The sequence below is a fragment of the Mycobacterium colombiense genome (genome assembly GCF_003284935.1).
GTDB lineage: Bacteria > Actinomycetota > Actinomycetes > Mycobacteriales > Mycobacteriaceae > Mycobacterium > Mycobacterium arosiense_A.
Window position 1 is genome coordinate 1 of sequence record NZ_QMEV01000005.1, and the last position, 167067, is coordinate 167067.

Annotated in this window: 146 protein-coding genes and 3 tRNA genes; 63 read left to right on the top strand and 86 right to left on the bottom strand. The window is 67.5% G+C overall.

The features are described 5' to 3' along the window. The first annotated feature begins 180 nt into the window (after positions 1–180). From DQP57_RS03875 to DQP57_RS26560, 4 genes are all read left to right on the top strand, one after another. Positions 181–864, top strand: a complete 684-nt coding sequence (locus DQP57_RS03875) for a cutinase family protein (RefSeq protein ID WP_205869027.1) — start codon at positions 181–183, stop codon at positions 862–864. 753 nt (positions 865–1617) lie between these two features. Further along, positions 1618–2028: a hypothetical protein gene (locus DQP57_RS03885; protein WP_112631741.1), complete on the top strand. Its 411-nt coding sequence runs from the start codon at positions 1618–1620 to the stop codon at positions 2026–2028. Positions 2029–2478: 450 nt separating this feature from the next. After that, on the top strand, positions 2479–3249 hold the full coding sequence (locus DQP57_RS03890; protein ID WP_112631742.1) for an enoyl-CoA hydratase: 771 nt from the start codon (positions 2479–2481) through the stop codon (positions 3247–3249). A gap of 105 nt (positions 3250–3354) precedes the next feature. Then, a complete protein-coding gene (locus DQP57_RS26560; RefSeq protein WP_133259220.1) occupies positions 3355–3645 on the top strand; it encodes a hypothetical protein in 291 nt (96 codons plus the stop codon). An 8-nt stretch (positions 3646–3653) separates the two neighbouring features. On the opposite strand, the gene DQP57_RS03895 is transcribed toward DQP57_RS26560, so the two are convergent. From DQP57_RS03895 to DQP57_RS03930, 8 genes are all read right to left on the bottom strand, one after another. Continuing rightward, on the bottom strand, positions 3654–4823 hold the full coding sequence (locus DQP57_RS03895) for a dihydrolipoamide acetyltransferase family protein (protein WP_112631743.1): 1170 nt from the start codon (positions 4821–4823) through the stop codon (positions 3654–3656). Beyond that, on the bottom strand, positions 4820–5875 hold the full coding sequence (gene bkdB / locus DQP57_RS03900) for a 3-methyl-2-oxobutanoate dehydrogenase subunit beta (protein ID WP_112631744.1): 1056 nt from the start codon (positions 5873–5875) through the stop codon (positions 4820–4822). Before bkdB ends, DQP57_RS03895 begins: the two co-directional genes overlap by 4 nt. 9 nt (positions 5876–5884) lie before the next feature. Further along, the gene (gene pdhA, locus DQP57_RS03905) at positions 5885–6967 is read right to left on the bottom strand and encodes a pyruvate dehydrogenase (acetyl-transferring) E1 component subunit alpha (RefSeq protein ID WP_240631676.1); all 1083 of its coding nucleotides are present in this window, start codon (positions 6965–6967) and stop codon (positions 5885–5887) included. Positions 6968–7217: 250 nt separating this feature from the next. Continuing rightward, positions 7218–8039, bottom strand: coding sequence for an HpcH/HpaI aldolase/citrate lyase family protein (locus tag DQP57_RS03910; RefSeq protein ID WP_112631746.1), 822 nt, complete (start codon positions 8037–8039; stop codon positions 7218–7220). Beyond that, positions 8036–8554 (bottom strand): MaoC family dehydratase, encoded by a 519-nt coding sequence (locus tag DQP57_RS03915; protein ID WP_112631865.1) that lies wholly within the window; start codon positions 8552–8554, stop codon positions 8036–8038. The genes DQP57_RS03910 and DQP57_RS03915 overlap by 4 nt, the downstream gene beginning before the upstream one ends. After that, entirely contained in the window at positions 8536–9702 is a 1167-nt protein-coding gene (locus DQP57_RS03920) for an acyl-CoA dehydrogenase family protein (RefSeq protein WP_112631747.1), read from the bottom strand. Before DQP57_RS03920 ends, DQP57_RS03915 begins: the two co-directional genes overlap by 19 nt. Beyond that, complete coding sequence (locus DQP57_RS03925) at positions 9699–11714, bottom strand: acetyl/propionyl/methylcrotonyl-CoA carboxylase subunit alpha (protein WP_112631748.1); 2016 nt, start codon at positions 11712–11714, stop codon at positions 9699–9701. The genes DQP57_RS03920 and DQP57_RS03925 overlap by 4 nt, the downstream gene beginning before the upstream one ends. A gap of 5 nt (positions 11715–11719) precedes the next feature. Beyond that, positions 11720–13318: a carboxyl transferase domain-containing protein gene (locus DQP57_RS03930; RefSeq protein WP_430917883.1), complete on the bottom strand. Its 1599-nt coding sequence runs from the start codon at positions 13316–13318 to the stop codon at positions 11720–11722. 184 nt (positions 13319–13502) lie between these two features. Between DQP57_RS03930 and DQP57_RS03935 the strand changes: the two genes are divergently transcribed. Further along, positions 13503–14159 (top strand): SACE_7040 family transcriptional regulator, encoded by a 657-nt coding sequence (locus tag DQP57_RS03935; protein WP_112631749.1) that lies wholly within the window; start codon positions 13503–13505, stop codon positions 14157–14159. 64 nt (positions 14160–14223) lie between these two features. Continuing rightward, on the top strand, positions 14224–15000 hold the full coding sequence (locus tag DQP57_RS03940) for an MmpS family transport accessory protein (protein ID WP_112631750.1): 777 nt from the start codon (positions 14224–14226) through the stop codon (positions 14998–15000). Positions 15001–15012: 12 nt separating this feature from the next. Here DQP57_RS03940 and DQP57_RS03945 read toward each other — a convergent pair whose 3' ends face one another. After that, positions 15013–16365, bottom strand: coding sequence for an MFS transporter (locus DQP57_RS03945; RefSeq protein WP_112631751.1), 1353 nt, complete (start codon positions 16363–16365; stop codon positions 15013–15015). 68 nt (positions 16366–16433) lie between these two features. Here DQP57_RS03945 and cmrA point away from each other — a divergent pair, with 68 nt between their 5' ends. Next, entirely contained in the window at positions 16434–17240 is an 807-nt protein-coding gene (gene cmrA, locus DQP57_RS03950; RefSeq protein WP_112631752.1) for a mycolate reductase, read from the top strand. A 3-nt stretch (positions 17241–17243) separates the two neighbouring features. Here cmrA and DQP57_RS03955 read toward each other — a convergent pair whose 3' ends face one another. After that, complete coding sequence (locus DQP57_RS03955) at positions 17244–18818, bottom strand: helicase HerA-like domain-containing protein (protein ID WP_112631753.1); 1575 nt, start codon at positions 18816–18818, stop codon at positions 17244–17246. A 220-nt stretch (positions 18819–19038) separates the two neighbouring features. Here DQP57_RS03955 and orn point away from each other — a divergent pair, with 220 nt between their 5' ends. From orn to DQP57_RS03970, 3 genes are all read left to right on the top strand, one after another. Beyond that, positions 19039–19686 (top strand): oligoribonuclease, encoded by a 648-nt coding sequence (gene orn / locus DQP57_RS03960; protein WP_112631754.1) that lies wholly within the window; start codon positions 19039–19041, stop codon positions 19684–19686. 55 nt (positions 19687–19741) lie between these two features. Beyond that, a tRNA-His gene (locus DQP57_RS03965) sits at positions 19742–19817 on the top strand. Positions 19818–19900: 83 nt separating this feature from the next. Further along, complete coding sequence (locus DQP57_RS03970; protein ID WP_205869028.1) at positions 19901–20323, top strand: hypothetical protein; 423 nt, start codon at positions 19901–19903, stop codon at positions 20321–20323. Between the two features lie 8 nt (positions 20324–20331). On the opposite strand, the gene DQP57_RS03975 is transcribed toward DQP57_RS03970, so the two are convergent. From DQP57_RS03975 to DQP57_RS03985, 3 genes are all read right to left on the bottom strand, one after another. Beyond that, entirely contained in the window at positions 20332–21528 is a 1197-nt protein-coding gene (locus tag DQP57_RS03975; protein ID WP_112631756.1) for a L,D-transpeptidase, read from the bottom strand. A 176-nt stretch (positions 21529–21704) separates the two neighbouring features. Continuing rightward, complete coding sequence (locus DQP57_RS03980) at positions 21705–22607, bottom strand: DMT family transporter (protein WP_112631867.1); 903 nt, start codon at positions 22605–22607, stop codon at positions 21705–21707. A 77-nt stretch (positions 22608–22684) separates the two neighbouring features. Beyond that, the gene (locus tag DQP57_RS03985; protein WP_112631757.1) at positions 22685–25042 is read right to left on the bottom strand and encodes an MMPL family transporter; all 2358 of its coding nucleotides are present in this window, start codon (positions 25040–25042) and stop codon (positions 22685–22687) included. 345 nt (positions 25043–25387) lie between these two features. Between DQP57_RS03985 and DQP57_RS03990 the strand changes: the two genes are divergently transcribed. The 4 genes from DQP57_RS03990 (at position 25388) to DQP57_RS04005 (ending at position 29262) form a co-directional block, all read left to right on the top strand. Then, entirely contained in the window at positions 25388–26626 is a 1239-nt protein-coding gene (locus DQP57_RS03990) for a GNAT family N-acetyltransferase (RefSeq protein WP_112631758.1), read from the top strand. 266 nt (positions 26627–26892) lie between these two features. Continuing rightward, positions 26893–26968, top strand: a tRNA-Lys gene (locus DQP57_RS03995). A gap of 139 nt (positions 26969–27107) precedes the next feature. After that, entirely contained in the window at positions 27108–27374 is a 267-nt protein-coding gene (locus DQP57_RS04000; RefSeq protein WP_112631759.1) for a hypothetical protein, read from the top strand. 148 nt (positions 27375–27522) lie between these two features. Continuing rightward, positions 27523–29262: a DUF3556 domain-containing protein gene (locus DQP57_RS04005; protein WP_112631760.1), complete on the top strand. Its 1740-nt coding sequence runs from the start codon at positions 27523–27525 to the stop codon at positions 29260–29262. Here DQP57_RS04005 and DQP57_RS04010 read toward each other — a convergent pair. Next, complete coding sequence (locus DQP57_RS04010; protein ID WP_007774063.1) at positions 29249–29476, bottom strand: DUF3618 domain-containing protein; 228 nt, start codon at positions 29474–29476, stop codon at positions 29249–29251. The genes DQP57_RS04005 and DQP57_RS04010 overlap by 14 nt on opposite strands. A 104-nt stretch (positions 29477–29580) precedes the next feature. Here DQP57_RS04010 and bcp point away from each other — a divergent pair, with 104 nt between their 5' ends. Beyond that, entirely contained in the window at positions 29581–30054 is a 474-nt protein-coding gene (bcp, locus tag DQP57_RS04015) for a thioredoxin-dependent thiol peroxidase (protein WP_067350222.1), read from the top strand. A gap of 52 nt (positions 30055–30106) precedes the next feature. Here bcp and DQP57_RS04020 read toward each other — a convergent pair whose 3' ends face one another. Further along, a complete protein-coding gene (locus DQP57_RS04020; protein ID WP_112631761.1) occupies positions 30107–31471 on the bottom strand; it encodes a cytochrome P450 in 1365 nt (454 codons plus the stop codon). A gap of 132 nt (positions 31472–31603) precedes the next feature. On the opposite strand from DQP57_RS04020, the gene DQP57_RS04025 reads away from it, so the two are divergent. Beyond that, complete coding sequence (locus tag DQP57_RS04025) at positions 31604–32044, top strand: nitroreductase family deazaflavin-dependent oxidoreductase (RefSeq protein WP_112631762.1); 441 nt, start codon at positions 31604–31606, stop codon at positions 32042–32044. Here DQP57_RS04025 and DQP57_RS04030 read toward each other — a convergent pair. The 5 genes from DQP57_RS04030 to DQP57_RS04060 form a co-directional block, all read right to left on the bottom strand. Then, entirely contained in the window at positions 32041–33366 is a 1326-nt protein-coding gene (locus tag DQP57_RS04030; protein WP_112631763.1) for a dipeptidase, read from the bottom strand. The two genes, DQP57_RS04025 and DQP57_RS04030, sit on opposite strands and share 4 nt — an antisense overlap. A gap of 10 nt (positions 33367–33376) precedes the next feature. After that, complete coding sequence (acpS, locus tag DQP57_RS04035) at positions 33377–33775, bottom strand: holo-ACP synthase AcpS (RefSeq protein WP_066862574.1); 399 nt, start codon at positions 33773–33775, stop codon at positions 33377–33379. Positions 33776–33800: 25 nt separating this feature from the next. Continuing rightward, on the bottom strand, positions 33801–43055 hold the full coding sequence (locus tag DQP57_RS04040) for a type I polyketide synthase (protein ID WP_112631764.1): 9255 nt from the start codon (positions 43053–43055) through the stop codon (positions 33801–33803). Between the two features lie 540 nt (positions 43056–43595). Further along, entirely contained in the window at positions 43596–44318 is a 723-nt protein-coding gene (locus tag DQP57_RS04055; RefSeq protein ID WP_112631766.1) for a DUF1906 domain-containing protein, read from the bottom strand. Positions 44319–44378: 60 nt separating this feature from the next. Beyond that, entirely contained in the window at positions 44379–45275 is an 897-nt protein-coding gene (locus tag DQP57_RS04060; protein WP_112631767.1) for a MerR family transcriptional regulator, read from the bottom strand. A gap of 40 nt (positions 45276–45315) precedes the next feature. Between DQP57_RS04060 and DQP57_RS04065 the strand changes: the two genes are divergently transcribed. Further along, positions 45316–46467, top strand: a complete 1152-nt coding sequence (locus tag DQP57_RS04065; protein ID WP_112631768.1) for an aromatic ring-hydroxylating oxygenase subunit alpha — start codon at positions 45316–45318, stop codon at positions 46465–46467. Here DQP57_RS04065 and DQP57_RS04070 read toward each other — a convergent pair. Further along, positions 46450–47799 (bottom strand): secreted hydrolase, encoded by a 1350-nt coding sequence (locus tag DQP57_RS04070; RefSeq protein ID WP_112631769.1) that lies wholly within the window; start codon positions 47797–47799, stop codon positions 46450–46452. The two genes, DQP57_RS04065 and DQP57_RS04070, sit on opposite strands and share 18 nt — an antisense overlap. Before the next feature lie 83 nt (positions 47800–47882). Between DQP57_RS04070 and DQP57_RS04075 the strand changes: the two genes are divergently transcribed. After that, entirely contained in the window at positions 47883–49349 is a 1467-nt protein-coding gene (locus DQP57_RS04075; RefSeq protein ID WP_112631770.1) for an aldehyde dehydrogenase, read from the top strand. A 103-nt stretch (positions 49350–49452) separates the two neighbouring features. Here the strand turns inward: DQP57_RS04075 and DQP57_RS04080 are convergent, their stop codons facing one another. The 7 genes from DQP57_RS04080 to DQP57_RS04110 all read right to left on the bottom strand — a co-directional run bounded on the left by DQP57_RS04080 (position 49453) and on the right by DQP57_RS04110 (position 55492). Then, complete coding sequence (locus DQP57_RS04080) at positions 49453–50694, bottom strand: HNH endonuclease signature motif containing protein (protein ID WP_112631771.1); 1242 nt, start codon at positions 50692–50694, stop codon at positions 49453–49455. A 77-nt stretch (positions 50695–50771) separates the two neighbouring features. Next, positions 50772–51302 (bottom strand): maleylpyruvate isomerase family mycothiol-dependent enzyme, encoded by a 531-nt coding sequence (locus DQP57_RS04085; protein WP_112631772.1) that lies wholly within the window; start codon positions 51300–51302, stop codon positions 50772–50774. After that, the gene (locus DQP57_RS04090) at positions 51295–51750 is read right to left on the bottom strand and encodes a MaoC/PaaZ C-terminal domain-containing protein (RefSeq protein WP_112631773.1); all 456 of its coding nucleotides are present in this window, start codon (positions 51748–51750) and stop codon (positions 51295–51297) included. The genes DQP57_RS04085 and DQP57_RS04090 overlap by 8 nt, the downstream gene beginning before the upstream one ends. Further along, complete coding sequence (locus tag DQP57_RS04095) at positions 51747–52277, bottom strand: MaoC family dehydratase (protein ID WP_112631774.1); 531 nt, start codon at positions 52275–52277, stop codon at positions 51747–51749. Before DQP57_RS04095 ends, DQP57_RS04090 begins: the two co-directional genes overlap by 4 nt. Before the next feature lie 13 nt (positions 52278–52290). Beyond that, the gene (locus tag DQP57_RS04100; RefSeq protein ID WP_112631775.1) at positions 52291–52716 is read right to left on the bottom strand and encodes a nuclear transport factor 2 family protein; all 426 of its coding nucleotides are present in this window, start codon (positions 52714–52716) and stop codon (positions 52291–52293) included. Positions 52717–52806: 90 nt separating this feature from the next. After that, a complete protein-coding gene (locus DQP57_RS04105; RefSeq protein ID WP_112631776.1) occupies positions 52807–54372 on the bottom strand; it encodes an AMP-binding protein in 1566 nt (521 codons plus the stop codon). Between the two features lie 10 nt (positions 54373–54382). Further along, positions 54383–55492 carry an aromatic ring-hydroxylating oxygenase subunit alpha gene (locus DQP57_RS04110; RefSeq protein WP_112631777.1) on the bottom strand — a complete coding sequence of 370 codons (1110 nt, stop codon included), beginning with the start codon at positions 55490–55492 and terminating at the stop codon, positions 54383–54385. A gap of 93 nt (positions 55493–55585) precedes the next feature. Here DQP57_RS04110 and DQP57_RS04115 point away from each other — a divergent pair, with 93 nt between their 5' ends. Next, positions 55586–56884 (top strand): cytochrome P450, encoded by a 1299-nt coding sequence (locus DQP57_RS04115; RefSeq protein WP_430917906.1) that lies wholly within the window; start codon positions 55586–55588, stop codon positions 56882–56884. A gap of 24 nt (positions 56885–56908) precedes the next feature. Here DQP57_RS04115 and DQP57_RS04120 read toward each other — a convergent pair whose 3' ends face one another. Together DQP57_RS04120 and DQP57_RS04125 are read right to left on the bottom strand one after the other, a co-directional pair. Then, entirely contained in the window at positions 56909–57100 is a 192-nt protein-coding gene (locus tag DQP57_RS04120) for a ferredoxin (protein WP_064884705.1), read from the bottom strand. An 18-nt stretch (positions 57101–57118) separates the two neighbouring features. Then, positions 57119–59506: a CaiB/BaiF CoA-transferase family protein gene (locus DQP57_RS04125; RefSeq protein WP_112631778.1), complete on the bottom strand. Its 2388-nt coding sequence runs from the start codon at positions 59504–59506 to the stop codon at positions 57119–57121. 100 nt (positions 59507–59606) lie between these two features. On the opposite strand from DQP57_RS04125, the gene DQP57_RS04130 reads away from it, so the two are divergent. Further along, positions 59607–60428, top strand: coding sequence for a FadR/GntR family transcriptional regulator (locus tag DQP57_RS04130; RefSeq protein WP_066866638.1), 822 nt, complete (start codon positions 59607–59609; stop codon positions 60426–60428). Between the two features lie 19 nt (positions 60429–60447). Further along, positions 60448–61167, top strand: coding sequence for an SDR family oxidoreductase (locus DQP57_RS04135; RefSeq protein WP_112631779.1), 720 nt, complete (start codon positions 60448–60450; stop codon positions 61165–61167). Here DQP57_RS04135 and DQP57_RS04140 read toward each other — a convergent pair. After that, positions 61130–61996: an LLM class flavin-dependent oxidoreductase gene (locus DQP57_RS04140; protein ID WP_112631780.1), complete on the bottom strand. Its 867-nt coding sequence runs from the start codon at positions 61994–61996 to the stop codon at positions 61130–61132. The two genes, DQP57_RS04135 and DQP57_RS04140, sit on opposite strands and share 38 nt — an antisense overlap. Positions 61997–62071: 75 nt before the next feature. On the opposite strand from DQP57_RS04140, the gene DQP57_RS04145 reads away from it, so the two are divergent. Genes DQP57_RS04145 through DQP57_RS04165 form a run of 5 tightly spaced genes read left to right on the top strand, consistent with a single transcriptional unit; the run spans position 62072 to position 67874 of the window. Next, a complete protein-coding gene (locus DQP57_RS04145) occupies positions 62072–63139 on the top strand; it encodes an acyl-CoA dehydrogenase family protein (protein WP_112631781.1) in 1068 nt (355 codons plus the stop codon). A 49-nt stretch (positions 63140–63188) separates the two neighbouring features. Continuing rightward, on the top strand, positions 63189–64289 hold the full coding sequence (locus DQP57_RS04150; protein WP_112631782.1) for an acyl-CoA dehydrogenase family protein: 1101 nt from the start codon (positions 63189–63191) through the stop codon (positions 64287–64289). Next, on the top strand, positions 64286–65443 hold the full coding sequence (locus DQP57_RS04155; RefSeq protein WP_205869029.1) for an acyl-CoA dehydrogenase family protein: 1158 nt from the start codon (positions 64286–64288) through the stop codon (positions 65441–65443). The genes DQP57_RS04150 and DQP57_RS04155 overlap by 4 nt, the downstream gene beginning before the upstream one ends. Then, a complete protein-coding gene (locus tag DQP57_RS04160; protein ID WP_112631783.1) occupies positions 65440–66375 on the top strand; it encodes an acyl-CoA dehydrogenase family protein in 936 nt (311 codons plus the stop codon). Before DQP57_RS04155 ends, DQP57_RS04160 begins: the two co-directional genes overlap by 4 nt. Continuing rightward, entirely contained in the window at positions 66372–67874 is a 1503-nt protein-coding gene (locus DQP57_RS04165) for a class I adenylate-forming enzyme family protein (protein ID WP_112631784.1), read from the top strand. The genes DQP57_RS04160 and DQP57_RS04165 overlap by 4 nt, the downstream gene beginning before the upstream one ends. Here the strand turns inward: DQP57_RS04165 and DQP57_RS04170 are convergent. From DQP57_RS04170 to DQP57_RS04180, 3 genes are read right to left on the bottom strand one after another with little or no spacing between them, the layout of a single operon-like run. After that, a complete protein-coding gene (locus DQP57_RS04170) occupies positions 67871–69049 on the bottom strand; it encodes an NAD(P)/FAD-dependent oxidoreductase (protein ID WP_240631673.1) in 1179 nt (392 codons plus the stop codon). The two genes, DQP57_RS04165 and DQP57_RS04170, sit on opposite strands and share 4 nt — an antisense overlap. A 28-nt stretch (positions 69050–69077) precedes the next feature. After that, complete coding sequence (locus DQP57_RS04175) at positions 69078–69266, bottom strand: ferredoxin (protein ID WP_112631786.1); 189 nt, start codon at positions 69264–69266, stop codon at positions 69078–69080. Beyond that, positions 69263–70234, bottom strand: coding sequence for a metal-dependent hydrolase (locus DQP57_RS04180; RefSeq protein WP_112631787.1), 972 nt, complete (start codon positions 70232–70234; stop codon positions 69263–69265). The genes DQP57_RS04175 and DQP57_RS04180 overlap by 4 nt, the downstream gene beginning before the upstream one ends. 328 nt (positions 70235–70562) lie before the next feature. Here DQP57_RS04180 and DQP57_RS04185 point away from each other — a divergent pair, with 328 nt between their 5' ends. The 3 genes from DQP57_RS04185 (at position 70563) to DQP57_RS04195 (ending at position 73359) form a co-directional block, all read left to right on the top strand. After that, entirely contained in the window at positions 70563–71597 is a 1035-nt protein-coding gene (locus DQP57_RS04185; RefSeq protein WP_112631788.1) for a hotdog fold thioesterase, read from the top strand. A 77-nt stretch (positions 71598–71674) separates the two neighbouring features. Beyond that, complete coding sequence (locus DQP57_RS04190) at positions 71675–72880, top strand: amidohydrolase family protein (protein WP_112631789.1); 1206 nt, start codon at positions 71675–71677, stop codon at positions 72878–72880. A gap of 104 nt (positions 72881–72984) precedes the next feature. Then, complete coding sequence (locus DQP57_RS04195) at positions 72985–73359, top strand: hypothetical protein (protein WP_112631870.1); 375 nt, start codon at positions 72985–72987, stop codon at positions 73357–73359. On the opposite strand, the gene DQP57_RS04200 is transcribed toward DQP57_RS04195, so the two are convergent. From DQP57_RS04200 to DQP57_RS04210, 3 genes are read right to left on the bottom strand one after another with little or no spacing between them, the layout of a single operon-like run. Beyond that, positions 73307–73630 carry a hypothetical protein gene (locus DQP57_RS04200; RefSeq protein ID WP_112631790.1) on the bottom strand — a complete coding sequence of 108 codons (324 nt, stop codon included), beginning with the start codon at positions 73628–73630 and terminating at the stop codon, positions 73307–73309. The two genes, DQP57_RS04195 and DQP57_RS04200, sit on opposite strands and share 53 nt — an antisense overlap. A gap of 1 nt (position 73631) precedes the next feature. Then, the gene (locus tag DQP57_RS04205; protein ID WP_112631791.1) at positions 73632–75122 is read right to left on the bottom strand and encodes a molybdopterin-dependent oxidoreductase; all 1491 of its coding nucleotides are present in this window, start codon (positions 75120–75122) and stop codon (positions 73632–73634) included. A gap of 12 nt (positions 75123–75134) precedes the next feature. After that, positions 75135–75635: an oxidoreductase gene (locus tag DQP57_RS04210; protein ID WP_112631792.1), complete on the bottom strand. Its 501-nt coding sequence runs from the start codon at positions 75633–75635 to the stop codon at positions 75135–75137. A gap of 261 nt (positions 75636–75896) precedes the next feature. Here DQP57_RS04210 and DQP57_RS04215 point away from each other — a divergent pair, with 261 nt between their 5' ends. After that, the gene (locus DQP57_RS04215) at positions 75897–77864 is read left to right on the top strand and encodes a SpoIIE family protein phosphatase (RefSeq protein ID WP_112631793.1); all 1968 of its coding nucleotides are present in this window, start codon (positions 75897–75899) and stop codon (positions 77862–77864) included. Here the strand turns inward: DQP57_RS04215 and DQP57_RS04220 are convergent. The 3 genes from DQP57_RS04220 to DQP57_RS04230 form a co-directional block, all read right to left on the bottom strand. Continuing rightward, a complete protein-coding gene (locus DQP57_RS04220; RefSeq protein ID WP_112631794.1) occupies positions 77861–79105 on the bottom strand; it encodes an acyl-CoA dehydrogenase family protein in 1245 nt (414 codons plus the stop codon). The genes DQP57_RS04215 and DQP57_RS04220 overlap by 4 nt on opposite strands. Positions 79106–79115: 10 nt before the next feature. Further along, entirely contained in the window at positions 79116–80267 is a 1152-nt protein-coding gene (locus tag DQP57_RS04225; protein ID WP_112631795.1) for an acyl-CoA dehydrogenase family protein, read from the bottom strand. A 170-nt stretch (positions 80268–80437) separates the two neighbouring features. Then, positions 80438–81397, bottom strand: a complete 960-nt coding sequence (locus DQP57_RS04230) for an alpha/beta hydrolase (protein ID WP_112631871.1) — start codon at positions 81395–81397, stop codon at positions 80438–80440. A 297-nt stretch (positions 81398–81694) separates the two neighbouring features. On the opposite strand from DQP57_RS04230, the gene DQP57_RS04235 reads away from it, so the two are divergent. Continuing rightward, positions 81695–82927 carry a cytochrome P450 gene (locus DQP57_RS04235; RefSeq protein ID WP_112631796.1) on the top strand — a complete coding sequence of 411 codons (1233 nt, stop codon included), beginning with the start codon at positions 81695–81697 and terminating at the stop codon, positions 82925–82927. After that, positions 82924–84081, top strand: coding sequence for a Zn-dependent alcohol dehydrogenase (locus DQP57_RS04240; protein WP_112631797.1), 1158 nt, complete (start codon positions 82924–82926; stop codon positions 84079–84081). Before DQP57_RS04235 ends, DQP57_RS04240 begins: the two co-directional genes overlap by 4 nt. Before the next feature lie 8 nt (positions 84082–84089). Here DQP57_RS04240 and DQP57_RS04245 read toward each other — a convergent pair whose 3' ends face one another. From DQP57_RS04245 to DQP57_RS04265, 5 genes are read right to left on the bottom strand one after another with little or no spacing between them, the layout of a single operon-like run. After that, positions 84090–85994 carry a YhgE/Pip domain-containing protein gene (locus tag DQP57_RS04245; RefSeq protein WP_112631798.1) on the bottom strand — a complete coding sequence of 635 codons (1905 nt, stop codon included), beginning with the start codon at positions 85992–85994 and terminating at the stop codon, positions 84090–84092. A 3-nt stretch (positions 85995–85997) separates the two neighbouring features. Continuing rightward, positions 85998–86675, bottom strand: coding sequence for a hypothetical protein (locus DQP57_RS04250; RefSeq protein ID WP_112631799.1), 678 nt, complete (start codon positions 86673–86675; stop codon positions 85998–86000). A gap of 23 nt (positions 86676–86698) precedes the next feature. Then, entirely contained in the window at positions 86699–87316 is a 618-nt protein-coding gene (locus tag DQP57_RS04255) for a TetR/AcrR family transcriptional regulator (protein WP_112631800.1), read from the bottom strand. A 53-nt stretch (positions 87317–87369) separates the two neighbouring features. After that, on the bottom strand, positions 87370–88194 hold the full coding sequence (locus DQP57_RS04260; RefSeq protein WP_112631801.1) for an SDR family NAD(P)-dependent oxidoreductase: 825 nt from the start codon (positions 88192–88194) through the stop codon (positions 87370–87372). Positions 88195–88240: 46 nt separating this feature from the next. After that, positions 88241–89461: a cytochrome P450 gene (locus DQP57_RS04265; protein ID WP_112631802.1), complete on the bottom strand. Its 1221-nt coding sequence runs from the start codon at positions 89459–89461 to the stop codon at positions 88241–88243. A 210-nt stretch (positions 89462–89671) separates the two neighbouring features. On the opposite strand from DQP57_RS04265, the gene DQP57_RS04275 reads away from it, so the two are divergent. Then, positions 89672–91168, top strand: a complete 1497-nt coding sequence (locus DQP57_RS04275) for an acyl-CoA carboxylase subunit beta (RefSeq protein WP_112631804.1) — start codon at positions 89672–89674, stop codon at positions 91166–91168. Positions 91169–91238: 70 nt separating this feature from the next. Here the strand turns inward: DQP57_RS04275 and DQP57_RS04280 are convergent, their stop codons facing one another. Genes DQP57_RS04280 through DQP57_RS04300 form a run of 5 tightly spaced genes read right to left on the bottom strand, consistent with a single transcriptional unit; the run spans position 91239 to position 95884 of the window. Next, the gene (locus DQP57_RS04280; RefSeq protein ID WP_205869030.1) at positions 91239–92276 is read right to left on the bottom strand and encodes a TIGR03857 family LLM class F420-dependent oxidoreductase; all 1038 of its coding nucleotides are present in this window, start codon (positions 92274–92276) and stop codon (positions 91239–91241) included. Beyond that, positions 92273–92653: a nuclear transport factor 2 family protein gene (locus DQP57_RS04285; protein WP_112631806.1), complete on the bottom strand. Its 381-nt coding sequence runs from the start codon at positions 92651–92653 to the stop codon at positions 92273–92275. The genes DQP57_RS04280 and DQP57_RS04285 overlap by 4 nt, the downstream gene beginning before the upstream one ends. Then, positions 92653–93798, bottom strand: a complete 1146-nt coding sequence (locus DQP57_RS04290; RefSeq protein ID WP_112631807.1) for a PHB depolymerase family esterase — start codon at positions 93796–93798, stop codon at positions 92653–92655. Before DQP57_RS04290 ends, DQP57_RS04285 begins: the two co-directional genes overlap by 1 nt. Positions 93799–93816: 18 nt before the next feature. Further along, positions 93817–95439 carry a flavin-containing monooxygenase gene (locus DQP57_RS04295; protein ID WP_112631872.1) on the bottom strand — a complete coding sequence of 541 codons (1623 nt, stop codon included), beginning with the start codon at positions 95437–95439 and terminating at the stop codon, positions 93817–93819. Then, positions 95426–95884, bottom strand: coding sequence for a nuclear transport factor 2 family protein (locus DQP57_RS04300; protein ID WP_112631808.1), 459 nt, complete (start codon positions 95882–95884; stop codon positions 95426–95428). The genes DQP57_RS04295 and DQP57_RS04300 overlap by 14 nt, the downstream gene beginning before the upstream one ends. Positions 95885–95969: 85 nt before the next feature. Between DQP57_RS04300 and DQP57_RS04305 the strand changes: the two genes are divergently transcribed. The 7 genes from DQP57_RS04305 (at position 95970) to DQP57_RS04335 (ending at position 103752) form a co-directional block, all read left to right on the top strand. Then, positions 95970–96977 (top strand): Rieske 2Fe-2S domain-containing protein, encoded by a 1008-nt coding sequence (locus DQP57_RS04305; RefSeq protein WP_112631809.1) that lies wholly within the window; start codon positions 95970–95972, stop codon positions 96975–96977. Further along, positions 96974–97603 (top strand): cysteine hydrolase, encoded by a 630-nt coding sequence (locus DQP57_RS04310; RefSeq protein ID WP_112631810.1) that lies wholly within the window; start codon positions 96974–96976, stop codon positions 97601–97603. Before DQP57_RS04305 ends, DQP57_RS04310 begins: the two co-directional genes overlap by 4 nt. Beyond that, entirely contained in the window at positions 97600–98220 is a 621-nt protein-coding gene (locus DQP57_RS04315) for a PaaI family thioesterase (protein ID WP_112631811.1), read from the top strand. The genes DQP57_RS04310 and DQP57_RS04315 overlap by 4 nt, the downstream gene beginning before the upstream one ends. Positions 98221–98228: 8 nt before the next feature. Then, a complete protein-coding gene (locus DQP57_RS04320) occupies positions 98229–99881 on the top strand; it encodes an acyl-CoA synthetase (RefSeq protein WP_112631812.1) in 1653 nt (550 codons plus the stop codon). Between the two features lie 268 nt (positions 99882–100149). Further along, positions 100150–101358 (top strand): cytochrome P450, encoded by a 1209-nt coding sequence (locus DQP57_RS04325; RefSeq protein ID WP_112631813.1) that lies wholly within the window; start codon positions 100150–100152, stop codon positions 101356–101358. A gap of 21 nt (positions 101359–101379) precedes the next feature. Next, positions 101380–102594 carry a CaiB/BaiF CoA transferase family protein gene (locus tag DQP57_RS04330; RefSeq protein WP_112631873.1) on the top strand — a complete coding sequence of 405 codons (1215 nt, stop codon included), beginning with the start codon at positions 101380–101382 and terminating at the stop codon, positions 102592–102594. A gap of 12 nt (positions 102595–102606) precedes the next feature. Beyond that, positions 102607–103752, top strand: a complete 1146-nt coding sequence (locus DQP57_RS04335; protein ID WP_112631814.1) for a thiolase family protein — start codon at positions 102607–102609, stop codon at positions 103750–103752. 79 nt (positions 103753–103831) lie between these two features. Here DQP57_RS04335 and DQP57_RS04340 read toward each other — a convergent pair whose 3' ends face one another. The 6 genes from DQP57_RS04340 to DQP57_RS04365 are packed head-to-tail and all read right to left on the bottom strand — an operon-like array spanning position 103832 to position 110649. After that, positions 103832–105025 (bottom strand): acyl-CoA dehydrogenase family protein, encoded by a 1194-nt coding sequence (locus DQP57_RS04340; protein WP_112631815.1) that lies wholly within the window; start codon positions 105023–105025, stop codon positions 103832–103834. Next, on the bottom strand, positions 105026–106072 hold the full coding sequence (locus DQP57_RS04345; protein WP_112631816.1) for an acyl-CoA dehydrogenase family protein: 1047 nt from the start codon (positions 106070–106072) through the stop codon (positions 105026–105028). Positions 106073–106074: 2 nt separating this feature from the next. Next, positions 106075–106905 carry an amidohydrolase family protein gene (locus DQP57_RS04350; RefSeq protein ID WP_112631817.1) on the bottom strand — a complete coding sequence of 277 codons (831 nt, stop codon included), beginning with the start codon at positions 106903–106905 and terminating at the stop codon, positions 106075–106077. Further along, complete coding sequence (locus tag DQP57_RS04355) at positions 106902–108539, bottom strand: acyl-CoA synthetase (protein WP_112631818.1); 1638 nt, start codon at positions 108537–108539, stop codon at positions 106902–106904. The genes DQP57_RS04350 and DQP57_RS04355 overlap by 4 nt, the downstream gene beginning before the upstream one ends. A gap of 31 nt (positions 108540–108570) precedes the next feature. Then, positions 108571–109773, bottom strand: coding sequence for an amidohydrolase family protein (locus DQP57_RS04360; RefSeq protein WP_112631874.1), 1203 nt, complete (start codon positions 109771–109773; stop codon positions 108571–108573). A gap of 30 nt (positions 109774–109803) precedes the next feature. After that, a complete protein-coding gene (locus tag DQP57_RS04365) occupies positions 109804–110649 on the bottom strand; it encodes an enoyl-CoA hydratase (protein ID WP_112631819.1) in 846 nt (281 codons plus the stop codon). A 349-nt stretch (positions 110650–110998) separates the two neighbouring features. On the opposite strand from DQP57_RS04365, the gene mbp1 reads away from it, so the two are divergent. Further along, a complete protein-coding gene (gene mbp1 / locus DQP57_RS04370; protein ID WP_112631820.1) occupies positions 110999–111238 on the top strand; it encodes a microaggregate-binding protein 1 in 240 nt (79 codons plus the stop codon). A 60-nt stretch (positions 111239–111298) separates the two neighbouring features. Here the strand turns inward: mbp1 and DQP57_RS04375 are convergent, their stop codons facing one another. Continuing rightward, complete coding sequence (locus tag DQP57_RS04375; protein ID WP_112631821.1) at positions 111299–112315, bottom strand: dihydrodipicolinate synthase family protein; 1017 nt, start codon at positions 112313–112315, stop codon at positions 111299–111301. A 44-nt stretch (positions 112316–112359) separates the two neighbouring features. Then, positions 112360–113157 (bottom strand): SDR family NAD(P)-dependent oxidoreductase, encoded by a 798-nt coding sequence (locus tag DQP57_RS04380; protein ID WP_112631822.1) that lies wholly within the window; start codon positions 113155–113157, stop codon positions 112360–112362. 192 nt (positions 113158–113349) lie between these two features. On the opposite strand from DQP57_RS04380, the gene DQP57_RS04385 reads away from it, so the two are divergent. Next, positions 113350–114162: a TetR/AcrR family transcriptional regulator gene (locus tag DQP57_RS04385; protein ID WP_112631823.1), complete on the top strand. Its 813-nt coding sequence runs from the start codon at positions 113350–113352 to the stop codon at positions 114160–114162. 19 nt (positions 114163–114181) lie between these two features. Here the strand turns inward: DQP57_RS04385 and DQP57_RS04390 are convergent, their stop codons facing one another. After that, entirely contained in the window at positions 114182–115090 is a 909-nt protein-coding gene (locus DQP57_RS04390) for an enoyl-CoA hydratase/isomerase family protein (protein ID WP_112631824.1), read from the bottom strand. Next, positions 115087–115782: a hypothetical protein gene (locus tag DQP57_RS04395; protein ID WP_112631825.1), complete on the bottom strand. Its 696-nt coding sequence runs from the start codon at positions 115780–115782 to the stop codon at positions 115087–115089. The genes DQP57_RS04390 and DQP57_RS04395 overlap by 4 nt, the downstream gene beginning before the upstream one ends. A gap of 122 nt (positions 115783–115904) precedes the next feature. On the opposite strand from DQP57_RS04395, the gene DQP57_RS04400 reads away from it, so the two are divergent. From DQP57_RS04400 to DQP57_RS04425, 6 genes are all read left to right on the top strand, one after another. Further along, a complete protein-coding gene (locus DQP57_RS04400) occupies positions 115905–116726 on the top strand; it encodes an enoyl-CoA hydratase/isomerase family protein (RefSeq protein ID WP_112631826.1) in 822 nt (273 codons plus the stop codon). A 119-nt stretch (positions 116727–116845) separates the two neighbouring features. Then, positions 116846–117658, top strand: coding sequence for an enoyl-CoA hydratase/isomerase family protein (locus DQP57_RS04405; protein ID WP_112631827.1), 813 nt, complete (start codon positions 116846–116848; stop codon positions 117656–117658). Continuing rightward, positions 117655–118440: an enoyl-CoA hydratase/isomerase family protein gene (locus tag DQP57_RS04410; RefSeq protein WP_112631875.1), complete on the top strand. Its 786-nt coding sequence runs from the start codon at positions 117655–117657 to the stop codon at positions 118438–118440. Before DQP57_RS04405 ends, DQP57_RS04410 begins: the two co-directional genes overlap by 4 nt. Then, the gene (locus DQP57_RS04415) at positions 118440–119909 is read left to right on the top strand and encodes a class I adenylate-forming enzyme family protein (protein WP_112631828.1); all 1470 of its coding nucleotides are present in this window, start codon (positions 118440–118442) and stop codon (positions 119907–119909) included. Before DQP57_RS04410 ends, DQP57_RS04415 begins: the two co-directional genes overlap by 1 nt. Then, positions 119899–121467 carry a class I adenylate-forming enzyme family protein gene (locus tag DQP57_RS04420; RefSeq protein WP_112631829.1) on the top strand — a complete coding sequence of 523 codons (1569 nt, stop codon included), beginning with the start codon at positions 119899–119901 and terminating at the stop codon, positions 121465–121467. The genes DQP57_RS04415 and DQP57_RS04420 overlap by 11 nt, the downstream gene beginning before the upstream one ends. Further along, positions 121460–122986 (top strand): class I adenylate-forming enzyme family protein, encoded by a 1527-nt coding sequence (locus tag DQP57_RS04425; RefSeq protein ID WP_112631830.1) that lies wholly within the window; start codon positions 121460–121462, stop codon positions 122984–122986. Before DQP57_RS04420 ends, DQP57_RS04425 begins: the two co-directional genes overlap by 8 nt. Here the strand turns inward: DQP57_RS04425 and DQP57_RS04430 are convergent. The 3 genes from DQP57_RS04430 to DQP57_RS04440 form a co-directional block, all read right to left on the bottom strand. After that, a complete protein-coding gene (locus tag DQP57_RS04430) occupies positions 122983–123345 on the bottom strand; it encodes a hypothetical protein (protein ID WP_112631831.1) in 363 nt (120 codons plus the stop codon). The genes DQP57_RS04425 and DQP57_RS04430 overlap by 4 nt on opposite strands. A gap of 76 nt (positions 123346–123421) precedes the next feature. Then, positions 123422–123730, bottom strand: coding sequence for a hypothetical protein (locus DQP57_RS04435; protein WP_112631832.1), 309 nt, complete (start codon positions 123728–123730; stop codon positions 123422–123424). Position 123731: 1 nt separating this feature from the next. Next, positions 123732–124388: a DJ-1/PfpI family protein gene (locus DQP57_RS04440; RefSeq protein ID WP_112631833.1), complete on the bottom strand. Its 657-nt coding sequence runs from the start codon at positions 124386–124388 to the stop codon at positions 123732–123734. Between the two features lie 75 nt (positions 124389–124463). Between DQP57_RS04440 and DQP57_RS04445 the strand changes: the two genes are divergently transcribed. Continuing rightward, a complete protein-coding gene (locus DQP57_RS04445; protein ID WP_112631834.1) occupies positions 124464–125420 on the top strand; it encodes a GlxA family transcriptional regulator in 957 nt (318 codons plus the stop codon). Here the strand turns inward: DQP57_RS04445 and DQP57_RS04450 are convergent. Genes DQP57_RS04450 through fabG form a run of 5 tightly spaced genes read right to left on the bottom strand, consistent with a single transcriptional unit; the run spans position 125417 to position 130473 of the window. After that, complete coding sequence (locus tag DQP57_RS04450) at positions 125417–126103, bottom strand: GntR family transcriptional regulator (RefSeq protein WP_112631835.1); 687 nt, start codon at positions 126101–126103, stop codon at positions 125417–125419. The genes DQP57_RS04445 and DQP57_RS04450 overlap by 4 nt on opposite strands. Before the next feature lie 4 nt (positions 126104–126107). Next, entirely contained in the window at positions 126108–127301 is a 1194-nt protein-coding gene (locus DQP57_RS04455; RefSeq protein WP_112631836.1) for an acyl-CoA dehydrogenase family protein, read from the bottom strand. A 24-nt stretch (positions 127302–127325) separates the two neighbouring features. After that, positions 127326–128525 carry a CoA transferase gene (locus DQP57_RS04460; protein WP_112631837.1) on the bottom strand — a complete coding sequence of 400 codons (1200 nt, stop codon included), beginning with the start codon at positions 128523–128525 and terminating at the stop codon, positions 127326–127328. Continuing rightward, entirely contained in the window at positions 128522–129742 is a 1221-nt protein-coding gene (locus tag DQP57_RS04465) for an acetyl-CoA C-acetyltransferase (RefSeq protein WP_112631838.1), read from the bottom strand. The genes DQP57_RS04460 and DQP57_RS04465 overlap by 4 nt, the downstream gene beginning before the upstream one ends. Next, positions 129739–130473: a 3-oxoacyl-ACP reductase FabG gene (fabG, locus tag DQP57_RS04470; protein ID WP_112631876.1), complete on the bottom strand. Its 735-nt coding sequence runs from the start codon at positions 130471–130473 to the stop codon at positions 129739–129741. Before fabG ends, DQP57_RS04465 begins: the two co-directional genes overlap by 4 nt. 129 nt (positions 130474–130602) lie before the next feature. On the opposite strand from fabG, the gene DQP57_RS04475 reads away from it, so the two are divergent. The 4 genes from DQP57_RS04475 to DQP57_RS04490 all read left to right on the top strand — a co-directional run bounded on the left by DQP57_RS04475 (position 130603) and on the right by DQP57_RS04490 (position 136514). Beyond that, the gene (locus DQP57_RS04475; RefSeq protein ID WP_112631877.1) at positions 130603–131787 is read left to right on the top strand and encodes an acyl-CoA dehydrogenase family protein; all 1185 of its coding nucleotides are present in this window, start codon (positions 130603–130605) and stop codon (positions 131785–131787) included. A gap of 40 nt (positions 131788–131827) precedes the next feature. Then, positions 131828–132649 carry a mycofactocin-coupled SDR family oxidoreductase gene (locus DQP57_RS04480; RefSeq protein ID WP_112631839.1) on the top strand — a complete coding sequence of 274 codons (822 nt, stop codon included), beginning with the start codon at positions 131828–131830 and terminating at the stop codon, positions 132647–132649. A gap of 54 nt (positions 132650–132703) precedes the next feature. Next, positions 132704–133132 carry a pyridoxamine 5'-phosphate oxidase family protein gene (locus DQP57_RS04485; RefSeq protein ID WP_112631840.1) on the top strand — a complete coding sequence of 143 codons (429 nt, stop codon included), beginning with the start codon at positions 132704–132706 and terminating at the stop codon, positions 133130–133132. A gap of 64 nt (positions 133133–133196) precedes the next feature. Beyond that, positions 133197–136514 carry a LuxR family transcriptional regulator gene (locus tag DQP57_RS04490; RefSeq protein ID WP_240631675.1) on the top strand — a complete coding sequence of 1106 codons (3318 nt, stop codon included), beginning with the start codon at positions 133197–133199 and terminating at the stop codon, positions 136512–136514. Here DQP57_RS04490 and DQP57_RS04495 read toward each other — a convergent pair. The 3 genes from DQP57_RS04495 to DQP57_RS04505 all read right to left on the bottom strand — a co-directional run bounded on the left by DQP57_RS04495 (position 136500) and on the right by DQP57_RS04505 (position 142024). Beyond that, positions 136500–137579: a phosphotransferase family protein gene (locus DQP57_RS04495; RefSeq protein WP_112631841.1), complete on the bottom strand. Its 1080-nt coding sequence runs from the start codon at positions 137577–137579 to the stop codon at positions 136500–136502. The genes DQP57_RS04490 and DQP57_RS04495 overlap by 15 nt on opposite strands. A gap of 87 nt (positions 137580–137666) precedes the next feature. Beyond that, complete coding sequence (locus tag DQP57_RS04500; protein WP_112631842.1) at positions 137667–139403, bottom strand: ABC transporter ATP-binding protein; 1737 nt, start codon at positions 139401–139403, stop codon at positions 137667–137669. Next, complete coding sequence (locus tag DQP57_RS04505) at positions 139400–142024, bottom strand: ABC transporter ATP-binding protein/permease (protein ID WP_112631843.1); 2625 nt, start codon at positions 142022–142024, stop codon at positions 139400–139402. The genes DQP57_RS04500 and DQP57_RS04505 overlap by 4 nt, the downstream gene beginning before the upstream one ends. A gap of 225 nt (positions 142025–142249) precedes the next feature. Between DQP57_RS04505 and DQP57_RS04510 the strand changes: the two genes are divergently transcribed. Next, positions 142250–142675 carry a thiol-disulfide oxidoreductase DCC family protein gene (locus DQP57_RS04510; protein ID WP_112631844.1) on the top strand — a complete coding sequence of 142 codons (426 nt, stop codon included), beginning with the start codon at positions 142250–142252 and terminating at the stop codon, positions 142673–142675. Between the two features lie 53 nt (positions 142676–142728). Here the strand turns inward: DQP57_RS04510 and usfY are convergent, their stop codons facing one another. Next, positions 142729–143073, bottom strand: coding sequence for a protein UsfY (usfY, locus tag DQP57_RS04515; protein ID WP_112631879.1), 345 nt, complete (start codon positions 143071–143073; stop codon positions 142729–142731). A 106-nt stretch (positions 143074–143179) separates the two neighbouring features. After that, positions 143180–143266, bottom strand: a tRNA-Leu gene (locus tag DQP57_RS04520). Positions 143267–143361: 95 nt separating this feature from the next. Between DQP57_RS04520 and DQP57_RS04525 the strand changes: the two genes are divergently transcribed. Both DQP57_RS04525 and DQP57_RS04530 read left to right on the top strand, forming a co-directional pair. After that, positions 143362–143742: a hypothetical protein gene (locus DQP57_RS04525; RefSeq protein ID WP_112631845.1), complete on the top strand. Its 381-nt coding sequence runs from the start codon at positions 143362–143364 to the stop codon at positions 143740–143742. Beyond that, complete coding sequence (locus tag DQP57_RS04530; protein WP_112631846.1) at positions 143739–144089, top strand: DUF3817 domain-containing protein; 351 nt, start codon at positions 143739–143741, stop codon at positions 144087–144089. Before DQP57_RS04525 ends, DQP57_RS04530 begins: the two co-directional genes overlap by 4 nt. Before the next feature lie 18 nt (positions 144090–144107). On the opposite strand, the gene rdgB is transcribed toward DQP57_RS04530, so the two are convergent. Then, a complete protein-coding gene (gene rdgB / locus DQP57_RS04535) occupies positions 144108–144722 on the bottom strand; it encodes an RdgB/HAM1 family non-canonical purine NTP pyrophosphatase (protein ID WP_112631847.1) in 615 nt (204 codons plus the stop codon). 137 nt (positions 144723–144859) lie between these two features. On the opposite strand from rdgB, the gene DQP57_RS04540 reads away from it, so the two are divergent. Then, on the top strand, positions 144860–145303 hold the full coding sequence (locus DQP57_RS04540; RefSeq protein WP_205869032.1) for a nitroreductase family deazaflavin-dependent oxidoreductase: 444 nt from the start codon (positions 144860–144862) through the stop codon (positions 145301–145303). Positions 145304–145385: 82 nt separating this feature from the next. Here DQP57_RS04540 and rph read toward each other — a convergent pair whose 3' ends face one another. The 7 genes from rph to clpS form a co-directional block, all read right to left on the bottom strand. Next, positions 145386–146165, bottom strand: coding sequence for a ribonuclease PH (gene rph / locus DQP57_RS04545; protein WP_112631849.1), 780 nt, complete (start codon positions 146163–146165; stop codon positions 145386–145388). A gap of 23 nt (positions 146166–146188) precedes the next feature. Then, on the bottom strand, positions 146189–146971 hold the full coding sequence (locus tag DQP57_RS04550) for a cyclic nucleotide-degrading phosphodiesterase (RefSeq protein ID WP_205869033.1): 783 nt from the start codon (positions 146969–146971) through the stop codon (positions 146189–146191). Positions 146972–147043: 72 nt separating this feature from the next. Next, a complete protein-coding gene (gene murI, locus DQP57_RS04555) occupies positions 147044–147859 on the bottom strand; it encodes a glutamate racemase (protein ID WP_112631851.1) in 816 nt (271 codons plus the stop codon). Continuing rightward, positions 147856–148548, bottom strand: coding sequence for a rhomboid family intramembrane serine protease (locus DQP57_RS04560; protein WP_205869034.1), 693 nt, complete (start codon positions 148546–148548; stop codon positions 147856–147858). The genes murI and DQP57_RS04560 overlap by 4 nt, the downstream gene beginning before the upstream one ends. A gap of 106 nt (positions 148549–148654) precedes the next feature. Further along, the gene (locus DQP57_RS04565) at positions 148655–149728 is read right to left on the bottom strand and encodes a P1 family peptidase (protein ID WP_112631852.1); all 1074 of its coding nucleotides are present in this window, start codon (positions 149726–149728) and stop codon (positions 148655–148657) included. Beyond that, a complete protein-coding gene (locus DQP57_RS04570; RefSeq protein WP_112631853.1) occupies positions 149725–150306 on the bottom strand; it encodes a DUF2017 domain-containing protein in 582 nt (193 codons plus the stop codon). Before DQP57_RS04570 ends, DQP57_RS04565 begins: the two co-directional genes overlap by 4 nt. A gap of 24 nt (positions 150307–150330) precedes the next feature. Continuing rightward, positions 150331–150636 carry an ATP-dependent Clp protease adapter ClpS gene (clpS, locus tag DQP57_RS04575; protein ID WP_066867352.1) on the bottom strand — a complete coding sequence of 102 codons (306 nt, stop codon included), beginning with the start codon at positions 150634–150636 and terminating at the stop codon, positions 150331–150333. 66 nt (positions 150637–150702) lie between these two features. Between clpS and DQP57_RS04580 the strand changes: the two genes are divergently transcribed. Further along, positions 150703–152019 (top strand): nicotinate phosphoribosyltransferase, encoded by a 1317-nt coding sequence (locus tag DQP57_RS04580; protein ID WP_112631854.1) that lies wholly within the window; start codon positions 150703–150705, stop codon positions 152017–152019. Between the two features lie 66 nt (positions 152020–152085). Further along, entirely contained in the window at positions 152086–154086 is a 2001-nt protein-coding gene (locus DQP57_RS04585; protein ID WP_112631855.1) for an ATP-dependent DNA helicase, read from the top strand. Positions 154087–154095: 9 nt separating this feature from the next. On the opposite strand, the gene glgP is transcribed toward DQP57_RS04585, so the two are convergent. Further along, positions 154096–156756, bottom strand: coding sequence for an alpha-glucan family phosphorylase (gene glgP, locus DQP57_RS04590; protein WP_112631856.1), 2661 nt, complete (start codon positions 156754–156756; stop codon positions 154096–154098). 227 nt (positions 156757–156983) lie between these two features. Here glgP and DQP57_RS04595 point away from each other — a divergent pair, with 227 nt between their 5' ends. Both DQP57_RS04595 and glgB read left to right on the top strand, forming a co-directional pair. Beyond that, positions 156984–159077 carry an alpha-1,4-glucan--maltose-1-phosphate maltosyltransferase gene (locus DQP57_RS04595; protein WP_205869035.1) on the top strand — a complete coding sequence of 698 codons (2094 nt, stop codon included), beginning with the start codon at positions 156984–156986 and terminating at the stop codon, positions 159075–159077. Between the two features lie 23 nt (positions 159078–159100). Further along, the gene (glgB, locus tag DQP57_RS04600; protein ID WP_112631858.1) at positions 159101–161296 is read left to right on the top strand and encodes a 1,4-alpha-glucan branching protein GlgB; all 2196 of its coding nucleotides are present in this window, start codon (positions 159101–159103) and stop codon (positions 161294–161296) included. 3 nt (positions 161297–161299) lie between these two features. Here the strand turns inward: glgB and DQP57_RS04605 are convergent, their stop codons facing one another. Further along, positions 161300–162217 carry a tetratricopeptide repeat protein gene (locus DQP57_RS04605; protein WP_112631859.1) on the bottom strand — a complete coding sequence of 306 codons (918 nt, stop codon included), beginning with the start codon at positions 162215–162217 and terminating at the stop codon, positions 161300–161302. A 180-nt stretch (positions 162218–162397) separates the two neighbouring features. Beyond that, complete coding sequence (locus DQP57_RS04610; protein WP_112631860.1) at positions 162398–163579, bottom strand: acetyl-CoA C-acetyltransferase; 1182 nt, start codon at positions 163577–163579, stop codon at positions 162398–162400. A gap of 89 nt (positions 163580–163668) precedes the next feature. Between DQP57_RS04610 and mce the strand changes: the two genes are divergently transcribed. Further along, the gene (gene mce, locus DQP57_RS04615) at positions 163669–164136 is read left to right on the top strand and encodes a methylmalonyl-CoA epimerase (protein ID WP_082972021.1); all 468 of its coding nucleotides are present in this window, start codon (positions 163669–163671) and stop codon (positions 164134–164136) included. A gap of 10 nt (positions 164137–164146) precedes the next feature. Here mce and DQP57_RS04620 read toward each other — a convergent pair whose 3' ends face one another. Both DQP57_RS04620 and nucS read right to left on the bottom strand, forming a co-directional pair. Then, the gene (locus DQP57_RS04620; RefSeq protein WP_112631861.1) at positions 164147–164455 is read right to left on the bottom strand and encodes a hypothetical protein; all 309 of its coding nucleotides are present in this window, start codon (positions 164453–164455) and stop codon (positions 164147–164149) included. A gap of 23 nt (positions 164456–164478) precedes the next feature. Further along, positions 164479–165150: an endonuclease NucS gene (gene nucS / locus DQP57_RS04625; RefSeq protein WP_112631862.1), complete on the bottom strand. Its 672-nt coding sequence runs from the start codon at positions 165148–165150 to the stop codon at positions 164479–164481. A gap of 45 nt (positions 165151–165195) precedes the next feature. Here nucS and DQP57_RS04630 point away from each other — a divergent pair, with 45 nt between their 5' ends. Continuing rightward, on the top strand, positions 165196–166830 hold the full coding sequence (locus tag DQP57_RS04630; protein ID WP_112631863.1) for an adenylate/guanylate cyclase domain-containing protein: 1635 nt from the start codon (positions 165196–165198) through the stop codon (positions 166828–166830). Positions 166831–167067 lie beyond the last annotated feature (237 nt).

Here is a 167067-nt window from a genome sequence, read left to right on the forward strand (position 1 = left end):
AAACCACAACAAGAGTGTCAAGGATCAACCGGAACCACTCCGTCAACCATCAACCGACTCTGAACAGGGGCACTCTTTTTGTGTGTGACCTCGGGTGATGCTTGACGGATGCGTCTCGGGTGCCGGCGAACCGCGCGGATTGGGCCTTGCGCGGCGATGCCGATGTGTCAGCATGGGAGCGTGAACGCACGCCGATTAGCGCGTGTACTGGCTGTCGCGGCGGTGACGGCCTGCACGCCGCCGCTGTGCCCAGCGATCTCCGCGTCCGCCGCGCCCTGCCCCGACGTCGAGGTGACCTTCGCCCGAGGCACCGCCGAGCCGCCCGGTGTCGGCGGGGTCGGACAGGCGTTCATCGACTCGTTACGCACCCAAGTCGGCGGTCGATCCCTCGGGGTGTATCCCGTCAACTACCCCGCGGACGAGGATTTCGCGCCGTCAGCGTCCGCGGGCGCCGGCGACGCGCACGCGCACGTTCAGTCCATGGTGGCCAACTGCCCCAACACCAAACTCGTGCTCGGCGGCTATTCGCAGGGCGCGATGGTGATCGACCTGATCACCATCGCCCAGGCGCCGATCGCGGGCTTGATCCCGCAGATATTGACGGCCGACGAGGCCGACCATGTCGCCGCCCTGGCGCTGTTCGGAAATCCGTCGGCCAGGTATCTGGGGGCGCCGGTGAGCGTGGTCAGCCCGTGGTACGGGGCGAAGGCCATCGATCTGTGTGCGCCCGGTGACCCGGTGTGCACACCGGGCGGTCCGTTGGCGCTGCCGTCGCACGACGAGTTGTTCTCGGCGGCGGATCTGTCGTATCAGGGATCCGGAATGCCAAGTCAGGCCGCCACTTTCGTGGCCGGCCATCTCTGAGGCCGCCTACCCGACCATCGTGGTGGCGCTCGTTCGTTCGCGCCGCAGCGCATGTCCGAGCGGCGGTCAATGGGATCGAAATCCGCTGCGCCACTGGACGTATCGAGGCTACGACGGCACATACTGCCACACCGCCTCACCGATTCGAGTCGATGCCGGGCTGCACGACAGTGTGAGCCCGGCGGTGTCCTGCGTGGTCACGTTCGGAACCGAACAATGCCGGCCGGCCAGCGGTCGATCTACGCACGCGACACCGACGCCGAGGCCGACGAGTCCGGCCGTCGCAACGGAGACCAGCATCAGCCGGGTGTATCCGATTCGTTGATCGCGCGGTCTTGCGTACGCCCGGTGCGCCATTGTTCCGGACCGCGTTGTCCTGTACCCCGTGTTCCGCATGAGCTTCGCTCCTAAGGAGATGCCTACTTCTCAGACGCTCTTTCGAGCTGACATCAGATTGCGGCGCGCGCCTTGGCGGATCCTTTATGGATCCTTGAGCCCGACCTGCGGCATCCGGGGCAGTGCTGCAGGTCATGGCGATATTCGGAGGGTTTCGGGCACGGCCGCAAAGCCGCCCGAACGGACCATCAGTAACACCGAAGGGCCGTTTCCATACTTTTTGACGAACCCGCAAAATTCGAAGTCGCCGTCAAAAGTTTGCGGTTTAATCGTTCTGGGAACAGCGTGTCAAAACGAGCAGATGGCGCTTACGGGGAGATCATTACTTAGAGCGTCTTCTCTTCGAGGGGTTGGCGAATGGCGTCGAATGACTGGCAGCCGGTGGTGCGCGTCGGGGAGCCGAGGTTCATAGCCGGCGTTGGCAATCGAATCAAAGTGGAAGTCAAAACAAGGGGTTGGTTGAGCCGCGACTGGCGCTGTTACTTCGGAACGCAGGTCTCGCAGCAACAACTTGATGCCCGCTACGCTTCCTATCCGTGTTGGGACGAAGTCCAGCGCATCGAGGGGTCGTGCGCCGAGGACGATGCCGAGCGTTACATCGAAATGATCGATGCCGCAATACATTACGCGAACACTAGGCTGCGCAGCGATGCGCTGCCGGTGACCGTCATGCGGGGAGCGCGAGTGGAGCGGGGAGGCTGTGCGGTGCGGGAGCGCCAGGCCGAACTCGATCAGCTGGCGAGAAAGTTAGCGAAACCCGAGCTATAGCGGACCGCGACACGTTCGCGGCGTAGCGGGGCCGGCCCCCAGCACCGGGCCCCGCCCCGTGAGTCGGCGCGCCACGCGTGGTTTCGACAGGTCGATTCGGCGGTCCGACCGGCGAGGCGTAAACCGTCAGATAACGTTTTGATAAATACAGCATTGCTTGTAGATTCCGATGTCCGCTTCACGCCCCGCAAAGACTGCGCCTTTGCACGGCGGCGGCCGAAGGGATGCGCGCCCGGCGCGAATGGCGTGCGCCGTCGGACTGGACCCATACGGCGGACCGCCAGTATCGAATGCCGGGCCTTTTCCTACCGGTTCCCGCTCATCGCCGCTCACACCGGCCGACTTCATGTGCGAGGCGCGAAGTAGTCTTACCTCGCCCGTGACGCCGCCGCCGATAACCCGGTGCGCCCAGGCGGCTCCGCCGCCAAGACCCGAAGCCGGAGGTGCCCGATGGCCCAGTCCGAACCGATCCTGTACACCGTCACCGACCGCGTCGCGCTCATCACCGTCAACGATCCCGATCGGCGCAACGCGATCACCGCCGAGTCGTCGGGCCTGCTGCGCGAGGCCGTCGAGCGGGCCGAAAGCGATCCCGGCGTGCATGCCGTGGTGGTCACCGGGGCCGGCAGGGCGTTCTGCGCGGGCGCAGACCTCAGTGCCCTCGGGGCCGCGGGCGGCGGGGCCGCCGAGACCGGCTTGCAGCAGCTCTACGACGGCTTCATGGCCGTCGGCGGTTGCCGGCTGCCCACCATTGCCGCCGTCAACGGCGCCGCGGTCGGGGCCGGTCTGAATCTGGCCCTGGCCGCCGACGTGCGCATCGCCGGACCCGCCGCCGTGTTCGATGCGCGATTCCAGAAGCTCGGGCTGCACCCGGGCGGGGGCGCCACATGGATGTTCCAGCGGGCGGTCGGCCCGCAGGTGGCGCGGGCGGCGCTGCTGTTCGGCATGCGCTTCGACGCCGACGCCGCCGTGCGGCACGGCGTGGCGCTGAGCGTCGCCGACGATCCGGTCGCCGCGGCGCTGGAGCTCGCCGCCGGCCCGGCGGCGGCTCCGCGGGACGTGGTGCTGTCCACCAAGGCCACCATGCGCGCCACCGTCAGTCCTGGGTCGCTGGACAACGAGCAACACGAGCTCGCCATGCGCGCCGAGCTCGGTCCGCAGTCGTATTCCATCCAATCACCGGAATTCGCACAGCGATTGGCCGCCGCGCAACGCCGGTAGGCCTTCCCCCGCACGCGCGCAGGTTGGGATCGGTAGCGCGGTGGGCCAGATGCACTGGGCAGCGACGACGCCAACCGACGTGGCGCCCGAGCAAAGGAACGCAGCGTGCAGCTTCACCACACCGTCGCCCGGCTTGTCGCCGGAGCCCTGCTGGCCAGTGGACTCGCCACCGCGGGACTCGCGCTGACCGCGGGTACCGCGAACGCCCAACCGGGGCCAGCCCCACGAGCGCATTGGTGCCCGAATCAGCCGTGGAACCCTGCGTGGGGTGAGAACAAGTACTGGAACCAGTGCTGGGACACCGACAATCCACCCCCGTACCCGCCCCCGCCGCCGTTTCATCAGCCCAACTTCAATTGCGGCCTGTTCTGGTGCCCCGTACCGCCGCACTCCTGAACCCGAACTCACAAATCGAGCAAAGCCGTTTCCGGTGCCTCGATGAGATCCCTTAGCTCGCAGACGAATTGGGCGGCTTGCGCACCGTCGGCGATGCGATGGTCGAACACACATGTCAACGACATGGTCGGACGCACCACGATTTCGCCGCCCCGGACGACGGGCCGGGGCTTGATCGCTCCCATGCCGAGGATGGCGGCCTCGGGATGGTTGATCACCGGCACACCGTCGTCCACGCCCAGCGCCCCGAAGTTCGTCACGGTGAAGGTCGAGCCCCGCAACTCCCCCGGCCCGAGGCCGCCCGCACGCGCGCCGGCGATCAATTCGGCCGCCTTGGTTGCCAGTTCGCGGGTCGTCATGGTGTGGGCATCGGCGATTACGGGCACGAGCAAGCCACGTGAGGTGGCCGCCGCGATGCCCAGATGCACCCGATGCTCGACGCGCACCTGCGGTCCCTGCGGCGAGTCGACCCACGTCGCATTCAACAGCTCGTTGTGCCGCAACGCGATGACCAACAATCGCAACGTGAGGACGAACGGCGTCATGGTCTCCTGATCCGCACGGAACGCGTCAGACAACCGCAGCAACTCCGCGCAGTCGACCTCGACACCGACCTTCGCCGGCGGAATCTCCCTGTGCGACAGCGTCATCTTCTCCGCCATCCGGGCCTGCACACCCCGGACCGGCCGCGCGTCGGCGCCGTTCCCATTGCCACCGGCGGCCGACAGCACGTCCTCCCGGGTGATGATCGCGCCCGCGCGATGCTGCACCGAGTTGAGATCCACCATCAGCTCTTTGGCCAGCTTGCGCACCGGAGGCGCGGCCAGCGGACGGGTGGTGCGCCGGCTGACGTCGATGCCGGAGTCAGCGCCGTAACCGACCAGCGTGGGTGCCGCCGTCTCGGCGGCCGGTGCATCACCGCCGAGCGGCGCGGTGTCGATCCGCAGCAGCACCGCCCCCACGTCGAGCACATCGCCCTCGGCGCCGTTCCTTTCGACGATCCGACCCGCGTAGGGGCTGGGGATCTCCACTTCGGCCTTGGCCGTCTCCACCGTGCACAGCACCTGGTTGAGCTCGACGTCCTCTCCCACCGCCACGTGCCACTGCGTCACCGTGACTTCTTCCAGGCCCTCCCCGAGGTCGGGAACCCGAAACGACTTGATCGGATCCTCGCTCACGGCTGCTCCAGCACGCGCTCGACGCAATCCAGTAGCCGGTCGGGGCCCGGCAACCACCACTTCTCCAGCCGCGCCGGCGGGTATGGGGTATCGAAGCCGCACGCGCGCAACACCGGCGCCTCCAGCTCGTAGAACAACTCCTCCTGAATTCGGGCGGCCAACCCCGCGCCGTATCCCAGGCTCCGCGGGCCCTCGTGCATCACCACGCAGCGTCCGGTCCGGTGGATCGACGCCGCGACGGTATCGAAGTCCAGCGGCACCAGCGAGCGCAGGTCGATGACGTCCAGGCTCCAACCGCGTTGCCGCTGAGCCTCTTCGGCGGCACCGACGGCCGTGCCGACCAGGCTGCCGTACGTCACGACGGTGACGTCGGTGCCCGGGCGGCGCACCATCGCCCGCCCGATCGGTGGTTCCGGCCGGGTGACATCAACCAGGCCGCGACCCTGGTAGCGGCGCTTCGGCTCCAAGTACATGACCGGGTCCGGGCAACTGATCGCGTGCCGCAGCAGCCAATACGCGTCGGCGGGGCTGGACGGCACCACCACCTTCAGGCCGGCGGTGTGCGCCCAGTACGACTCGGTGGAATCCGAATGATGCTCTGCCGCACCGATTCCTCCGAACGAGGGGATGCGCACCGTCACGGGCATGTTGATTTCGCCGCGGGTGCGGGTGCGGTACTTCGCCAGGTGGCTGACCACCTGATCGAAGGCCGGGTAGGAAAACCCGTCGAACTGGATCTCGGGAACAGGCACGAAGCCGCGCAACGCCAGCCCCACCGCGATCCCGATGATGGCGGACTCCGCCAGCGGCGTGTCGAAGCAGCGGGCTTCGCCGAACGCCGCGGCCAGCCCCTCGGTGACCCGAAACACGCCGCCCTCAACGGAGACGTCCTCGCCGAACACCAGCACCCGGTCGTCGGCGGCCATCGCGTCGTGCAGGGCGCGGTTGAGCGCCTGCACCATGGTCAACGACTGCGCGCCCAGCGCGACGTTCTCCAGTGCCGCGGTGAGTGTCTCGTCGTGGCCGGCCGGGCGATCAGCGAGCTGGGTCATGGACGCCTCTCAATCGCTTCGGTCGAGTTCGGCCCGCAGCTGTTGCCGCTGCGCCTGTAGTCCCGGCGTGATTTCGGCGTACACCGAGGTGAACACCTCGTCGATGTCGAAGTCCGGCGCGTCGAACACCGCGTCGCGCAATTCGGCCCGCATCCTCTTCGCCCGGGCCGCAACGCGTTCCTCCAACCGGTCCGTCCACAGGCCCTGGCCCTGCAAGTAGCTGCGGTAGCGCCCGATCGGTTCCAGCGCTGCCCAGCGGTCGACTTCCTCTTGCGTCCGGTATCGGCTCGGGTCGTCGGATGTGGTGTGCGGGGCCAGGCGGTAGGTGACCGCCTCGATCAACGTCGGCCCGCCGCCGGCCCGGGCGCGGGCGGCCGCCTCGGCCGTCACCGCATAGCAGGCGAGAACGTCATTGCCGTCCACCCGGATTCCGGGCATTCCGTAGCCAATCGCCTTGTGCGCCAGCGACGGTGCGGCGGTCTGCCTGGATATCGGCATCGAGATCGCCCACTGGTTGTTCTGCACGAAGAACAGGCAGGGCGTGGCGAACACGGCCGCGAAGTTCAGCGCCTCGTGCACGTCTCCCACACTGGTGGCGCCGTCGCCGAGGAAGGCCACCGTCACCGAATCCTCGCCGAGGCGTTGGGCAGCCATCGCCGCGCCCACGGCGTGCAGGGTCTGGGTGCCGATCGGGATCGACAGCGGCGCACAGCATTTCTTGGTGAAATCAAGGCCGCCATGCCACGTTCCGCGCCACGCCGCCCCCACATGCCCGGGCGGGATGCCGCGCACCAAAAACGCGCCCAGTTCCCGATATTGGGGGAACAACCAATCCGTCTTGCGCAGGCACGCCGCGGCGCCGACCTGGGCGGCCTCCTGACCGCGGCACGACGCGAACAGCCCCAGTTCCCCTTGCCGCTTGAGGTTGACGAATTCGCCGTCCAGCTCCCGGGTGACCACCATCATCTCGTAGAGCCAGCTCAGCGTTTCTGCGGGAAGCTCACGGCTGTAGCGATGTTCGGGCGTCGGTGTGCCATCGGGCGCGACGAGTTGCACCGGTTCCAGGTCGACAGCCATCGGCACCGAAGACATCTGCGCCACACCGCCTTCCTCGCCGGGTGCCGCGTGGCCCGATGAGCCACAGCGGGTCCCGGCAAACGATCAGCCGGGGTCCACCGCGAGCGGGAGTCGATCGCCAGTTACACGAAAGGCTTCGCTCGCCGCGACACTGACGTACCCACCATTATGCGCTCAAACGGGAAGAGACCGCGTTGATTGCGAAGACGGCGCAACGTGTCGCGCTTCGGCGCGCGTCCCCTCGCCCGGGCGGTTCGCGGCGTCGTCAGTCGGGGACGGTCTCGCCCGCCCTGCGCAACGTCATCTGCGCGTGCTTGAGCACCGGAGAGTCGACCATCTGGCCCTCGAACGCGAAGACGCCGCGTTCGGACCGCGCCGCCGTCAGCACCCGTCGCGCCCAGTCCAGTCGCTCCTCGCTGGGGCGGTACGCCTCGCGCACCACCGGAATCTGGCTCGGGTGGATGCACACCGTTCCGCCGAAACCCAGCGCGACGGCGTCCTCGGCCTCGGCCCGCAGGCCATCGAGGTCCCGGATGTCCAGGTGCACGGCGTCGAGCGCGACCCGGCCGAAGGTGGACGCCGTGAGCAGTGCCGTCGACCGCACGTGATGCGCGACGTCGCGATAGGTGCCGTCGGCCTTACGGCTGGAGCTGCCGCCGAGCGTGGCGACCAGATCCTCGGCGCCCCACATCAGCGCGACGGTGCCCGGCGCCGCCGCGATTTCGGTGGCGAACACCGCGCCACGCGGCGTCTCCAGTAGCGCGATCACATCGCGGGGCGCGAGCGCCGTCACCTGCGCTGCCGATTCCGTCTTGGACAGCATCACGGTGGTGTAGGCGGTGCCGGCCAGGGCCTCGATGTCCAGCGGATATTCCGCGGTGTCTGCGGCGTTGACCCGCACCACCGTGCGCTCGGGGTCCAGCGGCGTCTCCTGCAAGGCCTTGCGCGCCGCGGGCTTATCCGCCTCCGCCACACCGTCCTCGAGGTCGAGGATCACCACGTCGGCGGCAGCGGCGGCCTTGGCGAAACGCTCGGGCCGGTCGGCCGGGCAGAACAACCATCCAGGGCCGGCGGCATGCAGGTTCACTTGGCCTCCTGGTCGGCCGGGCGTTTTTGCACCAGCGTGGTGCGCACCGCGCGCGCGACGACGTCGCCGTGCTGATTGCGTCCCGTGTGCTCGAGGGTGACGATGCCCTCGCCGGGGCGGCTCTTCGATTCGCGCTTGGCCGTGCAGACGGTCTCGGCGTACAGGGTGTCCCCGTGGAACACCGGCTTGGGGAAGGACACCTCGGAGAAGCCCAGGTTGGCCACGATGGTGCCGAGCGTCAGCTGCGACACCGACAGCCCCACCAGCGTGGAGAGGGTGAACATGGAGTTGACCAGCCGCTCGCCGCGAAAGCCCGGCTGCTCGGCCGCCCACGCCGCGTCGAGGTGCAGCGACTGGGTGTTCATGGTGAGCGTGGTGAACAAGACGTTGTCGGCCTCGGTGATCGTGCGGCCGGGGCGGTGCAAGTAGGTGGTGCCGATCTCGAACTCGTCAAACCACAAGCCCCGCTGGACAACCGACTTGCCGCCTTGGTCGGTCACGAGAGCCCCAGCGATCGCGCGATGAGCATCAGCTGCACTTCGGTGGTCCCTTCGCCGATTTCGAGGATCTTGCTGTCGCGGTAGTGCCGGGCGACCGGATATTCGTTCATGAAGCCGTAGCCGCCGTGAATCTGCGTAGCGTCGCGGGCGTTGTCCATCGCGGCTTCCGAGGCGATCATTTTCGCGATTGCCGCCTCCTTCTTGAAGGGCTTGCCCGCCAACATCTTTGCAGCCGCATCGTAGTAGGCCGTGCGGGCCACATGGGCACGCGCCTCCATCCGCGCAATCTTGAAACTGATCGCCTGGTAGGCGCCGATCGGTTGGCCGAACGCCTGTCGTTCCTTGGCGTACTTGACGCTTTCGTCGACGCAGCCCTGCGCCGCGCCGGTCGCCAGCGCGGCGATCGCGATGCGGCCCTCGTCCAGGATCGACAGGAAGCCCGAGTAGCCGGTGCCGCGCGCACCCAACAGGTTCTCCTGCGGGACGCGTACGTCGTCGAAGCTCAACGGGTGGGTGTCCGACGCGTTCCAACCGACCTTGCTGTACACCGGCTCGACGGTGAATCCGGGTGTGCCGCTGGGCACGATGATCGATGAGATCTCTTTTTTGCCGTTCGCGTTGGTTCCGGTGACGGCGGTGACGGTGACCAGTGAGGTGATGTCGGTGCCGGAGTTGGTGATGAACTGCTTACTGCCGTTGATCACCCACTCGCCGTCGTCGAGCCGGGCGGTGGTGCGGGTGCCTCCCGCGTCCGACCCCGCCCCGGGTTCGGTCAGCCCGAAACCGGCCAGCGCCCGCCCGGCGGTCAGGTCCGGCAGCCACTTCTGCTTCTGCTCTTCGGTGCCGAACCGGTAGATGGGCATCGCGCCGAGGCTGGCGCCGGCCTCCAGGGTGATGGCCACCGACTGATCGACCTTGCCGAGTTCCTCGAGCGCCAGCGACAGCGCGAAGTAGTCGCCGCCCATGCCGCCGTACTCCTCGGGGAACGGCAACCCGAACAGGCCCATCTCCCCCATCTTGGCGACGACCTCGTACGGGAAGCTGTGTTCCTCATCGTGTTTCGCCGACACCGGAGCGACGACGGTGCGCGCGAACTCGGCCACCGTGTCGCGCAGGTCCTGATATTCCTTGGGTAGGGTCCCCGCGGTAATGGATGTGGTCATGACGCGTCCTCACTCGAATCGCTTGCCGCGCTGGATTCATCGGGCACCAGCCGGGCCAGCACCTGATCCACCGTCACCTGATCGCCGACGGAGACCAGTACCTCCACCTGTCCGGAAACCGGTGCGGCAAGCGAATGTTCCATTTTCATCGCCTCGACGACGACCACCACGTCGCCTTCGGAAACCTCGGTGCCCGAGGATGCCTGCACCGCGATCACGCTGCCGGGCATCGGGCTGACGATCTCGGCACGCTGTGCGCCCGCGGCGCGGTGGATCTTGTTCTCCTCGGCCTCACGCAGGTGCCAGGTTCCACGCTCGTCGGCGATCCACAAGTGCCGGTCGTCTTCGGCCCAGCGGTATTCCCGGCGCACCCCGTCCAGCGTCACGTTCATCCGCGACGGCTCGACTTGCGCTGTTGCGGACAGCGTTTCGCCGTCGCCCACCCGCACGCTGGCGGCCTCGGGCGGCCCCCACACCGACACCGTCTCACTGCGCAGCGGGGTCCGCATGTCGGTGCGCACCGGCGCCGGGCTACCGCCGACCCGCCATCCCGTCGGCGCCGCCCACGGATCGCCCGCGAAGCGGCGGGCCCGGAAGGCCAACGCCGATTGCCGGTACAGACCGGCCGCCGCCAGGACGTCGTCGGGAGCCGGCAGCGGAGCGAAGTCCGCCAGCCGCTCATCGAGCAGCGCGGTGTCCAGATCACCGGCACGCACGCGTGCGTCGGCGAGCAGGAACCGGAGGAACTCGATGTTGGTCTGCACGCCCAGGATTGCGGTGCGGCTCAATGCCCGGTCGAGTTTCGCCAGCGCCTCGTCGCGGTCGTCCCCGTGGGCGATCACCTTGCTCAGCATCGGGTCGTAGTCACTGCCGACCAGCGTGCCCGGCAACAGCGAGGAGTCCACTCGCACACCGTCACCGGACGGCTCGGAAACACCCAGCACCCGTCCGCCCGTCGGCAAGAACCCGCGCGCCGGATCTTCGGCGTACACCCGGGCCTCGATGGCGTGCCCGCGCATGTCGACGTCGTCCTGGGCGAACGCCAGCTTCTCGCCGGCGGCCACCCGTAGCTGCCACTCGACCAGGTCCAGCCCGGTGACCGCTTCGGTGACCGGGTGCTCAACCTGCAGGCGCGTGTTCATCTCCATGAAGAAGAACTCGTCGGGCCGGGCCGCGGAGACGATGAATTCGACGGTGCCCGCACCGACGTAGTCGACGCTGCGTGCGGTGTTGCAGGCCGCCTCCCCGATGCGCGCCCGTGTCGGCTCGTCGAGCAGCGGCGACGGCGCCTCCTCGATGACCTTCTGGTGGCGGCGCTGCAGGCTGCACTCGCGCTCGCCGAGGTGCACGATGTTGCCGTGCGTGTCGGCGAGCACCTGCACCTCGATGTGCCTGGGGCGCAACACGAATCGCTCCAGAAACAAGGTGTCGTCGCCGAAAGACGAGGCGGCCTCGCGCCGCGCCCCCACCAGGGCCTCGCGCAACCTGCCGGGCTCTTCCACCAGGCGCATGCCCTTGCCGCCACCACCCGCCGAAGGTTTGATCAGCACCGGGTATCCGACCTCGTCGGCCGCGGCGACCAGTTCGTCGTCGCTCAGCCCGGCTTTGGCGACCCCGGGCACCACCGGGACGTCGAAGGCGGCTACCGCGTTCTTGGCGGTGATCTTGTCGCCCATCACCTGGATCGCCCGTGAAGGGGGCCCCAGGAATACCACCCCGGCTCGCTCGCACGCTGCGGCGAAATCGGCGTTCTCGGAGAGGAATCCGTATCCCGGATGGATCGCTTGAGATCCGGTACGCACGGCCGCCGCGACGACCTTGTCGATGTTCAGATAGCTCTCGCGGGCCGCGGCAGGACCCAGTCGCACCGCTTCGTCGGCCTCGAGCACATGGCGCGCGCCGTCGTCGGGATCGCTGTAGACGGCGACCGAGCGGATGCCCAGTCGGCGCAGGGTGCGGATGACCCGGACCGCGATCTCGCCGCGGTTGGCCACCAAGACGGTTTCGAACACTGCACTCACATCCGGAAGACGCCGTAGGAGACCGGTTCCAGCGGCGCTTGGGCGCACACCGAAAGGGCAAGCCCAACAAAGGTTCTGGTGTCGGCTGGGTCGATGATCCCGTCGTCCCACAGCCGGGCCGTGGAGTAGTAGGGGTTGCCCTGACTCTCGTACTGTTCACGAATGGGCGCCTTGAACGCCTCTTCGTCGTCGGCCGACCACGGCTTGCCCGCGCCGGCAAGCTGCTCGCCGCGGACGGTGGCCAGCACCGACGCGGCCTGTTCGCCGCCCATCACCGAGATGCGGGCGTTGGGCCACATCCACAGGAAGCGCGGCGAATACGCCCGGCCGCACATCGAATAGTTGCCCGCCCCATAGGATCCACCGATCACGACGGTCAGCTTGGGCACCCGCGCGCAGGCGACGGCGGTGACCATCTTGGCGCCGTGCTTGGCGATGCCGCCGGCCTCGTAGTCGCGGCCGACCATGAACCCGGCGATGTTCTGCAAGAACAGCAGCGGGATCTTGCGCTTGTCGCACAGCTCGATGAAATGCGCTCCCTTCAAAGCGGATTCGCTGAAAAGCACGCCGTTGTTGGCCACGATCCCCACCGGGTGGCCATGGATGTGGGCGAACGCGGTCACCAGCGTCTTGCCGTAGTTGGCCTTGAATTCGCTGAATTCGCCGCCGTCGACCAGCCGCACGATGACCTCGTGCACGTCGTAGGGCACGCGAGGGTCGGGCGGCACCACGTCGTAAAGCTCCGTCTGCGCGCACCTGGGTGCGACCGGGGACCGCACCTCCCATGGGCTGGGCTCGCGGGGGCCGAACGTGGCGGCGATCGCACGGACGATCCGCAGGGCGTGTTCGTCGTCGTCGGCGAGGTGATCGGTGACGCCGGAAACCCGGGAATGCAGGTCGCCGCCGCCGAGGTCTTCGGCCGACACGATCTCGCCGGTCGCCGCCTTGACCAGGGGCGGGCCCCCCAAGAAGATCGTGCCCTGCTCACGGACGATGACGGCTTCGTCGCTCATCGCGGGCACGTAGGCGCCGCCGGCCGTGCACGATCCGAGCACCGCGGCCACCTGCGGAATCTCCTTGGCGCTCATGGTCGCCTGGTTGTAGAAGATGCGTCCGAAATGCTCGCGGTCGGGGAAGACCTCGTCCTGGCGCGGCAAGAACGCGCCCCCGGAGTCCACCAGGTAGATGCACGGGAGCCGATTCTGCAGCGCCACCTCTTGGGCGCGCAGATGCTTCTTGACCGTCATCGGGTAGTAGGTCCCGCCCTTGACCGTCGCGTCGTTGGCGACGATCACGCACTCGCGCTCCGACACGCGGCCGATGCCGGTGATGATCCCGGCCCCGGGAGATTCGTCGCCGTACATGCCGTTTGCGGCCAGGGGTGAGAGCTCCAAGAACGGGCTGCCCGGGTCGAGTAGGCGATCCACCCGTTCGCGGGGCAACAGCTTGCCCCGGCTGACGTGGCGTTCCCGCGCGCGCTCGTTACCGCCCAGTGCCGCCGCAGCCAGCTTGGCGTTGAGCTCGCCGACCAGCCGGCGGTGCTCATCGGAGAACGACGCCTCCGTCTTCGCGGGCGAGGTCACCACGTTGTCCATCGCCGCAGCAGCCTCCTTGCCGTCGTGCGATCGTGCAATCTTGAGTTAATGCTCATTAACTCAAGGGCTGAGAATACCATCGTCGCCGTTGCCGGTCCAGGCAGGACCACCCGTGTCGACAAGCCCGAGTTAATCGCGAATAACTCGTGCTACGTTAGGGCCAGTTAATCAACGGAGGTCCGTCATGACAACGTCCGCCTCCGACGGTCAGGCCGGTGGCTCCGACGCTCCAAATCGCCGGAGCCAGTTGAAGTCTGACCGCCGCCTACAACTTCTGTCCGCCGCCGAGCGGTTGTTCGCCGAGCGCGGGTTCCTGGCGGTGCGGCTGGAAGACATCGGCGCCGCCGCCGGTGTCAGCGGGCCGGCGATCTACCGGCATTTCCCGAACAAGGAGTCGCTGCTCGTCGAGTTGCTGGTGGGCATCAGCACCCGGCTGCTCGCCGGCGCGCGGCGGGTGCGGGCCGACAACCGTGACGCCGCCGCCGTGCTGGACGGGCTGATCGACTTTCATCTGGACTTCGTGTTCGACGAACCCGACCTGATTCGCATCCAGGATCGCGACCTCGCCCATCTGCCCGAGGCGGCCGAAAAGCAGGTGCGTAGATCCCAGCGCCAATACGTCGAGGTCTGGGTGGGTGTGCTGCGGGAGCTCAATCCCGAGCTGGCCGAGGCCGACGCCCGGCTGGCCGCGCACGCCGTGTTCGGACTGCTGAATTCGACCCCGCACAGCATGAAGTCCTCGGATGCCTCGCGGGGCAAGAACGTCGGCGCGGCGCGGTCGCGCGCCGTCATGCGGGCGATGACGGTGGCCGCGCTCGCGGCCGGAAATCGGTGCCCCTGAGCTCGGCGTCGTAAGGTGACTCAGGGCTTTAACACTTCAGTCCAGGTACCCTGCAAGCCATGAGGTGGACATGAACGATTCACGTCCCACCGAGCGGTTTAGTACATCGCAGCCGGGGCCGCAGCAGCCGAGGTATTCGCCCTCCGCCGATCCCGCGTACGCCGATCAGACGCCGTACGCGCAGAGCTACGGCGGGACGACGTCACCGTGGGCGCCCACCCCGAACGAAACGAATACCACCAAGCGGCTGCCCGCGTACTGGCAGCAAGACCTGCCCCCGTCGGGCGAGCTGCCGACCGGCATGGCTGCCCCGCCACCCGGCGGCCCGAAATCGTCGCGATGGCTGTGGATCGGCGCCGGCGCGGCGGTACTGCTGGTCGTCGCCTTGGTGATCGCGTTGGTGCTCGCGAACGACGCGATCAAGACCCAGACCGCCGTCCCGCCGTTGCCGGCGATGCCGGAGCCGAGCACGCAGACCCCGACGACGTCGCCGCACCGGACGCCGTCGCTCATTCCAGCGCCGATACCGCCGACCAGCGTTCCCGCGCAGCCCCCCGAGACGACCGGGCCGGCCGCGATGCAAGACGTCGTCTACACCGTCTCGGGTGAGGGCCGCGCGATCAGCATCATGTACATCGATACCGGCGGCCTCATCCAGACCGAGTTCAACGTCGCGCTGCCCTGGAGCAAGGAGGTCAGCCTGTCGAAGTCGGCCAACCACCCGGCCAACGTCACGATCGTCAACATCGGGCACAGCGTCACCTGCACGCTGACCGTCGACGGGGTGCAGATCAGTAAGCGCGTCGGCGGCGGCCTGACAATCTGCGACGCCCGCGGCTAGGCGCTATCCCAGCTAGGACGGCTCGACCGCGGGTTCGGCCACCGGGCCGCCGCGCAGCGGGACCCGGACCGCCAGCATCGCCGCCAGCCCGGCGACCAGCACCAGCGAGATCCCGCCCAGGCCGGCCCGCACGGCACCGAAGACGTCGACGAACACCGAGAACAGCCAGGGCGCGACGAACGCCACCGCCCGCCCGGTCATGGTGTAGAGGCCGAACGCGACGCCTTCCCTGCCGTGCTTGGCCATGTGCAGCAGCAAGGCCCGCGACGACGACTGCGACGGGCCGATGAACATGCACAACAGCAGCCCGCACACCCAGAAGGCCACCGGGCCGGACAGCACCATCAGGGTCAGCCCCAGGACGATGATCGCGAGCAGCGACGCCACGATGACGGGCTTCGATCCGACTCGGTGGTCGACGAACCCGCCCAGCACCGCGCCCACCGCGGCGACCACGCTGGCCGCCACCCCGAAGATCAGCACGTTGGCCTGGGAGATGCCGTACACGTTGACGCCGAGCACCGCGCCGAACGCGAAGATCGCCGCCAGCCCGTCCCGGAAGAGCGCGCTGGCGAACAGGAAGTACACCAGGTTGCGGTCGCGCTTCCATTCCGCGCTGACCTCGGTCCACAACTTGCGGTAGCCCCCCAGCATGCTGGTCGGCTGGTAGACCTCCGACGACGGCGTCAGCCGGTGGGCGACGAACAGCAGGGGCAGCGCCAGCACCGCGAACCAGATCGCGGCGATCACCATCGCCTCGCGGACATAAAGCCCGTCGCGCAAGGGAACTCGCAGCAGACCGCGCGTCGCATCGGGGCCGCCGCCGGATCCGGAGATGAATCCCGTGTAGATCACCAGCAGCAGCAGCACACTTCCGACATAGCCCGACGCCCAGCCGAATCCGGATATCCGCCCGGCCGTCTGCGGCGTCGAGAGCTGACGCAGCATGGCGTTGTACGGGACGCTGGCCAAATCGCCGCACGCCGCCGTCGCCCCCAGCAGCACCAGGCCCGCCCACAGGTAGCCGGGGCGGTCGCGGATGAAGAACATGGCACAGGTCAGCGTCACCGCTGTGGCGGTCAACACACTCAGCGCCACCCGCCTGCGATGCGGCGACTCCACCCACACGCCGACGGCCGGTGCGAGCACGGCGACGGTCAGCCCGGCGATGGCCGCCGCGCGGCCCAACCAGCTCGCCGGCGTGGTGGCACCGGATATGCCCACCCCAACGCTGCTGGTCAGATAGACGGAGAAGACGAAGGTCGCCACGATCGCGTTCAGGCCCGTCGAGCCGCAGTCCCAGAGCGCCCAGGCCACCACGCGCGATCGCACGGGCGTGGCGGCACGCGAGTCCGGCTGGGTCATGCCCGGCACTCTATAGGCGCCCGCGATCGCCCGCGGGCCGCGTTGTGCGCGCTGTCTACGATTGGCGCATGCCGTTACCCGCCCCAAGCGCCGAGGCGCGCGCCGTCGTCACCGGAGCTTCGCAGAACATCGGTGAGGCGCTTGCCACCGAACTCGCCGCGCGCGGACACAACCTGATCGTCACCGCACGGCGCGAGGACCTGCTCAACGACCTGGCCGCCCGCCTGACCGGCAAGTACGGCGTCACCGTCGACGTGCGCCCCGCCGACTTGGCCGACCCGGGCGAACGGGCGAAACTGTGCGACGAGCTGGCCGCCCGCCCCATCTCGATCCTGTGCGCCAATGCGGGCACCGCGACCTTCGGTCCGGTCGCCACGCTCGATCCGGCCGGCGAGAAGGCGCAACTGCAGCTGAATGTCCTTGGGGTTCATGACCTTACATTGGCCGTGCTGCCGGGAATGGTCGAGCGCAAGTCCGGCGGCATCCTGATTTCCGGTTCGGCGGCGGGTAATTCGCCGATCCCCTACAACGCCACCTATGCGGCCACCAAGGCGTTCGCCAACACCTTCAGCGAATCGCTGCGCGGCGAGCTGCGCGGGTCCGGCGTCAACGTGACCCTGCTGGCGCCGGGCCCGGTGCGGACGGACCTGCCCGACGACACCGAGGCCTCGATCGTCGAACGGCTGGTGCCGGACTTTCTGTGGATCTCCACCGAGCACACCGCCCGCGTGTCGCTGGATGCGTTGGCGCGCAACAAGATGCGCGTCGTGCCGGGCCTGACGTCGAAGGCCATGTCGGTGGCCAGCGGGTACGGCCCGCGAGCCATCGTGGCGCCCATCGTGGGCGCGTTCTACAAGAAGCTCGGCGGCGGGTAGACGCTACTTTCGGCGGCGGCGGCCCGTGCTGCCGAACTTCGCCTTAATGACCTCGCGGATCCCCATGTCTACGGCGCGCTGCACTTCCCGATCGTGCCACAGCCTCTCCAACAAACTGGGCCCCTTCGGCTCCGCGGGCTCGGGCATCGGCGGGACCGGCTCATTCGACGGGACCGGCGGATAGTCCGACTGGGCTTGCGGCGAGCGCGGCGCGGCCTGGGGCTCCGGTGCCGAAGGGTCGGCCTGCGGCCGCGCCGGCTGGGGAGTGGTCTCACCGTACTTCGACTGCAGCGCACTGTTTTTCGCGGCCGCCACGATGTCCTCGTCGCCGATCGAGGCCATCAGTGAGCGGGGCACCCGCATGCGGGTCCACGCGACGGGCGTCGGCGCGCCCTTCTCGGACAGGACGGTGACCACGGCCTCGCCGATCCCCAGCGACGTCAACGCCGATTCCAGGTCGTAGACATCGGTTTTCGGGTACGTGCGGACGGTCTTGCTCAGCGCCTTCTGGTCGTCGGGCGTGAAAGCCCGCAACGCGTGCTGAATGCGGGCGCCCAGCTGGGAGAGGATGTCGTTGGGAATGTCGGTGGGCAGCTGGGTGCAGAAAAACACCCCGACGCCCTTGGACCGGATCAGCTTCACGGTCTGCTCGACCTGCTCGAGAAAGGCCTTGGACGCGTCGGCGAACAACAGGTGCGCCTCGTCGAAGAAGAAGACCAGCTTCGGCTTGTCCACGTCGCCGACCTCGTCTAAAACCGTGAACAGGTCGGCCAGCAGCCACATCAGGAAGGTCGAGAAGATGACTGGGCGCAACGACTGACCGCCGAACTCCAGCAGCGAGATGATGCCGCGACCCTGCTCGACGCGCAGCAGATCCCGCGGGTCGAGCTTCGGCTCGCCGAAGAACGTGTCGCCGCCCTCGCCCTCGAGGTTCACCAGCGCCCGCAGGATGACCCCGGCCGTGGTGGGCGACACTCCGCCAAGGGATTTCAGGTCTTCCTTGCCCGCATCGCTGGTCAGGTGGGTGATGACATCACGCAGCTGATCCAGGGTTACCAGCGCCCTGTTGTTCTCCTTGGCCCAGTGGAAGATCAGGCCCAGCGTCGACTCCTGAGTAGCATTGAGCCCCAACACCTTTGACAGCAGGACGGGCCCGAAGCTGGCCACCGTGGCCCGGATCGGCACACCGACGCCATCGGTGCCCAGCGACAAGAACTCCACGGGAAACCCCGTCGGCTCCCAGTTGTCACCGGTGTCTTGGGCCCGCGCGGCCGTCTTGTCGTTGCCCAGGCCGGGCCGGGCCAGCCCGGACAGGTCACCCTTCACATCGGCCATCAGCACGGGAACACCCGCGGCGCTGAGCTGCTCGGCGATCAGTTGCAGCGTCTTGGTCTTGCCGGTCCCGGTGGCCCCGGCCACCAGGCCGTGCCTGTTGATGGTGGCCAGCGGGATACGGATCTGCGCCGCCGGGTCGGCGGCGCCATCGATGACGACCGTGCCCAATTCCAGTGCCTGGCCGCCGAAGGCGTAGCCCTCCGCGATCCGCGCCGCGGCCGTGGCCGCTGAATCGGTGCTCATCGTGCTGCGCCCCTCTTCCCCAGTGATTCGGCATGCAGTTCGACCACGCTCACCCTACGTCTCCAGCGGATACGTGGGCGAGGGCCGGCACGGGCATCACCTGCGCCAAGGCGACCCGCCGCGCCCGGCTCCGCCGCGCTTGCGGTCGCCACCGGCCCGATGGTGGCGACCCGCCGCGCCCGGCTCCGCCGCGCTTGCGGTCGCCACTAGTCTGAGCGCTGTGCGAGACGAATTGGTGTGGATCGACTGCGAGATGACCGGCCTTGATCTGGGTTCGGACAAGCTGATTGAGATCGCGGCGCTGGTGACCGACGCCAATTTGAACGTTCTCGGCGACGGGGTCGACGTGGTGATCCACGCCGACGACGCCGCGCTGTCGGCGATGGGCGACGTGGTCGCCGAAATGCACTCGCGCTCGGGGCTCACCGACGAGGTGCGGGCCTCGACGGTCGACCTGGCGACCGCCGAGGCGATGGTGCTCGACTACATCGGCGAACACGTCAAGCAACCGAAAACGGCGCCGCTGGCCGGAAACTCCATCGCCACCGATCGCGCCTTCCTCGTGCGCGACATGCCCGCACTGGACTCCTACCTGCACTACCGCATGATCGATGTGAGTTCGATCAAAGAGCTCTGCCGCCGCTGGTACCCGCGGATTTACTTCGGTCAGCCCGTAAAAGGCCTGGCCCACCGCGCATTGGCCGACATCCACGAGTCCATCCGCGAACTGCAGTTCTATCGGCAGGCCGCGTTCGTCTCGCCGCCGGGCCCCTCTACCAGCGAAATCGAGGCGATCGTCGCCGCCCTCGACGGCGGAAAAGACGCACCGGGGCCAAGCGATTCGGCCTCCGCGCCGCCAACCGGCTAGTATCGACGTCGCCGCTCGTTGACCGACATCGTGCGCCGGTCGGCCTGCGGCCGTGGTGGGTGTAGTTCAGTTGGTAGAGCGTCAGGTTGTGATCCTGAATGTCGCGGGTTCGAGTCCCGTCACTCACCCCACAGGTCAGGGAGCCTCACCGCTCCCTGACCTTTTATGGTGTTGGCGACTCCGCGAACGCCGAGGCACCCGTGAGTGGAAAGCAGTGAACAGACAACGTCCCGCCCCGCCCCGATCCCGGCGCTTGCGCCCGGGGCCAGCGGCCGTCGCGGGGGTCGCGCTGTTTCTCGCGGGTTGCGGCGGGTCGAGCCACACCACGACGACCGTGATGTCGACGCTGCCCGCTGAAACCAAGACGGTGACCAAGACCGTCGCCCCGCCACCCCCGCCGGGGCCCAAGACCTCCATGGAGACTAACGGCACCTACATCGTCAACCAGGACATCGCGGCGGGCACCTATCGCACCGATGGCGCCAAGTCCGGATGCTATTGGGCGAGGCTGCGCAGCTTCGACACCAACGACATCATCGACAACAACGTCGGCGACGGCCCTCAGGTGGTCCGGATCTTGCCGACCGATACCGCGTTCATGACCCGAAGTTGCGGGAGCTGGCACAAGATCGACTGATCTGCGCCTCAGGTGTTGGCGTTGCCCGCTTTCCACTGCGGCCACGGAATGTTCCAGTCGCCCAGCCCCTCGATTCCGGGCAGCGTCGGCCCGACGGTGTGCACCACCTCGACGATGTCACCGCTCTTGCTGTGGTCGTAGAACCATTCGGCGTTGCTGGGGCTCACGTTGAGGCAGCCGTGGCTGGTGTTGGTGTGGCCCTGAGCGCCCACCGACCACGGCGCGGAATGGACGAAGACGCCGCTGTAGGACATCTGGGTGGCCCAGTCGACCTCGGTGCGGTATCCGTTGGGCGAGTTGACCGGAACCCCGTAGGTCGAGGAATCCATGATGATGTGCTTGAACCGGGCGCCAATGATGTAGACGCCGTTGGCCGTTGGGGTGCTGTCCTTGCCCATCGACGTCGGCATGGTCTTGACCACATCGCCGTTGACCCGCACGGTCACCGTCTTGGTGGTGTCGTCGGCCGTCGAGATCACCTCGTCACCGATGGTGAAGTGCGTCTTGACGTTGTCCTCGCCGAACATCCCGTCGCCCAGATCCACCCCGTAGGTGTTGACCGCCACGTCGATGGTGGTCCCCGACTTCCAGAAACGCTCTGGGCGCCAACGCACTTCGCGGTTGTTCAGCCAATAGAACGCACCCTCCACCGGAGGGTTGGTGGTGATGTTGATGGCCTTCTGGGCCGCCGCCCGGTTGGCGATGTTCTCGTCGAAGCGGATCGCCACCGGCTCGCCGATGCCCACCACCTCGCCGTCGGCCGGGCTGACGTAGGGCATGGTCAGGTGGGCGGGTGAACTGGTCTCGAACGTCATCTGCTTGCTGGCCGCGCCGCCCAAGCCGGTCGCCTTCACGTTCAGCGTGTAGCGCCGGTTGTAGCCGAGCTGCTCGGTGGTCGACCAGCGCAGGCCGTCGGGACTGAGCTGCCCACTGATCGACCGGCCGTTCTCGTTGACCATACTGACCGAGGCGAGCACGCCGTCGGCGACGCTCACCGTGACGGGCGCATCCACGGTCACACCGACGGCGCCGTCGGTCACCGAGGCGGTCAGCTTGGGGACCAGCAGATCGGCCATCGGGGTGCCCTTGTCGAAGATGACCTTCGCCGGTGCCGCAGCGTGGTTGCCATTGCAGGCGGCGGCGAACACAGCAATCGGAACGATGGCAGCCACCAGCCATGATCGTCGTCTCCGCAAATGCGCCATCCAGTGACCTTCCAGTCAATTCTCTAGGTGGTCACCGCTGACCAGCGAGGTAGCTGCAGGAATTCTAATGGCATCTGCCGACACTCCCATGCCACACGAGCCGGGGCGGCCGTTCGGTGTCATCACCGCAATGTATTCGTCATTCGCGCGAGGTCCGTGCCTCGCCGCGGGACCGATTACGCCGGCAATCCGTACTCTTCGTGCAGCTCCCCCTGGCCCCCGCCGCGGGCAGTGACGGCCTCCACCCGCGCGAGCTTGACGATGGCCGCGGTCATCACCAGCGCCGCCGCCACCAGGGCGATCGCCCCTGCGCGGCCCGTGTTCAGCGTCTCGCCGAGGACGACGACGCCCAGCACCGCCGCCACCACGGGCTGTGACACCTGCAGCGTGGGCATGGACGCGGTCAGCGGCCCCGCCCGAAATGCGGCCTGGCTCCACACCACGCCCCCCAGCGCGACCAGGATGCAGGCGTAGAGCTCTGGAGCGCGGGTCACGGCGCCTAGCCCGTCGCCGAGCCGAGCGACGACCTCCTTGGTGAGCGCCGCAAAGGCGCCCCACAGCGCCCCCGACACGAAGGCGAACAACACGGCGGCCACCGCGCCACCCCGGATGCGGCCGGCCACCACGCAGCCGACGAGCAGCGGCCCCAAGACGGCGGCCACCACGGCCCAGGTTCTCAGCGATGCGCCACTATGGCCGGCCTGTGGATTGCCGACGACCACGACGACGACCACCGCGGCCGTCAACAGCGCGGCCCACACCCATTCCCCACCGGTCACGGTGCGGCGCGACAACCTGGCGTTGAGGGGCAGGGCGAACAGCACCGACGACATCAGCAACGCCTGGACGAGCAGCACCGATCCTTCGCCCAGGGCCGCGACCTGCAACGCGATGCTCGCCGCCAACAGCAGCGTGCCCCACCACCAGCGTTGGCTGCGAAGCAAATTGGCGAACAATTCGACGGAGCCCACCACCCGGTCGGTGATGCGCTGCGCCGCGCGTTGCTGCAGCACGTCGCCCGTGGCAATGCACAGCGCGGAACTCAGCGCGAGCAGAGCGGCGATCAGTGTGTGCGACATGAAAATCTCCGTCGGTATCCGGTAGTGCGAGCTCCGGAGTGTTGGAAAACCCTTGCTCCACGACGCATATCGGAAGTTCAGCTGCGATGGGCGGTGGCCCTGTCGGCCCACCTTCTGGTCAATGATCGGCCCCCGTTCGGCGCGTCGCGGGCCCAGCGGCCACGCCCCACCGCGACTTCGCCCTCTTCACCGGTTGCGGACCGCTCGCGCAGCCACACCAACGGCCGTGGGGCCCACCACGTCCAACGGCCCAACAGATGAATGAAGGCCGGCACCAAGACCATTCGGACCAGGGTGGCGTCGACCAGGACGCCGAGGGTGAGGCCCAGGCCCAGCATTCGCATGAACGACACGTGCGCGGGAATCAACGCGGCGAACGAAATCGACATCACCACTGCGGCGGTCGTGACGACCCGCCCAATGCCGGCGATGCCCAGCGCCGTGCTCTCGTCGGTGGCGGCGCGCGCCTCGAGCGCGGTCGGCGGCGTCTCCCGGTCGGCCTGCGAGGCCAGCCAATACTCGTGGATGCGCGAGACCAGGAATACCTCGTAATCCATGGCCAGCCCAAAGGCGATGCAGAACAACAGCACCGGGATGTTGGCGTTCAACGTGCCGTTCGGTGTGGTGCCCAGGGCGCCCAGATGGCCGTCTTGAAAGATCCACACCATCGCGCCGAATGCCGCCGTCAGCGACAGCACGTTGCACACCAGCGCCTGCAGCGGCAGCACCGCGCTGCCAGTCAGCAAGAAGAGCAGCGCGAACGTGATGACGGCGATCAGACCGAATACGATCGGCAGCCGCTTCGTGATGGCGTCGACACTGTCGCGGTTGATCTGCGCCAGACCGGTCAACAGCACCGAGCGCCCCGAGGGTCCAGCGACCTGATGCAATCGGTCGAGCTGGGTATTTGAGGCGCTCGAATAGAGCGGGGCAGTGCTCGACACCGTCAAAAACGCGGCGCCGTTGGCCATGTCGGTGGCCGCGGCGGGCGGGCCCACCCGCTTTCCGCCCACGAACGTGCCGGTCGGCGCGCTCACCGCGGAGACATCGGCCACCCGGGACAGCTCGGCGGCGTAATGCTGCAGGTCGGCGGGGCTGAGGCCGCGGGCGTCGGGGACGACGACCGATACCCCGGTGCCCAGCCCGTTAGCGAAATCGTTGTCCAACATGTCGGCCACCTGACGCGCCGACGCCCCTCTGGGCAGCACCCGCTCGTCGGGGAAGCCCCATTTCACCCCCAGGAACGGCGCACCGAGCAACAGCAGCAACACCACGACACTCAGACCGACCGACATGGCGTGGCGCAACACGTAGCGCGTCGACCGGTACCAGAACTGTGTCTCGAGGGGCTGGTGCGCGTGATCGCGGAACGGCCGCTGCCCGTGCAGCACGCGATGCATCACCCGACGGGCGTTCAATGAGTCCAACCGCGGCCCCAGCAGCACGATCGCGGCCGGCGTCACCACGACGGCGGCGAGGGCCACGATGATCGCGGTGACCACGATCGTGTAGGCCGACGACTTGAGGAAATACATCGGGAACAGGGCCATCACCGCCATCGACAGCCCGACGGTTGTGGCCGAGAACAGCACGGTCCGGCCGGCGGTGGCCATGGTCCGAAACAACGCCTGGTCCCGATCGTCGGTTCGGGCCAGCTCCTCGCGATAGCGGGTGATGATCAGCAGGTTGTAGTCGATCGCCAGGGCCAGGCCCATCGCGATGCTCAGGTCCAGCGCATACGTCGACACGTCGGTGACGTAGGTGATCAGCCGCAGCACCGACATGGTGCCGACGATGGCCAACGCGCCCAACACGATTGGCAGCGTCGCTGCCACCACACCGCCAAGCACCCACGCCAGCACCGCGAAGCTCAACGGAATCGCGATCGACTCCATCAGCATCAGGTCGCGCTGGTTCTGCTGATTGATCTGCGCGTACGCCACAGCCATCCCACCGGCGCGAACGGTGACGCCATCCCGGTCGTGGACCACCTCACGCATGAGCGTGCTGGCGTACTCCTGGGCCTTGTTCTCCCCGCCTCGCAGGTCGGCCACGATCATCCCGGACTTGTCGTCCTTGCTGACCAGCTGCGCCGCGGTCTGGGGGGGCGAGGTCCACGCCGAAGAAACGTCGATGACCCACGGCGATCGTTTCAGGTGGTCGACGATGTCGGTGGCCACCTGGCGCGCCTTGTCGCTGCGGGCACCCGCGGGCGCGGTCAGCGCGATGAGCATCTTCTGGTCGGTTTGACCGAACTTGTCCCTGAGCAGTTCGGTCGCCCGCGCCGATTCCGAGGTCGGGTCCTGGAAGCCGCCGGCCGACAGCCTGTTGACCACCGGAATCCCGAAGATCCCGCAGAGCACCAGGACGAAAACGGCGGCCGCGATGATGCGTCTGGGCGCCGCGATGGCAATTCGAGCAATTCCTCGCAGCACTGGCGTCCTTTCTTTTCCGGCGCCTCCGGCCTAGCTCTATACCCATACAGGGCCCGTTTGACGCCCTTCCGGCCGTCATTTCCACCGATGCGTCGGAGACGCACGCGTGCCTTATGCAACAGTAAGACGGCCGCGTTGGCGCAAATGATTCCGTCACACCGGTGATCTGCCTTACACCCCTGCCCCTACTATGACGGCTTGTCGGCGGCGTCACCATCGTCGTTGCGACGTTTCACCACCCCAGACTCGGGTACCGAAGAAGGGCGGCATTCCAGTAAACGAGCTTTGTTGGATTCGGCGTGCAAATCGCGAATTCAGCTGGGCCAGTAACGAATTGGATGAGCGATGAATACAACAAAGAACGCCATCAGGGTCAAGCATCCGACCGAGAAGGACTGGCAGGCCGTCTACGAGAACCAGGCGCGCGCATATGGGATTGCCGTGGACCCGCATGACGTCGCAGCCTGGACGCGGCGGGTCAACCTGCAAGACATCCTGATCGCCGAAGACATGTCCGATCCGGAAAATCCGCACCTGGTCGGAACTTCCCTTTACTACCCACTGCGGCTCACCGTGCCAGGGGGCGCCAGTCTCGACGCCGCCTGGCTGTCGATGATCGCAGTCGCGGCGACGCATCAGGGACAAGGAATCTGGCAACAGCTCAGCATCCAGGGCTTCGCAATACTGCAGGAGCGTGGTTATCCCATTCTTTGCGGCGTTCCCACCCAGCCAACGGTTTACGAAATCCTTGGAGCCGGAGTGGCCAGCTATGCCAGGACCTACGACATCGAGCCGCGTTTCACCCAGCTGCGCACCAAACCCGACCGAAATCGGGCTCGTGAGGTCGACGCATCCCAGGCGGCACGCCTGCTGCCCCCGCTCTACGAGCGGTGGCGCGCCATCACTCCGGGTGCGCTGAGCCGAGATGATGCGTGGTGGGACGACATCCTGGAAGACAGGATCACCCAGCGGGACAACGGATCGACGCTCAATTTCATCGTTCATCCGGACGGTTTTGCGACCTACCGCGTCGAGGGAGCGTCGCCGCACGCCTATCGGCGGCCATTCGGCAGCGTGATCGTCCAAGATTTCTGCGCGGTCACGAATGAAGCCCACGACGAACTGCTGGCGACTCTGGTGGGCTCCAAAACGTTTGACAACATCGTGATGGAGGTCCCCGTCGATGACCCGCTCCCACTCAAACTCAAAGACCAGCTCGCCGCGAAAACGGTAGGCATGAGCGATTTCCTGTGGCTGCGAATCATGAACGTGCCCGTCGCACTCGGCGCCCGCGGCTATTCGGCCGACGCCGACGTCGTCCTGGACATCACGGACCCGCTCACGGTCGCCGGTGGACACTTCCGGCTGCAGACACGCGATGGTGTCGGCGAGTGCACCCCGCACGACGGGCCCGCGGACGTCCAGATCAGCCTCGGTGATCTTGGGACCATCTTCATGGGGGCGCACCGCCCATCGGAACTTCACCGGGCGAACCGCATCACCGAGCTGAAGCCGGGCACGCTGCGCACGCTGGACGCCATGTTCGCCGCCGACCGGGTGCCTTACTGCGGCACGCTCTTCTGATAGCCGTGGGGCCACGATCAGGTTGCGGCGCAGACTGTTTCGGAGTCGTTGCGGGTGACGTGTCTCGCGCGGGCGGATCACCCGTGGCGGCGGCTCCGCCGCACCTCTGGCCCGCCCTCACGCGCCGCTGGTGCGCCCGCCGAGCTGGAGTGCTCCGACACAAGGGGTTCACTGGCGGCCGAGCGGCTATTCTGGGACGCGGTCGGGATTTCACGGGACGGCGGGACGCCTGTTATTGTCGCCTACGCGGTCTCGGCCGAGCACAAGCGCCGTTAGCTCAGTTGGTAGAGCAGCTGACTCTTAATCAGCGGGTCCGGGGTTCGAAACCCTGACGGCGCACCAGCTCACCGAATAGTTCGTTATTTGGTGGCTTCCGCACTTCAGGGGGTTGACCCGATGGGTAGCGATCTCCGGGCAATCCCTTTCCCAGTAACCCTGCGGGTCCTAGCATCGCTGCGGTGGGATTTTTCAGAGGGCTCGTGTGAAAACTGAGCTGAAGTGGGTCGAGCCGTTCGAGGGCCACTTCCATGCCAACATCGACGACCGCAGCGAGTACCGGGTCCATCTGGTCTCGACGGGCGGCTTCCGCGCCGAACGGGTCGATGACGGCTTCGTGCACCACGACCTGGGCCGGGCCGGCAGCGCCGCCGAGGCGCAGGCGATCTGTCAAGACCTGCACACCCGGGCCGTGCGGCGCGCAGCGTGGGAGGCCTACATGGCCGAGAACGACCCGCCCGGCTGGGAGTAGCCCCGACTACCCTCGCGCGGCGCCGCCCCGAATTTTGGCGTCGTATCCCGCCGCAACAGCCCCTCCGACAGGTAATTTCTTGCTGGCACCGGTTGGCGCCGACAGCGCCGACAGGCCCCTTGGGACATGCCGCGTCGAAGGAGCTGCAATGGGGTTCATCCGGCCCAACCTGCCCGTCGTCGACATGGCCGAGTGGACCACCCGCTCACGCGCCGAACGGATCGTGCCGATGGCACGCCACATCGCCGAGCACGGCTTCGGCACCCCGCTGGTGATGCACGTGATGTACGGCGTGAAGATCGCGCTCTACATCCTCGGCGGCTGGCTCTTCGCGTGGTCGACCTCCGGCATCGGCGGCTTCACAGCGGTCGGCGCGTGGTGGCCGGAGCCGATCGTCTTCCAGAAGGCCGTGCTCTACACGATGCTGTTCGAGGTTGTGGGCCTCGGTTGCTGCTTCGGGCCGCTCGCCGGGCGCTACTTCCCCCCGATGGGGTCGATCCTGTACTGGCTGCGGCCCGGCACCATCCGGTTGCCGCCGTGGCCCGACCGGGTGCCGTTCACCAGGGGCAGCACCCGGACCCCGCTGGACGCGCTGCTCTACGGGATGCTGCTGTTGCTGCTGGTGACCGCGCTGTTATCCGACGGCGGCGGGCCGATTCCCGGCCTGGGCACCACGATCGGTGTGCTGCCGCGGTGGCGGACCGTCGCGATCCTGGCGGTCCTGGCCGTGCTCAGCCTGCGCGACAAGGTGATCTTCCTGGCCGCGCGCAGCGAGGTGTATGCGCCGCTGGCGCTGGCGTTCCTGTTCGCCGGGGCCGACACAATCGTCGGCGCCAAAGTCGTGTTCATGGTGATCTGGCTGGGCGCGGCGACCTCCAAACTCAACCGGCACTTCCCATTCGTGATCTCGACCATGCTGGCGAACAATCCGTTCATCCCCTCGGGGCCGCTCAAGCGGTCGATGTTCAAGCACCACCCCGACGACCTGCGGCCCAGCGCGCTGGCGGGCTTCATCGCGCACTTCTCGACCGCGGTCGAGGGTCTGGTACCGCTGGTGCTCCTGTTCTCACACGGCGGTTGGCCGACGGCCATCGCGGCGTTCGTCATGATCGTGTTCCACCTCAACATCCTGCTGGCCTTCCCGATGGGCGTGCCGCTGGAGTGGAACGTCTTCATGATCTTCGGGGTGCTGTGGCTGTTCGTCGCGCACGCGCGCCTGGGGCTGTCCGACATCGCCCACCCGCTGCCGATCGCGGTCCTGTTCGCGGTGATGGCCGGCACGGTCGTCGTCGGGAACCTCTACCCGCGCAAGGTCTCCTTCCTGCCCGGCATGCGCTACTACGCCGGCAACTGGGACACCACCCTGTGGTGCGTGCGGCCGTCGGCCGACGAGAAGTTCCGCGTCGGCTCGCGCGCTCTGGGCCCGATGCAGCACCTGCAGCTCGAGCGGTTGTACGGCAGCAAAGAGGAGACCCTGATCCCGCTGCACCTGGCCCTGGCGTTCCGGGGCATGAACACCCACGGACGCGCGCTGCTCACGCTGGCGCACCGGGCCATGGCCGACTACGACGAGGACGACTACAACCTGTGTGAGGGCGAAGTCCTGTGCTCAATGGTGCTGGGCTGGAACTTCGGCGACGGGCACATGCACAACGAGTGCCTGATCGAGGCACTGCAGCAACGGTGCGGGTTCGAGCCGGGCGAGGTGCGGGTGGTGATCCTCGACGCTCAGCCCATCCACCAACAGCGGCAGGAATACCGGTTGGTCGACGCGGCGACGGGCGAGTTCGAACGCGGCTACTGCGACGTCGACGACATGGCCACCAATCAGCCCTGGGCCGACGACATTCCGGTGTACGTCCAGTCCGGGCGCGTCACCGATTCCTGACGCGCCGCACCGCCACTACCACGACGAGGGCCCCCACCCCCGCCAGCGACGCCAGCACCACGGGCTTCTGCACGAATCCGATCACCCGAACCTTCAGGTCGTCGGCGAGGCGCCGAGGATTCGCCCGCTCGGCAAGCGAGTCGACGGTGGCCGCCAGCTGGTCACGGGCGACGTCGATGTCCTGCTTGATGGCTTCGGGGTCCCGGTCCGCCACTGTGTCCTCCAAGTCGCCCGCTATCCGGCTCATGCACCTGCCCGAACTACCCTAGATCAGCTGGCGGTAACCCCGACGCTCCGGTGAACAGAAAGGGCCCCACCTTGACCGAGACCACGCGGCTTGCACCGGGCGACAAAGCGCCCTCCTTCAGCCTGCCCGACGCCGACGGCAACAAGGTCTCGCTGGCCGACTACAAGGGACGACGCGTCGTCGTGTACTTCTACCCGGCCGCCTCGACACCGGGATGTACCAAGCAGGCGTGCGACTTTCGCGACAGCCTGGCCGAGCTGAACGGGGCCGGCCTCGACGTCATCGGCATCTCCCCCGACAAGCCGGAGAAGCTGGCCAAGTTCCGCGACACCGAGAAGCTGACGTTCCCGCTGCTGTCCGATCCCGACCGCAAGGTCCTGACGGCGTATGGCGCCTACGGCGAGAAGCAGATGTACGGCAAGACGGTCACGGGCGTCATCCGCTCCACCTTCGTCGTCGACGAGAAGGGCAAGATCGCCGTCGCGCAGTACAACGTGAAGGCCACCGGCCACGTCGCCAAGCTGCGCCGCGACCTGTCCGTCTAGTGGCGATCGCGAGCGCGGCGAAGCCGGGCGAAGCGGGTCGCCACCATCCGGTCTAGCCGATGACGGCGGCCTCGGTGTACTCGGTGATCGGCCGGGCGACCCCTTGTTCGTCGCAGACCCACTGCAGCTTCTCCAGCGTCTCGTCGATCCCCGGGCCCAGCCGCGCTCCGGGCGTGAAGGTGGCCGGGAGGTGCTGCATGCCCTGGATCACGCCGATCGTCGGATAGTGCACGGTGCCCTCGGGGTCGCAGCGGTAGTCGGGCATCCGGTCGAGCACCGCCGTGAGCATCGACTTGAACACCACCCGCGCGACATTGGAACCGATACAGCGATGGATTCCGAGCCCGAAGCTGAAGTGCCGGTTGTTCTTTCGGCTCAGGTCTAGCCGATTCGGATCGGGGAACACCGCGGGATCGCGGTTGGCCATCGCCCAGGACAACCAGAGGCGATCGCCCTCCTTGAACCGCGTGCCCGCTATTTCGAGGTCGGCGGCGATCGTGCGCCCGTCGCCGGGAGCGGGCGTGAAGTAACGCAGGAATTCCTCGGTCGCCGAGTCGAGCAGCGTCTCCGATTCCCGCCTCAACAGTTCGCGCTGCTCGGGATTTTCGCCCAGCCATTCGAGTGCGTGCGCGGTCAGCGCCGTCGTCGTGTCGAAACCCCCGCCGATGATCAAGCCCAGCATCCCGAGCAGTTCGGCGTCGGGCGCGGGTTCTCCGTCGATCTTCAGCCTCGCGAGCGCGTCCACGATGCCGGGTCGCGGGTTCTCGCGGATCTCCAGGAGATGGTTGAACAGGTCCGCCCCCATCGCCATCGTCTGCTCCAAAACCCTTGGGGCGTCCGGGGAATCGGCGGGGGTGTAGACGTTGGCGTGGGCCGGCTCGCAATACAGCTGCCACTTCTTCAGCGGAACGCCCATGATCGCCAGCGTCAGGACGGCGGGCACGACGTTCGCGAGATCGTCGACGAAGTCGATCCGGCCGGTTTCGATCTTCTCGTCGATGCTGGCCCGCACGATCTCGTCGACGAACGGCTTCCAGCGCTTGACGGCCGCAGGCGACAGGTAGGGGTTGAGGATGCTGCGGTACGCGGAGTGCTCGGGTTCGTCCATCTCGAGCATGCCACCGCGGACGCCGGTGCCCTGCGGCAGCGTGGGAATCGTGATGCCCTTGTACCCGGTGCCTTCGCCGGTCACGTCGTGGTCGTTGGACACGTGCGGGCAACGAGCGAGCTCGAAGACTTCCCGGTTGCCCGCGGCGACCCAATGCCCGTCGTAGGTGTCGGTCCACGCCACCGGGCACCTGGCGTGCATCTCCTCGGTGATCGCGGTGAACCGCTCGCGGTACTCCGGGGTGTGGCGATCAAAGTGGTAACGATTGGTCTTGCGGGCGTCTCCGGTCAGGGTGTTTTCCGTGCTCACGGTCGCGTCTCCTGCGGACGAGTGGCTGCGTGTAGAAGCAGTATGCCGCGAGACTGCCGGTCTCGTTAAGCATTCTGGGGACCAGTCGGCCCAACTGGTAGAGATCCCGCCGACTCAGCAATACTGACCGCCATGAGTTCCCTCGCCGAGAAAACGCTCGCCGGATTGATCCGATTCCACGATCGCGTGTATCGGGGGACCCGCGGGTGGATCGGGCACCGGATGATGCTGATTCCCAGTCTGCTGCTGCACACGGTGGGTGCGAAGACGGGCGAGCCACGCACGGCGGCGCTGGCCTACGGCCGCGACGGCAACGACTACCTCGTGACGGCGTCCAACGGCGGCGCGCCGCGCTCGCCGGGCTGGTATCACAATCTGAAGGCTCGCCCCGACGTGGAAATTAACGTCGGCCCAAGGCGTTTTGGCGCCACGGCGCGACCGGTCCTGCCGGGCGATCCCGCCTACGATCGGCTCTTCAAGATCGTCAACAAGGTCAACAAGGGCCAGTACGCCAGGTACCAGGAGCAGACGTCGCGCCCGATCCCGATCGTGGTGCTGACACCCAAGCGCTAGCCCAGGTTGGCCAGCAGCAGCGCCTCGCTGATCGCCGCGCGTTCCAGCACGCCCAGGTGCAGGCTCTCGTTGACGCTGTGGGCCTGGGTTGCGGGGTCCTCCACGCCGGTAACGAGGATCTTCGCCTGCGGGAAGGCCTCGGCGAACTCGGCGATGAACGGGATCGACCCGCCCATGCCCATGTCGACCGGATCGCAGCCCCACCCCTGCCGGAACGCCTGGCGGGCGGCGTCGTAGACGCTGCCGGTGGCGTCGATCGCGTAGGGCTCGCCGATGTCGCCAGGGGTGACGCTGACGTGCGCACCCCACGGCGCATGCTGCCGCAGGTGCGCGGTCAACGCGTCCAGGTGTGCCGCGGCGTCCCCACCCGGCGCGACGCGCATGCTGATCTTGGCCCGCGCCCGCGGGATCAGCGTGTTCGATGCCTTCTCGATGGGGGTGGTGTCGATGCCGATCACGCTGATCGCCGGCTTGGCCCACAGCCGCTGCGGCGCCGAGCCCGAGCCGATTTCGGACACGCCGTCCAACAGTCCGGAGTCGGCACGCACCCGCTCGGGCGGGTAATCCACTGCGGCGGCGGTGCTTTCGTGCAGACCGGCCACCGCCACGTTGCCCTCGTCGTCGTGCAGGCTGGCCAGCAGCCGCACCAGCACGCTCAGCGCATCGGGCACCACGCCGCCCCAGATGCCGGAGTGCAGGCCGTGGTCGAGCGTGGCCACCTCGACCACGCAGTCGACCAGGCCGCGCAGCGTGACCGTCAGCGCCGGGATTTCGGTGCTCCAGTTGTCCGAGTCGGCGATGACGATCACGTCGGCGGCCAGCGCGTCGCGATGCGCGGCCAGCAGCCGGCCCAAGGACGGCGATCCGGATTCCTCTTCACCCTCGACGAACACCGTCACGCCCACCGGCGGCCGCCCGCCGTGCGCCCGAAACGCCGCCAAATGCGTTGCGATGCCGGCCTTGTCGTCGGCGCTGCCGCGCCCGTAGAGCCGGCCGCCGCGCTCGGTGGGCTCGAAGGGCGGCGAGAGCCATTGGCTGCGGTCGCCTTCGGGCTGCACGTCGTGGTGTGCGTACAGGAGCACGGTGGGCGCGCCGTCCGGCGCGGGGTGGCGCGCGATGACCGCCGGCGCTCCCCCTTCGCTGACGATCTGCACGTCGCCGAAACCGGCCTGCGACAACAGATCCGCGACGGCCTGCGCGCTGCGCTGTACCTCGTCGCGGCGGCCGGCGTCGGCCCAAACCGATTCGATGCGCACCAGGTCTTCCAGATCGCGCCGCACCGACGGCAGCAGTTCGCGGACGCGCTCAACCAGATCGCTCATGGGATCGAGGCTAGTCGGAGGTCGTCTCCAGGATCGCCACCGCGGCGGCGGTATCGCCCTCGTGCGTCAGCGAGACGTGAATCGTCACGTCGGCCAGGTGTTTGGCGATGTCGCCGCTCAGCCGGACCCGCGGGCGTCCCCACATGTCGGTGACCACCTCGATGTCGCGGTGGATGTCCTCCGGCAGCACCGGGCGCTGGGCGAACCGCGACCCCGACCACGCCTTGATCACGGCCTCCTTGGCCGCCCAGCGGGCCGCCAGGTGACGCGCCGCCGACGAACTCTTGTCCGACGCGTCGCGGCGCTCCCCCGGGGTGAACGTCTCGGAGAAGACGGTGCCCGGCTGGTCGACCTGCTCGGCGAAATCAGGGATGGAGACGAGATCGATCCCCACACCGACAATTCCCATGGGTCGCCAGGCTAACGGACCGACGTCATCCGGCGGAGACCTGGTAGGCGTCGCCGTCACCCAGGCGCGAATCCGGATTCAGCAGCATCGCCGCCTCCTGACGCTTCTCCGACTCGTCATGGTCGAAGCGACGGTTCGGCGGGCGCTCGTACATCGGCGCGCCACCGGCGATCGCCGACGCCAGCCGCCGCTGACCGGCCAGCAGACGCGCCTCCGCGCGCCGCTGGTAATCCGCGCGCTGCTGCGGGTCGAGCGCGGCGACGAACGCCTGCGGGTGCACCAGCGCCACCAGCCCCGAAACATGGCCGAAGCCAAGGCTTGTCACCAACCCGGCCTTGAGCGGGAACTTCTCCCCGAGCCGCAGCGTCTCGCGCACCCAGACGAAGTGGGCCGAGCCGGCCAGCTCGTCGTCGACGCAATCCAGGCTGCGGTTCGGTGGGATCACCCCGTCGCGCAGCATCTGGCACAGGCCCATCATCTGGAAGACCGCCGCGCCGCCCTTGGCGTGCCCGGTGAGGCTCTTCTGCGACACCACGAACAGCGGAGCGCCCTCGGAGCGGCCGAGCGAGTCGGCGAGCCGCTCGTGCAGTTCGGTCTCGTTGGGATCGTTGGCCAACGTCGACGTGTCGTGCTTGGAGATCACCGCGATGTCGTCGGCGCCCACCCCGAGCTTGTCCAGCGACCGAGCCAGCGCCGAATCCTTGCCGCCGCGACCGGCGCCCAGCGCGCCCAGCCCCGGCGCCGGGATCGACGTGTGCACGCCGTCGGCGAACGACTGCGCGTAGGCCACCACGGCCAGCACCGGCAGGCCCATCTTGAGCGCCAGGTCGCCGCGCGCCAGCAGGATGGTGCCGCCGCCCTGCGCCTCGAGGAATCCCAGCCGGCGACGATCGTTGGGCCGGGAGAACTTCGAGTCGTGGATGCCACGGCCGCGCATCATCGAGGTGTCGGCGGTGGCCGCCATGTCACCGAATCCGATGATGGCTTCTAGCGTCAGGTCGTCGAATCCGCCGGCGACCACCAGCTCGGCCTTGCCGAGGCGGATCTTGTCGACGCCCTCCTCGACCGACACCGCCGCGGTGGCGCAGGCGCCCACCGGGTGGATCATCGCGCCGTAGCTGCCGACATAGCTCTGGATGACGTGCGCGGCAACGACATTCGGCAGGACTTCTTGCAGGATGTCGTTCGGCTTGTTCCGGCCGAGCAGGTTGCCGTGATACATCGTCTGCATCGACGTCATGCCGCCCATGCCGGTGCCCTGCGTGCTGGCCACCAGGCCCGGGTGCACCCAGCGCATCAACTCGGCGGGGGTGAATCCCGACGACAGGAAGGCGTCGACGGTCGCGACGATGTTCCACAGCGCGACCCGGTCGGTCGAGCTGGCCATGTCCTGGCTGATGCCGAACACGGTCGGATCGAACCCGGTGGGAATCTGCGCGCCGACGGTCCGCGACAGCTTGGTCTTGCGCGGCACCCGAATCTCGGTGCCGGCCTTGCGGATCACCTGCCAGTCGCTGGAGTCGGGCACCGGCCGGATGATCGTGTGTTCCGGATCGAACTCGACGAAGGCGCGAGCGTCGGCCTCCGAGGACACCACGAACGCGAAGTCCTTGTCCAGGAACACCGACACCAGCAGCGGCGACGCGTGATCGGGGTCGATCGCGCCGTCGTCGACGAATTCACGGATGCCGCAACGCTCCACGACGGTGTCGTGATAGCGCTCGACCAACTCGGACTCGTCGACCAGGTCACCGGATTGCGTGTCGTACCAACCGGGTTGGGGGTCATCCTCCCAGCGGATCAAGCCGGTGGTCCAGGCCAGCTCCAACACGCCGGCCGCCGACAGTTCGTTGTCCACCTCCATCTCGAAGCGGGTCCGCGACGAGCCGTACGGCCCGAGCTCCGCGCCGCCGACGATGACCACCAGATCGGCCGGGTCCACGTCGAGGTCCGCCCATTCCGGGGGTGGCGCCGGGGTGAAGCCGCGCGGCGGGGCCGGCAGCGCGGCAATGGTGCCCTCGGCGGCGGCCTCGTCGGCAGACTCGTCCGACGTTGACGTGGCCTGCTCGCGGGCCTTGGCGGCAAGCTCGGCCATGTCGAGGTTGGCCTCGCCCAGCCCGCCGGTCAGGTCAGCCTTGATCGGCGCGCCCGCCGCGGCCACCTTGGACTCGACGTCGCAGAGCGCCAGCAGCATTGCCGCCATCTCGTCGGTGGAGTAGGTGGTGACGCCGGCCTCCTCGACCGCGTCGACGATGGCGTCGTTGTGGCCCATCAGTCCGGTGCCGCGGGTCCAACCGATCAGCGCGTGCGCCAGGCTGACCCGGGCCGCCCAGGACGACTCGGCGTGCCAGCGGCTCACCAAGGCGTCCAGCGCCGACTTGGCCTCACCGTAGGCGCCGTCACCGCCGAACATTCCGCGGTTCGGTGAACCCGGCAGCACCACGTGCAGCCGGGACGCGATGTCGCGCTCGGCGCCGATCTTCGACAGGCCACCGATGAGCCGCTGGACCGCCCACAGCAGCACCTTCATCTCCATCTCGGAGCGCGAGCCGGCCTCGGAGAGGTCACCGGCGACCCGCGGTGCGGCAAACGGGAACAGCAGCGTCGGGGTCTGCGCATCCTTGATGTGAATCGATTGCGGCCCAAGGCTTTCGGTCTGCTCGGTGCCCACCCATTCGACCAGCGCATCGATGTCGGAGTAGGACGCCATGTTGGCGGCCACCACCCACAGCGCCGCACCGTACCGGGCGTGGTCGCGGTAGAGCCCGCGGTAGAACGCCAGCCGCTCGTCGTCGAGCTTGGACGTCGTGGCGATGACGGTGGCCCCGCCGTCGAGCAGCCGCCCGACGACCGACGCGGCGATCGAGCCCTTGGAGGCGCCCGTCACGACGGCGACCTCGCTGCTGTACGGGCCCGGGTCCGGGTTCTCGGCGCCGGCCGCGATGCGGCCGTACAACGACGCGTGGATCTGGCGGCCCGCGGACAGGGCCTTGCCCTGCCACCAGGTGGCCTGGGTGGCCACCACATGGCCTGCGCCCTCGAACCTTTCGGACAGCTCCACCCACCGGGCATCGATGTCGCCCTCGTCGGCCAGCCACAGCTTGACCAGGTCTTCGCGCGCGCTGGCCCACCGGTCGTCGAACAGCACGGCCTTCTTCGGCTCGAACACCGGTGCCACCAGCCGCGGCCAGTCGGCGCCGAGTTCGGCGGTCACCAGGTCGATGAGCTCGGCGTCGGTGGCCGCCGGCGAGGCGCTGACCGGGTCGTCGAGGCCCAGCTGGTTGAGCACCAGGCGCGCCGCCGAGGCCAGCACGCCGTCGCGGCCGGTGATCTGCTCGGTGAATTCGCCCAGCGCGGCGGCGTCGATGGTCGCACCGCCGCCGCCACCGCCCGAAGACGGCAGCGCCACCGCGATCCCACGACGCGCCGCCACGGAAGCCACCGCGGCGTCAATCGCTTTGTCGACGGAGGCGGCGTCGGCCAGCGCGCCCTCGTGCAGGTGGCCCATGGCGCCACCCCGCACACTGGTGCCCTCACGGGTTCCCAGCGCGACCTCCACCGTGACGTGCTTGGCCCAGCCCTCGCCGAGCTCCCAGGTCTTCTTGACCCGCTCGGCGATGGCGGCCGGCCGCTTGCCGGAGGGCCCCAACACCGTGCGGAGCTGATCGTTAATGGCGTCGGAAAGCACTGGGCCGTAAGGCTTGTAGGTGCGTGCCAGCTTGGTTACCTGCGCGCGCAGCCCGGCCAGGTCGGCTTCGGCGGCGCCGTCGATGGCGCCCAGGTTCAGCTCCGAGCCCAGGTCCACCAGCAGCTGGTTGCGTCGCGACGACGCGCCGTCGGTGATGGATTCGATGGAGTCCAGCTCCTCGATCTGATCGATGCGCATCTTGGCCGACAGCGCGATCAGCGCCAGCGTGGCGTCGGCGGCGTCGAACACGAGGTCGTCCGGTCGTGCCGCACCCGACGGCGCCGTCGGCGCGGCGGGGACCGCCGGGGCCGCCGCGGACGCCTCCGGCGCCGACGCGCTCTCGGCGGGCGCCGCCGGCTCGTCTTCGGGCTCCGGCTCGGGGTCGGTGTCGGTGGCGAACAACACCGCCGCGTCGCGCTCGGCGTTGAGCACTTCGACTGTGCTGTGGGCATATTCGGGCAGCTTGAGGGTGTTGGTGGCCAGGCCCGCGACGGTCGGTGCGGACTTCACACCGATCTCGACGAACCGCTCCACGCCGAGGCCGCCGGCGGCCTCCTCGGTGAACAGCAGGTCCTGGGTTTCGATCCAGCGCACCGGGCTGGCGAACTGCCATGCCAGCAGCTCGATCAGGACGATGCGTGCCATCTCGATGCGCCGTTCGGCAAGCCAGGTGTCGTAGTCGGCGAGGATCGCATCCAGCGGCTCGGCGGGCACCAGGTCGCGGATCTCCTGAATGAAGTCGCGGTCCAGGGTGAACGGACGGGGCACCAGGTTGGGGATGTAGCGGCCGATGATGACGTCGGGATCCTTGTCGCGCGGCATCACTCGGTCCAGCGACCGCCGGAACTCCGCCACACCGACCCGCAGCACGCGCGAGTGGAAGGGCACGTCGATACCGGGCACCAAGATGAACGAGCGCTTGCCGCCGGTGATTTCGCGACGCCGCTCCACCTCTTCCTCGAGCGCTTCCAGGCCGCGCACCGTGCCGGCGATCGCGTACTGGGAACCGCGCAGGTTGAAGTTGACGATCTCCAGGAACTCGCCGGTGCTCTCTGCGATCCCCGCGACAAACCCGGGGACCTCGTCGTCGGGCAGGTCGATCTGCGACGGCCGAATCGCCGCCAGCCGGTAGTTGGACCGGCCCAGCTCATCGCGCGGCACGATGTCGTGCATCTTCGAGCCGCGGTGAAACACCGTCTCCAGCAAGGCTTCCAGCTCGTAGATGCCGGTGACACAGGCCAGCGCGGTGTACTCGCCGACGGAGTGGCCGCAGGCGATCGCACCCTCCACGAAGGCACCTTGCTCGCGCATCTCGGCGACCTGCGCGGCCGCCACCGTGGCCATCGCGACCTGGGTGAACTGCGTCAGGTACAGCACGCCCTCGGGGTGGTTGTAGTGCACACCGCTGGCGATGATGCTGGTCGGGTTGTCGCGCACCACGTGCAGGACCGAGAAGCCCAGGGTGTCGCGGGTGAACTTGTCGGCCTTGTCCCACACCTTGCGGGCGGCCTTGGACCGGGCGCGCACATCCATGCCCATGCCCTTGTGCTGAATTCCCTGACCGGGGAACGCATAGACGGTGTGCGGGGCCGCCAGGCGTGCCGTCGCCGACATCACCAGGTCGGATCCGACCTTGGCGGTGACCTCCAAAACCTCTGCGCCCTGGTCGATTCCGACACGGTCGACGCGGAACGCGACCTCGTCACCGGGCCGCACCATGCCCAGGAAGCGGGCGGTCCAGCCGATCAGCCGCGCCGGCGGGCGGGCCTGACCATCGGTGGCGGTCACCGCGTGCTGGGCGGCGGCCGACAGCCACATGCCGTGCACGATGGGCGATTCCAGGCCGGCCAGCAGCGCGGCGGCCCGGTCGGTGTGGATGGGGTTGTGGTCACCGGAGACGACGGCGAACGGACGCATGTCGACCGGGGCGGTGATGGTGACGTCGCGGCGGCGCCGACGCGGGGTGTCGGTCGCGTTCTGCGAGACGGCACCACCCGCGCGCGTCGGCTCGGTCAGTTCGGCGCCACCGGTGCGACCCAGGATGGCAAACCGCTCGGCGAGGGAGGCGATCACCTGACCTTCGGTATCGGTGATGGTCACCGAGACGGGAACGACGCGCCCCATGTCCGTGTCGATGGCCGCCGAAGCCGTTGCAGCGATTGTCAATTGCGACTGGACCTTCGGCAGCGCGCCGACCATGTGGGCGGCGTGATCCAGATGCACCAGGCTCAGCAGGCCCTCGACCACCGGGACGCCGGCGTCGGTGACGGCCGAGCCGATCGCCGAGAAGACGGCCGGCCAGCACGGCCCGACGAGCGCGTCGGGCACGGTGGTGAGGCTGGGCGCCAACGGTTCTCCGAAGGTGGCCGTCACACCGGTGTGATCGGCGACCCGCTCGGGGTCCCAGTCCACCGTGGCCGTGGCCGTGGCCGTGCCGTCGGTGACCGGGGGCAAGAAGTCCGGCCCGTCGACGCCGGCCGCGATGGCCAGCACCGCGCGCATGGCCGTGGCGGCGTCCTCGGTGGAGACCACGGGGGTAGCACCGTCAACGGTGTTGGGCGGCAACGTGAATGGAATGTCGATCCAGGTGCCCGACACCGGCACGCTGAGGACGACGCGGTCGCCTTCGACCTGCAGGCGGGCTCCGGTGGACGAATGGGTGGCACGGCGACTCTCGGGCCCGTCATGCACCAGCCACTCGACCGGGTCGGCGATCCGATGGACCGGGTTGATCGCGGTGCGACCCGCCCACTGCACGTCCGGGGCGTCCAGCACCACGGCCAGCGGTCCGGTCACATCGGCGCGGCCGGTACGGCGCGACGTGACGACCACCGGCTCGAGGCCGGCGGCGAGCGCCTCGTCGACGGCCGCCTGCTCGAAGCGGTCCAGCAGTTCACCGACGGGCTCGTCCATCCGGGTGATGCCCGCGACGGCCGCGGTGCCCGGGATGATGCACACCTGATCGGCGTCGTAGCGGGCGTCGTGCGCCTGCCACAGCGAGTCGCTGCGCCACCAGCGGCGCACGTCCTTGTCGATCACCGGCACGAAGTTGACCGGCTTGCCCGGCGTCTTGCACAGCGTGACGAAGAACGGGACGTCGGCCGGGTGCAGCTGCACCGACTCGGCGTCGGGGTAACGGTCGAGCAGCAGATCGATCGCCGCCTCGGGGTTCTCCAGCAGCGCTTCGTCGTTGAACAGCGTCTCGATGGGACCGAAATCCTGTGCGTGCAACCGGGCTTCGGCCCGCTGCAGCATCTGCTGGAAACGGTCGCGCCAGGTGTCGGCCAGCCAGGGGCTGCCCGGTGAAGCGGTGTCGGCGGTGGAGTCGCCGTCGCCGATGGCCAGCTCGACATAGCGCTGCAGCCACCGCAGGTAGGTCATGTCACCGACATCGCCGAAGTACGGCTTGGCGGTGTTGGCCATCGCCGCGATGATCTCGTCGCGACGCTGTGCGACGGCGTCCGCGTCACCGGCGACCTCGTCGAGCAGCCGGCCGCACCGCGAGGCGCTGTTGTCGATCTCATGGATGTCCGCGCCGAGCTGGCTGCGGCTCGATGCCATTCCGCCCGAGGCTTTTCCGGCGCCGATCCACTGGTCGGTGCCCTGGGTTTCGACCAGCATCCGCTTCACCGACGGCGACGTGGTCGCCTCCTTGGCGGCCATCGCCGCGGTGCCGACCAGGATGCCGTCGATGGGCATCAGGGGGAAGCCGTATGCCTGCGCCCAGCGGCCGGACAGGTATTCAGCCGCCCGTTCGGGCGTGCCGATGCCGCCGCCGACGCAGACGGTGATGTTGGAGCGCGACCGCAGTTCCGAGTAGGTCGCCAGCAGCAGGTCGTCGAGGTCTTCCCAGGAGTGGTGGCCACCGGCGCGGCCGCCCTCGATGTGGGCGATCACCGGCTTGGTGGACACCTCGGTGGCGATGCGGATCACCGAGCGGATCTGCTCGACGGTGCCGGGCTTGAAGACGACGTGACTGATGCCGACTTCGCCGAGCTCCTCGATCAGCTCGACGGCCTCCTCCAGATCCGGGATGCCGGCGCTGATCACCAGGCCGTCGATGGCCGCCCCGGACTGCCGCGCCTTTTGCACCAGCCGCTTGCCGCCGACCTGCAGCTTCCACAGGTACGGGTCCAGGAACAGCGCGTTGAACTGGTAGGTGCGGCCCGGCTCCAGGAGCTCAGCGAGCTCCGCGACGCGGTCGGCGAAGATCTCCTCGGTGACCTGCCCGCCGCCGGCCAGCTCGGCCCAGTGCCCGGCGTTGGCCGCGGCGGCCACGATCTTGGCGTCCACGGTCGTCGGGGTCATGCCGGCCAGCAGGATCGGCGAGCGGCCGGTCAGCCGAGTGAATTTCGTCGAGAGCTTGACCCGGCCGTCGGGCAGGCGGACCAGCGTCGGGGCGTAGCTTGACCAGGCCCGCGCCACCTCGGGGACGGCGCCGACGGTGAACAGGTTGCGCTGACCGCCGCGGGTCGCGGCCGGCACGATGCCCACCCCGAGGCCGCGAATCACGGGCGCGGTCAGGCGGGTCAGGATGTCGCCGGGCCCCAGGTCGAGGATCCAGCGAGCGCCGGCGTCGTTGACCCGGGTGATCTCCTCGACCCAGTCGACCGGACGCACCAGGATCGACTCGGTGAGTTGCCGGGCCAGCTCGACGTCCAGGCCGACCTTCTCGGCCCAGCCGCCGACGATGTCGATGCCGTCGGCCAGCCGGGGCGTGTGGAAGCCCACCTCGACCTGCACCGGATCGAAGACCGGCGAAAAGACGTCGCCGCCGCGCAGCTTGTTCTTTCGGTCGGCCTCTTCCTTCTCCGAGATCTGCTGGCAGTACAGCTCGAAGCGGGACAGCTGTTCCGGGGTGCCGGTGATGACGACCGAACGGCGGCCGTTGCGGATGGACAAGACGGGCGGCAGGACGGTGCGCACGTCCTGCGCGAACTCGTCGAGCAGCCGGCCGATGCGGTCGGGATCGGCGTTGGTGACCGACACCATGGGGGGGCGATCGCCGAGGACCGAGATTCCGCGCCGACGGGCCACCAGCGTCCCGGCCGCGCCGATCAGCTGGGCCAACGCCAGCAGCTCCACGTCGCGGGCACCCCCAGCCTTCAGCGCCTCGACGGCGAGAACTCCCTGGGAATGTCCGGCCACGGCCACCGGAGGCGTCGCCTTGAGGTCCATGCCCTGCCGCGCCAGCGCACGCACGGCCGCGATCTGGGTGAGCAGCACGCCGGGTATCGACACCGCGGCGGACGTCAGGTGCTTGTCCGAGGGGACGGGGTCTTCGGCCGCCAGCGCCCGCACCCAGGTCAGCGGCTCGAAACCGATCGGACGGACCACGACGAGCTCTTTGGCCACCGGCTCGAGGAGCAGGCTCACCTCACCGACCAGCGTTGCCAGGTCGGACTCGATGCCGGCCGCCGACACCAACTCTTCGAGCGTCTCCAGCCAAGCGCTGCCCTGGCCACCGAAAGCCACGGCGTAGGGCTCGCCGGCCGTCAGGCGGTCGACAAGGGCGTGGGTGTCCCCGGCTTGTGGGACCTTGCCCTGGCCGTCGCGGTCGGCGGACACCCGGTCGTGCTCGTGGATCGTCACCTTGTCTGTCTCCCCTGTATGCGTCTTTAGGTCTCGTCGTCTGGCGGTCACCACCGCCTGGCGGGGCTCTGTCGATGCGGCGTGGTTCGGCGTCGAATCACAGCCGGAAAAACGGCCGGCCGGTGCGTTGTCGGCGGACCGCCTCAGTGGTGCGAAGCGGCGCGACGGACTCCATCGGCTGTACTAAGAGTGTCATAAGGATCGGCGCTTGTTTCGCGTGCTGATCGGTTACTGGTGAGTTCTACGCATGGGTAACCGTGTCCTGGGTAACACGCGGTTTCAGCGGCGGCACGGACCCGGTTAACAAACCCGCTGCATGCAGGTGGTTACGGTCGAGTAGCTATAACTGCGCAGATCAAGGCAGTCTTGTTATCGAATCGTTATATAAAATTTTTGGGTCGCGGAGCGCCGTCATGGGGCCTTCGGCGGCGACGGGCGACGAATGCCCGCTCGCACCCCTCCGGAAAATGAGCGAACGAGTGTTTGCTGGAAATTTTAAGAGTCCGGCGCCCCGGCCGGTCTAGACGACGGGAGCGGGGCCTAGGCCCACTGCCCGAATTCGGGCTTGAGGATCTCGTTGATGTCCACGCCGACCCCGCCGACGCTGCGTTTGTCGATTTCAACCTGGTGCAGATTGGCCGCCGGGTGGGCGTATCCCTTGGGCGAGCCCCAGTTGTGCTGCCAGAAGTAAGAGCCCAATCCATCGTGCAGCGCCCAGTCGATGGTTTTCGAATTGGCGTACACGCCTGTGCGCTGATGACCGATCACCGACTCCCACGACCGCAGATACGGCGCCACCTGGCTCTTGTACTGCTCGTAGGAGGGGTCGTCGTCGATCGAGGCGTAAATGGGTGCGCTGGCGGGCCCGCCGGCCGCGGCGTGCAGCTGCATCCCGCGCTGCGCGTGCTGCAGGCCGGCGTTGGCGCCGCCCAGCCAGTCCGCGGTGCTGCCCTTGCCGTACTGATAGCACGACACGATCTTGAGCCCGTTGCTATTGAGGTCGCGCGCTTCTGCGACCTGGATCGGCTTGCCGAGCATCCAGTTGCCGCCGGGGCGACGATCCGAGACGTACCGGATCGACCCCACCGCCCCCGCGGCCCTGATCTGGCTGGCCGGAATGACCCCGGCCGCGTAATCCAGCAGGGTGCCGAGCGAGCCCGACGCCGGTGCGGCGCCCAGGGACGCTCCCGCGGCGCCGAGGCCCAGCAGGGCCGGGGCGGCGGCCGCGAGTTTGAGCAGGTCGCGTCGCGAAACGGAGGACACAAACCACAGGGTACGACAGGAGCACCATATGACACGTTGATCACACGGGTCACATCTGTATCACAACGCCGCCTCGTTCGTTTGAACGTGCTCGGGGAGCACGATGACGCTCACGGCCTCCAATCCGCGACGAGCGGCCTGCTGGGCGATCTCCTCGAGGAAGTGCGCGGCCGCCGGGCTGATCGAGGCCGCCCAGGCGCGAAAGCCCTGCACGATCACCGGGTCGTGCTCCAGCAGCGGTCGCACTTCCCGCAGCACAGCGACGACGTCATCGGGCAGCGGGTCGGCCAGCTGCTGGTCGATCCAACGGCGCGCAAGCTCGGCCGCCGCCGAATCGTCTTCGCCGAGCGCGATCACGTCCGCCGCCAGGCTGCGCAACCGGGCGAACAGCACCTCATGGCCCGGCGTCTCGGCCAGCCGCGACAACAAGGTGCTCGCCGCGCTCGGCAGCACCATTTGCCCGAACAAGGCGGGAACCGGTAACTCCCACTCCTCGAACAGGCCCGCGTACATGGCGGCGACCGGCGCCGACAGCGGGGCGCTCAGCCGGCCGATCACGCCGATGCTGTCGCGGTGCGTCGTGGCCAACCGGTGCAGGATGTGTTCGTTGAGGTCCGTGCCGGAACATTCGGTGGCGGCGCAGGATTGGTCGATGGCCCGAATCAGTTGGTCGAGCCGATCACGTTCCTGGATCAGCAGCGTGCGGTGCTGGTCGAGCAGGCCGGCCAGCGTGCTGTGTCCACCCTGCATCAGCCGCTGAATGTCGTTGATACCGACGCCGAGGCTTCGCATCAGGTCGATGCGCAACAAGTCGAGAACCTGCTCGACGCCGAAGACGCGGTACCCGTTGGACAGATGTTGCGCGCGCAGCAGACCGATTTTCTCGTAATGGCGAATACGGCCGGAAGCGATGCCGGTCAAGGCCGTGACGTCGCCGATCAGCAACTGCTCAGCCACCCCTTGACCTTACAACTGTGACAAGGTCTGTACTGGGCGGATGGAACACGGTCAGCTGATCGACCTGACCCGGCGCGCGTTGAAGTTGGCGCGGGACAAGACGACCGACCTCGCTCCCGAGCAGCACACCGTCGACGCGCGGGACTACACGGGCATCGAGCGACACGACCTGGACCGGGCCATGCTGCTCGCCAGTCCTCAACTGGTCGGCTACGTCTCGGAACTTCCCGCTCCCGGCGCGTATTGCACCAAGACGGTGATGGGGCGGTCCATCCTGCTGACCAGAACGTCCGATGGATCGGTCCGGGCGTTCGACAACGTGTGCCTGCACCGCCAGTCGCAGGTGGTGACCGGATGCGGCACCGCCAAGCGGTTCACCTGCCCGTACCACGCCTGGACGTACGACAACACCGGGCGCTTGGTGGCACTTCCGGGACGCGAGGGGTTCCCGGAAGTGACCATCAAGTCCGATGGCCTGACCGAACTCCCAGCCACGGAGTTCGCTGGATTCCTTTGGGTGGCACTGGATCCCGGGGCGACATTGGATGTGGCCACACACCTGGGCCCGCTCGCCGAGGAGTTGGACTCGTGGGGCATCGGGCGGTGGTCACCGCTGGGCGAGAAGGTGCTGGACTCCCCGATCAACTGGAAACTGGCGATCGACACCTTTGCCGAGAACTACCACTTCGCCACCGTCCATCAGCAGACCTTTGCCACCATCGCGCGCAGCAACTGCACGGTGTTCGACTCCTACGGGCCGCACCACCGGCTGATCTTCCCGCTCAACACGATCCTCGAGCTCGACAACGTGCCCGAGGATCAGTGGAATCCGTTCCACAACATGGTGGTGATCTATGCGCTGTTCCCCAACATCGTGCTGTCGGTGACCATCGCCAACGGCGAGCTGTTCCGTGTCTACCCCGGCGACCGGCCGGGCAGGTCAATCACCGTCCACCAGAACGCAACTCCGCAGGACCTGTCCGACGAAGCGGTGGCCGCCGGCGCGCAGGCCGTCTTCGAGTACGCGCACGCCACCGTGCGCGACGAGGACTACCGGCTGGTCGAGGGGCTGCAAGCCAATCTGGAGTCCGGCGTGCGCGATCACCTGGTGTTCGGCCGCAACGAGCCGGGCTTGCAGCATCGCCACATCACGTGGGCCCAGGCGCTCTCGCACTCAGCCGCCGTCGGCTGACAGCACCGCGATCAGATCATCGAGAAGCTTTGCCAGCGCACCGTTTTCGACGGGCGCCGAGCTGAACAGCAGCTCGACGGCGTCCTTGCGCCGCCCGGCGGCCACCAACGGCACCACCTGATCCACCATCGCCTGCAGTCCGGGTTCCGGCGGCGCCAGGTTCGCGACGGTGGTGGACAGCACCTCGACGAGTTCCCAGTCCCGGTAGAGCGCGAGGGAGCGCTCGTTGAAAGCGAAGCCCGTCACCGGTTCTCCCCACATGGTTCCGCGGTAACGGTAGGGGCCCTCCATGTACTCGATCGGCAGCCCGTGCGCGGGGGCGGGCACCAGCGGCTCCCCCACGAGGTCCAGTTTCAGTGTGGGACAGGTGATCCGGTGCCGGTCGGGCATGTACCGCGCCGGCGCGAGCGGTCGCACCAGGGGCCGCACGGCCTCCGGCCACCGCACATAGCTGCTGACCGTGACCTCGATGTCTTCGGCGCATTGCGGTGCGATCGCGGGGTCGGGGTGACTTGTGGTGATGCCGGTAAACGGCTGCAGCGCATTGGCGTTGACGCGGTCGAACTGGCGCCAGATGCTCAGGTCGACGCCGTTGTCGAAGTTGATCGTGCGCCATTCGTGGGACCTGGCCCGCGGGTCTCCCCCGGATCCGCCTCCGCCGGCGTACTTGGGAAACCACTGCCGATCGACGTGCCCGCTGGCGCCGGATACCTGCTGGACCGTGTCCCCCCACCGCAAGGTGCCGGTCATCGCCATTCCGGTCTGGAAATAGGAATAGGTGTCGCTTTGACCGAAGCAGACGATCTTTCCGTTGTACGTCGATGCACCCACCGGTGTCGGTGCGCGCGTGGGTGTTACGGCCAGATCGAGTCGCATGGGGCGACCGCACTGATCCGTTCCGACCAGGCTGACCCGGTAGGTGTAGGGCAGCAGTTCGCCGTCGCCGCTGCGGCCGGTCGTCCACGACGCGGTTCCCGCGCTGCTGTGATAGGTGATGTCGAGATGGCCCGACGCCATCGTCATCTTCGGCTGGGCGCCCGGCTCCATGTTGGCCGGCGGCATGTCGTAATCGGTGAAGGTGCCGTAGTCGCCGGTGTCGAGGTCGAACAGCGCCATCGTGTAGAAGTCGGCGACCACCGTCCCCCCGGGCCGGTTCTTGTTGAAGATGGTCAGGAAGGCAAACGATCGATCGGTCTCGGCGGCGTCGAGCTGGCCGGCGATGAACCAGGTGTCCGACTCCTGGTCGGCATGTTCGCCTTCGGCGGCGGGAAACTCCAACTGGTCGTCGCCGGGCACCAACTGAAACGGGTAACTGCGCCAATCGCTGGTCATATCGGGCCTCGCTGCTTTTTTCGCTATGTTAGCGTGAATAGCGAAATTGCGGTCGCGGACCGATCCCCTGAGGAAGTGCCCCGATGACAAAGACTTCCGACCATCGCTCCTATAACGAGGTGTTCATAGGGGGCCAATGGCGCAAGCCCGTCAATCCCCAGCAGCTCGCGGTGATCTCGCCACACTCCGAGGAGCCGGTCGGGCATGTCCAGGTCGCCGGCCCCGAGGACGTCGACGCCGCCGTCGCGGCCGCCCGCCAGGCGTTCGATCACGGTCCGTGGCCGCGGATGAGCCATGCCGAGCGGATGGCCAAGGTCGAACAGCTCGCCGGAATCTACGCCGGCCACGCCGACGAGATGGCCGACCTCATCACCGACGAGATGGGGTCGCCGCGCAGCTTCAGCCGAATGGGCCAGGGGGCGGCCGCGGCGGCGCTGATGCACCTTGCGCTGGCCGCCGCCCGCGAGTTCCCGTGGGAGGAACGCCGCCAGGGCGTGCTCGGCGAAGTACACCTGCGCAGGGCTCCGGTCGGGGTGGTCGGGGCGATCGTGCCGTGGAACGTGCCGCAGTTCCTGATCATGCCCAAGCTGATCCCGGCGCTGATCGCGGGTTGCACCGTCATCATCAAGCCGGCGCCCGAAACCCCGTTGGACGCCTTGTGGTTGGCCGAGATGATCGAGCAGATCGGGTTGCCCGACGGTGTTGTGTCGGTGCTGCCCGGCGGCCCGGAGATCGGTGAGGCGCTGGTGCGTCATCCCGGGGTGGACAAGATCGCGTTCACCGGTTCCAGTGCCGTCGGGCGCCGGATCGCCGCGCTGTGCGGCGAGCAGCTGAAGCGGGTGAGCTTGGAGCTGGGCGGCAAGTCCGCGGCCATCATTCTCGACGACGCCGACATCGGCAAGACGGTGGCCGGCCTGAAGTCCGCGGGACTGATGAACAACGGTCAGGCCTGCGTGGCGCAGACTCGGATCCTGGTCAGCGACCGTAAACATGACGAGGTCGTCGACGCGCTGGCCGGCATGATGTCGGCGCTGAATGTCGGTGACCCGACCGACGAGTCGACGGACATCGGACCGCTTGTGGCCCAACGACAACAGCGCCGCGTCCAGGACTACATCAAGTCGGGCCGCAGCGAAGGCGCTCGCGTCGTGCTCGGTGGCGAACAGAGCCCGTCCGAGCGCGGCTGGTATGTGCAGCCGACGTTGTTCGCCGACGCCACCAACGACATGCGCATCGCCCGGGAAGAGATTTTCGGTCCGGTGCTGACCGTGCTGCGTTACCGCGACGAGGACGACGCGATCCGCATCGCCAACGAAACCGATTACGGCTTGGCCGGTTCGGTGTGGACCGCCGACATCGAACACGGCCTCGAGGTCGCGGCCGCTGTCCGCACCGGCACCTACGGCATCAACATGTACACCTTGGACATCGGTGCACCCTTCGGCGGCTTCAAGCAGTCCGGCATCGGGCGCGAGTTCGGGCCCGAGGGCTTGCACGAGTACGTCGAGCTGCAGACGCTGATCTGCAAGGGGCAGCTGCCGCCGCTCTAGGGTTTGCGGTTGTCGGGACCGCCGTCAACGACGCGGTAATCAGTGTGTGCCGCAACGTGTTTCGACTTCGATGCCTTGCCGTCGTGGCCGGTGCCGCATCAAGTTAGTTGGTTGGTGGTGGTTGGGGTTGGAAGGGGGTGTACCACCACCACTGGGCGCGCTCGCCGGTTGGTCCCGGACAGGGCGCGACGGTGGGTGGGGGTGTGGTGGGTGGGCGGGCCAGCGATCCCGGGCTTAGCACGCGCCCGGCGTCGTCGCGGACGACCAGTGCGTGTGCGGGTCCGGTGATCTCGAGGCTCCCGCGATGGTGCAGCCGGTGATGGTACGGGCACAGCAGCACCAGGTTGGCCAACTCGGTGGGCCCACCGTCTTCCCAATGCCGGATGTGATGGGCGTGCAGCCCACGGGTCACACCACAACCGGGAACCACGCAGCTGCGGTCGCGATGCTCCAGCGCGCGGCGCAGCCGCCGGTTGATCAGCCGGGTCGCCCGCCCGGCACCGATGGGCTCGCCGTGACGTTCGAACCAGATTTCGCCCGTGGCGTCACAGGTCAGGTAGCGGCGTTCGGCGTCGGTGAGTAGCGGACCCAGATGCAGTGCCGCGGCGGGCTTGTCGACATCGAGGTGCACCACCACGGTGGTGTGCTGCCCGTGCGGGCGCCGGGCCGCCTCAACATCCCAGCCGGCTTCCACCAGGCGCATAAACGCCTCCACGGTGTTAGGCATCGGGGGCCGCTGATCCAAGGTCCCCGCGCCGTGGTCGCGTTGCCATTCGGCGATCAGCGCCTCGCGGTGCGAGGCCACCGCGGCGTCGAACTTCGCGGCATCTAGCTGGCTCAGGGTGATCCGATAACAGCTGCCCGCCTCGGTGGCGGTCGCGGTGAACGAACCCTGGGGCTCGGGCCCGGGTGGGGGGTCGGGTCGGGGTTCGAGCTTGATCGCGGTGCGCAGCTGAGTCACCGTGGCCACGTTGGCCAGCTGCTCGTAATGGGCATCAGATCCCGCGCCGGCGCGCGCGGCGATCACCCCGACCTGATCGACCGACAGCCGGCCCTCCCGCAGGCCTTGAGCGCAGCGCGGGAACTCCTGTAGCCGGCTCGCGATGGTGGTGATCGTGTGCGCGTGCGCCGGCGAGCAGCCCGTCTTCCAGGCCACCAACGCCGACACCGACCGCGCCCCGGTCATCCCGCACAACTCGTCGCGCTCGATCTCGGCCACGATCTCCACGATGCGCCCATCAATCGCATTGCGCTGACCGCTCAACTCCGCCAACTCCTCGAAGAGCACCTCGAGACGTTCCTTCGGGGACGCTTCGACGCTGGCTGCAGTCGCGGTCGGAGACATGACGCAATCATCGCAGCCGGGTACGACAAATGCGGCCCGCCCGATTCCCGACCCCAATGTGGTGTGCGCAGGCGCCCCTATGAAATCGCCGCCCGCCACCGCGGGTCGCGGCCAAGCCGCGCCAAAAGCCTTGCCTGCGCATCCGTCTCGTCGCCGACCAAGATCGGCGCACCGAACATTCCGGTGGCCACCAACACCCGCGGATCCTCCGGCAGGCCGGCGTAAAACAGCTCACACCACTCGAGATCCAGCCGATCGTCGGCGCCCACCGCGCGGGCAAGGTCCCAGGTGTGCACCAACACGTCACGGGTCAGATTAGCCACCAGCCGGTATTCGTCGAGATGTGTCAATCGACCCGAATCAAACGCCGTCGCCAGCGCGTCATAGGTCACTTGCCATCGCGCCTGCGGGTCGCCACTTGGCCGCGCGGGTTTCAACCCCAAGGGACGCAACAGAAGTACGTCGTGAAAACCGATCACGTGGTCGAGCACCCCGCGGGCGTCCCACGCATCGCACGGGGATGGACGGTCCCATTTGCCGTTCGCCGAGGCAACTGCCTCGCCGAACCGCCGGCAGACGGTTAAGTGCCGTTCGCCTACGTCATCCATCGCCCGAGCACTCTGGTACCTGCAGCGTCAGCTCGACCGGGCAGCACAGCGCGCCGTGCTGATTGGTCACCTGGATCTCGATGTCGACCAGGCAACGCGGCGGGTCCTCCGAGGTGTCCCGGCGCTTCGCCACGGCCCGCCCCCGACCAATCATCGTGTCGCCCGCATACACCGACCCGACCAGCCGCATGGACCGGCGCACCACGCGGGAGCGCGGACCCGCCCAGTCGGTCGCCACGCGATCGGCGAACCCCGCCAGGTGCATGGTGTTGACGTAGATTGTCGGATTACCCTGCGCCTGAGCATAATTCGGATCGAAATGCCCGGGGAAATAGTCCCACGTCGCTCCGGCGTTCTCTACCACCCGCTGATAGCTGATGTGGTCGATCACTTCCGGCAGGTCGACGGGGACGGTGATCGTCGCCCAGTCCAGGCCGTCGCCGGTCACGACGGCGCCCCGGGGGTGAAGCGGAACAAGGTGTTGCGGTTGGTGGCGACCACGGTTCCGTCCTGGCGACGATAGGTCTCCAGCGTCTCCACGAAATGGCCGACGCCCAGCCGCGTCCGCTTTTCTGGTGACACCGAAACCAGCTCGTCGACCGCGGTCAACACGTCGCCTTCAACGATGGGCTGCGGAAACTCAACCTCGTTGGCCGCGTTGATGAATGTGGTACCGGGCAGCGGCACCCGCAGGGCGATCAACGAGACAGTGCTCCGACCGCCGGGCTGCCACGGCGGTGCGATCAGCCAGCCCATCAACAGCGCGGGCGGTGCGAGCAATCCTCCCCACTGCCGCCGGGCGAACTCGGGATCCCAATACGAGCGGTTGCCGTCGCGCACCATCGCCGCGAACAATTGGATGCGTGCGGCGCTGACCGCGGTTCCGGCGATGCGCGGCTCGCTCCGCGCGCCCACCATCCGCAGCGCGTCGTCGTACGTGCCGTAGGTCAGCCGCTGACTGAAGTCCTGCTCCACGTATCGGTGCCGCTTACATCACGAGGGGGTGGCGACTCGGGACCGAATCCCACTGCAAGGTACGCGAAGTGAAGTACCAGCCACCCCGCTCATAGATCAAGGTGTCGCGGAAGGTCCCGGTGGCCCGCAGCGTGGTGTCGCCATACATCGCGGCGTAAAGCACGGCGACGCAATGCTGAGTCGCGGTGACCCCGTCGACGCGGATCTCGTGATCGACCGTGACAAGTCGTTGGTCGTCGCCACCGTCGAAGGCCGAACGCAGGTCGCTGAACACCTCACCGTCGCGGGTATAGCTGGCACCGGCATGGCGGAAGGTGGAGATCCAGCGGTCGCGATCGCCGTCGGAGTAGGCCCGATTGTGCCGGGCATTCAGATCCAGGATGGCGCCGCGTGCGGTGGCGGCTTGCAGCATTTGCTGTTCCTGATAGGTCATGGTCATCGCTTCCAGCCTCTCTCAGAAATGACTGCCGACAATGGGCTGACGGGACATTAAGGCAACTCGTCGACTATTACGTGACATTAACGGAACCTAACGGCGAACGACATACCCACTACTTTCACGATCCCACGCTCCCGGACCGGCGCCCCGTTCGCGCAATAAGTCTTTGCGTATCCGGCCGATCACGTTCTTCGGCAGTTCGCTCACGGTCTCCACGAAACGCGGCACGCAGAAGTACGGCATGCGGGCCGCGCAGAAGTCGAGCAATTCCGCGAAACCCAGTGTGGCACCGGGCCGCAGGGTGACAACCACCAGCACATCGTCCTCGCCCAACTCGCTGGGCACGCCGACCGCGGCGGCCTCCGCCACGGCGGGATGGCTCATGACCACGGCCTCTACTTCGACCGAGGAGATATTCTCACCGCGCCGGCGCAACGCATCCTTGATTCGGTCCACATAGGTCAGATTCTGATCACGATCGAGGCGCCCGAGATCGCCGGTGCGAAACCATTCCGGATGCGGTTTTATCCGCGCATCCGAGCCGACGTAACCCTCGCTCATCACGTGCGGGCGCCTGGGCCGACAGGCGATTTCACCCACGCCGTCGGGGGGCAGTGGATTCCCGTGTTCGTCGAGGATCCGCACTTCGAAATCGGGATTCGGCCGGCCCGAGGTCCCGGGAATCCCGTCGTCGGCGACGGTCTTGACCGCGATGGGAAACGCCTCTGTGAGCCCGTACATCGTGACAATGCGGCAGCCGTACCGCTTTTCGATGTCGCGGTAGGAGCCTGCATCGATCGGCGCGGCGGAGATGAACCGCAGCGGCAGCCGTGCATCACCCGGATCCGCGGGCAGATTCTGCAACATCGTGACCATCGCCCCGGCACCGGCGAATCCGACGGCGCCGCGGGCGCGTACGTCGTCCCACACCTCGCCGGGGTGAAAAGCCCCGGACAGCACCGTCGTTGAGCCGACCAGCAGGGGCACCAAAATGCTGGGTGCCGCGCTGAGGTGAAACAACGGCATCGCCGTCCACAGCGCCTCGCCCTCGCGTAATTGCCAGGCCGATGAGACGGTGGCGGCCACCGAAAACAGGTAGTGCCATCTCGTGGCGACCGCTTTGGACGGGCCCGTGGTGCCCGAGGTGTAGAACAGGCAGGCGAGGTCGTCCGCCCGGCCCGGGCCACCGGTCGGCGCATCGCCGGTGCGTTCAATCAATGCCGCGGTCAGCGAATCACCCTGCACCACAACGTTCGTCAGGCTCTCCGCCGCGTCGGCGACCTCGGCGGCGCGGGGCCGGCGTTCGGCATCGGTCAGCATCACCTTGGCCTGCGACAGGCGCAGGGCGTGCAACAGGAAGTCGCCCTTGTTCGCGGCATTGATCGCCGCGCTCACCGCACCGATCCGCGCGGCGCCCAGCCAGAAGTAGACCCATTCCGGACACGTGCCGGTGAACAACGCGACGCGGTCACCGCGTCCGACACCCAAGTCGGTCAACATGTTTGCCGCCGCGCACGACCGCCGACGCATCTGTTCGAAGGTCACGTCCACATCGGCGATCGACATCATCACCCGATCGGGATGCTGCTCGGCACGCCGATCCAGCACGGCCGGCACGGTGAAACTGTCGACACCGAAATCGGCGGGACCGGGCATCAGGGTTTCGTCAAGCTTTGGCGGCCGCCGGATCCGGCTCCCCGTCGGCGCTGTATCCGAAGTCCGAGGGCGAGGGCTGCTCCCCCGGGTAGAAGCGGTGCGCCCAGCGGCGCAGGGCCGCGTAGTCATGTGCCTCTTCGGGGGCCAGATTCGGCTTCTCCAGGTATTTCATGTTCTCCCACGTGAAGAAGTCCTGTTTGATGACCTCTTGCTGCAGGGCGAGGAACCGGGCGGCACGACCGGTGGGCACGTCACCGCTGTCGCCCGGTTCCCGCACGGACGCCTGCGTGTAGAAGTAATCGGTGTAGTCCTCGTCGACCGGCGTCTGGCCGGTGACCTGCACGGTCGCCACCAGCTCGCTGGGGAAGCGCACCACGCCGAGCCCCAGCGAATAGTTGTCATAGATGATCTTGGCGTCCACCGGACCGTTCGGGGTCAGCCACGTCTGGGCGCGGCCCCCGCCGAAATGGGCGTTGACCGTGGCGTGCAGGTGATACCCGGCCACCTCGAACGACGCCGTGGTGGCCGGATTGGCGGCCTTGTGCACGTATTGGACGTGGTAGGGATCGGCGGCGTTTTCGATGATCATCTGCGGATGCACCTTGACCCGGTTGAGCATCTGGGTGTGCGGGTGCAGCGGGTAGTACTCGTTGGTTTCCAGTTCCGGCAGGACCGGCGGCTGCCAGTACGGCGCCCGGCCGTGCCGCTCGTGCCAGGCCAGGATGAAGCCGTACCACTCCATGCTCGGATAGGTCCGGATGCGAACGTTGTTCTTGCACCCGATCTTGCTGTAGGGAATCAGCGCGTTGGTTCCGTCGCCGCGCCAGTGCCACCCGTGCCAGGGGCAGACGATGTTCTCGCCCTCCACGGTGCCGCCGACCCCGAGGTTGGCCCCCAGATGCTGGCAGTAGGCCTCCATCACGTGGACCTGGCCCGACTCGGTGCGGAACAGCACCAACTCCTCGCCGAAGTAGTGCGCGCGCCGGACCTGGCCGGGAGCCAGATCGGTGCCGAAGGCGACGATGAACCAGCCCGTCGGGAAACGGTAGGTCGACAGCGCGATACCGGCCTGCCCGAACTCCCGTTCCGAAGGGTCTGACCCTGGAATCGTATTCGTCACAAGAACTCCGTTTCCCACGCGGCCGGGCGCATCTGGGCCGCTCTTACCTCACCGCGTTTCGACGACTAAGGTCTATTTTTACTATTTTAGACATTGAACGTCAACGCGGCGCCGACCGGGCGTCGCGTGGCGCCCGAGCCAATGGGGGTTCGCATGACGGCAGCCGCGGTGGACCTTTCCGATTTCGCTTTGTGGCGTAACGGTTTTCCCGACGAGCTGTTCGCCGAGTTGCGGCGCACCAGGCCGCTGTTTCGGCACGACCTGACACCGGGCGTCGCCGACACCGTCCAGCGCCAATTCTGGGTCGCCACCAAACACCGGCATGCGGTCCGCCTGCACCGCGACACCGACTCGTTCACCGCGGCCGACGGCCCGCTCATTCAACCGGTCGCCATGTTCTCGGCGTCCCCCACGATCATCACGCTGGACCCGCCCGACCTGAACAAGCGCCGCAAGCTGATCTCCAACGCCTTCAACCCGCGTGCGATCGCCAAGCTGGAGAACGGCATCCGGGAGCGTGCGGCGCGGATGATCGACGGCCTGCTCGCCCGGGGCGGCGGGGACTGGATCGACGACGTCGCCGACGCGCTACCGATGACGGTCATCGGCGACATCATCGGCATCCCCGAGGACGACCGGCCGCGGATATTCGAGCTGTTCGACCGCATCCTGAAGGCGCTTGCGCCCGAGGAGCACCCGAGCGGACATGTCGAAACCGAGCTCTTCGCGTCGGTCTTCGAATACGCGATGGAGCTCACCGCCGAAAAGCGGCGCAATCCCACCGACGACATCTGGAGCACGCTGGCCTCCGCGGTGATCACCGGTGACGACGGCGAGCAGTTCAGCCTGGCCGAAAACGAGCTCGAGTTCTTCTTCTTCGTGCTGGCCTTCGCCGGCAGCGACACCACCAAGAACGCACTGGCCATCGGTCTGCAGGCGTTCGTCGCCAACCCCGAGCAGATGGAACGCTATCGCGAGCGGGAAGAGCTGCGGGCCGGCGCGGTCGAGGAGGTGTTGCGCTGGGCGTCGCCGGTGGCGTACTGGACGCGCACCGCGAAGGTCGACGTCGAGATGGACGGCCAGCACATCGCCAAGGGCGAGCGGGTGGTGTCGACCCTGCGGTCGGCCAACCGCGACGAGGAGGTCTTCTCCTCGCCGTTCACCTTCGACATCGGCCGACAGCCCAATCCGCACGTGGCGTTCGGCGGCGGCGGACCGCACCACTGCCTGGGCGCGATGCTGGCCCGGGCCGAACTGCGCGCGGTCCTGGACGAGCTGTTCCTGCGTTGCGACGACATCGAGATCGGTCCGGCGAAGGTGGCCCATCCGAACCTGACCACCAACATGTCGATCTACGACGAGATGGCCATATCGCTGACCGAGCGGCGCTGAGTCAGGGGCGCCGACCGACCGGCGTCAGTCCTGCAACCGCAACGCGGCCTTGGGACATTGGTCCACCGCCGCCCGCACGTCGATCTCCAGGCGCGGCGGCACCGGGCCGTCCGCGATCTGCACGACGTCTTCGTCGCCCAGCTCGAACACTTCCGGCGCAAGCGATTCGCAGAAGCCGTTGGCCTCGCACAAGTTCTCGTCGACCGTCACGCGCATCAGACGCCCTCCACTTCTCTAGAGGCCCTTGGGCCGGGTCCCGATCACCCCGCCGGTGCTGAGGCGGGTCAGTTCTTCGTCGGTCAGCCCGCACCGTTCGCGCAGGATCTCCTCATTGTGCTCGCCCAGCTTCGGCGGCGGCCGCAGCAGCCACCGCTCCTGGCCGGCGAGGCGAGCGAACGGCGGGCAGGGGTATAGCCCGAGTCCGGTACTCGCATGGTGCAACGCTTCGAAAAAGCCGCGCTCGCGCAGTTGTGGGTTGTCGGTGACGAGCGACGGCGACACCACCGGCGCGGCGGGAATTCCCGCGCCCGCCAACAGCTCCACCGTCGAATCGCGTGGCCGCCCGACGAACCAGTCCGCCAGCCGGGCATCGATGTCGTCGGCTCGCCCGTGCCGCCCGGCGACGGTGGACAGCTCCTTGTCATCGCACCACGCCGGTCGGCCCATCGACTCCACCAGCGCCTGCCACTGCGCGTCGTCGCGAACCGTGATGGCGATCCACTCGTCGGATCCGGCGCACCGGTAGATGTTCTGGATCGCCGCGCCGTGACCGCGGTTGCCGCGACGACTCAGCGTCACCCCGAACACTTCGGACTCGATCGCCTGAATCGCCGTGGCGTTGAGCACGGTTTCCAGCATCGGCAGCTCGACCAGTTGGCCCGTCCCGGTGCGTTCGGCGAAGTTCAGCGCCGCCAGCACGGCGAACGCGGCGTGCACACCGGCCAGCGGATCGCACGCCCCGCGCGGTGCCACGGGGGGTGCGTCGGGCAGGCCGGTCACCCAGGCCAGGCCGGCGATCTGCTCCATGGTGGGCGCGAACCCGACGCGTTCGCGCCAGGGGCCCTCGACGCCGAACGCGGGCATCCGGGCGAACACCAGGTTCGGGTTGACCTTGCGCAGCGCATCATCGGTCAGCCCGAATTGCTCCATCACCCGCGGCGAGAAGTTCTCGATCACGACGTCGGCGCCGGCGACCAGCTCGGTGAACAGACCGCGGCCCCGTTCGGAGCCCAAATCCAGTGTGACCGAACGCTTGTTGGTGTTCATCGCGTGGAACACCCAGCCGTACTCCCACCAGTCGTCCACATCGGTGCGCATCCCGCCCGAGTACCGGATGCCGTCCGGGCGCTGGATCGACTCGATCTTGACGACGTCGGCGCCGAACGCGGCCAGCAGGTGGGTTGCCGCGGGCCCGGCCCAGAAAGCGGTCAGGTCGACGATGCGAACACCGGCCAGCGGTAGCCCGTCGGGCTCCGGCTCCGCTTCGAGTCCCGAACGCCGCCAAGGGGACTCGCCATCGGCCTCTCCGACAGAGGGCGTATCGCCCACCGGCGTGGGCGCACAGGCCGCCATCAGCCAGGGCGGCCGGGGCTGATGGAACCCGGCGGGATTGGCGACGAAGACCTCGCGATCGCGCACATACTCCAGCTCCCGGATGGTGGAACCGTTGCCCAGCGCCGCGATCGGCAGCCGGAAAAGCTGTCCGAGTTCGACGATTTCCGCGACGGTGCGTTCGGCCAGCCACGGATGGATCTGTTCGCGGATCAGGTCGCGGTATTGCCACCGCCCGATCTGAAACCGCAGCTGTTCGATCTCCTCCAGCACGGGGCACTCCACCATCGCGACGAAGTCGAGCCACTGCTGTCCGGTGACCATCGTGATCCCGACGTAGCCGTCCTTGGCCGGTTCGATCGAGGGAACCTCGGTGGTGCGGCGGATCGGCGGGACGCGCAGCAGCTGAGAATGCAGCCATTCGCTGCTTTGCATCGTCGTCAGCGCTTCCAGCATGGACAGGTCCAGATGCTCACCGGGCCCGCCACGCTCGACCCGGCGGCGCACGGCCAGGGCGCCGAAGGCGGCGAACACGCCGCCCATGTACTCCCCGAGATCGCCGCCGATGGAGATCGGCGGCCCGGCGGGGTCGCCGCGGAAGCCCGGCGAGCCGGCCCAGGCCTGCAAGGTGAACTCGGTGGCGGCCCGGTCGGCGTAAGGCCCGGTCCAGCCGAAGTCGGAGATGGTGACGATGATCGCCCGCGGCGAGCGCTCCAGCAGTTGGTCTGGGTCGACGCCCAGCGCCGCGGCGCCCGCCCGGCCCGCGGTCACCACGATGACGTCGGCACCGGCCAGTTCGTCGCGGTAACGCTGTGAATCCACGGCGAACGTCATGCTGCGCTTGCCCGCGTTGAGGTAACTGAAGAACGGCGCGGTGCGCCCCGGGGCAACCGGGGAACCGCCGGCGGAGTAGCCCCGCAACGAATCGCCTTGCGGCGGTTCGATTTTACGCACCTGCGCGCCGGCGTCGAGCAGCAGTTTCCCGCAGTAGCTGCCCGCTATCCGGTCACTGATCTCGACGACACGCAAATCCTGTAGCGGTGTCGGCCGGCGTTCGGCCCGCTCGCTCAATTACACCCGCCCTTCCGATCGGCATGCGACCAGAGAAGCTATTTATATCATTACTGCTAAAATAGCTAAGCCAGCGAGTTGCTTGTGTTTCGAGGATCGGATGACCGCCTTGGGAATTGGCCCCGACGCCCGGCGCCGGTTGTCGGCGCCGCGGATCGCCGAAATCGTAGCCGATGAGTTGCGCCGTCAGATCATCGACGGCGAACTCGCGGATGGTGATCTCTTGCCGCGCCAGGAGGTGCTCGTCGAGCAGTTCAACGTGAGCTTGGTGTCGCTGCGCGAAGCCTTGCGGATTTTGGAGACCGAGGGGCTGGTGTCGGTGCGGCGGGGCAACCGAGGTGGTGCCGTCGTCCACGCCCCGGCCAAGACCAGTGCCGCGTACATGCTCGGGCTGCTGTTGCAAAGCGAGTCCGTCGAGCTCGCCGACCTCGGCATGGCCCTGCAGGAACTCGAACCGGCCTGCGCCGCCCTGGCCGCCCGCCGGCCGGACCGGGCGAGCACCCTGGTGCCCGAACTCACCCGCATCAACGAGTCGATGGCCGAAAACCTGGACGATGGAAGGCTTTTCACCGAGATCGGGCGTGAGTTCCATGACCACGTCGTTCGCGGGTGCGGCAATCACACGATCATCGCGGTCGTCGGCAGCCTCGAGACACTGTGGAGCAGCCACGAGCGGCAGTGGGCCGACGAGAGCGCGTCCCGCGGCACCTACCCGTCGCTCACTCAACGCCGCGCGGTGCTCAACACGCACGTCAAGCTCACCGAGACCATCGCCGAGGGCAACGTCGACCGGGCTCGCCGCATCGCGGGCCGGCACCTGGCCGACACCCAAACCTACGTCCTGTCCGGTCAGCACGACCAACGCATCTACGCGCTCTCTCCGCAGGCGTTGTCGCGGCCGCGGGACATTCGACACTCCTGAAGGGCGGCCTGGAACGGTCATGCGAACCGCATTGGTCACCGGCGGTAGCGGCGGGATCGGAAAGGGGTGCGCCCGCAAGCTGGTCGAGCGCGGCTACGATGTGGTCCTCTCTGCGCGCCGCGAGGCCCCGCTGCGGGCCGCCGCCGAGGAGATCGGAGCACGCCACCTCGTCGCCGACGCGTCCGATCCGATCGGATTCCCCGCTGCACTAAGCACATTGGAGGCGATCGACCTCGTGGTGCACGCGGCGGGTGCGCTCGGGGGAACCTACGCACGCAAGCAGACCTTCGAGCAGTGGCGGGCCATCATGTCGGCCAACCTGGATTCGTGCTTCGTGGTGACGTCCGCGGTCCTGCCGAAGATGTCGGCGGGCTCGCGGCTGGTGTTCATCTCGTCGTCGGCGGCACACGAGCCGATGCCGGCCCGCACCGCCTACTCCGCATCGAAGGCCGGAATGAACGCGTTCGCGCGAGCCCTTGCGCTCGAAGTCGACCGCGACGGCATCAGCGTGCACATCGTCACGCCGGGCCCGGTGGCCACCGAGATGCTGCAGGACGTTCCCTTCGAGATGTATGCGATTCAGGTGGCGGATGTCGCCGAGGCGGTTGCCTGGCTGGACACCGTCGACCCGTCGGTCGATCTACCTGAGATCCGGCTGTCCGCCGTGGAGCGCGGCCCGTTCGCGCGCCCGCCGGTGGTGCCTACCGAGGCCCGCCGGCGCCGCCAACAAACGCCTTGATCACCGATTCGCCGAACTCGTGCAGCGAGTCCGGGACGGCGAAATCGGCGAACCAGACATAGAAGCGTTCGACGCCTTGAGCCGCCAGGCCGGCGAAGTGTCCGCTCAGCTCCTCGGCGTCGCCGCAGACCAGCCCCGGCCCCAGGTTGCCGAACCGCTTGGTGCTCACTTCGCGCACGGCGGTGGGGTCGCTGCCCGTCCGGATAAATCCCACCATCTGCTGGATCGATACCCGGGCCGATCCCGATTCGGGGGCGAGCTCGGCCAGCCTGTTGAGGTGGTTGGCCGGCACATTCCACCAATCCGCATGTTCGCGAACGAGTTTCATCATCCGTGGCCCGGTTCCGCCCAGCACCAGGGGTATCGGGTGGGACCTGCGCGGCATCTGCGCGGCCTCCCCCGGCGCATCGCCCCAGTACTGCCTGATCAGCTCGAGATGCCGGCCCAGTTGTTCGACCCTGGCCCGCGGATCCTGTTGCCCGACATCGAATCTGGTGAATTCCGAGGGCCACGATCCCGCGCCGAGGCCCAACTCGAACCTGCCCTCCGAGGCCTCCGACAGCGTGACCGCCTGCTTGGCAAGCACGGCGGGATGGCGAAACGCGTCGCACAGCACCAGATGCCCGATCCGCAGGCGCTCGGTCTTGGCCGCCACCCAGGTGGCAATGCCCATTGCCTCCCAGATGCTTTCGTCGGGGAGCCCGGGCGCCTCGAGGTGATCGATGAAAGCGATCCCGTCGAACCCGCTGGCCTCGGCGTGACGCGCCCGGTCCGCGATGTCGGCCGCCGACAATCTCACCTGCGGCAGGAACAGATACCACTGGGCCATGCGCCACCTCTACGTCGGATCCGTGCGATTGCGACGGCACGGCTAGTTTATTATCTTTACTATGTTAGAGGTCTTATGGATGTCGGGCTGAATTCTGAGCAGCTGTCGCTGCGCGACACCGTACGCGACATATTACGTACGGAGTGTCCACCCGACGCCGCGCGTCAAGCGATCACCGATCCCGAGCGCTGGCGCACCCTGTGGAAGACGGTCGTCGACCTCGGTTGGACCGAGCTTGTCGCCCCCGGCGGCGACTACGGACCGGTCGAACTGGCCCTGGTTCTCGAGGAATGCGGTGCGGCGCTCGCCCCAATTCCGTTGCTGGGCAGCGTCGGTCTGGCCGGCGGTCTGCTGCGCAACACCGGGCTCGACTCGGTGCTGACCGACATCGCCGGCGGTGTGGTGGCCACCCTGGCCGTCCACGCCCAGGGGACTCGACTGCCCGGGGCGCCGATGACACTGCGCCAGGGCCGCCTGCGCGGCACCGCGGTCGCCGTCCCCCATCTGTCGCGCGCGGAGCTCGTCGTCACGCTGGCCCGTTCCGACGACGGTGACACCGTGGCCGCGGTCGTGCGCTGCGGCGACGGCGTCACCCTGGTGCCGACGGCCGAATCCACCGATCCCGCTCAGCCCCTGGCCGGCGTCGAGATCGACGCCGAGCCCGTCGCGGTGGCGCCGGTCGACGTCGAATCGGCACTGACGGCCCCCTGGGTGGCCGCGGCCGCCGACCTTCTCGGCGTGGCGGGCGCCGCGCTGCACCGATCGGTCGAATACGCGAAGTCGCGGCGCCAGTTCGGCCAGCCGATCGGCGCGTTCCAGGGCATCAAACACGCGCTGGCCGACAACTACGTCAGCGTCGAACGCGCCCGCAGCCTGACCTACGCCGCGGCGGCGCGGCTCGCCGACCCGGCCTCACCGGCGGCGGAGGTGTTCACCGCCGCGGCGCTGGCCAAGGCGGCGGCCAACGATGCGGCGGCCAGTTGCGCGCGCACGTCGGTCCAGGTGCACGGCGCGCTGGGCCAGACCTGGGAGCACGACGCCCACCTCTACGTCAGGCGCGCCTGGCAGGGCGCCGCCATGCTGGGTGACAGCCGCTCGCTGTATTACGAGGTCGGCCGCCGATTCTGCGGGGGTGCCGCATGAGCCGCACCGGCGACGATGCAGAGCGCAGCGATGAGAAGGAGCGGTGCCTATGAGCGCCGTGGTGGCGGAATTCGGCGCGTGGCTGGCGGAGTTTCTGCCCGACGACTACTACGCGAACTATCGCCGATACCGCTGGGACTTGAGTTTGCGGCGCGATTACCAGCGGGCCTCGTTCGAGGCCGGCTGGCTGCAGCCGACCTGGCCCCGCGAGCACGGCGGCCGGTCGCTGGGCCTGCGCGACGCCATGGAAGTCCGCATCGAGGCGGCGCTGCGCTCGGCGCCCAAGCTCCCCAACATCCAGGGGCCCGGCGTCGCCGCGCCGGGCATCCGGCAATTCGGCACGCCCGCCCAGATCGAGCGTCTGCTCGTTCCGCTGCTGCGCGGCGACGAGTGGTGGGCGCTGGGCATGTCCGAGCCCGAGGCGGGCTCGGATTTCGCCGGCCTGCGCACCCGCGCGGTGCGCGACGGCGACGTGTTCCGGGTCAACGGCCACAAGATCTGGACCACCCAGGCGCACGTGTCGCGGTGGTGCACCCTGTACGCCCGCACGGATCCCGAAGCGCCGAAACACCATGGCATCTCGTGCCTCATCCTCGACCTGCGGTCGCCCGGGGTCAGGATCGAGCCCATCCGGATGTCGTCGATCTCCGATGAGACGTTCTGCGAGGTCTTCCTCGACGACGTCGAAGTGCCGGCGGAGAACCTGCTGGGACCGCTCAACGGCGGCTGGAACGTCGCCCTGTCGTCCCTGCACCACGAACGCCAGATGATCTGGATCATGAACTGGGTCGAGATCAAACGCGGGCTCGACGCGGTGCGCGAGGCCACGGACTCGAGCCACGACGTGTACGCCGAACTCGGTTCACTGCTCGCGGACGCCGAAGCGTTGCGCGCCACCGGATACCGCGCCTTGGGCAACGAGCTCGCGGGGCAACCCAGCCCGGAAGCCGACACCATGAAACTGCTTGGATCGCTTACCTTGCAGCGGGTTTGGGAGCTCGGCGCGGCCGTCGCGGGCCCCGATTCGGCCACCGACCCGGATCTGCTGTTCGAACGCCAGGACGCGCTGGCCGCGACCATCTACGGCGGGACGTCGGAGGTCCAGCGCAACATCATCGCCGAGCGCCTGCTCGGGCTGCCGAAGGGATGACGACCATGGATTACGACCTCGGCGACGACGCCGGGCAACTGCGCAGCCACCTGCGCGAGCTGGTTGCCAACCACATCCCCGCCGACTTTCTGGGCGCCTGCACCGAGAACCCGCAGGACCTCGCCACCACCGAGACGTTCTGCAAGCTGCTGGCCACCGAAGGGCTGCTGGCGCTGGCGTGGCCGAAAGAGCATGGCGGCGGCGGTGGTTCGGTCTGGCAGCAGACGGTGCTGCGCGAGGAGATGTGGGCCCAGCACGAGCCGCGCGGTCCGCAGTACATGGGGATCAATTGGGTCGGGCCCGCGCTCATGCGATACGGGACGGCCGAGCAGAAGGCCAAGCACCTGGCGGCCATCGCCTCGGGAGACGTGATCTGGTGTCAGGGTTTTTCGGAACCGGAGGCCGGAACCGACCTGGTGTCGTTGCGCACCCGCGCCGTTGCCGACGGCGACGGGTGGCGCATCAGCGGCCAGAAGGTGTGGACGTCGTACGCGCTGATGGCGTCCTGGTGCGTACTGGCGGCCTGCACGGATCCCGAAGCCCCAAAACACAAGCGGCTCACCCTCTTTCTCATTCCGATGGACCGAGCGGGCTTCACCGTCCGGCCAATCCCGTCGATGCTGGGACCCCACCACCTCAACGAGATGTTCCTCGACTCCGTGCGGGCGTATCCCGGTGACGTGCTCGGGGAGGTCGGCGACGGCTGGCGGGTGATGCGCGAAGCCCTGGCTTTCGAACGGGTGGGCATCGCACGCTACGCGCGCTGTGAGTCGCTGCTCGAACGGATGCGCGCCCAACTCGGCGACGACTGGGATCGGCTGCCCGAAACCATCCGCACCCGGTGGGTGCGGGCCCTCGTCGACCTGCGGGTCGCCCGGCTGCTGGCCTATCGCGCCGTGTCACTGCAGGACGATGCGGCGGCGGGGGCGGCGGCGAGCGCCGCGCGCATCATCACCACCACGTGCGATCAGCTCGTCGCCGAGCTGCTGTTCGACGTGCTGGGGCCGACGGCGCTGGACAGCGGGACCTCCGCGGCGCTGCACGGAGCGGTCGAAGACCATTGGCGTTACGCGCAGGCGGCCACGGTGGCATCGGGCACCATCGAGGTGCAGCGCATGCTCGTGGCACGAGATGTATTGGGAGAACACAGGTGAAAACCGATCTGCCGCAAGACATCAGCGACTTCGCCGCCGTCGCGGGTAAACGTTTGGCCCGATTGGGCGGACCGCCGGCCGCGTTGCGCGCGGAGACCGACGACACCATCCGGGATGCGGCGCGCACCGCGCTCAACGAGGTCGGCGCCTTCGACCTCGACGTGCGTTCGGAGCCCGACGACCTGCTGGCCGCGGCGGTGCTGTGCCAGGCCGCCGGCGCCACCGTGCTCCCCTATCCATTGGTGGAGGAGCTGCTGGCGCTCGACGGCGCCCGCCTGACCCTGGTCAATCCGAAAGCGCCGCGCATCGACCACGGCGACCTGGCCGGTGACTGGGTCGCCGCGGACCTGGACGGCACTCGCTACCGGCCCCGGCCGGGCTCGCGGACCGGCGCCAAGCTGGGACCCTTCCTGGTTCCGGCCACGTTGGGCGCACCCGAGGGAAGCGTGCCCGCCGCCGACGTTAACCTTCATCTCGTGCTGGGATCATGGCGGATTCTGGGATCGGTGCAGCAGTCGCTGCGGGTGGTCACCGAGCATGTGCGCGCCCGGATCCAGTTCGGCAAGCCGCTCGCGGACTTTCAGGCCGTCAGGTTCGCCGTCGCCGACGCCGCCGTCGCGGTCCGCGGGCTACACGAACTCGCGAAGTTCACCATCTGCCGCCCCGAATCGCTCCCCGCGCAGATTCATTCGGCCGACGCCCTGATCCTTCGGCTCAAGGCCGCGGACACGGCACGACAGGTGATGCGCACGTCGCACCAGTTACTCGGGGCCCTGGGGTTCTGCGACGAGTCCGACGTCAGCGTGCTCGACCGGCACACCCAGCCGCTGATCCGGTTGCCGCTGGGCACCGAGGAACTGGCCTTGCGCCTGATTCCCTGCGTACCGGACGGGTCATTCGAGACGCTGTTCAGCGAGCCGGTATCGGCATGACCGACGCTGGTGACGATGCAGCGCCGAATCCGTTCGACGAGGGAATCCCTTTCGGGGTAAAGCTGCAGCAGCTCGCCGATGAGCGGCGCGACGATGCGGCCGCGACGATCGTCGCGCTGGACGGCAGCGCCACCTCGCTGACCTTCGGTGAACTCGATGCCCGCGCCAACCAGTGGGGCCGGGCGCTGGCCGGCCGGGGTGCACAAACGGGTTCACTTGTGGCACTGGCCATTCCGAACTCCCAACATCTGGTACTGGCGACCCTGGGGTGCTGGAAGATCGGCGCCGTCCCCGTCCCCATGCACTGGGATCTTCCCGAATGGGAGCGAGACCGGGTGCGCGAGGTGATCAACCCCGTCGTGGTCGTCGACGAACGAAGCCGCTGGGAGCTCGACGCCGCCGCGGCCGGCGAATCCGCGGAGGCCCTGCCGGTCGCCGTCTCCCCCACCGCCAACGGGATCTGCAGCAGCGGATCCACCGGTGTGCCCAAGGTGATCCTCAACCTGGCGCCGTCGCTGTGGATCCCGCAGCAGGGCGAACCGTTCCTGTCCAACTGGACGCCGGTGGCCCAGCCGCAGACCATCATGGTGCCCGCGCCGATGTATCACACCAACGGCTTCGCCACCTTCCTGATGATGCTGGCCGGCGACCACCTGGTCATACTCGAAAAGTTCGATGCCGCACTGGTTCTCGATGTCATCGAACGCTTCCGGATCACCAACTTCACCGCCACGCCCACCATGCTGGCGCGCATCGCCGCCCGGCCCGACGTGCGGCAGCGAGACCTGTCCAGCATCGTCTTCATCCTGCAGGGCGCCGCGGTGATGCCGCCGTCACTGCTGCGCACCTGGTTCGAACTGCTCAGCCCCGAGCAGATCGTGATGGCATACGGCATGACCGAAAACCTCGGGCTCACCGCGCTGCGCGGCGACGAGTGGCTGGCCCACCCGGGCAGTGTGGGCCGCGGGTTCCGGGACACCGAGATCCGAATTCTGGACGCCGACAAGCGGCCGCTGGGTCCCGGCGAGGACGGTGACGTGTACCTGCGGGCGCCGATGAGCGCGGGATACCGGTATCTCGGCGGGGCGCCCCCGCTGCCGTCGACCGAGGACGGCTTCCGCTCCGCCGGCGACATCGGCCACCTCGACGAGGACGGTTTCCTCTACATCGTCGACCGCCGGGTCGACATGATCGTCACCGGCGGCGCCAATGTCTTTCCGGCCGAGGTCGAGTCCGCGCTCGCCGGCCACCCCGCCATCGCCGACGTCGTCGTGATCGGGCTTGCCGACCCGCAATGGGGGCGCCGGGTGCACGCGGTGGTTCAGCGCGCCGACTCCGATGGGGCCGCCGCACTGACCGAACAGCAGGTGATCGAATACGCGAAGAACCGCCTGGCCCCCTATAAGGCGCCCAAGAGCGTCGAGTTCGTCGATTCCATTCCTCGGACCGCGGCGACCAAGGTCAACCGCTCGGCGATGATCGAGGCACGGGGCGGCTAATCCGGCCGCGGCGGCGGAAATTCGGCCCGCTTCGCGATGGCATCGCGGTAGGCGTACACCCGATCCGTCGTCGTTCCAAGCACCGCTATGGTGTGGCCGTTGCGGCCGTAGGCGGCAACGAACTCCCACGAGTCGGGATCTCCTTCGACGAATTCCAGCGCATCGTAATCCGTTGGCACGCCGATCATCTGGACTTTGACGTCATACTGATCGGACCAGAAGTACGGAACCTCGTCGTAGCTCTCCGCGCGGTCCCTGCCCCCCAGCAGAGTGCGGGCCGCAGCGGCGCCCTGACGTCCGGCGTGATCCCAATGCTCGATCCGCAGATGCCGTTCGTACAGCGGATGCCACCAGCGCGCGACATCACCGGCCGCGACGACATCGGTGCCACCCTCGGCCGTACCCGTGGCATCACAGACCACGCCGTCATCCACGCGCAAGCCAGAGTCGCTCAGCCAATCGGTCGCAGGGGTCACGCCCAGGCCGACGACGACGAGATCAGCCGGAAGGAGCGAACCATCGGTGAGCCGAACCGCCTCCACCCGGCCGTCACCCACGAAGGCGTCCACGCCCACGCCAACCCGTACGTCGACGCCATGCTGACGATGCAGATCCGCCCAGCGAGGTGCCAGCTCCTGGCCCAAGGCGGCCAACAGCGGGCCGGCGGTCTTCTCGATCAGCGCCACGTCGAGCCCTATCGACCGGCAGCTGGCGGCGACCTCCGCACCGATGAACCCGCCGCCGACGACCACCACCCGGGGCCGCGCACCCAACGTCTGCCGGATCGCCAGGCAATCCTCGACCGTGCGCAGCACGAACACACCGTCGGGAACCGGGCCTGGCCATTGACGCGGGACCGCGCCGCTGGCGATCACCAGCCCGTCGAATCGCACTGCCAGATCCTGGTTTTCGTCGCGCACGTGGACCACACGCGCGGTCATGTCCAACTTGAGCGCCGATGCCCCTCGCAGCACACGCGCCTCGAAGTCGAATTGAGGCGCCAGGTCGACGCCCGCGCGGTGCACCTCGCCGGTAAGCAACTTCTTGGACAGGGGCGGGCGATGGTAAGGGGCCTGCCGCTCGGAACCGACGATGGTCAGTGAACCGTCATAGCCTTCTTGCCGCAGGGTTTCCGCCGCCCGCGTGCCAGCCACACCCGCACCGATCACGACCACGTCTTTCAGCTGACGACTCCGCATCGGTTCAGTCCTCCACCGAGATCGCCTGGGTGGGGCAGGACACCTCTGCGGCTTTCAACTCTCCGCGCAGTTCGGACGACGGCTCATCTTGGAGCAAATGAAGTCCGTCTTCGCGCACTTCGAATACCGCATGGCACAGGCTCATGCAGACACCGTTGCCGTCGCAGGTGTCGAGATCGACCGAAACCTTCATCGCGCCTTCGCCCTTTCGCCCCCCGGGTCGGAAGGTTCCACCCCATGTGTTTGATCGGGTCCACCCGAGCTGGCCTGTGTTCGCGCCCGCTCGCGGGCGGCTTTCGCGACGGGCGAATACTCCAGGTAGTCGGTCGCCATCTCCGTCACCGCCTCCGGGCCGGGATGATGGCCGGGCCGCAGATACCGCACGGGCATGGTGACGATGAGCCACCAGGGGCCCGGCAGTCGGTACTGGCGTGCGGCCCGCAGCCAGTCCCGCCAGCGCCACTTTCCCTCGATGGTCGGGTCGTGGTTCATCAGGTAGCGGGCTCCGGCGATCCACCAGCCGATGAACAGCGGAGCGGTCATGAACATCGAGAACGCTCTGATGAAGTAGTTGCCGCACACGTGCTGGTAGACGTCGAACACCAGTGATCGATGCTCGACCTCCTCGGCGGCGTGCCAGCGCAGCAGATCGAGCATCATCGGGTCGGTGCCCGCGTAATCCAATCCGCGATTCTGCAGCACCCATTGGCCCAACATCGCCGTGAAATGTTCCAGGGAGGCCACGTCGGCTAGGCGTCGATACAGCCACCACCGCTGCAACGCCGGCGGAAAATACTTTGGCGGATCGCCCAGCGTCACCGACAACGTTTTGCGGAGGCGACTGGTGTATGGCTTGGTGTCGATGCCCTGTTCGGCCAGATGGTCGAGCACCACCTGATGCGCCCAGGCATGCCAGGACTCCTGCTGGATGAACGGTTTGATCGCCGCCTCCAGCTCCGGGTCGTCGACCAACGACGAGGCTTCAAGGACGGCCTTGATAAAGTGCCGCTCGCCCTCGGGCAGCAGCAGGTGCAAGACGTTCATCATATGCGTCGAGAAGGGGTCGTCAGGCACCCAGTGCAGCGGCGTCTCCGACCAGTCGAACCGCACCATGCGGCGATACTTGGGGTATCCATCGTGATGAAGTTGAACCTCTGGCATAGGAATCGTCCCTCCCTCGGCCAACTGTGCACCGTCGGTCGATGTCTCGAGAACCGTCGACCGGCGAGCCCCCTGTCGTACTCACGGCCTACACCCCGGCGCACTTCGCCGAGTACAACTGTTCACTCACGCGCGTACCCGCCCCGGCCGCCGGCTATGCGTATCAGCCGGTACCGGATTCCTGAGAATTGCCTATCGACTCGCACGCTCGGCGTCGATCAACCGTCGATGCGACATCGCGACGCGCAAGCCTCCCGGACGGGTGGCATCGCACGGTAATCTCATTCTCATAGCGCGAGCGGCGCGCGAGGGAAGGGACCAATCGCTCATGGCCGACTCCGGCGAGGACGTCGAGGTAACGCGCGGCGACCGCTTCATCAAGACGGCCGTGGCCATACTGGGCGAAACGGGCCGCACCGATTTCACGGTGCAAGAGGTGGTCGCGCGGTCCAAGACGTCGTTGCGCGCCTTCTACCAACACTTCAGCAGCAAGGACGAGCTGCTGCTGGCGTTGTTCGACCGAACCATCGCCCAATCGGTGAAGACGTGGCGCGCCGAGACGACGGGGCTGGACAGTACCTCGGCGCTGAAACTGTTGATCGACCGAGTCAGCCAGCAGCCGGAATCGAGCACCCAGGACAGCCTCAACCGCGCGTTGACGCTCTACAACCAACACCTGGCCGAGACCCGGCCCCGCGAATACGCCCGGGTGCTCTCTCCCCTGCACGGCCTCATTCGCGACATCGTCGGGCAGGGCATCACCGAGGGGGTGTTCAACCCCGGATTGGACGTCGGGGCGGCGGCCGCCATCGTCATGCAGACGATGATGGGTGCGCAGCGATTGCATTGGCTCAGTTCGGAATTGAACGGAACACCGGTCGATGCGGGCCAGCTCTACGACTTCTGCAGCCGCGCCCTGGGCATCCGCGACACCGACAAAGAGTCGGCCGGCGCGCCGTCGCTGGCCGAGCTGTTCGCCCAGATCGGCATGCGGCCCAGCACCCGCAACGGCCAATTCGCCATGACGATGCCGGTCAGCCCCGCGGTCGTCAACACCTCGGGCGCGCTGCAGGGCGGCCTGATCGCCACGCTGGTGGACGTGGCGGGCGGACAATTCGGGCTGGACTACCTGCAGCCGGGCACCACGATGACCACCTCCGATCTGTTCATCCGTTACCTGCGGCCGGTCCGGCAGGGCGCGGCGTTCGCGGTGCCCACGATGTTGCGATCGGGACGACGCGCGATGGTGATGCAGGTGGACATCTACGGCGACGGCGACGACGAGCTGCTCGCCACGGCCACGGTGAATTTCGCCGTCATCAACGGCGATACCCCGACGGCTGGGCTGCGGGCCGACGCCTGAACCGCTATACCGGGTTGCGCGAAAGTGGTAACGTCGTTACCACAAATGCGAATCGAGACTTCTGCTAGGAGATCGCCATGCCGTCTCGGGAACTGCCCTTCCCCGTCTTCGACGCGGACAACCACATGTACGAGCCGCAGGAAGCGCTGACCAAGTTCCTGCCGGAGAACCGCAAACGGGTCATCGACTACGTGCAGGTGCGCGGCCGCACCAAGATCGTGGTCCGCGGCCACATCAGCGAATACATCCCGAACCCGACGTTCGAGGTGGTCGCCAAGCCGGGCGCACAGGAGGACTACTTCCGCAACGGCGCGCAGGGCAAGAGCTACCGCGAGATCCTCGGCGAGCCGATGAAGGCCATCCCCGCCTTCCGCGAACCGGGCGCCCGGCTGGAGGTCATGGACGAGCTCGGCATCGACTACGCCCTGATGTTCCCGACCCTGGCCAGCCTGGTCGAAGAGCGCATGAAGGACGACCCGGAGATGACCCACGACGTCATCCACGCGCTCAACGAATGGATGTATGAGCAGTGGTCGTTCAACTACTCCGACCGCATCTTCGCCACCCCCGTGATCACGCTGCCGATCGTCGACCGCGCGCTCGAGGAACTTCAGTGGTGCCTGGAGCGTGGTGCACGCACCGTGCTGGTCCGCCCGGCGCCGGTGCCCGGCTACAAGGGCAGCCGGTCGTTCGGGCTCGAGGAATTCGACCCGTTCTGGCAGGCCTGCATCAAAGCCGAGCTGCCCGTCTCGATGCACGCCTCGGACAGCGGCTACTCCGAGTTCGCGAATGTGTGGGAACCCGGCGACGAATTCCTGCCGTTCAAGCCGACCCCTTTCCGCAGCTTCGCGATGGGCCACCGGCCGATCCTGGACGCGATGGGTGCGCTGGTGTGTCACGGCGCGCTGTCCCGCAACCCCGAACTGCGGATCCTGTCGATCGAGAACGGCGCCGACTGGGTGCCGGACCTCTTTAAGGGCCTCAAGGGCGTCTACAAGAAGATGCCGCAGTCGTTCAGTGAGGACCCCGTCGAGGCGTTCAAGCGCTGCGTCTACATCACGCCGTTCTGGGAGGACCGCTTCACCGAGATCGTCAAGATGGTGGGCACCGACCGGGTGCTGTTCGGGTCCGACTGGCCACACCCGGAGGGCCTGAAGGACCCCATTTCGTTCGTCGACGAACTCGGCGACTTCAGCGACGAGGACAAGGCGAAGATCATGGGCGGCAACCTGATGAAGCTCATGAAGGTCTCCGCGCCGGCCAAAAAGCCGGTCTCGGCCTGATCGTCTGATCGCTGCCCCACGGCGGTTCGGTGTAGCCGGACCGCCGTGGGGTACTCGTCGGCATGAGTTTTGACGAGTCGCGGCCGACGGCGGATGGATTGCAGATGAGCGCGGCACCGAACGACGGGACGCCGGTCAGCATCGATGACGACGTCGCGTTTCTCACCGAGCAGATCGAAGCGCTCGAACGACTCGGGCAGCGCGACGACGTCGACGACGAAGCGGTCTACGACCTGAACATCCGGTGGGGCACCGCACTCGCGGGACGGCTCCCCCGGGTGGCGCACTACAGTTCGCTGGGCCGACTCGGCGACGACGATCAGCGGCGGTTCGAATCGCTGTGCGATCGGCTACGCGAGTTATCGCCTCTCATCGAGCGATTCGACCTGACTCGGCCGAAGCTGCCCGGATCCACCGACGGTCAGGCTAGCGATCGGAGTCGTGTCCGGAAGCGTCCGTGGCGCCTGGCGCGTAGGTGAGAAAGTCCTTGTCGGACAGCCTGATCGCGGTCCGCGGCTTCGCGCAGTCCGGATTGCGGCAGGTCAGGGCGATCATGTAGGCGTCGGTGTCCTCATCGAGAAACAGAAAACCCAAATACAGGGCGTCGCCGACGGCGAAATCGGTTGCGCCGCAAGCCTCACAATGTCCGCCCTTGGCGGTGACCTGCTCGAGGACGCGATGTCGCGCCACCGAATCCAGGCTGATCAGCTCGGGGCGTACCCCGATCCCCTCGGTCGCCATGTCGGTCATCTCAGATTTCCACGTCCTTGTCGTAGTACACGCGGTCCTCGCGCCAGCCCCCGGTACCCATGCCGATCCCGGCGTAGTCCTCGACGAACTCGATCTGGTTGATCCACTTGGCCATTTTGAATCCCACTTGGGTTTCCACCCGCAGACGCAGGGGGGCGCCGTGCTGGATCGGCAACGGCGTGCCGTTCATTTCGTACGCCAGCAGGGTCTGTGGCTTGTCGGCGAACTCGAGGTCGAGCACCTCGTAGAACTGGCCGCCGCCGTGCGACGCCGGCTCGTCGGTGCTGTTGTCCTGCATGGTCAGAAAGCACACGTAGCGCGCCTGGGGCAGCGGCCGCACCAGGTCCACGAGCTGACGCAGGTGGACGCCGGTCCACTCACCGATGCTGGTCCAGCCCTGGACGCAGTTGTGCAGCACGCATTGGGTTTCCGCCTCGGCGAGTGCGCGTAGTGCGCTCAGGTCCAGGGTCACCGGGTTTTCCACCAGGCCGCCCACCCGGAGTCGCCAGTCCACGAAGTTGTGCACCGCCATCACCTTGTATTCCGTGCTGGTGGGCGGCTTTCCGTTGACACGGTGCTGCTTGGAGATCTTGTGCTGCGGATAGTTCTGGCGCGAGTTCAACGGCCGCAACAGCAGACGACGAGCCGCGGTGACCACCGCGCCCAGCACGCGCTGCACCGAGCGCGGGTTGCGCAGGCTCCAGATCGTGGCCGCGACATGGACGCCGATGATCGCCGCGATGATCGACAGAGAGATCGCGGTCGCCCAGTACGTATTGCGAACGGCGCCGAAAATCATTGCCGCCGTGAGCCGGCCCCAGCCCCAGAAGAAAATCATCGACAGGTGAATCGCGATGAACACCAGGAAGGCGACCAGGCCCAGGAAGTGCAAGCTGCGCGCCCATTGCCGACCGCCCCACATCTGCACGTACCACGGGAACCGCGCCTCGATCGCCGGCGACTGAGCGGCGCCGGTCAGGATCTGAAACGGCGCAAGGACGAAGATGACTCCCGCGTACGTCAGCTTCTGCATGGCGTCCAGCGGTTCACCGGGCAGCACTGGCGGCAGGTTGAACGACAGGTACGTGACGACGTCGTCCCACGCTTCGGGAAAAATCGACCATGAGGCGGGCCAGTAGCGGTGCCATTGACCGGTGGCGAACAACAGGATGTAGTACGACAGGCCCAGCAGAATCCAGCCGATCACCACGAAGAAGTGCCAGTGCCGGCCCACGCCCAGCTGCGCGCGACCGGGCAGCGAGATGAACGGGCTGTAGTCCTCTTCCTCGTCAAGGGTGTCGTAGATCTTGTCGCGCGGCATGACCTTTCGGGTAAAGCGGGCCCACTCCGTACCCGGCTTGCTGTCGTCGTGCCAATACAACTTCGGGTGGGTGGCCAAAATCTCGAGACCGCTGCGCAAAATGAGCGTCACGAAGAGCACGTTCAGCCAATGATCGATGCGCAGCCATGCCGGATAGTCCAACGTTGTCATGCCTGGCCCCCGTCAGTCATACCACTGCTGACTTTGCGGATAGGCCACGTTGATGCCCGATAACACGGTCGTGTGTACGGCGATAAAAGCCGCCGCGCACACCATTGCCAATGTTCCCGGCGCGAAGTCCCATCTTGCGGTCACCGCTCCCAATCCGGGCAGGCCGGCCCAGCGGGTGACCAGATACACGACCAGGAAGGCCGAGCAGATCAGGCTGCCGAGATACCAACCGGCTTGGGGCACTGAGGGTTTAATGCCGATCACCATGGCGCTGGCCGCGATCAGGCAGGCGGCTGCCAACCCAAGCACGTAGGCGGCGAAATACCCCGGCAGGTAAGGCCGAGTGCCCAGCACGTAGACATGGACCGCAACCAGACCCGTCAGCAGCGCCCCACCCAGCGCGGTCACCGCATGGGGCAAGTTGAATGCCACCCAGCCGTTCAAGGTAAGCACCGGTGACGTCAGCAGGCGCCGCCACAGCGCCGACGCGCGTCGAGCCACGAGATCGACCACGACAGCGAGGTACCCGCCCGTACGGGCCGCAAACGGGCGCCGTTTTGCCTTCGACGGCCGCGATTTTCGCAGGCGTCAATTGCATTTGCCAAGCAAATTAGCCGACACAATTCACAGCGGTAACCAAACCGTTGCAATACGCATCCAAGAACCATTGCTAATCTGAACAACTACGTGTGCAAATTAGGTCCACCCATTGACCCGGTTTTCGACTCGGCCCTTCGCTGCGGGCCGCTCGGGGCTGCTAGGAGGAACGGCCAGATGGTGGCCGAGAAGGACTGGGACAGAACCGTCGGTGCGGCCGAGGACGTGCGCCGCGTCTTCGAGAACGTCCCCGCGCTGCTGGTCGGCCTCGAGGGGCCCGACCACCGATTTGTCGCGGTCAACGCCGCGTACCGCACACTCAGTCCGCCAATTGACTCCATCGGGCTTTTTGTGCGCGACATCTATCCCGAGCTGGAGAGCCAAGAAATCCTCCACATGTTCGACCAGGTATATCAAACGGGCGAACAACAGTCGGGCACAGAATGGCGGGTCCAGGCCGACTTCGACGGCACGGGACAGGCCCAGGAACACTTCTTCGACTTCATCGTCACCCCGCGCCGCGCGGGGGACGGCTCGATCGAAGGCGTGCAGCTTGCCTTCGTCGACGTCACAAGCCGGGTGCAGACGCGGATGGCCGCCGAAGCTCGCCTCGAGGAGCTCTCCGAGCGGTACCGCAACGTCCGCGATTCCGCCACCGTGATGCAGCAGGCGCTGCTGGCACCCTCGGTGCCCGTCATCCCCGGCGCGGACGTGACCGCGCAGTATCTCGTCGCCGCGGAGGACACCGCGGCCGGCGGCGACTGGTTCGACGCGATACCCCTTGGCGATCGGCTGGTGCTCGTCGTCGGTGACGTCGTGGGCCATGGCGTCGAAGCGGCCGCGGTGATGTCGCAACTGCGTACCGCGCTGCGGATGCAGGTCGTGGCGGGATACCCGATCGCCGAAGCGCTCGAGGCGGTCGACCGCTTCCGCAAGCACGTCCCCGGGTCGAACACGGCCACGATCTGCGTCGGATCGCTGGACTTCGCCACGGGCGAATTCCGGTACTGCACGGCGGGACACCCGCCGCCGCTGCTGGTGACGGCGGACGCCACCGCACGCTATCTGGAGCCTTCCGGCGCCGGACCCCTCGGCAGCGGCACCGGTTTTCCGGTGCGCAACGAATTCCTCGAGATAGGCGACTCGATCCTGCTGTACACCGACGGCCTCATCGAAAGACCGGGCCGGCCGCTGGGCGCCAGCACCGCCGAATTCGCCGAGCTGGCCGCGAACATCGCCGGCGGACACCGCGGCTTCGTCATCGAGTCCTCGGTGCGGGCGATCGACCGCATCTGTTCGGAGACACTGGAAATGCTGCTCCGCTCGACCGGCTACAGCGACGACGTGACACTCCTTGCGGCACAACGCCGGACGCCGCCCGCACCGCTGCACCTGACACTGGATGCGACGATCCGTGCGGCGCGCACGGTGCGCACCCGCCTGCGCCAATGGCTGTCGGAAGCCGGCGCCGACGCGGACGACATCTCCGACGTGGTGCACGCGATCTCGGAGTTCGTCGAAAACGCGGTCGAGCACGGGTATGCCACCGAGGTCGCCGACGGCGTTGTCGTCGAGGCGACGCTGTCAGGTGAGGGCAACCTGCACGCCTCGGTGACCGACCGCGGCCGGTGGAAGGATCACCGCGAGGGCGAGACCGGGCGTGGTCGCGGCCTCGCCATGGCCGAGGCTCTGGTGTCGGAGGCGCACGTCAGCCACGGCTCCGAGGGAACGACGGCCAGTGTGACACACCGACTCTCGCGGTCGGCGAGTTTCGTCACCGATTCCGTGATCAGCCGGGTGGCCGAGCGTCGAACGGTCAGCGTGGAATTCGTATCCGAGATCAGCGAACCGGGCCGCATCGTGGTCAGTGGCGACGTCGACTCCAACACCGCGTCCACCCTGGACCGTCAGATCGCCGTCGAAAGCCGTTCCGGCATAGCACCATTGACGGTCGACCTGAGCGCCGTCACCCACCTCGGGTCGGCCGGAGTCAGCGCGCTGGCCGCCGCCCGCGAACGGGCGCAGCGACAGGGCAGTGAATACGTGTTGGTGGCTCCGCCGGGAAGCCCGGCGCACCATGTGTTGTCGCTGGTTCAGATCCCCGTGGTAAGCGGCCTCGCCGAAAACGTCGTCGCCGAAGGCTAAGCCCGGTCGGCCCTTTCGCCGTGCCGCACCTGGTTGAATGGCACGCCGCGGTCGGCCGCGTATTCCCGGGGAAAGCCCAGCACCCGCTCGCCGATGACGTTACGGGCCATCTCGGTGGTGCCGCCGCCGATCGCGACGGTCTGCCGGGACAAGTAGCGCAGGCCCGTTTCGAGTCCGCCGCCCGGTTCTCCCACCACACCGGCGCTTCCCGCGATTGCCAGTGCCGTGTCGACATCCGTCGTCGTGGTCTCGGAGTGAAAAAGGCGGATGAGCGTCCCGGCCGCCGGCGGCAGCGCGCCGTCCCTGACGCTGCGATACACGTGACCGATCAGTTGCTCGGCCACCGCGCGGTGCACCAGGGCGCGACCGGCCATCTCCTGCACGCGTTCGTTATCGGCCTGCCCGGTCTTCTCCGCAAGGGCCACGTAGTCCACCGGGATCGCGTTGCCGCCCTCGCTGCCGCTGCCGCTGGCGAACTCGGACCCCTGCCCCACCGCTCGGCGTTCGTGGTAGAGCTGCCGCGACGCCACCGCCCAGCCGTCGTTGACCTCCCCGACGACCGCGTCGTCTCCGACGTCGACCCCGTCGAGGAACTCCTCGCAGAATTCGGTGGAGCCGCTCAGCATCGTGATGTGCCGCAACGTGATTCCCGGATGCGCGATGGGCACCAGGAACATCGTCAGGCCCTCGTGCTTGGGCACATCCCAGTTGGTGCGGGCCAGACACAGGCCGTAATCGGCGGCGAACGCGCTCGTGCTCCAGGTCTTGGCGCCGTTGATGATCCAACGATCGTCACGGCGCTCGGCCCGGGTGAGGACGCCGGCCAGATCCGATCCGCCGCTGGGTTCGCTCAACAACTGCACCAACACCTCATCGCCGCGCAGCGCGGCGGCGATGTGCTGCTTCTTCTGTTCTTCGCTGCCGGTGTCGAGCAGCGTGGCGCAGCAGATGGTGAACGTCGGGGTGTTGAGGATCAAGGGCATCTCGTAGTCAACGGACTCGGCGTCGAATGCCTTCTGGTATTCGTAGTCCAGCCCCAGTCCGCCGTACTCGCGGGGAAAGCAGATGCCGGCGAATCCCCCGTCGTACAACCGCCTTTGCAGTTCGCGGGCCCGCAACCACGACCGTTCGTCGTCGCGCGGCGCGGCCGGCGGGGCCTCCCGGTCGATGGCGGGCATGTTTTCCGCCAGCCATGCCCTGGCCCGGGCGGCGAACTGCGCGACGGACTCGGTCGACGTCATCGGGTCTTCCTCATTTCGCCGAACGACCCGCCTTCTCGAACTCGTAGACACGTAGATTGTGTTCCTCCGGCGTCCCGAACATGCCGCGGTACAACGTGATCCGACGCAGATACAGGTGCAGGTCGTGTTCCCAGGTGACACCGATGCCCCCGTGCATCTGCACGCAGGCCTGGACGATCTGGCCGGCCATCTCACCCACGTAGGACTTCGCGATGCTGGCCGACAGGTTCGCTTCCGGCGCGCGGGCCGCTACGTCGGCGACCGCCGCTGCGGTGGTGGCGCGACAGGCCTCCAGCCAGAGCTTCATGTCGGCGAACTTGTGCTTGAGGGCCTGGTAGGACGCCAGCGGACGACCGAACGTGTGCCGGTCCAGCGCCCACTGCACGGTGAGGTCGAACACCGTCTGCAGGGCGCCGACCACCTCGGCGCACTGCAGCACCTGGGCGATCTGGCTCTGTCGCTCGATGAGCGCGGCCGTCTCGTCGGCGGTGCCGACGGCCGCGGATCGTGGCACCACGACTCCGTCGAAGTGCACGCGGGCGTACTGCTTAACCAGATCGACCGATTGCTGGGGTTCGATCCGGACGCCCGGCGCGTCCGTCGGCACCAGAAACTGACCGACCCGCGCGGCGTCCGCGTCGCCGCGCGCCACCACCAGCAGCGCCGCACTCTGGGCCCCCGCCTCGACGCGGTCCTTGATGCCGTCGATGCGGTAGCCCGAGTCCGTCTTGGTTGCCGTCACCGACGGACTCAGCGGCGCCCACCCCTGACCCGGCTCACACACGGTCCAGGACGCCACGGCCTCACCGGCGATCAACGCCTCGATGGTGTCCGCGTGCTCGTCCGAATTCGCGCACTCGACAAGCCCGGTGAGCACGGTGCTGACCGGATACAGCGGCCCGGGCGCCAGCGTCTTGCCGAGTTGTTCGGCGACCGTGGCCAGGTCGGCGAAACCGTTCCCCGAGACGCTTCCGCCACCCAACTCCTCCGGGACCAGCAGCGCGGTCCAGCCGAGCTCGGCGGCGCGACGCCACCATGCGGGATCGAACGAGGTGCCCTCGGCGTGCAGCTCGCGCACCCGGCGCAGCGGCGCTTCCTTCTCCAGAAAGGCCTGGGTGGTCGAGGTGAAGAGGATCTTCTCCGGAGAGTCGAGGGTGGTCATGGTGCCGAGGGGATCCTTCTTGACATTCGATCGTTGCGGCTGCAACGGAAACGGTTTGAGTGTTTGATCATCCGCCCGATCGGTCCTCGGTTGGCTGGCGTTTCCGATGTTAGCAACGCGCAATACGGTAAGAGATACCGGAGTTCAGTCGGTAAAAGCGGGGCCGAGCGCTACATGGCGAACACGCGGCGCACCGCCTGCGCGTGCAGGGCCCGATTCTCCTGGGAAACAACCCAATCCGGCACCATCGAGTCGAAGCCGTTGAAGGTCGCGGCGATCACATGCAATTCGGTATGGACGTAGGCGTGCAACAACCGGTTCGCGTAGTCGATGGCCTCGTCGCGGCAGGGATCGATCTCGGAGCAGCTGACGAACGTCGGCGGCAGGCCTTCGAGGTTGGCTCGGTGCGCCGGGACATGCTGACCGTTGGCGCTGGCGTGGCCGAGGTAGTGGTTCCATGCCCGGCTCACCGCCGGACCGTTGAGGCCCGGGGTCCGCTGGAATTCGCGACGCGAGGGCGTGGCGTCGGAATCGAGCATCGGCTGGTGCAGGATCTGCATCCGGATCGCCGGGCCTTCCTGGTCGAACATGCGCTGGGTCAGCCCCGCGACCAGTGCGGCACCGGCGTCCCGGCCCATCACCGCGATGCGGCCGGCGTCGGCGTCCAGTTCCGCGCTGTTGTCGACGGCGTAACGCAAGGCCGCTTCGACATCGTCGAGCGCCGCCGGGCACGGATGCTCCGGCGCGAGCCGGTAGTCGACCGAGACCACCAGGCACGCGCCGTCACGGGCCAACTCCGCGCAGTGCGCGTGGTCGGTCTCGAGGTTTCCGGTGACGAACCCGCCGCCATGGGCGTAGATCACCAGGGGCGCCGGGGATTCGGTGTGGCCGCGGTACAACCGCAGCTCGAGTTGCTGACCATCCGGTCCGGCGATGGATCGCGAATCGATGGTGACGCCGGTGGTGTCCGCCGATGCGGCGCGCTGCGCGGCCAGCAGGTTGGCGTGTTCACGCTCGGCCGGCAGCGTCTCGGCGCGGAATTCGAAGGCGCCCAACGCCACGGCGGCATCGCGCAACACCGGATCGATGCGAGTGAGGCCGTGGGGCCGGGCCAGATTCGTCTGTGTCATGTCCACTCATTTTTCGGGCTCGTCGTGCGGGCTCATCGGCGGTCCCGGAGGGTAGGCGTGCCCGGAACCCACCTTCAAGGTAGACCTGCGCTTTTGGGGGTTGACACACGAGGTGCTCGGCACCGCGGGACGCGCCGACGGGGTCGGCGGGGCGATGGAAAGCGTCGAGCCGTTGGGCTACGTTGCTATCTATACTATGATAGCTATTTTCCGCTCGGTCCCATCCGCCGTGGATTTCGCGGGCACTCGCTGTGGTCCGCGTGAACGGCCTTATCGGTTGTTTCAGGAGGAGCGCTGATGACGCTCAGCACTGGCCCGAACGGTCAGCCCGTCGTACCTTCATTGGATTTCACCGGCGAAACCAGTCCCTATCCCTTCTTCCAGCACATGCGTCTCACCGACCCGGTGTGGCACGGTTCCCTGAGCGATAACAGCCAGTTGCCGGAAGAGCTGCGGCCCAACGACGAATGGGTCCTGTTCGGCTACGACGGTGTCTCCCAAGCTTTTCGCGACGACCGCATCTTCACTTCGGCCGCCTACGACAAGACGATCGGGCTGGTGATGGGACATACCATCCTGGCGATGGGCGGCCGGGAACACCACGACCACCGCAACCTGGTCGCCAAGGCGTTCCGCGCGACCGCGCTGGAACGCTGGGAACCGAAGGTCATCGGGCCGGTCTGCGATCAACTGGTCGACGAAATCAAGAACGACGGTCATGCCGATCTGGTGAAGGCGGTGACGTTCGAATTTCCCACCCGGATCATCTCGACGCTGCTCGGTCTGCCCGCCGAGGATCTCGACCTGTTCCGCCGCCTGTCGCTGGACCTGATCTCAATCCCCACCGACATCGTGGCGGGATTGAACGCCGCGAACGAGCTCTACGACTACTTCCTCAAACAGGTCGAGCAGCGCCGGCGCAAGCTGACCGACGACATCATCGGCGACCTGGTCGCCGCCGAGATCGACGGGGAAAAGCTCACCGACGAGGCCATCATCGCCTTCTTGCGGTTGTTGTTGCCCGCCGGATTGGAGACCACCTATCGCTCCTCGGGCAATCTGTTGTACCTGTTGCTGACCCATCCCGACCAGCTGGCGATGGTGTATCGGGATCGCTCCCTGATACCGATGGCGATCGAGGAGGGCCTGCGGTACGAAACGCCACTGACCATGGTCATGCGGACCACGACCGAAGAAGTCGAAATCGGCGGCAAGACGATCCCGGCCGAGGCCCAGATCGACATGTGTATGGGGTCGGCCAATCGCGACGAAAGCCGTTGGACCGACCCGAACACGTTCGACATCCGCCGGCCGCGCCAAGCCCACATCGCCTTCGCAGGCGGTATCCACATGTGCCTCGGCATGCACCTGGCCCGCCTGGAAACGCGAGTCATGCTGAACAGCCTGTTCGACCGCGTCGAACGGCTGGCGTTCGTGCCCGACGACGGAACCGGCGAGGAATCCAAGATCGTCGGGCTCACCTTCCGGTCGCCCAACAAGCTTCCGGTCACGTTCGCCCCCGCCGCATGAGAAGCCGCGCAGCGATCCTGCATGACGTCGGCGGGCCGTGGTCCGTCGAGGAATTCGAGCTCGATCCCCCCAAGGCCGGCGAGGTCCTGGTGCAGATGGCGGCCGCCGGCTTGTGCCACTCCGACGACCACATCCTCAAAGGTGACATGTCGGCGCCCAATGAGGTGATGCGGTCCATGGGGCTGCCGACCATGTTCCCGACGATCGGCGGCCACGAGGGTTCCGGCATCGTGCGTGAGGTCGGCCCCGGCGTCACCGATTTCGTCCCGGGCGATCACGTGGTGATGTCGTTCGTCGCCGTGTGCGGCCAATGCCGTTGGTGCGCCAGCGGAATCGAGTACCTGTGCGACGTCGGCATCGGCACCATGATCCCCGGGATGCCCACGGACGGCACGTTCCGCCACCACACCGCCGACGGTCACAACCTCGGCCACATCGCCAAGATCGGTGCATTCGCCGAACACACTGTGGTATCGACGAATTCACTGGTGAAGATCGAGGAACACCTGCCGCTGACGTCGAGCGCGCTGCTGTCCTGTGCCATCCCGACCGGTTACGGCTCGGTCGCCAACCGGTCGAACATGCGCGCCGGGGACACCGTCGCGGTGATCGGTGTCGGCGGGATCGGGACGGGCGCGATCCAGGGTGCCCGGATCAACGGCGCCGCGCAGATCGTGGCCGTCGACCCGGTGGACTTCAAGCAGAAATCGGCGCTGCAATTCGGCGCGACGCACAGCGTGGCGACGATCGCCGAGGCGATGGACGTGGTGCGGGAGTTGACATACGGGGTGATGGCCGACGCGGTGGTGGTCTCGCCGTCCTTGATCACCGCCGAGGACGTCCGTGACGCGGTGAAGCTCACCCGCAAGGGCGGCACCTGCGTGCTCACCGGCATGACCTCGCAGCTGACCCGCTCGGTCAAGATCGACCTGCAGGACTTCATCCTGATGAACAAGACGTTGGCGGGCACCATATTCGGCTCGTGCAACCCGAAGGCGGACATCTCCCGGCTGGCCCGGCTCTATCAGACCGGTCAGCTCCAGCTCGACGAGATGATCACCAAGCGCTATCGCCTCGACGAGGTCAACGACGCCTACGACGATCTACTGGGCGGCAGAATCGTGCGGGGCATCATCGATTTCGGGATCGCCTGAGACTGTGCCTACATCTTGATCGCGGGGATCAGCCTGCTCAGATTCCAGAGCCGGTCTCGTCGCGCCGACAGGCAGGAGATCGCCAGTGCGACAGCGGTTATCCCGGCCAGCACGATGATCGCCTGCCATAGGCGGGCGTCGATGCCGCCGAGAATGAGCTGCCGGAGCCCGTTGACGCCATAGGTCATCGGGTCGAAGCGATGCAGGATCTGGAACGGCCGCGACGTGGTTTCCACCGGATACATGCCGCCCGCGCTGACGAGTTGCAGCATGAGCAGAGCCATGATCAGCACCCGGCCCACCGCTGGACCGACCAGTGCATTGATCGCCTGAGTCGCGGCCACGAACGCGCCGGAGATCAGCACCATGAAGCCCAGCATGGCCACCGGGTGGACGGCGTGCATACCGAGGGCGAACCGGACCACGCAGTAGAGAATGACGGCTTGGAATAGCGCGATCGCGGCTGCGGGCAGGTAGCTGGCGAGCACCACGCGGAATGCGAGCACCTCAGCGGCGATGGCGCGAGTCTGCAAGGGCCGCAGCACCATCCACAGCACCAACGCGCCGAAGAACAAGGCGAGCGTGAGGAAGAACGGCGCCATCCCGGTGCCGAAGTTGGGCGCGGCGTTCTCATGTGAAGCCTCGAGTTGCACCGGACCACCGATGGTGTCGGCGACCGCATCCTTTTGCTGGCTTGTCCAGTTGGGTACCTGCTTGGCCCCGTCGGCGAGTTTGGTCGCCAGCTCGGCCGATCCCGCCTTGAGTTGGTGTGCGCCGTCGTCGAGCTTCACGATGCCACCGGCCAATTCGGCGTTGCCGCTGGCGACTTGCTGGGCTCCGTCGCGCAGCTGGGTGAGCTTGTTGGTCAGTTCCTGTCCCTTGCTGCCGACCTGGTCGAGCGCCGAGCCGAGCGGGCTGCCCGGGTTACGCAACCCCGATGTCATGGCGATCGCCGCGTTCTGCGCGTCCGTGAGCTGCTGGCGGATCTGGGGCGTGAACTGGTGGCCCCGGAGCTGATCCTGGATGCCGCGCAGGTTGTTCGCCAGCGGATCCTGGCGTGCGGAGAGCTGATCGATCACCGATGACAGCGAGCTCGCGGCGGCATCCTGCGCCGCGGCGATGCCACCGAGCTGGTCGTTGACCTGCGCAAGCGCGGCTGCGCCCTGCTGCAATTGCTGCGTGCTGCCACCGATCTGCGACACCGCCTTGGTCACCGCGAGCAGTGGGTCGGTGGCCTCGTTGATTCCGTCTGACAGTTGCTTGGCGCCAGCGGCGAGCGTTGCCGAACCGGACCGCGCGGTGTCCAGGCCGGACACCAGCTGCCCGGCGCCGTCGTCGAGTTGCGCGGCCCCGTCCGCCGCCTGTTTGATGCCCGATCCCGACGAAACCACCACGGAGAGCATCTGATTGACGGCCTGTCCCGAGATCCTGCTGGACACGGCGTTGAGCACCTGGCCGATGGCGGTACGACCGATACTCGTCGAGATGTAGTTGTTGGCGTCGTTGTAGACGGCGATCAGATTGGCCTTCTTCGGTTGCCCGGTCACCGGCGACGCGATCGCCGCGCTGAAGTCCGGCGGTAACTCCACCATGAAGTAGTACTTGCCGTGGTCGACTCCGTTGCGTGCCTCCGGCAAGTCCACGACGTGCCAGTCGAGGCCGCCGTCCGCGGTCAGGCTCTTGGCGATCTCCGCGCCGGCGTTGAACTGCTGCCCGGACACGACGGCGCCACGGTCGGAGTTGACCAGCGCCACCGGCATCTTGTTGGTGTGGCCGAAGGGATCCCAGAACGCCCACAGGTACAGGGCCCCGTACACCAGGGGCAGCAGCATCAGGACGACGATGGCCACGCGCGTCAGTCGGCTACGGCCGAAACGTTTGATCTCTGAGCCAAAGGCGAGTCCAGCCAGCATCTTTCAGCCCTCTCCGGTCAGGATCCGGTGATCGTGTAGTTCGTGGTCGGGTGCGTCCGTGCCGAGCGGGTTGGTCACCCCGACGACGACGGTGCGCTGCTTCGCGATCACGCCGAGCCTGTCGGCCGCGATCGTTCGCCGGGAATTGTCACGAACCTGTTCGAGGTCGCCGACCACGAGGATCGGACGATGCGACAACAGCGCCAGCGTGATGCGCAGCAAAAACAGTTCGAGGTCTGACAATTCGACGATGTAGGTGTCGCCGGTCGGCGGGACCATTTCGCCGAAGACCTCGGTCAGCTCGGCCGGACCCGATTGCAGCGGCACCGACGAATACCACGGCGCCAGCCACCGTCGTTGCTCGGCGAGCACGGTCCTTACGGTCACCGAATCCTCCAGCTCGTCGATGTCGTCGAAGGCCGCGATTGAGCACTGCCGGCGGATCGCACGCGGAGTTGTTTCGCCGAGGACGGTCAGCGTGCCGCGGCTCGGTTTGAAACGTCCCGCGAGCGTCAGCAGCAGCGTGGTCTGTCCCGGCCCGCCGGGCATCTGGATCGCGTGGAAACCCGGTGTGAGGGCCAGGTCGACCCCCGAGAAGAGCGGCCCGTGCTCCCCGTCGACTCCCAGTCCGGTGGCGGTGATCACCGGTGCGACGTCGTCCGGTTCGTCTTTGGCATCCATGGTGTGGCTTTCCCTCATCGCCTTCAAACCGGAATCGATTCCAGCAGTGCGGTGATCAGTTGTGCGAGCAGATCGGGGTTGATGGTGCCGGGACGCAGCACCTCTTCCATCGCGACGCCCAGGTTGAGGGTGACGACGAGCTGGGCGACGTCGGTCAGCCGTCGGTCGCCCGGCACGGTGTCGGTCGATTCGACGATGTGCAGCGCCTGGTCGGCCGCGGCGCGACGGCGCCCGATCAGGCGTTCCCGAAGCTGTGGATCGCGCTGGGCCCGCAGCCAGTACTCGACGAGCAGCACGTAGTAGTCGGAATGATCGCGGACCGAGTCGAGCACCGACCGGCTCACCTCACGCGCGGCCGCGGCGGTGTCGCCGTCGCTGCGGTCCAGCGCTATCGCGATCTGCTCCCCGCGCAGCTCGAACTCGCGGTCGAGCAGGGCCAGGAACAGTTCGTCCTTCGACTCGAAGTTCGAGTAGACGGCGCCCTTGGTGAAGCCCGCGGCCTGACCGATCGCGTCGATGGTGGCACCGGCGAAACCCTCGGCCGCGAACACCTTCGACGCCGCATCCAGGATGCGGTCACGAACCTCGCCCCGGGTGGGGCGGGTGCGAAGCGGTTTGACAGGCGACATGTGGAGCAGCATACCGCCCAGTATCGGTTAGATACTAGCAAGTATCGAAGATCACCCTGGAGCCGTCAGCCGAGCGTGGCGGCGGTGCGCTCCCACAGTTCGGCGGCCAATCGCGGGTTATCCGCCAGACGACTGGTTTTGGCGATCTTGCGCTTGGCGTAGTACGCGCCGGGCGTCCACTCCACAACGGGCGTGCTCGACGCGAGCCGCACCAACTGGTCGGCGCCCTGGTCCGGGCTCGAGATGAACAGCACCGCTGGGGTGTAGCGCTGCATGAACACCAGAAATTGCGACCCCGAGGCGACGCCGATGTTGGAGTTGACGTTGCCCGGATGCACGGTCGCGACGGAAAGGCCGCCGGCGTGGTAGCGCCGGTGTAATTCCTTGGTGAACAACACGATTGCCAGCTTCGAGAACGCGTACGCGGCGGCGGGCCGGCGGCGGGCGGTGTTCTCCAGGTCGTCGACGGTGGCCCGGAAGATCAACTTGTGCGACGAGCTGGTCGTGTTGACGATCGTGGCGCGTGACTCCAGCAGCACCTCCAGCAATCGGGTGGTCAGCAGGAACGGCGCCAGGTAGTTGACCTGATAGGTGCGTTCGTAGCCGTCGGGGGTCAGCTCGATCTTGCTGGCCATCCTGCCCGCATTGTTGAGCAACACGTCGATGCGCGGATATTGCGAACGAAGCTTGTCCGCCAGCGCCCGCACCTGGGACAGGTCGGCGTAATCGGCGACGAAGTAGTCCGCGTTCAATTCGGCGGCCACCGCGGCGGTCTTGGCTTGGGAGCGGCCCACCACGACGATCTGGTCGCCGGTGCGGCTGAGCCGACGCGCCGCCGCCGCGCCGATGCCGTCGCTGGCACCCGTGATGACGATCGTCCTGCGCGTCATTGCGAGACCTCCCCGGGGAGTGTATCGACAGTCGGCGCGGCCGCGGTCAGGCGAGCGAGTAGCGCACCGGTAGGTGCTTGAGGCCGCCGACGAACGTGGTGGCGACCAGCTCTGGATCACCCGTCAGCTCAATGGATTTCAGCCTGGGCAGCAGTTCGGAAAAGAAGCTGTTGACCTCCATGCGGGCCAGCGCCGCACCCATGCAGAAGTGCACGCCATAACCGAAGGCCACGTGCTTGTTGGGGTCGCGACCGACGTCGAAGCGGAACGGATCGCTGAAGACCTCCTCGTCACGGTTGGCAGAAACATAGGACAGCAGTACCGACTCCCCCGCGGCGATGGGCACCCCACGCACGGTCGTGTCCTTGGCGGCGGTCCGCATGAATTCCTTGACCGGCGTCACCCAGCGGATCATCTCCTCGGTGGCCAGCGGCATCAAGTCCAGGTTGTCGCGCAGGCGGCGGCATTGGTCGGGATTCTCGATGAGCGCGTGCAGCCCGCCGGAAATGGTCGCGCTGGTGGTGTCGTGGCCGGCGGTGGCCACGATCAGGTAGTAGGACACGGTGTCGATGTCCGACAAGGGTTCGCCGTCGACGCGGGCGTTCGCGATCGCCGACGCCAGGTCCTCGGTCGGGTGCTCGCGACGCGCCGCCGTCACGCCGTTGAAGTACTGAAACATGTCGAACAGCGCGGGCAGCTGATCCTCGTTCGTGGTGCCCCGCTTGAATTCGGAGTCGTCGCTGCCGAACAGCTCCTGGGTCAGCTTGAGCATCCTCGGGAAATCGGCCTCGGGCAGTCCGAGCAACGACATGATGACGTAGAGCGGGTAATTGACCGCGACCTCCTGAACGAAATCACATTCGGGCCCGGCCGCCATCATCTTGTCGACGTAGATCTTGGCCAGCTCGTCCACCCGAACCTTCAACGCCCGCATCGCCTTTGGGCGAAACCAGTCTGAGCCGATGGCGCGCACCACGCGATGCTGTGGATCGTCCAGATGGATCAGCGTGCGCACACCGGCGGCCGCCTGCATCTCGTCGCCTTCGGCGGTCGTCAGCACCGGCCGGGGCCAATTCGTGAAGAGCATGTTTTCGCGTTCGATATCCATGATGTCGGCGTGCTTGGTGATAGCCCAGAACGGCCGGTAGTTCGGGACCTCCACCCAGGACACCGGGGCGTTGGCGCGCAGGTGCGTCAGCGCCGCATGCAGCCGCCGCTCGTCGGTGTACGCCAGCGGGTCCGCCAACAGCTTCGCGGCCTCGTCCATCGTCGTTGCGCTCACTGATGAGACTCCTCGATTTGGGACGCCCCGTCGACCTCCCGGCGAGCGGCGTCAGACATGCGGGTAACTTTACAGTAAGCAATCCAGTATGTGACCCTGCAAAGCGTGGCGATCGCAAGCGCGGCGTAGCCGAGCGCCGGGGGTCGCCACCATAGGACTGTCGCGCGACGAATCCGTATGAGGTAGGACAGAGGCATGGCGAAAGCCCAGGACTGGGGAGAAACGCTCGACGATCTCGAGCGGCGCCGTCAGCAGGCGTGGGGCATGGGCGGGCCGGAGCGGCTCGACAAGCATCGCGGCAAGGGAAAGCTCGACGCGCGCGCCCGCATCGACTACCTGCTCGACCCGGGCACATTCCGTGAGCTCGGCACCCTGGTCGGTGGCGAGATCGCGGCCGACGGCCTGGTTGTCGGCTCCGGTGAGATCAACGGCTCACCGGTGATGCTGGGCGCCGAGGACTTCACCACCATGGCGGGCAGCATCGGCCCCGGTGGCAATTCGAAGCGGTACCGCATCGCCGAACTGGCACTGCGGGACAAGGTCCCGCTGGTGATGCTGCTCGAGGGCGCCGGCTTTCGTCCCGGCGGCGGGCACTACGGCCGCACGCCCACCGACCTACTGGCCCAGGCGCAGTGCTCGGGCCGCGTCCCGACCGTCGGCGCCGTGCTCGGCCCGTCGGCCGGTCACGGCGCGCTGGTGGCCCCGGTCTGCGACTTCCGGATCATGAGCAGGCAGGGCGCGATCTTCACCGCCGGACCACCCGTCGTCAAAGAGTCCACCGGAGAAGACATTTCGAAGGAGGACCTCGGTGGGCCGGATGTCGCCGTGCCAAGCGGGGTGATCCACAACGTCGCCGAGGACGACGAGGCCGTCCTCGACGACGTCCGGCGCTACCTGTCCTACTTTCCATCGAGCGCCTGGTCGTACCCGGCCTCCTTGCCGCAGGACGAGGACGCCGAGCCACGGGCGACGCCCGAACTGCTCGACATCGTCTCCCGCGACAACCGCCGCGTCTACGACATGCGCGCCGTGCTCGACGTGGTCTTCGACCGGCCCGACTGGTTCGAGGTGCAGCCGCAGTACGGCAAGGCGATCATCTGCGCGCTGGCACACCTCGGCGGCCACCCGGTCGCGGTGGTGGCCAACCAGCCCCAGGTGCTCGCCGGCTCCATCGACGCCGCGGCCGCGGACAAGGCGGCGCACTTCATCATGGTGGCCGATTCGTTCCATCTGCCCCTGGTCTTCCTGGCCGACAATCCCGGCATGCTGCCCGGCAGCCGGTCCGAGCGCAGCGGGGTGCTGCGCGCCGGAGCACGAATGTTCGCCGCCCAAACCACGGCAACCACGGTGAAGCTGCACGTGACCCTGCGCAAGGCATACGGGTTCGGCTCCATGGTCATGTCCCTGCTGGGGTTCGATAGTCAATCCGCCACCTTCGCCTACCCCGGCGCGACGATGGGTGCCATGAGCGCGGCCGCGCTGGGCCGCGCGACGCACGCCGGCGAGGACGTCACCGCGAAGTTGCGTGAGGCCGAGTTGCAGGCGTCGTTTCGGTCGGCCGAACACATGGGCTTCGACGAGCTCATCGATCCCCGCGAGACGCGTGACGCGCTGCTCGCGTCGTTGAAGCGCGGCCTGTCCGGCAGGCAGGCCGCCGCCGAACCGGTCACCCGGACCGTCATCATGCCTTGAGAGGCTGCCGCGAAACTGCAAGTGACGGCGCGTTTTCCGAGTGTGAGCGTCGCCAGTTACGGTTTCGCGGTCAAGCGCGGTAGGCGGCGACGATCGGCTCGAGCTCGTCGGGGGTGGACCCGTGCATGATGACCGCGTCGGCCCCGTAGTCGAATTCCTTGCGGATGCGATCCACACACTGCCGCGCCGACCCGGTGGCCGAGGGCTCGAGCCATTCATCGGGAATCAGCGTGGCGATGTGCTCGATCTGCTCGGCGGTGGCTTTGTGATCGATCCCGCCCGCGACCGACGTGACCACCGGATCGTCGCGAAACCGTTGCAGCACAGCGGGATCCCAGTCGTTGGTCTGGACCAGCAGGTCGCCGTAGCCCTGCAGATAGGTCGCCAGCCGCGCCACGGTCTTCTTCAGCCGCAGTTCTTCGGGCAGATGGTCGCCGACGGTGGCGAAGCACGACCACACCCGCACGCTGTCCGGGTCACGGCCGGCCTTCTCCGCGGCCGACTTCACGGTGGTGACACAGCGCTGCACGGTCTCCGGGGTGAAATAGGTGTGCAGGATGACGTCGTCGAACGCGCGCCCGCCGAGCGCGAGGGTGTTGGGACCGAAGGCCACCAGCGCCAGCCGGATGTCCTCGTTGAAATCGGGATCGAGAAACAAGATGGGGTACTTGCCCATCGGCCCGTCGTGATTGAAGATCAGCTCGCCGTGCCATAGCCGCCGCATGACCTGGGCCCAGTCCTCCATCTGCGCCGTCGTGACCGCGGGGATGCCGAAGGCCCCGTAGATCGCGGCGATGCCGCGGCCAACCCCTAGGGTGAACCGGCCGCCCGACAGGCGATGCATGGTGGTCGCCCACGACCCGGTGATCAAGGGATGACGGGTGTTGTGATTGGTTGCGGCGGTAGCGATTTGCATCCTGCTGGTCACCGCGCAGGCCGCCCCGACCAGAGAGGAAGCCTCCTTGACGTTCCAGCGTTCGGAGATGAAGGCGGTGCCGAAACCGAGTTCCTCGCCGCGGCGGGCCTCGTCCATCAACGTCGCCGGGCCCTCCCCGCCGGCCCCGGCCAGCAGGTAGAAGCCCAATTCGTCAAGCGCAGCCTCACTCAATTCCAAACCCCTTGCTGGTAGCCGCAGTTCCAAACCTCGGTTATCTTGCCATCGACGACACGGAACACCTCGATGCTGGCGATGTTGGTCTCGGTGCCGTCCTTGGCGGTGATCGTCGAGTCGTAGACGATCGCCACGTGCTCGCCGTCGTCGCCCTCGATGACGACGTTGAGGTCGAAGCGCAACGAATCGGCCAGCTGCCACATGTCCACCACCCGCTGCACGGCTTCGGCGTGGGTCAGCGTGCGTGCCCCACCGACCTCGTGCCGAATCACGGTGTCGGCCAACAATTCCTCGGCCAGGTCGATGTTGCGTTCGTTCCACACGACGAGGTTGTAGAGCTCGACCACGGTTCGCGCGGTCCACGTAGCTGCCATCAGTCGGGCACCGCGTCGCCCGCTTCCAGCGCGGCCACCTCGCCCAGGAATCGGTCGGTGATGCGCTGCACGCGCCGGGAAAAGATATGCCCGACGTGGCTGCCGTCGTACCAGTACAGTTGGCCGCCCCAGCGTTCCTGCAATTCCTCGGCGGGCTCGCGCATCGCCATCCGGTCGTGCCACGCCCCGACGATGAGCCGGCGCTCCGGCGGCGGGGACGGAACGACCGCAAGGGGATCGATCACCGAGGTCAGCTTGGTGACCACGGGTGATTCCAGCAGCTCGCGGAAGCCCGCCCTCGATGCACCCCACCGCTGCAGGTGCCGCGCGATCATGGCGTTGAGACCCAGGATGGGCGTGTAGAGCGCGACCGCGTCGGTCTGCTTCTCCAAGTGGGAGACCATCGCGGCCACCGGGCTTCCCATCGAAATCCCTGCCACCACAACGACCGTGGCCTGCGGCCGCACCCACCGCAGCACGGCGCGCACCTCGGAAACCACGCGCATCATCCCCGCCACGTTGCCCAGCGGATCCATGTCGGGATAGACCGGCCATTGGCGCCGCCGGCAACCGTGGCCGGGCTGCACCGGCATGGCGACGTTGTACCCCAGCTTGTGATGTATGCGTCCGATCCGGGACAACAGCAGGTCTTCGGTGCCACCCTGGCCCGCGCCGTGCACCCACACCAACCACGGCCTGGGCCCGTCGCCGTGCCGGCACAGGTGCGCCACCGCCCGCGCCGGACCACCCAGACCCTCGGCCTCCAGCGCGGCCGGCAACGCGGGGTCGTGCTCGAAGGCCATCCGTTCATAGGCAAGTCCGGCGATGCTGCGCTTGCGGATGGAGGTCGCCCGCAACGGTTTCGGGTCGGCGTGCGCCCGGTCGATGCCCAAGGATGAGAGTTCCTCGGCCGCCGCGGTACATCCATCCGGCGGCCTCATCGCCGCGGGGGTTCCGCCCAGCAGCGAAAAACCGCTCAGCACAAGTTCATCGAGCATCGCCTCGCCGAACTGGCGCGCACCGCGCGGTGAGAGCGGGGCCCAACCGGTCGACTCCCGCAGGCCGGCTACCGTGCGCGGCATCAGCATTCCCAATTCGCGGGCCACATCTTTGGCCAGGCCCAGCCCACTCAACGCCGTCGCCATGTCGCTCACCTTCGCCAGCTAGACCAGTTTGAACCCGGTGTATCCGCCGGCGGCGACTTCGTCGCAGCGACGCCGGTATTCGGGTATTCCGCCGGTATAACCCATGTACATCCGTTTCTTGCCGGGCACGTTGCCACCGTTGTACCAGGAGTTGCACGACGGATGAACCAGGACCGTCGGCGCGACGAGCGCGGTGGCGTGGTCGATCCATTCCTGCTGTGCGCTGCCGAGCGCCTCGATGGTGCGGATGTCGTTGGCGCGCAGATACGCGATGCAGTCGCCGATCCACTCCACGTGCTGCTCGAGGGCCGCGACGAAGTTGGTGGCGGCGCTCGGGCTGCCGGGCCCCTGAACCGTGAACAGGTTCGGGAACCCGGCGACCGCGAGACCCAGATACGACAACGGACCTTCGGTGGCCCAGAATTCGCCGAGCGAGATACCGCCGCGGCCGCGGACGTCGATGCGGCTGAGCGCGCCGGTCATGGCGTCGAACCCGGTGGCGTAGACGACGACGTCGAGTTCGTGCAACCGGTCCTCGGTGCGGATGCCGGTCGGGGTGATCTCGCGGACCGGTGACTTCCGCAGGTCGACCAGGGTCACGTTGTCCCGGTTGAACGTTTCGTAGTAGCCCTGGTCGATGATCGGGCGCTTACAGGCGAAGGGATGCACCGGTACGAGGGAGGCGGCGGTATCCGGGTCCTTGACGATGCGGGCCACGGCCTCGCCGTACAGCTGGGCTGCCATCCGGTTGGCGTCGATGTCGAAGAAGATGTCGCCCCAGTTCAGTGCGCCCATGACGCCGTTCTCCTCGATGGCGCGCAGTTGTTCTTCGCGCGTCGCCGATTTCAGCGGCGGCCTGCCGAGCATCTCGAGCAGGACGGAGAAGGCGCTCAGCCGGGCCGCGCCGATCGGGTGCGCGCGTTGGGCCGCCCGGATTTCGTCGTAGCGGGCCTTCATCGCGTCGAGTTCGCCCGGTTCGAACCGATGCACCCGCCAGGGCAGGGTGTAGGCGGGTGAGCGCTGAAACACAGACAGATGCAACGCTTCTCGGGCCACTACGGGGATCAGCTGGACGCCGGTCGAACCGGTGCCGATCACACCGACCCGCTTGCCGGTGAGGTCGACGCCGCCGTCTGGCCAGCGGCTGGTGAACACTGACGTCCCGGTGAAGGTGTCCATTCCCGGGATGTCGGGTTGCAGCGGCACCGACAGAATTCCGGAGGCGGCGACGACGAACGGGACCCGGAAGGTGTCGCCGGCCTCGGTGTGCACCAGCCACCGGCCGGCCCCTTCGTCGAACGCCATCGCGACGACCTTGGTGCCGAATTGGATGTCGCGGCGCAGGTCGAGCCGGTCGGCCACGAAGTTCAGATAGGCCTCGATCTCGGGCTGGGCCGGCATCGACTCGGTCCAGACCCACTCCTGCTGAATCTCATCGGAGAAGCTGTAGGAGTATTCGATGCTCTCGATATCGCAGCGCGCACCCGGGTAGCGGTTGAAAAGCCAGGTGCCACCGACGTTTTCGGCCATCTCCAGCGCCCGGGCGCGCATGCCGAGCTGCCGCAGCCGGTGCAGCATGTACAACCCGGAGAACCCGGCGCCGATGACCAGCACGTCGAACGACGTGTCAGCTCCTACCATCGTCACCACCGGTCATTCTCAGGATGGTTCGGGTCAGGTGCAGGCTCTTGATCTGCCATGCACCGTCCCGCTTCTCATAGGTCTCGTGATAGTGGCCCGCGCCGTACAACTCGCGGCCGTCACCGAAGATCAGCAGGTCTTCCATCGCCCAGATGCCGGTCGCGGTGGTGGCCGAGGTGAGCGTGAGCTCGGGCGTGTGACAGTGATGCTTGGTGGCGACTCCCTCGAGACCCCCCATCACCATCGGGGCGAAGTTGTCGACGCCTTCGATCGGCGGGGCCGTTTGGGGGTCGGCACCGGCGGTGGACACCGCCATGTCCAGCGTCACCACCAGGTCGGTGGTGAACACGGCGCGCCAGGACGCGAGGTCTTTGGTGTCCAGGAAACGGCAGTAGCGCGCCTTCAGTTGCCGGAGGGCTTCCAGGTCGTCAGCCGCCTCACTCATCGCACTCCCTTGCCGCTTACGGACCTGACTGCTGAAATCTATACTGTAACGGACTTAGTATCTATCCGGAACTGAGAGGCTTCGCGTGAAAGTCCCATTCACCTGGAAGGTCACCGGCTGGTTCATGGTCGGCTGGTCCCCGGAGTTTCCCGCCGGCGAGGTCCGGCCGCTGCACTATTTCGGCGAGGACCTGGTGGCCTTTCGGGATGAGCAGGGCAAGCTGCACGTCTTGGAAGCGCACTGCAAGCACCTCGGCGCCCACCTCGGCCACGGCGGCAAGGTGGTCGGCGACTGCGTCGAGTGCCCGTTCCACGGCTGGCGCTGGGGCCCGGACGGCACCAACAAGTACATCCCCTACCAGCCGGACCGGCCCAACCGCGGGCTACGGCTCAAGGTGTATCCCGTCCGGGAGCAGTACGACTGCGTCTTCGTCTGGCACCACCCGCACGGCAAGGAGCCGCAGTGGAAGATGCCCGACATCTTCGGTAAGTTCCCGCAATTCGAGACCGATCCGGCGCAGTATTACCGGGCGTACCCGGAGTTCTCCCGGCGCGCCGAGCGTGAACCGGTGCATCCGCAGATCGTCGCCGAGAATGCGCCCGACAGCGCGCATTTCGAGTACGTTCACCACGCGACCGTGACGCCAAGGGTGCTGGACTGGAAGATCGTCGACCACGAATGGCAGTTCGTTGCCGGCTGGCCGGACGCCCGCAGCGACAACGCCGACGATCTCGCGTTGCGGTTCCACAGCCACCTGTTCGGCCTCGGCGGCGCGATCAGCGTCTTCGAGGGCGCGCAGAACCATCGGCTGATCTTCACCTGCACGCCGGTCGACGACGAATGCTCGGACCTGTTCTACTCGATCTGGTGGCCGCGGCTTCCCGGCGACACCGCGGACGTCCCCGACGGCAAACTGCGGGAGGTCATCGAGAAGCAGTTCCTGTCCACCGTTTTCGACGACCTGCAGATCTGGCGGTACCAGAAGTACGTGGAACACCCCGCCCTATCGAAGGTCGACGCGAAAGGCTATATGGCGCTGCGGAAATGGGCGACGCAGTTCTATGACGTCGCACCGGTGGACACCCCCACATGACGGATCGACTGGCCGGTCTGACCGCTGCCGCGCACACCGCGATCGTCACCCAGGAGTGCCAGGGCGCGGTGATGGGTCCCGACGCCGGGCTGGCAATGCTGGCCTCCGAAGCCCGCCGCGAGGCGCTGCCCAACATCGCGCGCCTGCTGCCCGCGGCCCGGGCGGCCGGGGTACGCGTGGTGCACTGCCTCGTGCAGCGCCGGCCCGACGGGCTCGGCTCCAACCACAACGCGAAGATCTTCGCGATGGGCGGCGGGAACCGGGTGGACATCACGCCCGGCACGCCCGGCGCGGAATTGTTACCCGAATTGGGGCCGGAGCCTTCGGATTTGGTGTTGCGTCGCTGGCACGGCGTGGGCCCGATGGGCGGCACGGACCTGGACGCGGTGCTGCGCAATCTCGGCGTGTCGACCATCGTCGTCGTGGGGGTGTCGCTGAACATCGCCATCCCCAACCTCGTCATGGACGCCGTCAACACCGCCTACCGAGTGGTCATCCCCCGCGACGCGGTCGCCGGCATCCCCGCCGACTATGGTGCAGCGATGATCGCCAACACCCTGTCGCTGCTGGCCACCATCACCAGCACCGACGAACTCCTGCGGGCCTGGGACGAAGGAACGCGATGACCGATACCGCGCCGGAAGTTCGCGGCGGATTCCCCGACGTCAGACCCGTCGAGGACGCCCCGGCGGAACTGGGTCCGTTCGTCGCCGCGCTGCGCCGCCTGCAGGACCTGACGGTGTCCACGCGGCCCGACCCCGCGCTGTGGGCCGCCGCGACCGCGCACCTGGAGAGCGCCTGCGCGCTGCTGGACGGCCACCAGGTCCCCGAGACCGAGGCGGTGGCCGGCCGCGTGCTGAGCCTGCCGGGGCTGGCCCATCCGCTGATACCGCCCTGGATGGTGACGAAGTCCGGTCCCGACGGCGTGCGGATGGCCGGCCATTTCAGCACCGCCCACATCGGCGGAAACCGGGCCGTGCACGGCGGCATGATCCCGCTGTTCTACGACTGGCTGCTCGGCATGGTCGTGACCACCGCCGACATCCGCCCGACGCGCACCGCGTACCTGCACGTCGACTTCCGCAGCATCACCCCGATCGACCAGCCGCTCACGGCCCACGGCCGCATCACCGGCATCGACGGGAGGAAGATTTTCATTGACGCTACTATGATAGCCGCCGATGGCACCGTGCTCAGCGAAGCCAACGGCCTGATGGTCCGACTGCTCCCCCACCAGCCGTGAGAGGCACGATGTCCGACACCACAACGACATTCACGGTTCCGGCCGTCGTGAAGGCCGTCGCCGCCGCGATCCCCGATCGGGAACTGATCATCCAGGGCGATCGGCGCTACACCTATGCGCAGGTGATCGATCGCTCCACCCGGCTGGCCGCATACCTGCATTCGCGGGGGTTGGGCTGCCACACCGAGCGCTCCGCGCTCGGCGGCCACGAGGTGGGCCAGGACCTGCTGGGCCTCTACGCCTACAACGGCAACGAATTCGTCGAGGCGTTGCTCGGCAGCTTCGAGGCACGCGTCGCCCCGTTCAACGTCAACTTCCGCTACGTGAAGAGCGAGCTGCAATACCTGCTGGCGGATGCCGGGGCGACCGCGCTCCTCTACCACGCCGCGTTCGCGCCTCGAGTGGCCGAGATCCTGCCGGATCTGCCACAGCTGCGCGTGCTGATCCAGATCGCCGACGACTCGGGCAACGACTTGCTCGACGGCGCAGTCGATTACGAGGCCGCACTGGCGTCGGTCTCCCCGACACCGCCGCCCGTGCAGCACTCCGGCGACGACCTGTACGTCCTGTACACCGGCGGCACGACGGGAATGCCGAAGGGCGTGTTGTGGCGCCAGCACGACATTTTCATGACGTCCTTCGGCGGCCGGAACCTGATGACCGGCGAGCCGTCGAGCTCCCTCGACGAGATCGTCGAACGCGCCGCCGCCGGGCCGGGCACCAGGCTGATGATCCTGCCCCCGCTGATCCACGGTGCGGCCCAGTGGAGCGTGATGACCGCGATCACCACGGGTCAGTCCGTCGTCTTTCCCACGGTCGTCGATCACCTAGACGCCGAGGACGTGGTGCGCACCATCGAGCGGGAAAAGGTCATGGCGGTCACGGTGGTCGGTGATGCGATGGCGCGCCCCCTGGTCGCCGCCATCGACAAGGGCATCGCCGACGTGTCGTCGCTCGCGGTCGTCGCCAACGGCGGCGCCCTGCTGACCCCATACGTCAAGCAGCGCTTGATCGAGACGCTGCCCAACGCCGTCGTGGTCGACGGCGTCGGATCGTCGGAGACCGGTGCGCAGATGCACCACATGTCGACGTCGGGGGCGGTGGCCACGGGGACGTTCAACGCCGGCCCGGACACTTTCGTTGCCGCCGAGGATCTTTCGGCGATCCTGGCGCCCGGACACGACGGGATGGGGTGGCTGGCGCAGCGGGGCTATGTTCCGCTCGGCTACAAAGGCGACGCGGCCAAGACGGCCAAGACCTTCCCGGTGATCGACGGCGTTCGGTACGCCGTCCCCGGCGACCGCGCGCGCCACGGCACCGATGGCCGCATCGAATTGCTGGGCCGCGATTCGGTGACCATCAACTCCGGCGGCGAGAAGATCTTCGTCGAGGAGGTCGAGACGGCCATCGCGTCACATCCCGCGGTGGCCGACGTGGTGGTCGCCGGGCGGCCGAGCGAGCGGTGGGGCCAGGAGGTCGTTGCGGTGGTGGCGCTCGCTCCAGGTGCCAGCGCCGAAGCCGGCGAACTGGTGGCCCACGCCGCGCAGACGCTGGCGCGCTACAAACTTCCCAAAGCGATCGTCTTTCGCGCCGCCATCGAGCGCAGCCCGTCCGGCAAGGCCGACTACCGATGGGCGCGCGAGCAGGCGGTCAACGGCTGACCGGTAACGCCTCGCATTTTCTGGCGTTACCGCAGACGGACCAGCGCTGACGGCGTCACCGCGTCAACCTGGTCTGCGCAAAGTGGCTGGCGCCCAACTGTTTCTCCGACCTGCATCGTCTCCGGCGGGGCAGCTGACGCACGCTTGCCGACATCGCCGAAAGGCATGCGACCTCGCCCGCCATGCCCATATTGCCTACTGTAATAATTACAGTAGGATCTTACGAAGAAGTGTTCGATCGTGCTGAGATCAAGATGCTGGAGATCAGGTGACGACCAACGTGCACACCGCCGCCGGTGCCGGCGACGAAACCGTCAGCCTGCGCGACCCCTACCCGTTCTTCGCCCGGAAGCGCCGGGCGGCCAGCGTGTTCGCCGGCACGGTGATGGACTACTCCAAGACGCCGGAGTCCCTGCTGCCCAAGCAGGAGTACTCCGCGATGTCGTTCGACGCGGTCAACACCGTGTTCCGGGACGGCCGGGTGTTCAGCTCCAAGCCGTACGACAAGACCATCGGCCTGTTCATGGGACCCACGATTCTGGCGATGGAGGGCAAGAAGCACCGTGAACACCGCAGCCTGGTATCCGCGGCATTCAAGTCCAAGGCGCTGGCCCGCTGGGAGCCGACCGTCGTGCGGCCGATCTGCAACGCCCTGATCGACGAGTTCATCGAGACCGGTCGCGCCGACCTGATTCGGAACTTCACCTTCGAATTCCCCACCCGCGTCATCGCCAAGCTGCTGGGACTGCCGGCCGACGACCTGCCGATGTTCCGCAAGCGCGCCGTCCAGTTGATCAGCTACCACGTCAACTACGAAGGCGCCTTCGAGGCGTCGGCCGCACTCAAGGACTACTTCCTCGAACAGATCGAGCAGCGTAAGTCCACGCCCACCGAGGACATCATCGGTGACCTGGTCACCGCGGAGGTCGACGGCGAAAAGCTCACCGACGAAGCCATTTATTCGTTCCTGCGGCTGTTGCTGCCCGCCGGTCTGGAGACCACCTACCGCTCGTCGGGAAACCTCTTGTATCTGTTGCTCACCCATCCCGAGCAGTTCGCCGCGGTGCAGGCCGACCGCGAGTTGCTGGCGCCGGCCATCGAGGAGGGCCTGCGCTACGAGACGCCGCTGACCGTCGTGCAACGCTTCACGACCGAAGACACCGAGGTGGAAGGCGTGAAGATCCCTGCCCGTTCGGTGATCGGGGTGTGCATCGGTTCGGCCAACCGCGACGAACGGCGCTGGGAACGCTCCGAAGAGTTCGACATCTTCCGCAAGCACGTGCCACACATTTCGTTCGCCGCCGGTGAGCACACCTGCCTGGGTCTGCATCTGGCGCGGCTGGAAACACGGGTCGCGATGGAATGCCTGCTCAACCGGCTGACCAACGTCACCCTGCTGACCGACGATGACCCGCATATCCACGGCCAACCGTTCCGGTCACCGAATGCGCTTCCGGTCACGTTCGACGCGAAGTAGGGTCCGACAATGGTCAAAGTCATGACGGGCTTTCGGGTCTTGGAGCTTGCGCAGTTCACCTTCGTTCCGGCGGCGGGAGCCATCCTGGCCGACTGGGGAGCCGACGTCATCAAAGTCGAACATCCGGCACGCGGCGACACCCAGCGCGGCTTCCTGAATATGGGTGGCATTCAAATAGATCCGGAACGCCACCCGCTGATGGAACACCCCAACCGCGGCAAACGCAGCGTCGGCATCGACGTCTCCACGCCGGGCGGTCAGGAGGTCATCTACGAGCTGGCCAAGACCGCGGATGTGTTCCTCACCAACTACATGCCCGCCCAGCGCCAGAAGCATAAATTCGACGTGGAGCACATCCGCGCGGTGAACCCGAACATCGTGTATGCCCGCGGCTCGGCCTACGGCGACAAAGGGGCCGAACGTGACACCGGCGGCTATGACGGCACGGCGTTTTGGACGCGCAGCGGCATCGGGTATGCCCTGACGCCCGAGGAGCTGGGCGGCGCTCTGGGACAGGGCATTCCCGCATTCGGTGATTCGATCGGCGGCATGTTCATCGCCGGCGGCATCTCCGCCGCGCTGCTCCATCGCGAGCGCACCGGTGAGGCGGTCGAGCTCGACGTGTCACTGCTCAGCACGGCCTGGTGGGCGGCCGGCGCAAGCGTGACGCAGGGCATGGAGACCGGCGAGGTCATGCGCACGCCCATGCCGGGATCCGGCGCACCCTCGGTGAATCCCTTCATGGGCAACTACGAAACCTCGGACGGTGGCACCATCAACCTGTGCATCATCAGCCCGACCGGGCTGATCCGCGACACGTTCGAACACCTGGGCATCCCCGAGGCGGCCGACGACCCCCGGTTCTCCGACGTGCTCCCGCTGATCCAAAACGCCGACGCCGCCGCTGAACTGATCGCAAAGGCCTTCGCCGCCAAGCCCTTTGCCTATTGGCGGCAACACCTCAAGACCATGAAGGGCCAATGGGCGCCATTCCAGAGCCTCATCGACCTGGTCGACGACGAGCAGGCGATCGCCAACGACATGATCTCTGAAGTCGAGCTCGCCAGCGGCGGCAAGCCCTTCCGCGTGGTCCGCGGCCCCGTTCAGTTCAACCACGAGCCGCTGACGACGACGCGGGCGCCGCAGGCCAGCGAGCACACCGAGCTGGTCCTGATGGAGCTCGGCATGGACTGGGACCGGATCGAGGAACTCAAGGATGCAGGAGCTATTGCGTGAGGAGCGGCGCGCGTGAATGATGTCGCCATCATCGGCGTGGGCTTACACCCGTTCGGGCGCTTCGAGGGCAAGTCGGCCATGCAGATGGGCGTCGACGCCATCCACGCCGCCGTCGCCGACGCCGGTATCGCTTGGCAGGACGTCCAGTTCGCCACCGGCGGCAGCTGGACGGTCGCCAACCCGGACGCGATAGTCGGCATGGTCGGGCTCACCGGCATCCCGTTCACCAACGTCTTCAACGCCTGCGCGACCGCCGCGAGCGCCGCCAAGGCGTGCGCTGACGGAATCCGATTGGGCGACTACGACATCGGGATCGCCATCGGCCTGGACAAGCACCCGCGCGGCGCGTTCACCGAGGACCCCGCCCTGGTCGGGATGCCGCGCTGGTACGCGGAGAACGGGCAATACCTGACGACCCAGTTCTTCGGCATGAAGGCCAACCGCTACCTGCACGACCACGGCATCTCCCAACAGACCTTGGCCAGGGTGGCGGCCAAGAACTTCCGCAACGGGGCCATGAACCCCAACGCCTTTCGCCGCAAGCCCATCTCCGAAGAAGACATCCTCGGCTCGACCATGCTCAATTACCCGCTAACCCAGTACATGTTCTGCGCGCCCGACGAGGGCGCCGCCGCCGTGGTCATGTGCCACGCGGACATCGCGCATCGGTACACCTCCAAGCCCGTCTACCTGCGCGCGGTGGAGGTCCGCACCCGCCGCTATGGCGCCTACGAGGTGAACACCACCTGCGCGCCCGTCGAAGAGGACGTGGCGCCAACGGTTTATGCCGCCCGCACCGCTTTCGAGAAGGCGGGCATCTCCCCCGACGACGTCGACGTGATCCAGTTGCAGGACACCGACGCCGGCGCCGAGATCATTCACATGGCCGAGTGCGGATTCTGCGAGCACGGCGATCAGGAGAAGCTACTGGCCGACGGCGCCACCGAGATCAACGGTGCGATGCCGGTCAACACCGACGGCGGGTTGATCGCCAACGGCGAGCCCATCGGCGCCTCCGGTTTGCGGCAGATCCACGAGGTCGTGCGCCAACTCCGCGGTGAGGCGGGCGATCGTCAGGTGCCCGGCAACCCGAAAGTGGGATTCACGCAGTTGTACGGCGCGCCGGGCACCGCCGCGGCGACCATCCTCACGACCTGACGGGTTCGCCTGCGCCGAGCGTGAACTGGCGGCGACGACACGCCGAGGCCGGTCACCGTCGGGTCACATTGGACGCGGGCTACGAGGCCTTCTGCGCGACCGGCGCGTAGGCCGGCTTGCCCAGACCCAGCACGTACTGGGCGATCATGTTGCGGAACACCTCGAGGGTGCCGCCGTAAATCCCGACCAGCGGGGCGAACCGGTACACGTACTCGGCGGCGCCGTCGTCGGCCGCGCCGTCGGTGCCGATGGGCAGCGAAGACGCCGTGCCCAGGATGTCCATCAGATCCGGGGAGATGTCACGCATCGTCTGGGCCAGCGCGACGCGCCCGAAGATGCTGGGCGCGCTCAGGGAGGCTTCCATCTGCGCGGCGCTGCGTCCCAGACGATAGGCCACCGCGGCGTCGTCAATGAGCCTGCGCCCGCTCGGGTCTGGCTGCGCAACCTTGGCCGCGGCCTTGTCCACGGCGTCGGCCATGAAACCGGCCTGGTGCATCATGATCGACACGTCCTGCAGCCCGTCCGGCGCGGCCGCTACCGCCCCGTGCTCGGTGTTGAGGGGCTCGCGCAGCACCGTCCAGCCCGCGTTCACGTCGCCCAGGCGATACTTGTCGTCGACGCGCACGTCGCTGTAGTAGACGATGTTGGTGCGGTCGCCGTCGACGGTGCGGATGCCCTGGATCTCGATGCCCGGTGAGTCCAGCGGAACCAGGAACATCGTGAGACTCTTGTGCTTCTGGGCGCCCGGATCGGTGTTGGTGATGAGGAAGACGTACTGGCAGTTGTGCGCTCCGGTGGTGAACATCTTGGAGCCGTTGATAATCCAGCCGTCACCGTCACGCACCGCCCGGGTCTTGCACGTGGCGATGTCGGACCCGCCCTCGGGCTCGGTGTAGCCCAGGCACAGCCGGACATGCCCGCTGAAGACGCCCGGCAGCACCTCGTCCCGCAACTCGGCGGAGCCGAACTTCGCGACCGAGCGGGCCACCATGGCGGTGGTGCCCCAGGTCACCCACGGCACGTGCGCGCGCCGCTTCTCCAGTTCCCAGATGCGCCGCCGCAACCGGCTGAACCCGCCGTCGGCCTCCGACTTCCATTCGCGTTCAAGGTAGCCGGCGGCGCCCAGCGCCAGGTGCACGCCTTCGTCGAAGTTGTCACCCGTTTCCCGGTCCCGGCGCTTGACGTCTTCCGTCACATGGGTGCGCAGGAAGTCGCGCGCTTCGTCGAGGAACCGCTGATCGTCGTCGGACAGCGTGACCCGTGAGAAATCCACTTAGGCGCCCTTTCCACTCTCGCGCACGGCGACCAGCTCGCCGACGTATTTGGCGCTGGCGCCGGGATCCCCGCCGGCCAATGACCAACCACGGGCTCGCACCAGATATGCCGTCGCGGCGGCCTCCGCCGAGACACCAAGTCCGCCTTGGATATGCACCGCCATGGTCGCGGCCTTGGCCGCCTCCTCCGCCATGAACACGAACGCCGAGGGTGCAAGCTCGGGGCGCTCGTGCGGCTCGTTGTCCAGGAACCAGGCCGCGCGCCGCGCCAGATTACGGCCGCCCTGCACGGTGATCGCGATGTTGGCCAGTGGATGCGAGATGCCCTGCAGCGTCGAGATCGGCACCCCCAGGGTGTAGCGGGTCTTGGCGAATTCGGCCGCGATGGTCATCGTCTCCTCGACCAGGCCCACCAACGCCGCCGCGCTCAGCACCCGCCACTCATCCAGGGCCCGTTGATATTCCGCCAGCGCCTCGGATCCGCCGGCCAGGACGGTGCGGGTGTCCGCGGACGCGGGGTCCACCCAGGCCATCGGCAGCCGGCCGATGTTGTCCACCTTGGTCGGGCGCGTGCCGAACGTCAGCGCGACGACGTCGTCGCCGTCGCGGACGATGATCTGGTCGGCGATCGACCCGGTCGGCAACAGCCGGGCCCCCGGGGCGCTGTCGTGCTGCGGATCGAAGGCGACCAGTCGCTTGCCGTGAACCACGTCGGGTTCGGCCGCGCCGAGGCGCGCGAGCAGCCGTGCGGTACAGACCTGGTCGATCCACGGTACCGGCGCCAGAGATCGGCCGATCTCCTCGGCCACCAGGGTCAGGTCGACGAGCGTCGCACCGTCTCCGCCCGCGGATTCCGGCACCGCCATGGTCGTTGCCCCCATGGCGCACAACCGCTCCCACAGGTTCTTGTCGAACCCGGTTTCCTCCGCGGCGCGCACGGTTTCGATCGAGCAATGCGTCTTGAAGAAATCGCGGTAGGCGGCCTGCAACGCCTCGTGATCCGACGTCAGGCTGTAGTCGAGCCTACGCAATTCATAGCGGTCCATCCTCAGCCTTCCTCCTGGCCACCGAAGAAGAATTCTTGGGCGTTGTTGTAGAGATAGTTGTCGAGCACGTCCGCCGGCAGGTCCAACCCCGCCGCTTCCGGAACCACGCGGTGCATTTTCAGCACCGGCCAATCCGAAGCGAAGATCACCCTGTCCGGTCCGCGGGTCCGCATGTAGTGCAACAGGCTGTCCGGCAACCGCTTTGGCGACCATGCCGATGTCATCAGCCGCAGGTTGGCGTACTTGAGCAACAGCCTGATCGCGACGTCCCACCAGGGGTCGGCGCCGTGAATCATGCACAGCTTCAACTCCGGGAATCGCACGCAGACCCGGTCGAGATGGATCGGATTCTGCACCTCGCCGGGGATCGGCGGCCCGGGAATACCGGTGTTGATGCACAGCGGCAGCTCGAGCTCGGCGCACTTGGTGTACAGCGGGTAATAGACGGCGTCGCTGGGCGGATACTGACCGTCGCCCCAAAAGCTCGGTCCCACAGCGGCATAGGCGACCGGCAGGTCGTTGACGATGGCGGACAGTTCACGCAGCGACGGGATCGGGCGCAGCAGGTTGACCCCGCCCATCGCCAGGGCGAAACGGTCGGGCCTTTCCTCGACGAATTTGCGTGCGGTCACCGACGGCTTGGCGAGGTTGTCCATCAAGATCGCCTTGCGCACGCCCTGGGCGTCCATCTCGTCGAGCAGCGTGGACAACTCGACCGGCGCGAACATGGACTCCGGCCCCTTGAAGTAATCGTCTCGCACCTTGAGCATCCAGGTCGGCTGCTGCTCGGTCTCGCCGAAGTGCACGTTGACCAGACAATCGATAGCTTTCATGTGGACATCGGCGCCTTTGCTGTTGCGTGACGTTTCGCCCAACGGTAATCGGCCTTTCCGTTGCCCAAGCGCTGAACCCGTTCGACGACGAGGAACTCCTTGGGCGTCTTGAACCGGGCCAGTCGCGACGTGCAGAGCGCGTGCAGCTCCTCGGCGGCCTTCTCCGTGGTGGCGGTGGCTCGGTCCCGCAGTTCGACGAGCGCGACGACCTCTTCGCCCCAGCGGTCGCTGGGCCGGCCGACCACCAGCGCGTCGGCGACCGCCGGGTGGGCGCGCAGCACCTCTTCGACTTCCTCGACGAAGACCTTCTCGCCTCCGGTGTTGACCACCAGCGAGTCACGGCCGTACAACCGCAACGCGCCGTCGGCTTCCAGGGCGGCACGGTCACCCGATATCACCACTCGTTTGCCGTCGATTACCGGAAAGGTCTTGCGGGTGGCCTCGGGATCGTTGAAGTATCCCAACGGAATTCGCCCTTCCCGGGCGACCCAGCCCACCTCCGGCTCCCCGGGGGAAAGGAAGTGGCTGTAGTCCTCGGAAAGGACCAGACCGCCTTCACGCAGGGTGAAGGTGTCGGCCTGGGAGCCGCGCCGGCTGTGGCCGAAGCCCATGTTCCCGGTCTCTGAGGAGCCGTAGCCGTTGATGAGGGTGATGTGCGGTAGCAGCTCCAGCAGCGCCTGTTGGTACTTCGGATTCGTTGCGGCACCGCCGGTGCCGATGGCGTACAGCGAGGACAATTCGTAGGAGCCGCGCTGCAGCTCGGCCACCAGCGGTGCGGCGTAGGCGTCCCCGACCATGGTCATCAGGCCGACCTTTTCGCGCTGCGCGGTCTGCCACACCGATCGCGGTTCGAGCTTTTTGCCGGTGTCATACATCACCACGGTGGTGCCCGCCATGATCGCCGAGAAGGCCGTCCACATGCCGGCCGCGTGCATCAACGGCGAGACGGCGAACCAGGGCGCACCGGCGTTACCGCGCACCTTGTCGTGGATCTCTTCCGCGCAGGCATGGTCGGCCCCCACCATCGAGGACACATAGATGTCGGACTGTCGCCACAGCACACCCTTGGGCCTCCCGGTGGTGCCGCCAGTGCAGATCATTAGCAGATCGTCCGGCGACGCCGTCACGCCGCGATCGGTATCCCCCTGCGCCAGTGCGTCATCCAACGTCACCGCGCTCGTCAGTTCGGGTGCTCCGCTTGCGTCGTCGACCGACACCAACAGCTCGGCGCCGGCATCTTTCAACACCTCGGCGAACTTTGCGCCCAGCCCGCGGTGGTAGATCACCGCTCGTGGTTTGACGTAGTCGAGCAGCTCGCCGACCTCGCGGGGCGTGTAGTAGTAGTTGATGTTCACCGGTACGGTGCGGGCCTTGAGGCAGCCGATGACCATGTCCGGGTACAGGTCGTTGTGCATAACCAGCGCCACCCGATCCTGGCCGCATTCCCAGTTCTGCAGGGATGCGCGGTCCCGGTGCGCCCCTAACCCGTTGCCCGCCAAGAAATTCGCCAGCCGGCGGGTGCGCTCGGCCGACTCGCGAAAGGTGCTGCGACGGCCACCGCACACGGTCATCGTCCGGTCGCCGATGACGTGGGCGATTTCGTCGAGAACCGCCCCTATGGTCCATTCGCTCACGGGCGTAGCCGGCCTTGAGTAATCACGCCGATCAAGCGGCCGAGCCGACTTGGACGCCGAGCAGGTCTAGCGCATTGTCCCGCATGATCTTTCGAACATCGGATTCGCTGAATCCCTTCAGCTCCTCGGCGAACGATACCGGCGATTCGAGGCCTTCCCCGTGCGGCCAGTCGGAACCGAACAGGATCTTGTCGACGCCGATAGCGCCGACCAGCTCGGGCAGATCGTCCTCGTAGTAGGGCGCGATCCACACGTTGTTGCGCAACTGCTCCACCGGGTCCACGGGGAAATATTGGGGCTGGGTGTTCGCCGCCTTCTTCAATCGCTTGATCAGCCGGTGCACGAAGTACGAGCCGTTCTCGATGCTGACCGCCTTGAGTTTCGGGTGACGGGTGAAAACGCCGTGCACGATCATCGAGGCCATCGTGTCGTGAATGGCGCGGTCGTCGAGCAGCACCTGATCCAGCGGATCCTTGGCGCCGAACCCCTCGAACGTCGCTTTGCCTCCCCACGCCGCCGCGATGTGCAGATATCCGCTGTCGGACAGGTGGAATCCCACCGGCACCCCGGCCTCGGCCAGCCGCGCCCATACCGGGTCGTGGCTGCGATCGCCCAGCGATCGGGGCTTGACCAAGCCGGGCACCGGCGCCGGACGCACCAGCACCAGCTTGGCGCCGCGCGCCAGCACGAACTCCACCTCTTCGACGGCCTTGACCGGGTCGGCCAGCGAGATGATCGGCGCGGCAATGATTCGGTGATCGGGCCGGTCGAAACCCCAGTCCTCATCGAGCCACAGATTGAACGCGTGCACCGACGCCATCGTCGCCTCGATGTCGTGCTTGAGCGCCTCCTCCACTCCGCATCCGAACGTCGGCAGCATGAACACCGTCTCGATGTCCTGGGTGTCCATCACCGCGATGCGGGCATCGCGGTTCTGATACTCGGGGTGCTCCGCCAGCCGCTCGACCTTCATCAGCGAGGCCGGATCGACCCCTTCGGGGATCTCGCCGCGGAAGAGCAGGTCGAGGCAGCCCGGCACGATGATCGGGTCGAAGGTGGGGTTGGGGATGAAGTGGTTGATGCGGCCGCCGATCACGGCCCACGTCCGCTTGCCCTCGTTGACCATCTGCACGCCCCGCCCTTTGAACTTCTTGTCCAGGTGGCGGGTGAACGAGTCCAGCGGCTCGTAGTAGTGATTGTCGACGTCGATCGCCTGGTAACCCAACTCAGCCATGATGATCCTTTCCGCCATTACCGGCGAACACTATGCGTCGGTCCAATCGAGCGACGGGAACTGCGGCGGCCGCTTCTCGAGAAAACTCGTGATGCCCTCGATGACGTCGGGGCGCGGCATGGCCTCGTGCAACAACACCTCGGCGAGCGAATTGGCCTGCTCGACGTCGCGGGTCGCGTCGCCGTATACCTGCCTCTTGATCACCGCCATCGACGCCGGCGAGCAATTCGCGGCGATGTCCTCGGCGTAGTCCAGGGCACGCTTCATCAAATTGTCCGGCGGCACAACCTCTTTGACGAGACCGAGGTCGGCCGCCTCCTCGGCGAGGAACGTCCGTCCGCTCAGCAACAGATCGAGGGCGACGCCCCAGCTGGTCAACCGCGGCAGTATCCAGGAGATGCCGAACTCCGCGATCAGGCCGCGGCGCGCGAACACCGCGCCGAACTTCGCGCCGGCGGCAGCGAACCGGACATCGCACATCAGCGCCTGGGTCAACCCGATGCCGACACAGGCGCCGTTGATGGCCGCGATCACGGGCTTGCGCAGCGTCGTCACAAAGTGTGGCGGACGCTCCCCAACCAGGTCGGCCAGATTCGTCTGGCCGGCCTTCTCCATCGTCTCGCCGTAGCCGGGTGCCGAACTCGGCGCGCCCAGATAGGCGCCGGCGCAGAACCCCCGTCCCCGGCCGGTCACCACGATGGCCCGGACGGCCGGGTCCTGTTCGGCACGATCGATCGCGGCGTAGAACCCGGCGGCGATGTCGGGGCCCCAGGCGTTGAGCCGATCGGGGCGATTGAACGTCAGAATCGCAACACCGGTTTCAGTGGTCTCATACAACACCGCCTCATCGGTGACCACACGGTCGGCGGCGCTCATCAGACCGTCCCCTCATACTGATCGACTGGCGAGTTTGTACCCATACTGTATACCTATCGGTACCGCATTCCACAACCGCCGCGACCTGGCCCCGAAACCCCGACTAAACTGCGGTTTCGCGCACCGTAGCGCCGCCCAGTGCGGGCCGCGGATCGGGGCAGGCAGGCAGAGATTTTGACGCTGGCGCAACCGCGGAAGCCGTCGCGGCGAACTGATTTTTTCCCGGCCAAAAGGTCGGCGACGTGGCAAGACTTCGATCTTGTGGTGTGGGACACGTTGATGTCACGTTTGCACGGGCCGCGCGACCGGGAAACCCAGAACAAGCCAGCCGACAAGGGAGGTAGAGGTAATGGTTGACGTCAAGAGTGGCCCGATCGAACTCGTTCGTGGCATCGTCGAGGATGCCCTCGGTAAGACCAAGCAGGTCATCGGGATCATCATCGGCAACGACAGCCTGGCCGAAGAGGGCAAGGCTCAGCAGGACAAGGCGGAGGCACAGCGCAACGCCGGCAAGAAGGAAGCCGCCGCTGAGAAAGCCCGCGGCAAGGCCAAGGCCTACGAGGAGCGCGAGCGGGCCGAGCAGAAGTAACGCTCAGCTAGTCGAGCGGGCCCGGTCACTGACCGGGCCCGCTTCGCTGCGTAAACCCTTCTACTGCAATACCGTTTCCAGCAACCCCAACCGCCGGTAGGCGTCGTCGATCTGGGCCTTCGCCTCGGCGGGCAGCTCGGCTTGCGGAGGGCGGGAATGCGGATACGCCCCGATGGGCAGGCCCAGCAGCGACGCGGCGTACTTGAATGCACCGCCCCAGTGGGTGAAGTAGTCCGCGCGCCCCGGGTAGCACGTCCACCAGGACCCGATGTCGAGGTCGAACTGGTCCAGACCCGACTCGCGGCCATAATCCATGGCCTCGACGAGTTTGTCGCTCTGGATCAAATCCCAGTATTCGGAGAACAGTCGCCGGGTGGGCGTCTCGAAAAGGTATCCGGCAGTGCCCAATTGCGCCGGACACACGATCCCATCCCGCAGCCAGCCCGCCCGGTAGACGGTCTTGTCGCATTCCCACACCGCGAGGCCGGGTGCCAGCTCATGCAGCATCCGGCTGCTCGCCGGGCGGAAGGCTCCCTCCTTCGTGGCGCACACCGCGGGAACCTCATCGTAGATCCGGGCACTCTCGGCGGGCGTCAAGACATAGCCCGAGGACGGCGAGTTGAACATGCCCAGGGCGATATCCGTCCGCGCCGCCACGTATTTGAAGAAGCGCAGCACGCCGTCACCGCCGTGCGCCTCCATCATCGGCGTCTGGATGTAGGCGATGTCGGCCCCCGCCTCCTGCGCGTGCAGCGTCAGGTCCAGGCAGTCCTTCGCCGACATGGCCGCGGTGCAGGCCTGCACCACCACGTCGCGATTGATGCCGCGGGCTTCCTCGATGGCCACCTCTAACAGGCGCTTGCGTTCATCGAGGGTCAGCGACCAGAACTCCGCGATTCCGCTGGTGCACCACAACATCGGGTGCCCGAGATCACCGACGCAATAGCGCACCAGCGTTCGATAGGCGTCCCAGTCGATGTCATCGCCGTCGTCGCCGCAGAACGGGGTGTAGAGGGAGTCGCCGATCCCCCGCAATGCGCCGGGCGCCCACGCGCGTGCCTCCGCTGCCGTAGCCACAATCGACTCCTTTTGTCTGCCAATCGATTTCTTTTCAACCGCCGTCAGGTGAAGTCCGAACCGCCGTCGACGTTGATGTTGGCGCCGGTCATGTAGGAGTTGCGCCTCGAGGCGAGGAACGCGGCGACCGGGCCGATTTCGTCCGGCAAGCCCGCGCGCGGCATGTGCGCGGGATGACCGAAATGCTTGCCGATGGCCTCCATCAGGGCGTACGGGTCGTTGCCGTCGACCCCCACCGAATTCGCCCAGCCGATCAGCGATTCCGAGGCGATACTGCCCGGTGACACCACGTTGACCAGGATCTCGTCCTTGGCCAGCAGCAGGGACAGGTTCTTCGAAACGCTGGTCAGCATCGACTTCGCCGCGGTGTATGCAGGGAGCATGACGCTTTGCCGCTGCGTCGAGTGTGCGGAGAAGTTCACGATCCGAGCCCACGGCGCCTTGCGCAACAGCGGAAGCGCCGCACGGACGCAGCGCACCATTCCCAGCACGCCGTCTTCGACGGCTTGGCGCCACTGGTCGTCACTCAGCTGCTCGAACGTGCCGGCGGCGCCCGGGCCCACCGTGACCACCAACGCGTTGAGTTCGCCGCCCCATCGCTGGGCGAGCTCGCCGAACACCCTGCCCACCGCACCGTCGTCCCCGATGTCGGCGGTCAATCCGACCGCGTCCGGGCTACCGCGTTGCGTGAGATCGCTCAGCGCGGCGTCCAGGGCGTCGCGGCTGCGGCCGACCACCGCGACGCGGGCTCCCTCGTCGGCGAAGCAGCGTGCGGTCGCCAATCCCATGCCGCGACTACCACCGACTATCACCGCCGTGGCGTTCTCCAGCCCTAGATCCATCGCCTAATCCGTAGCCCCAGTCCGGTCATTTTCGCCTGTCCAGCCGGTTTACCAAAAAGCCTACGATAGGTATTACAGTAGCAGAGGGATAATGCGACACGAAGGCGTATACGCAGGTCAAAAGAGAAGTGCCGGTAAATTAAATCGTACCGGCAGCACGGCTGGCAGACCGCATGCACGGAACGGATTTTGATGGAGGTGCCCGTAGTGGCAAAACAGGCAACCGCCGATAAGCGTCAACGACGCGAACGCGGGTCCATCAATCCCGATGACATCATCAGCGGCGCATTCGAACTCGCGGAGCAGGTGTCGATAGACAACCTGAGCATGCCGCTGCTCGGCAAACATCTGGGCGTCGGTGTGACGAGCATCTACTGGTACTTCCGCAAGAAGGACGACCTGCTCAACGCGATGACCGACCGCGCGCTGAGCAAGTACGTATTCGCCACGCCCTATGTGGAAGCCAGCGACTGGCGCGAGACACTGGCCAACCACGCACGGCTGATGCGGAAGACGTTCATGGGCAACCCAATTCTGTGCGACCTGATTCTGATTCGCGCCGCGCTTTCTCCGAAGGCGGCGCGGATGGGAGCTCAGGAGATGGAAAAGGCGGTCGCCAATCTGGTGCAGGCCGGGCTGTCACCGGAGGATGCGTTCGACACCTATTCGGCGATCTCGGTACACGTGCGCGGTTCGGTCGTATTGCAACGCCTCTACGAAAAGAACCAATCGTCGGACGTCGGACCGCGAGCCATCGAAGATGCCGTTTCCATCGACCCGGAAAAGACCCCGCTGCTCGCGCAGGTAACCCGGATCGGCCACCGCATCGGCGCGCCCGACGAAACAAATTTCGAGTACGGGCTCACGTGCATCCTCGATCACGCCAGCCGGTTGATCGACGAGAGCAACGAATCCAAGGGCAGCAAAGCGGCGCCGGCGCGCCCGCGCAAGCCGGCCAAATCGACGACCCCTCGGGGCCGCACCAAGGCGGCGGCGGCCCGCTAGCTGCGCCCGAAACGGATTGTCACCCCTCGGGTTCCGGTACGTGGAAGTGCTCGTCACGTAACCGAAACGCTTCCCTGGCGCCGTGCTGCGCGCGGGTCTTGACGAAGTTGAATTCGCCCGGCCCGAACTGCAGGTTGGTGCCGAACGCGTGGAACAGATAGCTGGCGACCTCTTCGCCCTGGTAGGCCTGGCTCTGCTCGACAAGCCGGAACGCCTCCTTGGCGATGACGACCCCGTCGGCGGGCATCTTGGCCGCCTTCTCGGCCCAGTAGCGCGCCCTGGCCGTCACCGCGCCGGGTGCGCAGGTGTCGGTGAAGATTCCCAGGTGCTCGACCTCGCCCGCCTCGATGATGTCGCCGGTCAACAGCAGGCGCCGGGCCAGCACCGGCCCGAGCCGGTGAAAGAACATGTGCAAGCTGCCAAGCGCTGGGCCCAGGAATCGGGTCGCCGGCATGCCGATCTTGGTGTCACGCGCGATGACCGAGATGTCGGTCATCAACGCCATCTCGAAACCGCCGCCGAGCGCGTAACCGGCGATCTCCCCCACCGTCACCTTCGGGAAACCCATGAAATTGTGGTAGAAGCCAAACGACTTGCGGTCCACCGTAAGTCGCCGCCGCTGACTGGGTCGACGGTTGGCGGCGCGGCCGTCTTCGGCCGCCTGGCCCGGTGCCGTGGACGAGCCGTACCACCCGTAGGCGTTGTTCATGTCGGCCCCGGTGGAAAACACACCCTCGGCACCGCGCAGCAGCACCACCGTCAGGTCGTCGTCCTCGGCCACCCGATCCAGGCATCGGGCGACGGCCTCACGCATGGCCGCGTCGTAGGAGTTGCGCTGCTTGGGATTGTTCAGCGTGATGGTCGCGATGCGCCGATCGGGATCGACGTCGAAGAGCACGCGATCGTCAGAGCTGCTCGTGGCGGTCATGTGTCGGACTCCTTTCGGCGCTTGCCGAATCGCGATCCGGCAAGCTTCTCCGGCCGTGACGCCAACGTGTCGACCTCGCCGGTACATAGGACTTCGTCGTCGAGCGACAGCCGCCCGGTCGACGTGATGCCGCGTTCGCCCTCGGTGCGGGCAATGTCGAAGCGCAGCTCGGTCAACACCGGGGTCGGCCGTCGGAAGGTCACGACCAAGGATCGTGTCTTGCCGGACAGGCCGGTGACGCAATTGTGGTGCTGGATGACGCAGTCGAAGAAGACGCCCAGGAAGCCGCCGTGCACCAGTCCCGGCGGCCCTTCGTACACCAGCGGGAATTCGACACTGCCCGTGGCGGTTTCGGCGTCGAGTCGGTCGAACCGGTACTCGGGAAAGCACGGGTTGTACGCCCCGATGTCCGTCGCGTGGTTGAGATAGACACGGCGGGGATCGTCGGGCAGCTCGCCGATGCGCGGCGCGTTGTCCGTCGGCGCCGCGGCCGCCAGCTCGACTTCCCATTCGGCGAACATCTCCAGCATGGCGTCCACCGCGCGGTGTGGGTGCTCGAGGGATACCAGCAGCGAACTCAGGCGCCGCATGGCGGCGGCCGCCGCCACGGTCTGGGCAAGCGGCGCCTCGCCGAACCTCGTGTGGCCGCCGCCCGCCGACGCGGGCGTGGCATGCCCCTCCGACAAGGTCATATGTTGCCTCTTTCACCCCGGATTGTTTCGCAGGCAGCGTATCCTTGCTAACTTATACAGCGTATCAATCGTATTGCCTACTGTATGGGTAACCGTATCGGCAAGAAAGGCCGGATTCGACGGTGAGTCAGGGGGCCGACACGGCCGGTGCCGAGGGTTCGGTGACAGTGCATCGCGACGGTGCCGTGTTACTGGTGACGCTCGATCGCCCATCGCGGCGTAACTCGTTGACACAGTTGATGATCGGGACGCTGGTCGATGCGCTTACCGGTGCCGCGGCCGACGATTCGCTGCGGGCCGTTCACATCCGCGGAGCCGGCGATGACTTCTGCGCCGGCGCCGACTGGGTGGCCGCGAACGATCCCGGCGGCCAACGCCCCCGCGCCGGTGACCTGGTGCGCCGGATCCCACACGCCGCTCACCGCGTGATCGAGCTCGTCGCAACCATCCAGCTGCCGGTGGTGTGCAGCGTGCGGGGCTGGGCGGTGGGCTTTGGCTGCAATCTCGCGTTGGCCGCCGATTTCACCGTGGCCGCCGACGACGCGGTCTTCTGGGAGCCCTTCATCGACCGGGGGTTCAGCCCGGACTCGGGCTCCACCTGGCTGTTACCGCGGCTGGTCGGCGTGGCCCGGGCCCGGCGAATGCTGCTGCTCGGCGAGAAGGTGGGCGCGCCGGACGCAGCCGACTGGGGATTGATTCACCAGGCGGTCAGCGGCACCGACCTCGATCAGGCCGCCGAAAAGTTGGTGGACCGACTGGCGTCCGGACCGACGGCCGCGCTGGGACTGGCCAAGCAGGCCCTGAACTTCGGCCAGCATGCAACGCTGGGCCAGTCGCTGACCCAGGAGCTGTTCAACCTGGAACTATCCTGCCGAACAAGCGATTTCAAGGAGGGCCTGGAGGCTTTCCGGCAGCGACGGGATCCGGATTTCCGTGGACGCTAACCAGACGATCAACCACTCCAGGAGGCCGAGTGTGGTTGCCATGCACGGCAATTGCCGCGACTCCGTCCATAGGCCCGCCACTCGAGGACCGCACCAGGCGCTGCACGAAGGGATGACCGATGCCCACTGATTCGTTCGACACGATCAAATACGAAGTCGCTGGCCACACCGCGACGATCACGCTGAATCGCCCGGACGCCCTCAATGCGCTCAGCCCGCACATGATCACCGAACTGCGGGCCGCCTACGACGAGGCCGAAAACGACGACAATGTGTGGCTGACCATCGTCACCGGCACCGGTCGCGCGTTCTGCACCGGCGCCGACGTCAAGGAGATTCCCGAAGACGGCAAGGTGATCTACGAGCGGCCCTACCTGTCCACGTACGACCAGTGGGAGGCGCCCCAGGAGGGCACGCCGCCGTTTCGCACCACGGCCAAGCCGGTGCTGACCGCCGTGAACGGAATCTGCTGTGGCGCCGGCATGGACTGGGTCACGACGACCGACATCGTCATCGCATCCGAGCAGGCGACCTTCTTCGATCCGCACGTCAGCATCGGGCTGGTGGCCGGCCGCGAATTGGTGCGGGTGTCCCGGGTCTTGCCCCGCTCGATCGCGCTGCGAATGGCCTTGATGGGCAAGCACGAGCGGATGAGCGCGGCGCGCGCCTATGAACTCGGATTGATCAGCGAAATCGTCGAGCACGACCGCCTGCTGGAGCGGGCCCACGAGATCGCCGACATCGTCAATTCCAATGCGCCGCTGGCGGTCCGGGGCACCCGGCTCGCGATTCTCAAGGGCCTCAACGTACCGCTGCACGAGGCGGAGATACTCGCCGAAACCTTCCGCGAGCGGGTGCTGCGCACCGAGGACGCGGCCGAAGGCCCGCGGGCCTTCGTCGAAAAGCGCACGCCGAATTGGCAGTGCCGATGACGTTCGAAACCATTCTGCTCGAGGTCGACGCGAGCGACCACGTCGCCACGATCACGCTGAATCGCCCCGAACAGCTCAACGCGTTCAACCGCACCATGTGCGAGGAGATGGCCCGCGCGTGGCGCACGGTCAAACTCGACGACTCGGTGCACGCGGTCGTGCTGCGCGCCGCCGGCGACCGGGCTTTCAGCGCCGGGCTGGACATCAAGACGCCGTACGGCCAGCCCGAAAACATCTGGAACCACGAGGATCCCGGCGAAGCACTCAGTCCCAAGTGGCAGAAGATGTGGAAACCCGTGGTATGCGCGGTGCAGGGCATGTGCACCGCGGGCGGGTTCTACTTCGTCAACGAATCCGACGTGGTGATCTGCTCCGAGAACGCCACGTTCTTCGACTCCCACGTGTCCGCGGGCCTGGTCTGTGCCTTGGAGCCGATCGGCCTGATGCGCCGCATCGGCCTGGGTGAGACGTTGCGAATAGCGCTGATGGGCAACGACGAACGGGTCGGCGCCGACACCGCGCTGCGGATCGGATTGGTCTCCGAGGTCGTCGCCGCGGACCAGCTTTGGCACCGCGCCCACGAGATCGCGGCGACCATCGCCGCCAAGCCGCCGACCGCGACGGCCGGCACGGTGAAGGCGATCTGGGAATCGCTGGACAAGCCGTACCGCGCGGCAATGGAGCAGAACCTGATCTACACCCGGCTGGGAAACCCGCTGGGCACCGCGGAGCTGGGCGCTCAACACGATTCCGGCGCGGGCCGTACACCACAGATCCGCTGATGTCGCGTCACCCGCTGGCTCAACGCATCGCCGACGTGCTCGACCTGCAGCCGGACTCACACGCCATCGAGTATGGCGGACAGTGGATCTCCTGGGACCGGGTCGCCACGCTGGCACGCCGTATCGCCGCCGCTACCGGCGGAGCCGAAGTCGGGATGCTGCTGCGCAACCGTCCCGGGCACGTGGCCGCATTCCTGGGCGTCCTGCTGGGCGGTGGAACGGTGGTGGTCATCAACCCCTCTCGCGGTGACGAGCGCATCAAGGCCGACATCGCGGGGCTGCAGCTTCCGGTGATCGTCGGCGAGGCCGACGATCTGAGGGCGCTGGTGCCCGTGGGCACACCGGCCATCGCGATTGCGGGCGGGTTGGACGACGCCGAGGTCTCCGCGCCGCGCCTCGGCGACGCCGCCCCCCAAGCCGGTGTCGCCGTCCGCATGCTGACCAGCGGCACGACCGGGCCGCCCAAGCGGATCGATCTGAGCTACGACATGTTGGCGCGCAGCGTGATCGGCCCCGAGCCGGATCACGCGGTCTCGCCTACGGAGCTGCGCCGCGGCGTCGCGATCGTGAACTCGCCGTTGGTCCACATCGGCGGGGTGTTCCGGGTGCTGCAATGCATCGCCGAGGCGAGGCCGTTCGTGCTGCTGGAACGGTTCGAGCTGAACGCGTGGGCCGAGGCGGTGCGCAAGCACCGGCCCCGCGCGGCGTCGCTGGTGCCGGCGGCGCTGCGCACGGTATTGCACTCCGAGGTCCCGCGCGCCGACCTGGAGAGCCTGCGGGCCGTTACCTGCGGCACGGCGCCGTTGTCGGCCGAGGATGCCGATGCCTTCACCGAGAAGTACGGCATTCCGGTGTTGACCTCTTATGCGGCAACCGAATTCGGTGGCGGGGTGGCGGGCTGGACCCTCACCGACCATCAGCGGTACTGGAAGACCAAACGGGGCAGCGTCGGCCGGGCCAATCCGGGCGCCCAGCTGCGGGTGGTCACCGAGGACGGAACGCCCCTGGGCCCGGGCGAAGTCGGCCTGCTGGAGGTCAAACCGGGCCAGCTGGGACCTGCCGCGCCATGGATGCGGACCACCGATATGGCGCGCATCGACGCCGACGGGTTTCTGTGGATCGTGGGCCGTGCCGACCAGGCGATCATCCGCGGCGGTTTCAAAGTGATGCCCGACGACGTCCGGGCCGCCCTGGAGAGCCACCCCGCGGTGGCCGGCGCGGCCGTGATCGCCCGCCCCGATGAGCGGCTCGGCGAGACGCCCGTCGCCGTGGTCGAGCTCCGAGAGGGGGCATCGGCCGACGCCGACGCCCTGGTCGAGCATCTGCGCGGGCGACTGGCGCGCTACGAGGTTCCCACCGAAATCGTGATCGTCGACAGCATCCCCCGAACACCGTCGGGCAAGGCCGATCTCCTCGCGATCCGAGTCCTTTTCGGCGACCCCGCAGCGCGGCACGACCATGCCCGTTGAGCCGTTGACCGTCGCCGAGGTCCTGCGGTGTCAAGCCAGCCGGCGCGGCGATCACCCGCTTCTGGTGTGCGACAGTGACCGCATCAGCTATGCCGCCGCCGATCACCGGTCGGCGGAGCTCGCCCGCGGCCTGATCGCCCTGGGCGCCGGCAAGGGAACCCATGTGGGGGTCCTCTATCCGAACGGAGCCGAGTTCGTCGTGGGGATGCTGGCCGCGGCGCGAATCGGTGCGGTGGTGATCCCGTTCTCCACCTTCGCCACCGCCCGCGAGCTGCGCGAGCAACTGGTCGACAGCGATGTGGAAATCTTGTTGACCGCCGCATCCTTTCGCTCTCACGACTACGTCCAACGGCTGTCCGAAATTCTCTCGGGCGCCGATCTCGATTCCCGATTGTTCTGTGCCGCAGCGCCGCAGCTGCGCCACGTCGCGGTCACCCACGAGAAGGTGTGCGGGCTCGGTGATTCCGTCGACCCCGCGCTCCTGGCGGCGACGGAAGACGACGTCGCAGAATGCGATCCGCTGACGATCGTGTACACATCCGGCACCACCAGCGCCCCCAAGGGAGTCGTGCATACCCACGGCACCCTGCTGACGCATCAACGAAATCTCAACCTGATTCGCGGTTTGACGGCCGACGACAGATTGTTCTGCAATTCGCCGTTCTTTTGGATCGGCGGACTCGCGTTCGGTCTCCTTGCGACGCTGCTCGCCGGATCGACCTTGGTGTGCTCGAACGCCACCGATGCCGGGGAAACCCTCGACCTGCTGGAAGCCGAAAAGCCAACCGTGACCAACGGCTTCGCGGCCGCGGTCGCCCACCTGGCCGGCCACCGGAGCTTCGCCCAACGCGATCTGTCGTCGATGCGGCGCGGCAACCTGTACCCGATCATGGCTCCCGACGCCCGCCCGGCCGACCCGGAACTACGGCACAACATGCTGGGCATGACCGAGGCCGGCAGCGTCGTGCTGATCGGCGACGACGAATCCGACCAACCCGAGCACCGGCGCGGCTCATTCGGCAAGGCGGCACCGGGATTTCAGATCAAGGTCATCGACCCCGGCACCGCGACCGATCTTCCCGCCGGCGAGGTCGGCGAGCTGTGCCTTCGCGGGCCGTACCTGATGCAGCGCTACTACAAGCGCAGCCGGGAAGAGTGTTTCGATGCCGACGGCTGGTTCCACACCGGCGACCTAGTGCGCGTCGATGCGGACGGATTCGTCTATTTCACCGGCCGGCTCGGCGCGATGATCAAGACGGCGGGCGCCAATGTCTCGGCGGCCGAGGTGCAGAACGCCATCAGCAGGGCCACCGACGGAGCGCCGGCTTACGTGTTCGGCCTGCCCGACGTCCAGCGCGGACAGGTTGTCGCCGCGGTGGTCGTCCAGCAGGACGGGGCCGCAGCCTTCGACGAAGCCGCGTTGGTGGCGCGGCTCAAAACGGAACTGTCCACCTACAAGATTCCCAAGCGGTTCATCGCCCTCCGCGGCGCCGGCGTTCCGCTGCAGCCCAGCGGCAAGGTCGACATGCGACGTCTCCGAGAGTTGTTCGATGTCTAACACCATCGACCGGCTGGTGCGGTTTCGGGCCGACCGCGACGGCGACAAACCGATGGTGGTCGACCCCACCTCCCGGCTGACGTATCGCGAACTCGATTTCGCCACCCGCGATTTGGCCGCGGCCTTGGTCGAAGCCGGGGTGCGCAAGGGCACCCGGGTGGGGCTCATCATGCCCAACAGCACCCGTTGGGTGCGGGTCGCGATAGCGCTTACCCGCATCGGCGCGGTCCTGGTCCCGCTGAGCACCCTGCTCACGGCCGGTGAACTGGCCGCGCAGCTGCGGGTGGCCTCCGTGCAATTCTTGATCAGCGTCGAGGAGTTCCGCGGTCACCGTTACCTCGATGATCTTCGGGCGGAGGGCCGATCCGAACTGCCTGCGTTGCGCCAGGTTTGGCCCGCCGACCGGGTCGATGCCGCGTCCGCGGGTGAGGGTGCCCGCGACATCCTCGACGCCATGACGGCGACGGTCACACCCGCCGACCCGCTGGTCATCATGTTCACCTCGGGCAGCAGCGGATCCCCCAAGGGAGTCATCCACTCGCACGGCAACGCGTTGGGCGCCGTGCGATCGGGTCTCGCGGCGCGGTGCATCACCGATCGGACCCGCCTGTATCTGCCGATGCCCTTCTTCTGGGTGGGCGGCTTCGGCAGCGGAATACTCTCGGCATTGCTGGCCGGCGCCACCCTGGTGACCGAGGAGATCCCCCGGCCCGAGGCGACCCTGAAACTGCTGGAAGACGAACGGGTGACGCTGTTTCGGGGCTGGCCGGATCAGGCCGAGGCATTGGCACGGCACGCCGCCCAGGTCGGCGCCGACCTGTCGGCTCTACAGGCGGGAAGCCTGCAGGCGCTGCTGCCGCCCGGGCAGCGGGCCCGGCCCGGCGCGCGGGCGACGCTGTTCGGCATGACCGAGGCCTTCGGCCCGTACTGCGGTTATCCCGCCGACACCGACATGCCCGCGTCGGCGTGGGGCAGCTGCGGAAAACCATTCCCCGGCATGGAGGTCCGCATCGTCGACGTCGACAGCGGCGCGCCCGTCGAAGTGGGGGCCACCGGGATGATCCACATCCGCGGACCGCACACGCTGCGCGGCATCTGCGGGCGCACCCGTGAAGACCTGTTCACCGCCGACGGCTTCTACCCCACCGGTGACCTCGGGCACCTCGACGAAGACGGATTCCTGTTCTATCACGGGCGATCCGACGACATGTTCAAAGTCAGCGGTGCGACCATCTACCCCAGCGAGGTCGAGCGGGCGCTGCGCACGATCGACGGCGTCGACTACGCCGTCGTCACCAACGTTGCGGGCGGCTCGGGGGAACGCGTCGGCGCGGCGGTGGTGTGCCGCACGCTGACCGCCGAGCAGCTGCGCGCCCGTGCTCGAAGTGTGTTGAGCGCCTTCAAGGTCCCGACGGTGTGGTTACTGCTGGACTCCGACGACGACGTTCCGCGCGGCGGAACCGGCAAGGTCGACGTCCGCCGGCTGCGCGAGATGTTGATCGACGCGGCCCAGCCCTAGGGCACCCGCGTCCACGGCTGGCAGTTCTGCGACTCGAACGCCTTGATCGTGGTGTTGATGTTCGCGAACATCGGGCCCACGGACATGTTCGTCTGGACCACATGGTCCTTGTTCGCGTCGGGCGTGCTGTAGGTGAACCACGCGCACATCGAGTCCTGAGTGGGCACGTTGTTGATCCAGACCCCGAAGGTCGACGCCGAGCCGGCCGTTCGGTACAGACCCGGTGCGATGTCGGGGCCGACGACGAAGACACCATTGCCGGGTATCGGGTCGACCGGGTCGGCGACGACCGTCGGCGCAACGGCGATCGCCGTCACGGTCGCAACGAGTAGGGCCGATGCGCGAAGCATTGCGGGCATCTTCTGCTCTCCGTTCGTGCCCCACCCTGCTGGCAGCGTATGCCCAACGTCGCTGTGCGACAAGAGATGGCGCCGGCTAGCGTCGAGTCCCGGTTACCGACGAACGTGGCAGCCGGCCCGCGCGCGAATGCCCGCTCAGGGCGTCACCCCGCACCACGACGTCGAAATCGAGGTTCAGGCGCATGGGCCTGGTCACCGACTGTCGCCACGTGAGGCGAGTGCCGCCGTCGGCCGTTTCGCACGTAACATGTTGCAAGGCAACGGTTTCATCCTTGTAGGTCGCCGTGCCGGCGACCCCGTCGCGCGATCGGGTGAACGCGTACAGCACCGGCAAGGTGCCGATCGGGGTTTTGATCGTCACGTCCCAGTGGCCTTCGATGCTCAACCTAAACCTCCACCGGTTCGCGGCCGACGGGTCGCCACACCGTGCCCCGCCGCTCGTATTCGAAGAGTTGCTCGACGGCATGGGCGATTCGCGGGCCATAGAAGCGATCGAGCAGATGCAGGCCCAGGTCGAGTCCCGAGGTGACGCCGCCCGCCGTGACCAGGTCCCCATCGTCGACGACGCGGGCCACCACCGGATGCACGCCCGCCGCCTCCAGCAGGTCCAGACCCAGGTGGTGTGTCGCCGCGCGCCGCCCTTCGATGAGCCCCGACATCGCCATCACGATGGAGCCGCCACACACCGCCGCCACTGTCATGTCCGCGTTGCCGAATGCTTTGTGCAGCAGCGGAGTCAGCTCGCTGTCAGCCACTCGGCCCAACAACACCGGGATGGTCTCGGCCCCGTCATCGGGGTCACCGACGGTGGGCCCACTGGCGCCGGGCACGATCACGCAGCCCGGCTCGGACGGATCGAGCCGGGCGGTGGCGGTCAACGCGAGACCACGCGTGCCGCTTGTCACGGTGCGCGGTCCTTCGGCCGCCACCAACGTCACCGCGAGCTCGCCCGAGACCATGTCACTGCCGGCGGCGAGGACTTCGAAGGGCGCGATGACGTCGAACGGGTCGAACCCGTCGTATAGAACGATTTGCGCATGCACCCGGCCATGGTCACCGGTCGCCGCGCATCACACCAGTGGCTGGATTGCCACCTTCCACCGGTATATTGCCAAGCCATGCACGCCGTCGCGATCCTGGCCGAGCCGGATGTCATCGCGTTCGACCTCGCCATGGCGATCGAGGTGTTCGGCCGTGTCCGGCTCGCCGACGGGAGGCCCGGCTACCGGGTGCGCGTGTGTGGCTGCGAACCTCTCGTGGCGGCCGGGCCGATCGGGATCGCGACGGACCATGGGGTGGACGAGCTCGCCGCGGCGGACACCATCGTGGTGCCCGGCCGCAACGACGTCGCGGCGCCGGTTCACGACGATGTGATTGCCGCGCTGAAGTCCGCTTACCGCAATGGCATTCGCATCGCTTCCATTTGTAGTGGCGCCTTCACGGTGGCCGCCGCGGGCATTCTCGACGGCAAACGGGCAACCACTCACTGGGTGGCGGCGGAACTGTTCGCGGCGCGCTATCCGACCGTCCGGCTCGATGCCGACGCGCTGTACGTCGACGAGGGCCAAGTGCTCACCTCGGCCGGGGCGTCCGCCGGATTGGATCTGTGCCTGCACATGGTCGCCCGCGACTACGGTTCGGCCGCGGCCGCCGACGCCGCCCGGCTCGCCGTCACCCCGCTGCACCGCAGCGGTGGCCAGGCACAATTCATCATCCGCAATCGCCGGAGGTCCAACACCGAGCTGGACGACGTATTGGTCTGGATCGAGAACAACGCGCACCTGCCGCTGACCCTGCGCGACATCGCGCGCCGGGCGTCCAGCAGCGAGCGGACGATCAACCGCCGGTTCAAGAGCGAGACCGGCCACACCCCCATGCAGTGGGTCAACAACGTCCGGATCAGGCACGCGCAGCAGCTCCTGGAGAGCACCGGCGACAGCATCGAAACCATCGCTCGCCGAACGGGTTTCGCGTCGTCGACGAACTTCCGTGAGCAGTTTCGCCGACTGGCGGGAGTGTCGCCGCAGACTTATCGGCACACGTTTCGGGACCAGGACACCCGCGGGCGCGACTAGGCCAGCGGGCCGTCGTCGGCCACCACCCCGCGCGCCACCAGGTGATCGATCAACGGAACCGCCCCGGCCGCAAGATGTTCCGACATCGCCGCGCGGGCAAGCGTGCCGTCACGCTTCTTCAGCGCGGACAGGATCCGCCGATGGTCCTGCATCGATTGCTCCGGCCAGCCCTCGATGGCGGGGAACACCGACTCGGGGGCATAACGGGTGATCTGCGACATCAGCTGGGCGAGCTTGGGCGAGTCCGCCGCGACATTGATGGCGCGGTGAAATTCGTGGTTCAGCCGGACGGTGCCCTCGTGTTCGCCGCCGGCGTAGGCGTCTTCGAGCTGCGCCTGGATCTCCTTGAGCTCGTGCAGCTGGTCGTCGGTGATGTTGATCGCCGCCCGCGCCGCCAATTCGCCGCCGACGTGGGCCTGCACGTTCGCCACGTCGGTGACGTCGCGTCCGGTCACCGGCAACACCGCGAAGCCCCGACGGGGTTGCTGGTTGATCAGGCCTTCGGCGCACAGCGCGAACAGCGCCTCACGCACCGGTGTGACACTGATGCCCAACTCCGCGGCCAATTGGTCCAGCCGGACGTACGATCCGGCCGCGTACGTGCCGTCGAATATCCGCCCGCGGATGATCCGCGCGACGTCCTCCGAAAGTTGAGGCCGCGCAGCGAAATCCGGAACGCTCATCTGCCTACACCTGGTACTCGGCGAGCAGTCGCTTGCTGATGATGTTCTTCTGGATCTCGCTGGTGCCCTCGCCGATCAGCAGGAAGGGCGCGTCGCGCATCAGCCGCTCGATCTCGTATTCCTTGGAATATCCGTAACCGCCGTGGATCCGGAAACTCTGCTGGGTGACCTCGGCGCAATATTCGCTGCACAGGTATTTGGCCATGCCGGCGGCGACGTCGTTGCGCTCGCCCGAATCCTTCAGGCGCGCGGCGTTGACCATCATCAGGTGGGCCGCTTCGACCTTGGTCGCCATCTCGGCCAGTTGGAACGCGATCGCCTGGTGCTCGGCGATCGGCTTGCCAAAGGTCGCGCGTTGTTGGGCGTAGCGCACCGCGAGCTCGAAGGCGCGGATCCCCACACCGCACGCCCGCGCCGACACGTTGACGCGGCCGACCTCGATCCCGTCCATCATCTGGAAAAAGCCCTGCCCGGTGGTGCCGCCGAGGACGTCGTCGGCCCCGGCCCGGTAGCCGTCGAAGATCATCTCGGTGGTTTCGATGCCCTTGTAGCCCAGCTTCTCGATCTTGCCCGGGATGTGCAGGCCGGCAACGACTTCGCCGAAACCGACCGGCTTTTCCACCAGGAACGCGGTGAGGTTGCGGTGCGGCTTGTCCGAACCCTCGTCGGTGCGCACCAGCACCGCCACCAGCGTGGAGGTGGCGCCGTTGGTGAGCCACATTTTCTGGCCGTCGATGGTGTAGGTGCCGTCGTCGTTGCGTCGCGCCCGGGTGCGGATCGCGGCCACGTCGGAACCCAGTTCCGGCTCGGACATCGAGAAGGCGCCGCGTGTCTCGCCGGCCGCCATCCGCGGCAGGAACCGTTGCTTCTGTTCGTCGGTGCCGTGCTGGCGCAGCATGTACGCCACGATGAAGTGGGTGTTGAGCACGCCGGAGACGCTCATCCAACCGCGCGCCAGTTCCTCGACGCACAGCGCGTAGGTCAGCAGCGATTCTCCGAGCCCGCCGTACTCCTGGGGAATCATCAGACCGAACAGGCCCATCTCCCGCATCTGATCCACGATCGCCTGCGGGTAGGTGTCAGCGCGTTCCAGCTCGGCCGCGTGCGGAATGACCTCCTTCTCGACGAATTGCCGTACCGTGGCGATGATCTCGGTTTGGAGGTCGGTCAATCCGAGGGTCTGGGCGAGTTTGGCCATGTGCCGTGGTTCCCTTCCGGCTGCTCAGCAGGCGATGGTCTTGGCGTCCGTCAGGCGCGCGATGTCGGCGGCGCTCAACCCCAGACGCGCGAGGACGTCGGCCGTGTCCTGTCCCAGGGCCGGTGCCGGCGCGCTGGGCGGATGGCTGCCGTCGAATGCGGCAGGCAGGCCCGGCGCGAAGTACTCGCCGAGACCGGGCTGGCGCAGTCGGGAAAAGAGCGGATTGTCAGTGACTTTCGGTCCCGTGGCGACCTCGGCGAAGGTGCGGTACCGCTCGAAGAGCACCGTGGTGTCGGCCAGCGCGGCGGTGATCTCGGCGGCGGTGTGGGCGCTGAACCAGGTGGCGAACAGGCTCGACAGCACGTCGCGATAGCGGTAGCGGTCGCCTTCCGACCCGAAATCGGCGCCCAGCGCCTCGGCGAGTGCCGACACCGCGTCGCCGGTGCCCGTCACCGCGAGCAGATCGCGAAAGTGCCGACCGGTCAGGGTGACCACCATGAACCTGGCCCCGTCGCTGCTGGTGAAATCCTGCCCGTACTGGCCGTAGATGGCGTTGCCCAGCCGTTCGCGTTGTGTCCCAGTGACTTGCGGCTCGGTCAGCAGCCCCAGGTTCGCCGCGGTGGCCAGGGCGACGTCCTCGAGCGCCAGGCTGATCCGGGTCCCCGCCCCGGACCGTTCGCGGTGGCGGACCGCGGTGACGACGGCCAGCGCGGCGTACAGTCCGCAGCACACATCCCAGGCCGGTAGCACGTGGTTGATGGCGCCGGCATGATCGGCCGGACCGGTGACGAGCGGATAGCCCAGCCCCGCGTTGACGGTGTAGTCCACTCCGGTGGAGCCGTCACCGCGCCCGAGCAACTGAACGTGAATCACGTCGGGGCGCTTGGCCGCCAAGACCTCGTGGCTGAGCCAGGACAATCCCGCGGCGTTGGTCACCACGACGCCGTCGCCCTCGGTGATCAGCCGCTGAACCAGTTCGCGACCGTCCGGGGACCGCAGATCGATGGTGGCCGACCGCTTCCCTTTGTTCAGGCCGGTCCAGTAGATCGAGGTGCCGTCCGCCGCCAGCGGCCACCGCTGGACATCGGACGCGCCGCCGATCGGATCGATTCGGATGACCTCCGCGCCAAGCTGATTCAGCGTCATGCCGCACAGTGGCGCGGCGACGAAACTCGACACCTCCACGACGGTGAGGCCGTCCAGCGGCAACGCCCGATCGGTCATTTCGGCGCGACCCGCTCGAAGACGGCAGCCAATCCCTGGCCGCCGCCGATGCACATAGTCTCAAGGCCGTAGCGCGCCTGGCGGCGATGGAGTTCACGCGCCAGGGTGGCCAGCATCCGCCCGCCCGTCGCACCCACCGGATGTCCCAGCGAGATCCCCGAACCGTGCACGTTGGTGCGCTCGTGATCGGCGGCGCCGAACTTCCATTCCCGCATCACCGCAAGCGCTTGCGCGGCAAAGGCCTCGTTGAGCTCGATGAGGTCGATGTCGGACAGCCGCAGACCCGCCTTGGCCAGCGCCACCTCGGTCGCGGGCACCGGCCCGATGCCCATGACCTTGGGCGCGATTCCCGCCACGCCCCACGACACCAGGCGCACCAACGGCTTCAGGCCGTATTCGTCGGCCTTCTCCGGTGTGGTGACCACGCACATCGAAGCCGCGTCGTTCTGCCCACTGGCGTTGCCGGCGGTGACGGTGGCCTCCGGATCCTCTTTCACCAGAACGGGTTTGAGCTTGCCCAGCGATTCGACCGAGGTGTCGGCGCGCGGGTGCTCGTCGGTGTCGATGAGTTCCTCACCGGTGCGGGTGGGCACCGCGACCGGGATGATCTCCTCGACCAGAATGCCGTCCTTCTGCGCGGCGACGGCACGCTGATGGGATCGCACCGCCAGCTCGTCCTGTTCCCGGCGCGAAATACCGTACTGGCGGCGCAGATTCTCGGCCGTCTCCAGCATTCCCCCCGGCACCGGGTAGTTCCGCCCGCCGGCGGTCGTGCGCCCCCGGGCCAGCCCGTCGTGCACCCGCACACCGGTGCGGGCCCCGCCCCAGCGCATGTCGGTGGAATAGAAGGCGACGTTGCTCATGCTTTCGCAACCCCCGGCGACCACGAGGTCGTTGTCCCCCGCGCCCACCTGCAGGCAGGCCTGGATCACCGCCTGCAGGCCCGAGCCGCACCGCCGGTCGACCTGCATGCCCGGAACCGTTACCGGCAGGCCGGAATCCAGCGCCACCACGCGCCCGATCGCGGGCGCATCGCTGTTGGGGTAGCAGTGGCCGAGGATCACGTCCTGGACGGCGTCGGGCGCCAGCCCGGTCCGCTCCAGCAGCCCATTGAGCGCGGTGACACCGAGGTCGACGGCGCTGAGCGCCTTGAACATTCCGCCGTAGCGGCCGATCGGGGTCCGAACGGGTTCGCAGACGACGGCCTCGACACTCATAGGTGGCGGCCGCCGGTGATTTCCATGACCGTGCCGGTCATATACGACGACAGATCCGACGCCAGGAACAGCGCCACGCTGGCGACCTCACTGGGCTCACCCGCGCGGCCCAGCGGCACCTCGGCGACCTTGGAATCCCAAATGCGCTGTGGCATAGCCTCTGTCATCGCCGAGCGGATCAGTCCGGGTGCGATCGCGTTCACCCGGACGCCGAGGTAGGCCAGCTCCTTGGCGGCGGCCTTGGTCATGCCGACGATGCCGGCCTTGGCCGCCGAGTAGTTGGTCTGGCCGATCATGCCGACCTTGCCGGACACCGAGGACATGTTGATGATGGCGCCGCGCTTGTTCTCCCGCATGACGGCCGCGGCCAGCCTGGTGCCGTTCCACGTCCCCTTCAGATGCACGTTGATGACCTGATCGAACTGCTCCTCGGTCATCGTGCGCATCGTTGCGTCGCGGGTGATCCCGGCGTTGTTGACCATGATGTCCAGGCCGCCGAAACGCTCGACCGCGGTCTGGATCAGGGTTTCGACCTCGGAGGACTTGGTGACGTCGCACCGGACGGCCACCGCCACGTCGTCGCCGCCCAACCGCTTGGCCACGACCTGGGTTTCCTCGAGGTTGACGTCGCCGAGCACCACTCGCGCGCCCTCGGCGACGAAGCGCTCCGCGATGGCCAGACCCAGCCCCTGCGCTCCGCCGGTGATTACCGCGGTCTGACCCGTCAGCATCGCCACTTTCGATCACCCATCCTTCACTGTCGTCGCCTCCACCGGGCACGTCTGAAGCAAATATCATATTTGATATAGGATCCTGCTCTGAACCGGGGTGCCCCGGATCCAGAGAGGAGTGTGGAGCCCATGGCCACCGCCGAAGTCGCGGAAGTCTCCGACGAGGACTTCCGCGAGATCCTCGCTCAGACAAGGCAATTCGTGCGCAGTGTGGTCGTCCCCCGCGAGCAGGAGATCCTGGACACCGACCGCGTGCCCGACGATCTGCGCGACGAGGCCAAGAAGATGGGCCTGTTCGGCTACGCGATCCCCCAGGAGTGGGGCGGCCTTGGCCTCAACCTGATGCAGGACGTCGAGCTGGCGATGGAGCTGGGCTACACGTCGCTGGCCCTGCGGTCGATGTTCGGCACCAACAACGGCATCGCCGGGCAGGTGCTGGTGGGGTTCGGCACCGACGAACAGAAATCCCGCTGGCTGGAGTCGATCGCGTCCGGCGACGTCGTCGCCTCCTTCGCGCTCACCGAACCCGGCGCCGGATCGAACCCCGCCGGCTTGCGCACCAAGGCCGTTCGTGACGGCTCCGAACAAGGCGGGGACTGGGTGATCTCCGGGCAGAAGCGCTTCATCACCAACGCGCCCGTCGCCGATCTGTTCGTGGTGTTCGCGCGCACCCGGCCCGCCGACGACCAGGGTCCGGGGATCGCCGTCTTTCTGGTGCCGGCGGACGCCGCGGGCGTCGAGGTGGGCGCCAAGGACGCCAAGATGGGCCAGGAAGGCGCCTGGACGGCCGACGTCAACTTCACCGACGTCCGCGTCGGTCCCGAGGCGCTCGTCGGCGGCAGTGAAGATCACGGATACCGAGCGGCCATGACCTCGTTGGCCCGCGGCCGGGTGCACATCGCCGCCCTCGCGGTGGGCGCCGCGCAACGCGCGCTCGACGAATCGGTGTCCTACGCCGCCACCGCGACGCAGGGCGGAACGCCCATCGGCAGCTTCCAGTTGGTGCAGGGCATGCTCGCCGACCAGCAGACCGGGGTGATGGCGGGCCGCGCGCTGGTGCGCGAGGCGGCCCGCCTGTGGGTCGCCGGCGAGGATCGCCGGATCGCGCCCTCGGCCGCCAAGGTCTTCTGCACCGAGATGGCCGGCAACGTCGCGGACCTCGCGGTGCAGATCCATGGCGGCGCCGGTTACATGAGAGGCGTTGCCGTCGAACGCATTTACCGTGACGTGCGCCTGCTGCGGCTGTACGAGGGCACCAGTGAGATTCAGCGTTTGATCATCGGATCGAACCTCGTCAAGGCGGCGCAACGATAAACCTGGCCGCGCAACGGTCGAAACCAGCAGAGGAGCAACGATGAGCGGCAGGCTTGCCGGAAAAGTGGCATTCATCACCGGCGCGGCCCGGGGCCAGGGTCGGGCGCACGCGGTGCGCCTGGCTTCCGAAGGCGCCGACATCATCGCCGTCGACATCGCCGGCAAGCTCCCGTCCTGCGTGCCCTACGATCCGGCGACTCCCGATGACCTGAGCGAAACGGTGCGCCTGGTCGAAGCCGCGAATCGCCGGATCATCGCCTCGGTCATCGACACCCGCGACTTCGACGGTCTGCGAAAGGTCGTCGCCGACGGCGTCGCCGAGCTGGGCCGGCTGGACGTCATCGTCGCCAACGCCGGGGTCGCGGCTCCGCAGGCATGGGATGAGATCACACCGGAGAATTTCCGTGACGTCATGGACATCAATGTGACCGGCACCTGGAACACCGTGATGGCCGGTGCGGACAAGATCATCGAGGGCGGCCGGGGCGGGTCGATCATCCTGATCAGTTCCGCGGCCGGTATGAAGATGCAGCCGTTCATGATTCACTACACCGCCAGCAAGCATGCGGTCACCGGGCTGGCGCGGGCCTTCGCCGCGGAACTGGGCAAGCATTCGATCCGGGTCAACAGCGTGCACCCGGGTCCGGTGAACACCCCGATGGGTTCCGGGGACATGGTCACGGCGGTGGGCAAGACCATGGAGACCAACCCCCAGCTGTCGCACGTCCTCACCCCGTTTCTGCCCGACTGGGTCGCCGAGCCGGAGGAGATCGCCGACACCGTGTGCTGGCTTGCCAGCGACGAATCACGCAAGGTCACCGCGGCCCAGATCCCGGTCGATCAGGGCTCGACGCAGTACTGAGCGCCCTTCGGGCGGATCGGGAATAGCTCCACCGCCCGGGCGTTTGCACTCGTCATGAAAGCCTTCACCGAATCCGAGCGCCAGGAATTCCTCGCCGACAAGCATGTGGCCGTGTTGTCCGTCGACGCCGGTGACGGCCGGCCGCCGGCCAGCGTCCCGATCTGGTACGACTACACCCCCGGCGGAACCATCCGGATCATGACCGGGGCGTCCAGCCGCAAGGCCCGCCTGATCACGCAAGCGGGGGCGGTCACGCTGGTGGTGCAGCGCGAGGAGCCGCCGTATCAGTACGTCGTGGTCGAGGGCACGATCGTCGAGACCACCAATCCGGCCCCGGCCGACCTACAGGAATCCATCGCCATCCGTTATCTCGGCGAGGAGGGCGGGCGCGCGTTCGTGCGCAGCATGGAAGGCGTCGAGGAGGTGCTGTTCACCATCCGCCCGGACCGCTGGCTCAGCGCCGACTTCACCGGCGACCTGTAGAGCCGCGATATATACGCGCATCCGCCGATGTTTTGCGGCATGCGTTTAGCTGATGCTGGCTACCATGAGCGAAGTCGATCCACGAGCGGACGTGCCGCCGTTGGACTGGAGCGAACTAGCCATGAACGAGCCCCTGCCGACCGGCACGGTGACGCTGCTCCTGGCCGATGTCCAAGGTTCGACGCAGCTATGGGACGCCCAGCCGCAGGAGATGACCGCGGCGATCGCGAAACTTGACCAGACACTTGGCGAGTTGGTCAGGACCCATCACGGAATTCGTCCGGTCGAGCAGGGTGAGGGTGACAGCTTCGTCATCGCTTTCAGCCGGGCGTCCGACGCCGCGGCGTGCGCGCTCGCGTTGCAACGCGCTCCCCTGGCACCGCTACGGTTACGGATCGGCGTGCACACCGGCGAGGTGCAGTTGCGCGACGACAACAACTATGTCGGGCCGGCCATCAACCGGACAGCTCGACTTCGCGAGCTCGCGCACGGCGGCCAGACGGTGTTGTCCGGCACCACCGGCGACCTGGTCGCCGACTCGCTGGCCGACGACGTGTGGTTGACGGACCTCGGCACCCATGCGTTGAGGGACCTGCCCCGACCTGAGCGGGTGTTACAGCTATGTCATCCCGATCTCTGCAACGAATTCCCGCCCCTTCGTAAGCGCGATACCGTTATCGCCCAACGCCTCCCCGCGCAGCTAACCAGCTTTGTCGGCCGCGACACCGAGATGGGTGACGTGCAAAGCATTCTCGCGCGGAACCGGTTGGTGACGCTGACCGGCGCCGGTGGCGTGGGCAAGACCCGCTTGGCTGTCCAGATTGCGGCCGCGATCGCAGGCGACTACGCCGACGGAATCTGCTATGTCGACCTGGCTCCGATCACCGACCCCGATCTGGTGCCGATCACCGCGGCGCGGACGTTGGGCCTGCCGGACCACCCCGGGCGTTCCCCGGAGAAAAGCCTGCTGCAGTTCGTCGGCGACCGGCACATGCTGATGGTGCTCGACAACTGCGAACATCTGCTGGACGCCAGCGCGGCGCTCATTACGGCGTTGCTGGCGGCCTGCCCGCGGCTGACGGCGTTGGCGACGAGTCGCGAGCCGATCGGCGTCAGCGGCGAGGTGATATGGCGAGTGCCGTCGCTGTCCTTCGAGGGCGACGCCGCGCGACTCTTCGAAGACCGCGCCCACCACGCGCACCCCGGGTTCAGCGTCAATGACGACAATGCCGCCGCAGTCAACGAGATTTGTCGTCGGCTCGACGGCATGCCTCTGGCGATAGAGCTGGCGGCGGCGCGGGTGCGCGCGCTGTCGCCCAACGAGATTCTCGCCGGCCTGCAAGACCGGTTCCGGCTGTTGACCGGCGGGTCGCGGACGGCGGTGCGCCGCCAGCAGACATTGCAAGCCTCGGTGGACTGGTCACACGCCTTATTGACTGAACCGGAGCGGACGTTGTTCCGCAGGCTTGGCGTTTTCATGGGCGGGTTCGACCTCGACGCCTGCCGACAGGTGGTCTGCGATGAGGATCTGGCGCCGCATCAGGTGCTGGATGTACTGGCTTTGTTGATCGACAAGTCACTGGTGATCGCCGAATCCTTGGGTAGCGCAACGCGATACCGATTGCTGGAAACGATCCGCCAGTATGCGCAGGAACGGCTCAGCGCATCCGCTGAGGCCATCACCGTCCGGGACCGGCACCGGGACCACTACACCGCGATGGCCGCCGCGCTCGATGCTCCGGGCCGCACCAGCCTGGAGCTTCTGCTCGACCAAGCTGAGGCCGAAATCGACAATCTGCGAGCCGCGTTCGCGTGGAGCCGGGAGAACTTTGACACCGACAGCGCACTGCAGCTCGCCACCTCGCTGCTGCCGCTGTGGTTGACGCGGGGCCTGCCCAAGGAAGGATCGGACTGGCTTGACCTCGGCCTAGCCGACGCCGACGCCCGGGGCGCCCATGTGACACCCCGGGCGATGGCGCGGGGGTTGGCCGACAAAGCATTTCTGGACAACATGCGGGACGCGGAAAGCCTTGCGCGAGCCCAGCGCTCGCTGGCAATAGCTCGCGAGCTGGATGATCCTGCGCTGCTGGCGCGCACCCTCACCGCCTGCGGCCGCCTCGCCGCCTGGAACCCCGAGTTGGCTCGACCGTATCTGTCGGAGGCGGAGGCTTTGGCCCGAGCCATGGGCGACCGGTGGCGGCTGAGCCAGATCCTTTACAGTCAGGCGCTCACCGCCATCGTCGGTGCGGGCGATCTGGACGCCGCGGTCGCCGCAGCGACGGAGGGCCGCGACGTCGCCGACGAGGTCGGCGACCGGGGCTATTCGCGCGGGTGCCGGTTTTGTCTTTCCGTAGTGCCATGGGTGCGAGGGGATATCGCCGAGGCCGAAAACCAGCTCCGGCAGCTGATGGTCGAAGCGGACGAGGCCCACGCCCTGATCTGGCAGGTGAATGCACGGTCGTACCTGTGTCTTGTGCTCGCCCATAGCGCACAGGCGGCCGAAGGCCGCGCCGTGGCGCTCGAGGCGCTAGACGGTGCCGCCGAGATCGGCCGGTACCAGGAAGGCGTGGTGTATGCGGCGCTGGCCTTTGCCGACCTCGCCGGCGGCGACATAGACGCGGCCGTCGATGCCAGCGCAGCGGCCCGCGAACGGTTCGGCGACCGGCCGCTTGCGGCTACGACTACCAAGCCCTCGGCGCAGGTCGCGCTCGCCCGTGGTGATTTGGCGTCGGCCCGTCGCTTCGCCGAGGACGACGTTGCCAGCGCGGTGGGGTGGTTCATGGTGGAGGCGTTGACCACGCGAGCGCGTGTGGCGTTGGCGGAAGACGAACCGGGGCAGGCCGAGCGCGACGTCCACGACGCGTTGATGCGCGCCGTGGAGACGGGAATCCACTCCCTCGTCCCCGACCTGCTGGAGTGTCTGGCCCGTCTGACCCACCTTGCCGGAAGCCACCTAGACGCGGCTAGGCTCTTCGGCGCGGCGCACGCCGTGCGCGAGCGAACGGGCATCGTCCGCTTCCGGGTATACGACGCCGAATACGACGCATCGGTGCTGGCGACGCGTCAAGCGTTGACAGAGAAGGAATTCGATGATGCCTGGGCCGCCGGCGCGGCCCTGTCCATGGACGAGGCGATTGCCTACGCGCGCCGCGGCAGAGGCGAACGCAAGCGCCCGCCCAGCGGTTGGGACTCATTGACCCCGACCGAGCGTGACGTCGTCCGCCTCGTCAGCGAAGGACTGGGCAATAAGGACATCGGCGATCGGCTGTTCATCTCGCCTCGCACCGTACAGACGCACCTCACCCACGTGTATGCCAAACTCGGGCTCACGTCACGGATGCAGTTGGCTCAGGAGGCGACTCGTCGATCAGTGCTCGATTAGGTCCAGCGTCCCGAGCTCGCGGATCGCCTGGCAGCCGCGGCTGAGCATGGTCAGCACCATGTCTTCACCGCGCTCGGTGGCTGCGGCGAACGCGAACCCCAGCGCCGAGATCAGCGGGGCCTGCAACACCCCGAGCCGGTAATCGTGCCAACAGGTTTCGCGGTCGTAGTCGCCGACGCCGCCGGCCGTCAGCGCGCGGTGATAGTCGGTGATGAGGTCCTCTTCGATGCTCGCGCGCAGTTGCGGATTGAGGCTGGTCGCGGTGAAGTACGCGAGATCCCGGGTCGGCAGACCCACGCCGAGCGTCTGCCAGTCCACTACGCTGACCCTGGTCCGCTCCGGATCGAACAGCAGGTTGTCCAGGCGATAGTCGCCGTGTAGCAGGGCGAACCGGTCATACTCGGACAACAGCCAGGGCGCGATCAAACGCATTGCCGCACTGAAGGTATCGCGATCTGCGGCGCTCATCCGCTCGCCCAGCTTGTCCAGCGTGATGTCGGCGCTCACCTTCGCCACCTCGCCCATGCCGTCCGCACCGGCCTCATCCGGCCGGCCAAACGCGATGCCGGGGAAATCGAGCCAGACGGGATCGCACCAACTGGGTGCGTGCAGGCCGGCCAGCGCGGTAACCGCAAGGCGCGCCTCGGTTTCCCCGCAACCGACGAGCTGATCACCCTGCACCGCCGGCGCCTGATCCGCCAGCAGCAAGGCGAAATCCATTGCATCGTCGGTGATCTCGGAATAAAAGCACCGCGGCGTGGGCACCTGCACCCGATCCACCACCGACGAATAGAACGCGCATTCGCTGCGGTAGCCGATGACCACCCGGTCGCGCACCGTGTCGTCCTGGGCGGGCAGCTTGATGACAAAGGTCTGCGGCAGGTCCCCGGGATCCGTCGCGTAGCGCGCGGTGATCCGGTAGGTCGCCCCGGTCTGTCCGGTGCCGATCGCGACCACGTCCACGTCGGCGACCTCGACGGGTGCGCCACCGCCGGACAGCGCGGCCGACAACCACTGCGGGGTCACGTCGCCGGGGTATCGCGGTATCGACAGCACAGCACTCATACGCAGCACGCCTCCTGTACGCGGACAGCTCCGTCCGACTGACAAACTGTAAGGCATACCGCAAGAGTTGCGGTCAACCGCGGTGCGCTAGTCGGTCAGAATGCGCCATTCGGCGGCTTCGTGCTGCCGGCGCCAGAATTCGTCGAAACGGCCGCCCGCAGCGAGCAATTCGTCAACCGTGCCATCCTCGGCTACCCGGCCGTTGTCGAGGAACAGCACGCGGTCGGCGTGACGGATGCTGGCCAGGCGGTGCGCGACGATCACCTGGGTGCGTGCGTGCGGGTCGGCGGTGAGTGCGTCGACGACCGCGGCTTCGTTCTCGGTGTCCAACGCGCTGGTCGCCTCGTCTACCAGCAGGATCGGCGCCGGTTTGAGCAACGCGCGGGCGATGCTGACGCGTTGGCGCTCACCGCCGGACAGGGCCGAACCGGCCTCGCCGACGACCGTGTCGGCGCCGTCGGGCAACCGTGCGACCAGCTCGTCCACGCGCGCGAGCGCCACCGCCCGGGCGAACCGCTCGTCGCCGGCGCCGGGATCCCCGGCGAACACGTTGTCGCGGATCGACCCGTGGAACAGGTAGGGGTGCTGGAAAACGACGCTGGCCGCCGCCCGCCGGGCGTCGGCATCCAGCGTCGCCGCGTCCACCCCGTCGATCAGCACCCGGCCGCCGGTGGGCTCGTGCAGCCCGGCGATCAGCGCCAGGATGGTGCTCTTACCCGAACCGGAGGGTCCGACGATCGCCGTCGTGCTGCCCGGTTCCAACGCGAAGCTCACGCCATCGAGCACCGGCGCGCCCGCGCCGTCGTAGCGGAACACGACGTCGTCGAACTCGATGCGTGGCGCCGCGGCGCCGGCCAGCGTGGCGCCACCGGCATTCATCAGCGGCGCGGTGAGCACCGAGCGGATGTTCTCGAGCGTGGCGCGGGTGCTTTCCAGCGCCGGCGCCAGCTCGCTGATGGTGGTGAACGGCTCGAGGTAGCGCACGATGACGACGATCAGCGCGACGGCCTCGGCCACCGTGAGCGTTCCGTTAAGGGTCAGCGCGGTGGTGGCCCCGGCCAGCAGGATCAGCGCGAGCTGGCTGGCGAGGCTGAACAGCAGCTGGCCCGGGACCTGCATCGAGAGCAGGCGCATGGTGGCGCCGTGTTGTGCGGCCAGCGCGTCGCCGACCAGGCTGCGCGCCGGCTCGACGCGCCGTGCGGCGCGCAACGCCTGCTGGGTCCTGGCGAACTCGATGATCCGCTCGGTGAGCGCGCTGTTGGCCTGGGCCGCAGCGACATCGGCGCGCCGAGCCAGGCGCGCCGACGCCCACAGCGCACCCAACAGCAGCGGCAGGCCCCCCAGCGCCGCAGCCCCCAGCTGCCAGGACACCGGCAGCAGGACCACCGCGATGGCCGCAGGCAACAGGACGGCCGAGATCAGCGGCGTCAGCAGGTTGACGACCAGGCCGACGAGCTCCGGTCCGGTGGCGGCGATCGCCTGCCGTGCGGTCGCGGTGTGCTCGGCGGTGAACCAATCCAGCCGCACGCCGGGCAGCCGATCCGCGACGTCGTGCTGGCTGTGATCCAGCACGGCGAAACCAAGGTCGAAACCGATACGGGCCGTTGCGGTGTCGATCGCCCAGCCGGTCACGCTGGCCGCGGTCAGCCAGCCCAGCCAGACCAGCGCGCGCTGCGGGGCGTCACCGAACAACGCCCCCACCAAGGGGACCAGCAGCACGGTGGCCACCGCCCGCACCACCACGGAGACCAGTGCCAACACCGTGTAGGTGATGACCCGGTTGCGACGTTGCGCCGGAACCAAGCTCAGCCACGTGCGAATCATCGCGCCCCCTCGCCGGTCGTGCCCGCGGTCACCTGGTCACGGTGGCTCCGATGGCCGCCGTCCCACAGCCGTCGGTACCGGCCGTCGGCGCTCAGCAACTCGTCGTGCGTGCCGCGTTCGACGATGCGACCGTGGTCGAGCACGACGATCTGGTGGGCGCGGGTGATGGTGTGCAATCGATGCGCGATCACCAGCACGGTGCGATCCTGCGTCAGCCGGTTGAGGGCTTGCTGGACAAGGTATTCCGATTCCGGGTCGGCGAAGGCGGTGGCCTCGTCCAGGATCAGTACCGGGGTGTCGGCGAGGATCGCACGCGCGATGGTGAGCCGTTGACGTTCGCCGCCCGAGAGCCCGCTGCCGGCGCCCAGCATGGTGTCGTAGCCGTCCGGCAGCCGCATGATGCGGTCGTGGATTTGCGCGTCGCGTGCCGCCTGTTCGATCTGCGCGGCGGTGGCATCGGGGACGGCCAGCGCGATGTTTTCCGCGACGGTGTCGTGCACCAATTGCGTTTCCTGCAGCACGAATCCGACTTGAGCATAGAGCTGGTCGGCGGTCATCGACCGAATGTCTTGTCCCCCAACGCGTATGGAGCCTTGGCCGACGTCGTGGAACCGGGCGAGCAGGGCGGCCAGCGTCGACTTGCCGGACCCGGAGGGGCCGACCAGCGCGGTGACCGTCCCCGGCCGCAACGTCAGCGAGACGTCGTGGATGACCGGCACGTCGGGCCGGTAGCCGAAGCTGACGTGGTCGAACACCACCGTCGACGCCGGATCCCCGGTGGCCTCGTGGTGATCGTGCATAGCGAGGTCGGCCTCGTCGAGGGTGTTCTGCAGTCGTCGAGCGGCCAGCATGCCGGCGCGAATGCCGCCCAGACCGTAGGCGATGCCGAGCAACCGTGCCCCGAACGTGGTGCCCAGCAACAAGAACGGCAGCAGGTTCACCGGATTCATCCGGCCCGTGACCACCAGCAAGGTGCCGGTGACCGCGATGAGCCACAGGAACGTCGAGGGACGGGTGACCAGATCCATGAACGTCTTCTTGCCGGCCAGCGGGCGCTGCCAGGCGACCAGGAAGCCGACGTAATCATCCAAGCGGCGCCGGAAGCTGGACGCGGCGGCGCCACCGAAGACACGGATCACCGGCTGGCCTTCCAGGTATGCGCCGGCCTCACCGCTCATCGTCTCCGCCCAGCGCTGCGATTGCGGGATGCGCGGACCCGACTGAATCGTCAGCGACGACGTCAGCACCAGGTAGACCAGGACCGGCAAGAACAACACCAGCGCCACCCGCCAGTCGACGGCGAACAGGTAGACCAGCACCGCGACCGGCGCGACGGCGGCGGCGACCGCGTCCGGGATGGCATGGGTCACCAGGTAGTGCAGGGACAGCGTGTCGTCGGTCAGCAGCTGCTTGATCGACCCCGACCCGCGTGCGGTGAACCAGCCCAGTGGGAGCCGAGACAGCTTGTGCAACAGGCGCGATCGCAGATCGCGGGCGAACCGCGCGTCGACGACGTGGAGCCACAGCGTGAGGGCGGCACCGAGCACTGCGCCCAGGCCCAGCAGTGACACCGCCGCGATGCCGATGTCGGCCAGCCGGGACGCGGGCGCGCCGGAGACCAAGCGCCGGGCCAGCTCCACCAGCAACACGAACGGCGCCAGTTGCACCAGCGTGATCATCGCCTGCAGCACACCGGAGACGATCAGCGCCGAGCGCAGCGGCGCGAGCAACCGCCCCGCGCCCTGGGCGCGCCAGTTCCCCCGGGCCGCCGGAGCGGGTGTGACCTCTGGCACCCGCTGCGCCGATTCCAGCTGCGCCGCAACGTCTTCCGCGGAGACGGCGGGTGCGACACCGTCGGATCCCGCCGGCTCGTCGCCGCGCCGCGTGCCCATGGCGCGCCCGGCGCTCCAGTACGCCTGGGCGTGCACCTCGGACTTGGGAAAGCCGAACTCGTCGCGCAGCCGTGTTCGCACCTGCTTGAGCGTCGTGGCCTCCGGCGTCGCCCACGCGTACCAGTCCGACCAGTCCCGGTTTTCGATCGCCGCCGCCAGCGACCTCTCGTCGTGGCCGACCACCCAGTGCACCCGGAGCCTGGGGTGCCCTGCGATCGGGATCAGCGTGTCGTCGTCGTCGTGTTGTTCGAGGTACATCTCGATCGGGACGTCGTCGGGGACCACCCCGATGATGCCGTTCATGCCCGGGATGGACGCCGAGTCGCCGATGAGCAGGTAGCCGGCCGGCTGTTCGTCGGGCACGTCGAACCGAGACGAGCCCATCAACGCCATGACCGCGATGGTCGCCCCGGGCTGCACCGTGCGCGCCCATTGCGACGCCGGTCCGGCGGGATCGTGCAGCACGATGTCGACCGCGAAACGTCCGGCGGGAGCGTCCGCCTCCGAGATCGTGTACGCCCGCTGGAATTCCGTCTTCGATCCGTCCGGGTCCGGAAACCAGAACCGCAGCCACGCAGCCGGTTCGGGATCCACGTCCTCGAACAGCGTCGGCGACACCATCCGCACCCGCACGAAATGCGGTGCGATCCGGACGGTTTCGATCACCGTCGCGGTGTGATCGCGCGCGCCGAAGCTGCGCAGCATCACACCGGAGAATCCGCGCGCCATTAACGGTCCTTTCTCGCGGCACCCCGCGCCGGGACGGCCTCGCCGATCTGACGACCCGGCGAGGCCACGGATCGATGCGGCCCGCACACACGCTGGATTCGACACCTGCCACGACCCCGGCTGGGCGCCGAGATCACCGGCCAGCTGGTCACGGCTCGGTACGTTACAAACTAAGGGTTGCCTTACCATAGGTCAACCGCGGCGCCGCCCAGTAACCTGGACGACATGAGCGGTGAGTCAGCGGCGCCGGTGCTGCTGTATGACGGGGTGTGCGGCGTCTGCAACCGGTCGGTGCGCGCGATTCTGCGGTTCGATCCCACCGGCCCCCTGCGCTTCGCGGCGCTGGAGAGCGTCTTCGCCAAAGCGATCATCGAGCGGCACCCCGAGATCGGCAGCGTCGACTCGGTGGTGTTTGTGGATGACCCGGGCGGGCCCTCGGAGCTGGCGGCCGTCCGATCCGAGGCCGTGCTGCGCGTGGCGCATTACCTCGGCGGACCCTGGCGACTGTTCGCGCTCGCGCGCGTCATTCCCGCTCCGCTGCGCGACTGGCTCTACGACAGATTTGCCGCGGTCCGCTACCGCATCGGCGGCAAGTACGACACTTGTCCGCTGCCGGCCCCGGAGGTACGTGCCCGCTTCATCGAAGACTGACCGGCGTCGGTCGGTGCCCGGCGCCGAGACACGTCCGCCGCGGATTCTTTCCTTCAGCTCGGCGAGCGTGCGGCTTCGACCCGTGTGGCGGTGGCAGCGCGTCGGCGGGTATGACGGCGTCTTCGAAGCAGCCAATGATCATCAATGCGGTCGACGCGGCGAAACTCCGCGACGAACCAGAGCGCTCCCGCCACCGTTCCGAGTACGGCGACAAGCACTGTCGTGGCGAGCCATTCGTAATGCCCGTATGCAGCGACTGCCGTAGTGCCGATCATCCCCGACAACGCGACGGCTAGCAGGATGAGCCCCGGCCAGAGAAAGTTGTCCTTCATCGTGATGCCAGCGCGCGGTTGCGTGGTCCGGAAATGATCCGTCGGATCGTGATGCTTGTCTCCCATCACCTCTCCCCTCGTCGTCCGACGAGATAGCGACGTGCTGCTCATAAATACGTTCGTCGTCGGGGTGAGGTTCACCGGACCGGAATGAAGTGTGGACTCGTAGCCCTGGTGCGGGCGGAGGGACTCGAACCCTCAAGCTCTTTCGAGCAATGGCACCTAAAACCATCGCGTCTGCCAATTTCGCCACGCCCGCGGCTTGCCGATCGTATCGCTTGCGACGCCGCCGGGCTGCCGGCACGGGCTCGACGAATTCGTCGGGCCCCAATCCCAAAGCGGTACGGTCAAGGGGTGTCCACTACGCATCGTCGCAGGCCCGCGCTCATCGCGCTGGTGATCGTCGCGGCGTGCGGCTGCCTGGCCCTGGGCTGGTGGCAGTGGACCAGGTTCAATTCCGTCTCGGGCTCCTTTCAGAACCTCGGCTACGCGTTGCAGTGGCCGCTGTTCGCGGGATTCTGCGTGTACGCGTACCGCAAATTCGTGCGCTACGAAGAGGAGCCACCACAGCCGCGCGGCACTGACGCGATGACGGAGATACCCGCCGGGCTGCTACCCGAGCGGCCCAAGCCCGCCGCGCAGACACCCGACGACCCCGCCCTGCGGGAGTACAACGCCTACCTGGCCGAGCTCGCCGCGCACGACGCCGAAAAGCAGAAGAGGACAACCGCATGACCACACCGGAGACGCCCGGAGCGCAAGTGCCCGCGGTCCCCGCCGACAAGATCCGCACCGCGTTGCTCGGCTACCGGATCATGGCGTGGACGACGGGTCTGTGGCTGATCGCGCTGTGCTACGAGATCGTCTCGCACCTCGCCTTCGGCCACGAGATCCGGTGGATCGAAGTGGTCCACGGCTGGGTGTATTTCATCTACGTGTTGACCGCGTTCAATCTGGCGGTCAAGGTGCGCTGGCCGCTCGGCAAGACGGTGGGCGTGCTGCTGTCCGGGACCATCCCGCTGCTCGGCATCATCGTCGAGCACTTCCAAACCAGGGACGTCAAGGCGCGTTTCGGGTTGTAGGTCACACGCCGGGGCGCTCTAGCCCCCGGCTCGGGCGAGCGTTTCGAGCGCGGGCAACAGCAGCCGCAACGCCCGCCCGCGATGTGAGATGGCGTCCTTCTCCGCTGGGCTCAGCTGCGCCGCCGTGCGGTCGTGTCCGTTCGGGATGAAGACCGGGTCATAGCCGAAGCCGCCGTCGCCGCGCGGCTCGCGGGCGATGCTGCCGGGCCACTCGCCGCGCACGACGACCTCTCCGGCGGCCGAGACGAGCGCGCAGGCCGAGACGAACGCCGCACCGCGCCGGCCGTCGGGCACGTCGCGCAATTGCGCCAGCAGCAACGCGGTGTTGCCCGCGTCATCGCCGTGGCGACCCGACCAGCGCGCCGACAGCACGCCGGGCATGCCGTTGAGCGCGGCGACCTCGAGCCCGGAATCGTCGGCCACGCTTGCCAATCCGCTCGCGTTGAAGGCATCCCGCGCCTTGGCCAGCGCGTTGTCCTCGAAGATCGCGCCCGTCTCCGGCGCCTCGTCGAACGGCGCCACGTCGTCGAGCGATACCAACGTCAACCCGGTCAGGCCGGCGGCGTCGAGCACCCGGCGCAACTCGGCCAGCTTCTTGGGGTTGCGGCTGGCGACCAGGAGGCGGGTCAGCATCTATTCCTAGACGCGCGTGTGGGCCGTTGCCGATGCACCCCGCCACCTTACGGACTGCGAGACAGACGCGGCGACGGACATACAACGCGGCACGCTCCGCAAGGAATAGGGAGGGCGACGAAGGAGCTTCGTCGATAGTGAGCCAAAAACCGGATAACGAGACGCTCAAGGCGCTCAACGAGAACATCACCGACGAGTTTCGCAACAACGCCGGTAAGGTCGGCGGGCGATTCGAGGGCAACGAGCTGTTGCTACTCACCACGACGGGCGCGAAGTCCGGCGAGCCGCGCACCGCGCCGCTGGTGGTTTTCCGTGTCGACGGCAAGCTGCTGATCGTCGCGGGTTACGGTGGCGCCGACGTCAACCCGGCGTGGGTGCACAACCTGCGGGCCAACCCGCGGGCGCGCGTTGAAGTCGCCACCGACTCGTTCGATGTCGTTGCGCACGAACTCGACTCGTCCGAACGCGAGGCGATCATCCCCAAGATCAACGCGGCCGTACCCGCGTTCGCGTTCGCGAACTACCAGTCAAAAACCACACGAGCCATCCCGATATTCGAGCTGCAGAAGAACGAGCCCTGATCGACCGGGCGGCGCGCCGTGTTGGCAGCGGTGTCGGCGATGCTGAGCGGGGCAGTTAGGTCAAGGGCGGGCTGGCGCCGGGTCAGCTGCCGAACGCCTTCGGCGCCGGAGCCCCCTCCGGGAGCGCACCGGGGTACGGCAGCGCCAGCGCCTCGCGCTGGGCGGCGAACAGCTTGTCGCAGGCGGCCAGCGCGACGTCGAGCAACTTGTCCAGCGTCGAGCGCGGGAACGTCGCCCCCTCGCCGGTCCCCTGGACCTCCACCAGCGTTCCGGTGTCGGTGGCGACGACGTTCATGTCGACCTCGGCGCGGGAGTCCTCCTCGTAGGGCAGGTCGACCCGGATCCGGCCGTCGACTACGCCGACGCTGACCGCCGCGATCGCACACGACAGCGGCCGGGGGTCCGACAGCTTCCCCGCCGCCGCGAGATAGGTCACCGCGTCGGACAACGCCACGAAGGCGCCCGTGATGGCCGCGGTGCGGGTGCCGCCGTCGGCCTGCAAGACGTCGCAGTCGACGGCGATGGTGTTCTCGCCGAGCGCGGCCAGGTCGATGCAGGCGCGCAGCGACCGCCCGATCAGCCGGCTGATCTCCTGGGTGCGCCCGGACAGCCGGCCCTTCACCGCCTCGCGGTCCGAACGGGTGTGGGTGGCCGACGGCAACATCGCGTACTCCGCGGTCAGCCAGCCGAGGCCCGACCCCTTGCGCCACCGCGGCACCCCCTCGGTCACGCTGGCGGTGCACATGACCTTGGTGTGGCCGAATTCGATCAATACCGAACCGGCGGGGTGGTCGGTGAAACCGCGGGTGATGACCACGGGCCGCAGCTCGTCGTCAAGGCGGCCGTCTTCTCGTCTCGTCACGACGCCAACCCTAACGCGCTGACTCAGACCCTCTCGGAGCGGCGGATATCGAAGGTCTCCCCGCACACCACCGCGTGCACGGGACCGTCGAACTCAGCCTTGGCCTCGCTGATCACGTCCTCGCGCGAGGTCCACGGCGGGATGTGGGTCAGCAACAGTTCGTGAACGCCGGCCTCGGCCGCGGCCCGGCCGGCCTCGGTGCCCGACAGGTGCAGCGCGGGCGGGCGGTCCGGCGCGTGCGTCCACGAGGCCTCGCACAGGAAAACGTCGGCGCCGCGCGCCAGCTCGACGAGCTGATCGCAGACGCCGGTGTCACCGCTGTAGACGAAGGACGCGCCGGAGGGGTCGGTGATCTTCAGGCCGTAGGACTCCGTCGGGTGGGCCACCACCCGCGGCGTCACCGTCAGCGCGCCGATGGTCACCGGCTCACCGTCGACCCAATGCCGAACGTCGAAAATGTCCGAGCAGTCATCGATTTCACCGCCGTAGGGTGACGACGCCGCGCCCAACCGCGACCACGTGTCGCCCGGGCCGTAGAGCAACGCCTTCCCGAGCGGGCGCGTCGGGTGGTAGCGCCGCCACACGAAAAGGCCGGGCAAATCCAAACAATGGTCGGCGTGCAAATGGGACAGCAGCACGTGCACGGAACCGGGATCGGCATAGCGCTGCAGGGCGCCTAAAACGCCCCCGCCGAAGTCGATGACCAACGGCGGAGTGTCCGGTGCCCGGAGCAGATAACCCGACGCGGGCGAGTCCGGACCCACCACGCTGCCCGAGCAGCCGAGCACGGTTATTCGCACGGACACTACTGTGCCATGCCCGGTAGGACCGTGACGAAAACATCGCCGCATTGGTGTGACGAGAATCTCGTCCGCAGGTCAATCAATGTGCACCTGGTGAACGGGCTGGACGCCGGTGACGGCGGGAGCCAGGAATCGCGCCGCCAATGCGGTGAACGCGTCGGGGTCACCGGTGGCTTCGAAGACCCGTGTCGCGGGCGAGGCGTCATGCGGGCGAAGCAGATCCCGGTCGGTCAGCACGCGCAGCACTTCCTTAGCCGTCTCCTCGGCGCTGGAGACCAGGGTCACGTTGTCGCCCATCGCCAATTGGATGAGACCGGACAGCAGCGGATAGTGCGTGCAGCCGAGCACCAGCGTGTCGACCTGCGCGCGCTGCAGCGGCTCCAGATAGCCCTCGGCCAACCCGAGCACCTGACGGCCGCTGGTAACGCCGCGCTCGACGAAGTCGACGAAGCGCGGGCACGCCACCGCGGTGATCTCCGTGTCCCGGGCGGCGGCGAACGCGTCCTGATAGGCGTGCGAGTTGATGGTCGCCTGGGTGCCGATCACGCCGATGCGTCCGTTGCGGGTGGTGGCGACCGCGCGGCGCACCGCGGGCAGGATCACCTCGACGACGGGCACGTCGTAGCGTTCGCGAGCGTCGCGAAGGCACGCCGCCGACGCCGTGTTGCAGGCGATGACCAACGCCTTGACGCCGCGGCCGACGAGGTCGTCACCGATGGCCAACGCGTGCGCGCGGACCTCCGGGATGGTCAGCGGCCCGTACGGACCGTGGCCGGTGTCGCCGACGTAGATGATGTCTTCGTCGGGCAGCTGGTCGATGATCGCCCGCGCGACGGTGAGTCCCCCGACCCCGGAGTCGAAGACGCCGATGGGCGCCAGCGCCGCGCTCATGTCTTGGGCCGCGGCACGGTGGTGCCGGCTTTCCTGGACGTCCGGCCCTTGCGTTCCGGCGCCGACAACCAGTAGGCGGCCAGGACGCCGGCGATCGCGCCGCACAGGTGGCCCTGCCACGACACGCCACCGCACCTGCCGAGCACCGGCATGGCCCCGAGCAGAACGCCGCCGTAGGCGAACATGACGACCAGCCCGATGACGATGTCGCGCATCCGGCGCACGAAGATTCCGAACACCAACAAGAAGGCCAGCCAGCCGAAGATCAATCCGGAGGCGCCGAGGTGGTCGGTGGGCCCGCAGCTGCTGCCGACGTTGCCGATGAGCCAGGTGCCGAAGCCGCCCAGGATCCACACGATGGCGGTCGCCCAGACGAATCGGGACAGGCCGGCCAGCGTCATCAGAAATCCGAGGATCAGCAGCGGCACGGTGTTGGCCGCCAGGTGCTGCCAGCTCGCGTGCAGCACCGGGGCGAAGACGATGCCCCACAGGCCGTCGACTTCCAGCGGCCGGATGCCATTGGCGTCCAGCGCATGCCGGCTCAGCTGGTCGATCAGCTCGACGAGGTAGAGCAGCGCCACGAAGGTGAGGATGGTCGCGGCGCCGACCGTCGCGGTGGACCGCTTCTTCGGCTGGGCGCCCGGCGTGCCGGGACGCCCCGCGAAGCCACGAGCGTCGCTTCTGCTCATCGCTCCGCTCGGCATCGTCGCGGCGCGGTGGTGGTCTTACCCATGGCGGCCCTTCCAGCGTGTTTCCAGCATCGTCAAGGCTACCGGCGCCGCGGCCGGCCACCCGTCATCGACCGAATGCGCCCGGCAGCACGTCGCGGTAGCTCGGTATGCCGGCGATCGAGTCGGCGGCCAGCACGCCGCCCAGCACTGCGTGGGCCAGGCAGTCGGCGGCGGCGCTGCCGACCTCGGTGGCCAGCCGGGTCTCCGGGGAGAACGCGGCGGGCGCCTCCGCGGGCGGGGGCACCTCGACCGCCCCGGTGGCCAGCACGAACACGGTGTCGCCGTCGACCGGCGTGTGCGCCGGCCGGATGCTGCGGGCCAGGCCGTCGTGGGCGGCGATCGCCACCCGCCTGCACGCTGCGGGGCTTAGGGCGGCGTCGGTGGCCACCACCGCGATGACGGTGTTGAGCGGGTTGTCCACCGGATCCGACGGGGAGGGCAGCCGGGCGAGGGCGTCGATCTGTTCGGCCGGCGGCGGCCGCAGCCCGAACTCCCGGGTCAAATCCGTCATCCACGGCAGGCCGGTTGACCGGTCGACGACCTCGCCGGCGGAATTCACCACCGCGACGGCCCCGACGGTCACACCGGACGGCAGCGTCCTCGACGCGGTCCCGACTCCGCCCTTGAGCGCCCCGGCGCGCGCGCCCACCCCGGCGCCGACGGTCCCGACGGCCATCGCCGCGCCGGCGTCGCTTTCGTGCAAGGCGGCCGCACAGGCCGCGTAGCCGAACTCCGCCGTCGGGCGGCACTGCCAACCACCGACCGGCAGATCGAAGATCACCGCTGCCGGCACGATCGGCACCACCCCGCCGTTCATCGCCACGCCGCGCTCGTGTTCTTCCAGGAAGCGCATGACGCCGTCGGCGGCGGCCAGCCCGAAGGCGCTGCCCCCCGCGAGCAACACTGCGTCCACGAACCGCACGGTGTTGGCCGGATCCAGCAGGTCGGTCTCGCGGGTGCCGGGCGCACCGCCGCGGCAGTCGACGGCGCCGACGGTCCCCGGCGGGGTCAGGATGACGGTGACGCCGCAGGCCCAGCCGGCGCCCAGGGACGCGTCGGGGTCCAGTCGTTGGTAGTGGCCGACGCGGATGCCCGCCACGTCGGTGATGGCGTTGCGCTGCCCGCGCGACGCGGTCATCGGGATCCCATGAGCACCAGGACCAGGTATTCCTGCAGGACGGTCAGCCACTGGTACACGTCGAAGTGCACGGCCAGCGGGTGGTCGGCCGGCAGGCGCTCCGGGCCGTCGGGCCCCACCTCGAGCATGACGCCCAGCGTCAGCCGGATGTCGTTGACGGCCCCGATCCAGCAGTTCGCATCCTCCTCGGTGAGCTCGAAGCGGCCGCCATCGTCGGGAACCGTGCTCAGTAACCGCTGTGCGGCAACGCGTTTGGCGTCGACGATGTCCGGCTCGTGCAGGCTGCGCAGGGCGGCGTTCAGGCTGTCGGCGGCATCGGACGACTCGGCGTCATCGCCGTCGGGCCGATAGAAATCCGGCAGCAGCCGACGCAACGTGGGATCCTTCGGCGGTTCGGCGTTCCCGGTCCTGATCCCGGTGATCTCCTCGAGTTCGTCTGCCGGCGAGGCGGATTCACGCTCGTCGAGCAAGCCGATCATCGCCGTGGCCAGATTCTTGAGCAGCGCGGCCTCGTGGGAGGCCAGCGACGACCGGAAACGGGGACCGTTAGCGGTCTCGACCCGCTTCCATTTGCGCACAGGGAATCGCCAGCGCCTCGACCGTCAGCGGTCCTGCTGCATCGTCGCCCACAGACCGGCGGCGTGCAGCTTGGACACATCGACTTCCATGGACTCCCGGCTGCCGGCGGACACCACGGCCTTTCCCTCGTTGTGCACCTGCAGCATCAGCTTGGTGGCGTGCGGCTCGCTGTAGCCGAACAACTTCTGGAACACGTAGGTCACGTAGGTCATCAAGTTGACCGGGTCGTCCCAGACGATCGTGACCCACGGGCTCGCCGTGGCCTCTACCGGAGCGGACTCTCGTTGTCCTGTAGTGCCCGGCTTAGTGGGCGCTGACATAACAACCATGGCCTACACGATACCGAGCGTTGGACGACGTTTCCGAGCCCCGACGGCAGCCGATACCGTTATGGAATGAACGACCCGGTCGTTACTGGGCTGCTGACCGACAAGTACGAGTTGACGATGCTGGCGGCGGCGCTGCGCGACGGCAGCGCCGGTCGACCGACCACCTTCGAGCTCTTCGCGCGCCGGCTTCCCCAGGGACGCCGTTACGGCGTGGTCGCGGGGACCGGCCGGCTGCTCGAGGCGCTGCCGCAGTTCACCTTCGATGACCAGGCGTGCCAGTCGCTGGGGCAGTTCCTCGACCCAGATACCTTGCGGTACTTGCGCGAATTCCGGTTCGGCGGCGACATCGACGGCTACGCCGAAGGCGAACTGTACTTCCCCGGATCTCCGGTGCTCTCGGTGAGCGGGACGTTCGCCGAATGCGTGGTGCTCGAGACGCTGGCGCTGTCGATTTTCAATCACGACACCGCCATCGCCTCGGCCGCGGCGCGCATGGTGAGCGCGGCCCGGGGACGCCCGCTGATCGAGATGGGGTCGCGGCGCACCCACGAACAGGCGGCGGTCGCCGCGGCCCGCGCCGCATACATAGCCGGCTTCGACGCCTCCTCCAACCTCGAGGCTCAGCGCTGCTACGGAATACCGGCCGAGGGCACCTCCGCGCATGCGTTCACCATGCTGCACGCCCGCGCCGACTCCCCCACCGAATCCACCGAACTGGCGGCGTTTCGGGCACAGGTCGACGCGCTCGGCGTGGACACCACCCTGCTGGTGGACACCTACGACGTGACGACCGGTGTGGCCAACGCCGTCGCGGCCGCCGGCACGGGGCTCGGCGCTGTGCGCATCGACTCCGGGGAGCTGGGCGTGCTGGCCCGCCAGGTGCGCCGGCAGCTCGACGAGCTGGGCGCGACCGGGACCCGCATCGTGGTCTCCGGTGACCTCGACGAGTTCTCCATCGCCGCGCTGGCCGCCGAACCGGTGGACAGTTACGGCGTGGGCACCTCGCTGGTGACCGGCTCGGGCGCCCCCACGGCGAACATGGTCTACAAACTCGTCGAGGTGGACGGCATGCCGGTGCAAAAGCGCAGCAGCCACAAGGAATCTCACGGCGGCCACAAGGAGGCGCTGCGGCTGTCCCGCGACTCCGGCACCATCACCGAGGAGGTGGTGTATCCGGCCGGACACCAGCCCGCCGTCTCCGAACCGGCGCGGGTGCTGACCGTCCCGCTGGTGCGCGGTGGCGAGCTGGTGTCCAAACCGAACCTCGCGGCGGCGCGCGAGCTGGTAACTTCCGGGCTGCGCAGCCTGCCGTGGGAGGGATTGAACTTGTCGCACGGCGATCCCGCGGTCACGACGACGCAGATTCCCGCCGGCCGGCGCTAACACCGCGCGAAGAATGCCGCGGCGCGAGCGCCGCCCCGAACAGCGAAGAGGGTAGCCACGTCCGACGTGTCCGTGTCCGAGCTGCTGGCCACCGCCGTGGCCGCGCTCGGCGGCAGTGAGCGCAGCGGCCAACAGGAGATGGCCGCCGCGGTGGCGCGGGCATTCGCCACCGAAGAGCACCTGGTGGTGCAGGCCGGCACCGGCACCGGCAAGTCGCTGGCGTATCTGGTGCCCGCGATCGTGCACGCCCTCGAGGACGACTCCCCCGTCGTCGTGTCCACGGCCACGATCGCCCTGCAGCGCCAGCTCGTCGACCGCGATCTGCCAAGGCTGGTCGACGCGCTGGCCGACGCGCTGCCGCGCCGTCCGCAGTTCGCGTTGCTCAAAGGCCGGCGAAACTATCTGTGTCTGAACAAGATTCACAACGGCGCGGCCGCCGACGGCGAGGAGGCCGATGACCGCCCGCAGGAGGAACTGTTCAACCCGATGGCGGTCAGCGCCCTGGGCCGCGACGTGCAACGGCTCACCGAATGGGCCTCGAGCACCGACTCCGGTGACCGCGACGACCTCAAGCCCGGGGTGCCGGACCGATCGTGGTCGCAGGTCAGCGTGTCCGCGCGGGAATGCCTCGGCGTCACGCGCTGCCCGTTCGGTACCGAGTGCTTCTCCGAACGGGCACGCGGCCGCGCGGGTCAGGCCGACATCGTCGTCACCAACCACGCGCTGCTGGCCATCGATGCGGTGGCCGAATCCGCGGTCCTGCCCGAGCATGCGCTGCTGGTCGTCGACGAGGCCCACGAGTTGGTCGACCGGGTGACATCGGTGGCCACCGCGGAGCTGACGTCGGCCGCCCTCGGGCTCACCGCCCGGCGCATCGCCCGATTGGTGGAGCCGGAACTGATCCAGCGCCTGGAGGCGACGACGGCCAACTTCGCCTCGGTCATCCACGACGGCACGCCGGGCCGCATCGATCGCCTCGACGAGGAGCTGGCGACGTATCTGACGTCACTGCGCGACGTGGCGACCGCGGCGCGCTCGGCGATCGACAGCACCAACGATCCCAAGGCGGCCTCGGCGCGCGCCGAAGCCGTTGCGGCGCTAAGCGAGATATCGGACACCGCGTCGCGCGTGCTGGCGTCGTTCGGCCCGGCCATCCCCGACCGCACCGACGTGGTGTGGCTGGAGCACGAGGAGGTAAGGGGCGCAGCGCGTCCGGTGTTGCGGGTGGCGCCGCTGTCGGTCGCCGGGCTGCTGCGGTCCCGGGTGTTCTCGCGGTCCACGGCGGTGCTCACGTCGGCGACGCTGATCATCGGCGGCTCGTTCGACGCCATGGCGGCCGCGTGGGGACTGACCGGCGAGGACGACGACCACCCGAAGTGGCGCGGCCTGGACGTGGGTTCGCCGTTCCAGCACGCCAAGGCCGGGATCCTGTATGTGGCCGCGCACCTGCCGCCACCGGGACGCGACGGCACCGGCTCGGCCGAGCAGCTCAGCGAGATCGCCGAACTCATCACCGCCGCCGACGGGCGCACCCTGGGGTTGTTCTCGTCGATGCGGGCGGCCCGCGCGGCCGCCGAGGCGATGCGCGACCGGCTGGCGACGCCGGTGTTGTGTCAGGGCGACGACAGCACCTCGGCGCTCGTCGAGCAGTTCAGCGCCGACCCCCAGACGTCCCTGTTCGGCACCCTGTCGCTGTGGCAGGGCGTCGACGTGCCCGGGCCGTCGCTGTCGCTGGTGCTGATCGACCGCATCCCGTTTCCCCGGCCCGACGACCCCCTGCTGGGCGCGCGGCAGCGCGCGGTCGCCGCGCGCGGGGGCAATGGCTTCATGGCCGTCGCGGCCAGTCACGCGGCGCTGCTGCTGGCGCAGGGGTCGGGGCGGCTGTTGCGTCGCGTCTCCGATCGGGGCGTGGTCGCCGTGCTCGACTCGCGCATGGTCACCGCCGGCTACGGCGGCTACCTGCGGGCGTCGCTTCCGCCGTTCTGGCAGACCACCAACGGCGAGCAGGTGCGCCAGGCGTTGCAGCGTTTGCGCACCGCGCCGGCCCAGGAGGGCCTGTCGGCCTGACCGGTCCGGCTAGCGTGCCAGCGTGACCAGACCGAGCTCGTTACTGGCCGCCAGCATGGGATTGCGGGGCAGCACGCGCACGGTGTAGCCGACCGCCCCGGCCAGCGGCAGCGGCGTCGTCGTCGAGAAGACCTGGTTGCCGCCCTCGGCGGTGCCGGTGTAGGACATCTCGACGGTGACGGGCTCCAGCAGCGCGTCGCTGGCGTCGACGCGCCCGACCACCGCCTGGACGGTGACCTCGTCGGGCGCCAGGCCGGCCAGCTGCACGGTGGCGGTCAGGGTCAGCTTGGAGCCGAGCACCGGGCTGTCCGGCAGGCCGGTGCTGTCGACGTCGGTGATGACGATCTTGGGCCAGGCCTCCTGGGCGCGCCTGCGGTACGCGGCCAGCTCACGGGCCGCGCCGAATTCGCCGCCGCTCGCCGCGTCCCCGGCGCCCTCGACGGGTGCGATCGTCTTGCGCAGCGATTGCGCGGCGGGCGTGTAGTACTGCTCGACGTAGTCGCGCACCATGCGCGAGGCCAGCACTTTCGGACCGAGCGTCTGCACCGTGTGGCGCACCATTTCGATCCAGCGGGGCGGCACACCGTGTTCATCGCGTTCGTAGAACTTCGGTGCCACCGCTTCTTCCAGCAGCGTATAGAGGCCGCTGGACTCCAGGTCGTCGCGCCGCGCCTCGTCGGTCACGCCGTCGGCGGACGGTATCTCCCAACCGTTTTCGCCGTCGTACCATTCGTCCCACCAGCCGTCGCGGATGGACAGGTTCAGCCCGCCGTTGAGGGCGCTCTTCATTCCCGAAGTGCCGCAAGCCTCCAGCGGCCGCAGCGGGTTGTTCAGCCAGACGTCGCAGCCCCAGTACAGCAGCCGCGCCATCGACATGTCGTAGTCGGGCAGGAACGCGATCCGGTGGCGCACCTCTGGCCGGTCGGCGAAGCGAACCACCTGCTGGATCAACGCCTTTCCCCCGTCGTCGGCCGGGTGCGATTTGCCGGCCACGATCAACTGGATCGGACGTTCGGAGTCGAGCAGCAACTGTTCCAGCCGATCCGGATCGCGCAGCATCAGCGTCAGCCGCTTGTACGTCGGCACCCGTCGCGCGAATCCGATCGTCAACACCTCAGGGTCGAATGCTGTTGCGATCCAACCCAATTCGGCATCCGAAGCGCCCCGCTCCAGCCAGGAGCGACGCAGCCGCCGCCGGACGTCGTCGACCAGCAGCGACCTAAGCTGCGAGCGGATCCACCACAGGTGTCCCGCGTCGACTTGCTTGAGCCGCAGCCAGACCCCCGGATCGCTGAACGAATCCGACCCGGCCAGTTCGCGACCCAGCTGCAGCCATTGCGGCGCCGCCCAGGTGCGCGCGTGGACCCCGTTGGTAATCGAGCCGATCGGCACCTCGCTCGCGTCGAAGCCGGGCCACAGTTCGTTGAACATCGACCGGCTCACCCGGCCGTGCAGCGACGAGACGCCGTTGGCGCGTTGGGCCAGCCGCAGACCCATGTGGGCCATGTTGAATTTGGTGGGATCGTCCTCGGCGCCGAGCGCCAGGATGCGCGCGGTCAGCACTCCCGGCAGCAACACCGGAGCACCGGCAGCATCCGATTTCGCTGCCTTGTCACCGGTTTTCGCGTCGTCACCCGCGTGGTCGTCGAAGTACAGCCGCACCATCTCGATGGGAAACCTGTCGATGCCGGCGGGCACCGGGGTGTGCGTGGTGAACACCGTGCTGGAACGCACCACCGTCAGCGCGGTATCGAAGTCCAAGCCGGATCCGGTCATCAGTTCGCGAATGCGTTCGGCTCCCAGGAAACCCGCGTGGCCCTCGTTCATGTGGAACACCTCGGGCGCCGGCAGGCCGTGAATGCCGGTGAAGGCGCGGATCGCCCGCACCCCGCCGATGCCGGCGAGGATCTCCTGGCGCATCCGGTGTTCCTGGTCGCCCCCGTACAGGCGGTCAGTGACACCGCGCAGATCATGCTCGTTCTCGGGAACGTCGGAATCCAGCAACAGCAGCGGGACGCGGCCCACCTGGGCGACCCAGATCCGCGCGTGCAGCTGCGCGGAGTCCGGCAGCATCAGCTCGACCAGGGCGGGCTCGCCGGTCGCATCCGTCAGCAGCCGCAACGGCAGGCCCTGCGGATCCAGCGACGGGTAGGTCTCGTTCTGCCAGCCGTCGGCGGTCAGGGATTGGCGGAAATACCCGGAGCGGTAATAGAGGCCCACCGCCACCAGCGGCACGCCCAGATCGGATGCGGACTTCAGGTGGTCGCCGGCGAGGATTCCCAGGCCACCCGAGTAGTTGGGCAGCACCTCGGCGATGCCGAACTCCATCGAGAAGTACGCGATGGCGGCCGGCATCTGGGCGCCCTGCTCCTGCTGCTGCTGGTACCACAGCGGGCGGCTCAGATAATCGTCGAGGTCGGCGGTCAGCTCGTCGAGCCGGCGCAGGAAGGCCTCGTCGAGCGCCAACTCGTCGAGCCGCGTGGGTTTGACCGCGCCCAGCAACGCCACCGGATCGCTGCCGCACCGCTCCCACAGGTCTGGGTCGATGGTCGCGAAAAGCTCCTGAGTGGGGCGGTCCCACGACCATCGCAAGTTGGTCGACAGGTGGTCCAGCGCGGTCAGACGCTCCGGAAGGTGAGCACGGACGGTAAACCGGCGGAGGGCTTTCACGCGTCCCTACCTTACTGAGGTTCCCCGCCGGTGCACGGCGACGGGACGGACCGCATTTCTCCGGCGGTGTGTGACCGGAGACTAGGGTGGGTATCGGGTAGTTACCGGGGTCGCAACGATGCCTCCCCGCCCAGAAAGTTTCCCCACGACAGGAAGTTTCCCGACGAGCGGCATTCCGCACGGAGCACACCGCGGGCTTGGCCGCACACAATCGGAACGGAGTGCTGGTGCCCGGTCGTGTCGAGATCGATAACGTCCAACCGGTCGTTTCCTGTGGCGCGTACCCCGCGAAAGCCGTGGTCGGCGAGGTCGTGCCGGTCAGCGCCGCGGTGTGGCGAGAAGGCCACGAGGCCGTCGCCGCGACCTTGGTGGTGCGCTACCTCGGGCCCGGTTATCCGCAGGTAACCGAGACCCGCCGGATCAAGGCCGTCCAGGCCCCGGCCAAGCCGGCGCCCGTGCGCGACGGCAAGGTCGACCAGCAACGGATCAAGCCGCTGCTGCTGCCGATGACGATGGGCTTGGAGCCCTACGTGTTCCACGGTCAGTTCACCCCCGATCAGGTCGGGCTGTGGACGTTCCGGGTCGACGGGTGGGGCGACCCCATCCACTCGTGGCGCCACGGCGTGATCGCCAAGCTGGACGCCGGTCAGGGCGAGACCGAATTGTCCAACGATCTGCTCGTCGGTGCCGGTCTCTTCGAGCGCGCGGCGACGGGCGTGCCGCGGGCACTGCGCGAGCCGCTGCTGGCCGCCGCCGCCGCGCTGCGCGAGCCCGGCGACCCGGTCACCCGCACCGCGCTGGCGCTGGGTCCCGAGATCGAGGAAATCCTGGCCGACTACCCGCTGCGCGATCTGGTCACCCGGGGCGAGCAGTACGGCGTCTGGGTGGACCGGCCGCTGGCTCGGTTCGGCGCCTGGTATGAGATGTTTCCCCGCTCGACCGGTGGGTGGGACGCCGACGGCAACCCGGTGCACGGCACCTTCGCCACGGCGGCCGCCCAGCTGCCCCGGATCGCGGAGATGGGGTTCGACGTCGTCTACCTGCCGCCGATCCACCCGATCGGCAAGGTACATCGCAAGGGGCGCAACAACTCCCCGACCGCGGCGCCCGGAGACGTGGGGTCTCCCTGGGCGATCGGCAGCGACGAGGGCGGCCACGACGCCGTCCACCCGGACCTGGGGACCATCGAGGACTTCGACGCGTTCGTCGCCGCCACCCGCGAGTTGGGCATGGAGGTCGCGCTGGACCTGGCGCTGCAGTGCGCCCCGGATCACCCGTGGGCGCGCGAGCACCGCAACTGGTTCACCGAATTGCCCGACGGCACCATCGCTTACGCGGAAAACCCGCCGAAGAAATACCAAGACATTTATCCGATCAACTTCGACAACGACCCGGCCGGCCTCTACGACGAGGTGCTGCGCGTGGTCCGGCACTGGATGGACCACGGGGTCAAGTTCTTTCGCGTCGACAATCCGCACACCAAGCCGCCGGACTTCTGGGCCTGGCTGATCGCCACGGTGAAAGCCATCGACCCCGATGTGCTGTTCTTGTCGGAGGCGTTCACGCCGCCGGCGCGCCAATATGGCCTCGCCAAATTGGGGTTCACGCAGTCCTACAGCTACTTCACCTGGCGCACGGCGAAGTGGGAGCTGACCGAGTTCGGCAACGACATCGCCGCCCTGGCCGACTTTCGCCGGCCCAACCTGTTCGTGAACACCCCCGACATCCTGCACGCCATCCTGCAGCACAACGGGCCCGGGATGTTCGCCATCCGCGCGGTGCTGGCGGCGACCATGGGCCCGGCGTGGGGCGTGTACTCGGGGTACGAACTGTTCGAGCACCGCGCGGTGCGCGAGGGCAGCGAGGAGTACCTGGACTCCGAGAAGTATGAGTTGCGGCCCCGCGATTTCGCTGCAGCGCTGGCCGAGGGGCGATCGCTGGAGCCATTCATCACGCAGCTCAACGCAATTCGACGCTTGCATCCCGCGCTGGAGCAGCTGCGCACGATTCATTTCCACAGCATCGACAACGATGCGCTGCTCGCCTACTCCAAGTTCGACCCGGCGACCGGGGACTGCGTGTTGGTGGTGGTGACGCTCAACGCGTTCGGCACCGAGGAAGCGACGCTGTTTTTGGATATGGACGCATTGGGTATGGAGCCCTACGAGCGTTTTTGGGTGCGCGACGAGATCACCGGCCAGGAATTCCAATGGGGCCAATCCAACTACGTTCGCATCGACCCCGGGCAGGCGGTCGCGCACATCATCAACATGCCACTCATACCGTATGACTCTCGAATGACATTGCTACGCAGGCGATGAAAAGGACCGGAGGTGAAAGGGACATGAGCCAAGCCGACCAACTCGCTCGGACGCACTTGGCGCCCGATCCGGCCGACCTGTCGCGCCTGGTCGAGGGCACGCACTACAACCCACACAGCATTCTGGGCGCCCACGAGTATGACGATCACACCGTCATCCGGGCGTATCGCCCGCATGCGGTCGAGGTCGTCGCGCTGGTCGGCGATGACCGATTCCCGTTGCAGCACATCGAATCCGGCCTGTTCGGTGTGGTGTTGCCGTTCGTCAACCTGATCGACTACCGGCTGGAGATCACCTATCAGGGCGCCGAGCCCTACGTCGTCGCCGACGCCTACCGCTTCCTGCCCACCCTGGGCGAGGTCGACCTGCACCTGTTCGGGGAGGGGCGCCACGAGCGACTCTGGGAAGTTCTCGGCGCGCATCCGCGCTCGTTCACCACGGCCGACGGCGTTGTCACCGGAGTGTCGTTCGCGGTGTGGGCGCCCAACGCCAAGGGCGTCAATCTGATCGGCGAGTTCAACGGCTGGACCGGTAGCGAAGCTCCGATGCGGGTGCTGGGCTCATCGGGGGTTTGGGAACTGTTCTGGCCCGGCTTTCCCCTCGAGGGCTTGTACAAATTCCGGGTGCACGGGGCCGACGGTGTCGTGACCGAACGCGCCGACCCCATGGCGTTCGCCACCGAGGTGCCGCCGCACACCGCATCCCGGGTGACGCGCAGCACCTACACGTGGGAAGACGCCGACTGGATGGCCGAGCGCGCGCAGCGCAACCCGGTGTTCGAACCGATGAGCACCTACGAGGTTCACCTGGGTTCCTGGCGCCCGGGCCTCAACTACCGCCAGCTGGCTCGCGAGTTGACGGATTACGTTGTGGAACACGGGTTCACACACGTCGAGCTGCTACCGGTCGCCGAGCATCCCTTCGCCGGGTCGTGGGGCTACCAGGTGACGTCGTACTACGCGCCGACATCGCGATTCGGCACCCCCGACGAGTTCCGGGCCCTGGTCGACGCGTTACACCAGGCCGGCATCGGCGTCCTCGTCGACTGGGTTCCGGCGCACTTCCCCAAGGACGCCTGGGCGCTCGCACGCTTCGACGGCACCCCGCTTTACGAGCATTCCGACCCTCAGCGTGGTGAGCAGCTCGACTGGGGCACTTACGTATTCGACTTCGGCCGCCGGGAGGTGCGTAACTTCCTGGTTGCCAACGCACTGTTCTGGCTCGAGGAATTCCACATCGATGGCCTTCGGGTGGATGCGGTCGCCTCCATGCTCTACCTGGATTACTCCCGCCCCGAAGGTGGTTGGACCCCCAACATCTACGGCGGCCGCGAAAACCTCGAGGCCGTGCAGTTCCTGCAGGAGATGAACGCCACGGTGCACAAGACCGCCCCGGGCATCGTCACCATCGCCGAGGAGTCCACCTCATGGCCGGGCGTGACGCGACCGACAAACCTTGGCGGCCTGGGCTTTTCGATGAAGTGGAACATGGGCTGGATGCACGACACGCTCGACTACATAAGCCGCGATCCCATCTACCGCAGCTACCACCACCATGAGATGACGTTCTCGATGCTCTATGCGTTCAGCGAGAACTATGTGCTGCCGATCAGCCATGACGAGGTGGTGCACGGCAAGGGCACGTTGTGGGGCCGGATGCCGGGCAACAATCACGTCAAGGCGGCCGGGCTGCGCAGCTTGCTCGCCTACCAGTGGGCGCACCCGGGCAAGCAACTGTTGTTCATGGGACAAGAATTCGGCCAGCGCGCCGAGTGGTCCGAGGAGCGGGGCCTGGACTGGTGGCAGCTCGACGAGCAAGGGTTCTCCAACGGGGTGCTGCGCTTGGTCCGCGACCTCAACGACATCTACCGCAGCCACCCGGCGCTGTGGAGCCAGGACACCGTGCCGGACGGCTACTCCTGGATCGACGCCAACGACTCGGGCAACAACGTGCTGAGCTTCCTGCGCTACGGCAAGGACGGCTCGGTGATGGCGTGCGTGTTCAACTTCGCGGGTGCCGAGCACGGTGGGTACCGGCTGGGCCTGCCGTCGGCCGGGCGGTGGCGCGAGGTGCTCAACACCGACGCCACGGCCTACAACGGTTCGGGGATCGGCAATATGGGTGGCGTGGACGCCACGGAAGACCCCTGGCACGGCCGGCCGGCCTCGGCGCTGCTGGTGCTGCCGCCGACGTCGGCGCTGTGGCTGGCCCCCGAGTAACCCTCAGTACAGCGCGTTGGCGAGGTTGCGCCGCCCGGCGACAACCTCGGGATCGGCCGGGTCGAAGAGCTCGAACAGCTCGACCAGCCGGGTGCGCACCCGGGTGCGATCGTCGCCGGATGTGCTGCGCACCAAGGCGATCAGGCGATCGAAAGCCGGTCCGACGTCCTGGTTGAGGATCTGCACGTCGGCCGCCGCGAAGGCGGCGTCGATGTCGCCCGGCGCGGCGTCGGCGACGGCCACGGCGTCCGGTCGTTGCGCGGTTGCGCGCGTGAGGAAGTCGATCTGCCGGATCGCGCCCTTGGCTTCAGCGCTAGCAGGATTGGCGTCCAGGATCGACTGATACGACGCCTTGGCCGCCTCGAAGTCGCCGTCTTCGAGTTGTTGACGGGCCGCGGCCAGCTCCGGGTCAACCGCCTCCGCCTCTGCGGAACCCGTTGAACCCCTGAGCTTTCCGGCGGTCGCCGACAGAATCTGATCCAGCCAGCCGCGCAATTGCTCGGCCGGCTGCATGCCCTGGAAACTCGAAATCGGCTGACCCGCGGCCAACGCCACCACGGTCGGGACGGCGTCGACGCCGAATATCTGCGCCACCCTGGGCGCGACATCGACGTTGACCGTGGTCAACGACCACTTGCCGTTGTCCTCGGCGGCCAGCCCGGCGAACGTGTCGAGCAGCTGGACACACGCATCGCTGCGCGGCGACCACAACAGCACAACGACGGGCACTTCCTCGGACCGCAGCAGCACCTCGGCCTCGAAATTGGCCTCGGTAACCGCGATGATTCCGCGGTCACCCTCGGCGGCCGACGGCGTGGCCCCTGCGGCGGGGCTGCCCGCGGGCTGGGCCCGCTGCTTGAGACCGGAGAGATCGACCGCACCAGCCAGGGCGGGGCCGATAGAAGGTCGCGGACGAGTCACGCCGTCAAGTTTGTCATGCGGGCGGGCTACCCATCCACCCGGTGGCGGAGCCGCTCAGACCGCGGCACGACGGGCCGAAAATGGGCACCGAAAAGCCCTGTGATCGGCAAATATGACGAAGATCACACCCGGCCACCGGCGTGCCGCGCCAGCAACGTCGGCAAACGTCCCGATGGGCGGCTAGCCCGCGCGCAGAATCAGGGCGTCGCCCTGCCCGCCGGCCCCACACAGCGCCGCGACGGCGTATCCGGAGCCGCGCCGCGACAGTTCCAGCGCGGCGTGCAGCGTGATCCGCGCTCCCGACATCCCGATCGGATGCCCGACGGCGATCGCGCCGCCATTGACGTTGACCAGGTCGGGATTCACGCCCAGTTCGCGGGTCGAGGCCAGCGCCACCGCGGAAAACGCCTCGTTGATCTCGATGACGTCGAGTTGGTCGACGGAGATGCCCTCACGGCCGATCGCCTTCTTGATCGCGTTGGCGGGCTGCGACTGCAGGGTGGAATCCGGTCCGGCCACCACGCCGTGCGCGCCGATCTCGGCCAGCCAGCTCAGCCCCAGCTCCTGCGCCTTGGCCTTGCTCATCACCACTACCGCGGCGGCGCCATCGGAGATCTGGGAGGCCGAGCCGGCGGTGATGGTGCCGTCACGACGGAATGCCGGCTTGAGGCCGGCCAGCGACTCGGCGGTGGTGTTGGCGCGGATCCCCTCATCCTCGGTGAACTGCAGCGGATCACCCTTGCGCTGAGGGATGTTGACCGGCACCACTTCGTCGGCGAAGACGCCGTCCTTCCAGGCCGCGGCCGCCTTCTGATGCGACCGGGCAGCGAACTCGTCCTGCTCTTGGCGGGTGAATTGGTCGACATCGTTGCGCTGCTCGGTGAGCGCGCCCATCGGCTGGTCGGTGAACACGTCGTGCAGACCGTCGTAGGCCATGTGGTCCAGCACCGTCACGTCGCCGTACTTGTAGCCCGAGCGGCTGTCCATCAGCAGGTGCGGCGCCTTGGTCATGGACTCCTGGCCGCCGGCCACCACCACGTCGAATTCCCCGGCGCGAATGAGCTGGTCAGCCAGCGCGATGGAGTCGATGCCGGACAGGCACATCTTGTTGATCGTCAGCGCCGGAACGTCCCAGCCGATGCCGGCCGCCACGGCCGCCTGCCGGGCCGGCATCTGGCCGGCGCCGGCGGTCAGCACCTGGCCCATGATCACGTAGTCGACCGCCGAGGCCGGCACATTGGCCTTTTCCAGCGCCCCGGCGATCGCGATCGCCCCCAGATCGCTGGCCGAAAAGTCCTTCAGCGAACCCATCAGTTTGCCGATGGGTGTCCGCGCTCCAGCAACGATCACCGACGTCGTCATGACTGTCTCCTAAGGCCTACTAGGCGCTCCCTCGAGGGCCGTTTCGGCCTCCCGGAGAAGCGCAATCTTTGCCGCCAGGTTACCGTTATGTGATGACGACCGATCAAGTTGACGCCCGTCAGATCCTGGCCACCTCACTGGTGACGGCGATCGATCACGTCGGCATCGCAGTCGCCGACCTGGACGCCGCCATCGACTGGTACCACGACACCCTCGGCATGATCCTGGTGCACGAGGAAGTCAACGAGGAGCAGGGAATCCGCGAAGCCATGCTGGCTGTGCGCGGCGCCCCGGCGGGCACCGCACAGATCCAGTTGATGGCCCCGATCGACGAGTCCTCGACGATCGCCAAGTTCCTCGACAAGCGCGGCCCGGGCATCCAGCAGATGGCCGTTCGGGTCAGCGACCTCGACGCCTTGGTCGCCCAACTTCGCGAGCAGGGTGTGCGGCTGATCTATGACGCACCCCGTCGCGGCACGGCAAACTCCCGGATCAACTTCATCCACCCCAAAGACGGTGGCGGAGTTCTGATCGAGCTCGTCGAACCGGCCGCCTGAGACCGGCCCTTCACGACCACTTCCTGGTGGGACCGCGGGTAGCGCGGTGCGCCCAGCAGGGCGTGTGCCAATGGCGGCGGTCCTCCACTCGGCCCGGCCCTCCCGCGAGCGTCGCATCGGTGGGCCACACCACCAGATGCGCCGAGCCCGAATGTATTTCGTGGTCACAGCCGGGGCACCGATAGGTCTTGGTCGCGCGGGCCGCCGTTACTGGCCGGACCTCGTAGTCGTGCCCGTCCGGGCCGACCTCCACCCGGTGCAGCGCCGGCGGTGGCGTGGGCGGCCGCTGCCGACGGGGCGGGGTGCGGCGCCGAGCCATCCGGTTAGTGTAGTGGCGAACCCTCAGAACAGCCGGTACTCGTCGCTGTCCATCCCCCGCATCTTGTCGTAATCCAATGTCAGACAACGGATACCACGATCGGTGGCCAGGGTGCGGGCCTGCGGTTTGATCTGTTGGGCGGCGAACACTCCGCGCACCGGCGCGAGCACGGTGTCGCGGTTGAGCAGCTCCAGGTACCGGGTGAGCTGCTCGACGCCGTCGATCTCGCCGCGGCGCTTGATCTCCACCGCCACCGAGCCACCGCGTTCGTCGCGGCAGAGCAGGTCGACGGGACCGATGGCGGTCATGTATTCGCGACGAACCAGCGTGTATCCCTCGCCGAGCAATTGCACGTGCTCGGCGAGGAGCGCCTGCAGATGCGCTTCGACGCCGTCCTTGACCAGGCCGGGGTCGACGCCGAGTTCGTGGCTGGAGTCGTGTTCGATCTCCTCGACGGTGATGCGCAGCTGTTCGCCCGCCTTGTTCTCGACCACCCAGACCGGCGCCTGATCGCCGGCCTCCTCGGTCAGCCAGCACGGGGGGCTCATCCAGTTCAGCGGCTTGTAAGCGCGGTCGTCGGCGTGCACGCTGACCGATCCGTCGGCCTTGAAGAGCAACAACCTGCGCGCGGAGGGCAGATGCGCGGTGAGCCGGCCGACATAGTCCACGGTGCATTGAGCGATCACTAGACGCACCCGACTCACCTTAGAGCGTGGCCGACAAATTAGGCTGACGCCACCATGTCGGCCAACCAGTCCGTGGCGCAGCGAATAGGCCGGGTGCTCGAGCGGGTCACCCGACAGAGCGGCCGTCTGCCCACGACGCCTGCGTACGGCTCCCTGCTGCTCGGCCGGGTGTCGGAAAGCCAGGGCCGTCGCCGGGTGCGCATCCAGATCATCATGACCGTTCTGGTGCTGGGAGCGAACCTGCTCGGGATCGGCGCCGGGCTGATCCTGGTGATCGTCGCCATCCCGGCGCCGAGCATCTTCGACGACGCACCGGCGTGGCTCACCTTCGGGGTTGCGCCGGCCTACGTCGTGCTGGCGCTGACGGTGGGCACGGTGTGGATCACCCGCAGGACGGTCCTGGCGTTGCGTTGGGCGATCGAGGAGCGCACTCCGACTCCCCAGGATGAACGCAACACGTTCATCGCCCCGTGGCGGATCGCGCTGGTCGACCTCATTCTCTGGGGAGCCGGCGCGGTGCTGTACACGGTGCTCTACGGGATGGTCAACACGTTGTTCATCCCACGCTTCCTGGTCGGGGTGAGCTTCTGCGGCGTTCTGGTGGCGACCGGCAGTTATCTGCTCGCCGAATTCGCATTGCGTCCGGTGGCGGCTCAGGCGCTCGAGGCGGGCCCGCCGCCCCGGCGACTGGCCGCCGGCATCATGGGCCGAACCATGACGGTGTGGTTTCTCGGTTCGGGTGTTCCCGTCATCGGCATCGCGCTGCTGGCGCTATTCGAGATCTGGCTGAACAACCTCACCGAGACCCAGTTCGCGGTCGGCGTGCTGATCGTGTCGGCGGCCGCGCTCATCTTCGGCTGCATCCTGATGTGGATCCTGGCGTGGTTGACGGCCACACCGGTGCGCGTGGTGCGGGCGGCGCTGCAGCGCGTCGAAAAGGGTGACCTGCGCGGCGAATTGGTGGTATTCGACGGCACCGAACTCGGCGAGCTGCAACGCGGCTTCAACGCGATGGTCGACGGACTGCGCGAGCGCGAACGAGTTCGCGATCTGTTCGGACGCCACGTGGGGCGCGAAGTGGCCCTCGCCGCCGAACGCGAGAAGCCGAAGCTGGGCGGCGAAGAACGCCATGTGGCCGTCGTATTCATCGATATCCTCGGGTCGACGCAACTGGTGACGAGCCAACCTCCGGCCGAAGTCGTTGCGGTGCTGAACCGTTTCTTCGCGATCGTGGTCGAAGAGGTGGACCGTAATTGCGGGCTGGTCAACAAGTTCGAAGGCGATGCGTCACTGGCCATCTTCGGAGCGCCGAACCGCCTGGAGAATCCCGAAGACTCGGCCCTGGCCGCCGCGCGGTGCATCGCCGAGCGGCTGGCCGGCGAAATGACCGAACTGGAGGCGGGCATCGGCGTGGCCGCGGGGCAGGTCGTCGCCGGAAACGTCGGCGCCAAGGAACGCTTCGAATACACCGTGATCGGTGAGCCGGTCAACGAGGCGGCCCGGTTGTGCGAGCTGGCCAAGTCGCACTCGAGCCGGTTGCTCGCGACGGCCGACGCCATCGAGCGTGCCAGCGAAACCGAGCGGGCGCGTTGGTCTCTGGGCGACAGCGTGACCCTTCGCGGCCACGAACGTCCCACCCGACTGGCGCTGCCCGCAACGGCTGATGACGCGTCGGCCGGACGCGGTTGATATCGGGCCGGAATGGGTAGAGAGACACCAGAACTGACCCCTCTAGAGATTGGTTGGCACATGACCGGTAGTGGAGTCACCCGTGCTTCGCTCGCCGCGGGAATCGCCGCGGCGATCGCCCTGAGTTCATTGACCGCGGGTTGCAGCTCGGGCAACAACAACAAGAACCCCAGCACATCAACCGTCACCACCACCGTCACCACACCGGCCAGCGTCACCACGACGGCGCCGTCGGCG

Coding starts and splice junctions, on each gene's coding strand:
- DQP57_RS04295 (WP_112631872.1), bottom strand. CDS start 95,439: ATGGTAGGAGCTGACACGTCGTTCGACGTGCTGGTCATCGGCGCCGGG.
- DQP57_RS04180 (WP_112631787.1), bottom strand. CDS start 70,234: ATGCCAGAGGTTCAACTTCATCACGATGGATACCCCAAGTATCGCCGC.
- DQP57_RS03930 (WP_430917883.1), bottom strand. CDS start 13,318: ATGGACAACGTGGTGACCTCGCCCGCGAAGACGGAGGCGTCGTTCTCC.
- cmrA (WP_112631752.1), top strand. CDS start 16,434: ATGCCGTTACCCGCCCCAAGCGCCGAGGCGCGCGCCGTCGTCACCGGA.
- DQP57_RS04345 (WP_112631816.1), bottom strand. CDS start 106,072: ATGGACCGCTATGAATTGCGTAGGCTCGACTACAGCCTGACGTCGGAT.
- DQP57_RS04230 (WP_112631871.1), bottom strand. CDS start 81,397: ATGACACAGACGAATCTGGCCCGGCCCCACGGCCTCACTCGCATCGAT.
- DQP57_RS04075 (WP_112631770.1), top strand. CDS start 47,883: ATGACAAAGACTTCCGACCATCGCTCCTATAACGAGGTGTTCATAGGG.
- DQP57_RS03885 (WP_112631741.1), top strand. CDS start 1,618: ATGGCGTCGAATGACTGGCAGCCGGTGGTGCGCGTCGGGGAGCCGAGG.
- DQP57_RS04395 (WP_112631825.1), bottom strand. CDS start 115,782: ATGACCTTGTCGGAGGGGCATGCCACGCCCGCGTCGGCGGGCGGCGGC.
- DQP57_RS04275 (WP_112631804.1), top strand. CDS start 89,672: ATGGCGAAAGCCCAGGACTGGGGAGAAACGCTCGACGATCTCGAGCGG.
- DQP57_RS04290 (WP_112631807.1), bottom strand. CDS start 93,798: ATGGCGACGGCGTTGAGTGGGCTGGGCCTGGCCAAAGATGTGGCCCGC.
- DQP57_RS04255 (WP_112631800.1), bottom strand. CDS start 87,316: ATGCTGCTCCACATGTCGCCTGTCAAACCGCTTCGCACCCGCCCCACC.
- DQP57_RS03980 (WP_112631867.1), bottom strand. CDS start 22,607: ATGTCGCACACACTGATCGCCGCTCTGCTCGCGCTGAGTTCCGCGCTG.
- DQP57_RS04365 (WP_112631819.1), bottom strand. CDS start 110,649: ATGAGCGCCGCCGACCGTGTGGTCACCGATGAGGCGGTGTTGTATGAG.
- DQP57_RS04200 (WP_112631790.1), bottom strand. CDS start 73,630: ATGACCGACATGGCGACCGAGGGGATCGGGGTACGCCCCGAGCTGATC.
- DQP57_RS04350 (WP_112631817.1), bottom strand. CDS start 106,905: ATGAAAGCTATCGATTGTCTGGTCAACGTGCACTTCGGCGAGACCGAG.
- DQP57_RS04455 (WP_112631836.1), bottom strand. CDS start 127,301: ATGGCCAAACTCGCCCAGACCCTCGGATTGACCGACCTCCAAACCGAG.
- DQP57_RS04215 (WP_112631793.1), top strand. CDS start 75,897: ATGGTGGCCGAGAAGGACTGGGACAGAACCGTCGGTGCGGCCGAGGAC.
- DQP57_RS04145 (WP_112631781.1), top strand. CDS start 62,072: ATGGATGTCGGGCTGAATTCTGAGCAGCTGTCGCTGCGCGACACCGTA.
- DQP57_RS03920 (WP_112631747.1), bottom strand. CDS start 9,702: ATGACCACATCCATTACCGCGGGGACCCTACCCAAGGAATATCAGGAC.
- DQP57_RS04460 (WP_112631837.1), bottom strand. CDS start 128,525: ATGACCGATCGGGCGTTGCCGCTGGACGGCCTCACCGTCGTGGAGGTG.
- murI (WP_112631851.1), bottom strand. CDS start 147,859: ATGAGCGCGGCGCTGGCGCCCATCGGCGTCTTCGACTCCGGGGTCGGG.
- DQP57_RS04475 (WP_112631877.1), top strand. CDS start 130,603: ATGGCCACCGCCGAAGTCGCGGAAGTCTCCGACGAGGACTTCCGCGAG.
- DQP57_RS04360 (WP_112631874.1), bottom strand. CDS start 109,773: ATGGCTGAGTTGGGTTACCAGGCGATCGACGTCGACAATCACTACTAC.
- DQP57_RS03945 (WP_112631751.1), bottom strand. CDS start 16,365: ATGACCCAGCCGGACTCGCGTGCCGCCACGCCCGTGCGATCGCGCGTG.
- DQP57_RS04105 (WP_112631776.1), bottom strand. CDS start 54,372: ATGCCCGGTCCCGCCGATTTCGGTGTCGACAGTTTCACCGTGCCGGCC.
- DQP57_RS04300 (WP_112631808.1), bottom strand. CDS start 95,884: ATGAGTGAGGCGGCTGACGACCTGGAAGCCCTCCGGCAACTGAAGGCG.
- DQP57_RS04610 (WP_112631860.1), bottom strand. CDS start 163,579: ATGACGACGTCGGTGATCGTTGCTGGAGCGCGGACACCCATCGGCAAA.
- DQP57_RS04320 (WP_112631812.1), top strand. CDS start 98,229: ATGTCCGACACCACAACGACATTCACGGTTCCGGCCGTCGTGAAGGCC.
- DQP57_RS04120 (WP_064884705.1), bottom strand. CDS start 57,100: ATGCGCGTGACGGTCGACGAGAACTTGTGCGAGGCCAACGGCTTCTGC.
- DQP57_RS04155 (WP_205869029.1), top strand. CDS start 64,286: ATGACGACCATGGATTACGACCTCGGCGACGACGCCGGGCAACTGCGC.
- DQP57_RS04085 (WP_112631772.1), bottom strand. CDS start 51,302: ATGGATGACGTAGGCGAACGGCACTTAACCGTCTGCCGGCGGTTCGGC.
- DQP57_RS04070 (WP_112631769.1), bottom strand. CDS start 47,799: ATGACCAGCGATTGGCGCAGTTACCCGTTTCAGTTGGTGCCCGGCGAC.
- DQP57_RS04310 (WP_112631810.1), top strand. CDS start 96,974: ATGACGGATCGACTGGCCGGTCTGACCGCTGCCGCGCACACCGCGATC.
- DQP57_RS04390 (WP_112631824.1), bottom strand. CDS start 115,090: ATGACCGCCACGAGCAGCTCTGACGATCGCGTGCTCTTCGACGTCGAT.
- DQP57_RS04420 (WP_112631829.1), top strand. CDS start 119,899: ATGCCCGTTGAGCCGTTGACCGTCGCCGAGGTCCTGCGGTGTCAAGCC.
- usfY (WP_112631879.1), bottom strand. CDS start 143,073: ATGGGAGACAAGCATCACGATCCGACGGATCATTTCCGGACCACGCAA.
- DQP57_RS04630 (WP_112631863.1), top strand. CDS start 165,196: ATGTCGGCCAACCAGTCCGTGGCGCAGCGAATAGGCCGGGTGCTCGAG.
- DQP57_RS03990 (WP_112631758.1), top strand. CDS start 25,388: ATGAATACAACAAAGAACGCCATCAGGGTCAAGCATCCGACCGAGAAG.
- DQP57_RS04620 (WP_112631861.1), bottom strand. CDS start 164,455: ATGGCTCGGCGCCGCACCCCGCCCCGTCGGCAGCGGCCGCCCACGCCA.
- DQP57_RS04005 (WP_112631760.1), top strand. CDS start 27,523: ATGGGGTTCATCCGGCCCAACCTGCCCGTCGTCGACATGGCCGAGTGG.
- DQP57_RS04140 (WP_112631780.1), bottom strand. CDS start 61,996: ATGGCCCAGTGGTATCTGTTCCTGCCGCAGGTGAGATTGTCGGCGGCC.
- DQP57_RS04505 (WP_112631843.1), bottom strand. CDS start 142,024: ATGGCGCGCGGATTCTCCGGTGTGATGCTGCGCAGCTTCGGCGCGCGC.
- DQP57_RS04330 (WP_112631873.1), top strand. CDS start 101,380: ATGACGGGCTTTCGGGTCTTGGAGCTTGCGCAGTTCACCTTCGTTCCG.
- DQP57_RS04565 (WP_112631852.1), bottom strand. CDS start 149,728: ATGACCGCGTCGCGCGGGCAGCGCAACGCCATCACCGACGTGGCGGGC.
- DQP57_RS04240 (WP_112631797.1), top strand. CDS start 82,924: ATGAGAAGCCGCGCAGCGATCCTGCATGACGTCGGCGGGCCGTGGTCC.
- DQP57_RS04260 (WP_112631801.1), bottom strand. CDS start 88,194: ATGACGCGCAGGACGATCGTCATCACGGGTGCCAGCGACGGCATCGGC.
- DQP57_RS04495 (WP_112631841.1), bottom strand. CDS start 137,579: ATGAGTGCTGTGCTGTCGATACCGCGATACCCCGGCGACGTGACCCCG.
- acpS (WP_066862574.1), bottom strand. CDS start 33,775: ATGGGAATTGTCGGTGTGGGGATCGATCTCGTCTCCATCCCTGATTTC.
- fabG (WP_112631876.1), bottom strand. CDS start 130,473: ATGCTGACGGGTCAGACCGCGGTAATCACCGGCGGAGCGCAGGGGCTG.
- DQP57_RS04205 (WP_112631791.1), bottom strand. CDS start 75,122: ATGACAACGTTGGACTATCCGGCATGGCTGCGCATCGATCATTGGCTG.
- DQP57_RS04190 (WP_112631789.1), top strand. CDS start 71,675: ATGCCGTCTCGGGAACTGCCCTTCCCCGTCTTCGACGCGGACAACCAC.
- DQP57_RS04250 (WP_112631799.1), bottom strand. CDS start 86,675: ATGGATGCCAAAGACGAACCGGACGACGTCGCACCGGTGATCACCGCC.
- bkdB (WP_112631744.1), bottom strand. CDS start 5,875: ATGACCCAGCTCGCTGATCGCCCGGCCGGCCACGACGAGACACTCACC.
- DQP57_RS04510 (WP_112631844.1), top strand. CDS start 142,250: ATGAGCGGTGAGTCAGCGGCGCCGGTGCTGCTGTATGACGGGGTGTGC.
- DQP57_RS04430 (WP_112631831.1), bottom strand. CDS start 123,345: ATGCCCGCAATGCTTCGCGCATCGGCCCTACTCGTTGCGACCGTGACG.
- pdhA (WP_240631676.1), bottom strand. CDS start 6,967: ATGTCTTCGGTGCCGATGGCTGTCGACCTGGAACCGGTGCAACTCGTC.
- DQP57_RS04175 (WP_112631786.1), bottom strand. CDS start 69,266: ATGAAGGTTTCGGTCGATCTCGACACCTGCGACGGCAACGGTGTCTGC.
- rdgB (WP_112631847.1), bottom strand. CDS start 144,722: ATGCTGACCCGCCTCCTGGTCGCCAGCCGCAACCCCAAGAAGCTGGCC.
- DQP57_RS04315 (WP_112631811.1), top strand. CDS start 97,600: ATGACCGATACCGCGCCGGAAGTTCGCGGCGGATTCCCCGACGTCAGA.
- DQP57_RS04225 (WP_112631795.1), bottom strand. CDS start 80,267: ATGACCACCCTCGACTCTCCGGAGAAGATCCTCTTCACCTCGACCACC.
- DQP57_RS03890 (WP_112631742.1), top strand. CDS start 2,479: ATGGCCCAGTCCGAACCGATCCTGTACACCGTCACCGACCGCGTCGCG.
- DQP57_RS04220 (WP_112631794.1), bottom strand. CDS start 79,105: ATGACGTCGACCGAGTCCGTCGCGCAGTTCGCCGCCCGGGCCAGGGCA.
- DQP57_RS04485 (WP_112631840.1), top strand. CDS start 132,704: ATGAAAGCCTTCACCGAATCCGAGCGCCAGGAATTCCTCGCCGACAAG.
- DQP57_RS04415 (WP_112631828.1), top strand. CDS start 118,440: ATGTCGCGTCACCCGCTGGCTCAACGCATCGCCGACGTGCTCGACCTG.
- DQP57_RS04580 (WP_112631854.1), top strand. CDS start 150,703: ATGAACGACCCGGTCGTTACTGGGCTGCTGACCGACAAGTACGAGTTG.
- DQP57_RS04480 (WP_112631839.1), top strand. CDS start 131,828: ATGAGCGGCAGGCTTGCCGGAAAAGTGGCATTCATCACCGGCGCGGCC.
- DQP57_RS04490 (WP_240631675.1), top strand. CDS start 133,197: ATGAGCGAAGTCGATCCACGAGCGGACGTGCCGCCGTTGGACTGGAGC.
- glgB (WP_112631858.1), top strand. CDS start 159,101: ATGAGCCAAGCCGACCAACTCGCTCGGACGCACTTGGCGCCCGATCCG.
- DQP57_RS04530 (WP_112631846.1), top strand. CDS start 143,739: ATGACCACACCGGAGACGCCCGGAGCGCAAGTGCCCGCGGTCCCCGCC.
- DQP57_RS04030 (WP_112631763.1), bottom strand. CDS start 33,366: ATGAGCGATCTGGTTGAGCGCGTCCGCGAACTGCTGCCGTCGGTGCGG.
- DQP57_RS03935 (WP_112631749.1), top strand. CDS start 13,503: ATGACAACGTCCGCCTCCGACGGTCAGGCCGGTGGCTCCGACGCTCCA.
- DQP57_RS04445 (WP_112631834.1), top strand. CDS start 124,464: ATGCACGCCGTCGCGATCCTGGCCGAGCCGGATGTCATCGCGTTCGAC.
- DQP57_RS04385 (WP_112631823.1), top strand. CDS start 113,350: ATGGAGGTGCCCGTAGTGGCAAAACAGGCAACCGCCGATAAGCGTCAA.
- DQP57_RS04405 (WP_112631827.1), top strand. CDS start 116,846: ATGCCCACTGATTCGTTCGACACGATCAAATACGAAGTCGCTGGCCAC.
- DQP57_RS04450 (WP_112631835.1), bottom strand. CDS start 126,103: ATGAGCGTTCCGGATTTCGCTGCGCGGCCTCAACTTTCGGAGGACGTC.
- DQP57_RS03955 (WP_112631753.1), bottom strand. CDS start 18,818: ATGAGCACCGATTCAGCGGCCACGGCCGCGGCGCGGATCGCGGAGGGC.
- DQP57_RS04195 (WP_112631870.1), top strand. CDS start 72,985: ATGAGCGCGGCACCGAACGACGGGACGCCGGTCAGCATCGATGACGAC.
- mbp1 (WP_112631820.1), top strand. CDS start 110,999: ATGGTTGACGTCAAGAGTGGCCCGATCGAACTCGTTCGTGGCATCGTC.
- DQP57_RS04245 (WP_112631798.1), bottom strand. CDS start 85,994: ATGCTGGCTGGACTCGCCTTTGGCTCAGAGATCAAACGTTTCGGCCGT.
- DQP57_RS04150 (WP_112631782.1), top strand. CDS start 63,189: ATGAGCGCCGTGGTGGCGGAATTCGGCGCGTGGCTGGCGGAGTTTCTG.
- DQP57_RS04285 (WP_112631806.1), bottom strand. CDS start 92,653: ATGGCAGCTACGTGGACCGCGCGAACCGTGGTCGAGCTCTACAACCTC.
- DQP57_RS04130 (WP_066866638.1), top strand. CDS start 59,607: ATGACCGCCTTGGGAATTGGCCCCGACGCCCGGCGCCGGTTGTCGGCG.
- DQP57_RS04185 (WP_112631788.1), top strand. CDS start 70,563: ATGGCCGACTCCGGCGAGGACGTCGAGGTAACGCGCGGCGACCGCTTC.
- DQP57_RS04165 (WP_112631784.1), top strand. CDS start 66,372: ATGACCGACGCTGGTGACGATGCAGCGCCGAATCCGTTCGACGAGGGA.
- DQP57_RS04135 (WP_112631779.1), top strand. CDS start 60,448: ATGCGAACCGCATTGGTCACCGGCGGTAGCGGCGGGATCGGAAAGGGG.
- DQP57_RS04100 (WP_112631775.1), bottom strand. CDS start 52,716: ATGACCATGACCTATCAGGAACAGCAAATGCTGCAAGCCGCCACCGCA.
- DQP57_RS04380 (WP_112631822.1), bottom strand. CDS start 113,157: ATGGATCTAGGGCTGGAGAACGCCACGGCGGTGATAGTCGGTGGTAGT.
- DQP57_RS04465 (WP_112631838.1), bottom strand. CDS start 129,742: ATGAGTGTCGAGGCCGTCGTCTGCGAACCCGTTCGGACCCCGATCGGC.
- DQP57_RS04080 (WP_112631771.1), bottom strand. CDS start 50,694: ATGTCTCCGACCGCGACTGCAGCCAGCGTCGAAGCGTCCCCGAAGGAA.
- clpS (WP_066867352.1), bottom strand. CDS start 150,636: ATGGTTGTTATGTCAGCGCCCACTAAGCCGGGCACTACAGGACAACGA.
- DQP57_RS03975 (WP_112631756.1), bottom strand. CDS start 21,528: ATGGCGCATTTGCGGAGACGACGATCATGGCTGGTGGCTGCCATCGTT.
- DQP57_RS04500 (WP_112631842.1), bottom strand. CDS start 139,403: ATGATTCGCACGTGGCTGAGCTTGGTTCCGGCGCAACGTCGCAACCGG.
- DQP57_RS04025 (WP_112631762.1), top strand. CDS start 31,604: ATGAGTTCCCTCGCCGAGAAAACGCTCGCCGGATTGATCCGATTCCAC.
- DQP57_RS04065 (WP_112631768.1), top strand. CDS start 45,316: ATGGAACACGGTCAGCTGATCGACCTGACCCGGCGCGCGTTGAAGTTG.
- DQP57_RS04410 (WP_112631875.1), top strand. CDS start 117,655: ATGACGTTCGAAACCATTCTGCTCGAGGTCGACGCGAGCGACCACGTC.
- DQP57_RS04235 (WP_112631796.1), top strand. CDS start 81,695: ATGACGCTCAGCACTGGCCCGAACGGTCAGCCCGTCGTACCTTCATTG.
- DQP57_RS04265 (WP_112631802.1), bottom strand. CDS start 89,461: ATGGACGAGGCCGCGAAGCTGTTGGCGGACCCGCTGGCGTACACCGAC.
- DQP57_RS04425 (WP_112631830.1), top strand. CDS start 121,460: ATGTCTAACACCATCGACCGGCTGGTGCGGTTTCGGGCCGACCGCGAC.
- DQP57_RS04560 (WP_205869034.1), bottom strand. CDS start 148,548: ATGAGCAGAAGCGACGCTCGTGGCTTCGCGGGGCGTCCCGGCACGCCG.